Annotated in this window: 208 protein-coding genes and 4 tRNA genes (1 of these 212 cut by a window edge); 152 read left to right on the forward strand and 60 right to left on the reverse strand. The window is 47.0% G+C overall.

Going from position 1 to position 230,686, the window contains the following annotated elements:
- Window positions 1–50 precede the first annotated feature (50 nt).
- Genes H6797_00005 through H6797_00020 form a run of 4 tightly spaced genes read left to right on the forward strand, consistent with a single transcriptional unit; the run spans window position 51 to window position 5,360 of the window.
- Window positions 51–2,984, forward strand: a complete 2,934-nt coding sequence (locus H6797_00005; protein USN96574.1) for a M23 family metallopeptidase — start codon at window positions 51–53, stop codon at window positions 2,982–2,984.
- Entirely contained in the window at window positions 2,977–4,254 is a 1,278-nt protein-coding gene (locus H6797_00010; protein ID USN96575.1) for a hypothetical protein, read from the forward strand. The genes H6797_00005 and H6797_00010 overlap by 8 nt, the downstream gene beginning before the upstream one ends.
- Before the next feature lie 3 nt (window positions 4,255–4,257).
- Window positions 4,258–4,890, forward strand: a complete 633-nt coding sequence (locus H6797_00015) for a PEGA domain-containing protein (protein USN96576.1) — start codon at window positions 4,258–4,260, stop codon at window positions 4,888–4,890.
- Window positions 4,887–5,360, forward strand: coding sequence for a hypothetical protein (locus H6797_00020; GenBank protein ID USN96577.1), 474 nt, complete (start codon window positions 4,887–4,889; stop codon window positions 5,358–5,360). Before H6797_00015 ends, H6797_00020 begins: the two co-directional genes overlap by 4 nt.
- Here the strand turns inward: H6797_00020 and recF are convergent.
- From recF to dnaA, 3 genes are all read right to left on the reverse strand, one after another.
- Window positions 5,357–6,391 (reverse strand): DNA replication and repair protein RecF, encoded by a 1,035-nt coding sequence (gene recF / locus H6797_00025; protein ID USN96578.1) that lies wholly within the window; start codon window positions 6,389–6,391, stop codon window positions 5,357–5,359. The two genes, H6797_00020 and recF, sit on opposite strands and share 4 nt — an antisense overlap.
- A 12-nt stretch (window positions 6,392–6,403) precedes the next feature.
- Window positions 6,404–7,507, reverse strand: coding sequence for a DNA polymerase III subunit beta (gene dnaN / locus H6797_00030; GenBank protein ID USN96579.1), 1,104 nt, complete (start codon window positions 7,505–7,507; stop codon window positions 6,404–6,406).
- 279 nt (window positions 7,508–7,786) lie between these two features.
- The gene (dnaA, locus tag H6797_00035) at window positions 7,787–9,130 is read right to left on the reverse strand and encodes a chromosomal replication initiator protein DnaA (protein USN96580.1); all 1,344 of its coding nucleotides are present in this window, start codon (window positions 9,128–9,130) and stop codon (window positions 7,787–7,789) included.
- 461 nt (window positions 9,131–9,591) lie between these two features.
- Here dnaA and rpmH point away from each other — a divergent pair, with 461 nt between their 5' ends.
- Genes rpmH through H6797_00055 form a run of 4 tightly spaced genes read left to right on the forward strand, consistent with a single transcriptional unit; the run spans window position 9,592 to window position 11,609 of the window.
- Window positions 9,592–9,729 (forward strand): 50S ribosomal protein L34, encoded by a 138-nt coding sequence (gene rpmH, locus H6797_00040; GenBank protein ID USN96581.1) that lies wholly within the window; start codon window positions 9,592–9,594, stop codon window positions 9,727–9,729.
- 50 nt (window positions 9,730–9,779) lie between these two features.
- On the forward strand, window positions 9,780–10,130 hold the full coding sequence (rnpA, locus tag H6797_00045) for a ribonuclease P protein component (protein USN96582.1): 351 nt from the start codon (window positions 9,780–9,782) through the stop codon (window positions 10,128–10,130).
- 55 nt (window positions 10,131–10,185) lie between these two features.
- Window positions 10,186–11,151, forward strand: a complete 966-nt coding sequence (locus H6797_00050; protein USN96583.1) for a YidC/Oxa1 family membrane protein insertase — start codon at window positions 10,186–10,188, stop codon at window positions 11,149–11,151.
- A complete protein-coding gene (locus tag H6797_00055) occupies window positions 11,148–11,609 on the forward strand; it encodes a single-stranded DNA-binding protein (GenBank protein USN96584.1) in 462 nt (153 codons plus the stop codon). The genes H6797_00050 and H6797_00055 overlap by 4 nt, the downstream gene beginning before the upstream one ends.
- Before the next feature lie 39 nt (window positions 11,610–11,648).
- On the opposite strand, the gene H6797_00060 is transcribed toward H6797_00055, so the two are convergent.
- Genes H6797_00060 through H6797_00070 form a run of 3 tightly spaced genes read right to left on the reverse strand, consistent with a single transcriptional unit; the run spans window position 11,649 to window position 14,773 of the window.
- Window positions 11,649–12,770, reverse strand: a complete 1,122-nt coding sequence (locus H6797_00060; protein ID USN96585.1) for a glycosyltransferase family 4 protein — start codon at window positions 12,768–12,770, stop codon at window positions 11,649–11,651.
- Window positions 12,767–13,711, reverse strand: a complete 945-nt coding sequence (locus H6797_00065) for a glycosyltransferase family 2 protein (GenBank protein USN96586.1) — start codon at window positions 13,709–13,711, stop codon at window positions 12,767–12,769. Before H6797_00065 ends, H6797_00060 begins: the two co-directional genes overlap by 4 nt.
- A 48-nt stretch (window positions 13,712–13,759) precedes the next feature.
- Window positions 13,760–14,773, reverse strand: coding sequence for a glycosyltransferase family 2 protein (locus H6797_00070; protein USN96587.1), 1,014 nt, complete (start codon window positions 14,771–14,773; stop codon window positions 13,760–13,762).
- 23 nt (window positions 14,774–14,796) lie between these two features.
- On the opposite strand from H6797_00070, the gene H6797_00075 reads away from it, so the two are divergent.
- The 9 genes from H6797_00075 (at window position 14,797) to H6797_00115 (ending at window position 25,607) form a co-directional block, all read left to right on the forward strand.
- A complete protein-coding gene (locus H6797_00075) occupies window positions 14,797–15,597 on the forward strand; it encodes an ABC transporter permease (protein ID USN96588.1) in 801 nt (266 codons plus the stop codon).
- Window positions 15,597–16,784: an ABC transporter ATP-binding protein gene (locus tag H6797_00080; GenBank protein USN96589.1), complete on the forward strand. Its 1,188-nt coding sequence runs from the start codon at window positions 15,597–15,599 to the stop codon at window positions 16,782–16,784. The genes H6797_00075 and H6797_00080 overlap by 1 nt, the downstream gene beginning before the upstream one ends.
- A 65-nt stretch (window positions 16,785–16,849) precedes the next feature.
- Window positions 16,850–18,106 (forward strand): glycosyltransferase family 1 protein, encoded by a 1,257-nt coding sequence (locus H6797_00085; protein USN96590.1) that lies wholly within the window; start codon window positions 16,850–16,852, stop codon window positions 18,104–18,106.
- A complete protein-coding gene (locus tag H6797_00090) occupies window positions 18,099–19,037 on the forward strand; it encodes an NAD-dependent epimerase/dehydratase family protein (protein USN96591.1) in 939 nt (312 codons plus the stop codon). The genes H6797_00085 and H6797_00090 overlap by 8 nt, the downstream gene beginning before the upstream one ends.
- The gene (locus tag H6797_00095) at window positions 19,034–20,023 is read left to right on the forward strand and encodes a glycosyltransferase family 2 protein (protein USN96592.1); all 990 of its coding nucleotides are present in this window, start codon (window positions 19,034–19,036) and stop codon (window positions 20,021–20,023) included. The genes H6797_00090 and H6797_00095 overlap by 4 nt, the downstream gene beginning before the upstream one ends.
- A 48-nt stretch (window positions 20,024–20,071) precedes the next feature.
- Window positions 20,072–20,635, forward strand: coding sequence for a hypothetical protein (locus tag H6797_00100; protein ID USN96593.1), 564 nt, complete (start codon window positions 20,072–20,074; stop codon window positions 20,633–20,635).
- 4 nt (window positions 20,636–20,639) lie between these two features.
- Complete coding sequence (locus H6797_00105; protein USN96594.1) at window positions 20,640–23,000, forward strand: hypothetical protein; 2,361 nt, start codon at window positions 20,640–20,642, stop codon at window positions 22,998–23,000.
- Window positions 23,001–23,042: 42 nt separating this feature from the next.
- Window positions 23,043–24,524, forward strand: a complete 1,482-nt coding sequence (locus tag H6797_00110; protein ID USN96595.1) for a DUF2142 domain-containing protein — start codon at window positions 23,043–23,045, stop codon at window positions 24,522–24,524.
- Window positions 24,525–25,607: a glycosyltransferase gene (locus H6797_00115; GenBank protein USN96596.1), complete on the forward strand. Its 1,083-nt coding sequence runs from the start codon at window positions 24,525–24,527 to the stop codon at window positions 25,605–25,607. It abuts the gene before it with no gap.
- Here the strand turns inward: H6797_00115 and H6797_00120 are convergent.
- Window positions 25,604–26,605, reverse strand: a complete 1,002-nt coding sequence (locus H6797_00120; GenBank protein USN96597.1) for a glycosyltransferase — start codon at window positions 26,603–26,605, stop codon at window positions 25,604–25,606. The two genes, H6797_00115 and H6797_00120, sit on opposite strands and share 4 nt — an antisense overlap.
- 66 nt (window positions 26,606–26,671) lie before the next feature.
- Here H6797_00120 and H6797_00125 point away from each other — a divergent pair, with 66 nt between their 5' ends.
- On the forward strand, window positions 26,672–27,634 hold the full coding sequence (locus H6797_00125; GenBank protein ID USN96598.1) for a flippase-like domain-containing protein: 963 nt from the start codon (window positions 26,672–26,674) through the stop codon (window positions 27,632–27,634).
- Here H6797_00125 and H6797_00130 read toward each other — a convergent pair.
- Together H6797_00130 and H6797_00135 are read right to left on the reverse strand one after the other, a co-directional pair.
- A complete protein-coding gene (locus tag H6797_00130; protein USN96599.1) occupies window positions 27,631–28,395 on the reverse strand; it encodes a methyltransferase domain-containing protein in 765 nt (254 codons plus the stop codon). The genes H6797_00125 and H6797_00130 overlap by 4 nt on opposite strands.
- 4 nt (window positions 28,396–28,399) lie before the next feature.
- Window positions 28,400–29,788, reverse strand: a complete 1,389-nt coding sequence (locus H6797_00135) for a nucleotide sugar dehydrogenase (GenBank protein ID USN96600.1) — start codon at window positions 29,786–29,788, stop codon at window positions 28,400–28,402.
- Between the two features lie 103 nt (window positions 29,789–29,891).
- Here H6797_00135 and H6797_00140 point away from each other — a divergent pair, with 103 nt between their 5' ends.
- From H6797_00140 to H6797_00155, 4 genes are all read left to right on the forward strand, one after another.
- Entirely contained in the window at window positions 29,892–30,857 is a 966-nt protein-coding gene (locus H6797_00140; protein ID USN96601.1) for a glycosyltransferase family 2 protein, read from the forward strand.
- A 77-nt stretch (window positions 30,858–30,934) separates the two neighbouring features.
- Window positions 30,935–32,386 carry a hypothetical protein gene (locus H6797_00145; protein ID USN96602.1) on the forward strand — a complete coding sequence of 484 codons (1,452 nt, stop codon included), beginning with the start codon at window positions 30,935–30,937 and terminating at the stop codon, window positions 32,384–32,386.
- Between the two features lie 4 nt (window positions 32,387–32,390).
- Window positions 32,391–33,539: a glycosyltransferase gene (locus H6797_00150; GenBank protein USN96603.1), complete on the forward strand. Its 1,149-nt coding sequence runs from the start codon at window positions 32,391–32,393 to the stop codon at window positions 33,537–33,539.
- Between the two features lie 5 nt (window positions 33,540–33,544).
- Window positions 33,545–34,450, forward strand: coding sequence for a sulfotransferase domain-containing protein (locus tag H6797_00155; protein USN96604.1), 906 nt, complete (start codon window positions 33,545–33,547; stop codon window positions 34,448–34,450).
- Between the two features lie 33 nt (window positions 34,451–34,483).
- On the opposite strand, the gene H6797_00160 is transcribed toward H6797_00155, so the two are convergent.
- On the reverse strand, window positions 34,484–35,452 hold the full coding sequence (locus tag H6797_00160) for a flippase-like domain-containing protein (GenBank protein ID USN96605.1): 969 nt from the start codon (window positions 35,450–35,452) through the stop codon (window positions 34,484–34,486).
- 84 nt (window positions 35,453–35,536) lie between these two features.
- On the opposite strand from H6797_00160, the gene H6797_00165 reads away from it, so the two are divergent.
- Genes H6797_00165 through H6797_00175 form a run of 3 tightly spaced genes read left to right on the forward strand, consistent with a single transcriptional unit; the run spans window position 35,537 to window position 38,480 of the window.
- Window positions 35,537–37,252 carry a bifunctional sulfate adenylyltransferase/adenylylsulfate kinase gene (locus H6797_00165; protein ID USN96606.1) on the forward strand — a complete coding sequence of 572 codons (1,716 nt, stop codon included), beginning with the start codon at window positions 35,537–35,539 and terminating at the stop codon, window positions 37,250–37,252.
- 2 nt (window positions 37,253–37,254) lie between these two features.
- Window positions 37,255–38,028 carry a 3'(2'),5'-bisphosphate nucleotidase CysQ gene (cysQ, locus tag H6797_00170; protein ID USN96607.1) on the forward strand — a complete coding sequence of 258 codons (774 nt, stop codon included), beginning with the start codon at window positions 37,255–37,257 and terminating at the stop codon, window positions 38,026–38,028.
- A 2-nt stretch (window positions 38,029–38,030) separates the two neighbouring features.
- A complete protein-coding gene (locus H6797_00175; protein ID USN97091.1) occupies window positions 38,031–38,480 on the forward strand; it encodes a DUF2061 domain-containing protein in 450 nt (149 codons plus the stop codon).
- Between the two features lie 30 nt (window positions 38,481–38,510).
- Here the strand turns inward: H6797_00175 and H6797_00180 are convergent, their stop codons facing one another.
- The 4 genes from H6797_00180 to H6797_00195 are packed head-to-tail and all read right to left on the reverse strand — an operon-like array spanning window position 38,511 to window position 43,109.
- Complete coding sequence (locus H6797_00180) at window positions 38,511–39,452, reverse strand: glycosyltransferase family 2 protein (GenBank protein ID USN96608.1); 942 nt, start codon at window positions 39,450–39,452, stop codon at window positions 38,511–38,513.
- Between the two features lie 18 nt (window positions 39,453–39,470).
- Window positions 39,471–40,820, reverse strand: coding sequence for a UDP-glucose/GDP-mannose dehydrogenase family protein (locus H6797_00185; protein USN96609.1), 1,350 nt, complete (start codon window positions 40,818–40,820; stop codon window positions 39,471–39,473).
- Window positions 40,821–40,827: 7 nt separating this feature from the next.
- Entirely contained in the window at window positions 40,828–41,682 is an 855-nt protein-coding gene (rfbA, locus tag H6797_00190) for a glucose-1-phosphate thymidylyltransferase RfbA (GenBank protein ID USN96610.1), read from the reverse strand.
- Window positions 41,683–41,702: 20 nt separating this feature from the next.
- Complete coding sequence (locus tag H6797_00195; protein ID USN96611.1) at window positions 41,703–43,109, reverse strand: sugar nucleotide-binding protein; 1,407 nt, start codon at window positions 43,107–43,109, stop codon at window positions 41,703–41,705.
- Between H6797_00195 and H6797_00200 the strand changes: the two genes are divergently transcribed.
- Window positions 43,108–43,923 carry an endonuclease/exonuclease/phosphatase family protein gene (locus tag H6797_00200; protein ID USN96612.1) on the forward strand — a complete coding sequence of 272 codons (816 nt, stop codon included), beginning with the start codon at window positions 43,108–43,110 and terminating at the stop codon, window positions 43,921–43,923. The two genes, H6797_00195 and H6797_00200, sit on opposite strands and share 2 nt — an antisense overlap.
- Here H6797_00200 and rfbB read toward each other — a convergent pair whose 3' ends face one another.
- Window positions 43,924–44,934, reverse strand: a complete 1,011-nt coding sequence (gene rfbB, locus H6797_00205; GenBank protein ID USN96613.1) for a dTDP-glucose 4,6-dehydratase — start codon at window positions 44,932–44,934, stop codon at window positions 43,924–43,926. It abuts the gene before it with no gap.
- A gap of 70 nt (window positions 44,935–45,004) precedes the next feature.
- Entirely contained in the window at window positions 45,005–45,517 is a 513-nt protein-coding gene (locus tag H6797_00210; GenBank protein USN96614.1) for an NUDIX domain-containing protein, read from the reverse strand.
- Window positions 45,518–45,540: 23 nt separating this feature from the next.
- Between H6797_00210 and H6797_00215 the strand changes: the two genes are divergently transcribed.
- Window positions 45,541–45,978: an adenylyltransferase/cytidyltransferase family protein gene (locus tag H6797_00215; GenBank protein USN96615.1), complete on the forward strand. Its 438-nt coding sequence runs from the start codon at window positions 45,541–45,543 to the stop codon at window positions 45,976–45,978.
- 3 nt (window positions 45,979–45,981) lie between these two features.
- Here H6797_00215 and H6797_00220 read toward each other — a convergent pair whose 3' ends face one another.
- Window positions 45,982–46,422, reverse strand: a complete 441-nt coding sequence (locus H6797_00220) for a GNAT family N-acetyltransferase (GenBank protein ID USN96616.1) — start codon at window positions 46,420–46,422, stop codon at window positions 45,982–45,984.
- Window positions 46,423–46,547: 125 nt separating this feature from the next.
- On the opposite strand from H6797_00220, the gene glmS reads away from it, so the two are divergent.
- The 7 genes from glmS to H6797_00255 all read left to right on the forward strand — a co-directional run bounded on the left by glmS (window position 46,548) and on the right by H6797_00255 (window position 55,801).
- A complete protein-coding gene (gene glmS / locus H6797_00225; protein USN96617.1) occupies window positions 46,548–48,374 on the forward strand; it encodes a glutamine--fructose-6-phosphate transaminase (isomerizing) in 1,827 nt (608 codons plus the stop codon).
- Between the two features lie 60 nt (window positions 48,375–48,434).
- Window positions 48,435–50,039, forward strand: a complete 1,605-nt coding sequence (locus tag H6797_00230) for a hypothetical protein (GenBank protein ID USN96618.1) — start codon at window positions 48,435–48,437, stop codon at window positions 50,037–50,039.
- A 78-nt stretch (window positions 50,040–50,117) separates the two neighbouring features.
- Window positions 50,118–51,242, forward strand: coding sequence for a hypothetical protein (locus H6797_00235; protein ID USN96619.1), 1,125 nt, complete (start codon window positions 50,118–50,120; stop codon window positions 51,240–51,242).
- Between the two features lie 61 nt (window positions 51,243–51,303).
- The gene (locus H6797_00240) at window positions 51,304–54,147 is read left to right on the forward strand and encodes a hypothetical protein (protein USN96620.1); all 2,844 of its coding nucleotides are present in this window, start codon (window positions 51,304–51,306) and stop codon (window positions 54,145–54,147) included.
- Window positions 54,148–54,202: 55 nt separating this feature from the next.
- Window positions 54,203–54,577, forward strand: a complete 375-nt coding sequence (locus H6797_00245) for a hypothetical protein (protein USN96621.1) — start codon at window positions 54,203–54,205, stop codon at window positions 54,575–54,577.
- Window positions 54,578–54,666: 89 nt separating this feature from the next.
- Complete coding sequence (locus H6797_00250; protein ID USN96622.1) at window positions 54,667–55,284, forward strand: transposase; 618 nt, start codon at window positions 54,667–54,669, stop codon at window positions 55,282–55,284.
- A gap of 172 nt (window positions 55,285–55,456) precedes the next feature.
- Window positions 55,457–55,801, forward strand: a complete 345-nt coding sequence (locus tag H6797_00255; GenBank protein USN96623.1) for a hypothetical protein — start codon at window positions 55,457–55,459, stop codon at window positions 55,799–55,801.
- 668 nt (window positions 55,802–56,469) lie between these two features.
- Here the strand turns inward: H6797_00255 and galE are convergent.
- Genes galE through H6797_00270 form a run of 3 tightly spaced genes read right to left on the reverse strand, consistent with a single transcriptional unit; the run spans window position 56,470 to window position 60,046 of the window.
- Window positions 56,470–57,483, reverse strand: a complete 1,014-nt coding sequence (galE, locus tag H6797_00260; protein ID USN96624.1) for a UDP-glucose 4-epimerase GalE — start codon at window positions 57,481–57,483, stop codon at window positions 56,470–56,472.
- A complete protein-coding gene (locus tag H6797_00265) occupies window positions 57,480–58,610 on the reverse strand; it encodes a glycosyltransferase (GenBank protein ID USN96625.1) in 1,131 nt (376 codons plus the stop codon). Before H6797_00265 ends, galE begins: the two co-directional genes overlap by 4 nt.
- The gene (locus H6797_00270) at window positions 58,610–60,046 is read right to left on the reverse strand and encodes a sugar transferase (GenBank protein ID USN96626.1); all 1,437 of its coding nucleotides are present in this window, start codon (window positions 60,044–60,046) and stop codon (window positions 58,610–58,612) included. Before H6797_00270 ends, H6797_00265 begins: the two co-directional genes overlap by 1 nt.
- A gap of 59 nt (window positions 60,047–60,105) precedes the next feature.
- Between H6797_00270 and H6797_00275 the strand changes: the two genes are divergently transcribed.
- The 6 genes from H6797_00275 to H6797_00300 all read left to right on the forward strand — a co-directional run bounded on the left by H6797_00275 (window position 60,106) and on the right by H6797_00300 (window position 67,176).
- Window positions 60,106–61,410: an O-antigen ligase family protein gene (locus H6797_00275; GenBank protein USN96627.1), complete on the forward strand. Its 1,305-nt coding sequence runs from the start codon at window positions 60,106–60,108 to the stop codon at window positions 61,408–61,410.
- Window positions 61,391–61,735, forward strand: a complete 345-nt coding sequence (locus H6797_00280; GenBank protein ID USN96628.1) for a hypothetical protein — start codon at window positions 61,391–61,393, stop codon at window positions 61,733–61,735. The genes H6797_00275 and H6797_00280 overlap by 20 nt, the downstream gene beginning before the upstream one ends.
- Window positions 61,736–61,751: 16 nt before the next feature.
- Window positions 61,752–63,476, forward strand: a complete 1,725-nt coding sequence (locus H6797_00285; protein ID USN96629.1) for a serine hydrolase — start codon at window positions 61,752–61,754, stop codon at window positions 63,474–63,476.
- 42 nt (window positions 63,477–63,518) lie between these two features.
- Window positions 63,519–65,303: a serine hydrolase gene (locus tag H6797_00290; protein USN96630.1), complete on the forward strand. Its 1,785-nt coding sequence runs from the start codon at window positions 63,519–63,521 to the stop codon at window positions 65,301–65,303.
- Between the two features lie 89 nt (window positions 65,304–65,392).
- On the forward strand, window positions 65,393–66,664 hold the full coding sequence (locus tag H6797_00295; GenBank protein USN96631.1) for an ATP-dependent Clp protease ATP-binding subunit: 1,272 nt from the start codon (window positions 65,393–65,395) through the stop codon (window positions 66,662–66,664).
- A gap of 77 nt (window positions 66,665–66,741) precedes the next feature.
- The gene (locus H6797_00300; protein USN96632.1) at window positions 66,742–67,176 is read left to right on the forward strand and encodes a DNA methylase; all 435 of its coding nucleotides are present in this window, start codon (window positions 66,742–66,744) and stop codon (window positions 67,174–67,176) included.
- 9 nt (window positions 67,177–67,185) lie between these two features.
- Here the strand turns inward: H6797_00300 and H6797_00305 are convergent, their stop codons facing one another.
- The 3 genes from H6797_00305 to H6797_00315 are packed head-to-tail and all read right to left on the reverse strand — an operon-like array spanning window position 67,186 to window position 75,323.
- Complete coding sequence (locus H6797_00305; protein ID USN96633.1) at window positions 67,186–68,433, reverse strand: ABC transporter permease; 1,248 nt, start codon at window positions 68,431–68,433, stop codon at window positions 67,186–67,188.
- Window positions 68,423–69,199, reverse strand: a complete 777-nt coding sequence (locus tag H6797_00310) for an ABC transporter ATP-binding protein (GenBank protein ID USN96634.1) — start codon at window positions 69,197–69,199, stop codon at window positions 68,423–68,425. Before H6797_00310 ends, H6797_00305 begins: the two co-directional genes overlap by 11 nt.
- Before the next feature lies 1 nt (window position 69,200).
- The gene (locus H6797_00315) at window positions 69,201–75,323 is read right to left on the reverse strand and encodes a hypothetical protein (protein ID USN96635.1); all 6,123 of its coding nucleotides are present in this window, start codon (window positions 75,321–75,323) and stop codon (window positions 69,201–69,203) included.
- Between the two features lie 315 nt (window positions 75,324–75,638).
- On the opposite strand from H6797_00315, the gene H6797_00320 reads away from it, so the two are divergent.
- The 23 genes from H6797_00320 (at window position 75,639) to H6797_00430 (ending at window position 107,505) form a co-directional block, all read left to right on the forward strand.
- Window positions 75,639–76,046: a hypothetical protein gene (locus tag H6797_00320; protein ID USN96636.1), complete on the forward strand. Its 408-nt coding sequence runs from the start codon at window positions 75,639–75,641 to the stop codon at window positions 76,044–76,046.
- Window positions 76,047–76,155: 109 nt separating this feature from the next.
- A tRNA-Asn gene (locus H6797_00325) sits at window positions 76,156–76,230 on the forward strand.
- 526 nt (window positions 76,231–76,756) lie between these two features.
- On the forward strand, window positions 76,757–77,239 hold the full coding sequence (locus H6797_00330; protein USN96637.1) for an Hsp20/alpha crystallin family protein: 483 nt from the start codon (window positions 76,757–76,759) through the stop codon (window positions 77,237–77,239).
- Window positions 77,240–77,313: 74 nt separating this feature from the next.
- Window positions 77,314–77,547 carry a hypothetical protein gene (locus H6797_00335; GenBank protein ID USN96638.1) on the forward strand — a complete coding sequence of 78 codons (234 nt, stop codon included), beginning with the start codon at window positions 77,314–77,316 and terminating at the stop codon, window positions 77,545–77,547.
- Entirely contained in the window at window positions 77,544–77,789 is a 246-nt protein-coding gene (locus tag H6797_00340; GenBank protein ID USN96639.1) for a hypothetical protein, read from the forward strand. Before H6797_00335 ends, H6797_00340 begins: the two co-directional genes overlap by 4 nt.
- Before the next feature lie 307 nt (window positions 77,790–78,096).
- Window positions 78,097–78,588: a hypothetical protein gene (locus tag H6797_00345; GenBank protein USN96640.1), complete on the forward strand. Its 492-nt coding sequence runs from the start codon at window positions 78,097–78,099 to the stop codon at window positions 78,586–78,588.
- A gap of 2 nt (window positions 78,589–78,590) precedes the next feature.
- Window positions 78,591–79,607, forward strand: a complete 1,017-nt coding sequence (locus H6797_00350) for a hypothetical protein (GenBank protein ID USN96641.1) — start codon at window positions 78,591–78,593, stop codon at window positions 79,605–79,607.
- Between the two features lie 101 nt (window positions 79,608–79,708).
- The gene (locus H6797_00355) at window positions 79,709–80,344 is read left to right on the forward strand and encodes a DedA family protein (protein ID USN96642.1); all 636 of its coding nucleotides are present in this window, start codon (window positions 79,709–79,711) and stop codon (window positions 80,342–80,344) included.
- Between the two features lie 135 nt (window positions 80,345–80,479).
- Window positions 80,480–82,219, forward strand: a complete 1,740-nt coding sequence (gene arc, locus H6797_00360; GenBank protein ID USN96643.1) for a proteasome ATPase — start codon at window positions 80,480–80,482, stop codon at window positions 82,217–82,219.
- Between the two features lie 197 nt (window positions 82,220–82,416).
- The gene (locus H6797_00365; GenBank protein ID USN96644.1) at window positions 82,417–82,932 is read left to right on the forward strand and encodes a hypothetical protein; all 516 of its coding nucleotides are present in this window, start codon (window positions 82,417–82,419) and stop codon (window positions 82,930–82,932) included.
- On the forward strand, window positions 82,862–83,872 hold the full coding sequence (locus H6797_00370) for a DUF916 domain-containing protein (protein ID USN96645.1): 1,011 nt from the start codon (window positions 82,862–82,864) through the stop codon (window positions 83,870–83,872). Before H6797_00365 ends, H6797_00370 begins: the two co-directional genes overlap by 71 nt.
- A 140-nt stretch (window positions 83,873–84,012) precedes the next feature.
- Window positions 84,013–84,723 carry a hypothetical protein gene (locus H6797_00375; GenBank protein USN96646.1) on the forward strand — a complete coding sequence of 237 codons (711 nt, stop codon included), beginning with the start codon at window positions 84,013–84,015 and terminating at the stop codon, window positions 84,721–84,723.
- A gap of 21 nt (window positions 84,724–84,744) precedes the next feature.
- Window positions 84,745–92,451 carry a hypothetical protein gene (locus tag H6797_00380; GenBank protein ID USN96647.1) on the forward strand — a complete coding sequence of 2,569 codons (7,707 nt, stop codon included), beginning with the start codon at window positions 84,745–84,747 and terminating at the stop codon, window positions 92,449–92,451.
- A gap of 1 nt (window position 92,452) precedes the next feature.
- The gene (locus tag H6797_00385; GenBank protein ID USN96648.1) at window positions 92,453–99,715 is read left to right on the forward strand and encodes a hypothetical protein; all 7,263 of its coding nucleotides are present in this window, start codon (window positions 92,453–92,455) and stop codon (window positions 99,713–99,715) included.
- 1 nt (window position 99,716) lies between these two features.
- A complete protein-coding gene (locus H6797_00390; GenBank protein USN96649.1) occupies window positions 99,717–100,532 on the forward strand; it encodes an ABC transporter ATP-binding protein in 816 nt (271 codons plus the stop codon).
- Complete coding sequence (locus tag H6797_00395) at window positions 100,529–101,734, forward strand: FtsX-like permease family protein (protein ID USN96650.1); 1,206 nt, start codon at window positions 100,529–100,531, stop codon at window positions 101,732–101,734. The genes H6797_00390 and H6797_00395 overlap by 4 nt, the downstream gene beginning before the upstream one ends.
- Window position 101,735: 1 nt before the next feature.
- Window positions 101,736–102,248 (forward strand): hypothetical protein, encoded by a 513-nt coding sequence (locus H6797_00400; GenBank protein USN96651.1) that lies wholly within the window; start codon window positions 101,736–101,738, stop codon window positions 102,246–102,248.
- Window positions 102,235–102,822: a F0F1 ATP synthase subunit delta gene (locus H6797_00405; GenBank protein ID USN96652.1), complete on the forward strand. Its 588-nt coding sequence runs from the start codon at window positions 102,235–102,237 to the stop codon at window positions 102,820–102,822. Before H6797_00400 ends, H6797_00405 begins: the two co-directional genes overlap by 14 nt.
- Window positions 102,812–104,359 (forward strand): F0F1 ATP synthase subunit alpha, encoded by a 1,548-nt coding sequence (locus tag H6797_00410; protein USN96653.1) that lies wholly within the window; start codon window positions 102,812–102,814, stop codon window positions 104,357–104,359. The genes H6797_00405 and H6797_00410 overlap by 11 nt, the downstream gene beginning before the upstream one ends.
- The gene (locus H6797_00415) at window positions 104,346–105,215 is read left to right on the forward strand and encodes a F0F1 ATP synthase subunit gamma (protein ID USN96654.1); all 870 of its coding nucleotides are present in this window, start codon (window positions 104,346–104,348) and stop codon (window positions 105,213–105,215) included. The genes H6797_00410 and H6797_00415 overlap by 14 nt, the downstream gene beginning before the upstream one ends.
- A gap of 48 nt (window positions 105,216–105,263) precedes the next feature.
- On the forward strand, window positions 105,264–106,670 hold the full coding sequence (locus H6797_00420) for a F0F1 ATP synthase subunit beta (GenBank protein USN96655.1): 1,407 nt from the start codon (window positions 105,264–105,266) through the stop codon (window positions 106,668–106,670).
- Window positions 106,637–106,894 (forward strand): F0F1 ATP synthase subunit epsilon, encoded by a 258-nt coding sequence (locus H6797_00425; GenBank protein USN96656.1) that lies wholly within the window; start codon window positions 106,637–106,639, stop codon window positions 106,892–106,894. The genes H6797_00420 and H6797_00425 overlap by 34 nt, the downstream gene beginning before the upstream one ends.
- Window positions 106,895–106,971: 77 nt before the next feature.
- On the forward strand, window positions 106,972–107,505 hold the full coding sequence (locus H6797_00430) for a DUF1905 domain-containing protein (protein ID USN96657.1): 534 nt from the start codon (window positions 106,972–106,974) through the stop codon (window positions 107,503–107,505).
- Between the two features lie 9 nt (window positions 107,506–107,514).
- Here the strand turns inward: H6797_00430 and H6797_00435 are convergent, their stop codons facing one another.
- Entirely contained in the window at window positions 107,515–108,327 is an 813-nt protein-coding gene (locus H6797_00435) for an SDR family oxidoreductase (GenBank protein USN97092.1), read from the reverse strand.
- Window positions 108,328–108,463: 136 nt separating this feature from the next.
- Between H6797_00435 and H6797_00440 the strand changes: the two genes are divergently transcribed.
- The 6 genes from H6797_00440 to H6797_00465 all read left to right on the forward strand — a co-directional run bounded on the left by H6797_00440 (window position 108,464) and on the right by H6797_00465 (window position 115,453).
- Window positions 108,464–109,279: a patatin-like phospholipase family protein gene (locus tag H6797_00440; protein ID USN96658.1), complete on the forward strand. Its 816-nt coding sequence runs from the start codon at window positions 108,464–108,466 to the stop codon at window positions 109,277–109,279.
- 116 nt (window positions 109,280–109,395) lie between these two features.
- Window positions 109,396–110,409, forward strand: coding sequence for a DUF4868 domain-containing protein (locus H6797_00445; GenBank protein USN96659.1), 1,014 nt, complete (start codon window positions 109,396–109,398; stop codon window positions 110,407–110,409).
- 84 nt (window positions 110,410–110,493) lie between these two features.
- Window positions 110,494–111,375 carry a hypothetical protein gene (locus tag H6797_00450; GenBank protein ID USN96660.1) on the forward strand — a complete coding sequence of 294 codons (882 nt, stop codon included), beginning with the start codon at window positions 110,494–110,496 and terminating at the stop codon, window positions 111,373–111,375.
- Window positions 111,372–112,487 carry a ThiF family adenylyltransferase gene (locus H6797_00455; protein ID USN96661.1) on the forward strand — a complete coding sequence of 372 codons (1,116 nt, stop codon included), beginning with the start codon at window positions 111,372–111,374 and terminating at the stop codon, window positions 112,485–112,487. The genes H6797_00450 and H6797_00455 overlap by 4 nt, the downstream gene beginning before the upstream one ends.
- Before the next feature lie 121 nt (window positions 112,488–112,608).
- Complete coding sequence (locus H6797_00460) at window positions 112,609–113,049, forward strand: PAS domain-containing protein (protein ID USN96662.1); 441 nt, start codon at window positions 112,609–112,611, stop codon at window positions 113,047–113,049.
- 91 nt (window positions 113,050–113,140) lie between these two features.
- Window positions 113,141–115,453, forward strand: a complete 2,313-nt coding sequence (locus H6797_00465) for an MMPL family transporter (protein USN96663.1) — start codon at window positions 113,141–113,143, stop codon at window positions 115,451–115,453.
- Between the two features lie 28 nt (window positions 115,454–115,481).
- On the opposite strand, the gene H6797_00470 is transcribed toward H6797_00465, so the two are convergent.
- Window positions 115,482–116,207, reverse strand: a complete 726-nt coding sequence (locus H6797_00470; GenBank protein USN96664.1) for a ZIP family metal transporter — start codon at window positions 116,205–116,207, stop codon at window positions 115,482–115,484.
- A gap of 65 nt (window positions 116,208–116,272) precedes the next feature.
- Between H6797_00470 and H6797_00475 the strand changes: the two genes are divergently transcribed.
- On the forward strand, window positions 116,273–116,686 hold the full coding sequence (locus H6797_00475) for a transcriptional repressor (GenBank protein USN96665.1): 414 nt from the start codon (window positions 116,273–116,275) through the stop codon (window positions 116,684–116,686).
- A gap of 1 nt (window position 116,687) precedes the next feature.
- On the opposite strand, the gene H6797_00480 is transcribed toward H6797_00475, so the two are convergent.
- Window positions 116,688–117,494, reverse strand: a complete 807-nt coding sequence (locus H6797_00480) for a hypothetical protein (protein ID USN96666.1) — start codon at window positions 117,492–117,494, stop codon at window positions 116,688–116,690.
- Window positions 117,495–117,579: 85 nt separating this feature from the next.
- On the opposite strand from H6797_00480, the gene H6797_00485 reads away from it, so the two are divergent.
- The 4 genes from H6797_00485 to H6797_00500 all read left to right on the forward strand — a co-directional run bounded on the left by H6797_00485 (window position 117,580) and on the right by H6797_00500 (window position 123,683).
- Complete coding sequence (locus H6797_00485; GenBank protein ID USN96667.1) at window positions 117,580–118,494, forward strand: magnesium transporter CorA family protein; 915 nt, start codon at window positions 117,580–117,582, stop codon at window positions 118,492–118,494.
- 94 nt (window positions 118,495–118,588) lie between these two features.
- Window positions 118,589–121,441 (forward strand): PAS domain S-box protein, encoded by a 2,853-nt coding sequence (locus H6797_00490; protein USN96668.1) that lies wholly within the window; start codon window positions 118,589–118,591, stop codon window positions 121,439–121,441.
- 220 nt (window positions 121,442–121,661) lie between these two features.
- Window positions 121,662–123,242 (forward strand): CHASE domain-containing protein, encoded by a 1,581-nt coding sequence (locus H6797_00495; GenBank protein USN96669.1) that lies wholly within the window; start codon window positions 121,662–121,664, stop codon window positions 123,240–123,242.
- A 57-nt stretch (window positions 123,243–123,299) separates the two neighbouring features.
- A complete protein-coding gene (locus H6797_00500; GenBank protein USN96670.1) occupies window positions 123,300–123,683 on the forward strand; it encodes a response regulator in 384 nt (127 codons plus the stop codon).
- Window positions 123,684–123,731: 48 nt separating this feature from the next.
- On the opposite strand, the gene H6797_00505 is transcribed toward H6797_00500, so the two are convergent.
- A complete protein-coding gene (locus H6797_00505; GenBank protein USN96671.1) occupies window positions 123,732–124,400 on the reverse strand; it encodes a Crp/Fnr family transcriptional regulator in 669 nt (222 codons plus the stop codon).
- A gap of 140 nt (window positions 124,401–124,540) precedes the next feature.
- On the opposite strand from H6797_00505, the gene H6797_00510 reads away from it, so the two are divergent.
- Window positions 124,541–124,768 (forward strand): hypothetical protein, encoded by a 228-nt coding sequence (locus H6797_00510; GenBank protein ID USN96672.1) that lies wholly within the window; start codon window positions 124,541–124,543, stop codon window positions 124,766–124,768.
- 26 nt (window positions 124,769–124,794) lie between these two features.
- Here the strand turns inward: H6797_00510 and H6797_00515 are convergent, their stop codons facing one another.
- Window positions 124,795–125,757, reverse strand: coding sequence for a phosphate uptake regulator PhoU (locus H6797_00515; protein ID USN96673.1), 963 nt, complete (start codon window positions 125,755–125,757; stop codon window positions 124,795–124,797).
- Window positions 125,758–125,907: 150 nt separating this feature from the next.
- Here H6797_00515 and pstS point away from each other — a divergent pair, with 150 nt between their 5' ends.
- From pstS to H6797_00545, 6 genes are all read left to right on the forward strand, one after another.
- Window positions 125,908–127,017 carry a phosphate ABC transporter substrate-binding protein PstS gene (gene pstS / locus H6797_00520; GenBank protein USN96674.1) on the forward strand — a complete coding sequence of 370 codons (1,110 nt, stop codon included), beginning with the start codon at window positions 125,908–125,910 and terminating at the stop codon, window positions 127,015–127,017.
- 81 nt (window positions 127,018–127,098) lie between these two features.
- On the forward strand, window positions 127,099–128,019 hold the full coding sequence (gene pstC / locus H6797_00525; GenBank protein USN96675.1) for a phosphate ABC transporter permease subunit PstC: 921 nt from the start codon (window positions 127,099–127,101) through the stop codon (window positions 128,017–128,019).
- Complete coding sequence (gene pstA, locus H6797_00530) at window positions 128,016–128,876, forward strand: phosphate ABC transporter permease PstA (protein ID USN96676.1); 861 nt, start codon at window positions 128,016–128,018, stop codon at window positions 128,874–128,876. The genes pstC and pstA overlap by 4 nt, the downstream gene beginning before the upstream one ends.
- 38 nt (window positions 128,877–128,914) lie before the next feature.
- Window positions 128,915–129,658, forward strand: coding sequence for a phosphate ABC transporter ATP-binding protein (gene pstB, locus H6797_00535; protein ID USN97093.1), 744 nt, complete (start codon window positions 128,915–128,917; stop codon window positions 129,656–129,658).
- Between the two features lie 70 nt (window positions 129,659–129,728).
- On the forward strand, window positions 129,729–129,974 hold the full coding sequence (locus H6797_00540; GenBank protein ID USN96677.1) for an AbrB/MazE/SpoVT family DNA-binding domain-containing protein: 246 nt from the start codon (window positions 129,729–129,731) through the stop codon (window positions 129,972–129,974).
- Window positions 129,975–129,997: 23 nt separating this feature from the next.
- Window positions 129,998–131,695, forward strand: a complete 1,698-nt coding sequence (locus tag H6797_00545) for an MFS transporter (GenBank protein USN96678.1) — start codon at window positions 129,998–130,000, stop codon at window positions 131,693–131,695.
- Between the two features lie 521 nt (window positions 131,696–132,216).
- Here H6797_00545 and H6797_00550 read toward each other — a convergent pair.
- The gene (locus tag H6797_00550) at window positions 132,217–132,903 is read right to left on the reverse strand and encodes a DsbA family protein (protein ID USN96679.1); all 687 of its coding nucleotides are present in this window, start codon (window positions 132,901–132,903) and stop codon (window positions 132,217–132,219) included.
- 60 nt (window positions 132,904–132,963) lie between these two features.
- Between H6797_00550 and H6797_00555 the strand changes: the two genes are divergently transcribed.
- The 5 genes from H6797_00555 (at window position 132,964) to H6797_00575 (ending at window position 137,123) form a co-directional block, all read left to right on the forward strand.
- On the forward strand, window positions 132,964–133,872 hold the full coding sequence (locus tag H6797_00555) for a CBS domain-containing protein (protein ID USN96680.1): 909 nt from the start codon (window positions 132,964–132,966) through the stop codon (window positions 133,870–133,872).
- A 184-nt stretch (window positions 133,873–134,056) separates the two neighbouring features.
- A complete protein-coding gene (gene aspS / locus H6797_00560) occupies window positions 134,057–135,823 on the forward strand; it encodes an aspartate--tRNA ligase (GenBank protein ID USN96681.1) in 1,767 nt (588 codons plus the stop codon).
- A gap of 71 nt (window positions 135,824–135,894) precedes the next feature.
- A complete protein-coding gene (locus H6797_00565) occupies window positions 135,895–136,116 on the forward strand; it encodes a hypothetical protein (protein ID USN96682.1) in 222 nt (73 codons plus the stop codon).
- Between the two features lie 17 nt (window positions 136,117–136,133).
- The gene (locus tag H6797_00570; protein USN96683.1) at window positions 136,134–136,511 is read left to right on the forward strand and encodes a YtxH domain-containing protein; all 378 of its coding nucleotides are present in this window, start codon (window positions 136,134–136,136) and stop codon (window positions 136,509–136,511) included.
- 138 nt (window positions 136,512–136,649) lie between these two features.
- Window positions 136,650–137,123 carry a hypothetical protein gene (locus tag H6797_00575; protein USN96684.1) on the forward strand — a complete coding sequence of 158 codons (474 nt, stop codon included), beginning with the start codon at window positions 136,650–136,652 and terminating at the stop codon, window positions 137,121–137,123.
- Between the two features lie 116 nt (window positions 137,124–137,239).
- Here H6797_00575 and H6797_00580 read toward each other — a convergent pair whose 3' ends face one another.
- Together H6797_00580 and msrA are read right to left on the reverse strand one after the other, a co-directional pair.
- Window positions 137,240–137,872: an MBL fold metallo-hydrolase gene (locus H6797_00580; GenBank protein ID USN96685.1), complete on the reverse strand. Its 633-nt coding sequence runs from the start codon at window positions 137,870–137,872 to the stop codon at window positions 137,240–137,242.
- Window positions 137,872–138,408: a peptide-methionine (S)-S-oxide reductase MsrA gene (msrA, locus tag H6797_00585; protein ID USN96686.1), complete on the reverse strand. Its 537-nt coding sequence runs from the start codon at window positions 138,406–138,408 to the stop codon at window positions 137,872–137,874. The genes H6797_00580 and msrA overlap by 1 nt, the downstream gene beginning before the upstream one ends.
- A 21-nt stretch (window positions 138,409–138,429) precedes the next feature.
- Here msrA and H6797_00590 point away from each other — a divergent pair, with 21 nt between their 5' ends.
- The 5 genes from H6797_00590 (at window position 138,430) to H6797_00610 (ending at window position 141,326) form a co-directional block, all read left to right on the forward strand.
- Window positions 138,430–139,221, forward strand: a complete 792-nt coding sequence (locus tag H6797_00590; protein ID USN96687.1) for an A/G-specific adenine glycosylase — start codon at window positions 138,430–138,432, stop codon at window positions 139,219–139,221.
- Window positions 139,222–139,246: 25 nt separating this feature from the next.
- A complete protein-coding gene (locus tag H6797_00595) occupies window positions 139,247–139,792 on the forward strand; it encodes a hypothetical protein (GenBank protein ID USN96688.1) in 546 nt (181 codons plus the stop codon).
- Window positions 139,789–140,163, forward strand: a complete 375-nt coding sequence (locus H6797_00600) for a hypothetical protein (GenBank protein ID USN96689.1) — start codon at window positions 139,789–139,791, stop codon at window positions 140,161–140,163. The genes H6797_00595 and H6797_00600 overlap by 4 nt, the downstream gene beginning before the upstream one ends.
- A gap of 2 nt (window positions 140,164–140,165) precedes the next feature.
- A complete protein-coding gene (gene trmB, locus H6797_00605) occupies window positions 140,166–140,828 on the forward strand; it encodes a tRNA (guanosine(46)-N7)-methyltransferase TrmB (protein USN96690.1) in 663 nt (220 codons plus the stop codon).
- An 84-nt stretch (window positions 140,829–140,912) separates the two neighbouring features.
- Window positions 140,913–141,326, forward strand: a complete 414-nt coding sequence (locus H6797_00610; GenBank protein ID USN96691.1) for a hypothetical protein — start codon at window positions 140,913–140,915, stop codon at window positions 141,324–141,326.
- Window positions 141,327–141,409: 83 nt separating this feature from the next.
- Here the strand turns inward: H6797_00610 and H6797_00615 are convergent, their stop codons facing one another.
- The gene (locus H6797_00615; GenBank protein ID USN96692.1) at window positions 141,410–141,973 is read right to left on the reverse strand and encodes a hypothetical protein; all 564 of its coding nucleotides are present in this window, start codon (window positions 141,971–141,973) and stop codon (window positions 141,410–141,412) included.
- Window positions 141,960–142,190 (reverse strand): hypothetical protein, encoded by a 231-nt coding sequence (locus H6797_00620; GenBank protein ID USN96693.1) that lies wholly within the window; start codon window positions 142,188–142,190, stop codon window positions 141,960–141,962. The genes H6797_00615 and H6797_00620 overlap by 14 nt, the downstream gene beginning before the upstream one ends.
- A gap of 135 nt (window positions 142,191–142,325) precedes the next feature.
- Between H6797_00620 and H6797_00625 the strand changes: the two genes are divergently transcribed.
- Together H6797_00625 and H6797_00630 are read left to right on the forward strand one after the other, a co-directional pair.
- Window positions 142,326–142,997 carry an NUDIX domain-containing protein gene (locus tag H6797_00625; protein ID USN96694.1) on the forward strand — a complete coding sequence of 224 codons (672 nt, stop codon included), beginning with the start codon at window positions 142,326–142,328 and terminating at the stop codon, window positions 142,995–142,997.
- A 30-nt stretch (window positions 142,998–143,027) separates the two neighbouring features.
- Complete coding sequence (locus tag H6797_00630) at window positions 143,028–143,363, forward strand: nucleoside triphosphate pyrophosphohydrolase family protein (protein ID USN96695.1); 336 nt, start codon at window positions 143,028–143,030, stop codon at window positions 143,361–143,363.
- On the opposite strand, the gene H6797_00635 is transcribed toward H6797_00630, so the two are convergent.
- Entirely contained in the window at window positions 143,360–144,619 is a 1,260-nt protein-coding gene (locus tag H6797_00635; protein ID USN96696.1) for a hypothetical protein, read from the reverse strand. The genes H6797_00630 and H6797_00635 overlap by 4 nt on opposite strands.
- An 81-nt stretch (window positions 144,620–144,700) precedes the next feature.
- Here H6797_00635 and H6797_00640 point away from each other — a divergent pair, with 81 nt between their 5' ends.
- The 4 genes from H6797_00640 (at window position 144,701) to H6797_00655 (ending at window position 146,320) form a co-directional block, all read left to right on the forward strand.
- Window positions 144,701–145,327 (forward strand): hypothetical protein, encoded by a 627-nt coding sequence (locus H6797_00640; GenBank protein USN96697.1) that lies wholly within the window; start codon window positions 144,701–144,703, stop codon window positions 145,325–145,327.
- Window positions 145,328–145,394: 67 nt separating this feature from the next.
- The gene (locus H6797_00645) at window positions 145,395–145,601 is read left to right on the forward strand and encodes a hypothetical protein (protein ID USN96698.1); all 207 of its coding nucleotides are present in this window, start codon (window positions 145,395–145,397) and stop codon (window positions 145,599–145,601) included.
- 208 nt (window positions 145,602–145,809) lie between these two features.
- Entirely contained in the window at window positions 145,810–145,998 is a 189-nt protein-coding gene (locus tag H6797_00650; protein USN96699.1) for a hypothetical protein, read from the forward strand.
- A 31-nt stretch (window positions 145,999–146,029) separates the two neighbouring features.
- Window positions 146,030–146,320, forward strand: coding sequence for a hypothetical protein (locus H6797_00655; protein ID USN96700.1), 291 nt, complete (start codon window positions 146,030–146,032; stop codon window positions 146,318–146,320).
- 65 nt (window positions 146,321–146,385) lie between these two features.
- Here the strand turns inward: H6797_00655 and H6797_00660 are convergent, their stop codons facing one another.
- Together H6797_00660 and H6797_00665 are read right to left on the reverse strand one after the other, a co-directional pair.
- Entirely contained in the window at window positions 146,386–146,787 is a 402-nt protein-coding gene (locus tag H6797_00660; GenBank protein ID USN96701.1) for a hypothetical protein, read from the reverse strand.
- Window positions 146,788–146,920: 133 nt separating this feature from the next.
- Window positions 146,921–146,996: transfer RNA gene (locus H6797_00665), tRNA-Ile, on the reverse strand.
- A 163-nt stretch (window positions 146,997–147,159) separates the two neighbouring features.
- Here H6797_00665 and H6797_00670 point away from each other — a divergent pair.
- The 3 genes from H6797_00670 (at window position 147,160) to H6797_00680 (ending at window position 147,900) form a co-directional block, all read left to right on the forward strand.
- Window positions 147,160–147,609 (forward strand): septum formation initiator family protein, encoded by a 450-nt coding sequence (locus H6797_00670; GenBank protein USN96702.1) that lies wholly within the window; start codon window positions 147,160–147,162, stop codon window positions 147,607–147,609.
- Between the two features lie 47 nt (window positions 147,610–147,656).
- Window positions 147,657–147,732: transfer RNA gene (locus H6797_00675), tRNA-Met, on the forward strand.
- 6 nt (window positions 147,733–147,738) lie between these two features.
- On the forward strand, window positions 147,739–147,900 hold the full coding sequence (locus tag H6797_00680) for a hypothetical protein (protein USN96703.1): 162 nt from the start codon (window positions 147,739–147,741) through the stop codon (window positions 147,898–147,900).
- Between the two features lie 100 nt (window positions 147,901–148,000).
- Here the strand turns inward: H6797_00680 and H6797_00685 are convergent, their stop codons facing one another.
- The 4 genes from H6797_00685 to H6797_00700 form a co-directional block, all read right to left on the reverse strand.
- Entirely contained in the window at window positions 148,001–148,375 is a 375-nt protein-coding gene (locus tag H6797_00685; protein ID USN96704.1) for a hypothetical protein, read from the reverse strand.
- 116 nt (window positions 148,376–148,491) lie between these two features.
- Window positions 148,492–149,865: an NAD(P)/FAD-dependent oxidoreductase gene (locus H6797_00690; protein ID USN96705.1), complete on the reverse strand. Its 1,374-nt coding sequence runs from the start codon at window positions 149,863–149,865 to the stop codon at window positions 148,492–148,494.
- A gap of 8 nt (window positions 149,866–149,873) precedes the next feature.
- Complete coding sequence (locus H6797_00695) at window positions 149,874–150,158, reverse strand: hypothetical protein (protein USN96706.1); 285 nt, start codon at window positions 150,156–150,158, stop codon at window positions 149,874–149,876.
- Window positions 150,158–150,892, reverse strand: coding sequence for a hypothetical protein (locus tag H6797_00700; protein USN96707.1), 735 nt, complete (start codon window positions 150,890–150,892; stop codon window positions 150,158–150,160). The genes H6797_00695 and H6797_00700 overlap by 1 nt, the downstream gene beginning before the upstream one ends.
- A gap of 151 nt (window positions 150,893–151,043) precedes the next feature.
- Here H6797_00700 and H6797_00705 point away from each other — a divergent pair, with 151 nt between their 5' ends.
- On the forward strand, window positions 151,044–151,193 hold the full coding sequence (locus H6797_00705) for a hypothetical protein (protein USN96708.1): 150 nt from the start codon (window positions 151,044–151,046) through the stop codon (window positions 151,191–151,193).
- 103 nt (window positions 151,194–151,296) lie between these two features.
- Window positions 151,297–154,056: a hypothetical protein gene (locus H6797_00710; protein ID USN96709.1), complete on the forward strand. Its 2,760-nt coding sequence runs from the start codon at window positions 151,297–151,299 to the stop codon at window positions 154,054–154,056.
- Between the two features lie 83 nt (window positions 154,057–154,139).
- Here the strand turns inward: H6797_00710 and H6797_00715 are convergent, their stop codons facing one another.
- From H6797_00715 to H6797_00730, 4 genes are all read right to left on the reverse strand, one after another.
- Window positions 154,140–154,505, reverse strand: a complete 366-nt coding sequence (locus H6797_00715) for a hypothetical protein (GenBank protein USN96710.1) — start codon at window positions 154,503–154,505, stop codon at window positions 154,140–154,142.
- A gap of 102 nt (window positions 154,506–154,607) precedes the next feature.
- Window positions 154,608–154,865, reverse strand: coding sequence for a hypothetical protein (locus H6797_00720; protein USN96711.1), 258 nt, complete (start codon window positions 154,863–154,865; stop codon window positions 154,608–154,610).
- Between the two features lie 35 nt (window positions 154,866–154,900).
- Complete coding sequence (locus H6797_00725) at window positions 154,901–157,015, reverse strand: hypothetical protein (GenBank protein USN97118.1); 2,115 nt, start codon at window positions 157,013–157,015, stop codon at window positions 154,901–154,903.
- 392 nt (window positions 157,016–157,407) lie between these two features.
- Window positions 157,408–157,484, reverse strand: a tRNA-Met gene (locus H6797_00730).
- A 350-nt stretch (window positions 157,485–157,834) separates the two neighbouring features.
- Between H6797_00730 and H6797_00735 the strand changes: the two genes are divergently transcribed.
- Window positions 157,835–158,356, forward strand: coding sequence for a hypothetical protein (locus H6797_00735; protein USN96712.1), 522 nt, complete (start codon window positions 157,835–157,837; stop codon window positions 158,354–158,356).
- Window positions 158,357–158,387: 31 nt separating this feature from the next.
- Here H6797_00735 and H6797_00740 read toward each other — a convergent pair whose 3' ends face one another.
- Entirely contained in the window at window positions 158,388–159,377 is a 990-nt protein-coding gene (locus H6797_00740; GenBank protein ID USN96713.1) for a hypothetical protein, read from the reverse strand.
- A gap of 116 nt (window positions 159,378–159,493) precedes the next feature.
- Window positions 159,494–160,000 (reverse strand): hypothetical protein, encoded by a 507-nt coding sequence (locus tag H6797_00745; protein ID USN96714.1) that lies wholly within the window; start codon window positions 159,998–160,000, stop codon window positions 159,494–159,496.
- Between the two features lie 99 nt (window positions 160,001–160,099).
- On the opposite strand from H6797_00745, the gene H6797_00750 reads away from it, so the two are divergent.
- The 5 genes from H6797_00750 (at window position 160,100) to H6797_00770 (ending at window position 163,065) form a co-directional block, all read left to right on the forward strand.
- Entirely contained in the window at window positions 160,100–160,390 is a 291-nt protein-coding gene (locus H6797_00750; protein USN96715.1) for a hypothetical protein, read from the forward strand.
- A 42-nt stretch (window positions 160,391–160,432) separates the two neighbouring features.
- A complete protein-coding gene (locus H6797_00755) occupies window positions 160,433–160,648 on the forward strand; it encodes a helix-turn-helix transcriptional regulator (protein USN96716.1) in 216 nt (71 codons plus the stop codon).
- Entirely contained in the window at window positions 160,635–161,003 is a 369-nt protein-coding gene (locus H6797_00760) for a hypothetical protein (protein ID USN96717.1), read from the forward strand. The genes H6797_00755 and H6797_00760 overlap by 14 nt, the downstream gene beginning before the upstream one ends.
- 70 nt (window positions 161,004–161,073) lie before the next feature.
- Window positions 161,074–161,367: a hypothetical protein gene (locus H6797_00765; GenBank protein ID USN96718.1), complete on the forward strand. Its 294-nt coding sequence runs from the start codon at window positions 161,074–161,076 to the stop codon at window positions 161,365–161,367.
- A gap of 3 nt (window positions 161,368–161,370) precedes the next feature.
- The gene (locus tag H6797_00770) at window positions 161,371–163,065 is read left to right on the forward strand and encodes a redoxin family protein (GenBank protein USN96719.1); all 1,695 of its coding nucleotides are present in this window, start codon (window positions 161,371–161,373) and stop codon (window positions 163,063–163,065) included.
- 2 nt (window positions 163,066–163,067) lie between these two features.
- Here the strand turns inward: H6797_00770 and H6797_00775 are convergent, their stop codons facing one another.
- Together H6797_00775 and H6797_00780 are read right to left on the reverse strand one after the other, a co-directional pair.
- The gene (locus tag H6797_00775; protein USN96720.1) at window positions 163,068–163,331 is read right to left on the reverse strand and encodes a hypothetical protein; all 264 of its coding nucleotides are present in this window, start codon (window positions 163,329–163,331) and stop codon (window positions 163,068–163,070) included.
- Window positions 163,332–163,420: 89 nt separating this feature from the next.
- On the reverse strand, window positions 163,421–163,807 hold the full coding sequence (locus tag H6797_00780; GenBank protein ID USN96721.1) for a hypothetical protein: 387 nt from the start codon (window positions 163,805–163,807) through the stop codon (window positions 163,421–163,423).
- 550 nt (window positions 163,808–164,357) lie between these two features.
- Here H6797_00780 and H6797_00785 point away from each other — a divergent pair.
- On the forward strand, window positions 164,358–164,513 hold the full coding sequence (locus H6797_00785) for a hypothetical protein (GenBank protein ID USN96722.1): 156 nt from the start codon (window positions 164,358–164,360) through the stop codon (window positions 164,511–164,513).
- Window positions 164,514–164,610: 97 nt separating this feature from the next.
- On the opposite strand, the gene H6797_00790 is transcribed toward H6797_00785, so the two are convergent.
- A complete protein-coding gene (locus H6797_00790) occupies window positions 164,611–164,844 on the reverse strand; it encodes a hypothetical protein (protein USN96723.1) in 234 nt (77 codons plus the stop codon).
- 86 nt (window positions 164,845–164,930) lie between these two features.
- On the opposite strand from H6797_00790, the gene H6797_00795 reads away from it, so the two are divergent.
- From H6797_00795 to H6797_00830, 8 genes are all read left to right on the forward strand, one after another.
- The gene (locus H6797_00795) at window positions 164,931–166,361 is read left to right on the forward strand and encodes a hypothetical protein (GenBank protein ID USN96724.1); all 1,431 of its coding nucleotides are present in this window, start codon (window positions 164,931–164,933) and stop codon (window positions 166,359–166,361) included.
- A 52-nt stretch (window positions 166,362–166,413) separates the two neighbouring features.
- On the forward strand, window positions 166,414–168,621 hold the full coding sequence (locus tag H6797_00800; GenBank protein USN96725.1) for a hypothetical protein: 2,208 nt from the start codon (window positions 166,414–166,416) through the stop codon (window positions 168,619–168,621).
- A gap of 83 nt (window positions 168,622–168,704) precedes the next feature.
- Entirely contained in the window at window positions 168,705–170,648 is a 1,944-nt protein-coding gene (locus H6797_00805; GenBank protein ID USN96726.1) for a DUF2961 domain-containing protein, read from the forward strand.
- Window positions 170,649–170,743: 95 nt separating this feature from the next.
- Window positions 170,744–171,634: a tRNA lysidine(34) synthetase TilS gene (tilS, locus tag H6797_00810; GenBank protein ID USN96727.1), complete on the forward strand. Its 891-nt coding sequence runs from the start codon at window positions 170,744–170,746 to the stop codon at window positions 171,632–171,634.
- Between the two features lie 56 nt (window positions 171,635–171,690).
- A complete protein-coding gene (gene hflB / locus H6797_00815) occupies window positions 171,691–173,568 on the forward strand; it encodes an ATP-dependent zinc metalloprotease FtsH (GenBank protein ID USN96728.1) in 1,878 nt (625 codons plus the stop codon).
- A 3-nt stretch (window positions 173,569–173,571) separates the two neighbouring features.
- Complete coding sequence (locus H6797_00820; GenBank protein ID USN96729.1) at window positions 173,572–175,194, forward strand: polysaccharide biosynthesis C-terminal domain-containing protein; 1,623 nt, start codon at window positions 173,572–173,574, stop codon at window positions 175,192–175,194.
- Window positions 175,195–175,259: 65 nt separating this feature from the next.
- Complete coding sequence (locus tag H6797_00825; GenBank protein ID USN96730.1) at window positions 175,260–175,454, forward strand: hypothetical protein; 195 nt, start codon at window positions 175,260–175,262, stop codon at window positions 175,452–175,454.
- Between the two features lie 136 nt (window positions 175,455–175,590).
- A complete protein-coding gene (locus tag H6797_00830; GenBank protein ID USN96731.1) occupies window positions 175,591–178,470 on the forward strand; it encodes a hypothetical protein in 2,880 nt (959 codons plus the stop codon).
- Window positions 178,471–178,483: 13 nt separating this feature from the next.
- On the opposite strand, the gene H6797_00835 is transcribed toward H6797_00830, so the two are convergent.
- On the reverse strand, window positions 178,484–178,636 hold the full coding sequence (locus H6797_00835) for a hypothetical protein (GenBank protein USN96732.1): 153 nt from the start codon (window positions 178,634–178,636) through the stop codon (window positions 178,484–178,486).
- Between H6797_00835 and H6797_00840 the strand changes: the two genes are divergently transcribed.
- From H6797_00840 to H6797_00885, 10 genes are all read left to right on the forward strand, one after another.
- A complete protein-coding gene (locus tag H6797_00840; protein USN96733.1) occupies window positions 178,626–178,850 on the forward strand; it encodes a hypothetical protein in 225 nt (74 codons plus the stop codon). The genes H6797_00835 and H6797_00840 overlap by 11 nt on opposite strands.
- A 134-nt stretch (window positions 178,851–178,984) precedes the next feature.
- Window positions 178,985–179,140, forward strand: a complete 156-nt coding sequence (locus H6797_00845; protein USN96734.1) for a hypothetical protein — start codon at window positions 178,985–178,987, stop codon at window positions 179,138–179,140.
- A 144-nt stretch (window positions 179,141–179,284) separates the two neighbouring features.
- Window positions 179,285–180,127 carry a hypothetical protein gene (locus H6797_00850; GenBank protein USN97119.1) on the forward strand — a complete coding sequence of 281 codons (843 nt, stop codon included), beginning with the start codon at window positions 179,285–179,287 and terminating at the stop codon, window positions 180,125–180,127.
- A complete protein-coding gene (locus tag H6797_00855; GenBank protein ID USN96735.1) occupies window positions 180,127–182,814 on the forward strand; it encodes a hypothetical protein in 2,688 nt (895 codons plus the stop codon). The genes H6797_00850 and H6797_00855 overlap by 1 nt, the downstream gene beginning before the upstream one ends.
- A 57-nt stretch (window positions 182,815–182,871) precedes the next feature.
- A complete protein-coding gene (gene lepA / locus H6797_00860) occupies window positions 182,872–184,722 on the forward strand; it encodes an elongation factor 4 (protein ID USN96736.1) in 1,851 nt (616 codons plus the stop codon).
- A 120-nt stretch (window positions 184,723–184,842) separates the two neighbouring features.
- The gene (locus H6797_00865) at window positions 184,843–185,061 is read left to right on the forward strand and encodes a hypothetical protein (GenBank protein ID USN96737.1); all 219 of its coding nucleotides are present in this window, start codon (window positions 184,843–184,845) and stop codon (window positions 185,059–185,061) included.
- Between the two features lie 6 nt (window positions 185,062–185,067).
- On the forward strand, window positions 185,068–193,230 hold the full coding sequence (locus H6797_00870) for a hypothetical protein (GenBank protein ID USN96738.1): 8,163 nt from the start codon (window positions 185,068–185,070) through the stop codon (window positions 193,228–193,230).
- The gene (locus H6797_00875) at window positions 193,230–193,877 is read left to right on the forward strand and encodes a hypothetical protein (protein ID USN96739.1); all 648 of its coding nucleotides are present in this window, start codon (window positions 193,230–193,232) and stop codon (window positions 193,875–193,877) included. Before H6797_00870 ends, H6797_00875 begins: the two co-directional genes overlap by 1 nt.
- Window positions 193,831–194,520 (forward strand): hypothetical protein, encoded by a 690-nt coding sequence (locus tag H6797_00880; GenBank protein USN96740.1) that lies wholly within the window; start codon window positions 193,831–193,833, stop codon window positions 194,518–194,520. The genes H6797_00875 and H6797_00880 overlap by 47 nt, the downstream gene beginning before the upstream one ends.
- Window positions 194,521–194,753: 233 nt before the next feature.
- Complete coding sequence (locus H6797_00885) at window positions 194,754–195,653, forward strand: hypothetical protein (GenBank protein ID USN96741.1); 900 nt, start codon at window positions 194,754–194,756, stop codon at window positions 195,651–195,653.
- Here H6797_00885 and H6797_00890 read toward each other — a convergent pair.
- A complete protein-coding gene (locus H6797_00890) occupies window positions 195,650–196,189 on the reverse strand; it encodes a hypothetical protein (GenBank protein ID USN96742.1) in 540 nt (179 codons plus the stop codon). The genes H6797_00885 and H6797_00890 overlap by 4 nt on opposite strands.
- 45 nt (window positions 196,190–196,234) lie before the next feature.
- Here H6797_00890 and H6797_00895 point away from each other — a divergent pair, with 45 nt between their 5' ends.
- The 5 genes from H6797_00895 to H6797_00915 all read left to right on the forward strand — a co-directional run bounded on the left by H6797_00895 (window position 196,235) and on the right by H6797_00915 (window position 201,702).
- Window positions 196,235–197,308 (forward strand): hypothetical protein, encoded by a 1,074-nt coding sequence (locus H6797_00895; GenBank protein ID USN96743.1) that lies wholly within the window; start codon window positions 196,235–196,237, stop codon window positions 197,306–197,308.
- Window positions 197,309–197,401: 93 nt separating this feature from the next.
- A complete protein-coding gene (locus tag H6797_00900) occupies window positions 197,402–198,400 on the forward strand; it encodes a hypothetical protein (GenBank protein USN96744.1) in 999 nt (332 codons plus the stop codon).
- Window positions 198,375–199,517 (forward strand): hypothetical protein, encoded by a 1,143-nt coding sequence (locus H6797_00905; GenBank protein USN96745.1) that lies wholly within the window; start codon window positions 198,375–198,377, stop codon window positions 199,515–199,517. The genes H6797_00900 and H6797_00905 overlap by 26 nt, the downstream gene beginning before the upstream one ends.
- An 85-nt stretch (window positions 199,518–199,602) precedes the next feature.
- Entirely contained in the window at window positions 199,603–200,790 is a 1,188-nt protein-coding gene (gene rocD / locus H6797_00910) for an ornithine--oxo-acid transaminase (protein USN96746.1), read from the forward strand.
- On the forward strand, window positions 200,791–201,702 hold the full coding sequence (locus tag H6797_00915; GenBank protein USN96747.1) for a hypothetical protein: 912 nt from the start codon (window positions 200,791–200,793) through the stop codon (window positions 201,700–201,702).
- Here H6797_00915 and H6797_00920 read toward each other — a convergent pair.
- Window positions 201,699–202,346 (reverse strand): nucleoside monophosphate kinase, encoded by a 648-nt coding sequence (locus H6797_00920; GenBank protein ID USN96748.1) that lies wholly within the window; start codon window positions 202,344–202,346, stop codon window positions 201,699–201,701. The genes H6797_00915 and H6797_00920 overlap by 4 nt on opposite strands.
- A gap of 36 nt (window positions 202,347–202,382) precedes the next feature.
- A complete protein-coding gene (locus tag H6797_00925; GenBank protein USN96749.1) occupies window positions 202,383–202,634 on the reverse strand; it encodes a hypothetical protein in 252 nt (83 codons plus the stop codon).
- Window positions 202,635–202,749: 115 nt separating this feature from the next.
- Here H6797_00925 and H6797_00930 point away from each other — a divergent pair, with 115 nt between their 5' ends.
- Window positions 202,750–203,457 (forward strand): transcriptional regulator, encoded by a 708-nt coding sequence (locus H6797_00930; GenBank protein ID USN96750.1) that lies wholly within the window; start codon window positions 202,750–202,752, stop codon window positions 203,455–203,457.
- 15 nt (window positions 203,458–203,472) lie between these two features.
- Window positions 203,473–203,979, forward strand: coding sequence for a nucleotide exchange factor GrpE (locus H6797_00935; protein ID USN96751.1), 507 nt, complete (start codon window positions 203,473–203,475; stop codon window positions 203,977–203,979).
- A 44-nt stretch (window positions 203,980–204,023) separates the two neighbouring features.
- Here H6797_00935 and H6797_00940 read toward each other — a convergent pair whose 3' ends face one another.
- The gene (locus tag H6797_00940) at window positions 204,024–204,251 is read right to left on the reverse strand and encodes a hypothetical protein (protein USN96752.1); all 228 of its coding nucleotides are present in this window, start codon (window positions 204,249–204,251) and stop codon (window positions 204,024–204,026) included.
- An 86-nt stretch (window positions 204,252–204,337) separates the two neighbouring features.
- Here H6797_00940 and tatA point away from each other — a divergent pair, with 86 nt between their 5' ends.
- The 4 genes from tatA (at window position 204,338) to H6797_00960 (ending at window position 206,936) form a co-directional block, all read left to right on the forward strand.
- Window positions 204,338–204,523, forward strand: a complete 186-nt coding sequence (gene tatA / locus H6797_00945) for a twin-arginine translocase TatA/TatE family subunit (protein USN96753.1) — start codon at window positions 204,338–204,340, stop codon at window positions 204,521–204,523.
- Window positions 204,471–205,661, forward strand: coding sequence for a twin-arginine translocase subunit TatC (gene tatC / locus H6797_00950; GenBank protein ID USN96754.1), 1,191 nt, complete (start codon window positions 204,471–204,473; stop codon window positions 205,659–205,661). Before tatA ends, tatC begins: the two co-directional genes overlap by 53 nt.
- An 83-nt stretch (window positions 205,662–205,744) precedes the next feature.
- The gene (locus tag H6797_00955; protein USN96755.1) at window positions 205,745–205,954 is read left to right on the forward strand and encodes a hypothetical protein; all 210 of its coding nucleotides are present in this window, start codon (window positions 205,745–205,747) and stop codon (window positions 205,952–205,954) included.
- A 109-nt stretch (window positions 205,955–206,063) separates the two neighbouring features.
- Window positions 206,064–206,936: a hypothetical protein gene (locus H6797_00960; GenBank protein ID USN96756.1), complete on the forward strand. Its 873-nt coding sequence runs from the start codon at window positions 206,064–206,066 to the stop codon at window positions 206,934–206,936.
- Window positions 206,937–206,938: 2 nt separating this feature from the next.
- Here the strand turns inward: H6797_00960 and H6797_00965 are convergent, their stop codons facing one another.
- Entirely contained in the window at window positions 206,939–207,496 is a 558-nt protein-coding gene (locus H6797_00965; protein USN96757.1) for a hypothetical protein, read from the reverse strand.
- Between the two features lie 39 nt (window positions 207,497–207,535).
- On the opposite strand from H6797_00965, the gene H6797_00970 reads away from it, so the two are divergent.
- The 7 genes from H6797_00970 to H6797_01000 all read left to right on the forward strand — a co-directional run bounded on the left by H6797_00970 (window position 207,536) and on the right by H6797_01000 (window position 219,496).
- A complete protein-coding gene (locus H6797_00970) occupies window positions 207,536–208,516 on the forward strand; it encodes a hypothetical protein (GenBank protein ID USN96758.1) in 981 nt (326 codons plus the stop codon).
- A gap of 63 nt (window positions 208,517–208,579) precedes the next feature.
- Window positions 208,580–209,653, forward strand: coding sequence for a hypothetical protein (locus H6797_00975; protein ID USN96759.1), 1,074 nt, complete (start codon window positions 208,580–208,582; stop codon window positions 209,651–209,653).
- A gap of 51 nt (window positions 209,654–209,704) precedes the next feature.
- Window positions 209,705–210,769 (forward strand): hypothetical protein, encoded by a 1,065-nt coding sequence (locus tag H6797_00980; GenBank protein ID USN96760.1) that lies wholly within the window; start codon window positions 209,705–209,707, stop codon window positions 210,767–210,769.
- 55 nt (window positions 210,770–210,824) lie between these two features.
- Window positions 210,825–211,028: a hypothetical protein gene (locus H6797_00985; protein ID USN96761.1), complete on the forward strand. Its 204-nt coding sequence runs from the start codon at window positions 210,825–210,827 to the stop codon at window positions 211,026–211,028.
- 339 nt (window positions 211,029–211,367) lie between these two features.
- On the forward strand, window positions 211,368–216,917 hold the full coding sequence (locus H6797_00990) for a hypothetical protein (GenBank protein USN96762.1): 5,550 nt from the start codon (window positions 211,368–211,370) through the stop codon (window positions 216,915–216,917).
- Window positions 216,918–217,081: 164 nt separating this feature from the next.
- On the forward strand, window positions 217,082–218,998 hold the full coding sequence (gene dnaK, locus H6797_00995) for a molecular chaperone DnaK (GenBank protein USN96763.1): 1,917 nt from the start codon (window positions 217,082–217,084) through the stop codon (window positions 218,996–218,998).
- Window positions 218,999–219,052: 54 nt separating this feature from the next.
- A complete protein-coding gene (locus H6797_01000; protein USN96764.1) occupies window positions 219,053–219,496 on the forward strand; it encodes a GNAT family N-acetyltransferase in 444 nt (147 codons plus the stop codon).
- Here H6797_01000 and H6797_01005 read toward each other — a convergent pair.
- Window positions 219,486–220,604: a hypothetical protein gene (locus H6797_01005; GenBank protein USN96765.1), complete on the reverse strand. Its 1,119-nt coding sequence runs from the start codon at window positions 220,602–220,604 to the stop codon at window positions 219,486–219,488. The genes H6797_01000 and H6797_01005 overlap by 11 nt on opposite strands.
- Window positions 220,605–220,684: 80 nt before the next feature.
- Window positions 220,685–221,077, reverse strand: coding sequence for a hypothetical protein (locus H6797_01010; protein ID USN96766.1), 393 nt, complete (start codon window positions 221,075–221,077; stop codon window positions 220,685–220,687).
- Between the two features lie 156 nt (window positions 221,078–221,233).
- Here H6797_01010 and H6797_01015 point away from each other — a divergent pair, with 156 nt between their 5' ends.
- Window positions 221,234–221,965: a gamma-glutamyl-gamma-aminobutyrate hydrolase family protein gene (locus H6797_01015; GenBank protein ID USN96767.1), complete on the forward strand. Its 732-nt coding sequence runs from the start codon at window positions 221,234–221,236 to the stop codon at window positions 221,963–221,965.
- A gap of 7 nt (window positions 221,966–221,972) precedes the next feature.
- Here H6797_01015 and H6797_01020 read toward each other — a convergent pair whose 3' ends face one another.
- Genes H6797_01020 through H6797_01030 form a run of 3 tightly spaced genes read right to left on the reverse strand, consistent with a single transcriptional unit; the run spans window position 221,973 to window position 223,979 of the window.
- Window positions 221,973–222,833: a hypothetical protein gene (locus H6797_01020; GenBank protein USN96768.1), complete on the reverse strand. Its 861-nt coding sequence runs from the start codon at window positions 222,831–222,833 to the stop codon at window positions 221,973–221,975.
- The gene (locus H6797_01025) at window positions 222,833–223,435 is read right to left on the reverse strand and encodes a sortase (protein ID USN96769.1); all 603 of its coding nucleotides are present in this window, start codon (window positions 223,433–223,435) and stop codon (window positions 222,833–222,835) included. Before H6797_01025 ends, H6797_01020 begins: the two co-directional genes overlap by 1 nt.
- Before the next feature lie 13 nt (window positions 223,436–223,448).
- Entirely contained in the window at window positions 223,449–223,979 is a 531-nt protein-coding gene (locus H6797_01030; GenBank protein ID USN96770.1) for a hypothetical protein, read from the reverse strand.
- 225 nt (window positions 223,980–224,204) lie between these two features.
- Between H6797_01030 and H6797_01035 the strand changes: the two genes are divergently transcribed.
- The 6 genes from H6797_01035 to H6797_01060 all read left to right on the forward strand — a co-directional run.
- Window positions 224,205–224,705 (forward strand): hypothetical protein, encoded by a 501-nt coding sequence (locus tag H6797_01035; protein USN96771.1) that lies wholly within the window; start codon window positions 224,205–224,207, stop codon window positions 224,703–224,705.
- Window positions 224,706–224,802: 97 nt separating this feature from the next.
- Entirely contained in the window at window positions 224,803–225,393 is a 591-nt protein-coding gene (locus H6797_01040; GenBank protein ID USN96772.1) for a hypothetical protein, read from the forward strand.
- Window positions 225,394–225,483: 90 nt separating this feature from the next.
- Window positions 225,484–227,328: a hypothetical protein gene (locus H6797_01045; GenBank protein USN96773.1), complete on the forward strand. Its 1,845-nt coding sequence runs from the start codon at window positions 225,484–225,486 to the stop codon at window positions 227,326–227,328.
- A gap of 69 nt (window positions 227,329–227,397) precedes the next feature.
- Entirely contained in the window at window positions 227,398–228,504 is a 1,107-nt protein-coding gene (dnaJ, locus tag H6797_01050) for a molecular chaperone DnaJ (GenBank protein ID USN96774.1), read from the forward strand.
- Window positions 228,505–228,581: 77 nt separating this feature from the next.
- Window positions 228,582–228,920 (forward strand): hypothetical protein, encoded by a 339-nt coding sequence (locus H6797_01055; GenBank protein ID USN96775.1) that lies wholly within the window; start codon window positions 228,582–228,584, stop codon window positions 228,918–228,920.
- Window positions 228,921–229,032: 112 nt separating this feature from the next.
- Window positions 229,033–230,686 carry the 5' portion of an APC family permease gene (locus H6797_01060; protein USN96776.1) on the forward strand. 1,016 nt of this gene lie beyond the right edge of the window, so only the first 1,654 of its 2,670 coding nucleotides appear in the window; it begins with the start codon at window positions 229,033–229,035; its stop codon lies beyond the right edge, outside the window.

Consider the following 230,686-nt stretch of genomic DNA (forward strand, 5'->3'; position numbering starts at 1 on the left):
CTGTACTTATGTTCAAATTTCTGGTAAAATATACACGAAAGTGACCTCTGATGAAAACACCTTTGGATGTTAATGCCAGGGTGGGCGAAATGGCTGACCCGAATAGCAAAAGACGGGAGGGCTTACGACGTGCCCAAAAACAGGCTGAAATAGACGCTACATCAAACCAAGATACACATAATAGATCGTCTAGTTTTTCGACCAGCTCACTAAAAGATCTTGAAGAAACCGGTAGTAAAACCACATCTCAAAGCAATCAATCGTCAGTACGATACCGACCACAATCTAATCGCACTAGAGGGGCGTCTAAATACTTACAGCGGCTTACAAAAATAAAACTACAAGGTAAAAGCTCTATGGCGGCTGTCATTATGGCGGTATTTCTAGGTGGTGGATTTTTGACTATATTATTTTCGCCTAGCTTAGCGATTGTCGAGATGAAGGAAGTGCTTACTCAAGCACTTAACGACCAGCTACATGCCGTTGATTCACGCTCGACGTCGCTTTTTAAGGCAACAATGAAAGGTCCGGCTTCATGCGGAATGGTTGCTGTATGTAAAAAGTTTTCAACCATGTCGACGAACGAAGTAAAAGAATTTGAAAAAAATAAGAGCGGTATAAAAATCGACAGAGAAATGATTGATGCCGAAAATGGAAAGGTAACAAAGGTCACCTTTACAAACGAAACGGGGAAGGTAACATCGATCACGAGTGATGTGGAATTACAAAATTCTCTTAAGAATAATGTCGAATTTAAAGCCGCTTGGACAAAGGGATTTAATCCACAATATAAAAGCTTGTCCGATCCGCTGGTTAAAAAAGTCCTCTACAAGCTAAAGGCGACAAAGAATGAAGATATAAGTGGTAAGAACGACGAGGAGCGCCAGAAAAAACTCAACCAAGCGGCTGGTGGTGTTGAAAATACCGGCGCCAAAACAATTACCGAAGTAACAGACAAAAACGGTAACAAGACATACATCGATGAAAACGGTAATCCGATCGATCCGAGTAAGGTCGACTCCGCCAGTGCGATGGAAAAACGCATCGAAGGGTACGTGTCACATGGCGGTACGGCAGGTGTGTTAAAGAATGCCACCGTCGGAGCAGTCGCAGTAGATGGAGCTGCAGACACCGCTTGTACGCTCTTTAACGGCATTAGGCACGTATCAGCATTAGCGAAGGATATTAAGAAAGCTCAGATAGCACGTTATGCGCTCGCGCTCGTACTAACACCCGCCGATCGTATAAAGGCTGGTGATGCGACCGAAGCTGAAACGAATTTCGTCGGCAATACCCTCATGGCGAGCACACCATCTTCACAAGTGCTCGATGAATCGAAATTATCAAAAACTGCAATCGGCAAACCACCGACAATTGCGAGTACAGACATCGGTAGTGCGTTCGATTCAAAAGGTTACAAATTAGCATCCGGAGAATCAATTGGCAAACTCACAGCTAACGATGCGCGCTTTGCGCTTGGCGGGGGCGGATCACCGGCAATTCTCGACACCGTTACAAGAGATATCTCTAAAGTTGTTAATGGCGGCAATTCAGACCCGAAGGCTCTGAGTAAAAAATGTAGTTACATACAAAGCTGGTTTGTGCGCGGAGGTGCGCTAGCTGCTGGAATTGTAACTGGCGCAGCGACTCTTGGAATATCGACGCTCGTCATTGGCGGTGCGTCGTTCGCACTACAACTCGCAGCTCCGTTAATCGAATCAGCTCTTGGTGACATGATTGCTGGCGACGTCGTGAAAGATATATCCGGCTACGACAGTGGTAATGCAGTTTACGCCGGTAGCGCCGGCATGCTTGGTGACATAGCTGAAAATAGAGGCATGGCTCCAGTTACCACTCAAGGTGGCGCTGATTACCTAGCTGAAAACCGTCAAACCACTGCGCAATATGCGTCACTTAGCCGCTACATGGCGCGCACGACGCCATTTGACATCAGTAACCGATATTCATTCCTAGGCTCTATCGTTTCAACCCTGATACCAATTGCAGAACAGTCAAAATCTAGCGCCAGTATGGCGATGATGAATATTGCTGCGCTCATACCAAATTCGTTTGCTAGCATCTACCAACCAGCAGCCGGAGCACTGTCGAGTAATTATTTTGGTCAATGTAACGATATGACATATCAATCACTTGGCATAGATGCGGGGCCATTCTGCGAAGTTCGCCACTGGATGAGCAATAAAGAACTTGCTATAGATCCCGTTCAAAATGCCATCTGGATGGCAAATAGTGGCAACATCGACCCGTCGAGTGAAACAGGTGACGCAAAGGACAATGGCCAAGACTGGAACTACGTTAAATTCCTTGATCAATGTGCGCATCGCACCGCCGGATGGGGTGAACCTCAGGACGAAAACGGTGGTGGCGATGGAAGTAATTGCCTCAACCCTAAGTACCAGGACATGAATGAACATTTCCGCGTTTACACAATGGATCAATCACTAAAGACATCTATGGATACCGTAGATCAAACCCAATCAAATCTACCTGGTACTACTGGCTTCGCTGACGGGCAAACTACTTCGGTCAGTTCCGACGGCTGGGCGTATCCGACAGCAAAAGACGACACCATAACATTCGGCTATCAGCCTGGTCATGAAGGAGTAAATATAGCTGATAAAAATTCTACGGCGACAATCGGTCAACCGATTTTTGCAGTTTACGACGGAAGGGTTGTAGCCGCCGGACCATCCCTAAACTACGGTAATTGGATCGTGCTCGAACATCAGGTAAAAAATCAGACGATGTCGACCGTCTATGCTTACATGAATAATGATGGTGTGCTTGTACGCGCAGGCGACACGGTGAAAGCAGGGCAAGAAATTGGCCGCATAGGCACTAATGGTAGCGGGAATAGACCGTATCTATACTTTGAACTATGGCAGGGGCAAGCACTTAATAATGGTACACGTGTTGATCCGACAGAAATACTCAACAAGGCGCAAGGAGCAAAAAATGCTTAGACGTCTACTCGCACTCGTTCTAACTGTCGTAATTATATCGAACCAGCTATGTGACGTCGCAAGGGCAGCTTCAACATATGATCAACAATTTTATTCGGGCAACGACATATTGTTTTACGACCCGCGCTGCAGTAGCGGCCAGGCAACTGGTTACGTAACACTAAATGGTAAAGATAATCTGGAAAAAATACTTACATTCTTCATGCAACACGGGCTAACATTGGCGCAAGCTAGTGGCATCGCCGGTAACTTCATGGCGGAGTCCGGCCTTGACCCAACTATCATCCAAGGAGGAGGTCATGCACAGTCAGGAAGTGGCTACTCGCCAGTGTCCGGCGTAGGCTTCGGACTTGCTCAATGGACATCCGGCGGGCGTCAAACGGGACTCGTCCAAGAAACTCAACAGCTCGGCGTAGACGTCACTGACCTAGGGGGGCAACTGTCTTACGCGTGGAAAGAATTGTCCGTAAACTACCCGAACACATTAGTTGCACTCAAAGCCACAGATAATCCTGTTGATGCCGCGGTTACCGTTCATGACGGATATGAAAGTTCGGCCGACTCTCGTGCAGCCGTCGTGAATAATCGCGGTGGCAACGCGCAAAAATTTTATAACATGTATAGCGATGCACCAGCCCTCGCCGGTTCGACAAGCGATGTTAAATCACTTAGTAATGTATCTTCCAACGGCTCGTCGAGTACGACTAGCGGCGCTTGTGTTTCACCCGGCTTTGGTAATGGCGACATTCAAAACATGGTCAAGCAGTACGCTTGGTCGCAATACATCAGCTACAGTTCAAACTTATTACCCGAAACAGGCGGAAGAACCGTCTTTGCATCTGATCAAACACCAGCCTATGCCGCAGCTGTAGTGAAGGCACACAGCGAAGATCGCTACACTGGCGGTATATCAGTTATTGGCGATGACTGTGGTGGCTTCGTCAGTATACTTATGTACGACAGTGGCTTCGACAAAGGCTACAACTCAGGTGACAGAGGAGGTCCAACAACAGCTCAAGAGGCATGGTTAAGACAGAACTGGCAGCAGATAAGTTCAACCGATGCGACTGATCGTCAGCCTGGTGACGTCGCGATTAATAACGATCATACTTACGTCTACGTCGGCAATATACCAGGTTTCGGCAGTCAAATCGCATCAGCATCGGTATCTGGACCTGTACGAGCACCAATGGCCGGTCAGGAGTCTGTTGCTGATTCGTCGTTCCGTTGGTATCGTAAAAAAGCAAACTTAACACCGGCTAATTTATAAATTATGTATTACGATTTCATTCATCAGCACAAACAGCAATTTAAAATAGCTGGTATCGCATTTATAGTGCTCGTAGTATGGTGGGGGATTGCAACATTCGTCGACCAAAATGGCAAGATTCCGGTTGTCGTATCGGTCGTACCTAGTGATGCGACTGTCACGTTTAACGGCAAAAGTGAAGGAAATGGCACACACTATTTACCAGCTGGGTCATATGAAGTGACTGTTCGTAAAGATGGGTTTAAAACTGAAACGGAACAGGTGATAGTTACTGGTAAAAAACAACAAAATGTCGTCGCTGCATCGCTTACCGCCGAGAGTACTGATGCGAAAAAGTGGGCAAAAGAACATTCTGATGATTATGCAAAAAATCAAGCATATGGCGCCATCGAAGCTAATAGTAACGGAAGTTATTTTACCGCTAAAAACCCAATCACAACCAAGCTGCCCTATAATGACCCGTACTTCACGATTGGCTATATCGTCAACAAAGACCAGTCTATTACTTTGACCGTAGTAACACCGTCACCACGTTACCGATTCTACGCCGTGCAACAAATCCGCGATCTCGGCTATGATCCGACTGATTTCAAAATTATGTTCAAGGATTTTCATAATCCGCTGGAGCAGAAATGAACGAACAAATAAAATTAACGCTAATTATTATCGTATCCGTGATTGTCGGTGTCGGCGCCTTTACTTACGGCGCACTAACAGCAAACCCCGATCAAAAACAGACCTCAGTAGTCGCATCTACACCTAAGCCAGCAAAGATCGATTTGACGAAACAGCTACAAACCGAGCGCTCAACAATAATTGGCGTACTAACAAGTGCATACCCGAAAATCAGCTCCGATTATACAATTGCCGACGGCAAGCTTTATAACAAAGGGGAGTGGTACGGCACCACGTTAACATACCACGGAAAAGACACCTTAAGTCGCGACACACTCCGCGTACTCATGCAAAAAAAGCAGGGTCTATGGATACTACGAACAACTCCGCCACGCCTACTACTTTCGACTGTTGAATTCCCAGATGTGCCAAAATCCATACTCACCGCAATCAACCAACCTGTTAGCTTGCCAGCTGGTAGCGAAAACTAGCGAAGACGAATAACCCTAGCATCGCCAACGACACTTGGTGGATTCGTACTCGTCATAATAATCTGATGATTCTGAAATTTCGTCGCTAAATGCGCTTGGCGCTTGTCGTCCAACTCGCTCAGTACGTCGTCGAGTAGTACAACCGGTGGTAGGCCAGTTACCTCCTGTAATATATCGACTTCTAGGAACTTTAGAGCCAGTATAATCGTACGAACCTCACCGCGCGACGCCGAACTAACGGCAGGCGTGTCATTGAAACGAAAAAGCACGTCATGCCTATGAGGACCCACCGACGTAAACCCAAGCAACTGATCACGTTCCATACAAGACTCTAATTCAGTAAGTAATTTCTGCTCAGTATTGTCGATAAGTGTATGCGAGTAATGCAACGTTGCTACATCACGCGTCTGCGCAATTGTCTTATACGTCGAACCGAGTCCGGCATTTAGTCGCTCAATCAATCGCACGCGCACGTCGATCATCTGAGCGCCATATTTCGCAAGGCTAACGTTCCACGCAAACAACGTGTCGCCGCTAGCACCACTTTTGAGAAGCTTATTGCGCTGAGCAAGTGATCGCTCATAACGACGAACGACTTTACTGTAATCGGGTATTAGCTGCGCTGCAAAACGATCGATAAATTGACGGCGCCTGGTTGGCGACCCGTGTAAAAGTCGTAGATCGTCCGGCTCAAACAATACCACTGGGTAACGAGACGCAGCCGGCAGGCGAATACTCGATTTATCATCAATAATAAACTGCTTTTTCTTAGGTGCTTCCGGTTGATACTTCACTGTCCGTGTCTGATCGTCAAACTGTATATCAATCCGCCACCACTCTGCATCACGACGCAACAGCTCTTGGTCGCTACCTTTAAACGAATGACCAGAGAGCGCCATAGTGACCGCTTCGATAAGTGTCGTCTTGCCACTGCCATTCGGTCCAGTTACAACCGTCACGGCATGCGAAAACGTACGCGAAAATTTTCGATGAGAGCGAAAGTTTTCAACGGTCAGCGACCTAATAATCACAGTCGAAAAATCCTAGCTCTTTAACGGCATAATAATATGCTGATAATCAGCCTCTTTTTCATCAGCAGCCGAAAGGACGCAAGGGGAAAGCTTGCCACTAAATCGGAAAACAACCTTGTTGGCATCTACGACACCAAGCGCCTCTGTAAGATAACGAGAATTAAGTGTCACTTGACCGTCAGCACTCACTTCGGCAGCTGTTTCGGATGTATTTTCACCAAGTTCACTAGCGACAGAGTGGAGTGATAATCGATCTTTTTCCTCATCTGCTGTTATCGTCACGCTTCCACCAGATTCGCGCGCAAACAGACCAGCAACTTTCGTAATTTGTGCAAAATCTGATCGAGCAACAGTAATGACCGACTCTGATGTTGCCGGTATCAACTGCCTATAATCAGGGAAGTTTCCATCTATCAATCGACTCGTAATCTCCGCGTCGTTAAGGCGAAACCTTACTTGCGACTCGTCAAAAAGTATCTCAACTTCGTTTACGTCATCACCTAGCATTCGCAATACTTCCTGAAGTGTACTTGTAGGTATAATGGCTGCCACGTCACTCTTTGTCTGTACTAATCGTTTTTCAGATAGGCGATACCCATCAGTTGCAGCCAAGTAAAGTGCGCCGTCATGAGAATGCCAATATACGCCAGTTAATACAGGGCGAGTTGCATCGCTACTAGTAGTTAGGATTGTCTGGCCAATGGCCTGCTTGAGCTCACTTGTATCGATCGCATAGCTTACAGCCGTCTTGTCGTTGATAGTTGGCAGTTCCGGAAAATCATCCGCAAGCGTGCCATTGATTGTTGAGTTATAGCCATCAGCAGTGATGTGAAGTTTATTGTCGGTCACCCGTAACGTGACTGTCGTTTTAGGCAGACTAGCAACGAATTCAGTAATTAAGCGAGCGGGGACGGTGATTGCACCTTTGTTTACAATTTTCGCACCAATATGTTGAGTTGTTGCGATTTCTAGGTTTGTTGCTGCAACCATTAATCTGTGCCCGTCAGTCCTTAAAAGAATATTTCCTAGTATAGGTAACTGTGTTTTTGAACTTGCTACGCGTGAAGCTGCACCGAGCGCACGGGTGAGATTTTCTTGTGTGACGGATAGTTCCATTGTTATTACCTTTCTAGTTTATATACTTCGTAGTGGTTATTATAGGCGCTGTGGAAAGTGCGGATAACAGCTTCATAAACGGGGGCGGAACGAGGCATATTGATTGTGGACAAAGACGTGAGGAAAGGTCGGATGAAATGGGTGAAAGTAAGGGCTTTTACACGTTCAAATGTTGTACTTGTAGGGCTTTGTCGGCCAACTGTGGACATGTGTCCGCTAACATTCACCAGCTTGTCCGCAAGCTTTTCGCAGGTTTTCCCCAGCCCAAAATGAGAAGTACTATACATACAGACGCTCCCTTATTTCGGCAACTTGCTCGCGAATCGTGAAATCAAGTTTGATTGATTTCTCTATCTTTTCAATTGAGTGGATGGCGGTGGTGTGGTCTTTGCGGCCGAGCTCTCGAGCAATTTTAGGAAAGCTGAGATGTAGTTCGCTGCGGAGTAGATACATGGCAATCTGGCGAGGCGTGACGATATGTTTGTCGCGTTGAGCGCTGCAGATTTCAGAAGGACTAAGCGAGAAGTATTTAGCTGTCTTGTCGATGATTTGTTTTGCTGAGACGTGCTGTGGTCGCGATCGACGGACGCTACCAAGTAATCCTTCGGCTGTTGAAATATCCGGCGTAACAGAACGCATCTCGGCGTAAGCAAGTAATTGATTGAGCGCTCCCTCTAGCTCACGAATATTCGTTTTGATGTTGTTTGCCAGATATTCGACCGTTTCACGATCAAGCTCAACTCCAGAGAGTGCTGCCTTGGCTTCAATAATGGCGCAGCGTGTTTCAAAATCAGGCATTTGTATGTCAATTGGCATGCCCATCTCGAAGCGGCTACGTAAACGCTCTGTGAGAGTCGGTATACTGCGTGGCGGTTTGTCGCTAGTGAGGATGATTTGCTTGTTGTTCTGATGAAGCGCGTTAAACGTGTGAAAGAATTCTTCCTGTGTTTTTTCTTTATTGGCTATAAATTGCATGTCGTCGACAATTAAAACGTCAACGTTTCGGTATTTGTCTGAAAAACCTTTCTTTTTGAAACGGATACTATCAAGAAATTCTTTAACGAACGTTTCGGAGCTTATATATAACACATGCGCGTCAGGTTGCCGCTTGATGATTTCATTGCCCACGGCTTGTGCGAGGTGAGTTTTACCAAGACCAACGCCACCATATAGAAAGAGCGGATTGTATTTGGTGCCGGGATACTGAGCAACAGCTTGGCAGGCTGTGTAGGCTAGGTCGTTGCTAGAGCCGACTATAAAGTTACTGAATGTATAGCGAGGATTAAGATTACCTGACTGTGTAGAAGTTGACCTTGCTTTGGTTTCTGTAGGTGATCGAAGTTCGCGCGTCGTCTCGCGGTTTATGGTAGAACGTCGGCTCGTTGTTTTGACGATATATTCAATTTTTTCTGGATTAATGTCGTTTTTGGCAAGTGTCTGCTTAATTAAGTCGCTGAATTTTACTTGAAATTGCCGAACGGCAAAAATATTAGGGACAGCTATGACAACCTGGTCGTTGGTGGATTCAATCAGCTCGGTGTTTTTGAACCAAGTGACAAACGTCGCATGGGGAACAGACAATTCGATTTCCCCTAAGACACTTTGCCATAAAGAATGTTCCACAAATCTCCCTCTCCAGTCTAGAACTGGTTGGCATCTATTTGTCGGTAGCGAATTTTAAGCAGTTACTATGATTTGATATTTACTTTCTCGTGACAAGGCGTATCTAGATGATACGTCGCGAAGCGAAAAGCGGATATCAAGTAGTAAAACTTGAAATTTTAGCCGGCATATAGATGTTAACTAGTTCTCTTAACGCTGCGTCATCGACGCGGTGAATACTGGTTAGTACTATACGGTAGACGGAACTTTTCCACAACTACAAAAGAGATAAATTCAGACAGGCTTATTAGGGGAGGTATTTTTCCACAGTTTGGATCCTCATCTATAAATATGTGGATAAGTCTGAGAGTTTGGTGGATAAATTAGAACCCGTCTTTGAATTTTTTACAAATATAAATGGAAACTCAGGTGTGTGCCTTGACCTTGCGAAAATATGAAAAATACGGTAGAGTAGTACAGTTATGCCAAAGAGGACACACCAACCACACACACGACACCGTGCAAGGACGCATGGCTTTCGAGCGCGCGTTGCAACCAAGGCTGGTCGCGCAGTATTGAAGCGCCGCCGACTTAAAGGTCGCGCAAAGGTTTCAATTTAAGAAACTCCGCCCAGTGGGCGGAGTTTTCATAGTATTCTATATAGACAAATATGATAGCTTTTGAAAATCGCTTTCACGGCCACGGTAGCCTCAAGTACGTATATGCACACGGACATACGGTGCGTTCTCATTTGATGGCGCTTAAATACACCACTCACCCAAAGCGCAACAAACCACGAGCTGCGGTTGTGGTGAGTAAAAAGGTGCTCAAGCACGCCGTAGGAAGGAATCGTATACGACGTCGTATCTATGAAATTATTCGTCTTGAGTTACCTGAGCTGCACCAAAATCGTGACTTGGTGTTTCTTGTGTTTTCGGCAGAGGTACTCACAGTACCGCACGAAGAGCTGACGGAGATCGTCCGGCAGCTACTTGCATCTGCTGGTGTCTATAAAAAATAGTAAAAAAATGGTACCATGGAGGAAACTAATGTGCCCGATTGTGGAGTGTTAAAACGTGAACATTTTTGAAATTCTTATTGTCCAACCGCTATTCAACCTACTAATGTTGCTTTACGCAGTAATACCTGGTGCTGATTTTGGCGTCAGTATCATACTGTTCACTATCCTCCTCAGGATCGCACTATACCCTCTTGTTAAACGACAGCTTCACCAGACGAAGGCTATGCGTAAGCTCCAGCCAGAGCTGGAACTAATCAAGAAGCGGACAAAGGGTAATCGCCAACTTCAGGGCGTTCAGATGATGGAGCTCTATAAGCGCCACGGAGTTAGTCCATTCCGTTCTATCGGTATTGTCGCTATTCAGATCCCAATCTTTATCGCACTTTACTTGGTCATTCGTATATTTACACTTCATCGCGATCAGCTAGCTCAATACACATATGATTTCTTGCAGAATATCGGGCCAATTAAACACGTCCTTGATCACCCGGAAGCGTTTAATGAAAAGCTCTTTGGTTTCGTTGATCTTACAAACCAGGCTATCGCTGCAGACGGCATTAATATCGTTTTGATCCTACTAGCTGTAGTGGCTGCTGTTGGCCAATACTACCAAAGCAAGCAAACATTGCCACAGGTAGACAATAAACGTAGTTTACGTGAAATTCTAAGTGAAGCCGCGAGCGGCAAAGAAGCTGACCAGTCAGACATCAACAACGCTATTATGGGTAAGATGGTATATGTACTACCATTCTTTATGTTGTTTATTATGCTTAGTTTGCCAGGTGCAATTTCACTTTACTATGCGACTAACACTATCGTTGCTGTGATACAACAAGGTAGAGTCTTGCGTGAAGACGAAGAAGAACTGGAAGACATGGCTGATCACCCTAAAAAATCAGGCAAAAAAGCCACCGCTAAAGCTCGAGCGCGCACCGCCGAAGAAGCGACCGTTACAAGAATCGTTGCAAAAGGCTCACGCCCTAATAAACAAAACGACCGCAGTAAAGGAGGGAAATCATGAATAGTCAGGAATCTCTAGAAGAGGCAAAGAAATACTTAGCCGATACGCTGTCGTTTTTTGGTGTGAATGTTGAGGTTGAGGGGCATTTAGACGAAGACGTTATAGAACTAAACGTACCATCTACCGACATCAATAGTTTACTTATAGGTCGCAACGCTGAAACGCTTCGTAGTATGCAACTTTTGGTATCTACGATGCTTCGCACAAAAGAAGCGGAGGTGTCACGGGTTAATATCGACATTGCTGACTACAAGAAGCAGCGTGCTGAAAAGGTTGCCGAACAAGCTCGCGAGTGGATCAAAGAAGTGTTAGAAACCGGTGATTCGCATGTTGCTAAACTTAACGCCGCTGATCGTCGTGTCGTACACCACGTAGCGAGTGAATTCGAAAACATCCAGACGTTTTCTGAAGGCGAAGGCCGCGATAGGCGCATCATTATAGCTCAACAAAGCTCATAATCTATAGATTCTATCAGGTAATTAGAAGTAAGTACTGAGTTACTGTGTTTTAGATTTATCTAAAGCGTTGTTATAGACGTCGAGTGTTTGCCCAGCCATGCGCTTCCAGGAGTATTTCTTAACCTGTAAGGCGCCGCGGCGTATGAGTTCTTGTCGTACTTTAGAGCTGTCGAGGATTCTACTTACTTGCTTGGCGATGTCTTGTGGTTTAGAAGGGGCGAAATAGAGCGCGGCGTCGCCGAGTACTTCAGGTAGACAAGTGGCATTACTGCTAGCAACTGGTGCTCGGTGTTTCATGGCTTCAAGTGCAGGCAACCCAAAGCCTTCCATGTAACTCGGAAATACATAAGTAGCGCAATGAGTATAGAACCATGCTAGTTGCGCATCGGTGGCAAAGCCGAAGAACTCAATTTTACGGTAGCCTTTGGCGTATGCCCACTCCTCTAGCTCGCGACTAGTGCGATCGCGGTTGCCGATGATAACCAGGTGTAGATCGGGGTGGGTCTTGCGGAGTTTATGGTGCGCGATTATGGCGCCTTTTTGATTTTTGTATGATTCCGCCCGACCAACGACAATCATGAATTTTTTTCCTACGTATCGTTGAGTTGGTTCTGCCTTTTTAGACACTAAATCCGCAGCTTCGTACGTGACTACGACTTTATATGGTGGTATTGATTGAAATTTAAGTAAATCATCTTTTGTATATTGCGTTGGCGTCAACACAAAAGCTGAGCGCTTTACGACTTTGCGGAGGAGTCGGCGGAATACTCGTTGTTTAAATCTAAGCGTGCGCTTGGACATACCTTCGTTTTCTTTGATACGAAGGAGGTTAAGGTCGTGGACGGTTGTGACAGACAAGCCGCGGTAGAGTAGCGGTTGCTGTGGCATGCAGAAATGAACTAAGTCTGGTTTGAGCCTGCGCAAGAAAAAGTAAAAACGAAACTGCTCGGCTAGGGAGTACTGATGATAATCCGCAACGACGATTTTGAAATTATCTTTACGTGGTTTCCAGTAGTCTACGTCTTTGGCGCGTACAAGTACACTGTATTGGTGCGGTGAATCAAGCCGTTCCAGGTAGGTGAGAAGCCGCTCTATATAGCGACCAGTGCTGGAGTTGATAATGCGAGCATCAATCGCGATGTGCTTGGGTGGAGTTTTCATTTCTTACTCTTCTTTTTGTGGTATTCATCAACAAAGTATAACGGCCGCTGCTTAGTTTCGTGAAATATCCGCCCTACGTATTCACCAATAATACCAAGCGACAGTAGCTGAACTCCACCAAGAAACAAAATTGCCGCCATAGTCGACGGGTAACCGGCGATATCTGCGCCATAGAGCAACGTACGTGCAATTAAGTAGATGATATAGATGAACGCTAGAAACGACACTGTCATGCCGAGAATGGTCGAAAACCGTAGCGGTGCAGTGGTGAACGATACAAAACCGTCGACTGCTAGGTTTATAAGCTTGAAGTAATTCCACTTGGTGGCGCCGGCAACTCGCGGATCGCGTACGTAGGAAATCTCTTTTTTGCGGTAACCAATCCAACTAAACAGGCCTTTGGTGTAGCGTTCACTTTCGCGTAGTTGCTGGAGTGCTTGCACGCAGCGACGGTCGAGTAGGCGAAAATCGCCAGTGTCGCGCTGAATCTGGATGTTGGTTGAGCGCTGGAGTATACGGTAGAACCACGACGACGTCTTGCGCTTGAGCCACGACTCACCTATACGAGCAGCTCGGCGGGCGTAGACGTCATCGTAACCTTCCTCCCATAGCTTAATCATGTCGGGTATAAGTTCTGGTGGATCTTGCAAGTCGGCGTCTATGATCACGAGTGCATCGCTCTGTACGTGGTCTATACCGGCAATCATGGCAATTTCTTTACCAAAGTTACGTGAAAGATTAACGTAGCTTATCGACGTGTCTTTTTTGGCAAAGTTTTTTATTAATTTCAATGAGCCGTCTGTGCTGCCATCATTTACAAACAAAAGCTCAAAAGAATAGTTGGGGAGTGATTTCACGAGACTCGTGAGTCGTTTATGAAGTTTTGGTAATACTTCTTCCTCGTTGTAAGTGGGAATCAGGATCGTGATGGACTTCGTCATACTTTCCTCAGTATAGCACTTTTACAGAGGTTGAGGCGTCGATTACTGTTATTTTCCAGTGAAGATTTTGCGAAATTTTCGTAGCCCTGTTTGGTTGGGCGGCAGGTCGTGAACGATGACAGAGTTAATATAATTAGTTGATACTGATTTACCTCTTTGAATTATCCACCGCTGATGAACTGTATGGGGTATGTATATAAATGAATACCAAACACCCTTTACAGCCGGCCATGCCTTACCACTAACCAATGCCTTGAGTAATATTAGGTTGTAAGCAATAAAAAAACGGATACCGATAGGTAATAGGAGATTACGCGGTGTATTTTTCCAAAATAACATCGGAAGATTTTTAAAGGTTTGATATACGGTGAATCCTGGGACCATTTTTTTGCTTGTTTCACCCTGGTGATGAGTAACGAATGATTTTGGATTATATACAACTTTCCAACCCGCAAGTTGCGCACGGAAACTAATATCAGTATCTTCGTAGTAAGCAAAAAACTTTTCGTCGAATAAACCAATGTCACGAAAAAGTGCAGTTTTGTATAAACTTGCTCCGCCGCTAGCCCCAAAGACGAATTCTTTCTCGTGGTAGCTGTCTACAGACTTTCCGCGGCCACGTGGGTAAGGCAAGCCCCATGTCGTATAAAATTCACCTGTACTATCGAGGATTGAGCCGTCTTTGAGTTTGATGCAGCAGGTTGCGATACCGATCTTAATGTCGTCTTGTATTGAATTTACGAGTTCAGACAACCATTCACTATCAGCCACGGCATCGTTATTAAAAAGTGCCACAGCGTCGTAACCATGTTTGATTGTGTAAGATATGCCAACATTTACGCCACCTGCAAAACCAAGATTCTTCTCATTTTGTAAAATGGTTATTTTGTCATTGTATGATTTGAGGATATCGAGAGAGTTATCCCTTGATCCATTCTCTACAATGATAATATCGGCAGACATATCTTGTTGTAGTAGGGAATCGATAGCCTCCTCAATAAAGTCCGCACCATTGAAGTTGGGAATTACAACCGCTAGCTTCTCTATCGACTTATGGGACATACCACTTTATAATACAGTAAAAGATGAAACAATTTGTCTCAAAATCAAACCGTGCATTACTGTCGGAACTGGTACGGACAGACTTCAAACTACGATATCAGGGATCGCTGCTTGGGTACGCATGGTCGCTATTAAAACCCCTTCTCCTCTTTATTATTCTTTACGTTGTATTTGTTTATTTTCTAAGGATAGGCAAGGGAATTCCGCATTTTCCTGTGTATTTATTGCTCGGAATTGTATTATGGAATTTCTTCGTTGAGATGACGATGCAAAGTCTTAGTTCTATTGTTGGACGAGGCGACCTTATCCGAAAAATCCGTATACCACGGTGGATGATTGTATTTTCAAGTAGTATATCGGCAACGATAAATCTATTCCTTAGTCTTATTGTTGTTATTGTTTTTATGGTAATAAACCAGGTTCCTATAGGTGTAGGGATATTAATACTTCCACTATATGCACTTCTCATATATCTGTTCGCACTTGGCTGTTCATTATTTTTAGCTGCTGCATATGTAAAGTTTCGTGATTTGAGTTATATATGGGAAGTTGTCTTGCAAGCTGGGTTTTATGCGACACCAATTATCTACCCACTACAGCTTATTCACGACCAATTTATTGTAAAAATTCTACTTCTTAATCCAATAGCGTTTGCGGTCCAGGGTGCTAGATACTATCTTGTCACACACGAAACTATAACGGCACAAGGCGTTTGGGGTGGATCATGGTATATTCTCGTTCCTCTCTTCTTTACTATCTTAATTCTTATCTTTGGTCTACTTTACTTTAAGAGTCAGGCTCGAACTTTTGCGGAGAATATATAATGACAAACGACGACAATATAGCAGTAAGAGTTTCTGGAGTTAGCAAAAGTTTTAAATTACCACTCGAAGCTCAAAACTCACTCAAAGGAAGGCTTATTAACTTCAATAAACGTGGCTATGAAGTACAACACGCATTAAAGGATGTATCGTTTGATGTAAAAAAGGGTGATTTCTTTGGAATTGTAGGTCGTAATGGCAGTGGAAAAAGTACCCTACTTAAGCTTATATCGGGTATATACAGTACGGATAAGGGTAGTATAGAAACGAATGGAAAACTGGTTCCTTTCATTGAGCTTGGCGTAGGATTTAACCCGGAATTATCTGGACGAGATAACGTTTACCTTAACGGTGCACTCCTAGGTTTTAATCGGAAAGAAATGGACGCAATGTATGACGATATTGTCGAATTTGCCGAATTAGGGCGTTTCATGGACCAGAAACTTAAGAACTATTCCAGTGGAATGCAAGTGCGATTGGCATTTTCTATCGCAATACGTGCAAATACTGACATTCTTGTTTTAGACGAGGTGCTTGCTGTTGGAGACGAGGCGTTCCAAAAAAAATGCATAGCTATTTTTGAAGAATATAAGGCTCGCAAACAAACTATCATATTAGTGACACATGACATGGGGGTTGTTGAGAAGTTTTGCAATAGAGCTATTTTGATTGAAGATGGTGTAATAAAAAAAGAAGGCTCACCCACACAAGTTGCTCTTGCGTACCGTGACAGTAACAATGTTTCATATGCACGTGACATGGAGAGCTCTCAACAGCGAAAAACAGCTCGTATTGAGAGAAAGATAGATATAGAAATATTGTCAGCGAAGACCCATGAGAAACAAAATCGTTTCAATTATGGCAGTAAGATGATTGTAAGACTACGGTGGGATGACGCGCATGTACATTCCGCAGGGGTTGCTATCATGAAGCTTAGTGGTGAGAATATATTTGCACCTAACACGTATCAGGATAAGTTGAAGCTTAGTGATAGCACTCGTGAGATTGAATATGAAGTAACACTCAATTTAGCTACAGGGGACTATTATATCAAGGCAGGATTATTTGGAAAAACAGACGAAATGATAATCGCCTTTGATGATGAGGGCCCTTCGTTTATAGTTGAACCAGAGGTTGGGGGTAAGCATTGGAATGGCCTTACAAAACTAGATTACAAGTGGAAGATATAAACACGTAACCACTAGGCATGAAGTATAATAGTAGAAGTTAATGAGCAAGGATATAACATTTAAACATGCCTGATCGAAACACGCCAAAGAAATATCTTAATAAGTCTGTGCAAGTACTTCGTGATGAGGGGGTATTATCGCTTGGTGTGAAGGGGCTACGAAAGATTGCTGATAAAATTGAGCAATCGAATAAGGGCTCGGCATTTATGAAAAGGAAGAAGTTTACATCGATTGTGGATCGACGCGATGTGATGCTTGCAGACTGGGTTGGATCACCGTATAAACCAAGCTTAGAACCAATTGACCCACTAAAGGTGACGAATTGGATTATCTCACCACCATCTGGTGGTGGCGGTCATCAGAATATGTTTCGTTTTATCGAACATTTGGACCGGAATGGTTTTCAAAACAATATTTATCTTTACTCAGCACTTGACCCGATGCCAATAACTGAGGCAAAATTGAATGTAGCTAAGTATGCGAAACTAAAAAATACAAATTTTTACAATTATAAACGTGGGTCAAAAATGTCTGATGCAGATGTTGTATTTGCAACAGGCTGGGAGACGGCGTATCCGGTATTTAATGAAAAAACAACCGCAAAAAAGTTCTATTTTGTGCAAGATTTTGAGCCGTATTTTTACTCGATAGGTACGGAATATATACTAGCCGAGAACACATATAGATTTGGATTCCACGGTATCACTGCAGGTAATTGGTTATCGACAAAACTGGCGGCAGACTATGGCATGAAGTGTGATTCATATGATTTTGGTGCCGATAAAGATGTGTATAAATTCAAAAACAACGACAAGCGCAAGGAGGTGTTCTTTTATGCCCGTCCCGTTACAGAGCGTCGTGCCTTTGATTTGGGCGTTATGACACTCGAAATTTTTCATAAACTTCATCCAGATTACATAATAAATCTTGCGGGGTGGGATGTGTCTTTGTATGATATTCCATTTCCCTATGTAAATCACAAGGCGCTTAGAATCGAGCAACTGCCAGATTTGTACAATAAATGTGCCGTCGGGCTTGTGTTATCACTTACTAATATGTCGCTACTGCCCCTTGAACTCATTTCATGTGGCGTCATTCCAGTAGTAAATGAAGGTGCTAATAATCATGAAGTAAGTAGTAACCCTTACATTTCCTACATAGATACTTCACCGGTAAGTTTAGCAAAGGCGATGTCAGATATTGTTACTCGCAAAGATTCCTCCGAGTATGCGAAAAAGGCTTCCAGAAGTACTGCAGACGCGTCGTGGGAAGAGGCGAAGGAAAAGTTCATGGCCATTCTGGAGCGAGAAATCTATGGCTAAGTGTCTCGTATTAGGTGCGAACGGTTTAATCGGCAGTTACATTGTCGATTCGCTCGTGGATGCGGGTCACGAAGTTAGGGCATTTGACCGATTTGGCGCTGATAAAGAGAATTATAAAGAGTCGGATAATGTAAGTCAGTTTACTGGAGATTTCCTTAATAGTAATGATTTAAAGATTGCGCTTGAAGGGATGGACTATGTTTTTCACTTCATATCAACAACAACACCGATAACAGCAGAAAATGATCCAACAATAGACATTGAAACGAATATACGTATGAGTGTCGAACTATTTCAATTATGTGTAGAAAAGGGTATTAAAAGAATTATCTACCCTTCAACGGGCGGAGCAATTTATGGATTGTCACCAACGAGCACTGGTGTTCATAGTGAAGACGACCCGACTCTTCCAGTTTCCCCGTATGCAATTGGTAAGTTGACAATTGAAAATTATCTCCGATATTTTTATACAAAATATGGTCTGGACTATATTACATTTCGTATATCAAATCCGTATGGAAATCGACAATCTCACCAAAGTAAACAAGGTGTGATTCCTATTTTTCTTGACAGGATAAGTAATAATCAGCCGATTACGGTTTATGGTGACGGGTCTATGATTCGTGACTATATCTATGTTAAAGATGTCGCAGATATGATTGTGAATGCTTTCGATAAACAGCATAAACGCAATACATATAACATTGGCTATGGTAATGGGGCTTCGGTAAATGAAATCATTGACTGTATAGAAGAGGTGACGGGTATAAAGCCGAATATTAAACACGAAACCAAACCGGTGACATTCATCGACAAAGTAGTTCTCGACACGTCACGTTACATGTCGGAATTCCACATGGAGCCATCGACAAGTCTCCGTGATGGGATAGATGCGACATATAAAAGTATAACAAAGACACAACCGTCATGACGAAAGATGACATAAAAGCAACTATATTTATACCAACATGGTTTGGTGAACAGTACCTCGATGAGGTGCTAGGCGCTATTTTTAAACAAAAAGTACCGTATAAATTTGAAGTCCTCATATATGATACGAGTAGTACTGATAAAACTCCTGAAATTATCGCGAAATATGCAAAGCAACACGACAATTTACGCCACAAAACCATCTCGAAGTCTGAGTTTGGTCATGGTAAAACGCGTAATGTCGCCGCACATGATGCGAAAGGTGAAATAGTTGTGTATATAAGTCAAGACGTTACACCAGCGCATGATTATTGGCTTTATGAAATGGTAAAACCTTTTGAACTCAGTGAGCGTATTGTGGGTGTTATTGGTAAACAGGTGCCAAGGCCACATAGTTTTCCACTACTTAAATCGGAGATAAAATCCGTGTTTAATGGTTTTGGTCCTGATTTTGGCACAACACTGTTCTACAAAGATGAATTTGTAAAAGATCAGGGTATATATGACGCAATTTCTTTTTACTCTGACGTGAACTCAGCTGCACGTCGCAATATCCTTGTAGGTAAAATATCATATCAAGATGTTCCATACGCAGAAGATCAGTTACTTGGTAGAGATTTTATTGATGCTGGGTATATTAAAGCCTATGCACCACGCGGTACCGTTATTCATTCGAACGATATGACTATTAGTGAATATAAACATCGTATGTTTGATGAGACATTAGGGCTTCGCAAGATTGGTTTGCCCGTGGAGGTGCCTTCTCGAAAAGTTGTCGCAAAGATGATAGTAAGGGGTATCGTTCGTGATACGCTTAGAATTCCACGTGACGAACACTATTCATTTAAGAGGAAAATATACTGGATTGTAGTAAATCCACTCTATCATATACAAAAATGGCGAGGCGTGAGATTAGGGGCAAGGGTAGATATTAATGATTCATCTATACTTAAAAAATACTCTTTAGAACACAGACGTAGTCAATAGACGATGTAAAACTCTTATGGTATAGTAAGAGGGGTTATATTGCATATTATGAAAATAAATAGAGTGTCGCAAAGAAAAAGAACCACGGTCGTGCTAATACTGTTAGTAGTGGGCATTGTTGCTGGTGCGTACTATTTCTATATCAAAACTCCAAGTGACAACACGACTAAAAAGTCGAATACTAGTAGTACGATTAATTACAACCAGGCGTCGGATGATCAAAAAAAAGCCGGCGAAAGCATTAAAAAGACTAATGTAGATGCGAGTCAGAGTGAATCCCCATCGCCAAACCCGCAAGCAGCAGGGACCTCTAGCTCGAGTAAAAGTGAAGTAGCCGTCACCATAACAAGCCCTGACACTGAAAATGCAAATGTACTCACAGTCAATGCCTATATAAACAAAGCCGTCAGCACGGGTACTTGTACGCTTAAACTGACGAAACCAGGTAGTCAGACGATTACGCAGTACACAGAAGTTCAGGCTCAGGCGAGTATATCAGCCTGTAAAGGATTTACTGTAAGCGATGCCACAAAAGGTACGTGGACTGCGACGGTTTCTTTTGAAAACGATATGTACGTCGGAACAATAACGAAAAAGATAACGCTACAGTAATATTATGAGTCATTTATTATTGAAATTAGTAAACAAAACCTTGGCCCTAGTAGGCTTAGTAAGTCTTCTTTCTGTGAGTACTTTCCAGATTGCGGGAGCGTCGACGGTTGTTGGTTTTATACCGGGTAATATCATTGATGATGCAACGTTTACCAATACCTCTACAATGGACGCGAATCAGATACAGGCATTTCTTAGCTCTAAAGTGCCTAGTTGTGACACGAACGGTGTACAGAACCTTGATGCTGGTTTTAGTGCTGCTGGTGTGCCGGACTATAACGGAAATGGAAGTATTCAACGATGGGAATGGGGTAAGTATCATTACAATCAGGTAACATTTCCATGCCTTAGGGATTATATCGATAATGGTCACTCGGCTGCGCAGATTATTAGAAGTGCAGCAGTCCAATACAACATCAATCCTGAAGTACTCATAGTGTTACTTCAAAAAGAACAGGGTCTTGTCACGGATACATGGCCCCTTTCTACACAATATAAAACAGCAACTGGCTATGCTTGTCCTGATAGTGGTACATGTGACTCATTGTATTACGGACTAACAAACCAGGTAGATAACGCTGCTAATATGTACCATCAAATTATGATTGCAAATCCTAGCTGGATAACACCCTATGTGGTCGGAAGCAATTCGGTTAAATGGAATCCAAATACTTCATGTGGCAGTAGCTCTGTATTTATTGAGAATAGAGCAACTCAAGCACTATATAACTACACTCCATACCGACCAAACCAAGCGGCACTAAATGCTGGTTATAGTAATGGGGATTCGTGTAGCTCGTATGGCAACAGAAACTTCTACTTATATTTTAGTGACTGGTTTGGGCCTACACACGAAGGAAGCTTAGTTCGATCAACAACGAGTGCACAGGTATATATTGTGTCTGGCGACAACAAGTACCCTGTTAACGCTATGGCTGTATTGAATGTATTTAGTAAATTGGGTCCATTATGGTATGCGACCGACAGTTACATTAATAGTTTAACAACTGGTCCAGCGGCGTCTCCACTCATAAAAGAGGATAGTGGAAGTACACTCTACTTTGTAAACGCCAGTATTAAACTACCATTCACTAACTGTACGGTAGCATCTGACTACGCTACCCCCTGTGGTAGTGAAATCACACTCTCACCAACCCAGATGAGTAAGTTTGTTACCGGTCCAAACATGACAAACTTTTACCAGACGACAACAGGCTATAGCTACTACATAGTAGAAGGTAAAAAAAGAGAAGTTTTCGATAATCAGTCTGCGATTACTGCCGGACTTACACCAGTGTACAATAGGTTATTAGACAGTGGTATATCTGGACTGCCGGACGACATTCCTGTTATTCGAGACAACGTAGTAGTGACTAATCGCACCACAGGAAAAAACTACCTGTATCAAAGCGGGAAGGTGACATATCTACCATCAGACATATTGAGCCTCCGTGCTTTTTCAACACTACCGCGACAGCCACTAAATGATTCGAGTATAAGTATAGAAACTGACAACGGTACAGTTAGTGGGTTTATACAAGACAGTAGTAGCAATAAGTATATCCTGGATGCTAATGGCAAGACACAGCTTACAAACCCAGCTGAATGGTCGTCTACCTATACAACCCTTGACGATGCCTTTATTTCTACTATTCCAAATAGCTCTCAACCAACAAACAGTCAGTTTGTTAAGGGTGGGTCTAGCAAGACAATTTATTACGTAACCGGTGTTAAGAAGTACTCAATTTCCAGTTGGGGTGATTTCATTAAATTACATTCTGACAAGTCAACAAAACTCTCTACGGTGTCTGGCACGACAATGAACACAATTCAGAGCGGGTCAAATATATATGCTCCTGGTAGCCTTATCAAGTCTAGTAATAGTGCTTCAGTGTATGTAGTAGATGGAGTGCTTCACAAAATCGCACTAGGATCATTTGCGGTCAGTAGTGACCTTGGTCTTTCTGGGGTAAGGACGGTTTCGGTAAATGACCTAAGTTCATATACTAACGACAGCGGTGTTATTAACAACCTTGTTTCTTGCGGAGGCAAAAAATATCTTGCGAACAATGGCAAGCTCTACGAAGTTGATTCCACGGCGGAAACGATGTACGGATACTCACAATCAGCGGGAAGTACTTGGGATAGTCTTGGCTGTACGAACCTGTCGATTGCGCCAAACGCTTTGTCGACGTATTCATTTATCAAGTCTAGTGGTTCAAAAACAATTTACTATGTTGATTCTGGAGAAAAACATACAGTGGGTTCTATGGCTCGATATACGACTCTTGGCGGGGGCTCCTCAAACCTATTAATCGTATCGGGTAACGTCCTAAATACGATACCAGTTGGCCCGACAGCGTAGCGAGAAAAGACCCGCAAGGGTGTTATAATAAATGCAATAATCATGCATTGGAATTGGGAATATATCCAGAATCTTATCGTTAAGAAGCTTAGTAGTCGCGGCTTCTTGATTTTTGTTATCGCATTGTTTGTAATACAAGCACTTTGGATTGCTCTCAGCTATCGTTTCCCAATGCTCTACGACGAAGCCTACCATATATATGGGATTGACCTTTTTAGTAAGCAGTTATCCCCATTAATTATGAGTCAACCAAGTTCATACGATGTGTACGGTGCATTTGGTCACGGTGGAGCAACTCTGTTTCATTATCTACTTAGTTTTCCGTATCGTTTCATATCACTATTCACAAGTAACTTAGCGGTGCATGTCATCGCGATGAGAGTTATTAATATTATAATGGCGGCAACCGGTGTTTATCTCTACGCTAAGCTATTTAGTAGGCTTAGGGTGAAGGCGATCTATACCAATATATCGCTTCTGATCTTTACACTAATTCCAATTACAACTTTTGTTGCAGCAACAACGAATTATGATAATCTACTTTTTCCATTAACTGCGCTTTACCTAATATGGTGCGTAGATATACTTCAAAGTAAAAATATAAGAACCAACGACTACCTACAGCTCTTTTTACTTGGTTGTGTAACATCTCTAGTGAAGTCTACCTTTTTGCCAGTGTTTGCAGCTAGTGTCGTATTTCTCGGGGTTTATTTGTACAGAAAAAATCGTAAAAAATTTATTTCGAAAGTCATTGAATCATTCAAGAAAAACTCAAAAAAACAGATGTATATAATTGCATCTCTGACAATAATTATTATTGGCTTATTTTCTTCGGTTTATTTCTATAATTTTGTTGCATACAAGACCCTTCAGCCTGGATGCAATCAGGTTATTGGCAAGGTACGATGTAGTAAGAACTACCTAGGTGTACGTGATGAGATTACGCGAGAAACAAAAGGCACACGTTCCGAGATTACAACCGCAGACTATATCTCACTGTGGACTATGCAGATGGTTAACTGGTCTGCTATGACGGGCGCACACACGACCGACAAGGGTGTTGTTGTCGCGAAGCCAATTCCGGCCATGTATAGTACTATTTTCATTGCCGGTGTTCTTGGAATTAGCTTACTCTTATATGCATGGAGAAGTCTCGACAAAAACATCAGTTGGTATTTCCTTGTGATGATAATGGTATCATTGACTATTACGGTTTTTATACAAAACTACCATGTTTATTTAGACCTACGAGAGCCATACGCTATACAACCGAGGTATTTATTAACTATTGTACCTATTGCTATTATTATGTCAGTGGCCGCTGGTGGCTTAATAATTAGAAAAGTGAAGCCAGTATATAAGCTGCTATTTGTCGCGATATTTTTTGCTCTTTTGACCCAGGGCGGCGGAGTAACGACGGATATTCTTTTAAGCAAGGATTCATGGTATTGGAATAGTGAGATAGTACACAAACTAAACCACGGGGCTAAAAAAATACTTAATCCACTCGTGAAAGGCGCATAAGTGACGAGAAAAAAAGTATGCCTTACTCTTTGCTACTGGGATACGGAATACGTACGCGGCAAAGCATTTCAAAAAGCGCTTTCAACACTCGCCATCGACAGCGACATCGAACTTGTAATAGTAAAAAATACACACAGGGGGATATTGAGGTATTTTGAAGTCATAGCAAAACTCATTAGGACTAGACTGACGACCAACCCAGACATTTATTTAATCAGTTTTCGGGGATATGAAATACTACCCTTTGTTTTGCTTATTGGCGTTGGAAAAAAAGTTATCTATGATGAGTTTATCAATCCCGTTGAGTGGGCTGTGTACGAACATAAAAAAGCGGATCAAGATAGTTTGGTGGTGAAAATACTAAAGAGTCTCTACAAGTTTTTACTTATGAGGACAGCAAAAATCCTTTCCGACACAAAGTCGCATGCGGCTTACTCGGCAAAAATAATGCACATTCCCGTTAGTAAATATGCAGTGCTTCCGGTTGGTACAGATGAAGATGTGTTTAAGCCTTTGAAAGAATCAAGACATAGGCGGAAGTTTCAGGTGCTCTATTACGGTAGTATGTTACCGCTCCACGGAGTTGAATATGTAATTGAATCAGCGGTAAAACTAGGTAAAAACAAGGATATAGAATTTCTCATTATCGGTGGATCGAAAAAACTACGCGATGACATTCTAGTCGCTAATTCGAAAGGTGCGCACATCACGTATAAAAAATGGGTCAACTACCATAAGCTACCAGATGTTATAAATGATGCAGACTTATGTTTAGCGGGACCGTTCGGCGGTACAGTACAATCACAATTTGTCATTACGGGAAAAACTTATCAGTTTCTTGCCATGGGTAAGGCGGCTGTGGTTGGTGAGACAAAAGAGAGTGGTATATTTGAGAATAGACACAATATACTCATTGCTAAGCAGACAAGTAGTTCCAGTTTGCGGGCAACGATTAAATGGGCGTTCGATAATAGAGAAAGTCTTTATGATATTGGCAAAAATGGTCGGAATATATATAACGAGTGCTACTCGGACAAGGCTAACGCAAAACGACTACAACTAATTCTAGACTCACTCGACTAGTAAAGGCGAAAAGCCTTCAATAAGAGACCCTTAAGAGTGCCACATGAGAATGCGACTAGTGCGATGGGTAGTAGTATGACAGATACGAGGAAGTCTAGATAATTTTCCGACAAGTAGAGCGATACACATGCAACCAAGACAATAAATATGAGTAACTCATACAATACAATCTTCGGTAATAGAAATAAAAACGCTATGTTTATAACCATAAAGACAATGAGTACAACTATTGGTATAAAGAAGCGTCGACCCGGCTTTGCATAGAAATCTACGAACTTCGGACCTCTACCGTAAAGATGTATGATATTTTCAGTAAATCCTGATCTATTGAGATACTCTATTTTTGCTGATGAAGTTTTTAAAATCGGCTCAATTTTTGACAATTGCTCTATAAATAGTGAGTCGTCATTAACATGTTTTCCTGTGGGCATATTTTTCGCAACCCTTAAATAGTAGGTTCTTAAAACATACATACTACCGCCACCACCCTTATTTTTGAATTTTTTATATGCTGCATGGTCGAGGATGATGTCATCAAAAGGGTGGTTGAAATAAGGGTAGTATATTCTCTTGCGTATAAGTGTCAATACTCTTGCCCATAGGCTTCGAGATTTATTTATATACGGATTTCCAATGACAATATTTCTATTCTTATTAATGAAGCTTATCAAATAATCATTATCTGGCCGACACTTCTTATCTATAAATGTTAAGTATTTTCCTTTTGCTGACTTTGCTCCGTCGAGACGTGTTTTTGCAAGACCAATATTGCTACTATGCTCAACGATATTAATCTTAAAGAAGCCACTCAGGAGGTTTCGACTATTCTCGACCACTTGCATTGTTGTGTCTGTTGACCCGTCATTGACAATAATAATCTCCATAGAAGCTTTATCAATAGAAACCTGTCGCGACAGGCATGTGAACAGCGCATCGATATCTTCGGATGCGTTGAATAACGGAAGTATGATGGATAGACTTAACTCTCTTTTTGTCATTTGATCTATATATATTATATAGAATAACTGACAAATATAACCCAAAAACAACTATAATAGGATTCAGTGAAAATCGTGCAAAATGTGAAACTGATTTTTTCCGTATTTATCGTTGCGGTGTTTATATTGTATTTTGTCTTGAATGCAAAAAGTTTTGAACCCGTCCTTCATGTAAATCCGATCTACTTGTTATTTATATCAATATGCTCAATTTTGGGAATCGTATCAAACGGTATCTTTACAAAAATTGTACTCAAGTCATTTGACCGTGATATTTCTACAAGAGAGAGCATATTCGTATCTCTAATAGCGGCTGTTGGCAACTTCTTCGCACCAGCAGGAAGCGGACTAGGGTTTAGGGCGGTATACCTAAAGAAAAAACACAAACTACCATACAGCGACTACGTAACTATTTTATCGGGAAATTACGTCATGGTTTTTATAATTGTTTCTTTGATGGGTATCGTAGCGTTAGCTTTATTGGGTGGAGGAGTTGGCCGTGAGGAATCTGTAGCAAAAGCAACCTTATGGCTTGTTTTTACGCTGCTTTTTTTGTTGTCCACACCACTGCTATTTATACGAAAACAAAATACCATAAAGACAATCAAGACAAACAATAGTATTATGCAAAAAATAATAGTTATTGCCGGTAGGATATCAAATGGCTGGATAAAGATAACATCAGACCGATCCCTTGTCGTAAAACTACTAGTACTTATCGTAATTAATACCTCGGTTAGTACTATAAGTCTTGCACTCATTATGATTGCTCTTCAATTTAGTTTTACAGTTCCAGCACTATTTTTGTTTAGCGCGCTTGGATCTTTGACGACGTTTATAAATATTACCCCGGCAAATCTCGGTGTTAAAGAGGCGGTTTACATCGCCTCATCTAGTGTTCTGGGTTTTACGACTGGGCAGATACTATCAATTGCACTCGTTGACAGGGCAACACAGTTCTTTGTACTTGCAGTCGCGTGGCTTATTTTCGGTAAGAGTAATAATAAAATAGCAAGCAAAGATCTTTAGGGTCGCTTCTCGCACAGGACAAGATAACCCTCAGACAAGTCGAACCTATTGAATGGGCGACTCATGTGATAAAAAGGAATGATTACCCTCTCGATATCTAGCTTAGTCAGGGCTGTGGGTAGCTTGATGGGGTTAATGCCACTATCTTTTGACCGGTTCTTCATAGATGTTTTTTTGTTGCGTATGAGCTTTATGATGAATGCGGATTTTCGGCTAATACGAACGGCATTAGTAAAAGGGTACCCGTAGTTGATAAATGTAATAACACCTAGGTTGGCGCCATCCAGCATTTTTAAAAGTTCTTCCTTTTCATAACGTCGAAAGTGACCGACAGCTTCATCGGAGGCATCGAAAAGGCGCTGCTTTGCTGGTACTGAAATAAGAACATATTTCTTGCTCTGTTTAACGATTTCATGAAGGAGCTTCTTGTCGTTTTTGACGTGTTCCAGTACTTCGAAACAGGTAACAAGGTCAAATTTTTTACCGGCAACATTTTCAAGACCACCTAGTTTGAACGTCAAATCTGATTGCTTAATACTGCGGGATTTTCTCATTGAAGTAGCTATTGCGATAGCACTTTCGGAAAAGTCAACAGCGACACCCTTTTTCCCCATTTCAGCCAACGTACACGCTAACTCACCAGCACCGCAACCGACGTCGAGAAATGTCTTGATGTCGGTTCTGTTACTAATTAAATTCAGAATATTGTGTTTACGGAAAAGATATCGGGGTGCTTTAAAAAAGGTTGTTGAATGTGACATAGAGTTATATGTTCTCCTTAGCCCCAGTAGTAGGTCGTAAGTCATTTGAGTTGTTTACCTTAATCGCATCAGTTGACGATAATTGTTGTTCCAGTGGGCGGCTGTCTGTTGATGAGACACCAACACCTTCGTAGATAATGTTGTATTTTACAAACTCGCTAATGTGCGAGCGGAAGATATTGCGGCCGTCGATGACTGCTTGTACGCCAGCGGCCTTTAGCTTGTTAACACTAATAGCCTTGAACTCGTCGTGACCCGTTGCGATGACGATAGCCTTAGCGCCCTTTAGGGCAGATGAGAGGGTTTTGGCTGTTGAATCGTCGATATATGGATCGTAGACGGATAATTTAACGCCTGCGTCTTCAAGTAAGGCGCGGATTACCTTTGCAGGGCTTTCGCGGCTGTCACCAACGTTGGATTTGTATGATAGGCCAAGTAGTGCAACTTTGGTGCCTTTAACCGGAAGTTCGAGGCGGTCGAGAGATTCTGTAAGTAAATCTACTGTAAACTGGGGCATTGACTCATTTATATTGCGTGCTAATCGTAGGAAGCTATGATCAAAACCGTGCGTATGTGCATATTCAATCAGGTAGTATGGGTCAACTGGTATGCAGTGACCACCAACACCACAGCCGGGGCGGTGCGCCATAAAGGCGAATGGTTTAGTGGCCGCACCATCAATGACGTTTTCGAGGTTGATGCCAAGTTTGTGAAACGACATGGCAAGCTCGTTGACGAAAGCGATATTGATATCACGAAATGAGTTCTCGACGATTTTGACAGCTTCAGCTTCTTTGAGGCTACCCATGGGTTTGATTTCAGCGTCAATAAGGCCACTATATAATTCAACTGCTTTTTCGAGCTCAACTTTACTGTTGGCTCCTACGACTCGGTTGATATTGCGTACGCTCCATGTCTTGTCGCCGGGGTTGATGCGTTCGGGGCAGTGAGCAAGGTAAATGTCGGTGCCAACTTTTTTGCCAGATTTTTCTTCGAGTAAAGGTACGACGATCTCGTCGCAGACGCCGGGGTTGATGGTGGACTCAACGACGACAAGCGTACCTTTTTTGAGATGTGGGGCGATTGACGATACGGCACTTTTGACTATTCCTAGATCGGGCTGTCGGTTTTCATCAACTGGTGTGGGGACGCAGATGATAACGGCGTCGACCTTGGAAACTGCGGCAATGTTATCAGTAAAATCAACTTTCGAGTCCGTAATATCGGAGTCGGAAATATCATCTACATAGGATTTACCATCCTTGAGAGACGATAGTTTACGCGCATCAATTTCGATGCCGTACGTACGAAAACCTTTGTTGGCGGCGAGTAGGGTAAGTGGCAACCCGACGTAGCCCAAGCCGATGACAGCAATTGATTTGACCGATGACATTGGTACTCCCTGACGTTACTTGCTATACTAGGGAAAATCCTGTAAGCAAAAGATATTGTCACCATTATACAGAGTTTTCGACTGTCGGGAAAGGAAAGTGTATATGAAACTTGCTATCGTGTCGATTTGCAAGAATGAAGCAAAAACAATTCAAGAGCTTATTAAGCGTATACCCAAAAAGATCAAGGGCGTAAAGTTGATTGAAGTTATCGTCATTAATGACGGTAGTACCGATGATACGGCGAAGCTAGCAAAAAAGGCTGGCGCTAAGGTGTACGGAGATAGTCATTCCAAGGGGCTGGCTTTTCGTTTCCGTGAAGCGGTCAGTATTGTGCTGGAGCAAGGTTTTGATGCTATGGTAAACATCGACGGCGACCTACAGTTCGCACCCGAGGATATACCCATGATGTTGGCGCCGATTATAGCGGATGAAGCGGACTTTGTGGCGGCAGACAGGTTTACTGACCCAAAGACAGGGAAGCGAATCAAACCCAAGAATATGCCATTTGTGAAATACCACGGCAACAAGGTTGGTGCCTGGGTGGTGGGCAAGCTAAGCGAAGAAAAATTTAGAGACGTAACTTGTGGTTTTCGTGCCTACGATCAAAAAGCGCTGTATGCACTCAATATCAACGGCACACACACATATACGCAAGAGTCATTTCAGTTACTAGCCGCCCGACGTATGCGTATAAGGTCTATGCCGGTGAAGGTTAAATATTTTAAGGATCGTAAGTCGCGCGTTGTAACGAGCATACCTAAATATATGGCCATTAGCTTGCTGAATATATTGCGAGCATTTCGTGATTTTGCTCCGCTACGATTCTTTTTACTTATTGGCACGGTGCCGTTTGTTCTTGGCGTGATATGTCTCGTTTTTCTTGGTGTGTATTGGCTACGCGCACAACAACTTTCACCATATAAATCAGTTGGTTTTGCAGGGCTTTACCTTGTGACACTGGGAGTATTCTTTTGGGCGCTTGGACTTGTGGCAGACATGCAAGTTCGCGTACTTAACAATCAAGAGAAGACCTATGAAGCTTTGCGTCGGCTGGCGAATCGTAAGTAAATTCTACAAAGGGAATTGGTGCTACAATAGGCTTAACAATTATGCGTTTATTTTTATTGAAATCATATAGTTACGTTATGGCGAAATTAAACAGTCGATACTTTATGTTTGCTGTCCTTGCTTTGTTTGTGATTCAAGCACTTTGGATAGCTCTTAGTTTTCGTTTTTCAATGCTGTACGATGAAGCGTTTCATGTAGACGCTATAAAGTTATATAGCCATCAGATCTCACCGTATATTACAGACCAGGCAACTTATTACGATAAATACGGTAGCCTAAGCCACGGCTGGGCTACATTGTTTCATTACGCGATGAGTTTTCCGTATCGCTTAATTTCTGTTTTTACGAACGATTTGGTAGTACGGGTTATTTCGCTACGCATTATAGACATTGCTATGGCAGCGACGGGAGTTTTCTTGCTTAGTGTGCTGTTTAGGAAGATGAAAATCAGACAGATATATATAAATATTACTCTTTTGATATATGTTCTCATTCCAATTACCCCATTTGTCGCTGCGACCATAAGCTATGACAATATGCTCTTGCCACTTACTGCTCTCTATTTCATCATGGGTATTGATCTACTAAAGAAAAAGAAAGTAGACGCGACCGATTACCTGAGGTTGATAATAATTGGATGTATAGCGTCGCTTGTAAAGTTCACCTTTTTGCCGATATTTGCCGCAAGCGTACTGTTTATAGCTGTATTTATGTATAAGAAGCATTCTAAAGCTTTCTTTGTTGAATTTATAAAATCACTAAAGAAAAAATCAAAGAAAAGTATATATGTCTTAGTCTCACTTACTATAATCATTGTTGGGTGGTTTTCGTCGATATACTTATATAATCTTGCTGTTTATCACGCTGTAAACCCAGAGTGCTCAAGATTGATGAGTGAGAAAAGATGTGAAAGCAGTGGACTCGTGCAACGTAAAGAACAGGCGCTTGCCATAAGGAATGAGCTAAAGCAGACGGCAATGAACGCCGATCAATATATACAGTACTGGGTAAGTCATATGATCAACTGGTCGGTAACGACTGGGGCGCGCCCAAGTGATGGCGGAACCGTGGTAGCACAGCCAATAAAGTCTATATATAAGTTGATTTATATAGCTAGTTTTGTAGGCTTTGCTATACTACTTTATTCATGGAGGTCTCTACACAAAGACGAAGGCTGGTATTTTCTTGTAACCATTACAGCGTCGCTGACGTTGGCGGAATTTTTGCAAAATTATCTTTTGTATCAAAAACTGCTCTACCCTTTTTCTATACAGCCAAGGTATTTCCTCAGTGTCGTTCCGATAGTTATCGTCATGTGCATGATGGCGTGTGCTTTCGTGTTGAGGAAGGTAAAGCCGGAATATAAACTATTGGTGGTTGCTGTGTTCTTCATGCTTATGACTCAAGGGGGTGGGCTGACGACTCATATACTTTTAAGTCAAGATACGTGGTATTGGGATAACTCTACGGTGAGAGATGTAAATGACACGGCAAAAAAGATTCTTCACCCACTAGTAATTGGATCGTGAAATTATGATGAATATAACTCTACTGGGTAGCTTGCCGCCGCACAAAGGAATAAGCAAGTACATGTCGGCATTATTAGACGGGTTGGACGGAGTTGATAATTTGCATGTGGATGTATTAGCGTTTAAAAATATATATCCAGACATACTGTATCCAGGCGGCACGAAAGATCCTAGTATGCGACTGGCAAAGGACACAAAAAATATCAAAATACGGAATTTTTTAAATTGGTATAATCCAATCGGTTGGATTTATGCAGGATTTACAGTTCGTGGCGACATATTGCATGTGCAGTGGTGGACTTATGTGCTCGCGCCTGTATACGTGACAATCATACTAATAGCTAAATATATACGAAGAAAGAAAATCGTTGTTACGGTGCACAACGTAAAGCCGCATGAAGGTGGCTTGATTAAAACTTTAGCTAATAAGATGATTGTAGCGCTAGGTGACCGCTTTATCGTGCATACGGACGATGGAAAAAAGGATTTTTGCGATACGTACCATAAGCCTGTAAATATAGTTGACGTGGTACCACACGGAATATTAATGCCTGATGCTGATATAAAAAATATAACCAAGTCTGAAGCGCGTAAACAGCTTAATGTGCCACAAGACAAAAAAGTCATATTGTTCTTTGGGATAATTCGTGAATATAAGGGTCTAGATATATTGATAAAAGCCATGTCTGAAATCATAAAAAAGGAACCAAAGGCACACTTGATAATAGCTGGAAAGCCGTGGGAGGGTTGGGAAAAATACGAAGAAATAATCAACTATCACGACCTAAATAAATCAGTTCAACTAAATTTGGAGTTTATACCTGAGGGCGATATTGAGAAGTATTTTCGAGCAGCAGACCTCGTGGTTTTGCCATATAAGCATTTCGATGCACAGAGTGGCGCGGGTACGCTAGCACTTCCGTTTGGCAAAGCGATGATAGTCACAAATACGGGTGGATTGCCGGAATTGGTGGTGAATAAGAGCGTCATTGCGAGGGTGGACGATGTGCAAGACCTTGCGACGAAGATAGTGTTGGTGCTTGCTGACGAAAAGCTCAAAAGCACCCTAGAGTCTGACGCGCGTAGACTTGCTAATGAGCTGTCTTGGGACGCAGTGGCAATACGGACACAAAAGACATATAATAGTCTCTAGTTTGTATGAATAAGGGTAAGAGTGAGCACAGCGATGAAGTGTGGCCAAATTTTTTGATAATTGGTGAGCCACGAAGCGGTACTACGTCTTTGCACGACTGGCTTAGCATGCACCCAGATTTATACATGTCATCCGTAAAAGAGCCGCACTACTTTTCGTCGATAAACTTTCCGAAAATAGAAAAGCAAATATTGCATACAACTCGCAGCAAAAGAAAATATTTGAGTTATTTCAAAGATGGCGCAAATAAGCCTTTTCGGGGTGAGTCGAGCACCTATTATTTGTCTGACCCTGAAGCACCAAGAAAAATAAAGAAAGCCATACCTGACGTAAAGCTGATTGCAGTGTTGCGCGAACCTGTTGATCGCGCGTTTTCGCACTATCTACTTTATAATCGACGAGGTACTCAGCAGCAATCGTTTACAGACGTTGTGAGTGAAAATCTGAAAGGTAAAACCAACCCCGCGTATGACCTAGTAGAGCTAGGTAGGTATTATAAGCATCTGAAGAATTACGGCAAATATTTTGACAATGACCAGATACTAGTCGTGCTGTTTGATGATTTGAAAAAAGAACCGCGTGTCGTTATAAAGCGAGTGCTTGATTTTTTGGGTGCCGATACGAGGGTGGTAGACAGTCTTAATATCAAGACAGCAAGCAACGCTTATGCGCAACCACGCAACAAACTGTCGAACGCACTATTGTCTAATAGAATATTGACGAATATTGGCTTAAGAATAGTACCTCGACCTGCGTTGAAAAAGATCCGCACGAAATTATTGATGAGCGGGAAAAAGCCAGAAATTGATAAACGCGCCGAAACCACACTAATAAAGGTATATAGAAAGCAAATCGACCAACTTGAAGTTTTATTAAATCAGGATTGTTCATCACTACGGAGGGTTAATTAAGCCCCTAAAATTTATTTAAGCAGTCGTTGTACGCTATGATTTGCTACTTAGTTTAAAAATAGATGTGTGTAATAGCTTGGGTGTATAGTATGAAGACAATACTCCGGCTAGGATGAATGTTAATAGTCGCAGTAGTATCGCAACGACGAGTGTAGGGGCTATGGGCACGCCAGCGATTTGTGCCGCTAGAACCATAAGGCCCTCTCGCACGCCAAGACTACCAGGAGTTATAGCGAAAAGGACCGACCAGGTAGTGAGTGATGATATGAAAAATACATTGACAACATTCAAATGAGATCCCAAGGATGCGTACAGGAAGAAGTACGTAGCCCCAAGCGCTGTGATGTTAACAAGCATCCATAATACGGTACGAGGGAGGAGCTTAGGGTGACTTCGAACGGTTTCATAACCGTCAAGTAATTCACGAAGCCTTTCAAGTAAGCGATTATTCTTTGCACCCTCTTTTTCTATGAGATGCCTCAGGCGAGATACGGGCAAATTGAGGAGTGACAAAAAGAAAATCACGACGACACCAACGGTTATAAGGGCACTATCATTATAGGTAGACAGCTTCTCGAGCGCAAAGAATGTCACGATGGCAAAGACCCCAGATATCATAAATTGCAGTAAATTACTGATGATAAAACTGGAGGAAAACTTTGTGTATGAGACACCATAGGTTTTCTTTAGGTAGGTTGCCCTGACGGTGGCACTTATGTAACTGGGAGACAATTGGTTAGTAAATCGTGTGATTGCTGCAAGTCCAAAAGCTTCTTGTCGCTTGAGTTTTATACCGTGTGGCTCGGTGGCGAGATCAATGACGACACCTGCGCCATATATGTTGATTGTCAAGAATAGTAATGCTGGGACAAGATAAAGTGGGTCTGTGATGGCGATTTTTGCGAAGTCGTCATGATTTGCAACGACATACCAAATAGCTATACAGACGAAGAGCAAGACAACAGTCGTACTGACAAGGGATTTAAAGAGTTCTTTTTTCATAGAGCTGTTTACTATTTTACCACGGAAGCACCCCGATAAGCATGGTATTATGGGGTAAGTAAAATTGCGAGGAAATGGGGAAATATGCGAGAGACTGACGTACCGCGTGGAGGGAAACTAGTTGATTTGTTGGTTGGTAGCAAACGAGCTGCAGACGTAAAAAAGCAAAGCGCACAATACAAAAGTTGGAACCTGACACCTAGGCAGATTTGCGATACAGAATTGTTGATAAACGGCGGCTTTTCGCCGCTTAAAGGCTTCATGAATAAAGCAGATTACGAAAATGTTTGCAAAAACATGCGGCTTGCTGATGGTACGCTCTGGCCAATGCCAATCACGCTCGACGTAGACGAGATGTTTGCAAACAGTCTGAAAAAGGGCAAGAAGATTGCACTTCGCGACCAAGAAGGCGTGATACTAGCCATACTGACCGTTGGTGATGTGTGGAAGCCGAATAAATCCAAAGAAGCCGAGCAAGTATATGGCAAGGACGACAAAGCTCACCCTGCTGTCGCTTATTTGCACGATACTGCGGGTGATTACTATGTGGGCGGCACACTCGAAGGCTTGGAATTGCCAAGCTATTATGATTTCAACGAGCTGCGCTATACACCACAGGAGCTACGTAATCATTTTAAAAAGATGGGTTGGACGAAGATTGTGGCGTTTCAAACGCGCAACCCTATGCATCGTAACCACGCTGAAGCTGTGTTGCGTGCCGCTAAGCAGTCTGAGGCTGCGGTGCTGATACACCCGGTTGTGGGCATGACGAAGCCGGGCGACGTAGACCACTATACGCGTGTACGAGTGTATAAGTCAGTGATTAATCGTTTTCCTGCGTCGACAGCTATGATTTCGCTACTCCCGCTGGCTATGCGTATGGGCGGCCCACGCGAGGCCGTGTGGCATGCGATTATTCGTAAAAACTATGGCGTGACGCATTTCATTGTGGGTCGCGACCATGCTGGTCCGGGCAAAGATTCTGACGGTAACGATTTTTATGACCCATTAGATGCCATGGCGCTGGCTCGTAAGTACGCCTCAGAGATTGGAATTGAAATCATGGAGGCTGGTTTCCTATCTTACGTAAAGGAACTCGACAAATACATGGAGTCAAAGGAAGTGCCAGAGGGTATGGAAGTACTGAATATATCTGGTACCGAACTACGCGCACGACTAGCAGAGGGTCGTGAACTACCCGAATGGTTTACATACCCAGAAGTGGCGACAGAGCTGCGCCGTACATACAAGCCACGACACCAACAAGGATTTACAGTGTTTTTCACTGGCTTGTCGGGATCGGGCAAGTCGACAATTGCAAACGCGCTGATGGTTAAGATGATGGAGCAAGGTGGGCGAACCGTGACGCTGCTTGACGGTGACGTGGTGCGCAAAAATCTTTCTAGCGAACTAGGCTTTAGCAAAGAGCACCGTGATTTGAACGTAACGCGTATCGGCTATGTGGCATCGGAGATATCCAAACATGGTGGCGTAGCAATATGTGCGCCGATTGCACCGTATGACGATGTGCGCAAAAAGGTGCGCGGTATAGTAAAAGACAATGGCGGCATGTTTGTGCTAGTGCATGTAGCTACGCCACTCGAAGTGTGTGAAGATCGTGATCGCAAGGGGCTATATGCTGCGGCTCGTGCGGGTAAAATCAAGGAATTTACTGGTATATCTGACCCATATGAAGAGCCGGCAGATGCGGACGTGACACTACATACAACCGAAAATACACCAGAAGAGCTGGCAAATCAGATTTTGCTACACCTGGAAAAAGAAGGCTTGTTGCAATAAACATGGCTGATTTGTTGGACGAGGTTATTGATTTGGCTAAGGTTGCTGGCGATGCAATCATGGAAGTATATGAGTCGGATGATTTTGATGTTGAGATCAAAGACGACAGCTCGCCCCTGACACGCGCCGACAAAGCCGCGCACGATGTCATAGTAAAAGGCCTAGCGAAAATTAGCGACTACGATATTGTTTCGGAGGAGGGCGAGGGCCGTAATCCTGCAACAGAGGCATACTGGCTAGTTGACCCGCTCGACGGCACCAAAGAGTTTGTGAAGCGCAACGGTGAGTTTACGGTAAATATAGCCTTGATAAAAGACAAAAGGCCGGTGCTCGGTGTGGTGTATGCACCTGTGCTCGATGTTTATTATTGTGGAGACGTGCTGGCAAATCGAGCGATCAAAATCGAAAAAGGCGAACAAAAAGAGATCCATGCGACCCCTGCCGCAGGTTTGCCGACTATTGTCGTGAGTCGTTCACACAAAGATGAGCAAACACAAAAGTTGCTTGATTCAATTGGCGAATGTAACGAAGTGGCTATGGGGTCTTCGCTCAAGCTTTGTTTGGTTGCCGAGGGAGCTGCTTCGCTATATCCTCGCCTTGGTCCAACGAGTTTGTGGGATACTGCTGCAGCTGATGCTGTAGTTGTGGCTGCAGGTGGAGCGGTAAAAGATCTTGCGGGTGAAATGCTACGCTACGATCCGCGAGAAGACATATTGAATCCGTATTTTGTGGTTGAGTCTGCGGATAATAGAATTGACTGGAAGGTTTGCTTGTAGTGATGCATTCAAAAAAGCGCCACCTTGCGAAAGCAGTGTCGTGGAGGGTTATTGGTTCAATCGACACGATGATTTTGGGTTGGGTATTTTCGGGAAATCCGCTCATTGGTCTAAAGATCGGTCTGACGGAAACAGTCACAAAAATTGGCCTGTATTACCTGCATGAACGAGCTTGGTTTAAGTTTAACCGAGATCGACTGCACTGGTTGCGTCTACGTTCAAGTCGACGACGCCATTTGGCAAAGACGGTGACGTGGCGCGTTGTCGGTACTATAGATACGATGATATTGGCGTGGATTATATCGGGCGATCCGCTTGTGGGGCTTAAGGTTGGCGGTACAGAAATCGTCACCAAAATGACACTGTACTATTTTCATGAAGAACTGTGGCATCGCAGCAAGTTTGGCCTACTGCCGAAGAAACCAGACGAAATCGAAGAAATTTTTAACTAGAGTATATATAAAATATCAGTTCCCGAATTACTATTTTCTGTACTGTGTTTCTTTCATGCGCTCTAGTTGGTCTTCGAGCAAGGTTCGATTAATGCGCAGTAAGTCAGCGATAACTACAAGTGCGAACGATAGCAATGAGCCGACAAGTGTAGCGCTACCAAAAATGAGTGACTGGAGGTGGCCATCGCCGTCACCCTGGAGGGCGAAAATGATAAAACGTACAAACGGAACAGCTCCTAAAACAAGCAGTACAATACCAAGTGTCATAAACACTACATGAGGTCGGTACATGATGTAGCTACGGATGATTGCTTTGCCAGACTGAGCCATGTGGTGCCAGATGTTTTTAAACAGGCGCGATTCACGGGTTTTTTCGTTGGTTTCGATTTTGACACTGGCGATCTTGAGTCGTTTGTTGCCGGCCTGGATGATTGTTTCCATACAGTAGCTGAATTTCGTGACGATGTTGAGCTTGATCAAAGAGTTACGGGAGTAAGCGCGGAAGCCACTGGCGGCGTCGGGTAGGTTGGTACCTGCTGCGTAGTTGACGACCTCACTACCCACGCGTTGCATCAGCTTTTTGAAAGGCGAAAAATGAGCAATCTTGGCCGTTTGGCGATCACCTATAACGATGTCTGCCTCGCCAGCAATAATCGGCTGCACCAGGTCGGCTATACGAGTTTGTGGATATTGGTTGTCGCCATCGGTGTTTACTACGATGTCGGCGCCGTGCTTGAGTGCGTAGTCTATACCGTCGCGGAAGCTACGAGCCAAACCCATGTTGCGCGTATGGTGTACGAAGTGTTTGACGCCGTGTGCTTTTGCAACATCGACGGTTTTGTCGCTTGAGCCGTCGTCTACGATCAGAATTTCAATAGAATCAACATTGTCGATTTTGGTTGGGATGTCTTTGAGAACTAGCGGAAGGGTGGCCTCTTCGTTGAGGCAAGGGATTTGTACGAATACTTTCATGTTACCATTCTAACAGATTTACGATCGGCCGACGCCGATATAAGTAAGACCGGCAGCTTTGACATCTGCAGACGAAAAGCGATTCATGGCATCGACGAACACGGTGGCGCCATTGACGAACTCTGCTACGGGCGTATTGACGAACTGTGGCCAATCGGTAGCCACGATGACGGCGTCTACGTTTGCGACAGCATTTTCGGCTGAGTCGACGAGTGAAATTGAGCGTACGAGTTCTTCTTCGGCCTCTTCGTTTGCCTCGGGATCGTATGCAGTTACGATAGCTTGCTGAGCGGCGAGGGTGTTTGCTAGGGCGACGCCAGGTGATTTGCGCACATCGCTCGTACCGGATTTAAACGCGAGTCCGAGCACGGTTACTTTTTTGCCAGCTAAGCTGCCACCAAGAACGTCTTTGAGCTTTTCGACGATATAGCCGGGCATGGAAGCGTTTGTTGACTGGACGGCGCTCATGATGTCGAGGTCGATACCGTGTGAAAGACCACTAGAAATTAAGCCACTGACATCTTTGGGGAAGCAGCCTCCTCCGTAACCGCGACCAGCGTTTAGAAAGGCTCGGCCAATGCGCTTGTCGGCACCGACGGCGTCCATAACTTCGTTGATGTCGGCATCGGCTGCGTCTGCGAGTTTGGCTATGGAATTTGCGAATGAAATCTTGAGTGCTAGAAAGGCATTTGCTGTAACTTTGATTAACTCGGCGCTGCTGAGAGTCGTAGTGATATAAGCACCTTGCTGACTGTTTGCGGTAACACCAGCTACAGTGGCAATGTTGTCGCGATGTGATTCAAGCGCGTGGTAGATGTCGAGTACTTTTTCGGTAGCTTCGGAATTGTCTCCGCCTACGACCACTCTGTCAAAATAGAGGGTGTCTTCTACGGCCGTACCTTCGCGTAGGAATTCAGGATTTGACACGTACGCTATGTCGGCACCGGCCTTGGCGAATTGCTCTATGACTCGTTGGCCAGTACCTACGGGAACGGTACTTTTTTGCACGTAGACAGTACCTAGTTTGGCATGCTTGGCGGTTTCTTCTGCCGCTGCAAATACATACGTAAGGTTTGAGCTACCGTCGGGGTTGTCTGGTGTGCCGACGCAAGAAAACACGATATCACTTGTGGGTACGCATTCGGCGTAGTTGTCTGTAGGTAGTAGTGAACCGTTGTCGATGGCTAGTTTGATTAATTTGTCGATTCCTTGCTCAAAAAAGAACGAACGGCCAGATTTTATGACCTCGAGTCGTTTTGGGTTTGGTTCTATGAGGTGTACTTTGTAGCCGGCGTGCGCAAATAGGACTGCGGAGGTTAAGCCGACGTAACCTGCTCCTAGAATGGTTATTTCATCTTGTTTTTCCATGATCAATTTAAAGAGACATCAGGTAATTACCGTAGCCAGATTTTTTTAGAGGCTCAGAAAGTCCGACAAGTTGCTCTTTGGCAATGTAATTTTCATGATAGGCAGTTTCTTCGGGACTGCCGATGATTTGACCGGTGCGTTTTTGAAGCACCTTCACGTAGTCGGTCGCGTCGGTCATGCTGTCGATGGTACCCGTGTCTAGCCAGACGTCACCGTCGTTTAGTGTGGTGACTTGGAGCTTGCCACGCTTCAGGTATTCGTCATTGATACTGGTGATTTCTAGTTCGCCACGCTCGCTTGGTTGGATGTTTTTGGCGATTTCTATGACGTCGTTGTCGTAGAAATAGAGGCCCACAACGGCGTAGTCAGACTTCGGCTGAGTTGGTTTTTCCTCGATTGAAATAGCCTTGTTGTCTTCGTCGAATTCGACCACGCCATAGCGTTCAGGGTCGGAGACTTGGTAGGCAAACACAACACCGCCGTCAGGATCGGTGCACTTTTTTAGAGACTCACTTAGTCGATGACCATGGAATATATTGTCGCCGAGTACCATGGCAACTTTGTCGGTACCAATGAATTCTTCGCCGATGATAAACGCTTGGGCAAGGCCGTCCGGCGAGGGTTGGATTGCGTACTGGAGGTTGATGCCCCACTGTGAACCGTCGCCGAGCAGGTTTTGAAACGATGCTTGGTCTTCGGGCGTCGTGATGATCAAAATGTCGCGAATACCGGCAGACATGAGCGTGGTGAGTGGATAATATACCATCGGTTTGTCATAAATAGGCATTAATTGCTTGCTGATACCTTTGGTGATAGGCCAAAGTCGTGTACCTGAACCACCTGCTAAAATAATTCCTCGCATTTTGTAATTCCTCCGTAGACCTACTGTTTTTCTAGATATTCCCTAAGCGCTTGTTTCCACTCGCGTGGCGTGAAGCCTGCGGCCTTTATTTTACCAAGGTCGAGCGTACTTTGTAAGGGGCGAGGAGCGACACCTTCTTTGCCGGCGTAATATTCCTCGGTTGTGACTGGAGTGATGTCGTTGCCCGATTTGCCGACAAATTCATATACCTCTTTGGCGATGTCGGCCCAGCTGGCTGGCTCGCCTTCGTTTGACAAGTTATATGTGCCATAAGAGGCGTTGCTAGTAAGCAGATGAGAGATTGCTGCAGCGAGGTCTTGCGTGAAGGTGAGGCGACCGATTTGGTCGCTAACGACGCTTGGTTTTACGTCACGTTCAGCCAAAGACTTCATGGTGAGTACGAAGTTTTTACCGTCGCCGATGACCCAACTGGTACGTAGTAGATAGTGTCGTGGCGTAGTGCTGACGATTAGATCACCCGCCGCTTTGCTTTGCCCATAAACACTAAGCGGTGAAAGCGCTTCGTTTTCGGTGTGAGGGTCTTGTGTGCCGTCGAATACATAGTCGCTAGATACGTGGACGAGCGTAATGTCGTTTTCGTTGCAGATTTTAACTAAGTTTGTGAGCGCGGTGGCATTTGCGAGCCATGAGTCTTTGCGGCCGTCTGGAGTTTCGGCGAGGTCAACGGCTGTATAAGCAGCAGCGTTGAGAATAGTCCCGTAATCACGCCAGCGTCGACCTGTGATAATTGCAGGGTCACTCATGTCAAAGGTGTCGCGGTCAACTTGCTCGGCGTCAGGAAATACTGCAGAAAGCGCTCGGCCGAGTTGACCGTAGGCGCCGACAATCAGGGTCTTTTTTGGTCTGATAGGTGTGGCATCTTTGAGTGACGGGTGGTTTTTGTCTTTTTCGGATACCTCGCATTCACTGAGCGGAATTGGCCAGTCGATACCTAGTGTCTCGTCAAACATGCTGACATTTGAATATTGTGCATCTGCCGACCAATGGTCGTTTACTAGGTAGCTATAGACGGTTTCGTCTTCGAGAGTTTGATAGCCATTAGCAACGCCACGGGGTACGAAGACGGCTTTGGTTGGGTCTACTTCGGTTGTAAAGACTTTGCCGTAGGTTTCGCTGCCCTCGCGAATGTCTACCCAGAAGCCAAAGATTTTGCCTGACCCGAGTGAAATAAATTTATCCCACGGTTCGGCATGGATGCCACGAGCAACACCGCGCTTGTCGTTGAACGAGAAATTGTTTTGTACTGGTTTTAGGTCGGGCAGGCCAAGTTTGAGCATCTTTTCGCGTTGCCAATTTTCTTTGAACCAGCCACGGTTGTCGCCGTGGAGTATGAGGTCGTAGACGACGAGCCCTTTGATGGGCGTTTCTGTTACTTTTAGTTCTTTTTTAAATTCGAGTTCTGACATGAATTCAGTATATCACCTAGTGGTCAACTACCATGGTAAGATCGTAGGTGTGAAATTGAAGGTAGTTTGTCTGAATTTGATGCACGGCGGCGAGCTGTTCGAAAATGTTATAGATTTTTTGAATAAACAGGAAGCGGATATCGTGCTGACGCAAGAAACGTACAGTTGCGAAGACCCAACGGTTGAGCGACAGTATCGTACGATGCAAACTATGCCACAGCTACTTGGTTATGACTATGTGCACCTTGCGCCGACATATCGGGACTTTGACAGGACTAACGGTAGGGCTCAACGGGGCAATGGTGTATTTTCAAAATACCCTCTAACGCCAAAAGAAACGGTGTTTTTTGACGGAGAATACTCCGAAGATTATCGCGACGTGCCCGGACAATTTCAAAACTGTCCGCGTAATTTGGAGCATGTCGTGCTACACACTCCAGCAGGTGATGTTGATTTATTTAACATCCAAGGCGTTTGGGATATGGACGGCGACAACTACAGCGAGAAGCGCCAACACATGGCGCAGACTGTCATAAGGGAGATTGAAGGTTTAAAAAGAGTGATATTGGGTGGAGATACCAATGCCAAGCCGTATAATCAAGCAATTATAGAGATTGATCAACACCTGAAGAGTGTGTTTGGTAAAGACGAGCTAATAACGACGTTTAATATGAGGCGTAAAGATAACCCAGGTTATGCATCGGCCGTGGTGGACATGATATTTGTCAGTCCTTCGATACAGGTGGTCGAAAAAAGCTGTCCGGACGTTGACGTGTCGGACCATTTACCACTAGTTGCTACGTTAGAGATTTGATTACTGCCCTTGTTGAGCGTATTTGGCTTCGACTTTGGCTTTTTCGGCTTTCCACCATTCGTCGTTTTGCTTGTACCAGTCAATAGTGGCGAGTAGACCGTCGCGCATACCGCCCTGGTCGGTGTATTGTGGTTGCCAGCCGAGTTCGGTGCGAAGCTTGGTACTGTTCATAGCGTAGCGCATGTCGTGGCCCGGACGGTCGTTGACGTGCTCGTACCAGTCGGCACCCTTACCCATGAGTTCGCATATTAGTTCAATGACTTGCTTGTTGTTTACGTGGTCGTTGTCGGCACCGATGATGTAGGTGTCGCCGAGTTTGCCTTTATCAAGAATTAGATGAACAGCAGAGTTATGGTCGTCAACATGGATCCAGTCGCGGACTTGTTCGCCCGTGCCATATAGTTTTGGTTTGATGTCGCTTAGGATATTGGTGATTTGGCGCGGGATGAATTTTTCGATGTGTTGATATGGTCCGTAGTTGTTGGAACAGTTGCTGATAGTTGCCAATATATCGAAACTTCGAATCCATGCACGGACTAAGTGGTCGGAGCTAGCTTTGCTAGCAGAGTATGGGCTAGATGGGTTGTATGGCGTTTCTTCTGTGAAGCGATTTGGGTCGTCTAGCTCAAGGTCGCCAAAGACTTCGTCGGTGCTGACGTGGTGAAGACGTTTGCCGTGCTTGCGCACCGCTTCGAGTATATGGAAGGTGCCAATGATGTTGGTATTGATAAATGGCCATGGGTCGTTGAGCGAATTGTCGTTGTGCGATTCAGCGGCAAAGTGTACGACGATGTCGTTGTTGCCGACAAGTTCGTCTACAAGTTCCTTGTCACAGATGTCACCTGTGATGAAATTGATTTTTTCAAGAACATCCTTGAGGTTATCCGGATTGCCGGCATAGGTTAGTTTGTCGATGACGGTTACATCGTATTCGGGATGGTTTTTGAGCGTATAGTGCACGAAGTTCGACCCGATGAACCCTGCGCCGCCGGTGATAAGCATCTTTGTCATGACAATAGTATATCGCTTTTCAAACAACGTCGTCCATTGTAGAAAACAGCAAATTTTAATAATGTGATAACTACAACAATTCTTTAAGCATCTTGAGGCCTCGTACTGCCGAGGGGAAATAGACTTTATTTAAGTCAATATCCTCAAATGACATGAAGGACGCCGAAGCGACATCGTCCATTGGATTCAAGGTTACGTCATCTTCAATACGAGCCCAATACATACACGTGAGAACGGGTATTGCCTCGCCGCCATATTCGTATTGATCAACACCGCTCAGTAGATAAGTTAGGTCGGTATATTGGTTTTTGTTGATACCGATTTCTTCGGCAACTTCTCGTTCAATGGCTTGTTCGAATGTTTCTATGTCGCCGTCGAGAAAGCCACCGGGTGCGTCAAGCAGACCCTTGCCAGGCTTGATTGCCCGTTCGACAATCAGGACTTCATTTTTGCTATTAACTAACCAAATAGCGGTTGCCGGAGATGAGTTTGCGAAAAGGATATGGTCGTTCGTACATTTGTAAACGTGATTATTAACATGCTGAAGTGAGGCACCACAACGACGGCAAAAGTTCATTTCCATAACTTCATTGTATACTGAGTGACATGAAAGTAGTTATTGTTAGCGGATTTTTTAATCCTTTACACGGCGGTCATCTGGACATGGTAGAGGCTGCGGCACTTATGGGCGACAAACTCATCGTAATCGTGAACAACGATACGCAACAAATTATTAAAAAAGGGAAAATAATTCTAAACGAACAAAACAGAGCGCGGTTAGTAGGTGCACTGCGCATGGTTGACGACACAGTGATATCGATTGACGAAGACCCAACGGTCATAAAGACACTACAGATGATTGCCATTCAGCATCCTGGAGATGAGCTGATATTTGCAAACGGCGGCGATAGAGATTCAGAGAAGGTAATACCGGAAACGCAAGTATGCAAAGATTACCACATACAGATGGTCATGGGCGTAGGCGGCACGGAAAAATCAGACTCCTCTACGAGAATCAATCAAGCGAACGGTCACGAAAAGTAGTTTTTAATCTTCGCGAAAGTTCTTTTTGAACACATTTGTGTCGCGGATTTCGGCGCCGCGGTTAAGGTAGAAGTGTTGCGCGGCTATGCGCGATGAACGTGAGGTGAAGTGCAGTTCGACGTCTCGCTCGACGCACCATGCGCCCATTTCTTTCCAGAGCGCACTTCCCACACCTTTAGTTTCAGGATCGGTGACGAAATCTTCTAGGTGCGCTTTGCCGCCAGCGCCCGCCCCCAAGATGAGGCTAAGTGTTGCAGCGCCAACGATACGTCGGGTATCTTCGCGTGCCACTAGCTGATCATGGTAGTCCGACTCAATAATGGCACGCAGGCGTTCTTCGGGGATAGGGGTGCTTAAAAAAGATTCGCTCAAAAACGGCATTAATCGCCCAATGCCTGCGGCATCTTCTGGCGTATACGCTCGCAATCGTTCAACGGAAATCATAGAGGTATTTTACCACGACAGACGCTAGTTTAGTTGTAATATTCACATTTTATTAAATTTATAAAAAAATGTTACGATAGGAATATAAGCATGACGAACATTCATGCGCCGAAAGGATTGAATTCATGTGCGGAATCGTTGGCTATATCGGTGACAAGGAAGCCCAGCAGGTGCTGCTGAGCGGTCTTAAGCGGTTAGAATATCGAGGCTATGACAGCGCGGGCGTGGTGACGATAAACAAAAAAAGGGCGGCAACGCTTCTTCGCGAAAAGGGAAAAGTTGTCGAACTAGAGAAGAAGGTAGCAACTCACAAAACCAATGATCGGGTAGGCGTAGGTCACACTCGCTGGGCGACGCACGGCGAACCGAGTAAACGAAATGCGCATCCGCACGAGGTGGGCGATATTTACTTGGTGCATAACGGCATCATTGAGAACTATCAGGACTTGAAGGATGAACTGACGAAGTACGACTACCACTTTAAGAGCGACACGGACACCGAGGTGCTGGCGGCACTTATAGACTACATGCACCACGATGCCATTAGTTTGCTCGATGCAGTGAGCGGTGCCCTGGAGATGGTGGTGGGTGCGTATGGTATAGCCGTACTAAGTCGTAAGAATCCTGATGAAATTGTAGTGGCACGAAAGGGTAGTCCGCTGATTGTGGGAGTGGGCGATTGTGAGGTGTTTATAGCGAGCGACGCATCGGCACTTGTTGGTTATACGGATCGGGTGATTTATTTGCATGATGGCGAAATTGGTTTGTGTACACGGGATGGTGTACAAATGTATGACATTGAGGCGAATGCAATTGAAGCGGATGTCGAAAAGCTAGAGCTAGATATGCAGTCGATTCAAAAGAAGGGTTTTGACCACTTCTTGCTAAAAGAAATTCACGAGCAGCCGGAGAGCTTGCGGAGTACACTTAGCGGACGCGTGAATACTAAGTCGGCGACAGTAAGACTGGGTGGTCTAAATATGACTAGCGAGGAGCTGAGGCAAATTGAGCATGTGATGGTGATTGGTTGTGGTACCGCCTACTATGCCGGACTACAAGCAGGCTACCTAGTGGAGCAGGTGTTGGGCGATGTGACATTTAGCTCATATATTGCAAGCGAATTGCGTTATAGGTCGTTTGTCGTACCGAAAAATACAATGGCATTGATTGTGAGTCAGAGTGGTGAGACGGCAGACACACTTGCATGCCTACTGGAGCTTAAGCGTCGCGGAGTGCGAACTTTGGGTGTGGTCAACGCTGTTGGTAGCACTATTGCTCGAGAAGTGGACGGTGGTGTATATGTACATGTAGGTGCAGAAATCAGTGTGGCAAGTACCAAGGCGTTCACGAGTCAAGTAGCAGCGATTTTGATGTTTGGCTTGATGGTGGCGCAGGCAAAAGGCTTGGGTGCAAAAGAGATATCAGGCTATATACGCGAGCTGGAGTTGTTGCCGACTGAAATAGAAAAAGTCATAGAGAACCATGAAAAGGAGCTTGAAAAGCTTGCAGGTAAGTACTCACACTATGAGCACGCATTGTACGTGGGACGCGACACGCTCTACCCTGTGGCGATGGAGGGAGCGCTGAAGCTCAAAGAGGTTAGTTACGTGCAAGCTGAAGGCTACGCTGCTGGCGAGCTTAAGCATGGTCCGATTGCGCTAATCGATGATCGATTTTTTGAAGTGTTTTACCTGCAAGACAACTGGCTATACGAAAAGTCACAAAGCAGTCTGATAGAAATGAATACGCGTGGAGCGCACATGATAGTGATCACTGACACCACCAAGCGCATATCTGCCGAGCATGTAGTGCGGGTGTCGACGAAGCTTGAGTTACTCACACCACTGGTGTTTAATGTGCTGTCGCAGCTGCTTGCCTACTATGTGGCGGTGGCGAAAGGCAATGACGTGGACCAACCGCGTAATTTGGCCAAGAGCGTGACGGTAGAGTAGAGCGTTTGATCGCCACCGTCAGCTTTATTTTTTGTACCATTACGGTTATGCTATAGGTATATGCGGAGGCTAATTCTAGCGATCGTTGTATCTCTCGTATGGGTGGCGGGTAGTCATACCGGAGTTGCTAATGCATTGTCGTCGGGCGACAAGCTCCTTGTTAGTGCAGATAATACCTTTTACGTATATGTGAAGGCTGGTGAAAAGCTGAGCGTTGCTTTTATTCGTTCTCAATATTACGAGGTTAATATTAATATGCTGCGCGTAGATGTTAGCATTACGGTAGATGGGCCGGATGTTAAACAACAAAAGTGTATTGCAAAAAGAGATATAGCTGTTGGTAAGGGTTGTGTATTTAAGCCCGTGACAGCAGTGAAGACTGGTATATGGCGAATTAATTTTACACCCGCAAAGGGTGCGAGGCCCTTCGAAGAGGTTTCACCAACTGTACGTTGGGGAAAGAATCTATTTTCGTGGGATATTACAGTTACGGGTAATAATGGTGAGCAACACGGGCGTATGTGGACAGAAGGGTATGCTACGAGACAGTCAGATCCAAACCAAGCCGATGCTACTAATGATTTCACATACTACTATGTTAGCGAAGACGGATATATATATAAACAAACAGAGAATCAGTACAATGGTCAGGTTTCAATTTTATCGGCAGATTCGATAGGAATTCGCAAGGATGGGGGTTGTATATCAGTGTATCAAAGTACAGAGGTGGAGGATAAAGACTACACGCCAGCATTGGGTAGCTGCGGCGATAAATATAAGTTGTTTTTTGAGCAACCAGCTGGTGATTTGCCAACCAACTCCGTCCGTTGGGATGGAACCAAAGATTGGATGCTTCCCAATGTTGGTCACCCAGTAATCAGTGAGCTTCACTTCATACCGGACGGCTCCAAGGATCAGCTTTCGGGCAATATAACGTTTTTCTTGCACAATTTCATAGGTCAATACCAAGTCAAGGTAGACACCGATGGCGACGGTAGTTTCGACGGACAAAACGACGTGACGCTCAACGAGCAGATGAGCGGTTTGTCGAATGATTTATTGCGTATACCTTTTCAGGGCGTAGATAAAACGGGCGGAATTATATCGCCATCGAGCAAGATCGGTATAGAAGTTGTAATCACAAGGGTTGCAGAGATTCATTTTGTAGCCAGTGACGTTGAGGGAAGAGGTGGGATTGCTGTTACCCGACTTAACGGTGATAATGCTCCGACGACACGACTGTGTTGGAACGATGCTGACCTGGTGCCAATAGCGGATATACGCTTCACTACGACAAATGTTGATGGACGAGATTGTCCTGAGAGTGGAGGCGGTATACATGGATGGGCATATGACAATTACTCATGGGGAAACGGTCGGTATATCGACGATTGGACATATGCAACCGCCAAATTAGATGGCAAAAATACTGTGACGTACCCAGAATCAACTACGGAAGCAATTGCAAAAAAGCAGAGTAACTGGCTACCGGCAATACTTGCCGGTGGGGCCGTAGTACTGATTGGTTCTGTCGTGGTAGTTGTTGTGATAGTTCGACGCCGAAAAACACCCCCACCAGTTGCGCCGCTAGCGCCTCCAGGCGTGCAGTCGACGGGGTCGCAAGAGCCAACAAGTGAACAGCCGTCGGACCTTGATAGGTACTAGATATTTACGTAGAGTAGAGGATTGATTTTTTATCAATTTTATGCTAATATTACATCTGTTAGTTAGCAAAATATAAACATGTCAAAACCTGAAGAAATGCTACCGCCGCAAAATGAGCCCGAAAGTGCTCAACTTGACTACGTAGAAGAACTGCCCGATTTAGCGACTATACAAGAGCGGCACCCTGATTGGCCAAAGCTTGAATTGTCGTTTTATTTTGCGCCCCATGGCAACAACAAGGACATGGAAGGTATAGCGCCTCAATTAGCAAAGGCAGACATTTTACTCTATGAAGAAGTTGTGGCGCATGAGGATGATGTCGCAATTCGGTACGAGAACTTAGATGATTTTAATAAGCTTTCTGTTAATCCTGCTGTGAGTCTGCGCCGCGCAATGAGAGACGGCGAAGTAAGCGGGTCGTCGTATGAGCCGCTATTAAAAGGCATCTATAAGTCAAAAAAAGCAATCGGTTTGATAGATATAGGCGACACTAATTATGAACGAGAATTAGTGCAAGAAATGCAAACTTTGTTTGACCAGTCCTGGATAAAAGGAATGGAGTATTCGGAAGCTTTGAGTGCGTACAACGAAACTTGGGCAAGGATGGGTGAACTGATGCACCAAAGAGAAGTGTTGATGGTGGAGAAATTTGAAAAAGAAATCGACCGAATACTATATGCACGACCGGATTTGCTAAAGCGCGAAAACGTAAGGATCCTTATTTCAATGGGAGCGGGCCATACGACGCTTCGTCACTTGTTTCGACAGGCTGGTATGCGGTCTGAACGGAACTTTTCTGCCGAGTCGCCCTATACATTTAACTACCTTAACGAGCTAATAAGGACGCATATGTTTAATCGCGAACCGTCTGAAAGGCTTGTGAAGCAAGCGTTGACCGAAAGTATTCTAAGTAGGTCGCTCGATGAAATGCGAGAGAATTTTTCCATACGCACAGACGACGACGACACCTATAAACGAAGGATTGTTTCGTTGCTGACAGACGACGAGCTAGAGGGTGCTTATGAAGCGTGGAGTGAGCATGCTAATTTACGTGCGTACTTTGATAACGTGCTCCAGCGACACGACGTAGATCACCTAGCTAGAAGCGACAAAGAAATACGCGAATTTATAAAAAGGCCCAAGAAAACTGCACGGAATCTGGCGAAGATTGCTTTGCGCGACTTGTTTCGTAAGGGCAAGTAAAAAGACCTAATTTTAAGCTGCTTTTAACACAATTTTTACTTTCTGTGTATAATGGGGGGTAATGAAAGTTTGGAACGCGAGGAGTATTGTCCTTTATTTGTCTGTTGCTATGGCTCTGTTTACAATTGCTTTGTTACCAAAGTTGGTGAGTGCAGACGCACTGTCATGGACAAACAATTCTCCGGTAGTTGAGAGCGTAAAAGATGCGAGTAGCGATTGGAAATGGCGAGATTTGTGCCAAGCTAAATACAATACAGCCGCCGCGACAACTATAGACGTAGTGGGTACCGGTGGTCAGCCTACGCCAAAAACTAACTGTGTAATGGGTGAGGACGAAAATTATCAGTTGTTTAGTTACAACAACTTCCATGGCCTGGCTGTAAAATTTGTTGGCGACAAAGCCTCACATGCCATAAATGGGATTACATGCACGTACTCATGTATTTATATGCCGAGCAGGGATGTATTAGCTGTGGTTAGTCACACTACGTACATTGGCGCCGGTCAGATAGACATTTACAAAAACTTTGTCAGTAAGTTGAAGCTTCAGGGTGGTGAGAATGTACTTAATAATCATTTTTATGCCGTAGGACAAACACAACCTGACCAGACCATTAGTAATGATGCTGGTAGTGGGGCGCCAGGCTTTTTGGGTGTAGCTAAGCATATGCAACACTCACCAAACGACAAGTGGTTGGTGGTGGAATTTGTAGGTCTGGGGTTGGTACGAATAGATATGGATACCATGCAAATGGTGAAGTTCTCTGATTGGAAAACCAACTACACGATAGGGTATAGCCCAACTATAGAATTCAACATTACTAACGACGGTCAGCATGTTGCCGTGCTTGGGCAAAATACATTAAATTCCATCTATGACATTTCAGGTAGTTGCGGTAATGTGTTGCCGGATAACGCGATATACGCTGACCTGGTAAAACTACAAGATACACCGTGTCCTGTGGTCGAAGTTGTTCACGGACCAGATATTGGTAATGGCGTAATTGATCGTCCGAATGCAATGTATCAGCCAAAATTTAGCGAAGATAGCGGCGAGATTAGCTTTTACGCGACATCGTATGATAGTGCGATTGTGCCGAAATATGTGACTTTGCGGGCGGCGAATTATATTGGTCCACAGCCGTTAGACTACCTGGCTTTGGGTGATTCGTATTCGAGTGGTGAGGGGGACACTACGAAAAAGACCGACGGAACGAAGTATTATTTACCAGGTACTGATGTCGCTAGCGATTATGCAAATGGAGTCCCGGAAGAGAAGTGTCATATTAGTAGCAGGTCGTATCCATTTTTGCTACGAACCTTAAGTGGGATTGCTGATGACAAGATGAGGTCAGTCGCCTGTAGTGGGGCAGTTGGATCGGATATTTATGGGTGGTCGAGTTCGTTTGATGACAATGGTCATTTCCTCGGACAATACGAGGATGGTAAGCCAAGGCTTGCGGGTTTACCAAACATCAAGCAGCTACAAGACCAGGCAAGAAGCAACTTTACACCCGGTCGTATACAGCAGATAGAGTTTATAGAGAGGAACAAACCAAAAGCTACTACACTTAGCATCGGGGGTAACGATGTGTTATTTGGCGAAATCATTAGGAGCTGTGTCACGAAGATAGGCCTAGATAGTATTTGTGAGTGGGCTCAGAGCAACCAGAGTGACCCGGGCGCTCCAGGTCTAAAACGACTGGGTGAGATGATAGGCGGAGAGTATAGCGCTCTCCAAAACTTGTACATGCAACTCAAAAACGCTTCACCCGAAACGAAAATATATGTATTAGGTTATCCGCAATTCATAGACAGCTCATCATCCCACTGTCCAACAAATTTTGGTCTAAATCAGACAGAGAGACAGATGATTACCGAAGGGGTTGCTTACATGAACCAAGTCATTAAGGCGGCCGCGAATGCTGCCGGTGTGTACTACGTGGATATCGAGAATAGTCTTGGTGGCCACGTATTGTGCGGCTCAGAGGCTTCGTATGTGAACGGTACTGCAACGGGTGTCATTGGCATGATTGCACCAAATATATATGAGCAACAGGAGGCCTATCATCCTGACGCCGATGGGCACTTGGCCGTATTTAAAACGATAGGCTCCGGCCTTAACGGCCAGACGCTAACCTCTTTTGGTAATTGCAACCAAATAATCATATGCCCAGCTTCAAACCAAGCAACACAGCCGCCAATCCCTAGTTATTTTAGGATTAGTCCGACCATCGACACGATTATTATTAAGGCTATTAATTTCGTAGTGTCCGCGGGTAAATCTATAGGTGACGGCATTACCTCAATCGTCAAAAGCCAGGTGCTAAATATTCACTCGCCCTCACGTTATTTTGCCGCCGGTAGTAATGTATCTGTAAATATTTACTCCAATCAGGTTAATCTCGGTACGCTTGTTGCGAATGAAAATGGTAGCATAGACGCCTCGATAACGGTTCCGTCTGGTCTTGAAGCAGGTTACCATACGATTATCTTCACCGGCACGACATACTCGGGTGACCCTATCGAGTATACGCAGATTGTCCTCGTGCAAGGTTCTAATCCCGATGATATCGACGATGACGGCATAATTGATAGCAAAGACCCTTGCCTGTTCGTTACTGCTAGTGGGGTTGATGGTGACATGGATGGTATAGATGACGCATGTGATCCTGTGCTCGGAGACACGCCGCCCGCAACGCCTGTTACTACGCCAACACCAGCGCCTACGACTCCGTCACCTACGCCAACTCCTTCCTCCGCTCCTACACCAAGTCCCAAACCAAGCCATCATGGTCATGGTAAGTCAAGTATATTGTCATTTGTTAAGTTTATACATAGTTTAATAGTGTCATTTGTGAAACTTGTGTTGAGTGTCGCAAGACACGCGCTATTTAGATTTTAAAACCAACCAGTAAAAGAACGGGCGAAAGATTTATTTTGCTATACTGATAATGTTTATGGTAAGACAAAAGACAAAACAGACTCTTCAGGCGCTCGAAAAGCGCGCAACCCTAGAGAGTGGTAGGTCTGCGAGTAGAAAATTAGCACGAAGCACGCGCAAAAGCACCAAACGCTTTAGGTGGGGGATAGTTGTTGTTGCAGCACTAACAGTTTTCATAATTAGCTGGATTTCTGGAATTTTTTCTTGGGGTGTAAAATACGTTGAATGTCAAAAACCGCCAACATCCATAACGTCGCCCGGACTGTGGTCGGGCTCGTCGATAGGCGTTCCTCAAGAGCCGGGTGATGCCAACTATGGCCCTGGAATTGGAAAAACGTATACATGTACGGCAAAAAAGGATATGTATCCAGACAATTCACCACGACGGTAAAGAGTTTAGTCTTAGTGTGTTAAATTTTGGTACAAGAGGACGTTCCTCCTAAGGTGTAATTTCATACCAGTTATAGTACAGTGAAAAGTATGCCGTCGCGAAATGTCATAAAAGAACAAGCCCCAGAGTCGTACTATCATGTGTATGCCAGGGGTTCGAACAAGCAAAAGATATTTCTTGAAGCGGCTGATTATAAATATTTTCTCAATCTCTTTGAACGTTATCTGTCTGACGAACCGGCAATAAGTAAGACTGGCGAGATTTACCCCCACTTCAAAAACCAAGTTATCCTCCTCACGTATTGTCTCATGAGCAACCATTTTCATCTGCTTATGTACCAAAAGGACATCCCCTCGTTGGAGAAATTTATGCGCAGCCTGATGACGAGCTATAGTAGGTACTTTAATCTGAAATACAAACGTACTGGCTCGCTGTTTGAGAGTAGGTACAAAGCGTCGAGAATTGACAGCAATTCGTACTTGCGGCACATCACCAGGTATATTCACCTCAACCCCAGACGATGGCAGACTTATAGATATTCAAGTTTAAGGCATTATGCCGAGCCTGCCGAAGCGCCCGACTGGATAGACCCAAGGGTCATATTGGAGGTTTTTGACGACACCCACCAGTACATGGAATTTGTAGCTGACTATGAAGAGCTGCGGGATGAAATAGCCGACCTGAAGCACCAATTAGCCGATCGGTGATAAAACTGACAACGTTACTATCTGTTAGAGGACAGTCCTCTAAGTAACATAGTCCATTTGTGGCGGTTGTGAAATTTATATTGAGCACGATTAGACACGCACTATTTAGACACTAACTGGGGTTAAATCCATAAGGGTTTTACTTTGTCACATTTGGTATACTAAAAAAGTTATGGTAAGAAAAAAACCGACAGCTGAGACACTTAGTAGGCTCGAATCAAAACCCACTAAGGGTGTGCCTATTCGTAAGCAAAAGGAATCATTAAGTGAGGTTCGGGCGCGGAGACAGTTGGTCTGGCTGGCGTGTTTATTGGCTGTCATTGTTCTAGGGTTTATCACAGGGATGATTCAATATACAACTAAATTGGCAGTCTGCGGGGAGCCGCCATTGACACAAAGCCTTGTCGTCGAGGGCGGTAGTCCAGTTTTGCATCCAGGTGAAGAAGGCTATGGACCAGGACTTCTCAACACATACTACTGCAAAGATGAAGCAAAGAGAAAGTTTGGTACGGACTAATCTGATCAATAGCACCATATATTTTGATTTTATATGAAACAAGAAAAGCATAGATTTAGCACCACGGCGGCGTTAAGCGCTGGTTGTCTTGTGGTACTTGCGCTTGCCTGTAGTTATAACGAGGGTTTAGTAAAGCAAAACGACGCTTATCTCGCAAGTAAGCAATGGGGTAGTTATGACTATGGCGTTGAACCGACGTATGTAATAGCGATGGCATGCATTGCTATATTTGTCATGGCCTTCACGGCGCTCTTGCTACTGAGGAAATCGGAAAAGCAGAAAAGAAGTAACGTAGGAGTATTGGTTTTCCCTGCGATACTACTACTAATAATTAATGCTTTGTGCATGTTAGACCTTTTGCTATCTAGCTGGTCAATTCCTCAACGATGCGGGGAAGGGTTCGGGCTGGGAAACTGTTTTTTGTTCGACGGACTGGGTACAATCTTTTACTACGCATCAGTCCCTCTCTTCTATTTGATTGCTGTAATCTTGTTGGTGCTGAATCGGAAATTTGGGACAAAACAGCGGAAGCTTCGGAGGTTAAAACGGAGTGACGTACCAGGAATTCTATAGATTAGGAATCACTGTCGCCAGCTAAAGTGTATGATCTTGTATATCTTGGTGACGAGCACTGATTTGTTGAAGTGTTTTGCAAAAGAGGTAATTAACTACTTCGAAAACCCGTCAGGATTTTGCGATTGCCAGTTCCAGCTGTCGCGGCAGGCTTCTTGGACGGATAGTTTAGCTTGCCAGCTGAGCTCGCGCTCGGCTTTGGACACGTCGGCGTAGCAGGCGGCGATGTCGCCAGCGCGGCGTGGCGAGACTATGTAGGGGACTTTTTTGCCACTGGCTTCTTCGAATGCATGGATTAGCTCGAGGACTGAGGTGCCACGGCCGGTGCCGAGGTTATAGACTTGAGCGCCTGGTCGCATGTGAGTGAGCGCCGCAACGTGCCCACGGGCGAGGTCGACCACGTGGATGTAGTCGCGTACGCCAGTGCCGTCGACCGTGTCGTAGTCGTCGCCAAATACAGATAGTTTGTCGCGCTTGCCTACGGCAACTTGGGCGATGTATGGCATGAGGTTGTTTGGAATGTCTTTGGGGTCTTCGCCGATCAGGCCGGACTCGTGCGCGCCGATGGGGTTGAAGTAGCGCAAAATGGTTACGGACAGGTCATCGTTGGCTATTACTGCGTCGCGCAAGATTTCTTCGCACATGTATTTGGTTTTGCCGTAGGGATTGGTCAGGTCGATGCCGACGGGTGAGTCTTCGGTGAGTGGCATGTGCTCGGGCGTGCCATAGACGGTTGCTGATGAACTGAAGACGACTTGTTTGACGTTGTGTTGCTGCATGACTTCTAGCAGCGTGAGCGTCGAATCAAGATTGTTTTTGTAGTAGAGCAGAGGCTTTGCAACTGATTCGCCGACGGCTTTGAGGCCGGCGAAATGAATGACGGCATCGAACGAATGTTCGCTGAATATCTTGCCGAGCGCATCGGTGTCGCGGACGTCTACTTCGTAAAAAGGAATTGTGTTGCCTGTGATTTTTTCAACCCGATACAAGGCCTCAACACTACTGTTGATTAGGCTGTCGACGACAACGACATCGTAGCCTGCGGCGATGAGTTCTATGACGGTGTGAGAGCCTATGTAACCGGCACCGCCAGTTACGAGAATGTTCACGCACGGTCTCCTGTGTAACTGTCGCGCACGACTTTGCGGATTTTTGTTATGAAGAGAGATTTGTCGAAGCGCTTGGCTTTGCGACGGAGGGTTGCTGGGAGGAAGTTGATAGCTTGAGCGTCGCTTATGGCGGTAGCTACGGATTCGACAGTTTGATCGCGGAAAAGTATGCCGCTGACGCCGTCGTCGACGATGTCTTTGGCGCCGCCACGGCCAAGAGCGATGACTGGCGTGCCCGCTGCAAGTGCTTCGGCGGCAACGATACCGAAGTCTTCTTCGGCTGGGAATATGGCTCCACGAGCACGATTGAGTGCTTTGGTGACGGCTTCGTCAGACGCGTCGCCATTGCGGTCGGTATGGAACTCGACTTTGGGCCCAGCTAGCGAGATCAAGTATTCGTGCTCGCTACCACTACCAAATACTTTGAGTGGCACTTTGAGCTCGGTAGCGGCTGCAACAGCTAGGTCTATACGCTTGTAGTGGACTTGGCGGCCAAGAGCAACGTAGTAGTTGCCGCGAGTACGGGCTGGTTCGAAACGGTTGACGTCTACTGGTGGGAATATGACGGTGGAGTTGCGGCCGTAGTACTTTTTGATGCGGTGCTGCACGACAGTACTGTTTGCTATGAACACATCAACGTTTTGAGCCGCCTGGTAGTCGGCTTTTTTTAGTGGCGGTACAAAAATCGGCATAGCTAGGCGAATGAGCCAATTGAGTCCGCCAAAGCCTGGGTCGCGCTTGTAATCGTTGTAGTGCGACCAATAGTAGCGGATGGGTGTGTGGCAATAGCAGATGTGTATTTGGCCGGGGCGAGTTTTGCGCACCTGCTTGGCTTCGGCGCTAGAACTGCTGATGATAATGTCGTATTCCGACAAGTCGAGAGCGCGGAATGCCTTTCCGCGCAGGTGAGGGAAGAATTTGTGCAGTCGACGCATAGGGCCTGTGAGATTTTGCAGATAAGTGGTGCGGACGTCGAGGCCGGCAAATTCAGGCATGTTTTCGGGCACGAATGTACTGGTATAAATCGGTGCGTCGGGAAAGGCTTCGTGTAGTGCCAAAACGACTTTTTCGGCACCGCCCATGTTGGTCAGCCAGTCGGCGACGATAGCGATTTTGGGTGCGGCCATTATTTTGCTCCTGTACGTCGGAACACGACAGCGATGGTTTTGAAAAGTATTTTAACGTCGAGCCAGAATGACCAGTTTTGAGCGTAAAACATTTCGAGTTCTATGCGCTCCTCGAATGACAGGCTACTACGGCCAGATACTTGCCAAAGGCCGGTGACGCCGGACTTGACGCTGTGTAGTAGTGCGGTTTTGGCTGGAGAAAAGTTGGCTTCTTGCGGCAAGATAGGGCGTGGTCCTACGAGGCTAAGGTCGCCACGAATGACGTTAATAAGCTGAGGTAGTTCGTCGAGGGAAGTTTCGCGTAGGAAGAGGCCGAACTTGGTGACGCGCGGATCGTTGTTGACCTTGCGGACTTGCTCGTATTCCCGAGCTAGGTCTTCGCGACCCATGTTGCGAAACTCTTCGGCGGCGTCAACTTTGCCGTATTCTGGTCGCATGCTGCGGAATTTGATCAGGTCGACGGGCTGGCTGAATCGACTGAGGCGTTTACTGACGTAAAAGATTGGGCCAGGGTTGAAGATTTTTTGCAAAACAAGGAGCACCACAAAAACCGGTGACAAGATGATAAGAGCAATAAGCGCGATGACGCGGTCAAAGATACTCTTCATGATTGCGCCCCAGCCAATCAACGGCGTCTGGCTGACACCGATCATAGGGTAGCCGAGGAAAACGTCGACTGTGTTTTTGCCACTATAAAATTCTGGCTCGCCCGGTATGAAGTTGTAGCTGATGTGGTTTACCTGTGCGGCACCGAGCACTTGCTGGTTGCGCTCTGCGCTGTCGTATAAATCAGTTTGAATGATGGTGGTGATACGGAGATCGCGTACCTTTTTGAGCGCTTCTTCGACTGTGGAAAAATGGTGGACATCTAACCCGCGGGGGATGTATTTGGCTGGTCCTGCAAGGGCGACGATTTTGTAGCCGCTTTCGGCGGTGTTGGACAAGTTTTTGGCAATGTCGCGAGTGGCGTCGCTGCTACCGATGACAAGAACTCGACTAATACCGTGGCCAAAGCGGAACATAAGTTCGCGGACAAGGCGAAGGATTTCACGCTCGAGTAGGAGTAACAGAAATGATCCGGCTAGTGCATAGACGGCAACGAGTCGGGCGGGGAAGATGTGCTTTTCGCTGACATATTCCCAGCCGATGACGACAAGAATGCCAATGAACGCACCGAGTAAAATACGGCCCCATTCTACCAGGCGACGAGTGTAGGTACTGGGCTGGTACATGCCGAGTGCCGCAAAAAGGACGATCCATATAGGCACGATGACTAGCGATGCTTGCAAGTAATCAATGGCATAGACGGTGTTTAACAATGGTCGATGGTCGAAATGTACGCGAATGACGTAGGCCAACGTGAACGCAGCCAGTAGTGTGAACATGTCGACGAGGACAAGGATCAGGCTGTAGTACTTGGTGTTTTTCGACGGCATAATATATGTATCGCTATTATAACACCTTGAGCCAAGCGACATGGGGTATACTTAATTGTATGAAGCATAATCTCGTTGAGCGAGTGCTTGTCGGAACACTTTTGGTGGTTGCCGCGGGTATTGTGATACATGCGCCATTAACCGTATGGCTGGGCACTGTATGGCCTCACCAAGTGCAATTTATAAAGGCCTGGAAAGAAGTGTTAATGGGCGTGGCGTTGGTGTTGTTGATTGTAGCGGCGACGCAACGTAAGCAAATTTCGACGCTTCTTCAGGATCGACTGATGCAACTGGCGCTCGTGTATGCCGGGCTGCACTTTGTACTCGTAGCTGTGTATCAGAACGGTTTGACACAAGCTGGCGCAGGGTTGTTGATTGACTTACGATTTGTACTGTATTTCGTGCTGGTGTATGGTGCTCTTAAACTTTACCCGTGGTATCGCGAGCTGTTTGTCAAAGTATTTGCCGGCGGGGCTGTTGTGGTGCTGTTGTTTTCGGTGTTGCAACAGTTTGTGTTGCCGCGTGACTTTTTGACGCATATTGGCTATAGCAAAGACACGATCTCACCCTACTTATTGGTAGACGAGAATCCAACGTTTGTACGAATTAATAGCACGCTTCGGGGGCCAAACCCACTCGGTGCATATGCGGTAATTGTATTAAGTTTCCTAGCGGCGATTGCCATACGTGGCAGTCTGAAACGGCGCGATTGGGGCTTTTTGGGCATGGCTGCGCTAGCGGCAGGACTGACGCTGGGAGCGAGTTATTCACGAAGTGCTTTGATAGGCGCCATTGTGGCGCTGTTAGCCGTCGTGGCTGTGTCTGTGAGCAAACGTATACGACAAAAATTTGGTTGGTCGATTTTGGCGGCAACGCTCGTTGTAATCGGCGGGCTTTACGCGCTACGTGGCAGTGAATTTGTGACGAATGTAATATTGCACGACAACCCTACCACTGGTGCGTCGGTTGACTCTAACGCGGGGCACCTTAGCTCGGTAGTCGATGGTCTGAAGCTAGTTGCAAGTGAACCGTTTGGCAACGGTGTAGGTAGTACTGGTTCGGCGTCGCTTGGCGGTAGCGAGCCACTTATCATTGAAAATCAGTATTTGTTTGTAGCACATGAAGCCGGCTGGATCGGACTTGGTTTGTTTGCGTGGCTATATGTAGAAATAATGAAGCGATTGTACCAACGACGACGATCCATGTTGGCCCTTGGTGTGTTTGCTAGCGGCTTGGGGCTTGCGGTAGTTGGTTTGTTTTTGCCGGTATGGGTCGACGATACGGTGAGTATAGTGTGGTGGGGTTTGGCGGCTATTGCAGTGACTGGTCCAATAGGGGGGCATCGTGCGCGAAAGGGCAACTAAAAAACAGCAAGAATTGTTGCAGTTTATCGGTGACTTCATAGCCGAGCACAACTATGCACCAAGCTACCGCGAAGTTATGACGTCGTTGGGGTATAAGTCTGTGTCTACTGTAGCCGTGCACGTAGACGGATTAATTACAAAGGGTTTCTTGGTGAAAAAAGACAAGTCTGCCCGTTCCATACGACTGGCTTCAGAGGGACCTGAGACGGAAGAAAATACGCATTTAGCGTGGTTGCGTACGGAAATCATGAAGCGTGAAACTGCAGGTGCTGCCGACGAAGAGCTGGGCGTGCTTCGCCAAGCATTAGAGTTTTTGGACGTCTGATACTATAATGTCCTCTATGAGGCCATTGCGCCTAAAACGGCACGGAGAGTATTTACGTCAACATTGGCGAAGGTTAATCGTATCTGGTTTTAGTACGATTACATTGCTATTAATTGTTGCGCAGATGGCGTACCCCGAGGACAATTTATCACTTTATGCGATGGTTGACGGGGTTGATGTGGGTGGATTGTCTAAGAGTGCAGCGAGTAATTTACTCGACAATAAATACAAGCAGCTGCCCATTAATTTATATTTCGGGAAAAATGCTGACGCTTATAGGCAGCCGAAGCCGGGTGATATAGGTCTAACAATTAGCAGTCAGCCAGAAGTCGAGGCTAAGATGTATCCGTTTTGGTTGCGGCTTGTTCCAACTTCGTTATGGTGGGCGCACTTTGTTGCGCAGTCTGCGCCACCACACTATACGCGCGACAACACCAAGGCTGAGTCGTATGTTAAAAAAGAGCTAGGAAAGTTTTGTAACGTTACGCCACAGAACGCGTCGCTGACGTACAAGGACGATAAATTACGAATAGTACCGGCAGTAGATGGCGGCACATGTAAACTTACGGACGTCACGAAGTCGCTTCAGAGTGTAAAACCGCTACTTAAAAAATCAGATGTACGATTTGCTATGCAGCAGAGTCCAGCCAAGATCCATAATGACGTGGCGAGTGACTTTGCTAAGAAGCTGATGGACAAAACGAAGAGTGTTTCTATGCAAGCTGCAGGTACATCGGTAGCGATTCCGCAGCCGACTTTTTTGTCGTGGCTTGATTTCAAGGCGCCGGACAGCGGTATAGTAGCGACGATTAGTGCTGAACGAGCAAGTGATTACTTGGCGAAAAACGTGGCGCCAAAAGTGACAGTCGCGGCCGGTACGACCCATGTGACGACGGTGGACTTTACGGAAACGGGTCGCTCACAAGGCCAGTCGGGCCAGGTGTTTGATAGCCAGGCGACGATTGATTTGTTAAATCAATGGCTAGGAGGATCGAGCGTTGAGCTCGTGGCAAAGGTTAAAGTAGCGGCACCTGTTTTGTCGTATTCACGTAGCTATACAGCTACAGATACCGGTCTTTCGGCACTGATAACTCATTTTGCTGAGTCGCATAGTGGCGTATACGGTGTGAGCTATGCAGAGCTGAGCGGTCAGCACCGTCATGCGGGCTACAACGACAGTAGGATATTTGAAACAGCCAGCACGTATAAGCTATTTGTGGCGTACGGTACGCTTAAAAAAATTGAATCTGGCGAGTGGCATTGGTCTGATCAGATACAGGGCGGGCGCGATCTGACGAAATGCTTTGACGACATGATTGTATTGTCAGACAACGACTGCGCCAAGACGTTGCTCGTTAAAATAGGCTACGCTCAGCTGACGCATGAACTCCAGGTGATTGGTTTGTCGCATAGCTCATTTTTGAACAGCTACATTCAAACGACACCGGGCGATTTGGTAACGTATCTTGGTATGCTTGCGTCGGGCCAGCTATTGAACCAGTCGAGTACTAATACACTTATTTCGGCAATGAAGCGCAATGTTTATCGCCAAGGAATACCGTCTGGCACTAGCGCTACCGTGGCAGACAAGGTTGGGTTTTTGTACGCGCTTTTGCATGATGCGGCCATTGTATACAGCCCCAAGGGAACATATGCGCTTGTTATCATGACCGACGGCAGTAATTGGGGTACGATTGCCGACTTGACTCGTCAAATTGAAAAGTGGCGAGAAGACAACTAGGGTTGTCTAAAAGCACAAGCATAATCTATACTTGAAACTGATATGAACTCACTTGAATTGAACTATTGGTTTAAGCAGCACTGGAAGCTGGTGTTAGTAATTATTTTTTCAGTTTTATTACTGGGAGAGACGATATTTCAGATTGTTTATCCGGGGAGCCGATTAATCCCGGGGACGCGTTTGGATGGAGTTGACATAGGTGGTCTACGAAAAACAGACGCTGCCAGTAAACTCGACGCTGATTATGCTGATTTGAAACTTGATATTTATTTTGGCAAGAACCAGGCGGCATTCCAGTCGCCAAAAATGAAGGACGTTGGCATAGGTGTGGACAACGGCGCGCGTGTTGACGCCATGGACTATCCGTTTTACTTACGATTTATACCGGGATCGATATTTTGGGCTCCTGGGCTAGAGAAGCCGGGCGACATTGCATATACCTATGACAAGAACAAAATAGCCGACTATACGACCAGTAAGGTTGGTTCCGACTGTAGTATTCCACCTCAAAACGCAACTTTGAAGCTGATAGATAGCCAGTTGCAAGTCGTCGCCTCGATTACCGGAGGTAACTGTGACATCACGTTGTTTCAGCAGGCTTTAGCAAAGATTCAACCGAGTTCGAATGAGGTAAATAGCGTACGAATTTCTATAAACGAGACACCAGCACCTGTCACGGACGACATGGCGCGCAACCTTGCTGCTACGCTCAATGCGCGGCTAGCAAACCCTATGCCGATTCAGGTTGATACGTCGACTGACACGATTCCGGGCCGTGTAGTAATGAGTTGGCTCGACTTTACGGCGAACGTGCCAAAACAATCAATCGATAATAGCGCAAATCAACAGGCAAGTCTGGATTTCAGTGTTAATCAGCAACGCATGGAAGATTACTTAAAGCAGGGAATTGCTTCAAAGTTGGTAGTTCAGCCTGGGGTCAGTAAAGTTAGTACAAGTGACTTTAAAGAAACTTCCCGAGTAAACGGCGCTAATGGGCGAGAGCTCGATATGCCAAAGGCTGTGCAGTCGGTCATGGATTATATAAATGGCAAGAATCAAAAAGCGATTGGTGCAACCAGCGTCGTGGGACCAACTACCGTCTACAAACGCAGCTATTCGCCGACAAATGAAGGCTTCTCGGCACTGTTGGCACAATATGCACAGGACAATCCTGGAACTTGGGGATTGGCTTTTACGGAATTGAGTGGCGTGCGTCATCCGCGAAGTGCTTCATTTAACGGCGATGTAAAGATGAAATCTGCAGGTGTCCATGCGCTTTACTTGGCGTATACATACCTTATGCAGAAAGCAGCCGGCATAGCGCGGCCGGTTGATGTCATAAGTGGTGATACGAGTGCTCAGGAATGTTTCAAACTGATGTTGCAGCAGTTCGACGTGGCTTGTACGCGAGGTTTTTACAATAAGTTTGGCTATGCCACAATCAACTCACGAGCAAAAGAAATCCCACTGACAAATACTGTTTTTGCTGGTGACGATACGATGACATCTGCTAATGATTTGCAGAAACTTATGGTTGGTCTCTTTAAGAACACGATTGCTCGTACGCAGGACGGTCAGAGCATACTAAGTACATCGGGCATCAACCGCAAGAGCGATGGTATACCTGCCGGCTCGGGCGGTATCAGCGTTGCTCATGTCGTAGGTGAGTCTGACACTGTACACAACGACACGGCAGTTGTGTATGACAGCAACTACGGTAGTTATGCACTTACGGTGCTTTCGGATGGATCGTCATGGGACAAGGTTGCTGAACTGGCGCAAAAAATCCACGACCTCAAGATGGTGAAGATTCCACTGCAGAACTAACGCACTGTAGTATTGCACAAAACACAACATATTTTTGCTTGACATTATACTCATGTTTACCCCAATATGGAGGAACATAGGAGGTAGCCATGGAAAAAGCGAATAGGCACGAGAAGCGCAAGGAAGTTGAAGGCGTAGATGTTGAAAGCGAGATGGCTACGAAGGCCCTTTCGTTAATGAATTTTGATGTAGTTTCACGCGGTGATTTAAGGCCGCACAAACACATCGAAGAGGGTATGAATCATGCAATCATTGGTCAGGAAGATGCAGTCAACGAAATAATTCGGGCAATAAATCGCGAAAAACTTCGTGACCCAACCCTACCGGTAACGACCGTTGCATTGCTTGGTCCAACGGGCACAGGCAAGACGGAGTTCGCCAAGGAGTTGGCTCGTCAGCTTCATCCTCAAGGTGGCGGCTATCTAGAGATCAATAGTGAGTCGTATAAGTACGGGCATAATATTTCTAGCTTGATTGGTTCGCCTCCAGGCTATGTGGGTTCTGAAATAGTACCTGCGTTATCAACCAAGGAATTAAAGAAACCGTTGAATGTTGTGTTGTTTGACGAAATTGAAAAAGGGTCCTTGGAATATTGGGACATTGTAATGCAGGCGATAGGTTCGGGCAAAGTGCCGCTAGCGAGGGGCGGGCATGCTGATTTTACGAACTCCATCATCATTCTCACCAGTAATCTTGGTGCTTCCGAAATGGCAAAGAAATTACGAGTGCAAAAGTTTGGGCTCCAGTCTGGTGACTCGGCAGAGCCAAACAAAAAAGAAATTGAAAACGAGGCTATTAAGGAATTGAAAAAATATTTTCGGCCTGAGTTTATCAACCGCATAGACCGTAGTATTGTGTTTAATTTTCATTCTGATGAAAACCTGGCTCGTATACTTGAACGCCATATCGAAAAGAAGAACAAGACATACATGGAGCAGGCGGGTGTATCGCTCGTGTTAACACCGGAAGTGCTCGATGCGCTGGTTGCAAGCGCCGAAGATCGTCGAGAAAACAATGCTCGCGCGGTAATACGTAAGTATAAAGAAGTGATTGAGAGTGAGTTGGCGGAGTTCGTTAACACGGGTGGTGTAAATAGCGGAGAGTGTGTTTATGCTACGCTTTCGCCCGACACGCCTGAGACTGCTTCGCTTGCGGAACGAGTAGACTGGAGAAAGAACGAGATGCCACATGTCACAAAGCATATAAAAAAATTGCAGGCAAAGGCTGAAAAGGCGAAGGAAACTGCCAACCTCCCGGCAGTGATAAATAGTAATCGTGCTATTAGTTTGGCGGCAGCGGCTGGTATTGCGGCGTTGTTTGTTGGTGACTATCTAAGTTCTCGACGTACCAGGCGCGCATAGTATAAGCGTCTGCAAGCTTTCTCACCGACGATTCATAAACTATCCTCGATAATATATGTAAAAGAGAGGAGGTAGTAGTGAAACGTATTGTTACCGCCAAAGATCTTGGACTTACGATAGAACGCAAAGAACACACACTTTTTAAATGGTTTTTAGCTTCGTATTTGTTCGGAAAACGCATACAACAAGGTGTAGCTTGGAAAACCTGGCAAGTGTTTATGGAAAAGGGCATTGATACGCCGCAGAAAATCGCTGCTCAGTCATGGCAGCAACTGGTAGGGTTGCTCGGTGAAGGCCACTATCGACGCTATGACGAGTCGACAGCGCATAACTTGCTAGACATGTCGCGTGCGCTTTTGCGTGATTATCATGGCAACTTGCTGAATATGTACGATGGGTGTTCGGATGAAAAGGAATTTGTGAAACGTTTACAAAAATTCAAAGGCGTCGGACCCAAGACGGCAGAGATATTTATGCGTGAGGCCAGACCGGTGTTGTTGCGAACAGTGTAGGTGAGTTGTTTATTCTCGGCGTAGAGCGTCGATGGGGTTGATTCTGTGAGCACGACGTGCCGGTAGTATGGCGACGACTAGTCCAACGAGCCCCATGAAACCTATGAGCGACAAGATAAGCCACGGAGGTGTTGCGAACAGCTGGAAGGCTGTCTCGACGCCACGTTGGCGAGCGAAAGTCACTAAAACAGTATTTACAATCTGACCAATGATTACGGCCAAGCCGATGCCCGTTGCGGCTCCCATGACGGATAGTAGCAACGCCTCGATGATAAACAGCCTACTCATATCGCGGTTTCGCCCACCCATGGCCATCATAAGACCGATTTCCTTGGTTCGTTCGAGTAGGGATATGGTGAGGGTGTTAAACATACCGAGTACGGCGACGACCATACTGACCGAGCCGAATCCGACGAGCACGAGGTTAAAGAGCGAGAAGATTTGATTGACTTGGTCGATTGTATCGCTGGGTGATGTGGTTTGAAAGCCCATACTTTCGACTTGTTTTCGTAAATTGGGTATATTGTTTGTGTTGTCGACAAGTAGTTGTACTTCTGAATAGGCTGGTACACCGGCAAGATCAAAGTGGAAACTTGGTATGTACACCTCGCTTCCTGCTCCGGTAGACACGAGTCCTACAACCGTGTAATTATTTTCGAAACTATCTTTTTTAGCACCTGCATCTTGGAGCGGTACGGTGAGATTAATTTTCTTGCCAACGGCGTCTTTGGGATTTTTGAAGCCGATGGCTTTTGCCGCTGAATCGTTTATGAGGACCGATTTGTTGTCTTGCTGAGTCAGTAATCTACCATCAATAATTTTTAGCGCGACCATGTCTTGGTAATGCATATCGACACCATAGGCGACGGTATCGACGGCGCTTCCTTTTTGGCTAAGGCTTCCTGGGAAGGAGTACACTAGCCCTGATTCCTGGACATGGGGGAGTGATGTCATTTTTTTGACAATGTCTTTGTCTAGCTTGACGATGCGGGAGTTTGTAGTAGACACGACGACAGTCTTGATGGTTTGGTTGCCGATGATTTGTTTTGTCACGAGGTCTTGGATACCTAGGCCAAATGAAAGCAGGAAGAATATTGAACCAATACCGATGATAACACCGGTGACGGTGAGTGCGGAGCGTAACTTTTTGTTGATGATGTTGCTCCATGCCATGTGAAACAAGATGCTCCAACGGATACCGGAACGGCCTTTGATGTCGTGGGAGTTTGATGGTGTTTTGCGACTTTTATTTACCATGTTTTGCCTCCGAAAGACGATGAATACGGTCGCGCATTTCTCGTAGTAATTTGTCGGCGGTTGCCTGGATGCTGCTCGAAGGCATTTCAACGACATGACCGTCTTCGATGTGAAGCAGGCTGTCGGCTAATGGTAAATATTCCATATTGTGCGTGACCAAGACAACAGTCTGGCCGAAATCAGTCTCGCATTGCTCGAGCAAGCTCATGATAAAGTCGCCTGTTTTGCTGTCGAGCGCGCCCGTCGGTTCGTCGGCAATGATAAAGGAAGGATTGCTAGAAAGGGCGCGAGCAATGGCGATGCGCTGTTGCTCACCACCGGACATCAGCTGCGGGTTCTTTTTGGCGTAATCGTCCATATTGACGCGTTTGAGTGCCTCGTGGGCTCTTTTAAACGCTTCGGCTCTGGTAAAGCCAAGGAAGTATAGGGGCACTGCGACGTTTTCGAGGGCGGTGAGACTTTTTATCCAGTAGTTCGACTGGTAGACGAAGCCGATATCGTTGGCGCGAAACTTTGCTAAATCGTCCGGCTTTAGTTCGTACATGTTGTTGCCGGCAAACATGACACTTCCCTTTGACGGGTGCTGTAGGCCGGTCAGGACGTTTAGCAGAGTTGATTTACCACTACCAGAGGGTCCGTAGATGATGTTGAAGCTTTTTTCGCTGAGCGTAAAGCTGACGTCTTTTAACGGTGATATTATATCTTCGCCGATTTTGAATTCGACAGAGATGTTTTTGGCAATGATGAGGTCTTTGTTGGCTGGCATTTTATAGTCCAAATATATTCTTTAGTGTGTTAAGTATGATGGTCATGACGCTGTCCGATGCGTGGCCGATGATGGCCGACTGAGCTTGGCCATACGCTATGTTGCCGGCGGCATCTTTTGAAACAGGCTCAAGGCTGTAGACTTTTGACGTAGGCAAATCTGTCACGATGACGACATGCTCTGTACTTAGTCCGCTGTCTTCGGCAGTACGACTACTATAATCAGCGGCGTGTGCCCCTTCGGCATAGGCGACTTGGCTAGTGGCGGGTTCGTCGGTGTGCCAACTGACAACGACTTGGCCACGGGCTTGTGCGCCGACGCCATGGATTGAAGGCTCGACTGTTACATTGCTAACTATCGGCGGGCGCGTGTCGAGTGCAGTGTGGAACGACTGAGTGTCAGAGGCGGCGAGGTTACCGTCGGTGTCACGAGATTGTGCTATGAGCGTGTATTCGCTGTTGTCCTGAAGGCCTCGGATGATTATTGCGTGTTGCGTCACCATTTTTGTGTCGAGTGAGTCGACTGAACCACCACCAGCTTTCGCGTAACTGATTCCAGATGTCGACGGTACGTTGGTGTCCCAGGTAACTTTTTGCGTACTCGTGGGTACTCCCTTGACTGGCTGGAAGCGTAGGTTGCTGATACGCGGTCTTGGTGGTGTAGTGAACGAGAAGATGCTGCCGTCGTAACTATTGCCGTCGGCATCGAACGAGACAAGTTTGTAGAAGTATTTGACGCCGTCATCGAGGCCGTTTAGATCAACATTGTAGGTTGATTTGCTCAGTGAAGTGTTGACGGTTTGAACCCCGCCGAAGGCGCTCGATTTGCCGAAGTAGACAATGATTTTGCTGGAGTCTTTTGACGTAAATTGGATAGTTGCCGCGGTGAGCGATACTTTTGTCGTGGTGATTTCTTCGAGTGATGGCGCTGGTGACGTTGTGAATTGGTATTCCTGGCTAACGCCTGTGTTGCCGTCGCCGTCTGTCCACTTGGCTACGAAGTAGTAGGTGGTGCCTGCGGCCAGGTTATCGAGATCAATCTCGTGAGCGCTGACTTGGTCGGAGTTGCCGATTTCAGACGCACTATAATCGCCACTTTTTGTGCCGATGGCAATCTTTGAGTCGCTATTGCGGTCGGTGCTCCAGTCGATACGGGCTTTGCGCGTGGTGATGTTGCTCACGACAGGTTCGGCGACAAGGTTTGCTGGGGATGTGAACTTGCCTGTAGGCAAGGCGCTGACCACTGAGCCCGTCGCGCTACAGTTGTTGGTGCTGTCGCAGGCCTTTACCTGGTAGTAATACGTTTGCTGAGTTAGACCGGCATCGATATATGTCGTACTCGTACTACTTCCGGCAAAGGTGAAGTTGGTGTTGTCAGTTGAGCGGTAGATTTTGTAGCTGGCGATGCCTGCGCCGGTATATGTAGGAGAATCCCAAGTGAGCGCCAGGCGCCAGTTGTTCGTTGACTTGATGGAAACATCGACAATGTCCATGTTAAGCGGCATGCCCGGCGATGGAGTATTGGCAGTGAAGTTTGCGGAGGCGTAGCTCGAATAGTTGATATTGCCAGACTCGTCTTTGGCGGCAATATAGAAGGTGTTTTCACCAGGCTGAGTGGCGTAGGCTGCGGGAGAGAGGTTGGAGGCTCCGGCAGTCGTGAAGCTACATGTACTTGATGACGGCAGGGTATTTACCGTGTAGCAATAAGTGAGATTGTTGACGTCACCGACAAATGTCGTAGGGGGTGACCATGTAAAGGCAAACGAGTTTTCAGTATTGCTTGACGGCGAGACGTTGACGTTTTGCGGTTCTGACGGTGCGCCACTGGTGTTGACTTTGAGGGCAGCCGACACGAAAGATGTTGTGACATTACCTGCATTGTCCCAAGTGCGGAAGTAGATGTTGTTGATGCCTTCGGCTAGATTGTCGAAATCTGGCGTTGACTGCATGGTGTATGATCCGTCGTTCGCCAAAAGATCGGTCGAGTCGCCGGTGCCACTATGGCTGTCGCCGTACCAGGTGCCGCTGTTGCCGATGCGGTATTGCATACCGGCCAGACCTGAGTTGTTGTCTACGGGTGCATTTGGACCACTTGTTGCCCACGTGAGTGTTGCGGCCTTGGTGTTGATGAAGCCGGATGGCGAAGTGATGTAGCCAGGATTTGCTGGTGGCGTGTTGTCGAAGCGGAAGTGGAACTGTTGCATTGAAGAAATGACATTTCCGGCATTATCGATAGCTTTGATCGATAGGTAGTACGGTGAATCGCTGGTTGTCAGGGCTGTATTTAGGTAGCCACTTGTTGCAAGGTCGAGTTCGGTACCGGTTACCATGAATTGGCAGTGGCCGCCTGTATTGGTTGGTGAGGTGCCAAGGAGCCCCTTTGTTGTGGCCGGATCGGCAGTGTTGTCGGTGCCTACGTAGAGGCAGTAGCCTTTGATGCCGGAGTCGCTGTCGGCGGCGGCTGCCCAGGTGAAGTCGGGCGAGCCACCGTTTGTCCAGTCGTTGGACGCTAGTGCGGCGCCACCCTTGACGTGGTACGCGCTGATTGTGCCGGCATTTACCGAAGGCTCTGTGAGGTCGGATGTAGCATACGTTGTAACACTATTGAGCGTAACTCGCTGGTCGCCATTGCCGGTGAGGACAGCTTGCCACTTGAGTCCGTCGAATGTGACGGGGAAGGTGCTTACATGAGCGTCGACAGTAGTGGCGTTGTTGGCGTCGGCGGTGCTGTTTGATGCCGACCAGGCGCTGCCGTCCCAATATAGCCATGTGGCACCATTGTCGCTTGATAGCCGGTAGGTGATGTTGCCACCATTGGTTGTTTCGCTGGTAGTGAAGTTGTCCCAGTGCCAGACGCCAGATGCGCGTACGGCGTTTGCTAGCGTAATTGTCTCGGAGCCACTTGAGTATGGATGTGCGTTGAAGCCAGACCTAGCATCGTTGCTGATGCGTAGCTCGTCGATCTTGCCGTTAAAGGTACCAACTGCTTTGCCATATTCGCGACCGCCGTAACTACTGCCAATCAGAAGTGGTCGGCTACTGTCTGGCAACAGGACATTTGCAGATGTTTGGCTGTCGAGCGCTCCGTCGACGTAGAGCTTCATATTGGCGCCGTCGTAGGTTGCAGCAACGTGGTGCCAGTTTGTGTCAAATGATGACTTGCTTGATTCCAGGTAGGCGTTGTTGCCCCATGACCATACCAAGGCATCGACGTTTGTCGACAGACCCGTACCTGCATAGAGCTTGCCCTTGTAGGGACTAAAGGATTCGATTTCTTCGACACCGTTTGTCCAGCCGCTGTTGATGCTGTTGCCGCCAATTTTGGACCATGTGCCGTCGCTCAGGCGCCAAACTTCTCCGTCGCCCGTGGAGTTACCAAGCCCTGCGTAAATGTCACCGTTGTAAACGGCGATAGTTTTAACTCTTTCGTAGGTGCCTGTCGTCCAGCTGCCGTTAATGTCATCGCCACCTACTTCTGTCCACGTTGAACCATCGTACTGCCACAGTGTTGCCGATCCGGTCGCGTAGCCCATGCCGGCGTAAAGCTTGTCTCCATATGGCATCAATGATTCGACGTCTTGGTAAGTGGAGCTGTCCCAGCTGCCGTTAGTACTATCGCCACCAATCTTGGTCCAACCACTGCCGTCCCATTGCCACACTTCACCGTCGCCATTGCTCCGACCTAGACCGGCAATGAGCTTGCCGTCGTAGACCGCCAATGAGTAAACATTTTCAGCATAAGTGGTCCAGCCACCGTTTAAGCTGTCGCCACCTATTTGCGTCCAGGTTGATCCGTCCCATCGCCAGACTTCGCCGTCTCTACTGCCAGCACCCAGACCCGCGTAGAGATACCCGTTGTAGCTAGCCATAGAGTCAACTTCGCCGTAATGACTGGACGCCTGCCAGCTACTGTTGACACCGTTGCCACCAATCTTCGTCCATGAGCTGCCGTCCCATTCCCAGACTTCGCCGTCGGCCGTCGAGCCGCTGGCAGTGTTGCCAAGGCCAACGATTAAATGGTTGTCGTAGCTTGCCATGCTATATACGTACTCATACGTATTGGCGTCCCAGCTGCCGTTAATTCCTTGCCCGCCAATGAGATTCCAGGTCGAGCCGTCATAACGGAAGACAGCAGCTGCTCCTGTAGTGTTGCCCATGCCGGCGTACAAGTAGCCGCCCTGTGCCTGCATGACTTGCACTGCCGAAAAGCCGTAGAAGCCCCAGCTATTGTTTACGTAATCACCGCCAATTTGTGTCCACGACGAACCGTCCCATGTATAGGCGAGTCCCGCACCGCCGGAATCGTACGTGCCAGAGTAGAGTTTTCCGTTGTCATATAGTAGTGTGTTGACGATGTCGCCTTGATTGGTTGCCCAGCTACCATTGTCTCCGTCGCCACCAATCTTTGTCCATGACGATCCGCCCCACTTCCAGACCTCACCGTCGCCGTTGCTTGTGCCTAATCCAGCGTAGAGGTTGGTGCCGTCATAGGCGAGAGAAGCGACTTGTTCGTAGCCACCACCCCAGCCACTATTAACGCCATCGCCACCAATCTTTGTCCACGACGTCCCGCCCCATTTCCACACCTCGGCGTCACCGCTGCTGTCGCCAAGACCGGCATACAGGTTGCCGCCAAAGTATCGCAAAGAGTCGACAGTTTCATAATTTGTCGTCCAGCCGCTATTGATGCTGTCGCCACCGATCTTTGTCCATGAACTGCCATCCCACTCCCACACTTCGGCGTCGTTGGCAGATACGCCAAGTCCGGCATACAGGTGTGTGCCGTCATCAGTGAGTGCGGCGACTCGTTCAAAATTCGCCGTCCAGCCACTATTGACGCTGTCGCCACCAATCTTTGTCCATGAGCTGCCATCCCACTCCCATACCTCGGCGTCGTTGGCAGAGTTACCGATTCCGGCATAGAGTTTGCCGCCAAAGTAGTCAAGCGTCCACACCTGTTCGGCGTAATTCGTCCAGCCGCCGTTGACACTGTCGCCACCAATTTTGCTCCATGACGAACCGTTCCATTTCCAGACTTCGCCGTCACCGCTAGACAGACCAAGACCGGCATATAGGTTGGTGCCGTCGGTAGTAAGCGAATAAACACCTTCGTATGTGTTGGCGTCCCAGCTGTTGTGTATGGATGACGGTCCGCCACCAATTTGCGTCCAGCTGCTACCGTCCCATTTCCAGACTTCGGCGTCACCCGTGTCGTTACCGATACCGTAGTAGTAGTCGGAGCCCATTTTGACGATTGCATTAACGGCACGCTTGCCGTTTTGGTCCCAGCTGCCATTTGTATCGTTGCCACCGGCGAGCGACCAACTGTTGGCGTTTTTGTCGGCAAGCTCATAAACGACTTTGCCAGTCTCGTTGTCGTAGTACAGTTGGTAGTCGCCCTTATCGACAATCGTTTGGCGCTGTGTGTCGCTACCGGCAGAGAAGTTGCTGCTGAACTGAGTCCAGGCTTCGATTGTGTTTTTTTGTGACAGCGACAAAGAAGGTGAGTCGGGTACACTGACGGACGACGTTGAACCATTGAGTGACAAGGCGTTGTTGAGGTTTCCTGCACTAAACGTTGCGTTACTGACGGTACCGTTATTGCCGTTGGACGAGCTGTCCGTAAGTGTCGAGCCGGTTGATTCGTCCATGTGGTAGAGGGCGGCAGTATTTGCATCGTTGGCATAGTTTTGAGCTTTGAACTGAGCGTCGGATCCGGGAAGCTCGATGCCAGAATCAAATGAATAATCGCTACTGTTTGAGAAATTAAATGAATCTACCAAGTCAGAGAGGGCAAAAGCTTTTTCGTAGGCGCCGAACATTGCAACGCCGACAACCAGCGAATATAAGACCAATATATATGTATGCATGTGCGAGTGGTACTTTTTGTCGTGCCATGCGTCGTACCACCGCAGTTTGCTCCGTAGGTGCTCGTGAGGACGTTTCGCTATATGGCGGTGTGTTGTTTTTACAACGGCCGCACCGGCCTTCACACCCTTGACGGCAATGCGCTTGCCATGGTGAGACAAGCGTTTTGCGTGTGGTTTGGCACGCAACAAAACAGAGGAAGGGCGTTGCTTCACCCCACTATCTGTGTGTTTTGTTTTATGTTGTGTCTGTTTCACTCTCAATGGAACCCTCTTGTAAATCCCACCTCTGTTAAGGTTACTTTTGAGTATACCATACTCCTTGTGCTTTCCATATATTATATATAGCAAATAAAAAGGCCACGTACGAAGACGTGGCGCACTGCGCAAAAATTAATAAGCCATACAAATAGATGATACGCACCTTACCCTATACCCCGAACGTCTGCTTTTTGCGGATGTTGATTTTACGCAAGTATATGAGTGGCTGTAAATTTCGTCAACCATAACTGAATATACGATTAAAGGTTGTTTTTTGAATTGCGTCCGTGCATAGTAGTAGCCATAAAGGCTATGATTGAGCAAACAAAGCTGCCAACAGGATGGGATTATCATCATACTTTATACCCTCGCAGGGGGTATAAAAGTGGGGGCTTAACAAACGACTGGCGTGAGAGCCCTGCGATGATCGTGCCTATGCGCCGTATGCGAACTCAAAACGAACATCAGGGTTTGCACGACGATGTGCCACCGGAACCCCTGCCGAGCGATGCTCTGGCCGGCTACGCTCTGCGTATTTGCGAGGAGCTAGAGCAAGAGGAAATTACGGCGCTACAAGCATTTAAATTAGTACGAGACGAGCTATATAACCTTTCAGTCAGGCGTTCGAAACGTGAGCTTGGCCACGAGGCGGTTCGGTTTGTCAGATTTTTTGATTTGCAACGCAAGCATATGTGCGAAGTGCCTTTGCCAGGAATATAGTCAAGCAGTTCGCTTGATAGCTTGACGAACTACCCTTATATTATGTACAATTACCTCTAGAATCCTTGTCTAAGCTTGCTCTCATGCCGCAGCTAGCGGGTTCTGTTATTCCGGCGTAGCTCAGCGGTAGAGCATTCGACTGTTAATCGAATGGCCACTGGTTCGAATCCAGTCGCCGGAGCCAAGCAATAGCCACCCGCAAGGGTGGCTTTTGCTTGGCTCCCACTACGTGTTTTTCGAACCAGTGGCGCGACAGCTTTAGCTGGCGCTAGCCACTGGTTCGGCGCAGCGCAGCGAAATTCTGGAAAAGTTTACTTTTGCCAGAATAAGCAAGCGGAGGAGCGGAGTGAAACGGAGCGATATCCAGTCGCAATTATCTAATAATAATGTGAACAATAATCGTAGCCATAACACTAGCAACGATATTCAATAGAAAGTCGATGATAATATTTTTCATCTTAGCTCCTATAAAAAAGCACGTATCGGCTCTTACTTGCCGAACGCGCCTGTATCTTTTTAGGTAGCGTTGCTCCTTCTATAATTATACAGGAAAATGATTATGTTTGGAAACGGAGGAGGCTTTAGCCGATATCCAGTCGTAAAAAGTATAATTGGCACTCTTGACACGAGAGTGCCAATTTTCTATACTATATATAGAAGCTTTTATGCTTCTCTGGAAACCATTAAAACAATGATGAAAGGAGAAAATTATGAGCAATCTTGTAAAGTGGGATCCTTTTACAGAACTTTCTGTATTACAAAAACAGTTTTTCGGTGACGATTGGATGTCACCGGTCAAGGGAATGAACATTCCTACTACGGATGTTTATACAAAAGACAACGAGCTGGTCGTTGAGGCTCATCTGCCAAACTTTGATCAGGACGATATAAACATTCAGGTTGAGGAAGGCTCTTTGATTGTTAGCGCAGAACGGCACGAAAAAGAAGAGGATAAAGATAAAAAATACGTTGTGCGCGAAAGTTCAAGCAGCTTTTATCGTCGTATCGCTTTGCCAAAGCGTGCGGACGCTGACAAAATCGAAGCACATCTTAACGAAGGAGTGTTGACAGTAAAGGTGCCGCTAGCGCCGCTTTCAGAACCAAAAAAAATCGCTATTTCAAGCAACAAGAAAAAGTGGAGAAGTTTTCAGAGGAAGAGGCTCATTCACGAGTCTCTTCCTGAATATGGGTAAAAATTGCCTCAGTCTGACCCCGCCATAGAGCTTTGGTACGTTATAAAAATGTGAGTGGAGAATAGGAGGAAGCTATGACAAATACGACATTACAGCCCGGGCGCGTCGCGACGTATCCGGCATTAATGAGTACGAGTCAAAATAGGTTAGATACATTGCCTCTTGGTGCAAATCGTAATCGCGAACTGTTTAAACTGCGTGCTTCTTATTTTGTTGAACTTTTTCCGGATGAATTAGTAATCCAGGAAAAACAATATCTGTCATTGTCAACCAATTTTTCGTTTCGTCTACGGAAACTATGCCCGTGAGAGATATTGGAAGAGTAGTATATATCGAAACTCCCCTTTTTGGAGGCCTGAGAATTATTGGTAAAAATACGCAACACGAACTGAGAATAAAAGGTCTTAACAAGAAGCAGGCCATAAAGGCTAAAGAGATTATCGAAGGTCTGATACTTGTAAATGCAGGAGTTGTCGATGTGCCGTATTGGACTGAAACTGATTATCGCAGAGACATGTTGGCTGAAGCTGGGCGTAATCAGGGGAATTAATGCGATCTGCGCCACAAGATGTGCTATAGGAAAATAATTACACGGTTCAAAATCCGTACGATGATCTAGCATGTATTTCACAGAGAATTTACATAGTATTTGCGTGCGAAGATTTTTGAGAAAATTTAAAGAAGAGCCAAGCTAGGGTGACGGCCGTTAAACTGACGACTATGAGCAACGAAAAATATTTGTCGTTATACGGGGTTTTCGTTGCCGACATTAATATTGTACGATGTTTAATTTTGTAGTGTGCCTACCACCGTACATAATTGAAAAATAATCACAAAAATGATATACTATCAAAATTATGAGTGATAGAGAGTACGAGTTGGCAGAAAAAATGCGCATTAAGCGTTTGTGTAAAGAGAATTTTGGTGTGGATTTACGTATTAATACCATTGTTGCTTCTGACGTAGAGATGACACAAGACGATTCTTATACGACGATTTTTAACACAAATGGCGCTATGTATGCACTTTGTGAAACTAACGAGCCTACTACTTTACGAGACATCAAATCACAGATTAGACTAATGGGTTTGGATGCAGAATATTACTATCCCCCTGCACATGATGTTAATTACTTCGAACGATACGGCAAAAATGCATTTTTGTCCGTGTTTCCTGGCCGCGAGATTTCTACAGAATCGGATATCGATTTTTACAAGACATTGGCACCATATAGCCCGGCGCTCGTACGTATCCGTAAGGTCAACGGTAGGATCCGTCGCTTTAACAAGCCTGGTAACATGTGGCAAACGACAATGGATCTTTCTTATTCTCGTATTAGGGTGCAATAATCATGAAAAACTCTACTATCAGTCAGAATGAACTACTCGACAAACAGGCTATGATCGATATGGTCTTGATGGATAGAGAGCATTTTCGTGCTCAGGCGGAGTCGTCGCTGTTACGTTTTAGCCCACGAGAACGGAAACTGCTAAAAAAGATCGAGACGGAAACTGTCTCTGCATATGACGTACTATATGCATGGAAGAATGAACTGAATCCGTTGATTAAGCAGCTAGAATCTAAGCGTGTCGACAAAACATTCCGTATCGACATGAAAAAACAACTTATACTGGCAGAAGATGAGTTAAATGAAAAAGTGCGCCAACTGGTTGAAGCACGTATTAGCGAAATTCAGACACGTTTTCTAGAGAAAATGTACACCAGTGACAGAACGGCATATAGAAATGCCGAAATGCTTTTGACCAAGCCAGACCAAGAATTAGATGAATTACTTTCACACGTTGTTTCAGCAACTCTTTCGACAATTGTGGCTGCTGAACATGGGGTAACGATTATCGATGGGCATGCATCGCTATTTCGCCGACTTAGGTTACGTCGGCAGGTTCGTCGTGAACGAAAACAGATAAAGAGTAGCCATCGCGAACGTCTAGCGTACATAACTCGACGTAAGCAGGTGCTAACAAATCAAAACGGTGGACTTCTTGTAGCGATAAGTGAAAAAGGCTGGGATCTAATAACTATTATTAGCATGCGTAATCAATATGAGAAACGCATTAACGCATTACCGTTAAAAAGTTCAAAAAACGTTGTTAAAAGGTTGGCAATTTTTGAAGAAATTACTCAAAAATTTCGCAATGACTATATCGAAAAGATTACATCTACTAATCCAAAAGCCGGATTAAATTCCGTTCGTACAATTACACAAGAAGTAGACGATTTGCTACAAAGAATTTTTGATCTTTCGACTGCTCAAAAAAATCAATTGTTAGTACACTCAAAGGAATATCGTGAGCTCACAGAAGAGCACCAAGAGATTCTAGTGGAAAACAACAAAGTACATATATAAGTATTTGGTGTAGGGGGGTGTCCACCTAGTGGCGGACTTCGTATAGATGGCCTTTAGATATCAAGACTAAGACAAGCTTACGCTAATGGTACACTGGGTATATGCATATAGATGTACTCGCTTGGTTGTATGCGTTGCCACCTATGGTGATTTACGTAGCCGTGTTGCTTGTGGTTGGAATTGAGAGCCTGGGGGTACCGCTGCCAGGTGAGTTAACTCTAACGAGTGCGGCATTGTTATCCAGTCAAGGTATAGCAAATCCATGGATAATTTGGGCTGCCGGTGCAACTGGAGCCATTGTGGGTGATTCGATTGGTTATTACATTGGTCGAGAGCAGGGCTATAAATTACTGAGGTTTTTAGAACGATTGTTTCCAAGGCATATCAATTCACGTTCAATTAAATTGGCCGAGAGTGTCTTTCATGAGCATGGTGTGAAAACGGTATTTTTTGGACGTTTCGTTGCCATATTGCGAATTCTTGCCGGTCCGTTGGCGGGTATTTTAAAGATGCCATATGGACAATTTTTGCGAGCAAATGCTACCGGGGGCATCGTGTGGTCTGGAAGTGTCGTTTGGGTGGTGTACTTTTTGGGTATCATAGCTGAGCAGTGGATGCATGTTTTTTCGTGGGCCGTTTTGATCGTTGGACTCGCGCTGGGTGCGGTAACCTCAATAGTGTTTAGAGCGCGAGTTGATGCATATCTAGAGAAGCATCACGCCGTGTCGACAGAGTAGTCTTTAATACGATGAGACCGTCGAAAATTATCGGTACACATTTGAAAAAGATGCGAATTTATGATAGGGTAATAACCATTCTGCATTAGAGGTGAGTGTGGAGTGGAACTGTCCTTTCAAAATTTAGGAGTTCTCATGGGCGAGAATGACAATCGGTCGCAAGACGACCAAAATGGTGAGCTTGAGGAGCTGCAAGTAAAGTTGCGAAAGCTTCAGGCGCTTGAGGAGAAAGTGGAGTCGCTTCAGGGCGAAAACACCAATCTCGTCATACGCAACGAAAAGCTCAGCGACACGTTGCAGACAGCAAGGCAACAAATGCTTCAGCTTCGAGAAGAAATTGATCGTTTAGGCAATCCGCCGAGCGGTTATGGTGTTCTTTTGAATTGCAATGACGACGACACGGTGGATGTCTATACATCTAGCCGCAGGATGCGCGTGCAGATTTCACCGAATATCGACATGGACAAGCTTCGTATCGGACAGTTGGTCCGCGTTAATGAGGCCATGACTGTTGTCGAGGCCGTGGGATTCATGCGTACCGGCGAGCTGTGCACGTTAAAGGAAGTACTTCACAGTGACGTGGAGAACGAACCTCTTCGTGCGCAAATTATCACGCAAACAGACAGCGAACAGATCGTATTGGTGGCTGATTCGATTGATTCCTCGTTGTTAAAGGCGGGTGATACGTTGCTTGTCGACACCAAGGCTGGGTACGTGTTCGAACGGATTCCGAAGTCGGATGCGGAGCAGTTGGTGCTGGAGGAAGTTCCGGACATCGACTACGACGACATTGGTGGATTGTCGCGTCAAATCGAGCAGATTTTTGACGCTGTCGAACTACCGTTCCTCTATAAGGAGTTGTTCGCGGAGTATAAACTGCAGCCACCGAAGGGTGTGCTGCTGTATGGACCTCCGGGTTGCGGCAAGACGATGATCGCAAAAGCGGTTGCGAACTCGCTGGCGAAAAAGATGAAAGAACGGACCGGAGATGGTACTGGGAAGGCATACTTCCTGAACATCAAAGGACCGGAGCTTCTCAACAAGTTCGTTGGCGAAACCGAGCGGCATATTCGTGAAATTTTCCGTCGGGCCCGTGAAAAGGCTGCGGAAGGTGTGCCGGTCATCGTGTTTTTCGATGAGATGGAGTCTATGTTCCGCACACGTGGAACGGGCATTTCGTCTGATATGGAAAGCACGGTTGTGCCACAGTTGCTTAGCGAGATCGATGGTGTCGAAGGTTTGGAAAACGTGCTGGTCATTGGCGCGTCCAATCGTGAAGACATGATTGATCCTGCCGTACTTCGCCCCGGTCGTCTAGATGTGAAAATCAAGGTTGAACGACCTGACGCAGAAGCTACGGCGGATATTTTTTCTAAGTATCTCACTGTGGACTTGCCGATTCACGCTGACGATCTTGTCGAATTTGGCGGGGACGCACAAGCGTGTATCAATGGCATGATCGAGCGTTCGGTGACGCGTATGTACGACGAGGTTGATGAGAATCGATTCCTTGAAGTGACATATGCAAATGGCGACAAAGAAGTCATGTATTTTAAAGACTTCAATTCGGGCGCAATGATAAAAAACATTGTCGACCGGGCCAAGAAGTACGCCATTAAGGCCATGATTGAGACCGAACAGCGTGGCATTCGCATCCAACACCTCATGGAAGCGATAGTCGATGAGTTCGCTGAGAACGAAGATATGCCGAATACGACAAACCCGGATGACTGGGCTCGTATATCGGGCAAGAAGGGTGAGCGCATAGTGTATATCCGTACGCTCGTCACGGGTAAAAATCAGAATAGTGATGGAGGTGGTCGTACCATCGACACCGCTGAAGATAAGTATGGTGGACTGGGACAATATTTGTGAGTAATCGCAAATCCCCGCACCAACCACTCTGGTAACGTAGTAGCCAAGCCGCTACGTTACCAGAGTTTTTTTATTGCAATGAATTTACTTGGCTATTCATGAAACTGCGCTATACTTAAGCATAAGAGTTGTAGAACCGTGTGAGGGGGTACGACTAGATTTATGGTTTAGTTGGAAGGCAAGAAAAAGCAATACATATGTTGAGAAATATAAAAGCTCCATTAGTACTGACAGCTCTCTGTCTCTTTTTGCTTTTGAGTGCGGGTACCATACAGTCTGTATTTGCTAGTGGGGAAACCGTATCAGCTGACCCTACGGCAACAACCGAACTTAAGACAGCAGCGCCAATTTCGGGCGTAACTATAAACGGGGCTGATAATTCCACTGTACCAGTAAAACTCCTTGTTACTAATGGTAGCTTGTCGATGACGACGACGACAGGCTTGACGTTTGAGGATGTCAATGGCAACACGATATCCAACCCGCAGACCGGTTCAACTCTATATTTTAGTGGCACACGCTCGGACGTAAACGCGGCACTGGCAACTTTGCATTACACTCGAAACTCGGTTGGCACTGATACGCTTGAAATTTCACTCGTAAATCCTGGCGAGGTCTTTTTCTCGGGTACTGGCCACTTGTATGAATATGTTGCCAGTTCGCTTGATGGCAATAGTGCTGGTAGTTGCAATGCTTGCTGCAGTGCTTCTTGATGAGCGTGTATTTGCCGTTACCCCAAGCTCTACCAACAACAACCTCAATACGCTCAAAATTTCACCCGTTCGTAGCGACCTAGTGATTGCTCCTGGCAAGAGTGGTACTGTGACGGTAAAGGTATCTAACCTTACTAAGGTACCTATGACGATCCAATCGATCGAAAACGATTTCATAGCTGGCGACGAAAAGGGTACGCCGGCGCTGATACTGGACGCAAGTAAATACGCACCTACCCATAGCCTGAAGCGCTTCATGGTGCCTATCGCAAACGTCACCATACCTGCAGAAACTGTGAGAGAAATCAAATTGACGATCAACGTACCTGCAAATGCAAAGCCAGGTGGCTATTACGGTGCGGTAAGGTTTTCTCCTGTAGTGGGAGATGGCTCGGCATCTGTCAACCTGAGTGCTAGTGCGGCTTCGTTGATATTGCTAAATGTACCTGGTGAAGCAATCGAAAAGCTTAATTTGACTGATTTTTCAATCATGCAAGGCAGTAAGATTGATACGGTGTTTCAGAGTGCAAACGACATACGGGTTTCATACCGATTTGCGAACGCAGGTAGCATACAAGAAGGTCCGTTTGGCAAAATAACAGTCAAGCAGGGCGACAAAGTGGTGTATAGCTACGACTTTAACACCGACACGCCGCGCGAGATGGTGCTACCCGACAGTGCTCGTCGCTGGGATGTGCCGCTTAAAAATATCGGCAGCTTCGGCAACTACACGGTCACAGCGACGTTTACCTATGGCAAAAACAACGAAACTCTAGACGTCACGAAGTCATTTTGGGTGATCCCATGGAGTGTCATCATCGGAGCAATCGTGGGTCTGATAGCAATCGTAGGCCTTGTAGTGGGAATCTGGATGTTCCTAAAAAGCTATAAACGTCGCATACTGCATAGCCAAAGCCGCCGTGGCGGTTACCGACGCTAAGTCATAAACTAGCTGATTTATGTGAGTTAATACAGGGAGCGAAGTCGCTCCCTGTATTTTATAAGAACCCACAAAGGTTTACCCCTTTTCATATATAGCATAAGCAGATATAATGAAGCTAAATATATCAAGGGGGAGATATGGACACTAGGGGAACATCAGACACCGATAATTCATCGGGTAGTGCCGGCAATGAATCGTCGGGCGCAAAAAAGAAGGGTGTAAAGGGTCTAGCCCGAGCACTAGGGCGGTATTGGTACGCACTTGTCGTACTTGTCGTGATTGTCGCGGGAGCTATTGCGTGGTTTGTGCAGCAAGCATCTGCCGACGCGGCGTGGCAAAAGGCTACCGACGATTACGGCCGGGCCGACTACGCTGCGGCAGCTAAGCTGCTAGACAACGTAGCAGTACCAACAGACGAAAAGCGTCTGACAGTCTATGCACAGACGATGCTGGCCACACGCCAGCTCGACAAGGCGCTGCCTGCGTACAATAGTTTGTATGCCAAGAAAAAGGATCCTGCCGTCAAGATTGTCATCGGCAATATCTACAACGAGCAAAAGAAGTACGACGAAGCCGCAAAGACATACCGCGACATAATAAACGCAAATACAACGTACATACAAGCGTATGTAAACTTGTCGACACTGTATAAGCTGCAAAGCAAAACACAGGACGCAATTGACGTTGCCAAGCAGGGCGTAAAGGCGAATCCGAATAGCGCAACGCTATACGAGCTACTTATCTCTATGCTGCTTGATAACCAAGGATCGACAGACTACAAACAGGCGGTCGCTACCTTGAAGAAACTTAACCCTTCGGATCCACTACTACAAACACTAAAGAAATAGGAACCTAAATATAAGGCCACTATGAAACGACGTTTCCCCATTGTCGTAACAAAAAAGACACTCCAACTAGGCATTGTTGGGGTTGTCTTTGGTCTTTTATTGGCGCAGCTAGTGCCGTCGGCGCAGGCATTCTATTCGAATGGTCAAGCTGCGTCGGGAATTGTAGGCCAGACGCTTCCGAACGGTTCGGGTACTTATACCTCGGCCACAGTCAACAACCCGAGTGATGTAGGTATGAACGGAGCCTCTGGTGTGGCAATCGACTCAACACGCCACTTGGCGTATGTTGCCGACACAAACAACAACCGAGTTTTTGTTTATCAGCTCAACACCGACAATACATTTCCTGACTATAAAGCCGATTTCGTAGTGGGGCAGAGTGACTTTTCGGGTACGAGTGTAAACAGGGGGACGGGTTCTCCGGCGCAAAACTCACTCAATGCACCGTCTAGGGTAGCCGTTGATCAATCAAATGGTGATGTGTATGTCTCTGATACCGGTAACAATCGCGTGATGATTTTTGGTACTGTGTCGGCGAGTGACCCAAATGCAACGCACGTCATCGGTGCGGCAAACTTCACGTCTACTAATAGTGGAGGTACTGTTTCTCAGAGCACTATGCTTTCCCCAGAGGGAATTGCACTACATGGTTCTGGCGGAAGTATGCGCGTGTATATTGCCGACAAAGACTTCAACCGCGTGTTGGAGTTTGGGCAGATTACGACCGACGGACAGAATGCATTGTATGTGCTTGGTCAAACTGATTTTATTAGTTCTACATCTGGCTTGGCTCAAAACACTCTCGCTAGTCCGTCTGGGGTAAGTGTGAGTTCGACCGGCAAAGTGTACGTTGCTGACTCGAACAACAACCGAATCATGGGCTGGACGTCTACTATATCGAGCAACGGACAGAATGCGAATGTAGTCTTGGGACAAACGTGGTTTTATTCAAACGGCGTTGGTACGTCAACCACGGCAATTAATCATCCTCAGGATGTTAATTTCGACGGAAGCGACAGATTGTTTGCTTCGGACTCTGGCAACAATCGAATCTTGATATGGACGAGTGTGAGCAGTAGTGGACAGGCTGCAAATGTGGTTGTCGGACAGAGTAGCTTTACGTCAAATTCAAGCGGTACGAGCGCTTCTCGTGAGTCAGCACCTATGGCAGTAACGACCAGCGGGTCGATAACTTTGATAGCAGACACGGGTAACAATCGTATCATCGGCTACCTCTCGACTATATCGACGAGTGGTCAGTCGGCGAGTCTTGTACTGGGTCAGCTTACAGATAGTGATCAGATGGACTTTTATGGCAACGCCATGAACAACCCCCAGGGGACCGGCTTTAATACGCCGAGTTCCGTGGCGCTCGATCCTGTAGGTCATCGGCTATTCGTTGCCGACAAGGGTAATAACCGTGTCCTTATATATGACCTTAGCGCTGCAAACCAGTTGACAGACGGTGTCGCCGACTTGGTGTTGGGGCAGACAAGCTTTTCGCAGGTTGCCAGCAACCAGGGTGGATCGGTAAGTGCGAATACGCTAAATGGTCCGACGGGACTTTTCTATGACACGACAAACAGTCGTTTGTATATAGCTGACACTAACAACAACCGCGTCCTTATATATACAAGCCAGATTACCTATAGTGGTCAGGATGCTGATTTAGTGCTTGGGCAGACGAGTATGACAACCAACTCAGCTCGCACGGCTGCCAATGGCTTTGCGGCTCCAGAGGGGATAGTGGTAAACACAAATACAAACCAACTAGCCATAGCAGACCGAGACAACAACCGTGTATTGATATGGAGCTCGTCGCCGTTGTCTAACGGACAAGCAGCAAGCTTTGTCCTTGGACACTCTAGCTTTACGAGTGCTTCGTTCGGAGTGTCCTCAGCATTGATGCATTCGCCGCAGGGGGTTACGTTTGATAACAATAATGGTCGACTCTACGTAGCTGACAGCGAAAATAATCGTGTATTAGTATGGACTAGCACCATTACTGCTAATAACCAGGCTGCTGACTATGTATTAGGTCAGTCAAACTTTACAACATCAAGTCCACAGACGGTCAGTGCTTCGTCACTGACAAACCCACAAAGGGTGACAGTTAACCAATCAAGCGGCACTGTATACGTAGCTGATACAGGCAATAATCGCGGCATGATGTACACGACGACAATTACTTCGAATAGCCAAGCGGCAAATCAAGTGATAGGGCAGCCGGATTTCTCGTCATCGTCGGCATTGACAACACAGACTGGTCTTTCGTCTCCAAACTCGATAATCTCGGACACGACGAACGGTATTGTTTATACAGTTGATACCGGTAATGACCGTGTTTTGAGTTACGACGATACGGCTCCGGATACTCCTTCGCTCATTGTTCCGGCTGCAAATGCGACAAATGTTGCGAGTACGCCAAGTTTCCAGATGAACAGCAATGAGCGCGACGGAGACGCGGTGCAGTATAAGCTAGAAATTGCTCTGGACTCTGGATTTACGACGGGGCTACGCACATACAATCAGACATCATCAAGCACTGGCTGGAACGGACAGACCGTAGGCAATACCTATACTGGTGGTGCGGTCGGTGCATTTACGGTTCCGACTGCAGACATATTGACGGCAAATACAACATATTGGTGGCGTGTGTCGGCGTATGACCCAAGCGGCACCCGCACCTGGTCTTCCCCTTCGTCTCCTCGGTCATTTACAACGGCGCCGCCTGCTGCCATAGCATTCGGAAGTGCGCAGCAAAGTGTGGTGGCTGGTCAGGTTTCGTCGGCGATTCACCTCGAGCTCCACGATACTAATGGTAATCTTGTAAAATCGAGCTCTACGACGCGCATTTACCTGACAAGTACGAGCGGTACTGGTCAATTTTCGACTAGTGTCAGTCCATTTGTGGCCATTAGCTACGTTGACTTACCGGCAAATACTTCCGGAATAGATGTTTATTACCAAGACTCAACAGTTGCTAACGCTACGCTGACTGCTTCAGACGCAACGCCACCGAATGGTGCGGTTGGCTTGGCGGATGCCACACAAGACATATCAGTGACGTCAAACAACATCGCGTCGTTCTCTTTTGCAACGATAAATAATCAAGTTGCCGGTACGCCATTTAGTGTGACGATTGTAGCTAAAGACACGTATGGAAATACGGTGTCTGATTTTGCTGGCAATGCTACTCTTACGTCTACGTTAGAAACACCAACTCCAACGAACGCTCAGTTTGCGGCTGGCTCTTGGACCGGCAACGTAACACTTACCAAAGCCGGCAATGTCAGCTTGACCGCGACGTACAGTTCGGCTGTCGGAAGTAGTTCCTTGTTTACGCTAGATCCGGGAGATGTAGCGGGAGTAAGTATTTCACCTAGTACTTTGAATGCGAAAGCGGGTGATACGACAACGCTTTCTGCGACAGCGGTAGACTCTTACAACAATACCATTTCAACCGGCGTTACCTATGCGTGGTCTGTTCCGGGGACGCTGGGATCCGTGTCGCCAACTAATCAGCAGACAACCGACTTTACTGCAGCGAATACCATTACTACGGGTGACGTATCCGTATCGGCTACAAAGACGGCGACGGCAAACGGTACATCGGCAATTACTATCATTCCGGATCATTATGGAGTTTCTGCCATACCAGCGAGCGTTGTAGCGGGTGGAAATATTGCCGCGACCGTCACGGCGCAGGCAAAGAACAATTCGGTAATTACCAATGCAACGGACACCGTGTCGGCGGGTGATACTACGGGGACACTGTACCCGCAAACGATAAATCTAGTAAATGGCACATGGAGTGGTAATTTCTCAATCACAAAGACTCAAACTGGCGACGTAATTAACCTGAGCGGGCAAAGCGGTGCGGTAACGGGTGCAAGTAATAGCTTTGACGTTACGCCGGCGGCACTAGATTCAGTAACGATTACACCTACTTCAGTTTCGCTGTCGGTGAACGACTCAACGTCAGTGTCTGCACAGGCATTCGATCAATACAATAACCACATAGACAGCGACCCATATTCGTGGTCGTCGAGTATCGGTTCGATTGATCCTTCTGGCCAAACGGTGACATTTAACGCCGGAACACAGAGTGGGTCTGGCAACGTAACGGTTTCGGTGACAGAAGGTGCCACTACAAAAACGGCGGCGGTGCCTGCTAACGTAACATCGCTGGCAGTGGATCACTTTGCCTTTACAACAATTACCGACAAAGTGGCAGGCTCTAATTTCCAGGTGACCATTTTAGCGAAGGATCAGTTTGACAACACGGTAAGCTCGTATAACGGCAGTGGTGTTTTGACGTATTCGGCAGGTACGATAACGCCAAACGCAACGACCGACTTTACGAATGGTACATGGACCGGTAACGTAAAGGTTACGAAGTCTGGAACTAGTGTTTCTCTGGGTTACAGCGATACGGGTAAGGCCGGAACAAGTAACACGTTCAACGTATCTCCGGCTGCGCTAGATTCGGTCGCCATTACTCCGAATAGTCTTATTACGTCCATAGAATCAACCGAATCACTTACGACGGCAGCTTATGATGCCTATAGTAATCAAATTGGCAGTGGTGTGACGTATGCATGGTCAATCACGGATTCGACGTTAGGTTCTTTGTCGCCTACAAGTGGTCAGTCGTCAACGCTCACGACTACTCAAAAGTCGGGGTCTACCTTTATAAACGTGATAGCTACACAGGGTCAGACAACACAAAATGCCAGCATAGTCGTCAATGTCCAGCCGGGTTCGCTTGATCACTTTAGCTTTGACACGATTACCTCGCCGCAGCCGACTCAGCAGCTTATAAGTGTCAAGATCACCGCTCAAGACCAATATAACAATACAATGACAACGTTTAACAACACGGCTTTATTATCTGATCTTTCGGCTTCGATTTCGCCGCAGCAAACGACAAACTTTAGTAGTGGCGTATGGACGGGCTATGTCAGCATAAGCCAAGTCTATACGCAGGATACCATTACGGTGTCATCGGGTGCGACGACAGGTGTTTCGAATCCGTTTGACGTAACGTCGAACATACTTGATCACGTTGTTGTTACGCCATCGAGCTCAAACGTGACAGCTGGTCAAAACCAGGCGTTTTTTGCACAAGGATATGACGCGTTTGGCAATGCAATTACGGGCTTGACCTACAGTTGGTCTGTTATAGGGGCGATAGGGGCTGCTTCACCTGCAACCGGCCTGGCAACTACCTTTACGGCAAGTCCTTCCACAGGTACGGGCGTCGTACGTGTGACGGGTACGCAGGGTTCGGTTACAAAACAGGCTGATGCCGCCGTGACTGTGCAAGCGGCATCTCTCGATCACTTTGTATTTAGTCCCATGACCGACATAGGTGCGGGACAAACAGAATCTGTAACGATTACGGCAAAGGACACATACGGAAACACCATTACGTCGTTTACCAATTCTGTTGCCCTAACCGATGACTTAAATGGTATTACTCCAACGACGACTGATCCGTTTACTCAAGGTGTTTGGACAGGGCAAGTCTCGCTTAATAAGGCCGGTAGTACCAAGATAAAGGCAGCGTACGGAGCAGTCGCGTCGTATTCCGATGTATTCTTAGTATCGCCAGGCGATTTGTATGCGGCCGACATCGATCCGAACCCGGTTGTCATAACTGCAGGCAAGACGCTGCGTGTCACCGGATATGGAAAAGACCAGTACGGCAACGTCTTAAGCAACGTTTCGTATACATGGTCTGTACCGAGCGTCATCGGAACGGTAGACCAAAGTGATCAGCAGGACGTAAACATCACGGCAGCTCATACGACAAAGGACGGTACCATCAATTTGATAGTGTCATCCGGATCGATACTAGTGAGTAAATCGGTGGACGCTTCGGTCGTGGCCGACTCGTTGTCGAAATTCACTTACGCCTATATCAATTCGCCGCAGATAGCCGGAAGTCAGTTCTTGGTGACAATTACTGCTACGGACCAGTACGACAATGTTATAGAGAATTTCAATAAACAAGTTTCACTCGCTGATAGCACCAGTTCCGTGTCGCCGTCGCAGACGGGTGCGTTTAACAGTGGTACTTGGACCGGTTCGGTAACTGTCACTCAGACAGCAAGTGCTGATATGCTTGTTGCGACATACGGATCAGTACAGTCACAAAGTAATAGCTTTGAAGTAAAGGCGGGCGATCAGCAGGTATTTCTGACGATAAGTTCCGGAACTAATCAGTCGGGCTCAGCTGGCGGCGACCTAGACAATCCTTATATAGTGAAGGCTGTTGATTTGTACGGCAATCCAATGCCAAGTATCCCTATTCGCTATTCGATCGACTCCGTACCGGTAGACTCAAATGGAGCAAAGATGAGTCCAGAATCCGTAGATACCGACAATGAGGGTCTTGCGAGATCAACGCTTACACTAGGCAACAAGAGTGGCACATATATAGTTACTGCGAGTATCGATGGGCGTTCGTCGGTCGGTGTCAGCTTTTATGCTTCGGCGAGCGCGGCGCTTGCGACATCTGTGAAGATTACTCCAAGCTCGACTGTATTGTTGACCGACAGCTCTCAGCAGTTTACGGCGGAAGTATTCGACAGTTATGGAAATCAGATTAATGATCAAACACCCGTATGGTCGGTTGTTGCTGGCGGCGGGACGATAACGTCAGACGGACTATTTACCGCAGGCACTGCTACAAAGGTATTTACAAATACCGTACAGGCATCAGTTGGCGGGGCGACGGGTTATTCGACTGTGACCGTTACGACACTTCCGGGGCTAACAGGTGACCATCGTGAAGGCGCAGGTGAAATAGATCACCTCGTAGTGACTCCGAAGAGCCCTTCTGTCCAAGTAGGGAAGACATTAGGATTTTCTGTGATTGCTTTGGACCGATACAATCAAGAAGTACCGACCAATACCTTGAGCTACTCATGGCATGTCAGCGGCGGTACGCTATCAGCAACGAACGCGCCACAGACAACGTATACGGCATCGTCTGGCGTAGTGCCGGCACAGGTCGAAGTAGTTGTTTCACAACCTGACAAACAGCTCACTAAAACAGCTTCTACGCAGATTAAGCTAACACCAGACCCACGTGGTTACATTGTGATCACGACACCGAAAGACCACATAGCTTCTGGTGAAGACTTCCAAGTTACGTTGACAGCTTATAAGGGTGACGGAACGGTTGATGAAGGCTTCACTGGGCCAGTGCAACTTAGTGACTCGACCAATACTGTGACACCTCAGGAAACGGGTAGGTTCGAAAAAGGCGTTTGGTCTGGCAAGATTTCGATTAATACCGGTGATGCCAGTACAGTAATCAAGGCCGCCGGAGCCGAACGCGACGGCGTGAGTAAAAACCTTGCCATTGACAATAAATATGCGTTTAAGCGATCGGCTGCGCCGGGCATATTAGGTGCGGTATACAATGCCATTAGTGCAGCGGGTGAATGGGTAGCAAACTTCGTCCACTCATTCTTCAAAGTCTCTACTAGCTTCCCTGAAACGACAAAGAACATAGCGGCGAGCCTAGTCGCGGTGGCGGGACTCCTAGGTGCTACCTATGGGTTTGGTCGATCGGCTACACGAGCGATGGAGGCGATTGGTCGCAACCCGTATGCACGCGGTAAGATCATAGGCAGTCTTTTCATAACGCTCTTTGTCAGTATGTTGTTTGTCGGCACGGCATTCTTAATCGCAGGGTTTATAAAGTTTTTCTAGCATGAAGCAGCGTATATATCAAAACTATCGACGGATTCGTTTCATACTTTTGAAGCGGTGGTATCGTTTGCTTTCGCATCCATTCTGGGCGAAACATTTTGGGCATTTACGTCGACGTACGAAGCGAGCTGTATCACTCGCGGTCACATCGATGCTTATTGTTCTTATGTTGTTTTCTCTCGTATTTCAGGCGGCACAAGTTCAGGCGCAAACGCATTCACTCGGTTCGAAAGATCTGCTAGACGGAACGATGCAATACGGAACGACTCAGCTGACTAACCAAAATACTCAACTTTCGCTTCAACAGGGATACGTTGGTTCCTGGGACAACTCAACTATCGATGGTATTCAACCTGTCCAGACGTATACACGCGGCACGGGAACGTTGGCCTATGGTCCAAATAATATACTCTATAGTCTGTCAAATATGGGAGGACAGTGCTACTTTCGATCGTATGACATAGAGATGCAGCAGTGGAATATTCTCAAAAGTGTACCAATTGCGTGTGGGGCAGGGTCGCATATTGTAAGTGACGGTACGCAATATATTTATTATTTCGCTGGTGACTCTACTAGTGTATTTTATCGATACGATATCGGTGGTGATTCATGGGACAAACTGGCGGACGTTCCTTCTCAGGTGGGTGGCTATAGTGACGCAACTTACGTCGTCAAAAATAATGTCGGATACGTCTATTTGTTTAGAGGTGCTTCATCGGCATCTTTTCTGCGCTACAACGTGTCGACAAAGGTCTGGGATTCATTATCCTCATTTCCGACATCATCAACGGTAGCATATGGTATTGCCATGGTGTGGGACCAGGCAGATTCAATTTACGCAATTAATAACCGTGTGGGTGAGTTCAAAAAATATACAATTAGTACAAATTCGTGGACAGACATATCCTCGCTTAGTTATCCGAATACGCATGTCACTATGCATTATGTAAACGGCTCGATTATTGCAGTTAAATTGCAGTATTGGCCCTATACGGTGCACGGTGCAATTCAGTCGTACAATATTGCCACAAACACGTGGACTGATTTACCGAAGCCGCCGGTAGCAGCAACGAACTATGGCTGGACGCCGCCGTCGGCGTATGACGGCTCACGCTACATATACGCAGAATACGGAACTGATTTGCGACAGGATATATTTCGTTACGACACTCAGACGCAGTCGTGGGACTCAACGTCGTTGTATCAGCTAGATAATGACGATAGTGATTGGCATCAGGGTATGATTTACGACGGTGTACAAACCGTCTACTACACTGGGGGCACCGGTTCTGGCAGTGTGGACCGTGTGTATAAATACGATTTATCGACAAGGCAGACCACCTTGATTGGTAGTCAGATTAATACTACCAGCGGTTGGAAAGGTGTGTATAAGTCGGGCGATCTATATATGTTGCCTTATGCGGGAAATACGATTTTTCAGAAATATAACATAGCGACAAATGCGTGGACGCAGCTAGCAGACCTGCCTTATGCAACGAACTGGGGACTTGACATCGTCGATGGCAATGATGGCTATTTGTATGCAGTGACTGGCGGTAGAAACGAATTTTGGCGGTACAGCATAGCAACAAATGCGTGGACGCAGATGGCAAATATACCATTGCGACCATATACCGGCGGGGGACTTACCCGAATAGGAACTACGATCTATGCATCTACGGGTGGCAGTTACAGTCACTTCTACAAATACAACATGTCAACAAATACATGGACGCAGATTACAAACTTTATACCGAACGGCAAGATTGATCATGGTGGGTTTATCACGGCTGACGGTTCGAGGTATGTGTACATTGGAGCGGGTACGAGAACTGACCCACTGAATCGTCGTCTGTATCGCTTTGACACGACGAACGAAACCTGGCAACGATTGGCAGACTTGCCGGCACCAACCAATGTAAATGCATCAGCTTTTTATGATTCTACGAGTAGTAAACTGTATGTTGCACAAAGTTGGGATTCACCGAGACTTTGGAATTGGAGCCCGAGCGCTGCAAATTATGTAACGTCTGGTACATGGTATTCAAAGCCAATCAACCTAACGCAAGTACAATCCTGGCAACCACTTCAGACAACATCGGGGGGCACGGGAACGACAACTATCTATACCCGTACATCGAGCAATGGACGACTTTGGACTGATTGGCAGGCGACGACTGGTACCACAATTAATTCACCGGTCAACAAATACATACAACTCAAGGTAAGACTTTCGGGCGACGGAAGTAGTACGCCGACCATATCAAACATAGACATCCAGTACGACCAAGAAACAGTACCGCCGAACTTGCCTTCGCAATTTACGGCTTACGACAAGTCTGGGGGGGCGACGCAGCTGACGTCTGGGCAAACCTACGAATACGAACACCCGTACTTTACCTGGGCTGGCGCAAGTGACGGGAACAACGGCTCTGGTGTGGATGGGTACTACGTTTACTTCGGAACTGATTCAAGTGCTGATCCTGCAACAGACGGTAACTATCAAACTGATGCGACATATACAGTCGCGGCACCGATGACGGCGGGTGACGTGTACTATGTGCGTATAAAAGTGAAAGACAAGCTAGGCAATATAAGCGCTGCTGCTACGTACTTTAGTTATCGCTACTGGTATATTTCGCCGCCAGGGTCGCAAGTTATGACGTCTGACGCAGACTTTAACAGTGGGACAAATACCCACGTTGCGATAAGTGGTAATGCTATGAAACTTAAAAGCGTTTCGGGCGGGTCGTGGGGTACAGGGCCAACGGATGCGCTTCCTGACACGCCATACGGATCGTCTGAAGTCATCATAGGTGACTACATGTATATGATGCGCGGATCCAGTACTGCAACTATGTGGCGCTACGATTTGTTGAACAAAGTATGGCAGACTATGGCAGATGCGCCCGGTATATTTAGTGTAGGCAGCAGCATGACGTATGACGGTAGTAAGTATATTTATACGATTGCCGGAAACAATACGAATAATTTTTATCGCTACGACACTGTAAATGACACGTGGACAACTTTGGTTAATCTTCCAGCAAGTGCGCAGATTGGATCTGACATCACGTATGTAGGAAACGGTAAAATCGCTATGCTGTTCACCGGAGGTAGGGAATTTTACGTCTATGATATTGCAAGTCAGGTATTTGGTACGCGACAGAGTTACCCATCTATTATCGGTTACGGCGGTTCGGGTATATGGTATGACGGCAACGACACGATCTATGTAAATATGGGTGGCGACTACATATGGAATTTTACCGATAATACCAGGGATATATTTGCCGAGTATTCGCTCAGTAACGATACGTGGCGTTCGCTTGCAAAACCACCCGTCAGCGCGTTCTATACGCAGAACAATCTAGTTAGCGACGGCCACGGGGGCCTCTATATGGTATCAACTGACGCAAACCAGAGCATAGGCAAGAATCAAATGGCGTTTCGTTATGACATAGCAAGTGATTCGTGGGCTGAAGCTCCGGGCCTAACGTCACAAGTGCTTTATGGATCGATGGTGTCTGATAATAATCGCTATGTTTATATCATCCCGTCATACTCCGGCCATAGCCGCGAGCTTATTCGGTACGACACGTGGAATAAAATATATACGCCAACCACTAAGAATATAGATAAATGGGAACGCATGAGATGGGACTGGCCGTATAATGCTTGGACTTGGGAAGCAGGAAATGCCACTACGGCAGCGTATGACGGTTCGAAATACGTATACGCGATTGGTGCTGACGAAGGCGGATTCTCGCGGTTTGTACGATTTGACCCAGACACAGGCGACACGCAATATCTTGCTAACCCATACTACGTGAACCTTGGAGGCTCGATAGCTTACTTAGACGGCAGTGTTTATTACATGCGTGGCGGGGGCTCAAGAGAAATGATGCGCTACGATATTGCAACTGACATGTGGTCTCGCATGACGGACATACCTGTCGGTGCACATCGTCCCGGTGCATCGGCATTGCAAGTAGTCGGTTCATCGATATATGTTATGACCGGTTACGGTGGCACTGGATTTTATGAATACACTCCCGACTCCGGTACGGGAACATGGACACAAAAGGCAAATATTCCGGGCGGTATATATTATGGTTCCGCCACGTATGATAGTGCGAATGGTTATATCTATGTACTGGCCGGCAACAATAGTGTAAATGACTTTTATCGCTATTCGATCGCTTCCAATACGTGGACGACAATGGCATCGTTACCAACGGTATCTTATTACGGCAATGCGATGGTTGTGAACAATGGAAAAATTTATGCCGCGTTGGGGTCGCTTACCACGACAACGTATATCTATGACATCGCAACGGATAGTTGGACGCAAGGTACTTCGGCGCCCGAAGCATTTTCACATGGTTCGATATTTATACCTATAAATTCTACACACGCATTAGCAATATCTGGTGATAATAGTCCTAATCTTTGGCAGTTTAATTACCCAAGCGCTACAACTGCCTACGAGGGTAGCGCTACGCATGTTTCGCAGATTTTTACGACACCAGGCATTTTTGACTACGCGGGAATTACTGCTCAAGTCGACATACCTGCTGGTACGAGTGTAGAGTTCTTTACTCGTACGTCAGACGATGCCAATAGCTGGAACGATTGGTCTAGAACGAACAACACGAAGTACTATAGCGGACAACTGACGACAATGGTGACTTCGACACCTCATAAATATACGCAGATTAAAGTCGTCATGGAGTCGCAAGATAATTTATATACACCGACTGTCAGTAGCTATGCGTTGAACTACTATTATGACGTCGACCCTCCTACTAATCCGTCGGTCATAAACGTGTACAAGACGACAGCAGAGACCACTGAGCTTACAAGCGGTGTATGGTACAACAACGCCACTCCGGTATTTGAATGGCCAGACCCAGGACAACCGGGTGGTGCAACCGACGGTCCGCTTGGGTCTAACCTTGCAGGCTATTGGGTTTATCTAGGTACTGACTCGACGGCGTCTCCTCGAACTGCAGGTCAATTCGTGACCGATAGTAAATACATACCAAATCTACAGACGTCGGGTACGTACTACCTTCGCATACAAGCTCAGGACGTCACGGGTAACGTAGACGGTAACATCTACGCACCGTTCGTTTACAAGTTTGACAAAGATCCGCCTACGGCTCCAAGTTTTATCACCGTGACGCCAGGCGGCTACACGACGACTAATAATTTCACTTTTGATTGGCCGGCAGCCTATGACGGACACTCTGGGATTTCTGGCTACTGCTATCATACCGGTGCGACTAGTGGTCCATTTGCTACTGAAACTTGTCAGACGGGACGTAACTTGTCTGACGTATCTGCAGCGTATCTTACAGGGACAAATGTATTATACTTACGTACGCTTGATAATGCGGGCAACTACTCGTCGTCGTATACGACAGTGTCGTTTTACTTCTCGACAGATCCTCCTAGTCCTCCGACAAACCTTCGCGCAATTCCGCCGTCGTCACCACAAAACCTCTTCGCCTTTGCGTGGGATTTGCCGTCGCTATATTCGGGAGACCCTAACCAACTAACGTACTGTTACAGCATAAACGAGCTGCCTTCTGCAATAAACACAACTTGCACGAACGACCGATTTATCTCTGCCTTTAAAGCGGCAACACAACAGGGGACGAATATCCTGTATATGGTTACTAAAGACGAAGCGGGCAACGTAAACTGGAATAACTACGGCAGCGCGAACTTTATCGCTAATACTGTTTCGCCTGGAATTCCACTTAATCTTGTTGCGACCGACACTTCGGATCGAGTTTCTGGACGATGGTCACTGACGTTGACGTGGGATAAGCCGACATTTGAAGGTAATGGTATTGCAGGGTATGTCGTACAACGTTCACCAGACGGTCACACCTTTACTGACATTGGCAACACAAGTACCACCGCATTTGTTGACTTGGATGTTCAGCCAAGTAACACATACTACTATCGAATCATTGCGGCCGATAACGTCGACAACCGTGGTGGTCCGTCGGGTACGGTATCGGCGACGCCGCAGGGAAGCTTCACATCGCCACCGACTGTTGTCGTGCAGCCTAGCGCGACAGCCAGCTTTGATCAAGCAACGATTCATTGGGTAACGAACCGTGATTCGACAAGTTTCGTCTATTATGGCACGAATCCTAGTGACCTCAGTCAGAGTAAGGGTACGCTTGATTTGAAAGCTGACCACACTGTCATGATTACTGGTCTTGATCCATCGTCAACCTATTACTATCGTGTTCAAAGCTTTGACAACGAACGTACCTATAATCTTACAGATGCGTATTCACAAATATTTTATACAAAGACATCCGAGGCGGCACGAATCTTTAACGTTAATAGCGACAGCACCACACTTTCAAGTACCGTCCTGGGTTGGCAGACGAGCGTGCCTACGCAAACTCGCATAGATTATGGCACGACGACGGCTTACGGATTAAGTGCAACGAGCGACGAAGGTCTTGGCACTAACCACACATTTAAGTTAGACAATCTTAATAGTGGCACCACGTATCATTACCGGGTTGTGTCGACGACGTCGTTTGGCAGTACGATACGTAGTGACGACTATACATTTACGACTATTTCGCGGCCAATTATCAGCAACGTACGCTTTAACCCATTGGTGAATGATCCGACAACCAGTGTAAAGGTGAGCTGGACAACAAATGTACCAACGACATCAACTGTGCATTATCAGGGAACGGGTGTATCTCAGGAGATGGCAAAGAGTGAACTAACCACCTCGCACGAAATAACACTTCATAATCTTGCGAGCAGCAGTGAGTATGTATTTAACATCGAGGGTCGTGACAGGTATGGCGACCTGACGACTTCTGAGGAGCAACGTTGGCGCTCTGGTTACGATACGCGTCCGCCAAGTATAAGTAACACTAGCCTTAGTATGACAACGACGCAGGGCGTGAGTAACACGCGTGCTCAGTTGATCGTCAGCTGGAAGACGGACGAACCTGCCACGTCACAAGTCGCATACGGTAAATTAAGTAGCGGAAGGCTCGATAAGAAAACACCGGTAGACACAGAGCCGACAACGAACCACGTGATTATTGTCTCCGGTCTTGATCTGGCAGATATTTACAAGGTTCAAATCATATCAAGAGATATCAGTGGTAACAGCGCATACAGCACCCCGACTCTCGTGGTGACGCCAGACAGGGAAACGAGCGTGCTTGATAGCGTGATAACGCTAATGCAGAAATTGTTCAGGTTTTAACATGGACAGTAACGGTGGTGGGGCAGATCAGCATGCGAGCCTTGAGCATCAGGTCAAGGCGCCGATTCTTGAAGCTACGGGAGCGTCTCGCATTTATAAGGTTGGTGGCAACTTGGTGACGACAGTCAGCGACGTTTCACTACAGGTTGGTTTTGGGGACTTTGCCGTCATATTCGGACCGTCTGGAGCTGGAAAATCAACATTGCTAAATATACTGATGGGTCTTGAAAAGCCGGACGTTGGAGAAGTGTTTTTGAAAGGGGAGTCGCTGTACGGTTATAGCGAAGAGGATCGGACGATATTACGTAGCAAGCGAATTAGTTATCTGCCGCAAACACAATACTGGATTGAGTTTATGGACGTGACTGATAACGTTGCCTTACCGTTGATTCTTCAGGGGATGTCGCAACGTAAAGCCCGTGTAAAAGCTCGTGAATGGCTGGAAAAAGTTGGCCTTAAAGAGGAGATGGGTCTTAACCCAGATGAGTTGTCGTCGGGTCAGCAGCAAAAAGCTGCCTTGGCACGCGCACTTATCAAAGATCCGTGGTTGATTTTTGCCGACGAGCCGACAGCCCACCTTGACTCTAAGTCTGTCGAAGAGGTCACGGACCTTTTGCTTTCAAGTACCAAAGAGCATGGCGTGACGATCGTAATGGTGACGCACGATCTTAGCTTTTTAAAGTTGTCGAAAAAGTGGTTTTTCATGAGAGACGGACGGCTATGGGACATCAGAGACAAGCGCAATCCCTTTAATAATATTCGTGACGTACTGGCATACGTCGATTCTGGTAAGGCCGATCAAGAGGGTGCGTCATGAGACTGCGACGGTTTTTATTTCGTTTGGCCCTTCTCAATACATTTAAGCGCCGCTTTCGCGCCAGTTTGGCAGTTGGCGGAATCGCACTAAGTAGTGGCGTTATGGTGCTTCTGTTTGGCGTGAGCGACGGTCTGAAGTCACTGGTAACGCAAGAAATTTCGAATACCGATACGGCAAATGTGATTACAGTGAATCAGCGTAATGTTAAAGAGGTGATACTCGACCAGACAAAGATATCCACCATCAAATCAATCAGCGGAGTTGCCGACGTGCAGCAATTAGTCGGTATGGTGGGCGATGTTCAGTATCATGGCAGTATCGTTAGTCTTCCTCTTTATGCGGTCACGAGCGACTTTTTCAGAGTGAGCCCCGCACAGATCTTAAGTGGTACGACCGATGGGCAACCTAAGGACACGAATATCATTATGAGCACAAAAGCACTTGATACATTCGGCTTGAAACCAAAAGAGGCGATTAACCGCCCTGTCACTGTCAGTACGTCTATTCCATCTGCAAATGCCGCTGATGGTAAAACGGCGGACGAGTTAAAGGTAAGTCCTGCAAAGTTTACCATAGTAGGAAGTATTGAAAGGGGTAACCTTCCGGTTGCCTATGTGCCCATGGAATATATGGTTCAGCACGGACTTCAGAGCGTATCGCAACTAAAGGTTACTGTGACTTACCCTGAAAAGATGTCGGCCGTACGCGAATCAATCGAACAAATGGGGTACCAGACATCCAGCATCCAAGACTCCATAGATCAAGTTAACAGAGTATTTTCCGTTATTCAGAGTATCATTTTGCTGTTTGGCGTCATTGCTCTTGTTATTACCGTTGTTGGTACCTTTAATGTCATTACACTTACATTGATCGAAGAAATGCGCCAAATTGGATTTTTGCGACTTATGGGTATGAAAAAAAGGGCTGTTGGCTTTTTGTTTATCGCTCAGGCAATCATGCTTACAGTGGTGGGCGCGGTCATTGGATCAGTGTTCGGAGTCGTGGCTGGCTTTGCTGCTAACGGCGCTGCGCAGTCACTTGTTGGGGATACACTTTTTACTGGGCGTGTCTACGTCTTTTCAATGCCGACCATACAGATTATAATAATCCTTATGCTATCCATATTACTTGGATGGCTAATAGGGTTTATACCGGCCAAAAAAGCCGTTAAGGTAGGACCGCTAGAGGAGTTACGATCATAGAATGACACTGCAAGGGGTGGTAATTGCCGGTGCACTTGCAGCTGCGATATTGCTGCTGTTTGTTTTTTTGGTGCGCGTTTGGATTTTAGTTCGGCAGCTTAATACTTCCTTTGCGAAACTGGGGTACTTAGTACGAGAAGATGCAAAAAAGTACTTTGACGATGCGGCTGGCAAGATTGTAGATACAAATGAACAGTTCCAGGAAATGTATAAAAAAATCGTCATGGAAGGAACGCGTTCAGTACTCAACGAGAGCAGTACTATTACCGAAAAGATTATGGTGGATGCTCACGGGCGAGCAAACAACGTCGTACTCGCAGCACGAACCGACGCCCAACAGATACTACAAGCTGCGCAGAAAGAGGCGGATATTCATGCAAATAGAACGCTTCAGCAAACCGGTGATGTCATAGGGTGGGTAATGTCGCAATATCTTGGTGAGGTATACTCCGTTGCTGATCACGAGGCCCTAATTGAAAAATTAGTAAAGAATTATACCGATGAGCACAGATAATAAGCACACACATGTATCGCCAGAAGTACGGGGTTCAATCGGCCGCGAGATTATGAGCGTGCTTAATGCCTGCACAATTAACATGTCTTCGGAGCAGACCCTCCGAGAATTACAGCTTACTGTTGAACGACTGACGTTTGCTAGTGAGAATATAGGCGAGGACATGTCAATGACTGACGTGGATACTATCTTAGGGGGCGACGTATCTCCTGGCACTATGTCGTTTATTGCCTGGCTACATAAGCGAAACGCCATTCGCTTGTTGTTCGGAGAGAACGGGCGGATGCTGCTTTCGTTTTGCGTCAGGTACTATCGAAATGTGCAGCAGGTACGATGCAGTACGCCAATTCCTTTGCGAGAGTCGTTTCGTATAAAGCTACTAACACAATTACGTATATTGTATCCGGAACCGATAAACATCATATTTGAGACCGTACCCTCGCTTGTGGCGGGCTGTATCATCGATGATGGTCATAAGCGAGTTGACATGAGTTTACAGAGCAAGATACCAAAATTGGTTAGTCAGTACGTTGACGCCACTCGACCAGTTAGGACTGCGCCTCATGAATCCTAGTGTTGGTCGCGTTGAGTCTGTGCGCAGTGAGACGTGTGTCGTCAGTGGGCTAAATGGCGTAGGGCTGAGCAATGTCGTGACGTTTTCATCGGGGGCCACGGGTATTGTATTGGGGTTTGAGCACCAAACAGCACAAGTAGTAATGCTTGAAGCTTATGAGAAGGTCAAAAAGGGTGATTTGGTACGTATAATTTCTCAGTACCCCGTGATTACCGTAGGCCAAAAATTACTCGGGCGGGTAATTGACCCTCTAGGACGACCTCTTGATGGACATGGTGACATCGATACACTGGGTGCTGTGGTGCTACCGGTTGAAATTCCTGCGCGCCCCATCTTCCAGCGCGCAATCGTCGACAAACCCCTTCAGACTGGGTATACGCTCGTTGACTCGCAAATACCGATTGGTCTTGGTCAGCGTGAGCTTTTGGTAGGTGAAAGCAAATCCGGGCAAGTCGATGTGGCAATAGACATCATATGTAATCAGGCTCGCCTTAAAACAGATCTTATCTGCGTATATGTTGCGATAGATGCGGAAGTGGCAGTAACGAAGCGTAACGTAGAACGACTTGAACAGACTGGGGCGTTAAAACAGACGGTGGTGTTGTTTGGTCGTACTGCATCTGCGGCATCACTTAACTACATCACCCCCATGGTAGGCATGTCGATTGCTGAATGGTTCATGACGCAAGGAAAAAACGTTCTGATTGTGTTTGACGACATGTCTCGACACGCAAAGGTATATCGACAGCTCTCTTTACTGTTGAACAGGCCTGCAAGCCGCGAGGCGTATCCAGGAGACATCTTTTATCTGCACTCTCGTTTGCTTGAACGATGCGGAGCGTTTAATGAGCATGCAGGCGGAGGGACGATTACCGCGTTACCTATCGTTGAAACATCAACAGAAGAAGTAACCGACTATATCACCACTAACCTTATGTCGATAACCGACGGTCACGTGCTGTTCCGACGAGCACTGGCAAACAAGGGCTTGCGCCCACCAATAGACAGTGGATTCTCTGTTTCGCGTATTGGTGGTCGTGTCCAATCGAAACTTATTCGGGAATTGTCCGATCAGCTAAAGGACATACTAGTACGATTTGGCGAGATTGAAAGATTCATTGCCTTTGGTACTGACCTCAATAGTGATTCGCTTGAGTTGTACAATTTGGGGTTACGCGCCAGGGCATTATTTGATCAGACTTCGGATGATTACTTTACGCCTCTACAGCAGGCACTACTGCTTTACTTTGTAACAAGCAAAAAGGTTTTGGAGTGGGACCATCATCAGATGAGGCCGCTACGTACTCAGTTGCTAAAGTTTATGGTAATGCCACCATATGACAGGATGCTGACACCAAATATGCTACAGACATTTGACAAGAGCGTGACCGATACTTTTGATGAATGTTTTAAAGATTTCATGAAGAACCCCGCAACACCTAAGCCTGCCGAAAAAGCACAGCGCCTTGTGGCTGAGACCGAAACAATCAGTGGTATATTGCGTGAAAACGAGGATATGTTCCATGACAAAAATTGATGGTCTACAACAAGAAATTCGTACGATGAAAGAGCTTGAGGACCTTACAAATATGCTTGAGCAAACTGCAGCCCGTAACATTGCCGTAATGCGCACGGAAATTCTAGAAAGCCGACCGTTTTTTCAAGAATTTTGGCGCATTTATGCAGTAATGAAACAGTTGACGCCGCCACCGCCTGAGGTAATTCATAGACAACTAGTGGTCGCCATCGGTATAGATTGGGGGATGCCAGGTAATTTGCTCCATCGAGTACTGGATGTTGCCGAGCAAACGTTTGAAGAGCACGGTGCGGATCTGATGTTGATTGGTAAAATGACCCATGCGCGGTTCAGGACTAATACCGATCGTACGGTTCATACATTTTCGGCTCCTAAAAAATCATCACTTCGCGATATTGAACCTATCTATGCTCTTATTTCAAAATATGCACACACAACTTTCGTTTATCCACGTTTTGAAAGCCTCTCCAAACAAGTCGTCGAAACTAACTTCATAACAATAGGCGAAACCGCTGAGGAGCATAAAGCGAATGCGCAAAATCGAGCAAAGGACGAAGTGGCGGCGAAGCGTTTTATCATTGAACCGAACCCTCAGGAAATTGCCAATTATATGAACCAGACTGTCGTTGGATTGTCGCTATACCACTATATTGCAGAGTCTATGCTTGCATACAGCGCCGCTCAAATGGTGGCAATGCGAGACTCGTACGATAACGCAAAAAACGAGTCAAAGGCATTGAGGTTAAAGTACCACAAGGCTCGTCGTGCGATGATTGACTCGAAACTGCGTGAATTGTACGGATCTCGTATGTCGGGAGATTTTCAGCTAGACAAGGACGGAGTACATAAGCGATGATTGACTCAAAACCGCTAGAGCTGTATGGTACTCGCATGAAGGGGGAATATGGACAATAACCAAAACGTTGGTGCTGTCGTACGTGCCGTAGGGCCAATTGTTGACGTTGAGTTTGATTCACTCATGCCGCCACTCGGTAGGGCGTTGAAAGTTGAAAAGACTGGCATGATTCTTGAGGTCATTGAGTACATGAATGACCGTGTTGTGAGGTGTATGGCGTTGAGTTCTACAGATACGATCGCGCAGGGCTTGTCTGTAATAGATACGCAGGCGCCTTTAAGTATGCCACTTGGTCCAGAAGTGCTCGGGAGGGTGCTAAATGCTTTCGGACAGCCACTCGATGGTGGTCCGCCATTTAAAGTAGAAGAATACCGTGCTATACAACGCCCGGCTCCAAGCTATGACGAAGTTGATAGTAAACTTGAAATTTATGTTACGGGTATTAAAACGATTGATTTCTTTTCGCCGTTTCCAAAAGGTGGAAAAATTGGCCTTTTCGGTGGCGCGGGCGTGGGTAAAACGGTCATCATCACCGAGTTGATTCATAACATTGTCAGTTCCATTGAAGGTTTGTCGGTATTTATTGGCGTAGGAGAGCGTACTCGCGAGGGTCATGAGCTAGTAGAAGAGATGCGCGATAAGGATCTGTTAAAAAACGTCTCTCTCGTATATGGGCAGATGAATGAAACGCCAGGAGTCCGATTTAGGGCGGCACATGCCGGTCTGACCGTTGCGGAGTACTTGCGTGACAGTATGAAAAAAGACGTGCTACTGTTTATCGACAACGTCTTTCGCTATGCGCAGGCTGGTAACGAAATTTCTACTATTCTAGGGCGAATGCCTTCAGACACTGGTTATCAGCCGACGTTGGGCCAAGAAATTGGTCAGATTGAGGAGCGTATTGTCTCGACGAAACATGGCGCTATTACCTCTGCGCAAGCGGTGTATGTGCCGGCGGATGATTTTACCGATCCGGCCGTGGATGCGATTTTGAATAAACTTGACGCTAGTGTGATTTTGTCACGTGATTTAGCACGTCTGCGAATATACCCAGCCATCGATCCCTTGCGGTCGAATTCGGTACTTGTTGGCAAGAAGCATTTGACCGAAGAGCATTTTGAGGCTATTCAGCTGGCGCGTCGGACACTTGAACGCAACGAAGAGCTGAAAAGTATCATTTCTGTTCTTGGAAAAGAAGAGCTTTCACCAGAAGACCGTCAGTCAGTTGATCGAGCGGAACGCCTCATTAAATTCCTTACCCAGCCTTTTTACAGTTCGGAAAACTACACGGGTACAAAGGGCGTATTCGTAAAGTTGGAAGATACCGTGAAAGGTGTCCGTAAAATCGTGCTAGGAGAGGTCGATCAGATTCCTCCAGAGTTTTTCTACATGAAAGGTACCATTGAAGAAGTAGAGGCCGCATGGCAGCAAAAGACGAATTCACCCTCACGGTAACGAACGAAAAAGGGGTTATGTATTACGGGCCATGTGAGCTGGTTTTTCTACCGTCGCAGCGTGGTGAAACTGCTGTCATGAGGCATCATACGCCTATGATTATGAAGTTGACTCCCGGGAAAGTTCGTATGAAAACGTCGTCTGGTACGCAGGACATCGCAACGGTTACATCAGGGTTGGCGTATGTCGCCGAAGACGTTGTTTCTGTGCTTGTTGATCTCTGATAGGCCGTCATCTCAGAGTGAGTTCCGTACTTGACACGGGCGATGTTTTTTCGAAAAATAAGACGAGTAAGAAATATATGTCATTGATTACATTTAAAGCAAAATTATACAAGATTGGTCAGTGGACACTTCTTCGGTTGCCTGAGGATGCTAGCACTCAGCTGCCATCGCGTGGGCAAGTTGCGGTGAAGGGGAAGATCAATAATCATGACTTTCGAGCGGTCCTAGAGCCAGACGGCAGATGGGGGCATTGGCTCAAGGTGGATGTGCAGTTGCAAAAAACTGCTGGACTGAAGGTGGGTGATGAAGCAACACTAGAGATTGAAGCGACGAAAGACTGGCCAGAACCCGTAGTGCCACAAGATTTCGCTACAGCTCTGAGCGCTGCTCCGCAAAAAGTCATAGACAAATGGAAAGACATTACGCCAATGGCTCGTTGGGAGTGGATACGTTGGGTGAATGAAACAAAAAATCCAGATACACGCGTGATACGTATTGAGAAGTCCGTATCAAAATTAAACGGCAAGCATCGACGACCTTGTTGTTTCAACCTTGCCGCATGTACTGATCCGGACTTGTCGAAAAGTGGCCGACTTATTGAGTTGGCGTAGATTAACGAGCTATTTGCCGAGTAATGACTGCATTTGCTTTGCGATGAATTTCGTCGCGAAGACTGGATTCAATCGATAGAGCCTGTTCATCATATTGGAATCTTTGCCGGTGAAGATTTGTGGTTTGTTTTTTTCGATGCCACTAACGATGATGCCGGCTGCTTTGTCGGCTGGTAGCATCATGGCAGCTTGTTTTTTCACGTCAGATACCTTTACGTCGGGCATTTTAACACCGGAATTTTGCGTGATTTTTGTGTCAGTTGCGCCGGGGTACACGACGGTAACATGGACATTTGTGTCTAGCAGTTCGGCGTAAAGACCTTCGGTAAGTAGTTTCACCGCAGCCTTTGATGCGCCGTAGACACTCTGGCCAGGTACGGGCAAAAAGCCCCCCATGCTCGACACGTTGATGACATGTGCTTCGGGTCTTTTGAGTAAGTGGGGAAGAAAAGCTTTTGTCATGTAAAGTGTGCCAAAAAAGTTGACGTTCATGACGCGTTCGATGGCGTCATATTCAAGATCATTTACTTTGACGAACGGTTGTATGATGCCTGCGCAGTTGACGATGCCGTCAACCTGGCCCTGTGCCTTAATGACTTCCTCGGGTAGTTCAGACACGGCGTTGCGATCAGTGATATCGATTGCGTGTGTAGTCAGGCTACTGCCAGCGTCGCTGTTTTTTTCGCGGAGTTTTTGCAAGCCTTCTTCGCGCAAATCGACCGCTGCAACTTTGGCGCCTCGTGCAAGTAAAGCAGAAACCAGCTCGCCACCGATACCGCCGCCAGCACCAGTTACTAGGAATACCTTGTCGTATACTTTCATGGTTACTTTCTTTTTTGTTTTAGCGATTATTTTCCCCATTGTAGCATGAGCGTAGTAAAGAGCGGTGCGGCTTGCGCAAATGCTTTAAGGGGAGTATGGTTACTTCAACGCGCACGCTTACTTCACGGGAGGAAACATGGAACAATCTCACGATTACAACTCGGAATTACCATCACTAGTACTTGGTGGTGGAGGTCCCTTTGGCATTGCATTTGAATACGGCATATATGAGTCGCTGCAGGGCGCGGGAATTGATTTGGCGGATGCACAAATGCTTGGTACATCAGCCGGTTCGTGGGTAGCAAGTTTCATCGCAACGGGTAGAGACTACTCTGACGTGGCTGACATACCGCAGATCAAAGTACCGAATTGGCAGCCGGGATTTTTGCAAGGTATTGCACGGGAAGTACTTGGCAACGACAGGGCGAGTAATGTTCGGACTATGGCATACAGACTTCCTTCAAGGGAGCATCCAATACCAGGGCCGCAAAAACTGAGGGGAATTGATCTGGCGGACATGGTTGCAGCTTCTTCGGCCGTGCCGGGCCTGTTTCGCCCTGTGCGAATCGGGAACGAGTCTTACGTAGACGGCGGTGTTCGCTCGATTGTCTCTGCCGACGTAGCACCGAAATCACATAGAGTATTAGCCATTGCCGCCCTAGGCCAGCATTTAAAGCAACCAATTGGTCAGCACAAATTGGCAGTTGGGCCAGCGTTGGAATGGCAACTGCGACGTGAACTGAACAGCTGGAAGCAACGACATGGAGGCGAGGTGGCATATATACAGCCCAACGAAAAGATTGCCGGCATGGTTGAAGGTCCCGGCGATTTGTTTAATTTCGACATTGCACATAGGGTATACGACATGGCGCGAGAGCAGGGCGAAGAGGTTGTTGAGAGGTGGCGCGACATGGGTACTCTGGCATTATGGCTGACACGCCAGCCCATATAAAGAATCTTGCATTTTTTACAGCACTTGTTTGACGGTTTTTCCGCTACACTGAATGTATTATCACCAAAAACTAAAACGTTAGACAAAGCGTTTACCTATTGAAAGGCTGATTTGACATGGACCAAGACATATTGGCGCCCGAACAGGCAGAGAAAGACAACTACAAAGAAACCGACGTGTTTGCCTGGGCAAACAACATGCTGCAATACAAAGAAGATCTCAAGATTGATCTGTTTTTGATTAGCAAAAGCTACATACCGTTTAGGATTAAATTAGCCGACAGTTTACGGCAGCAATTAGAGCCACTCTTTATCGACGGGTTGTTGGAATATTTGTTTGAAGGTGCCGAGGAGGGTATGACAGTGCGTGGGTTTGAAGAAGCTGAGGCTGAGGCTGGTGTATTGCAGCGCACGCAGGTATACAAAGTCGTGCACGCACGCGAAACGCTTCGCTGGATTAAGACGCAGGAACATGAGATCGAGACGTTCAACGACGACGAGCATGATTTCGGTCGCATGAAAGGCATGATCGCGCGGGTGAGCCACCCTGATATGAAACACGAAGTTTTCGTCGTAAAGGTGCTGCCACGCTCCAACGTCATGCAAGGCAAAGCAGGCTGGATGGTCAAGAGCGGCAAGTTTGTACCGTTCGACGCCGAAGCCGCCGTGCGCATACCAGCCGACAATCAGCTGCTTATTATCGACCAAGATATGTACGTGTTTAGTCAGGCGCGCCTGAAGCAGATGTTTAGCTACGACGCCAAGGAAGCAATCATTGCCGAGAAAAAGGTCAAAGAAGTCAACGCTAACTTCCGACTGAGCTTCCCAGAGGGTCAGAATATGCAGACGCTGATTGAGGGCAAGCGAAGTATCATCAAAAAGCTACAAAAACTTGATACGACGGCCGTTAAGCAGGAGCAACTACTAGAGCACGCCGAGGACTTGGGCATCGAAATGATGCAAGACGACACCGGCGCGATTATCATCATGGACGACAAAGATATGGGCAAGTTCGTCAATCTACTCAATGACGACTATATGGAATCAGCACTGACGGGTCAGCGCTACGAGATCATCCAGAAAAAACTTCTGAAGATTGATGAAGATGACGCTGAGCCGGTCGCGCCCTAATATCAGCTAGCTTTTCTAAAATCTGCTATATTTGTATTGGAAAATACTTATGTTTAGGTGGATTTAAAATGAGGCGCGTGGAATATGAAAACTGACGGAATAGAGTCCAGGTTTGATTCCCATGAGCCTCCACGAACTGATAAGTATGACTATAGCTACTTTACCCCAGAGGAAAATCCTGACGGAGAGTTGCTTGCCAAGCAGATTCAAGCACAGAGTTACGTCAACATGCGGATTGTTCGCCCCGAAGGGTTAATTACGCTTGCGAATGGTGCGCAGATTATGGCCCCTTCCGCATCTAATCCATCGGGAGTTCCGTATGTCCCGATTGTCGGTAGTCGGGCTGAATATGCTCTTGGAATAGAAAAAGGAACGACCGATCTCAACCCGATGACCGGCCGGCTAGTCGCTTGGAAAAAGCTCTATGCACCTTTAGACGCATTGCCGGCGTATCAATTCAGCAAAGACGTTCTTTGGTCAGAGGGAGAGCAGTACCTGCGGAGTGTCGAGGCGGATCCAGGCTGTGTTTTAGTAGAACCAGAAGCGCTCGGCAAGACAATAAACGCTGGTCGTGCAGTGGTTAAAGAGTTTATACGAGCTGAGATACAGCGAGTATTGGGTAGGGGCGAAGTGTGGTTTATGGGACTTGTCGAAGCGACAGCATTTGAATCTTTTGTCCACAACTGGGGACAGACCGCCGTAAAGCAAATTGGCCCGTCGAAACAAACGTTTCATCCACAGATGTGTAGCGGCATTGCGTTGGTGCCGACTGTTATGAATATCGACAGTTTTTACGATGACATGGCTTACGATATTTTGACACCAGGAAATAAATTTGCCGAACGACAATTAACTAACTTTGTCTACATGTCTGACGGTGTCAGTGACACCACACTAGGGTCTGAGCTTGCTGAATTTCGAGTTTGGGCATGCAATTTAGCGAGAGCTATGGGAGGTACTTTGTGAATTATCATGGCGATTCACTAGAGTACTGGATGAAGCGTGAAGTAGTAGAGGCGCCGGAGTGGTCAGAACCTGAGTGTTATGATCCAAATAATGTGAGTGACAGGCGGGGTATGTACAGTCGTGTCGTCATGGGCGGCGCAAAAGTCCAGCGGAAGGTTGCTGCAATCGCCGAAGATCTCTTTGAGATGAAGCATCCTGACCAGAAAAACAATCAGACCGCACGCGAGCGCTTCGTCGAGCCGATTTCAGCCGAGGGCGATCGTTATGGTAAATGGTACTATTTTCCCTGGTCAAACCAGCTTGTGCAGTATCCCGACAGGGAGGAACATCGTTTACTTTTAACGTTTCGCAACCGAGAACTGATTACTGCGGATGAACTGCGTAAGATTGGTTCCGCGACAACGGCGCATATAGGATTAAGTGTCGGATCGCACATACTTGAACAGACGTCTCATATGGCGCTAGGGGATAAAGTTATTTTAGCCGATCCAGATGTTATGTCTGTGCCAAATCTGAACCGAATTAATGCCGGTATGCCAGAAGTGGGTATGCGCAAGACAGATGTTGCGGGTATTCGCTTGAGCGAGCTGAATCCATACGTTAAACAGGTACATCTTTTTGATGGCATAACGTCACAAAATGCTGAAGTAGTTGCCCGACATCACCCCGATTTGATATTTGAAGAAGTCGATCACATGCCAACGAAGATACTGATGCGTAAACTTGCGTATCGAGTGGGTGCTGCCTTGATTATGGCTACCGATACGGGTGACCTTACCATGATCGACGTGGAGCGGTATGATTTAGGTGATGTTAAGCCGTTTTTGGGTAGACTGACAACAAACGAGATGATGATGATCGAGGAAGCGAACCCGTCACCAGAGCAGACGGTGCGTCTGATTATAAAACTGATTGGTCTAGAGAATATATCTATGCGCCTTGCACAGTCATTGGGGCAGATCGGCATCACACTAGGAGGGATAGCGCAGTTGGGTACGACGGCGTCGACTGGCGCCGCCTATGCAGCCGTTGCTGGTCGTGAAATATTACTCAAGAGAGGACCTACAACTGGCCGCTACAAGGTGTCTCCGCAAGAAGTGCTGCATCTGTGAAATAGTAGAGTTTCGTAAGCGCTATCAATAGCGCTTGCTTTTTTTATAGTTTTATGATAATATAATACAAATAATTAATCGAGAGACTCTTAGAAGTAAGAGGAGAGGAAACAATTTCTAGATGATTTTCTACGATCACGTAGATGAAATGGAGCTTTTCAACGATGCCATGGAAGCAAGTGGCATGGCATGGTGGCTGTTTGAACACCCGACTGGATTAATTTTCTTCCACCCCAACAAGCTTAAGATGCTTGGTTACGACGCCAAGGATGCTGAGAAATTCGTACACATAAGTAAGTTTGTCGATTTGATGCACCCAGATGACATCGAATCTACAACGGGCGCCCTCGGTGCTTATTTAGAAGGCAAGACTGACGATTATCAGGCTGATTATCGTATGAAGACCAAGAACGGTGAGTACAAGCGCTTTTACGACCGTGGCAAGATTGTCGGCAAGAGACCAGACGGTCAGATCGCAGTCGCTGGGTTCGCTATGGATCTGACGCAGTCGAAATTAATGCCACGCCCAGCGCAGACTACCGAGCTGTCGAATAAATCGTAGGTCCGGGTGACCTAAAATCTCTTAGCGCTTTATTTTGAAGTACTGTATTTGGTATATGAGAAGTGCTTTCGCCTTGCTACAATGTATGTAGATGCCAAAACACAAAAAATTTCCACGATGGGCGTATACTTTGCTCTCCGCAATTATCGTTGTTGGTTGGGTAGCATTTGCTGGCATCAGTGGGCCTTATTTTGGAAAAATTAGCGATGTTTCCAGTACTGACCTGTCGACGTTTCTACCGAATAGTGCCGAAGCAACAAAGGTCAACGATCAACTAACAAAATTTAGCGATAAAAAAGCAATTCCAGTTATCGTCGTTTATACACACGACGACAAAAAGCTGACTAGTGATGATTTGTCACGAATCTCCAGCGTTGATGAAAGCCTAGCCCAAGTAAAGGGAGTTACTGGCACAGTCTCTCAACCCATACAGTCAGACGACAAAAAAGCAGCCTTTGTCAGCGTGCCGCTTGCGAGCGACGCTGATTTCAACAGCGCCTTTCCGGCAATCAAACAAAAACTTGCAGATTCAAATCTGAAATTTTCATATGTACTTACAGGTCCGGCATCGCTTGCCCATGATTTACAGACAGCTTTTTCAGGTATCGACAGTACGCTACTGCTCGTTGCGCTTGGCGTCGTGTTCTTCATTTTGTTGATTGTGTATCGATCGCCATTTTTGCCAATCATCGTTTTATTTACTGCAATGTCGGCTCTTTCGGTAGCCGTATTTTCGGTGTATCATTTGGCCGACGCAGGCGTTGTGCAGCTAAACGGGCAGGTACAGGGTATACTATTCATCCTTGTCATTGGAGCAGCGACCGACTACTCGCTACTGTACATTTCACGGTATCGCGAAGAGCTTACCTTGCATCGTAAGACATGGGACGCCATGTGGGCAGCATTGAAATCCGCTTACGAACCGATTATTGCAGCCGGCGGTACGGTGACTGCCGGACTGCTTTGCTTGCTGCTGTCTGATTTAAAGTCAAACCAGGCGCTTGGACCGGTCGGCAGCATTGGCGTCGCGTTTTCTGTAGTGGCAACTCTGACGCTACTGCCGGCCTTGTTGTTGCTAGCGGGTAGGACTGCTTTTTGGCCACGACGCCCGAAATTCGTTGAGAAACAAGGCCGCGATGGCTACCTTCGGAATCATCCGGCATGGGCGCGGGTTGGTGCACTGGTGAGGCGTCATCCACGCAGGGTGTGGGCGGCGTGTATAGTTGTCTTGCTTGTAGCTGTTGCGGGTGTTCCACAGCTAAAGGCTGATGGTGTCTCGCAGAGCGACATTGTTCTTGGTAAATCTGAAGCACGTGACGGGCAGGCGATTCTCGACGCGCATTTCCCGAGTGGATCAGGGTCACCAGCCTATGTGGTGGCAAGTCAGGACAAGCTCGATTCTGTCGTAAAGGTGCTTGATGCTGATAAGGGTGTCGCTTCCGTTTACGCGGTGGCAAATGGTGTTGAATCAGGCTCTATGCCTTTGGGTGGCGCTGCCGACACTGTGCTTAACAAGGTCAAGGAGCAGGTGAAACTTCAGCGTTATGATCAGATTTCGGCTATGCACAAACAGTTCGCCGTTCAGATGGCAGGAGTGCCGCAAGCCCAGATGGACGCTGCCTATATAGCTGCCGCTGCAAAACTACCGAGCGTTGATACGATTGCCAAGCAGGCGTATCCTTTTAAAAATGCTACTGTGAAAACCGTAGACGGTGAAGTACTTCTACAAGTTACATTATCTGACCCTGGAGCGTCACTCGCGGCTCGCGATTCGATTGTGCGACTACGCGACAGTGTCAAAAAGGTAGATGCTGGTGCCATCATAGGAGGTACGAGCGCATCACAGTATGATACAAATCAGGCTGCACTTCGTGACATACGGGTAGTTATGCCAGCAATATTGATTGCAATTACATTAATACTAATGCTGCTTTTGCGCGCAATTGTCGCTCCACTTTTGCTCCTTCTGACAACCGTTTTGTCGTTTGGCGCGACTATGGGTATTGCTGCACTTGTCTTTAATAATTTGTGGAAATTCCCAGGAGCCGACCCGGCCGTGATTATCTTTGGCTTCGTGTTCTTGGTAGCGCTCGGCATTGATTACAATATATTCCTGATGACACGTGTCCGTGAAGAGACGATAAAGCACGGCGTGACAGAGGGAACTATAAAGGGGCTAGTTGTGACGGGCGGTGTGATTACTAGCGCCGGTATCGTCTTGGCTGCGACATTCGCATCGCTGAGTGTAATCCCCATTTTGTTCCTAGCTGAAATCGCATTTATCGTCACCTTTGGTGTGCTACTCGATACCATCATCGTGAGGTCATTGCTCGTACCTGCGTTGACACTCGAAATCGGTCGGCTTATGTGGTGGCCGTCTAAGTTGTGGCGAAAAAGCAAGTAATAATTCTTTACGCTGCGAATACTTTTGATTACGCGTAGCGCGTGATAACGAACATGAGGAGGGTGCCAAGTACTGTTAGTAGCAAAGTCACTTTTGACGATTTATGCTCGTGTGCTTGTGGCAAGATGTCACTCGCACCGATGTAGAGTAGAAAGCCGGCAAAGAAGCCGAGATAGAGAACTAATCCAGAGTCTGACAATGTGAATAGAAATGTCGATGCAACACCGAGGACGGGTGCGAGTGCATCGACGAGCAAAAACTTTAATGTTCGTCGGATTGAATTCTTGTGATTGAGCATGAGGCTGACGGTGTTGAGCCCATCGGCAAAATCGTGACCAATGACGGCAATCGCGACGGCAATACCAACGGTTGGACTTACCTGAAAGCCCAGGCCTATGCCGACTCCGTCAAGGAAGCTGTGACCACTGAGTGCCAAGGCTGACAGGATGCCGACTGATGGATGGCGGTGCTGACCATACTCGTTTTCATGCGCGTGGTGTATGAGAAGGTATTTTTCGCTGATATGAAATAGCAAAAAACCGACCGTGAGTGCAATCATGGCTGGTGTCGGGTCGAGGTTTTGTTCATGGATAATGTTAAAAAGCTCCGGCAAAATGTCGAAGGCAATGACGCCTAATATGATGCCGGCAGTGAAGCCGAGTAGCTTGGGGATGTGTTTTTTATGTCGGATACCGACAATGCCACCGGCAAAGGTTGAAAGAAATGTTGCGATACTGAGAAGTATTGGAGTCATTGGATAATCATAGACATAGGCACTATATATTGCAAATATGTCGCAATTTGTGGTAAATTTGCAATATGAATGAGACACTTTCTAGATTGAGCGACATATTAAAGAAAGATGGCTATAGCCTGACGAAACCGCGACGAGCGGTCTTTCAATTCTTATTAGGTAAAGAGCCCGTTACGATGAGTGACATTACTAAGGTACTGATGCCGACGGTTGATCGTGCTAGTGTGTATCGAACTGTCGCATTGTTTCAAGAGCTGGGTATTATACAGCGTCATAACGTAGGTTGGAAATATACGATTGAGCTAAGTGATACCTTTTCTGAACATCATCACCACATAACATGCATTCGTTGTGGAAAGGTGACGTCAATTAACGAAAAGGCATTGGAACGATCAGTAGAAGATCTGGCTCGTCAGTATGGCTACCGGGCAACGGGGCACCAAATCGAGCTTCAGGGTTACTGTGCGGCGTGCGCATGAATTAATTTTTTTTGTCGGTTTGTTTGTGTTGACGATTTCTGATGGTGGTCACGATTTTGCCGACGAGCGCAGCTATTAGCATAATGGCACCTGCCCACGTGACGAACACGAAGTATTGTCCGAGGGCAGACCCAATGTCGTGAGTGAGTATTGGTGGCAGTGAACTAAAGCTGCCTTTGCCGTCATGAGGTGGGTTGAGAAGAAGCAGCGAAAACACAGTACCTGGCAAGCTAATGAAAAAGAGAAGTAGCCCGAGGTTCGACAAGCGCCCCCAACCCGCACTGAAATATGCGACGGCCGCTGCGAACAGTACAGACAGTATGTAAAAGATAGTTAACGGTAACTGAAGTGCGAGGTGTGTACTCGAAGTGAAAAGTCGTAGAAGTGAGGCCTGATTAATGAATTGCTCCCTTTGCTTTTCGGTCTTTGTAAATTGGTCGGCCGCACCTTCGACTCCTTTGTCATAAATGATTTTTGTTAAGGGCAAAAATACTTTGAGTGATATTTCGTTTGGCGTCAGTTTCAGGTCGGCCTTCGTTATGACGACACTTTGCATATACGGAATAGGGTGAATGGCTCCGCCGGCTTGGTCGATCTTCTTTTCGGCCTCCTTTATGTCGATGGAGCCGTCGCGAATGAAATTCATGCCGATGACACTGGCGACGATTTCCGGCGCACGGTCCTTGCTGGTTAGTACAGACGCCACCGACAGTAAGAGGCATGCGATGAGCGATAGCGAAAAGAGGATTCCAAAGATCCATTTTGCGTCGACATGCCAATAAGGTCGGACAGTTGGAAATAGTTTCACGTATGCCATTATAAAGCATAAGCGTTCACTGTCTGAAATCATATCTGTTACAATAGGGGTGAAATGTAACCAATAAGGAGCGCCTATGCTTTCGTATCTTCGCTCAACACAGTACAGGCCGGTAATCAAGCAGCGAGACACGCTGCAGCCCGGTTGTTGGATCCGATCCGAGCGACCTACCGATGACGAACAGAGTCAACTAGTAGAGCTGGGCATTGATCAGGACTTATTGGCCGATGCGCTCGATCCGCACGAGGTTCCACGTGTTGAACTGGAGGATGGCTGGACGTACTTTCTAACGCGGCTGCCAGATACCGATGACGATTTTAACGATTTCACGACGCCGATCGTGTTTGCTTTAGGTCCGCAATATATTGTGACTGTCAGTCGTGATAGCTTAGGTCGCTTGTGGCAGCCGTTTATCGACAACGTCAAGGCTCCGACGACACAAAAAACGAAGTTATTCATGATGATGCTTGAGGCCGTTATCCGGCAATACGAAACGCGGGTTGCTTCAATCAACCGCCAGATGCGCGCGACTACCAGTGACGTTCGCTCGCTCGGTTCTAAAGACATCATGACGATTACCGAGTATGAACGAAAGCTTAATGATTACCTTGACGCGCTTCAACCAACAAATTCAGCGCTAGAGAAGATATTGGGCGGTCGTCTGCTACCACTTTACGAAGATGACCGCGACTTGGTCGAAGACTTGTCGATTGAATTTGAGCAGCTGATTGCTCGTTGCAAAAGTCTTTTGCGTACCATCACGAACGTTCGTGACTCATACCGTGCCGTTATGGACACGCGGCTAAACGAAACAATTCGTTTGCTTACTGTTATTACGCTGGCATTTACAGTTCCCATGATGATATCTGGTATATACGGCATGAACGTTTCCATACCGGGCGAGCATGAACCCTATGCTTTTTGGATAATCATCATCGTTAGCATTGTGCTGTCGGGCTCGCTTGCACTTTATTTCCTTCGCAAAAAATAAGTCTACTAATATGCAAGTAGGTTGACACGTTTGCAAAAACTTGTCTTAAGTGGTATAATTTAGCTTAAGATAGTTTGAGGTAGTTTTGGATAGTATGAGTCACCAAACAGTCAACAACGTGTTTCTTGATTGCCAACAAGCGGCGGATTATTTGAGTGTCAGTGTTAAAACAATTCGACGATGGGCTCAATCGGGTAAATTAAAGGGTAAAAAAGTCGGTTCTCGAGGCGACTGGCGTTTTACGCACGACCAACTTGATCAACTGGTGCACGGGCAAGAAGACGATTACGAAATTGTTAAACAGTTTTTGCATCAGCACGCATCTGACATAGAACGATTGGCTATCGAAAAATATCACACCTACCTCAGCGAAATTAATCTCTCGAGTAATAATATTGGGAAAAACAGTCGCTTTCATGTAGAAATAATTAAATCGCTTGCAGACAATTTGAAAAATGAAGCGGAAGGAATGAAGAAGTTTGACAAGTTAGGTAGACGGCTTGCTACATCTTCACTAGAAAAGGGATTGACCGTTCAAGAAGTGCACGACGGTATAAGGTTCCTGAAGCGGGCTATGTGGGAAATGGTGGAAAATTCAAAAGAGAATAAACACCTGACGCTTGCTGACATCTATTCATTGAAAAAGATTTTTTCTACGTATAAAGATATCCTTACCTCAAAAATATTAATTGCATATCAGGACAATTATCAGCAGGCACAAAAGGCACTGGAATATGGTGAAGAAAAATTTGCCAAGATGTTTCATGTTAGTCCTGTGGCTATGACGTTGAGCCGGGCTTCAGACGGGGAAATTATTGACGTAAATGAATGCTATCTCGAAATGATGGATTGCAAACGATTAGACGTCGTAGGGCACAGTGTTGTCGAGCTGGACGGAGAAAGTGGTCACATTGCTTCTAAGCGACTGCAACAACTCAAAGCGATCGGGTACGCAAAAAAGCGAACGGAATTTGAAACAGAAATAGTAACAAAAACAGGAATGCGCAGACGAATTCGAGGCGCGTATATAGCCTTGAAGATTAACGGTGAAAAACACATTATTACGTCTCACTTTGACGTTACGGAGCAATTAAAAGTCGAAGGACGAAACCAATATCTTGCGGCGCTGACGACTAACATTGCCGATGCCGTGGTTAGCCTTGATAACAAGCACAACGTAGTCTCGTGGAATAAAGGTGCCGAGAAGCTTTATGGCTGGAAAAAAGAGGAAGTTATAGGGAAAAAACTTTCAAGCTTATTGCATCAAAGGCCAGTAAGCGGGATTACCCTAAAAGAGCTTCGACAAGTCGTAGCCGACAAAGGTGTTTGGCGCGGTGAGTCTGTTCATCGTAGGAAGGACGGCTCGTCTGTAGACGTAAACACGTCGGCCGCATCTATAAAAGATGAAAACGGTAAGATTATTGGTCGAGTTGCAGTGTATCGCGACATTAGTGCTCGCAAGCAGGCCGAGCGTTCGCTGGCAGAACGTGAAACGCGATATCGTCTGCTGTTTGATTCGATTGCTGCAGGTTTTTGTGTGGTTGAAGTGTTAGAAAACAAACAAGGAAAGGCGTATGATTACCGTTTTCTTGAAGTTAACCCTGCTTACGAGAAAATGGTCGGAGTTTCTAATATGCAAGGCAAAACTTTACAACAGTTAACCCCAGCTGTATCTGATAAATGGGTAGATGTAGCCGCGGGTGTTGCAGTGACAGGCAAAGACAGTCACGTTACCAGTTATTCGAGCTCAGTAGATAAATGGTTTGATGTGCACGTAATGAAGGTAGGAACGGGGAATGATAAAACGGTAGCTCTTTTGGTTCGGGATGTCACCGAACATAAAAACATCGAGCAAGAGCGAGAAGTATCTATGAAAAAGATTATTAGTACACTTGAATCTATCAGTGATGCGTTTTTTCAGGTAGACGAAGAAGGCAATATCGTGCTAGTGAACGATGAATTTGTTCGCATGTCACGCATATCTAGGAAAAAGGCCCTTAGTAGTAATATAAAAAACGTGTTTTCTAGCGAAAGCTGGTTCCCGAAAAGGTATGAAATGTTTCAAAAGGTTATGGCGACAGGGCGGTCGGTGCACTATGTTGATTATTATGAGCGAAGGAAAATATGGGTTGATGTCCGAGCGTACCCTACGGAAGGTGGGGTGTCGTGGTTTATCAAAGATATAACTCAACAAAAAGTTGCTGAAGAAAAACAAATAATGCTGACAAAGCTGTCTTTGGAGCGCGAAGAGCTGATTAAAATTGGTAGAGTTAAAGACGAATTTATCGGAATCGCCTCGCACCAATTGCGTACTCCAGCCACGGCCGTCAAGCAATATATAGGCATGTTGCTTGCTGGTTTTGGCGGCACTTTGAACGACGACCAAAGACAGTATCTGGAGACGGCATATGCAAGCAACGAACGCCAGATAAAGCTGATTAACGACTTACTAAAAACGGCACAAATCGATGCGGACACATATTCACTAAGTCGAAGTACACAGCACATTGCACCACTGCTTAAAAGTGCGGTTTTGTCGCACAAGCCTTACCTAGATAATCGACAACAGATTGTTGTCGTGAAGGATCAAAGTGACGGAGCAGAAGCAGATATCGACCCTATAGAAATAGATCTTGTTTTTGCAAATCTGCTAGAGAATGCCAGTAAATATAGTCCTAAAAAAAGTAAGATTACAGTAGCACTACAACGCGAAGCAGACGTTCTTCGTATATCATTCTCAGACGAAGGTATTGGTATTCGCAAAGAAGACCAGGGCAAGATTTTTGACAAATTTACGCGAGTGCACAATGAGCATTCCGACGCAGTGAGTGGCACTGGCCTGGGACTTTACTGGGTCAGGCAAATCGTACAAATGCATGGCGGTACGGTGACCGTGTCGTCAAGATTACACAAAGGTTCAACCTTTACGGTAACGCTGCCGTTATGAATCTACCCGTATATCGTGAGCGCCTCGAACCGACAGCGCAAGAGAATTTGACCCAATCTATAAACTGTTTTATAATAAGTATAAGTAGTAACTAATGGTGAAGAAGCGAAATTTTAAAAGATCTGTAGCTAATGTATGGTCGCGCGTTAGGTCGCGTTGGCCAGCTTTATCGTACAGTGCTTTACCACTTATAGTGCTGGCTGGTTTTTCAATTACAGGCGTGGTGGGGTACGTTTATGTCTCCGCTAACTTAAATCAATCACGCACACTTTCAACTCGTCAGCAGTTTAAAGATAATTTCCAACGCATTTCGATAGAACTCGACGCATACGCAAATTTGCTTAGAGGTGGTGCGGCCGAGATGCAGGGGGGAAGTGGCACTGAAGGTGCGTGGAGTGATTTCATCGCAGTTTACAAACTAAGAAAGAATTTTCCGGCTCTCGAAGCAATTGCCGTATCTAAAGGGACGGCGCTTCAGGAAACGACGTATGCGTATATAACGCCGCTGACGGTGTATACAAAACAGTTAATCGGTGTGAATCCTGCTCAAAATCCTACCGTAAAAACCGCTATGGAGGAATCTTTACAGACAGACAGCACCACATTGGCGGGACCAATACACAATGTGCTTACAACAAAAAACATAAAAGGTGTCCCTGCTGGAGTAAATGGATTTTATTTGGTTAAACCCTACTATAACAATGAGATGCCTCATGATACGTATGAGCAGCGCAGTAATGCATTACGAGGCTTTACCATTGCTATGTTCCGAGGCGATGTATTTTTTAATGAGATTTACAAAAATATCGATCTAAATAACAAGGGACTTGCAGTATACCTGGACGATCCCGTACCGGAAAATCTCATGTACGATTCGGATCGTACTAGTGAAGCAAGTAAAACTACTAACGAGCAGAGGATTACACTGTACGGTCGAACAATCACCATTGTGTATACGCAAGATACATCAAAAATTGTGCCGTTTTCGGAAACATACTTGCCGGAGTACCTGTTGTTTATCGGGTTAAGTCTCGGCGTTTTCGTAAGTCTATTGTCTGGCTATATGCTTAGAAATCGTTATCGCATGCTCATGACACAAAAGGAGAGGGATGTTAATTTTGCCAAAGACGAATTGTTGTCATTGGCATCGCACCAGCTTCGGACACCGGCAACGGGCGTGAAGCAATATCTGGGTATGGTTCTGCAAGGCTTTTCCGGTGACATCAGTGAGCAGCAGCGAAAATACCTAGAGCAGGCGTATAGAAGCAATAACCGTCAACTGCACATCATTAACGATATTTTACACTTGGCTAAGCTAGAGTCCGGACGAATTGTACTCGCGGAGCACAAATTTGATTTTGCCATCATGATACGGGAGGTGGTAGATGAGCAACAAAGTGATGCTGATAACGGCGGTATTTCATTGAAATTGACAGCACCATCCAAAGGTCTGATGATCGGCGATAGTCACATGTTACGCATGGTAGTCGAGAACCTCGTAAGTAATGGAATAAAATACACGCCGTCCGGAGGAGTTGTGTCGATACGGCTGGTGCGACGAGGAGCACATTGGGTGTTGATGGTGAAAGATACGGGCGTTGGTATAGCCAAAAATGATCTGAAAAAGTTATTTAAGCAGTTTAGCCGCATAGTGAACCCGCGAAGTGATTTCGTGACTGGTACTGGCATAGGTTTATATCTGGCGCATCATCTGGTTGTCCTTCATGGTGGTACGATTAGCGTGTCGTCCGACGAGGGTAAGGGTTCTACGTTTGTTGTTCGTCTTCCTCGTAAGATGTGAGAATTTATATCATTGAAGGTAACGAATGCGGTATACTGGAATATAGTGGAGAAATAAATGACGAGTACAAATGACACACGATCGATCTTAGTTGTAGAGGATGAACCCGAACTAGCGGAAATTTACCGAGTACTATTGGCGCAAGCCGGGTACGACGTCACCGTTATGCATAATGGCAAAGACGCACTGAAATATACGTCTGAAAAATCACCTGATTTGATTTTGCTAGACCTTCGAATGCCAATTATGGACGGAGTCGAGTTTTTGAAGAAGTACGAATTGAAGGATAAGCACCCTAAAGTAAAGGTGGTGGTGTTTAGTAATTATGATATGCAAGACGAAATTGACGATGCATACCGATTAGGCGCAGAGCGATACGTGCTCAAGGCTTGGGCGTCACCCAAGGAATTACTTCAGATCGTCAAAGACAGCATTGGCTAGATATAAAAACACCTTTCGTACGCGAAGGTGTTTTTGTTTATGCATTCACTAACTCTGTAGTCGTAGTCCGCGGAAGCTTTCATCGCCTAGTCGGCGCTCTAGTTCTGCGCGGTTAATGGTATAGCCCTTGCTGTCATAATCAATAATCTTTTTGCGTTTAAGACGACCCAGCTCTACTGTGGTTGTTTCTCGGGTGAGCCCCATTAGGCTACCGAGAGTCGTGTGAGTTAGCCGTAGGTTGACGCGATAGACGCCTGGCGCTGTCTGCTTGCCATAACGGAACATTAGGTAGTACATCATCAAAAGTAGCTTTTCTGCAGCGCGTGACTGCTCTAAAGCGGTCACCTGCATAATCAGGCCCGTATAACCAGTCGCGAAATAATCGAACATGTATTGTTTTACCTCGGGATTTTTTTCCATGAGGTCGAGCAACACGGGTTTTTCAACAGTGAGTACTTCGGAATCTTCCATGGCTTCATAGTAAAAAAGCGTGCTTGAGGTTTTGCCGAATAGCCACGACGCAGGAAATACATCACCCTTGGTTCGGAAACCGGCGATTTGTTCCTCGCCAAAGTTACCAAGGCGATACACTTTGAAGACTCCAGAGAGTACGATATAGACCTGCCTAGGAACCTCGCCCTGATAAATCAAAATAGAACGTTTCTTTACGGCACGTCTTGTCGATTGGGTTGGAAGAAGGTCTGCTATACTTTCCACACTCTTATACTACCACTTTCAGCGGCTCCTGAATATTGCAGTTGCAAAAGAGTAAGATAAATTACAGCTTCATATTCACTGAAAATGTACGATAGTACGTAGCCTGACGTGAGTCAGTGGAGAATTTAGAAGGAGACGCGATGCGAGCAAATGCAGACCATGACACTGTCGATGATAAGATCCACCATTTTATGGCACGGAAATCTCCACTCAGGACGCTAAGTAAGATGGTTGCCGATCGCCTGGCAGTGGCTCCGATGAGCGCTGGACGTAGCGATGACGGTATGACATACGAAGTGGCAGAGTGGCATCAAAAACGGTCATCATATCCATTACGAAAAGTAATGCTGAAAGTAAAGACGCTCTAAGGGGCGTCTTTTACACATGTACGATTTTAATCATTTTGGCGAACGCTTACCAGGTAGTCAATCATGCGTTCGGCAATATTCATGACATACCCTCGTAGCCGATCAAGACTGTCTTCGACGATGGCTCCTTCGTATGACTGTTTCATTCTCTTTGAACTGAAAATAAGTTGTTCAAGCTCATGATCTTTATCTAGGATTGCATGCGCTTTGTCTATGTCAAAGTGGAGAAGCATCGTTTCGGTATCTTGCAGTAATTGCTCCGCACCTTTTTTGATGGAAGAAAAACTATGAGACAACTGTACGGGCTCGGTTCGGTCGTTTCCTGCTAGCTCGGCAATTTTGACGGCGTGGTCGCCAATACGTTCGATTTGTCCGGCGATGCTGCGATAAAAATCGGCTTTGGCAACGTCGTTATCGATCTTGCCGCCGAGAACTTGTTGGAAGTGACGTTTGATAGCATAGACAATTTTGTTAACTTCGTGGTCGCGTTGTATGATGTCGGTCGCTAATTCTTTGTCGCCGTCTTGCGCAGCAACTAAAGCGTCCTCGAACATGCTACGTACCATCTGAAAGACGCCAATTGTGTTTTCAGGAATCGAAAATGACATTTCGTTGAGCAGAGTGCGAGCAACGATAGTGTCAGATGTTTCTCGTACGATTTCAAACCCGAAAAATAAACGAATTGTCTGTCTGATGATTTGATTTTGTTCGGAAGTAATACGTTTGCTGGCTAGCTCAATACGGTCGGCGCCGGCTATATACGAACCAATCATTTCTCGTTCAATCCAACTACTGCTCTTGCCGTCGAGATCGAAGCGATAAATCAAATCACGCTTGGTTCTTGATGCCGGCTGTATGGTTAATCCGCCTTTAGTCTCGTTAACAAACACCTCGTCTTTGCTACGGAGCGCCCATCGGTCTACCCAGGATTTAGGTAGTGTTAGCGTCAAGCTGCTTCCACCAGTTGCCTGTAATTTTCGTTTCTTCATAATTTATATATATATCAAACTGTTAATTAATGCTACTTATTTGTAATTTTTACAGCGGTAGATAAAAAAGCGTTGACAGCAAGACGACGGCGATATAATTTGTATATATAAATTACATTTAATATATATTTTTCATATATAGGAGGGTGCATGAGTAAAAACACGGGGATGATTTCTGGCGTTATCGCGGTAATCGTAGTAGCGGCTGGGTTACTAGTTTTGACGAACAATAAATCAGACACAGACACAAACAAGAGCAACACGGCAGTAACCGTAACGGGCGCTGGTTCTACGTTTGCCGCTCCGGTTTATGGCCAGCTAGGCAAGGAATACAAAGACAAGAAAAACGTTACTATCAACTATCAGTCGGTCGGTTCTGGTGCTGGTGTAGCGCAATTTATCGCGAACACGGTGAATTTCGGTGGCACTGATGTTGCTCTGAAAGATTCAGAAGTGAGTCAAGCAAAAGTACACGGTGACCCGCTTAATATACCAGTATCGTTTGGTGCAATTACCGTGTCTTATAACTTGCCGGGCGTGAAAAGTGGTCTGAAACTCGATGGCTCGACAGTTGCCGACATATACATGGGTAAGATTACTAAGTGGAACGATTCTGCGATAACTACGTTAAATCCAGGCGTATCTCTACCTGACATGGCAATATCGCCAGTATATCGTTCAGATTCATCAGGTACTACGGCACAACTTACTACATTCCTCGCTGACGAGAGTTCTGATTGGAGCTCACAGATTGGTAGCGACAAAACAGTCAAGTGGCCGGCAGGTACTGGTTCGAAAGGTAATGACGGCGTTGCCGCTACGACGAGCCAAACAGTTGGAGCGCTTGGTTACGTCGAACTGGCATACGCATTGCAAAATAATTTCACCGTTGCTTCGGTCAAAAATAAAATGGGCGAATATGTTGCTCCGTCGCTCGATACTACGTCGAAAGCTGGCGATAACTTACCGAATCTACCCGAAGATTTACGATTCACTTCGATTGATTCACCGGCTGAAGGTGCGTATCCGATTGCATCTCCAACATTCATCGTTACGTATCAGGATGTCTGCAAGGCTGGAGCTGTTAAAAACGCGAACGAGGCTGGGGCTTTGAAAGGCTGGCTGGGTTACATACTGGGCGAAGGCCAGGTAAGTATGAAAAAGTTAGAGTACGCGCCACTAGCACCAAGCTTGCTAAAAAAAGCTCAAGCAAAGGTTGATAGTATGACATGCAACGGTTCTGCGATTCAGGCAAGGTAGCAGAACGTGCCGGTTACCGAGTCAGTGTTTGTCGAACTTCGAACCCGTGTCGCATATGCGACACGGGTTTGGAGCGGCGATATGTTAATTCGCCGTGCTTTGCAATTTGTGGCTGTGGCCATCTTGGTTGTAATCGGTTATTTTTTTGTCCAGTTGATAGCCGCGTCATTGCCCGTGTTTGCCAAGATGAGTGTCGTAGGGTTCGTCTTTGAAAATAACTGGGATGTAGCACACGCGGTGTTCGGCGCCCTGCCACTTGTTGTCGGAACGGTAATTACGTCGGCTATTGCGCTAGTTATAGGCGTTCCTGTTGCAGTTGCGGCAGCACTCTTTATCACCGAGTTAGCTCCGGTGCGGATGCGAGGCGTGCTGGCGCTGCTACTCGACTTGCTGGCTGCCATTCCGTCGGTTATTTACGGTTTATGGGGAGTTTTTATTTTGATTCCCACGTTAAAGCCGGCAGAAGAATGGGTGGCGGCAACATTCCACTACGTGCCGTTTATAGGCGGAACGGTCATTGGTCCGAATTATTTCGTTGCAGGTTTGATACTCGCGATTATGATCGTACCAATTGTATCTGCGATTTCACGTGAGGTATTAGCGACAGTGCCGTTAGCAGAAAAGGAAGCCGCTCTGGCACTTGGCGCCACTCGATGGGAGATGATTCAGCTAGCCGTACTGCCGCATGCAAGGCCTGGTATTGTCAGTGCTTCGATGCTTGGATTGGGCCGTGCGATTGGTGAAACAATCGCCGTCACCTTAGTCATCGGCAACGCTGCAGTCATAGGAGGCAGTCTGTTTTCTCAGGGATATACTTTGGCTGCTGTGATTGCTAATGAATTTGGCGAGGCGGGTGTAGGCACCATACACGCGTCAGCATTGATTGCTGCTGGGCTGATATTGTTTGTCATGACGCTCGTTATAAATGGCGTTGCGCGAGCCGTGGTGTTGCAACGTACACAAAAACACAGTGGCTCCATAGCAGACAGGGTGGTGGCATGAGCGTACTAGGAGTTGTGTCGGCTAGGCGACGTTGGACAAGTCGGATTCTGCACGGTGTGCTCATGACTGGTTTGATAGTAGCACTTACGCCGCTTGTTTTGGTGTTGGCATACGTTCTTGCGCGTGGATTGCCAGCGTTGAATCTGGAATTTTTTACGACTGATCCGACCGGTGCGTTTTTTGGCGACCAAGGAGGTATCCGCAGTGCGATAGTGGGTACACTTGAAATCGTTGGGCTGGCGATGTTGGTTTCCGTGCCAATTGGCATTGCGTTAGCTGTATATTTGAATGAAATTGGACGTCAGTCACGGATGGCTGTTGCTGTCCGATATTGCATCGACGTTATGACTGGTGTGCCGTCGATTGTTTTTGGTCTATTTATCTATACGGTTTTTGTTGTTGGCGGCATGGCTGCTGGCTTTGCCGCATGGAAAGGTGCCGTTGCACTCAGTCTGCTCATGCTGCCCATCGTAACGCGAGCGGGTGAGGTAAGTCTGGCGATGGTGCCAGATACGCTTCGCGAGGCGGCGCTGGCACTTGGTGCACCACGTTGGAAAGTTATTGGATATGTCGTGTTGCCATCTGCATTGCCTGGCATGATGACAGGCGGCTTATTGGCAATCGCGCGAGCGGCTGGCGAAACAGCTCCGCTATTATTTACCGTACTTGGCGCACAGGTGACGACGTTTGCTCTAGACCAGCAAATGAATGCATTGCCGCTACAGATATTTAACGATGTACGTCAACCAAGTAGCGCACTCGTGACTAGAGCGTGGGGTGGGGCGTTGACGCTTATATTATTGATTTTACTCGTAACGATAATTGCGCGCCTTAGCGCCAGGAGGATACGTTTATGATGACGAAAAAAAGTACGAATCAAGTAAAGGGTTTGGCGATGGGTGTTCATAATCTTCAGGCTTACTATGGTAATGCGGAGGCTGTTAAGAGTGTGTCGGTCGACTTTTTGCCAAATCAGATTACTGCGTTAATCGGGCCTTCGGGTTGCGGCAAGTCGACGCTTGTACGTTGTCTGAATAGGATGCACGAGGAGATTCCCGGTACGTTCGTAAAAGGCAGGGTTCTACTTGACGGTCAAGATATTTACGACGATAGGATTGATCCGGTTGCGGTGCGACGGACGGTCGGCATGGTTTTTCAAAAGCCGAACCCGTTTCCGACAATGTCGATTATCGAGAATGTTATGGCTGGGCCGCGCTTGTCTGGCGGTAATTCAGAAGATCTACGTAATCGGGCAGAGCGAGCATTAAAAGACGCTGGTTTGTGGGAAGAGGTTAAGCATAAATTGAACCGCCCAGCATCTGGCTTGTCTGGCGGTCAACAGCAACGTTTGTGTATTGCTCGCGCAATTGCACTTGAGCCAGAAGTGCTGCTGATGGATGAGCCATGTTCGGCGCTTGACCCAGTGTCAACGCGGCGTGTCGAAGAATTAATCATGAAGCTCAAAAATCGTTTCACGGTTGTGTTGGTGACGCACAATTTACAGCAGGCAGTGAGGGTAGCAGATCGGACGGCGTTTATGTTAGACGGTGAACTTATAGAAATTGCGCCTACTAAAAAACTTTTCGAAAAACCCAAAGATTACCGTACAAAGGAGTATGTGACCGGACGTTTCGGCTGATAAAATTCAATTCATACTTGACATACTTTTCATACTTTTGCTAATCTTGCTTGGAAAGGCAAGACTCTTTATGCACCCAAGCAACAAGAAACTATATGGCACGGCAACAATTGGCAGTAAAGGCCAAGTCGTCATACCAGCTGAGGCTCGCGAAGAGTTGAATTTGCGACCAGGTGACCGACTTTATGTCGTGAGTGCCGGTGCGGGTGGCGTCGTTTTCCTGAAAGAGGAAATGTTGGAAAACATCGTCGACCAAATGTCGCAACAGGTAGAGGGTTTCCGCGAGTACAAGAAGTACGGACGTAAAGAAAAATAACAAAACGGTAAAGTGGAGAACGTATGCACCATCATTTAGAGCTGCGCACAAAAGTGATCATTATGCTGTCTGTCATGGCCAGCATGTTTTTGGTAGCGCTAGACCAAACAATCATTTCGACGGCGCTTGGCAAGATCGTCGAAGAATTTAACGCGTTTGATTCACTTAGTTGGATCGTGACGGCATATCTACTGACAACGACCATAACGGTTCCGATCGCTGGTAAAATGTCTGACTTGTTCGGTCGTCGGACTGTGCTGCTAATAGGTGTGGCTGTATTTGCCACCGGGTCGCTAATGTCAGGTATGGCAGGTAGTGTCGAGCAGCTCGTTGTGTGGCGAGCGTTCCAGGGTATCGGCGGCGGTATCATTACTGCGAATGCCTTTACTATCATCGGCGACTTGTTTGCAGCTCGCGAGCGTGGCCGATGGCAGGGTATGATTGGCGCGGTATTTGGTTTGTCGTCACTTGTAGGGCCGCTGCTTGGAGGTTGGTTAACTGATCCGCACAATATACTTGGTCTGACGACTAACTGGCGCTGGACACTGTGGATAAATGTACCGATAGGTATTGCGGCGTTCGCCATTATCGCAATCTTTTGTCCGCCATTGAAGCGCGACAAGAAGCCAGTCGTTGATTATGCCGGAGCGGCCCTGTTGACTATTGCCTTGGGTACATTAGTACTTGCAGTTGATAACACGGATCAGATATTTAAGGGTCTGCTGGACAATACGAGCCTAACTCTCGTTAGTCTGCGTGTAATCATGTACTCTATCGTTGCCGTTTCTGTAGCTGCATTTGTGATGGTTGAGCGACGAGCGAAAGAGCCGATTCTTCCGCTTCGATTCTTCCGTAATCGTAATTACGTGTTAATTATGGGTATCGCTACATTGTTTGGCGCAGGATTCTTGGGATCGATCCTGTACCTTACACAGTTTAATCAGCAGGTATTTGGCGCTTCGGCAACACAATCTGGTTTGATGTTGTTGCCAATGGTAGTTGGACTTATGATTACGGCTATCACGTCGGGTCAGCTTATATCACGAACTGGTAAATACAAGATATTTATGCAGGCCGGTATCGTATTAGCAACGGTGATGGTGGCTATGTTGACAACACTGACGCCAGATACCAAGTATGTCTACGAAGGGTTCCTGATGCTTCTGCTGGGTGCCGGACTTGGTGTTGTGATGCCAGTCATGAGCCTTGCGGTTCAAAACGAATTTGAGCAACACGACCTTGGTGTCGCGACAAGCTCTAGTCAATTGTTCCGTAGTCTTGGATCAACAATCGGAATTGCGATCTTTGGCGCATTACTGACCGCAGGATTAACGAACAGCCTTATTGGTATTCAGGATGACGCTTACCTTCAGGCTCTCAAGAAGAATCCAGAGGCAAGTAAGATTGGTAACTTTAATGACTCTAATACACTTCTGACACTTAATATGCCTGATCTGAAAAACAAGATTACAGACGGCTTTAACGCGGGAATAAATAGTCAACCAAACTTGCCAGCACCAGTTAAGCAACAGGCGACAGAGAACTTTAAAAAAGAGCAGGCAGCGTATAGCGACAAGATCATAACTGCCTTTAGTGACAGTTTGCGCCGGCTATTCTTGGTATCGGCATTGTTAATGTTCGTCGCCACAATCCTAGTATTTATGATAAAGGAAAAGGAACTCAAGGCAGCTTCTCCCGATCAAGCACCAGGCGTTGCGTAGTAGAACAAATGAATAGCTTAAAAACCTCTCCGTGCAAAATGGGGAGGTTTTTAAATTGAAATTAACGCTTGCGCTTTAAACAGATTGATTGCGTAGCCATAAGCATGACCCCTGTTAATTGTATTGACACGAAAGCCTCCAACTGCTAAGATTGTCTATGTGTTTCGCGCCAAAAACGAACAATAGTAATTAAAGGTCGAGAGTGGCGCGAAGATAAGTGTGTTAGAAAGTAAGGGAGTAAATAAACCTCATGCCAATAGCCATCAAGTTTGTCGCCAGTCGGCGCAAGCAGATAGCAGTGGATGTGGTGCCTGCCGAATGGCAACTGTATATCGCTCATTAAAAAGGAAGGGCATACCCTTCCAATCATCTATCGAAGTGAATTCGACAGATGATTTCCATCCCCTGAAGGCCATGCCAGGCATGGCTGCTCTAAGCAAAGACTGCTGAGAGACGAGGGCTAAAGTAGAATAAAAACCGCTCCAAGGCACCGGAGCGGTTTTCATTTGATACGAGAACGGTTACTTGAGAGCTTCGTCGATAGCCTTCTTTAGTTCGCTACCGTTACCATTTATGATACTTGAAGCGACCTTGTCGGAAACGGTGGTGCCGTTTAAGACAAATGTTGGTGTACCGGATACCTTTGCTTTGTTGCCGAGTGCCATGTCAAAAGTGATTTTCTTGTTGACGTTGTTTGCGCCCATGTCTGATTTGAATTTGTCGATGTTTGCTATGCCGAGCTGTTTGGCATAGTTGACGAAAAAGCCGGTTCGCTTGTCAATGGAAGCGCTCGACCAGTCATTTTGAGTCTCATATAATTTATCGTGCATTTCCCAGTACTTGCCCTGAAGTCCGGCTGCTTCGGCCGCTGCGGCTGCCGCCCTAGCATTCGGGTGCATAGTCGCAAGCGGGTAGTTGCGGAACACGAAGGTGATCTTCGATGCGTACTCAGAAGTAACTGATTTTACTTGCGGGAAGGCCTGTCCACAGTATGGGCATTCGAAGTCGCCGTATTCGACGAGAAGGACTTTGCCGTCTTTTTTGTCGAGTACGTGATCGGCGATATTGCCATTCGACGCGCTCGCAGACTGTATTTTGTTTTGGTCGATCTTGTCGACGTTGATTTTGTCTTTTTGCGATACAAAAATAAGCCCACCTAGGACCGCAACGCAAATGACAGTAAATATGATCCAAGTTTTTTTACTCACGAGATTCCTCCACTGGCTCAGGGCCGATTAACTCTCTCCATTATATAGTATAGTTAACGTATGACAACGCTTTCGCTAATATTATGGTTCATCGTGCTGGTCTTGATGCTGGTGGTGCTTTCTATTCGGCCACAGCGTACGCGACATAGTTGGTCGGAACTCAACCGACGGGGTGATAAATCGACGATACGGCGCGAACGACTACTAGGCGACGTCATGGCTCTAAGACGAGTGACTGTGGGGCTGCTTCTTGTTTGTCTGCTACTACTAGGTATGGCCATGTGGCAGGTGATGGGCATTGTAGTCGTTGTTGGTGCATGGTTAGTAGCCGGTGCTGCTGCGAGATTGCAGCTATTGCATTCATTGGCTATGAAGCTTTACGCGCTACTGGAGCCGCAATTGCTAATGTTTGTTGAAAAGGTGCCGCTACTAGGTCAGCTATTTCGCGTCGACAAGTACGTGCCGCATGACCAGAGGCTAGAGTCGGTTGAGCACCTACTCCAATTAGTAGATAGTTCAGGGCACGTCCTGACAGATGATCAGCGCGATATGGTTCGGCGGGGCGTCAATTGGCATACGACGGCAGTCGGATCAATCATGGTTTCGGTAAAAGACATTATGAGCGTTAAGTACAATGAACTGCTTGGTCCGCTTGTGCTCGATGATTTGCATCGTAGCGGGCACAATCGATTCCCGGTGTTTCGCGGGTCAATCGACAACATTATAGGCATACTTGATATTACTGACCTTCTGGAAGTAAGCGCTACAAAACGATCGGAAACTGCTGAACAGACCATGTCATCTGATGTACTGAGAATTGAGTTTGACGAACCGCTACCTGCAGCTATGGCGTTGCTGCAAAAGAGCCATCGGCACATGCTGATCGTGGTAGATGAGGGCGGACGGACGGCCGGATTGGTGACTCTCGCGGACATCGCAGGTTCGTTACTTGGCAAAAACAGAGGCTAGAGCCTGTCAAAGAACTCAGTATTCTACCTATAAACCGTGTATTTTCGGTCGGATAACAGCCTGTAGTTTCGCGAGGTAGCTACGGCTACCTCTTGTCGCTTCAGGCTATTCCCAACTCGAAAATATACAGTTTCGGTGACATAAGAGTTCTTAGATAGGCTCTAAAATGTTAAAATAACAAGATATGACACGAACACTATCTACTGATACGACAGGAAAAATTGGAGAAAACATAGAAGTAAGCGGTTGGGTTAATAGTCGCCGCGATCACGGCGGGCTTATTTTTGTTGATCTTCGTGACCATACTGGCATTGTTCAGCTAGTCATAAATCCTGAAAGTTCAGAGGCATTTTCTCTGGCCGAAACCATTCGCGACGAGTACGTTGTTACGGCGCGTGGCATCGTAAAGGAACGCGACGATAGTCTGAAGAATCCCCATATTTCCACCGGCGGAATCGAGATTGTGGTAAATGAGTTACGGCTGTTGAATAAATCAGAACCGCTACCTGTCAATGTGCATGACGACGGTCAGCAGTCTGGTGAGGAATTGCGACTGAAGTATCGCTTCTTGGACTTGCGAAGGCCAAAGATGCAGAATCTTCTGAAAGAGCGCGCGGAATATTACAAGGCCCTTCGTTCGTATATGGATGAAAACGATTTTACGGAAGTAACAACGCCGATTCTAGCAAACTCTAGCCCGGAAGGTGCCCGTGATTTTCTGGTACCATCACGAGTGCATCCTGGTAAATTTTACGCTCTACCGCAGGCTCCACAGCAATTTAAGCAATTACTGATGGTCGGCGGCGTGTCTCGCTACTACCAAATTGCGACATGTTTCCGCGACGAAGATCCACGAGCGGATCGTTTGTACGGAGATTTTTATCAGCTCGATCTTGAAATGGCATTTGTAGAAGATGGCAACGGAGTACGATCGACTATGGAACCGCTCATTACGCGACTAGTGACGGATTTTGCTAAAAAGGAATTTGTAAATGCTGAACCAGACGGCACCGTGAAGCGTCTGTCGTACCAGGACTCAATCGAGACGTATGGCTCAGACAAGCCAGACCTGCGTTTTGATATGAAGCTTGTTGAGCTAAACGACGCGTTAGCGAATACCGAGTTTGGCGTATTTAAGAATGCCGAGGTGGTCAAGGCGATTTGCGTTAAGGGTGGAGCACAGCTAAGCCGTTCGCAAATCGATGGTTTTACCGAAATTGCCAAGTCTGAAGGTGCTGGCGGTTTGGCGTATATTACATACGAAAACGGCGAAGCAAAATCGCCAATCGCGAAGTTTTTGACTGGAGATGAATTGGCTGCTATCAAGGATCGGACCGGTGCTGACGACGGCGATGCCGTGTTCTTTGGTGCCGATACTCGCAAGACAGTTAACAAAGTACTTGGTCGTTTGCGTAGCGAATTCGCTGATCATTTTGGCCTGAAGGATCCAAATAAAGTAGCACTTGCATGGATTGTTGATTTTCCGTTTTATGAGCGTGATGAAAAAACGGGCAAGTTAGACTTTGGTCACAATCCGTTTAGTATGCCAAAGGGCGGACTAGAAGCTATCCGCGGCGACGACAAAGAATCAATTCTTGCCGATCAGTACGACATGGTCATGAACGGCTACGAAATTTGCTCCGGTGCCGTGCGTAACTATGCACCCGATGTTATGTATGAAGCATTTGCTGCTGTCGGTTATGAAAAAGGTCATGTCGATGATCGTTTTGGTGCGATGATCAACGCGTTTAAATACGGTGCGCCGCCGCACGCAGGTTGCGCGTTCGGTATCGACCGTATCTTTATGGTGCTTATGGGTGAAGAAAACATACGCGAAGTAGTGGCATTTCCAAAGAATGGCTCGGGCGTAGATGCCATGATGGACTCACCAAGTGTGGTTGACGCTGCGCAACTTCAAGAGTTGTCCATATCGGTGAATGAAAACGAGTAGTTGTTATACTAACAACGTATGATGTTTAGTTAACAACACAATAGAAGTCTAATAAACGCTATAATAGAAGTATGACTGACAGTACAGCTATCATCATTCTTCTGACCACGGCCGTTATATTGCTGTCGGTAATCGTAGTCGTGTTTCTCGGTGTCGTAACATTGTTGCTGTTTCGAGTTAATCGAATCATCAAGCACGTTGAAAGTGTCAGCAAAAATGTTGCAGAGGCTTCGGCGTGGTTTACGCCAGGCAAATTATTCAGTACGGTATTGGATTTATTTAATCGCGATTAACTCTAAGGAGGTACGATATGTCAAAACTATTTAAACTAACTATTGCGTCGATTGCTGGTTTTGCAGCTGGTATTTTGCTTGCACCAAAAAGCGGTAAAGAAACGCGAGCAGACTTGAAAAAGAAGGCCGACGAGGCAAAGAAAAAGGCCGCTCAAAAGGCAGACATGCTGAAAGATGCTGCTGATGAGAGCAAAGATACGCTTAAACATGGTGCAGACAGCGCTAGTAAAGAAGCTGTTGAATTTGGTCGTAGTGCCAAAGCTACTGCAGAGCGTATAGCCGCAGAGGCTGCCGAGTTAGGTGGTGAGGCTCGCACTCGAGCTCGTCGTGTAGCTGAAGAAGCAAAGAAGACTGCGTCGACCATACAAAAGGACGCCAAAGAACACTTACGATAAACCGATACATACTGGATAAGAGCGTCCAAGTAATTGGGCGCTCTTGCGTTAGGATTGACAAAAACCACGACAAGTATTAAAATAGGCGACAATCCAGACGCAACACTGCGTTGGAAGAACCGAGAGGATGTGAGTAACATGAGTCAGTCGACTCTGGACCGTGATCTTCAATCAGGGACGAGTAACAAGACGTATGAAACCGTGGTGATTGACGACCAGATCGTAGACCTCAAAGCAAATCAAACCGTTGAGTTTGCAGTTGATGACGAAACGACGATTTGTGTCGTCACCCGCACGGGTAAGAGGGGCGACCCTCGAATCTTCGAACGTCTTCCGCTTCATGGTGACCTGCAGCAATATGTCGTCGTGCCGGCACGCGTCGTTTTAACGAACGGCAAGCCGTATCATGGTGACAGATACACAGCAGTTGGCTATTGCGAGCGACTTCGAAAGCTGATTTTCCTTCACGATGCAATCGACAAATGGAGCACCAGAGAGATTGTGTCATGGGCGGTGTACCGTTCCGACGGTCCATCAAAACAACACGATCTGGGCATCAAAGAGATTCGTGTTGTTCCGCTCGAAAGCAAGGAATCAAGTGTCTCTAGCTGACGACAAGTCCCCGTAATGGCAAATCTGTCATTACGGGGACCTCAACTCTTCCTCTCGGTTCTATATAATTCTTTATAAACCAGCTTGACTGGTTATTCATTTGGCCGACGAACCGGTTATGCTTCAAGAGGCTTAGTGTCGATACGCTCGTATGTGGTGTCAATATTTTTAGCAATCATTGAAACCATACGGTCAACCATAGCCTTGCCGATGTCGGACAAGATTGCATCGTGGGTCGGAAAGGCTCGTTGCGGCTTAACGGTCTGTAGGAACTCGAATGTTTCGCTAATTTTTAGCCACGGCGCGGCTACGGGTAGGGCAAGTATTTCGACGGGCTTGTTCGGAACAGTGAATGAATCGCCTGGGTAATATAGTCGTTCATTAATCATGACGCCAAGATTTGCAAACGTTGGCCAGCTTTCGGCAATAATCGCGTGTTTGCCGCCAACGAATTCGAGAGTAAAGTTATCCATTGTAAGTTTGTCGCCTGCGTTTACTATTTTGGTTTTGAACTCAGTAAGTTTGGCCGCGACATCTGGGTGGGCCATGACGATAGTTTCGGGGTTCTTGTCGAATATTTGTTGCAAGTGCGCCGCAGTCATGTGATCGGCGTGTTCATGTGTAATGACGATACCGATAACATTGTCAGGAATCACAAGATCTGAACTATATTCGCCGGGATCAACGATTAATGATTTATTGTCATTTTCTACGACAAAACAAGCGTGTCCGAATTTGGTAATTTTCATTAGGCATGCTCCTCCTCTTTGAAATACTGCTTGTATGCATTTCGTGCTTTTACAATCTTCGGTTCGATAACAATCGAGCAGTAGCCATTGCCGGGATTATTGTTGAAATAATCCTGGTGGTAGTTTTCGGCGGGGTAAAACATGTTCAATGGTTTGACTTCTGTAACAATCGGATTGTTCCAGTGCTTTTTGGCACGCTCTATTGCCGATTTAAATGCTTCTTTTTGTGAATCATCAGCGTAAAACATAGCTGAACGATATTGTGTGCCGATGTCGTTGCCTTGTTGATTGAGTGTCGTAGGGTCGTGAATCAAAAAAAACAAATCGAGTATGACGTCACCCGGGACGATGGACTCATCGAACGTCACCTCTACTGATTCAGCGTGACCGGTTGAGCCAAGCGATACTTGGTCGTAAGTTGGCGTAGGTAAATCGCCGCCAGTATAGCCACTGACGACGTTTTCTACACCTTTAATCCGACGATAGACGGCGTCCAGACACCAGAAGCAACCGCCTGCAAGAGTATAAGTAGTCATAATACAAGTATACTGGTATTTATGAATCATGACGAATTTCAGAGGTTTATCCGCCAGCAGGGCGAGGAGCGATATCGTGATATGCCTTGGCGGCGCGACACACGACCGTATTATGTGTTGGTGAGCGAACTGATGCTACAACAGACACAGGTTGATCGCGTGATTCCTAAATTTGAAAATTTTATAGCAGAGTTTCCCGACGAGCAAACTTTGGCCATTTCGCCACTGGCTAACGTGCTTCGACTTTGGCAGGGGCTTGGCTATAATCGCCGTGCGAAATTTCTGCATGAATCGGCAAAGAGAATCGTTGAGCTTGGTAGTTTTCCTACAGACGAAGCGGGTCTGGTGGCTTTGCCTGGCGTCGGAAAAAACACGGCAGGTGCGGTTATGGCGTATGCATATAATCAGCCAGCGATTTTCATAGAGACTAATGTTCGTGCGGTTTACATACATCATTTTTTCAGTAATAGCGAGCTAGTCGACGATAAGGACATTCACGAGCTTTTGGTTCAGACGATCGATCAAGAACGTCCACGCGAATTCTATTGGGCACTGATGGACTATGGAAGTTATTTAAAAAAACAAGGCGTTACGCCAGAACGAAGCCGTCATTATAAAAAGCAGTCGCCACTAAAAGGTAGCGTACGTGAAGTTCGCGGACGCATTATAGCGGAACTTATCACAAGAGACCTTACGTTTGATCGGCTACGGCGAATTGTTGGTGACGATGGACGTTTTGAGCTGGCGCTTGACGGTTTAACTCACGACGGACTGGTGGTGAGAAACGGCAATCAGATTCATTTGACCGCGTAGTGATCATAAGGGATAATAGAGGACAATGAAATTGAAAGCCTTGAGCCTTATCACAGGGGTAGTCGCCATCACCTTAGTGGGTATTGTGCCTGTGTTTGCTCAATCTACAACAACCATGACAGATTCGCACATCGCGAAGATCAAAATGAACTGCCAGACAGCGCGTGCGTCGCTGAGTCAGATTCACGCCAATGACGCACCTGTTTACATTAATCGTAATCAGACGTATTTTTCGATAGGCGACAAGATGATGGCAACGCTGAACAGTCGCTTGTCGTTAAACAGATACGATGCAAGTCAGCTCGTAAAGACGGCCAGCGACTACAATGATAGCGTTGGACAATTTCGCAATGCATACCGAAGCTATGATAATGCTATGACGACTGCGATTAATACAGACTGCATGAAGCAGCCAGTTGGCTTTTATGACAGTGTGGCGGCGGCTCGTGCAGCCAGGCAAAAGGTTCACGACATCGTCGTCAAGCTGACGAGCGAAATCAGTCAATATCGGAGCGAAGTGCGAGCATTTGAAGCAAAAAACCTGTCTTCACCTACGGAGGGCCGACCATGAACGAGCCGACTGTATCAACGGACGAAGTAGCACCAAAAGCATGGTATCGGCAAGAACTTGTAGTGTTTATTTTTGGAAGTTTAATAATTGCCGGGGTATTGGTGATGCTCGGTTTGGGACTCTATGTGTCGAGTGGATCTAACTTGTTAGATGCAAGTCGGCCAGGTTTTAAGTCTGTTCGAAACGAAATTGACCAGTTTGATTCGTTCCAGACGTTTCCGTCTAGCGGTTCAGTTAGTCGTGACACGATTGATCAGTTTTTGAAGCTCTATGATAAGCAAGTTCAGCCTGTGACTGACAACGACGTTTACAATGCGAATACACTCGATGATCAGGTGTTGGGTATTGATGAGCCGTCGGCGGGTGAGTAGGCATGAGAATCGATCCCGATACGTTCGTCATTAAGCGGCGTCGCAAAAAATATAAGTTCGCGTTGTTTGCGAACTCGTCACTTTGTTATGAATTTGAAGATTGGAAGTCGCAAGCTGTTGACGCTATAGAGTTAGGAGCTGGCACGGGTCTATTTAGCGTTGAAATGGCGACCAAGCATCCAGAAAAGCAGTTTGTTGCCGTTGACGTAAAAGCCGATCGTCTGCAAAAAGGCGCGCGCGAGGCTGAAGCTCGCAATCTAACGAATATTCGCTTTATTCGTGCCCGTGCCGACCAATTGGGCGAGTTAGCACCAAAGCACTCGGTAGGCTCGCTATGGCTAACGTTTCCTGATCCGTTTCCGAAAAAGCGCGCGGCTGGTCGTCGTATGACGCACCCGCGCTTTTTAAGGATTTATGCTGAAGTGCTACGTTCAGACGGTGCGTTCTTTTTAAAGCATGACAACCCAGAGTTTTTCCGGTGGAGTTTGGAACAAATAGTAGCCGAAAAGTGGCGCATCGAAGAATTGTCATTTGATTTGCACGAATCGAATTTATCTGAGGATTATAAAATCCTGACCACATATGAGCGGCGATGGCTAAATGAAGGGCTCTCAACGAATTTTGTACATGCCAAACAGCCCATGCTTGCACAAACCGACCGCTAATATTTAACTTATACCACTGCGAATCAGTCATCGCTAATTTGGCGGTAGATAATGCAGTGTTTTTTGACAGAAGAGGTGAGTTACGTGACGCAAATCATTTCGGATGGCGCGTTGTTTCATCATGCGCACGACAGTACGGGCAACGGCTATAACGCTTTTGTAAAAAAAGCAATACAAGCTCAGAACGACGGCAGTCTTGCTGTGCTGAAAAGCGAGGTTGCTCGGGTTGCAAGTGACATCAATTTCAATCTGATGCAGGGTGACCGGATCGACAAACGGATTAGCATGGCAAAATATCTTGCTAAGCAAAAGCTGATAGTCCCGATTCCCAATCGCTATATCGAGAGTGCAAATACAGGTGTCGTCAATAAATGGTCAGTACACGACGAGCTTAAGGCGTGGGGTTTTGAGCCGACAATGCTTAAAATCAACATCAAGAAGCGTCGACGGTTTAACACACGTGAATGTTACGTTGAAATAACATTCAAGAAAAAGTGATGTACTACGAGGCGGCGGGCTCACCCCTTCTGTCCTCGTCATTTGCTGTTGATTAGTCGACGTTAGAAGACGAGAGAAATTATTTATTGGTGTTGCATCACCGTGTCGAGCCTGGGCAGGGCGATACCTGTGCCATAGATAAACGTGGTATTTCCGTAAGCGCGAAATCCGTATGAGCCGAGCTCGATACGCCGGTATCTATCAACGATATCGTACGTATTTGGTCCGGTTTCTTCGACTTCCGTAACGATGAATTTTTTTAAAAACTCCCTAGCGTCGCGAATCATTTCTTTTAAATTTTCCTGTGTTGCATCGGTATTAATTAGTTCCAATTTCATGAAGTATGGGTGATGGAGTCTGTCGTATGATTTTTCTATGCGAAAGCACGGTGTTATACAGCAGGCCTTGGCTATGATTGCGCCACGACGCATTAATTCAATAAAACTTTGCTCTCCACTGCCCACGAGCTCCCCGTATTGAACCGATGTTCCGATTGCACCAACGGGCAGGGTGACGGCTAATGATTCGTGGCTCACGGCCCACGGCACTTCCATGTAGTGGTATCCGAGGTTTTCATAGTAATCGAGACCAGTGGTTAATTTTCGATAATCGATATGTCGTGGTTCGGTATAACTAACGCCTACCATTTTCAAAAGCCCTCCTCGTAATTCGCGACATTGTTATAAGATCTTCGATACTGTTTGATGGGTGATGTTTTTCCAGATAAAGCGCTATAGCGCCAATCAGATCGGACAGTTCGACAAGCGCCATGATTTTCGCGTCTTGCCTTTCGGCGTCTTGCAGCTCGAGTACTTCCTCGAGAAGCTTGCTTGATTCTCCAATGACCCCTTTTGGTATTTCCATGAGATGATAGCCGGGTTTTTTAGCGGGTTTTTCGTACCTTGGCAATCCAGGTTCCTTTCTGTGCAATTTAGCGATCACATTATCAGCGTATCGTGATATCATCAAAGTATCTAGTAAGTATAATTTGACTCAAATATGGTTGATATAACAGTAGTAAAACATCACATTCAAAAAAATATCTTGAGTATTTTAATGCACCAAAAGATGGCGCGTTTTCGCGACATGCGGCCACCTCGTACCGACACCAATCTCTATAGCTACCACCTTGGTCAATTGTTAAAAGCTGGTTTGGTCAAAAAGACTGACGGCGGCTATACGCTCGACACTGCCGGCCTTGTGTACATAGACCGGCTTAATGCCGAAAAGCTTTTTGCGCGCCAACAGCCCAAAATCGTGACGATGCTCGTCATCCAAAACAGTGACGGCGACGTACTTTTGCAGCGTCGAAGTAAGCAGCCATATATCGACCAGTGGTCGTTGCCACATGGTAAACTCCACATCGAAGATGCGTCACTGGAAGCTGCCGCAAAACGTGAGGCTGCCGAGAAGTTGAACGTTCATAATCAAGACATGAGTCATGCTGGCGATTGCTATATCCGTGTACGCTATGGAGATGGCGCCACGATAGTTACATTAGCCCATGTCTTTACGTTTAACCGCGATGACATAAAAACTACCGAACAGACCATTTGGGCGCGTCCGCATAAATTGCATACTATGGATCTTGCGCCAGGTATTACTGACGTTATCGCTCGGACATTTTTCCGCGACCCGTTTTATTTTGAAGAGTTCGAACAGTCTGTGTAGTTCGACTTTAAAGTCCTGTAGAATGAAAACATGAAAGAATATGGAGAAAAGGCGATTTCAACGCTGACGTCGAATCACGCTTACGGGAGTATTACGCCCGATCTCATGGCGCAGGTACTTGGCTTGGTCGGAGAAAGCGGTGAAGTGGCAGAAAAATTCAAAAAACTTGTTCGCGACAAGGGTGGTGAGATTTCCGAAGAGGATAGACAAGAGCTGCTCAAGGAGCTTGGCGATATCCTGTGGTATGTTAATGCGGTATCAGTATTGCTTGGAAGCTCACTCGAAGAGACGGCATCGAAAAATCTGGAAAAAGTATTGAGCCGAAAGGCTCGTGGAAAAACACATGGCAGCGGTGACAATCGCTAGGTTTTACGATCGGTATTTTTAACTTTTTCACGCAGCCATTCGTCAATCGAGCCGGCACCCATGCAAAGAACTAGCGCACCACGGTCGCGCAGTTCCTGTATGTACCACCATAAATTGTCGTTAAGTTCCGCTTGATGCAGGGCGTGTCTGTTAGTGACGTTTACTGCGAGTTCTGCTGGAGTCAGGACGGGCTGGTCTTTGTCTTCGCGTGTCAGGTAAGTTGGCAACCAATAAACTTCACTAGTGCCTTCGAAGCAATCAGTGTACTGATCGACAAGCGAGTATTGTCGCATGTTTTGATGGGGCTGATACACGAGTACAACATCGTCGTTGAGTTCTCGAGCCATCTGTATTGTTGCTTTAATTTCAGTCGGGTGATGTCCGTAGTCGCTGTAAAGATTCGGCAATATCTGCTCAAATCGTCGGTCCGTTCCGGGGAAGTTATTGAGCGCGCCTGTCGCGTCGCCATCTATACCGAGTCTCTCTATGGCTTTAACGACTAAACTGGCATTTTGCCGATTGTGTTTGCCGGCAAGCGTGACGTTTGCTATGTTGCTGTCACTGAGTGCCCAAGTGTTTTGTGGCTGACCTAGTTTTTTGGCGTCATCTTGCCACAAAATCGTGAAATCGCTCTGGACGACGAACTCCTGAAAAGCTGCGCGATATGATTCGCTTGTCGGATACGTGTCCGGGTGGTCGTAATCGAGCGAAGTTATGAGCGACAAATAAGGGCGGAAATGCAGGAAGTTGCGATCGAACTCGTCGCATTCGTATATGAAATACTGACTGCCGGGTTCGTAATGACCGCTCGGTCCGAATGATAGCGTGGTGCCGACAGAATAGCTAACAGGAATGTTGAGATGTTTGAATGTCCAGACAGCCATGGCTGTGGTTGTTGTCTTGCCGTGTGTACCTGCGACGGCAATTAGCTTAAGGTCTTTGTCTTTTATGATATATGACAGCAGCTGGTCGCGCTTGGTTATTTTGATACCAAGCTCCCTTGCCGCCATTAACTCAGGGTTGCTGTCAGGTATACCAGATGAGTAAACGAGCCAGGTAATCGGTTGGATCGCATGTGCCTCACGAAGGAACGAGCCGTCTTGTTTGTAGTTGATCATTACGCCGCGCTCGTGAAGGTGCGTGGACATCAGACTCTCAGCCTGGTCTGATCCTTTGACTTGATAGCCGGCATCGAGTGCGATTTCAGCAAGCGGACCAAGTCCGACGCCGCCGATGCCGCAAAAGTATATATTCATACAAGTCTAGTATAGCGTGATATAAGCGTGAGCGCCAAGCGAATCATGCTATAATTTATCCAATATAGACGGTGGGACAACGTGGCAGACAAACGAAAAGTTCGACACAGTATCAGACAGTTGCAGCATCTTAAGACGTGGCAGCTGCTTATTTTGTTGATGCTTGCGGGTTTTGTTACAGCGACATTTCTACGATTAAACAATATCGGGATGGAGCAGCGGAGAAGCGCTGTGCTGCAGGCTGACAAAACTGGTGACCAGAATGCCATCAAAGGTAGACTGTACGACCTGCAGCGTTACGTGACTGCACACATGAATTCTGACATGGGCTCGATCTACCTGGAAGGTCAATACCGCCGCGACACGCAGCAGGCCATAGATTCTGCAAGCGGCGACAGTCCTAACGGTAATATTTACAAAAAGGCTCAGGATGTCTGCGCGCCAAAATTTACTCATTATTCATACGCTTACTTGCAGTGCACTGTTAATTACTTGTCGCAATTCGGACCAGCAGATAGCCCGTCGTCGGACGTGAAGCTACCCAAGGCGGACGCCTATCGCTATAGTTTCATTTCACCTCTGTGGTCGCCAGATTTCGCCGGCTTTTCGATGCTATTTTGCCTGTTTATCGTATTAATTATTTTTACCCGTTGGATTACACTAGCAATCCTAAAAGCTATGCTAAAAATGCGTAACAGGGGACCGTAGGTGTTGACATGGGACGCCTGACACGGTAATCTAGCCTCTGTATAGCACTAAAGGAGGTATAAGACCAATGGCTTACAAACACACTAACTCAAAGGGCGTGACCTACTACCTGCACAAGACTACTGTTACCTTGCGCGGCGGCAAACCACAGACTATCTTCTTCTTCGCTAAGGTAGAGAAGAACGAAAAAGGTGAACCAACTGATCTTCCAGAAGATCGCGTTGTCAAGGAAAACCCACGTAACGGTTTCCTAACCATCTCAAAGAAAAAATAATACCTTTTGGTATACTTCCAGAACCGCCCCTTTCAACAGGGGCGGTTTGTTGTTGTAATCTGCGTATATCTTGTGGAAAAGGTATTGCAGCATGAGCGTAATAAATGGTAAACTCGATTCAAACAAACAGGTGCCAAATGAGCCGCGGGACGTTATATGCGTTCCGCGGCTCTTTATGTTACCGAGGTGAAAGTTTATAATAGTAAGTATGGACAAAGAGACATCGCCACCACCATCAGAAGACGAGCCAGAAGCCGTAATCATACCGTTTCCTGATGAAGATAAGGAATTAAAAGAAGCCATGAGTCGTCACCCTGCAAGGGGTACGAAAACCACAGCTGAAATATTAGCTCAGTTGGGACTGGATAATACACCCGACGACCCCGACACGGCTTGAGTATTCATAATAGTTATGCTATAATATATTTATGGACAAAGAAAAGCCAAATCCCATACGAGAGGATTTAGGGTACGACCTACCACCGTCGGAAGAGATGACGCTCGACCAGGCAAAGGCGTTGCATGCCCAGGGCTTGGGCGGCAAAAAGGCTGAACGGATCGTGAAACGCGAGCAGGATAGGCAATTTTTCGATAGCCAACACGGTGTAGATTCGACTCTTCCGCCGTTAACGCCCGAAGAAGTTGAACGCAGCCATCGTGGACATGCGTTAGCTAGTGAGGCTCTGAAAAGAGCAAAAGAAAAAAAGAAAGACGACTAAAATTCGTGAACGAAAGTAAAAGACCCCAAGCTAACGCTGTGGGGTCTGTATTTATCGACTGGCTTTTACCAATCGAGTCTTGGTTTGATGAAGTGCTTTTTGAAGTGGTCGCGTAGTCGCGTCCATTCATGCTCAAGTGCCGCCAAATAACTGGCTTTCTTGGCCTGTGCACCATCAGAATAGCCGAAATTTTTCGTCAAATCTGATGCTACGGTTTGGAACGAAATTTCCGCTGGGTACGCCAGGCGGTTTACGTTTCGCAGATTACCGTAGATACGTTCCAGGATTGCCAAGCGGGCCTCAAGGTCCATCTGGACAAGCGCAGAATGGCTCTCGCGCATCTTGCGACGTATACTTGCGACTTCGTATTCGCAAAACGTCAGAATTTTTTCCACGATTATGCTGTCAGACGTCCATTCAATCGGTGCATACCGGTCCGTGCCATACAAATTTAACGGATATGCCACTTTTTTCACTCCTAAGACTCAAAGAACTAAACAGCAGTATCATACAACGAAAGTGACGTATATGCAACGTCAATTTTGCAAATCAATTTTATACAGAGTGATAACGATTAATTCTGCTTATTTAACTTTATTCTGGTGGGGCTGGTAGGAATCGAACCTACTACCAAGTGGTTATGAGCCGCCTGCTCTAACCGATGAGCTACAGCCCCATGCCAGAATAAAACCAAATAAGCTAGTTAGCTCGTCTTTGTCTATTTTATCATCACTACGCTATATTTGTATGTTTTGAACAAATATATCACTTCATCGTCTCTGAAAAACTTGCATGAGCAATCTTTTCGCTTGTCTCCTAGTGTTATAATAGTAAAAACAATGCAAAACAGACAAATAAAACGATTCATTTACACCGTTCGCCATCAGTATATGACGATGAACAATATGGTGCTTGCGGTGGCGGTGGTCATTGCCGTTGGCTGGGCGTGGTCGTCGGTTGAGGCGGTGCAACGTAACTACCAGCTGCAAAAAGAAGTGAACGATAAGAGGCGTCAAGCGAAGCTCATTGAATTGCAAACCGAAAACCTGCAGTTCGAACAGAACTATTATAAGAGCAATGAATATCTTACGCTCGAAGCAAAGCGACGATTAGGATTGGTGGAACCGGGTGAAAAAGTTTTGATATTACCAGCGAACTCAGCTTCTGTCGTAGCAGAGGATCAGGCCGAAAAGAACGCGGATACGTTGCTTCCAGATGACGTACCGCCCCCGCCGCCTCTTACCCAATGGCTTGATTTTTTGTTTGGTGCTAAGCCAAACGCTCGATAGGAGATTTGCAAAATCGGGCTTACGGTGATACCATAGTACTCACATGCCGCGGGGTGGAGCAGTGGTCAGCTCGGTTGGCTCATAACCAACAGGTCGCAGGTTCAAATCCTGCCCCCGCAACCAAGAAAAATGCCTGTCAGAAAAGACAGGCTTTTTTCTTGGTTCTGGCGCCGATTGAATCTGCGACTTTTTGCGAAGCAAAAATGGTCGCAGGGTCGCGCAGTGAACGAAGTGAAAGAAAGCGCGAAGCATTTTCTTGAGCGAGTGAACGGAGGAGGCTTTAGCCGATAATCCTACCCTGATCACTTCGTAAAATTAACAAAAAAGAGGAGAGAAGGCGCTACTCGCGAGGAGGTACTGAAACCTCCTCGCGAGTGCTACGCTGATATATTTAGCATCTGCCGTTGCATCTTGCCATAATTCGATTGTAGTCGGCGAGGGCATTGAACCACATATTTTCTATCCAATTCAGGAAAACTTGTAGGGGTTGTGGGTCAGAGAAGCAGTCAAAATAGTCTGGTGCGTAGGCTACGGTTAGCACGATTTCTCTACCGCATGTCGTCTGAGTGACGAGTACTCCATCTGCATATAACGTCTCGATCTTCCTTTTTATTTCGTTGAACTTTTCGAGCATCATGGACGCTTGAAATGAAAAGTGACGTCGACGTATAACTTGATGGTCGCAGTTGATGCTCCCCCCGTAAGATATGGGCACGATCCTGACGGCTGCGTATACTTTTTCTTGTTGCATCGCCTTCTCTCTCATAGGTTTACTCGTGATGCGCGGGGCATCACGAGGTGCGACCGTGGAATTGTATCTACGGTACAGTACTATTTAATGCTTATGTCGAATTTGGGTCAGTGAGATAGGTAACAGTAACACTATGATAGTTTGCTTGCGGCAACGCGAATAGCTTCCGACCAAGTCAGGAAGGCGTGGGGAGTGGCGGCAATTTGTGCGGCGGTGTGGCCGTATTTGATGGCCAGGGCAAGCTCATGAATCATTTCTTCGGCTCCTGGCGCCATGATTGTCGCTCCGAGTAGTACGCCCTTTTTATCGGTGATGAGTTTGACGAATCCGTCGTGGAAATCGCTAACGTTGCTACGGGCGACTATGCTAAGCGGTGCCGTCGCTTTTTTGACATGCAGGTCACGACGTAGGCAATCGTCTTCGCTGAGGCCTACAGAAGCGATGGCAGGATAGGTGAAGACGACACGGGGCAAGGCAGTGTAGTCGGGGACTAGTTTGTTGCGAGACAGTATGTTTTGGGCGACTACCCTACTCTCTAGTAATGCAGCATGCGTGTAGCCGTGACGTCCGAGTACGTCACCCGTGGCGTAGATATGTTTCGTGCTTGTTTGTAGGTGATCGTTGACTATGATGCCTTTGGCCGTGTATTCGACGCCGGCGTTTTCTAGTCCTATGTCGACGTTTGGTGTTCGGCCAGCGGTAATCAAAACTTCATCAACGCGTAGGGAATGCTCATGGCCGCCGCGATTGTAGGTGACGCGGCGAGCAATGTTTTCGTTTTCGATGACGAGTGTGCGGGTTTGGGTGAGTACAGTGACATTTTTCTGCGTGGTTAGGATTTTTTCCATCAACTCCCCTGCCTCACTGTCGTAACCAGGAAGTAGGCGAGAAGCAATGTCCGCAATGTAGACTTTGGTGCCAAAGATTGCCATGAGTTGGGCGAGTTCTACACCAATGGGACCGCCGCCAACGATATATAGTGACTTTGGTGGTTTAAGAGACTCGAGTATGGTGCGGGGCGTTACATAATCCGCTTCGGAAAGTCCGTGGATGTCGGGGAGTGTCCATCCGGCGCCGGTTGAGATGATAAATGAAGCAGCCGAGTAGTTATGACGATTGACGCTTATTTCGTGCGGCGACAAAAAGTGCGCTTTGCCTTGGAGTGTCGCGATGCCTTCGTTTTCATAATATTTGCGATTGCCACCTGCGCCTGTTCGTTTGACGGCCATGTCCTTCCAGTCACGAAGAGACGGGTAGTTGTAGCCGATTGAACTGGAGCGTAGCCCGAAGCGCGTGCCAAGGCGCGCTTGATCAAAAAGTTGTGCCGCCTGAAGCAATGCCTTGATGGGAACGTCACCCCAGTTTGGACTGGTGCCACCAAATGTGTCAGCTTCAACAATTGCAACTTTTTTGCCTTCTCTGGCGGCTATAGTTGCAGCTGCGCTGCCGCCGGCGCCACTGCCGATAACGATAAGGTCAAAATCAAACTTAAGTTTCTTGGCCATAGGACTCCTTAGATAATGCTCCGATGATGTTGATAGAAATAGGCTGCTTCTGGGTGGTAACGGTTTAGGTGAGCACTGGCTATTCGACGTAGGTCGTGACTGGTGACGGCTGGTCTGGTGTCTAGCCACAATATGACGGCGTTGGATACGTTTCTGGCGGTCATGTTGGCTTCGCCTTCGGGTGTACGAACGGATAGGCAAGCGGCACGAATACTTTGTAGCAATTTGTCCGTGTCGAACGTTTCGGTTTTGCGCCTACCGGATCTCTTTACTACGTCTACGTAAAGTCCCATTACTGTGCTCCTATCGTGGAGGCAACGGCCACTGTGAGAACCTGCTCAACGTATACGTAGGCGGCTAAGATGATTAATCCGCTACCGGCAGCAAATTGCAAAAAGCGTTTGTTTGATTCACGCCAGTGTTGAATGCGGCTGAGCTTGTGTCCGCCACCGATCAGTATGCCGACGATCATAAGGGGCAAAATGGCAATGCCTGCGTAGAGTAGGACGCCGAGAAGTTGCCAGTCGGACGACAATTGTATCAGGACGAGAGCGGCGATAGTCAACGGGGCAAAGGTGAAAAGAAACTCGGCGAAGATGCTGGTGAGTCCCAGGCCGAAAGCTTCTGCTGATTCTTTGGTTGCCTTTGCCCTATCGCCCAAAAAGCGGGCAAAACTGCGAGGGATCCAGAGTGACGTGCCAGATTCATGACGGAAGTAAAATAACCACACGGACAACCCTACCCCGACTCCCCCGCCGGCGCATGCCGCCCAAACGAGTAGTGGAGTGCGAACGGGTAGGAGGGTGTTGAATGCGAAAGCAATAGAAGACAGAAGTAGGGCAACCATCACGCCAGCGCCTAATATGAAGCTGCCAGTCAGACGCATTAATCGTAGATGCGCTGTCTTGCGGCCGAGCGCATGACCACTCAGCAGGGTCAGCATACTGATACTCAGTTGGAAGCTGGCATGGCATACTGCCGCCAAAAGGACGATGGAGAACGAGGTGAGTAAGTCGAAACCGTGCATGTTTGTTTTTATCCTTTTGCATAATCTTACCATAAGTGTTACGTAGAGGTCAAAATTGATATAAATTCCTCAAAACACTATTGCTTATTTGTAAATTGTATGCTAATATAACTTTAGGTTTTGATAAAAACAAAAAAAGGAAAAAATCATAATGACACAAAAATCACAAAGGGTAAGTAAACTTGAGCAGGCACTCGATGCTCTCTCGCTGGCGACGTGGAATCGGCCTCGTTCAACCAACGAATTACAGGCCTTTTTGAACCGACGCGAAGCCGTTGTTGAAACAGTAGAAGCCGACTAACAAAAATAATTCTGAACGGATGAAGTCTCTCCTTAAAGGGGAGATTTCTTAGTTTGACACAAGTGGTATGATTAAAGGTACAGATAAGTGAGGGGAGGTCGCAATGATCGAAATGGTACCACACGAAGATGATCATGGGCATGAGCATCACCACGTGACTGACTATGAACCAAAACCGGACTCTTTCAATGAAGTGGAGCCGATTAACCCTGACCTACTCTCTTGGTACCAGCAACAAGACGAAGTAGTTTTTGACGTGGTGCCGCATAGTCATTTGGACTACGCTTGGTATCGTGATCGCGAGGCGTCAAAGATGCGCGAGATCGAGGCGTTCGTGAAGACTGTCAAAGTTGATCGTTTCACATTGGAGCAGATGATTACCGCCAAAGAATTTGTCGAAGGTGGCGGCAAGCGAGTTAAAGAAGATTTGCTTGAAATGATTCGTGATGAACGTATGGAGCTGATCGGGCTGTATATCCAGCCGGAAGTATTTCTGAGTCCCGAAGAGTCGACGTTTTGGAATATTGAATTTGGTCAAAGGGCCGCACGGGAGCTTGGCGGCAATCCATCTAGCGTGGCTTACATACCCGACACGTTTGGATTTCCAGACACGATGGCGACCATGCTGAAACACGCTGGTGTCGATTCGTTTCTGTTCGAGCGAGGCTTTGAGCAGATTGATACTATCGGAGCTATGTTCATGCTTGAAGGTCCGGATGGCAGCAAGGTGCTTGCTATGCCGATGCAAGGCGGTTACAGCAATGCCGGGGGACTAACGAGTGTCCATGACGTAGACCGTGAAGCGGTGTCTGCTGAAAAGTATTATGAGAAGCAAGTTGATTTCGCGACATTGGCTGTCCGGTCACTAATAAATCGCTATGGTCAGCGTTACAAGCAAATCGATATGCCGCATTTTCTCCTGATGAATGGCAATGACTTTACTAAGCCGGACGAAGATTTACCACGCGTACTCGCTGGCGTACAAGAAAAAATAAGGCAGGAGATACCGAACTTTACCATAAAGACGAGTTCGCTCGAAAACTATGCAGAGTTAGTTCAGCGCAGTATCAAGCCTGAGCAGATCAAAACATATGCAGGCGAGATGCGTTCGGGTAAAGAGCACTTTGTGTTGCGTGGTATTGATTCGGCGCGTATGGAGTTGAAGCAATTTCTGCACAAAGTCGAGTCGAGGATAAACGATGCCGGCGCGCTGGTGTCGCACGTGTTGCTGGCTCGTAAATATGGGCTAGTCGGGGAGAACGAACATGCGACGTGGCAGCTGGTCGAAGCGTATCAGCGGGCAATAGAGCAGGTGTTGCCGGTATTATCACACGACACGATTTCGGGCTGTGGTTCTGATAACGCGTATCCCCTGCCCCGTTCGCTTATGACCGGATCGTTCGAAGCTGCGAATCAAGCTGCTCGTAATGCTATGGCGGCGTTGGCGAATAGGCTAGACACCTATGGTCCGTACCGCCACATTGAGCGCGGACAAAGTTTTGCCAACATGCTGCCAGATGCTCGCACGGCGCTCGTGGAGGTACCAATACAAGGGGATATAGAACATGCGACCGGACTGCGGGCGTTTGTAAGTGTCAATGGCAGGGAAACTGAGATTCCTGTGCAAATAGTGCAAAAAAGAGATATTCGTTATGCGGTTTGCGCTTTGCCTATGAAAGGTTTCAGCTCGGCCAATGTACGACTTGAACCGACAGACAAAGTACAGAACGGGCAGGAGGTACGCACGTTTAATGGATCGTTTGAGAATGAATGTTATACGGTCGATGTGCTACCGAACGGTACGCTGCACGTCGTAGACAAGCGAAGCGGCGTGGAAGTGAACGGCCTGATATTTGAAGATCAAGGTGACCGTGGCGACGAATATAATTTCTGTCCGGTTGATGGCGACGTGGTCCGCACGACGAATGACGGCAAGGCGAGTGTCACGGTTATAAACGACGGGCCAGTATTTACGGAAATCAAAATCGATACGGAACTTGTCGTACCGAAAAGTTTGGACGCCGAGCAGGGGGCTGATCGCGAAGTTGAAAGCTTGTCTGCCGATATGACGACGATTCCAATAAGCACGAAAGTACGGCTGATTAAGGGCGTGGACCGTGTTGAATTCTCTACGACTGTCAACAATATGGCTCGTGATCATCGGTTGCGTGTTCGTTTCTCTGCGCCCAACGCAGCAAATACCGTCCGGGCCAAAGAGCCATATGGCATGACAAGGCGAGAAGCTCTGCCGATAAAGGGTGGTAAGGGCTGGATGGAGCCGCACCCAGTTGCAACGAGTCATCAGCAGGGGCTTTTGATAGCGGGTGATTTGGCGCTTATGAGTAAAGGTTTGCCGGAATACGAAGCGCATGCAGATGATAATGACATGATAAACGGAGTGTCTCTTACCCTACTCCGCAGCGTTGGCTATTTGAGTCGTGGAAACTTGTCCTCGCGGCCGGGTTGGGCGGGGCCGGGTTCGGCAACGCCAGAAGCGCAGTTGATAGGCGAACATACATTTGAATACGCTATACACACGCGCGGCCGGCAGCGCGACAGCGACGTCATACGCCAGGCGAATGATTACACGCACAAGGCCGAGCACGGGTTTGAAAAAGCAGTGTTGAATGGAATCATAAACGTCGAAAGCGACGGGGCAGTTATGTCTGCGTTACGACCGACGGCCGATGGCGAAGCGGTACTCGCCCGCTTTTACAATCCCAGCGATGAGCCGACTGTAGTGAAGCTGAGCGGTGTATTTACGACTGCCGTGAAGTGCGACGCGCTCGGTGAGCCACTTGATGATAGTGACGCGCATGAGTTTGAGATGCCCAAGGGCATTGTGACGGTGAGATTGAGCTAAGCTACTAAAAAAATTAAGCCCCGCGTATCGACGCAAGAGCTTAATGCTTTGCGGATGGGCGGGGCTAGTAGGGCCGGTGAAAATCAGGTGAGATCTAGTGCGCAAAAGGCGATGGACAAAACACCTAAAGCAAAAAAGACAACTCGTATAAGCGGCCTGCTGAAGATGCTATACACTTCACTTTCGGGTAAAAAGAGAGTGAATAGTATGCCTACGCCCAATGCGATGCCTAGTACACTTTCGTATGTGTACGACGCGGCATAGAGGTAGACGATGAACGCGACAGACACTACGCACCAGTAAATGAGGCTTGCTATGGTCCATGAGCGTTCATTGGCTGTCAGGTGTTTGCCCCATTCGCCGCGTGAATAAGTTGCGGCACAAAGTGCTAAAACCACTACTAAATCAAATAGTAGGATGGTAAAGATGACGTGCCATACAGTGGTCACTGAGATCCTCCGGATTGTATGTGGTACCACCTCGAGAAAGGCGATATGGCTTTTCGAGATATATAGATAATAAAATATATTATCTAATAAAGCAAGAATGGATTAGTCTGCTAACTCGTATCCTACGATGGAATTTTGCTGGTCGGTCAGCTCGAATGTTTTACGGATTGTTCCTTGAGTTTCTAGCTGGTGAAGCGCCTCGTTGGTGACGTAGTAGGGGTATTGAGAAAATGCAACGAGTTCCATCACGCTAAGGCTGGCGTGGCTTAAAGCTTTCACTATGTCCGCCCGGCTGGCGTCAATTAGTTCATGGTCTTGGTCGACGAAATTATCTTGTGTATATCGATAGCCTTCATTCATAACTTTAGTGTACAGCAAAGCTATGTAGAGTGCTGCTACCAAGAGCTCAGCGGAGAGCGTTTCCACGTATCGGTATCAATGCAGGTATAAATATAATCCGTATCATACGCGATTTGTCCCTTTACTCCAGGAGACGATGCAGTAGCTGGTGGCGGTACGTTGGTCGTCGATAATCGCGTGAGATGCTGCCCCTTCCATCTACTGAAATTGTTGGTTGTTAGGCGAATAATATCAACGCCGCCTGGTTCTGTGGTAAAAATTGGGTCTTGTCCGTCAATCCATTCGAATTCATAGGTAGAGCCAGCAAATGCAGTTGGTACAAAAAACGGAGCTACAAAAATCGCATTTCCACCTGAATCAGGCTGTTTAATCCAGATATCAATCGTATTTACGCCAAATGGCGAATCACCACCCAGTATAGCGGAGGAGCCAGGTACGGAGGCCATGGATGTTAAGCCGCCTAGGTCAAGACGCATTCTATACGTACCGGGCGTGGGTTCTAGAGCAAAAATTGAACCGTTTTCGATATAGAATACGTATGTTGGATTCGGCGAACCAGGCACTCGCTCAAACACTTCAGTGGCTAGGCCCGCCCCACCAGTAAGGTTTGTTCCATCTATTGTCATCATAGGCAGGTCTTGTGATGCCAGTGCATTTTTAAACTCTACCGAATATCCGTTCTCGTCTTGGATCACCGAATTGATGTACCTTGCTTGCAAATGATAGACTTGCGAGTTACCTGCGCCTATAGATGGCAGCGCATCAAGCGCAGCTTGCACCTGAGATACCGTGGCATTGTAAGCTAGCGGAGAAGTTGTACTACCGCTATATGTCAGTGTAAAGGTACCCCCCGTCGCTTCTGTAATATAAATACCCTGGACTTCCCTTGTGGCGTCTAGATATTGGCCGCCCCGTGCTTGTGACACAAGCTGTAATGATTGAAACGACTGTATCGTACCGGTTGAACCCAAGGACGGTGAATTTTTGAGCAAACCACCAAATGCAAACGTCCGAGGCGTAGCGTTACCTGGCTGAAATTGTGACCCAGAATATGGAATTAAGTTTATAGAACCTGATGCTGTTACCTTTGAGTTGATCTCCCAATAATTACCCGATCCTTGCATGAAATCATAGTGCGCAGTGCCGCCCGCGGTGCCAGACGTCTCCACGCCAATCTGCAATTCACCAGAGAAGCTGGCGGCATCCGCATCGTCTTTGCCTACACGGAACAGTACGCCCGTATTGACACCTCCGACCGTACTCAGCTGACAATTACCGGTAAGCGTGACCGATGCGCCATTCATGGAAACCTTAGACCCGGCCGCACCAGAACGTAACACAAATGCATGTTGGTCGGGCTGAACGACAAACGATAACCAGTACTGCGAATAATCGAACGATCCGCTCGTCACGTTGCCGGTGTTCGACTCAAATACAAAACATTCAGTACATTGATTGACGACGCATTCTATATAGGCACGCTCCGACCAGTATGTTTGGTTGTCACCCCAAAGACCGATACTGCCCGACTGGTTAAAACCAGATATCTCCACATCGGTGATACGCATACGCCAGATGTCGCCGTATCGGATTCCATAAGTGTTGCTGTTGCCGTTGTTCCATCCCAATATCGTCAAGCCGTGGGCGCCGCCGGCAGGTTTAGTGCCTGTCGTTGCGAACGTCTTGTTGCGAAATTCTAGGAACGCTCCCGCGCCACGATAATCAATAGACGTCAGGCCAGAACCCTGACCTAGAATCATTTGCTGCTCTTTTATGCATCTACTCGATGCATCGTTGAGACCGACAAATAACTTGTACGTACCTACACCAAAGACGACTGCTCCCGCCTCCGATCCCATCGCCTCGTACGCATCAATAAGTGCTTGATTGGAATCATTGACACCCGTCGGATCTGCTCCGTAATCATCGATAAAATACTGCTTTGGCATCGTAACGATGCCGGCATTATTGAGCTTCGTCTGCGTGGCGTTGTCGAGCTTGCTTTCGGTAATAGTGCCGTCTGCGATGCTCGTAGTTGTAACAACGGTATCTTTGAGCGTACCGTCAGGATTATGTGCCTGTGAAAGAAAATCATTGAGGATAGCACCCCAGGTGCCTGAATCACCGCCAGGGACGGGGAGGCGAGACATCAGACAATACCCCCGATGTTCTCGAGAAAGGTAGCTCCATGCTTTTTTGTATGCATAAAACCTATGCATGAAAATTTATGGAGACGTTGATGCAATTGTTGCTCTACAGCCATATACCCCGAAACTCTTTTGAATGTGTGTGTTGTTCGTTTCTATCTATATCATAAGGGTTATGTGGCCCAGATACAAGGAGGAGTTTATCTCGGTAGCGGCGACAGGGACAGCGGTTGAGGCCTTTTTCGTTCGTTTGCTCAAGAAAATGCTTCGCGCTTTCTTTCACTTCACTCACTGCACGTCCTGTGACTATCGTCAGGCAGGCTGACGATAGTCACAGGATTATTACTAGTACAATTACCAAAGTAAAACGGCCACTTTGGGTGACCGTCTTACTTTGGTAGCAGCGACAGGGAATGATCCTGTGACCTCGAGCTTATGAGTCTCGCGCTCTAACCAACTGAGCTACGCTGCCATAATATTTAGTTTGTCGTAAGGTGCAACCGTGCTGGTTTCAATAAATTAGACCAGTTGGTTAGAGCGTCTCGCGAATATTTACGCTCAAGGCTGTCCAACTGAGCTACGCTGCCTCGTCGGAATTCACTCGGAGTTCTCGCATCCAAACAAGTTTGAATGCTGGCACTCCTTCGTTATTCCTCCTCTCAATTTTACAAACAGCAAGCTTGGTTTGTAAAATTGGGGGCGAACAAGTTCGCCCGAACATCACGACTAAACGTCATAAATGCAAAAATTATTGTAACAGATACAGGGCAATATTGCGAGGGTTTGAGTATGTGTTACTATGGTGCAAAAAGGAGAGAGGGAGTGACTGAGAAAATACCGCAAGGCCGAGCACCTATTGATTATCCGTATATGCATGAAGATGGTGTTTTCGTGTACGTTGAAGCGGACAATGTGTATATGCAAGTGGCAAAAGAATATGCCAAACGCTATTCGCTGGATAAAGTTATGCCGAATACAAGCATAGTCGTACTCGATGGTGAAGTGATAGGTATTGGCGCGAATGGGAGCGATTACCATGAAACTAATGGCTGTGAACGCATCAGGCTGGGGTCGCCTTCGGGTCAGGACTACGACAAATGTGAAGGTTGTCACCCGAAAAATCATGGTGAGCCGCGAGCTGTTGGAGACGCGCAGGTCGTGATGGGGAGCCAGCGCTTGGACGGTGCCGAAGTGTACTTATGGGGGCATTATTGGTGCTGCGAATCGTGCTGGGACGCAATGATCAGTAGCGGCATTAATACCGTGTATTTACTTGAGGGTAGTGAAGTGCTTTTCAACAAGCAGCATCCCGACAATGTCGTCGGTAGACAATTTGAGTCATAGCCAACGCGTCGAGTTATCAGTCGTTGCGTTTCTATCTAAATAAGACTTTTTGTTGATTTTGAAGCGTTATTCTTAGGTCATTTAGTTCATGCGTAGGGTCAGAGGGTGGCGTGATGTAGTAAAGGGGAATGTCGGCTTCGAATTTTTCGAGCTTGTGGACATCCGCAACGGTGCCAATATAAGACGTCGTATATTTGTTTTGATCATTGGTTTTAACGGACTCGAGTAGTATTCGGTATGATTTTAAGAAATGTTTAGTTGTGCTCAGCATGTTTGCATAGACTTTGTCGTTGAGGCTGGCGTAGGGGACTTTTGGGTTTTTTGCTAAAAAGTCGGTGCAGTCTTTTGCTGCTTGGTCGTAGTCATCGAGAGTATTTATGTCGTTGAAGACCGTGGTTGAGCACATGATTGTAAAGTTTTTCAGAATCCTTTGAGTATCTATGATGGGAATGAACTCTGTTTTATATGATTCAATCTTTTTGCTACTGTCGGCGTATGCTTGTTTGACAATAGCATCTCGCTGTACGGTTGGCGATGATTTGAGTTGACTGAGCGAGGCACTGTAGGCTTGGATATTTTTTAAGGAATCATTGATCCTTTTTATGGCGTCTGAATTTGAGGAAGAAGTTGACGAAGTTATGAACGTCGCACTTGCCGTAGAAATGGCGGATCCGGTCGGGTGTATGATCGTCCAGTCGCTAGTGTCGTTGCTGATGGCTTTTATATTGTCGCTCATAGCCGCCGTTAGGGCAGCGGCATGTAAATAGTCTTCGTCTGGTATGCGAACAGCTGCAGAGTAGTAGCTAAAGCCAAGTGTGCCGAGTAGCAAAATACCTACAAAACTTGAAAAAACGACGACAAATAGCCCGCTCTTCTTTACTGTTGCGGGGTAGGTATCAACAGATTGGCTAACCTGCGCGAGCGGCTCAGCCGGAGCTGGGGCTGGCGTAGGAGCTTGAGTTAACTCCGGAGAAACTGGAGCAGCGTTTGGGTTTTGTTGATTCGGATCTTGGTTTTGCATACTTTTTGTTTACTATGTGTAGCTACGGCCAGTGTATCAGTTACCAGGGCATTTACAAAGAGCGAGGTACAAAAACAACCCGTCAAAGACAGGTTGTTTTTTAATGACGAATCTACTTAGCCGTTTTGGCTGGTGTCGAAGCTGACGTATGGTACGTAGACTTGCCATGCGGCCAGCTGAGCGGCGGTCAGTGCCTGGGCACTAGCGACGGCCTTGGCGACGGTTGCCTTGTCGAGCGTGACCTTTTGGCCGTAGTTTAAGTACGGTGAGTGAGCATCAACGGTCAAATGAGTTTCGGCTGCGACGATTTGAGCTGGTTCTAGCGTGACGCCGGTGTCGCTGGCATATGCCTGGACTGCTTTACGAGCAAGAACGGTGTACGAATCACCCATGCGTGCAGTGTATGTGACGGTGCCCGACTTGGCTGCTTCGGCTTTAGCTTTTACTGCTTCTTCCTTTTTCATTTGCTCAGCCTTCTTTTGTTGGCTGGTCGATACCTTTGGCGACTTTTTGCTTGTGTCGCTACTTTTGGTGCCGCTGTTGCTGGCGCCGATGAGTACGCCAAGTAGTATGACTGCCGTGCCGAAGAAGACGGGCCATCTATATTTTTCGATTAGTTCCATACGAAACCCCCTACTGCCCACCACGTTACAAATTATGTATGGAGTGATTGTAGCATGTTTTAGCTTATGTTCAAGGTTCTTGTAGGCTATACTCATAACATGAGCAAGCCAAAAGCCGACGACGTCGTTAAAGACAAGAGTGTCTTGTATAGATTGACGCTTGTTGCGGCGGTCGTGCAGCCGCTAATGACTTTGCCGCAGGCAATCCAGCTGTATTCTAGCCACGACGCGCATGGCCTGTCGCTCTTGACATGGTTCGGCTACACGTCTGTCGGGCTGGTTTTTCTGGCCTATAGCATCAAATATCGGCTGAGGCCAATTATCATTCAGCAAACCCTCTGGTTTATCTTGCAATCAAGCGTCGTGGTTGGCATCGTCGTTTGGCAGTAATGTAAAGTTTACTTTACAAGTCGTATGTCTTACACTGGTCGCATGGGAGCAAAAGAACACGTTAATAGTAATCTGGCCAAATATCGGCGAATGTCCGGTTTGACGCAGGAGCAACTGGCGTTGCATGTGAATGTTACGCGCCAGACTATAATTGCTATAGAAAAGGGCAATTACGTACCATCGGTGCTGTTGGCGCTTAAAATAGCAAAAGTGTTCAATACATCCGTGGAAAGGATTTTCTACTATGAAGATAAATAAAAATAGGCTGTCTGAATGGCTACTGGCATTGGCGATAATCGCGGCGCTCGTGCTGCTTGTCAATCCGATGAATGTCATCATGACGTCAATGTACGCCATGATGCTACTGGGGCTACTTGGACTGACGGTCATTACATTTGGCGCATTTGTGTGGCGAGAAAACTACCATGATGAACGCGAGGAACTGCATGCAATGAAAGCGGCGCGACTATCGTATTTTGTCGGTGGTGGAGTGTTGGTGACGGCTATCGTCGTGGAAACAGTCAATCATGCACTTGATGTGTGGCTCGTTGTGGCATTAGCTGCGATGGTGGTGACGAAACTTATTGTTAGTTCGTGGAATCAGCAGAGATAAATGTAAAGTTGACTTTACATTTATGCGGGTGTAGAATCGTGGTTATATAACGTAACCACAGGGGGATTGCATGAGTACAAAAACAATTATTGGGATTATAATCGCGGTTTTAGTCGTCGGTGGCTCTGCTGCAGCACTATACATAAAACAGCAAAATGACAATCATGACGCCATGATGATGAAAGACGATTCATCAAAGACAAAAGATGTTATGAAGAAAGACGCGACTTCGATAGACGCACCGTCAACGGGCACTGTAAGCAAAGACGGTACTTCTTCGGACGCCATGATGAAGGACGACAAAATGTCTCCATCTACGAGCCCATCGGTAGCTCCAGATGGCGCCATGATGAAGGAGCAATAAATAGTGGTATTTGTGTTCTTGGCATTTTTTGCAGGCATTATAACGGTCTTTGCGCCATGCGTGTTTGCTTTGCTGCCGGTTATCGTGGGCGGGTCGATGACCGGTGACGTTCACGACAAGCGCCGGCCGCTGATTATAGCGGCAAGCTTGGCAGTATCGCTCCTGCTCTTTACGATGCTTTTGAAGTTTGCAACGCTCTTTATTAATGTATCGCCAAATGTTTTCACTTGGATTGCCGGTGGCATCGTTGTGGCAATTGGTCTATTTATGCTCTTTCCGGCCATATACGATTGGGCAATCATTCAGCTGAACTTACAGGCAAAGTCGCAGCAGCTTCTTGGTAGGGGCAATAAAAAAGGCGCGGTCGTCGGTGCAATCATCACCGGCGCGGCGCTGGGGCCGGTATTTAGTAGCTGTAGTCCCGTGTATGGTTATATATTGGCATCGGTGTTGCCGATTAATTTCGGTGCAGCGGTGGTGTATATTGTCGCCTATGTGCTGGGCCTTAGCCTGATGTTGTTGTTAGTCGGCTATCTAGGCCAGAAACTTGTACGCAAGATTCGCTGGGCGGCAAATCCACGTGGTTGGTTTACGCGGACGGTCGCACTACTGTTTATTGTCGTGGGTGTGTTGATTATCACCGGACTCGACAAGCGGTTCCAAGTATTTATAGCAGATCATACTGCACTTGATTTTGACAAAGTTTCGTCGCAGTTGATACCGAAAAATAACCAGGCTGCAAAACTACCTGGTGGTGTTTTAAACGTAACACCGTATCCGGCGCCGGAGTTGACGGGCGTGAGCACGTGGATTAATAGCAATTCACTGACTCTCAAAAGTCTGAAGGGCAAGGTTGTCTTGATTGATTTCTGGACGTACAGCTGTATTAACTGTATTCGTACGCAACCCTACCTGAAGGACCTATATGCGAAATATCATGACGTTGGGTTTGAGATTATTGGTGTTCATGCTCCTGAGTTCTCATTTGAAAAAAATCCAGACAATGTTCGTCAGGCGGCAAAGGAAGCCGGACTAGTATATCCGATTGCGCTCGACAACGACCTAGATACATGGGCGGCCTTTAACAATCAATACTGGCCGGCGACTTATTTGATTGACAAAGACGGGTTGGTACGGCGAACGCATTTTGGCGAAGGTGAATATGCCGAGGAGGAGCAGGCAGTGCGACAGTTATTGAGTGAAGAAGGAGGTCAGGCGCCCGGTCGGGCATCAGTGCATAATAGCGAGCGGAGCCTGAACCCAATTACGCCAGAGACATATCTGGGTGCGGCACGTGTCGCCGGGTATGGAGGCAAAGATAAATTGCGATATGGCGAAGCTAATTACACTTTGGGCGTACCGAAGAGTACTAATCAATGGACGCTAGGTGGTGTATGGCGTGAATCACAAGAAGGTATCACGGCAGTTAAAGACGCAGTATTGCAGTATCGCGTAATGGCGAGTGACGTGTATTTAGTGACTGGTAATAATTTTTCTGGCACGATTGACGTCTTGCTTGATGGTAGGCCGATCTCTGAGACCGGTCATGCGGGCGGTAACATCAAAGACTCAAAACTACGCGTGAACATGGCGCAGTTGTATAAGCTAGTGCATTTTGACAAATATAACGCCGATACGACAGTTGAGCTGCATGTGTCGGCTGGTGTACAGCTGAACACATTTACTTTTGGTGGCTAGTGCTACGAATCGTCATCGTCTTCGTCGAGATCTTCAATGTATTCGCGTTCGTCATCGCGAATATCAATGTCGTCGGGGTATTCGTCATCGTCGAGGTCATCTATGTCTTCTTTGTCTAGCTCTTCTTTGAACTTACTTGATGGTATTCCGAAAATCTTCGCCGGATCTTCTCCCATTTCATCCATGAGCGGGTCGGACGCATTGTCGTCTGTCGTTAGATCATCTTGGTAACTTTGTAGTTGAAAATCGTCGTCGTTTACTGCCATAGGCCCTCCTATTTATGCTGCTATGTATAAATGTACGATACTGCGAATAGGATGACTAGACTATGAAATAAATTACGAGAGGAGCTTTATTAGATAGCTTCGGGGTATTCGATGATGTGGTTGGGGAGTGGCAGAGGTTTTGTCTTAGAGGCGGGGCGATCAATTCGGGGAATTTCTTCGAGTAAATGTTCGTGGCCGCCGACAATCCACAAAGATTGGTAATGCGAGTCGCCATTGATTTCGAGGACGCCTTGGCGAAGTGAATTTTCGGTATCGACGGCGAGATATAGCATGGAGTGGTTGGCGTGAGATGCGTAGTTTTGTTCATTAAAACAGTAGCGGGTCTCTATGATGTCATATTCGGTCACGGTGTCTTCTTTGAACGGTCGCACGAACAAACGGTAGCGACAATTATGGTAATTGCCGTCGGTTGCTCTGAGTGCGAGGACGCTACGGCCATGATTGGAACGTGTCATCTTGGCGCTGACAACATGAGAGAAGGTATAAGACTCACCATCAATATCCCGAACGATCGGATGATCGGGTGTGGTGTGGCAGTAGTCCCGGTAGAAAGTGTAGAAGCTCGGTAAGTATGGAGCGTTTTCTGGGAGTTCAAGGAAGCGGCGGGCATCTGGCGGGACTACTAGTGGTGCGAATTCGTGTCTTTTCATATAAGACTATGCCTATAGACTTTTTATACGCTTAAATTCAGGAAACTGCAAGCGAAGCGGTGTGTATTTGTCAGCCCCTTGCAGTATAATAAAAATACATCCCCGCGATACACACTAATGCATTCGCATGAAGCGTCCCTCCGGTGGAATCATTATTCATTGTCTTCGGCGACGTATTAGAAACGGGTACAAGCGACGGGCAATACAATTTAAAGCGTTTCTCAAACTAACTTGAGGAATTTTAATTGTGAATGATGAAATCTTTTTGAATGAACGGGTAGACGTGCTGGCGAAATTCGGCGCTGGGCTGAACCCGTGCGTGCCGCTTAAGTTTCGGCGCAAAAGCGGGAGAGAGGTGACGATAACTGAAATTGGCTTGCGACATCCGGGCATGAAGGGCCGGCGAACGGTGCATATATTCGACGTCACGGACGGTCAGGCGGATTACCGGCTGGAGCTGGACTCGGAACGATTGACGTGGATGTTGACGCGGGAAGGGGATCGACTATGATTGCCGGAAATAAAAAACACACCCTTGAGGATGTGTTGTCGAGAGGAGTGCTAGTGGCGGACTGCCACCAGCACTTCCTCCCGAGTCGGCCGTACGCTCAGAGAGTGTCGTTTGAACTGATGTACTCTAGAGCGATAGCGCACGCTGCAGGCTGCTGCTCTGCACGAGCTTTGGTGCGCCACAACAGCGCATCCCACTTTCTGAAGGTAATGATATCCAGCCAGATGGCGAATTCATCATCTTCTTTGATGACTGCCGAAAGATCAGCGATCAATCGAAACCGTCGATCAGCGTCTGTTTCGTTGGACTGCGTGCTTTTTTCCCCGACCAAAATGTTCACTTCTTCTCCTGTAGTAGGTACAGTGCGAGTAAGACATACTTATTATAGCATAAAGCATAACAATTATCAATACCCTTATGCATAAACACATTCACGATAAGGTAAATACTACTCGACCGTTGGTGATGCACATCGATCTCAATAGTTGCTTTGCCACGGTAGAACAGCAAGCGCGGCCGCGGCTAAGGGGGCGACCGGTAGCGGTGGTGAATCGGCGGACTGAGAATACTATGATTATCACGGCTAGCTATGAGGCAAAGGCGATGGGCGTGAAGCTTGGTATGCGGCTGCGTGATGCTAAGCGACTATGCCCAGGGCTTGTTGGTGTCGAAAGCGACCCAGCCAAATATCGCTATGTGTATCATAAGCTGCTCGACATCATGAATGATTACTCGGCGCACGTGACTATGAAGAGTATCGACGAGGGGGTGATTGATTTTACGCAGGCACCGAAGGCTATCGTGGAGCGCGGGCTCGAGGTGATTGGCTATGAAATTAAGCAGCGATTACGCGACGAAATTGGCTGCGCCATGCGTTGCAATGTAGGCATTGGTACGAATCGATTCTTGGCCAAGATGGCGGCGAGTTTGCATAAGCCGGATGGGCTCGATGCCATCACGGCGGACAATTTGCGCGAGGTGTACAGTACGCTCAAGCTTACCGATCTGACTGGCATTGCCGGGCGCAATGAGCATCGTCTGAATGCTGTCGGTATTTATACGCCGCTCGAGTTTCTCGATGCGTCGGTCGATGTATTGCATAGTATGGTGTTTCAGAGTGTCAATGGCGAGCAGTGGCATCAGAGGCTGCGTGGTTGGGAGGTTGATGATTTTGGCGCTGCATTACCCAAGCGGGTAGGCCGACAGTACGTGCTTGATAGCTTCAGTCTAACGTTTGACGAGATATTGAATCGGTTGCATCATCTCTGCGAATCGGTCGGCTATCGCATGCGCAAACAAGGATTGAGTGCACGTGGTGTTTATGTCGGTACGCGGACGTTTGACATGGAGGGTGACAGAAGGCGAATACCTGGCTTGCACGAAACCTCGCCGATCTCAGAGTCGTATCCGGGCGAGTCAGAGGGCGTTTTATCCGAGAGAGGCATAGCTGAAGCTACGTTGAGCGAGGAAAAGCGACATCTGGCCGGTCGGGGCGAATCTGAGGCGGCAGGGATTTCGCGTAAGTCGGGTACATATTGGCATGCTACTCATGTGTCGCAAACGCCATTTTTTAGTAATGAAGCTATCTATGGTCTGGCGCGGCAACTTTTTGTAAATGCACCGCCGAACATTCGTGATATCAATGTGCACGTGTATCTGCTAGAGCAGGGCGATCGGTCGCAGCTGAGTATTTTTAATGACCAAATCGCTCGCGAACGAGCAGTGGTTGGTGCGATTGACGAGCTTAATCAGCGCTACGGAGAGCATACGATTCATGCGGCGAGCACCACGAACACCGGTCCGTTCGTCAAAACAAAGATACCTTTCGGGAGTACGAGGTACTTGTAAATCTAAGCGTAACTGTCATAATTGTAGTTACAAAGAGGAGAAAATAAACAAAGTGGCTCGCTTACCGCAACCAGGTGGAGACAATGGCAATTGGGGCCATATTCTTAATGATTATCTGAGTCAAACACTCAAAGCCGACGGAACACTGAAAGACGGCATTGTTCCGGAAGCGTCACTAGACGTGACCGTGCAGTCGAAGCTCAATGGCATTACAGGGAAAGTCGATAAATCAATCTTAACGACAAAAGGCGACATATACGTCGCCGCTGGCTCTGGGACGCCTGTTCGACTTGGTGTCGGCATGGATGGGCAAGTTCTCACTGCAGATAGTAGTACTGTTCTCGGGGTGAGTTGGGCGGCAGTAACAACGAGTTCGCAGAAGAGGTATTGTATCGATGATTTCGGCGCAGACCCCACAGGAGTGGTAAATTCAGACGATGCTTTAGTTGCTGCGAGGGGGGCGCTTGGAAATGACCCGGGTGTAATTGAGTTTGGTGCCGGTGAGTACAAGTTCTCGAAGGGTTTGAATACGGTTTGGGGTATGGATCTCAGGCCTAAGCAGGGTGTTCGTGGCCAAGGTAAGGCCCTGACGAAGATTTATTTTCAAGGGCAGGGTGCGGTGTTTGAGTTTCGTAATCCTGATTGGACGTTCAATAGCGCGGGCAATCCCTACGGCGGTGTCCAAGGAATGTGGATCGATGGTTGGTCGAACACCAACACAGATACGTATGGAATTCGGTACGGTGACAGTAACGGTATGACGGTTGCAGATGTACATGTAGCCGGCTTTAATCAGGCTGGTTGTGCCGGACTGTACGGCGATAATCAGATTTCTTGGTCTGAGCGTGCCGACATCGAAATATCAGTGGAACAATGTACTACCTGTTTTTTGTTTGAGTCGAATGCTACTTCTACTCCTGCAGGCTCATCCTCGTTTGATTACTCTCGTTATCGTTTGACGTTTGTAGCTGTCGCCAATCAGGACGTTTTTGTATTGCGCACCTCTCCTGGGTGTGTTCGTACTTCAATGAATGGTGTTCAAATGGAGTTAACAGGTAACTGCAATAACGCTCCTTCGGACGGTACGAACTCAGGGGTGCTGTGGCATGTCGGGTACGATAATGATGACGAAGCCTCGTTCTCTGGAACACTGCAGATTAATGTAGAGACGTCAGGATATTCCGACGGTGTCTGCCACAAGGATTTTGTCATGGGAGGCGTGGGCCCATGGTGGTTGGTGAAGTCGCGGGTGAGGGCCACTGGAGCGATTAACCTAATACCGTTTAGCGGAGTAAACTTTGCTGAAGGTGGCGCTACTCCATATAATTTCTCATTCGACGGTTTGCTGTATAAGTCACCGTCACTTGGCTCTTCGGGTTATTTTGGTGCTTCTCGGTCTTTGCAGTTGCAGGCTGACTCTAGGGGAAGAATTAGTTTGGAAAATACTAACGCGGCGCAATTGATTTATGTTACTAGCGCTACGGCCGGTACGTATAGATTAAATTACGGCGGGACATATACCGACACGATACCATATAACGCGTCGACTGCTCAGGTGCAGGCTGCACTCGAAGGAATCCCGGCATTGGCGGGGAATGTAACGGTGGTCCATGCTCAGTCTCGGTTCATTAACGGGGTATATGCAAATGAGGTTGGTTTTGGCGTTGATTTCATCGGTTCGTTGTCTGAGACTGCGGTACCGACACTTACGGCTGATATGTCAAGTTTGACCGGTGGGGTCGACATCGTCGTCGCTAATACTGGTAGTCCCAACAAGACGATTAACCTAGAGATAGAGTCAGGCAATATGTTTGTAGTAAACTGGCTTGATCCCGGTACTTATCGGATACGAGCACAGACCGGCAACTTAACTGATTCGATGGGTCTAGATAAAGATTCTCCGTTCGGTGCCACCGTGCTTGATGTGTGGATCCAGCAACCGACTACTGGAGGGAATGTTATTTTGGAAGGGCCGTACTTCCCACCTGGAACCAATTTCGGCTCTAGCTACAATTTTCAATGGCTGGACGGTATCGATCCCGTGTTGTCTACCACGCCCAATGCCTATGATGTTATCCGTCTTTCCACATTCAACTTCAACGCGTGGATTGGCCAGCATGTGACACGTAAAGCTATCGCTTCTGTCCCATCTACTTCTTCTTCTCCTGGTATCGAAGGCCAGATTGCGTATGATGCAGATTATATGTATGTCTGCACGGATACTGATACGTGGAAACGTTCTCCGATAGGTTCTTGGTAAACGTTGTCTTGTGAAATTTTAACGTAACCGGCATAATAACAACATACTACATAATAACAACATACTAAGGAGAAACAGGGGAGATGGCACGATTACCGATTCCTGGGGGCGACAAGGGTAACTGGGGAACAATTCTTAATGACTTTCTCACGCAATCACATAAATCTGACGGGAAATTAAAGGATGACTCTGTAGGTGCGGCTCAGCTGCAAGATAACGCGGTGACGGCGAGTGCGATTGCGCCGAATGCAATTACCGTTACTGAATTGGCAGGGGATTCCGTCGACACGACGGTAATTGCGGACGGATCGATTACGAGCGCCAAAATCGCTGACGGTACGATCGTCACAGGTGACATATCTCCGGCTGCTGGTATTGTAAAATCACAACTCTCATCAAGCGTGCAGGCATCTCTTGATAAAGCCGACACTGCATTGCAGTCAGGAACGTCCGTAAGCAGCATTTCGGGCTTTCCGTTGAGGTTACCGGGCGAAAAGGCAGTCGCAGTGGCACAAGAAGTCGCAGTTGCAAGGGCAGAAGTGAGCAATCCTGCCGGCCATAAGGTTGTTGTTCTCGCGGAAACTTGGGGTAAGCCGGGTATATTGAAGCATATTTGGGTGGCGGTAGATAATTCTGCGACGGTCGACGGGTTTTTGGAGCAAGGCGGTGTCATAAGGGTGTACACCGACGATGACACAACTCCGGCAATCTCAATGTCGCTTGGTGATTTCTTTTGTTTGGCAAATCGATCTGATGTTTTTGAAACACCACGTGTCGGCAGGTCTAATAGAGGTAGTGGAGGTTCGGCCTATCGCTATCTGCATATGCCATTTCAAAAGTATCTTCGAGTTGAGATTGAAAGTCTTATGGGTACAGACTCGGCTTTTTATGGCACCGCAGATTATTCATTAGTCGATTCGTTCAGCGATCTTGGAACGCAGCAGCTCGCCTATAGTATAAAAGGTCAACGAGTTGCAAGCCAGGCAGTGCAAACCCCCATGACGGTGTGTGATTTTGATGGTTCGGGGCAGATTGAATCATTGGTCGTGAGTTTTGCGGGTGCCGACAATGGAGACTGGGGCGTGCTCGAGGGCGATATTCAGGTATACGTAGATGGCGAGCAATTCCCTATATGGTCATCGTCTGGCATGGAGGATGCCTTTAATGGTGGTTGGTATGCAACACCAATCGGTGGTTATCCTGCTGGTCGTTCTGGTGATTCCGACCAGTCTGGTGTTAATATGACGATGTATAGATTTTTCCTTGATGATCCGATTTTCTATTCATCACACCTGAAGGTTGTGGCATGGGCAGGGCAGCCGGGTCAGGGAGGTATTGTTTCTGCGACGGTTGATTTTGCCGGCTATGTGGGCGTGTGGTCGTCGGCTGCAACAACGCCAAGCTACACAGCGGTTGACGGAATATCGCCACCCGTACTTAACGATCAGATGGACCAGACTGCAGGCGCGCTTGACTCTGGCACATGGAATCAAGACGGCACTCGCACCCAAATGGTGGCGACTGGTTCGACTTTTACAGTGCCATATGGTAGTGCAAGCGCCGATCAAGATGTACGAGCAGCGCGTAAAAACGTCTCATTACCTTCGGATTATTGGCTGGAAACAAAAGTTCGCATAACAGACCCTTCTCATGATAATCAAGAGGCGTTGCTTGTTATGCTCGGAGCCACACCTGATCCATATTTTGGCTCTGCGGTACACATAGGACTTCGACGATACGAGCAATACAACTGGCATATACAGCTTCGTGACGACTTTGATACACCATTTGACGTGACGATTGGGGGAGGTTTGGATCTTACGAATATGTGGGCTCGGTTGGCTCTAAAGAAACAGGGTTCGAAAATCACTGGTTATTATTCGTTGAATGATACTCCCTCTCCTTGGATTCCTCTTGGTACCTGGGACGCATCTAAAGTCGGAACCGGCTTTGGAATTGCTACATGGACTGCAGGTGCTGAGTTTGACTATCTAGTTGTTCGTCCTCTCGAAGATGTCACTAGCTAAGATCACGCTGTATACTTGTAAGTACAGGTAATCCTCATTGCTTAGTAGTTTTATTGGGTATGATGGTGGTTAGGCTAGTAGAATTAAGAGTATCTATGTTGCGAGATGAAAACTATGTGATTGCAGTCAGTGGCGGCGTTGATTCCGTCGCATTGCTCGGTATGCTTGTCAATGGCAATTTACCACCTACCACCTACCACCCACCATCTACCAATCTCATTGTCGCTCACTTTGATCATGGCATACGTAATGAGTCTGCAGATGATGCGTTGTTTGTGCGGGATTTAGCAGCAAAGTATAACTTGCCATTTGAGACACGGCGAGAAAATTTGGGCAAAAATGCCAGCGAAGAAAAAGCACGAGAGCGACGCTACGCCTTTTTGCGTGAAGTTGCCAAGAAACATAAGGCGACAATCGTGACGGCGCATCATGCAAACGACGTTGTCGAAACAATTGCAATTAATTTGACGCGCGGAACGGGTTGGCGAGGGCTGGCAGTACTCGATAGTGTTGATATTTGGCGGCCACTTCTTGCGACCTCAAAAAACGAATTGTTGACATACGCCAAGCAGCATAATTTGACGTGGCATGAGGATGCTACCAACGAGGATACTAAGTATCTGCGCAATGATTTGCGACAAAAACTAACACACTTGGACGTGCAGACGCGGGAATTGTTGCTACTCTATCGAAATCGTCAGGTTGCCTTGAAAAAACAAATTGATGACGAGTCGGCACTGCTCATTGGCAATTCGCCATATCGGCGTCATATGTTTATCTCTGCGAATCACCATGCGGCATTGGAAATGCTCAGGGCTGTATTTGTCCGCGAAGTTGGTCAGAGTCTGACGCGCCCGCAGCTTGCTCGCGCGCTACACGCGGTCAAGGTGTATCATGCTGGCAAGATATTCCCTGTAAGCTCAAAAATACATTTGACCTTCACAAAAACACACTTCGTTGTCGATACCAAGGATAAAATGGTATGATGAAAAGAGTGAAAAATTCCCTAATATTTGCTATTGAAAGGACTTGATACTGATATATGGCAACAAAAAGTACCTCACCGAAAAACCGAATGACTAACTGGATACGTCTAGGTTTGTTTTGGGCAATCATCATAGTTGCGGTACTGACGCTATTTGCCGTCATTACGCCGCGTACACAACTCAAAGACGTACCAATCGCTCAAGTTATCACTAATGCTAACAAAGGCGACATTAGCAAAATCGAGGGGTCTGGTAACGAGCTTGTTATTACAGTGAAGGGCAAAGAGCGTCCAACGCAACATTCGTATATTCAGGGCGGCGTGAGTACACTTATCAAGGACGATACACTTAATGCGGAAGCAAAGAAGACTTTGGCGGATACACCACCATCAACGACGGGTGAGACGCTTTGGAATCTAGCTATCATCATTGTCCCTGTATTGTTGATCGCTGGATTTTTCATGTTTATGATGCGACAAGCTCAGGGTCAAAATAATCAAGCGCTTGGATTTGGCAAGTCAAAGGCAAAACTGTATGGCTTGGACAAAGAAAAAGTTGTCTTTGATGATATCGCAGGCAATGATAGTGCGAAGCAAGATTTGCAAGAAGTCGTGGACTTCCTGAAGCATCCTAAGAAGTATCACGATGTTGGTGCAAAAATTCCAAAGGGTGTGCTGCTGATCGGTAGCCCAGGTACAGGTAAGACGATGCTCGCGCGTGCTGTGGCGGGTGAGGCAAACGTGCCATTCTTTAGTATTTCTGGCTCGGAATTTGTCGAGATGTTTGTCGGTGTTGGTGCTAGTCGCGTGCGTGATTTGTTCGCCAAGGCAAAGAAGAATTCTCCTGCGATAATCTTTATCGATGAGATTGACGCAGTCGGTCGTCGACGTGGTAGTGGTATGGGTGGCGGCCACGATGAGCGTGAGCAGACACTGAATCAGATATTGGTTGAGATGGACGGATTTGAAACCGGTACGAATGTTATCGTGCTTGCAGCTACCAACCGTGCAGACGTGCTTGACCCGGCGTTGCTTCGCCCTGGCCGATTCGACCGCCGTACAAATATCATGCTGCCGGAACGCAAGGATCGCGAGGCAATTTTGAAGGTACACTTCAAGAACAAGCCAACAGATGATTCTGTCAATCTTGATAAGCTGGCGGCAAAAACTGCAGGTACTTCGGGCGCTGATCTGGCGAATATTGCCAACGAAGCAGCGATTATTGCGGCTCGTGACAATCGAAAGAAGATTACCAATGCCGATTTGACTGAAGCGTTTGAGAAGGTCGCAATTGGACCTGAGCGCAAGGCAAAGGTCATGACCGACAAAGAAAAAGAGCTGACTGCATATCACGAATCGGGTCATGCGATCGTCGGACATCTCCTTCCTGACAATGATCCGGTACATAAGGTGACAATCATCCCTCGCGGTGGCACGGGTGGTGTCACGTGGTTCTTGCCTCCTCAAGACAAGAGTTACACGAGCGTGTATGAATTCAAGGATCAGCTCGCTAGTGCACTTGGTGGTCGTATCGCGGAGAAGCTTCTATATGGTGCTGACGGTATTACGACTGGCGCAGGGTCGGATCTTCGTAAGGCGACCGAGATCGCACGAGATATGGTGATAGAGCAAGGTATGGGTACGAAGCTTCGTGATCAAGTATTTCACGAAGACAATGGCGGTATGGTGTTTGACAAGATTACTCACGAACGACCGTATAGTGATGATACCGCCAAGGAAATCGACAAGGAAGTAGAGACACTTATCAAGGAAGCAGCCAAGCGTGCTGAGCTTGTATTGAGTACAAATATGGATAGTCTACATAGTCTCGCAAAAGCATTGCTCGAAAAAGAAACTCTCGACGAAGAAGAAGTTGATAGCATACTAAAAAGTGCAGAATTGCCGAAAGAAGCGCGACTGTACGCCGCGAAGTAGGGCATGGGTAGGGTTAGAAGCGCTGTAGCCCGAGCAAACCGCAGGTTATCTGTGCAGCTAGCTGCTAGTTTGCTCGCGGGCTCGACGCTTCTTTCCTTGTTGTTTGGTTTCTTCCGGATGCGTCTACTCAACGCCGCATACTACGATACGTATCCGACTGGGTACGACGCATATTTGGCGGCGTTTACTGTACCAGACTTTATGTTTTTTATTCTGGTATCGGGCGCGTTGAGTGTGAGCTTTATACCCGTCTTTAATCAGCGACTTGCGACGGGTAACAAGAAGTCGGCGTGGGAGCTCTCGACTAGCATGATTAATTTTATGGCGTTGATAACACTCATTGCTAGTATTTTGATTATTATTTTTGCAGAGCCATTGGTGCGGTATGTGATTGCGCCTGGATTGAGCGAGTCAGGCATAGCGCTTGCGACAAGCATGATGCGGGTGATTGCCGTGAATCCTTTCTTGTTTGCGATAGCGACAGTTATCGCGAGTGTTCAGCAGGCGGTTGGTCGGTTTACGTTTTTTGCACTTGCACCAATCTTGTACAACGTAGGCATAATAATCGGCATCACAGTATTTACGGGCGGTATCAATATATTCGGCGTACAGGTGTTTGACGGCGGAATTATGGGCGTTGCGCTCGGTGTGGCACTTGGCTCAGTATTGCAGTTACTCGTGAGTACTATTGGACTCATCGGACTTGGATTTGATTACAAGTTTAAAATTTATTGGAAAAACAAAGGTTTTCGACAAGTGCTTCGTTTGTTGCCGCCACGGTCAATTGACCAGGGTATGGATTATATCGTTGGTATCGTGGAGACGAACCTGGCGTCGCGTTTAGCTGCCGGAACACTAGCGGCGTATAACCAAGCAACCGTGCTCCATATGGCGCCGATTAATCTCATCGGTGTGGCCATCAGCACGGCGGCGTTTCCAAAGATGACAGAGCGAATTGGCCAGGGGCGACCTGATTTGTTTCGCAAGGAACTACAAAACATCATTCGCATTATCGTGTGGATCGCCATGCCTGTGGCTGCGGTAACGTACTTTACTCGTGGATATTTGGTGAACTTTATCAAAAACGGTGGTGACGTATTGATGGCTGGGCTGCTTGGTTCGCTTGTTATCGCGATATTGTTTCGCTCGGTATACTTTATATGCGCCAAGAGTTTTTATGCGCAGCAAGACACCAAGACGCCTCTTTATATTTCGCTATTTGCGATTGCGCTCAATATTGCATTAGCCGTGTGGTTTACTATGGGCTTAGACATGGGAGCGTATGGTCTTGGCTACGCACAATCAATCGTGGCGGTGTTTGAAGTGATAGTGCTCTTTACGGTCATGAACCGACGTATCAAAAATTTGATTGATGCATCGGTTATTCATGCTTTTTGGCGCATGGCTATAGCCACTGCGGTGACGTCGATTATCTGCTATGCAATGGTGCAATTGTTTCAGCTACAAAATGCAGACAATAGCTTTGTCGCTACTTTTCCAAAGTTTGTACTTATTTCGATGGCAAGTGGCTCGGCATATCTGGCCGCAAGCCGTTTATTGAATCTTAGTGAAGCAGATCCGATCATTCAGCGCTTAGAGCAATTATTTTTTGCACGCGCTCGCTAATTATCCTTGAGCTTTTTCTTGGTGTTGTGCTACTATAAGCACAAGTAATAAAGGGGAATGCAGCAATGTTTTCTGTAAAAGAGCAAATCAACGCCATTTTGCACAAGGAAATGGATCGTAAAGAATTTCTGACGCACATTGCGATTGGTTTGGTGGCGCTCATCGGTCTCGGTTCGATATTAAGAGTTCTTGCGTCTCATCGTCCGGGCGGCGAAGCGTTTAATTCGGAAACATTTGGTGGTACGCAGGACGGCAAGTAGCTTTGCGTAAAAATTATACAAATAGGCGCGATCAATACGCGCCTATTTCTTCATTTGCCCCTCTCCCATATTTCCCGTATACTTAACCTCATAAACAATAAGCACTATGCGAGGGGGAGTATAGGCTAAACAAACTATGGCACGTCTTCCAACTCCTGGAGGAGATAGTGGTAATTGGGGAACAATACTCAACACCTTTCTCTCTCAGGTTCACGCCTCTGACGGCACACTCAAAACCGACAGTGTCACCAGCGACGCCATTGCTCCGAATGCCGTAACTTCCAGTGCTCTTGCTCCCAACGCAGTCGATGCCATCACTATAGCTGATGGCTCTATCACCGAAACACTCCTCGATACTGCAGTTCAAACCAAACTCAATGCGACTGCTCCAGTCACATCCGTAGCATCCAAGACTGGTGATGTCTCCCTCACCAAGACCGACGTTGGTCTTGATCAGGTCGACAACACCAGTGATGCGACGAAGAATAGTGCGACGGCGACGCTGACGAATAAGACGTTGACAGGGCCGACGATTGATAGTCCTTCTCTGATAGGAAATATCACGGGTGCCGCTTCAATTGGCGTGGTCGCCGGCTCTGTATCAGGGCTTTATCTATCTGCTACGACTGGCGTGGGGACACTAGGAGCTGTACGAGTGCTGTCGTCTACAGGCGCAAATGGCCTAGCCCAGTTGGGTGTAAACGGTAACCAAACAGCTTCTAGTGGTACGCAATTCGGTATCGCTATCACTTCAAACATAAACCAGTCGTCGACTGCTGGCTATACAGCTCTCCTTGTGAACCCAACTGAAACAGCAACTGGTTCCGGAACCAAAAGGCTGATCGACGCTCAGGTAGGAGGCACATCCAAGTTTGTAGTGGACAACGCCGGGAATGTGACACTAGGAAGCACGACAATCGCCGCTGGCCCCACCCCACTGAACGTTAGTTTAGGGGGTTCTTACGGCAATAGCACTGCGGGCAGTAGCAATAACATGAAGCTGGCGCTATACAATGATAGCAGCGTCAAACTTGGATTTGGCGTTTCGCTAAATACACTTGAATATCAAGTCAATTCGCTTTCCTCACACAAGTTCTACGTCGGCGGTACTGAGCGTTTAGCTATCTCGTCTTCTAGCATGACCGTGGGTGGTGTACCTGTAGTCACAACATCAGACACTCAGACGTTAACGAATAAGACGCTGACAAGCCCGACATTTACTGGAACAATCACCGGGGTGGCAGACGCGACTACTACTGGGTCTGGCAAGGTTGTTACCGGCGGTGTGTTAAGTACCCAGCCAGATGCCAACTCTACATCCATGCTGGCAATTCCAGGATTGTACAATGACCTTTCATATTGTCTGATGCGTGCTGGTGCTTCCATGACCATTACCAAAAATGGCGGTGCGACGGTAGCGGGAGTCGATTACCTTTATCCCGATGCCATGTTTGCACCACAGGGCATGACGTATCTCAATGGTTTGGTAAACGGTGACGTGTTTGTCATAGAGGTTACCGCTCCGAGCGGCTTGACCATGGACTATGTCAATACATACGGGATTTCATGCTCTAACAGCTTCCGCGCAAGCAACGTGACCATCGAGGTGTATTTCAATGGAGCGTGGACTTCCATCCATTCGGTGACTAATCAGACTGCTGGAGATGTATGGAAGTTCTATTCTAGCGGTGCATACTCAGTGACCAAGATTCGGTACACACTGACTAACTTCCCTTATAATCAGTGCCGCATTTTCTCCTTGTACGCAATAACCGGCACAACTGCGTTGGCGTCGGGTCCATTGCTACCACGGACCGGTGGTGCCTTGTATGGCACTAATGCTGCGCCACCAACACTGACAGCTACCGGTGCCGATGCTAGCATCAATCTCAATCTTGTCCCGAAAGGATCAGGAACTGTCCAAGCAAATGGTGTCGAGGTCGCGACTATTTCTGGCACGCAAACACTCACAAATAAGACATTGACAAGCCCGACGCTGACTACGCCGAGGACGGCCTCTATCATGGACACGAACGGCAATTGGGCATTCATGATAAATGCCACCACCAACGCTATCAATTATTTGCAGGTCATCAACAGTGCGACTGGAAGCGCTGTTCGCATAAATGCAGCAGGTAGCGACACGAACATTAGCATGAATTTGGTACCTAAGGGCACTGGAGTGATTCAGGCTAATGGCGCTGAGGTGGCGACCACCACCGGCACACAGACACTGTCGAACAAGACCTTGGTGAGTCCTACGATTACTGGCACCCCCACTGGAGTTGCCAGGCAAGCTCAGGTCGATGTATTCACACCTCTGGGCGCGAACTATGTCACCGATAAACAGGTGTCCTCAAACGTAGTAACTCTTACTACACTCACAGCACACGGCTATCAGGTTGGCGACAAGGTTTGGATCAACGGCATTGATTCCGCGATCGAATTAAACCTAGTTACCTCGGTGACTATCACTTCGATTCCGACAGCCACTACATTTACTTTTGCTAGAAGTGTCGCTGACATAGCCCCTGCAACCGTGCGGCCCTACGGAAACGTGTTTCAACTTCAGACATGGACGAAACCGTCCGGTGCTGTTTCGGTGAAGTTCACATTATGCGGTCCAGGTGGCGGTGGTGGATCTGGTGCGAGGCGAGCTACCACGTCAAACCGTACCGGCGGTGGCGGTGGCGGTGGCGGGGGTTGGCAAGAAGTTACTGTTCCTGCGTCGGACGTGCCCGACACTGCGATGTTCGTTAGCGTCCCCGCCGGGGCTTACGGCGGTCTGCCCGTCACTACGGATGACACGGACGGAATGGTCGGCGGGAGAAGCTATCACTCGACTCGCGTCAGCAACCTTGAAATTTCGTATCTGTCCACGCTTAACTTTAACGCCAATCCGGGTTACGGCGGGCTGGGTGGCAGCACCGGAACAACCGTCGCTGGAGGCGGAGGCGCCGTCAATACTCAGTTTGCGGTGCCGGTGGAGCGGGCAACACTAGCAACGGGAGCATAGGCGCGAACGCGACCTACGTCGGTGGTGGCGGTGGTGGTGGCGGCGGAGCGGCGGCGAGCTCTACGTCATCGGCGGCTGGAGGCGGCGCAGCGTCAATCTTCGCTGTACGCAGCCTTTCTGGTACCTTCGTCTCTCCAGGAAACGGCACCTTGACAATGGACGCCACTACCAACACTTCCTACTACCCGGTCATACCTGGACTGCCGGGGATTGGTGGTGGCGGCGGAGCGTACAAGACCGCGACCAATGGCGGCAACGGAGGTGACGCAACCAACTACAACGCTGGCGGCGGTGGTGGCGGGGCGTCTGACAACGGCTACCAGAGCGGTGCGGGCGGCAAAGGCGCAGACGGTTGCGTAGTCATTACTACCTATTTTTAAAGACAAGCTCATAAGCAAACTTTTTAATGTAAAAACTACGCTTTTTGACGTTTTAAGTGATTGACACAGTCTTTATTACTTCATATACTATAGCCAACCGTGGGCGCCAATATATAACTGAAAAAGGAGGAAATATGGATATTTCAAGTATTACTGACGCTAAAGAACTAAAAGCACTTGCATACGACACACTACAGGCAGTTGAAGTACAGCAAAACAATCTACGCCTTATTCAGCAGCGTATCGCTGAAATCGAGCAGCAGGCACAAGAGACAGAAAAGAAGAAGTAGTCACAATTGATATCGAATAGACGCGTATAGTCAGCGATTATACGCGTCTTTCATTTGAACTCACCTCAATCTTCCCGTATACTAAACCTGTAAACTATAAGCACTTTACAAGTGAGGGTACTAATAGGAGCAATATAGAAATTTATGGCACGTCTTCCAACTCCTGGAGGAGACAGTGGCAATTGGGGATCAATCCTCAACGACTATCTTTCTCAGGTCCACGCCCCTGACGGCACACTCAAAACAGACAGTGTCACCAGCGACGCCATTGCTCCTAATGCCATTGATTCTATAGCCATCGCCGATGGCTCTATCACCGAAACGTTGCTTGATACGGCGGTTCAAACCAAACTTAATACCGTCGCACCCGTCACTAGCGTTGCCGCTAAGACCGGTGACGTCACGCTCATCAAGTCCGACGTCGGTCTAGATCAAGTCGACAACACAAGTGACGCCACTAAAAACAGCGCTACGGCAACCTTGCAGAACAAGACTCTCGATAACAGTAATAGTCTTACGCTCAAAGACGCTAATCTTACCATTCAAGACGACAGCGATACTTCAAAGCAAGCAAAGCTTCAGCTCTCCGGTATTACCACGGGCACAACGCGCACGTATACACTCCCTGACGCCTCAGGTACGGTGGCGCTGACGAGCCTCATCCCTCCTATTCGTTTTTCTGCTCCGACTGCAGTCGTAGGCGTCACGCCGACTGACTATGCGTATGGTCCACGGACGCTAACTGGCGCACATATGCGCGTGGCGAGCGCTCCGGTCGGGTCTGATCTTGTCGCCGAGGTTCAACATTGGGATGGTTACTCTTGGTCGACACTATGCACACTCACCGTATCTGATGGGTCGGTCACAGAAGCTACCTCCAGCCTTTCTCAGCAGCAGTCAGCCGGGAACATGGTACGCCTTAATGTGACATCGGTCGGGGGCAATTCCGCTGCAACTGGAGTTGCCGTAGACGTAGAGGTAGATTAATGGCTAAGGCTAGCACGCTTAGTGAGACTTTTGATTCCTATAATACCCTGGTGTGGTATCGGTCGAACGCAACGAATGTCGCCTACACAGGTGGTCAGCTTAAGCTTACACCAACAACGTCCTACCATTATCTCGATACTTTTACTGGGTATGACTTGACCGAATCACACTATCAAGTTGAGTTTGTTCAAAACTGCAACGCGGGAAACCACGACTCGATAACGACTAATTTTACGGTTGTAGTAGACGGTAGTAATAGCTTTGAGTTTGAGATTGGCGGCGGTCCGACTGGCTCGGTGGTTATGCGCGAGCAAGTGGCTGGAGTTAATTCTGAAACAACGACGACATATGATGCTACCAATTTTCGATGGCTACGTTTGCGAGAGTCGGGAGGTACGATTTATTGGGAGACATCGCCAGATGGGTCGACATGGACTATCCAGCGGTCAAAAACCTCATCGCTAACACTGGCATCGACAAATGTGATGTTGTCATGCGGCCGTTGGACATCGGAAACATCGCCAGGTAACTCTTATTTTGACAACCTAAATCCCGGCTCGCCTACGGCAACTCTGACTGACGATTTCAGTACAGAGGATACCATCAAGTGGACAGGATATGAAGGCAACGTCGCTTCCGTTGTCGATGGTCGCCTAGCGTTATCGGGCGCTACATCGGACTACTACCCGCCTTTAGAATCGGTGAGTACCTATGTGTTTACGGGCTCCTACGTTGCGTGTCAGTTTGTTGAAAACTTCCCCGAGGGAAATGGTAGTTACACATTGGAATTTTATGTAGGTAGCGATACGAACAACCGAATTGAATTTCAGATTAATGGCGGTAGTCTTGGTATTTCAATGAAAGAAAAGGTGGCAGGAGTAGTGTCTTCTAGTGATTTGATATACAACCCGCTGCGACACAAATGGTTACGCATGCGCGAGTCAGGCGGGACGGTATATTGGGAAACCTCGATAGACAGCGCGACATGGGTCGAACGTTGGTCGAAAGCCACTACATTGAATCTCAATAACGTCACCATCGGCTTTAACGGTGGATATTACGGTACTGAAACAGGCAGTCCTGTCGCCTTGTTTGATAATTTCAATCTTATTGCCGGGACAAACATTGGCTACGATGAACCGCTACCTATCTCGCTGCTTACCGATGAATTTACTACCCTTGATGGTTCAAAGTGGTATGCGCCGCCTGAATATAGTATTAGTGCAGTGGACAGTGTGTTATCTATACCTGTCGTGCCGAATGACTATCATTACATAAATACCAATGACACTTGGAATTTAATTGGTGATTCCTTGTTGCTTGAATTGGTTCAGAACGCCAACCGTGGATCATCTCAGTATGGCACCATCACTACTGAAATAGCCGTCATTGTAGATGCCACGAATCGGGTTCAATTCATGATTGGCGGTGGCAATGGATCGGAGATTAAGTTGCGCGAGGTCGTTGATGGCACGCCGTCAGACACGACGATTATTTATGACCAAACTTTACATCGTTGGTTTCGAATTCGAGAAAATAGCGGAGCTGTTTACTGGGAGACTTCCAAGGACGGTGCAGTATGGAACATCCAACGGTCAAAATCCACCACGCTTGATTTGTCTAGTGTGAAAGTGCAGTTTACGGTGGGTTCGTATGAGAACGAAGTCGACCCAGGTACTGTACTGATTGACAATGTTAATCTTCCTAACACTGCTTTGCAAGCGCAGATAGGATGGTACGTTAATTCGCTTCCGCTAGGGGCGACTGATGGCGGTACGATACAGCCGAAAAATTTCTTTCAGCAAGCCGATTGGCTATGGAAACCAATTCCAGATAATCCGGTGCTCGATCCAATGTCGGCACTTTGGGGTGCGGAGCTAGAATCCGGTAGTCATAGCGTAGAAGTGTGGGATTTTGCTGATACGATTATCCTGCCAAATCAAATTGACGAGAATACGCCGCGATATACGTTCACGCTATTAAATTATCCCGACTGGGGCGCGAATCCATTTGACGGATACACTATTCCGGTACCCCTTGGCACGCAAATACCACCTGGAAGCGATGGTCACTTGTGCGTAATGGACCCGACTACTGGGAAGGTGTTTTCATTTTGGCAAACAGTGTATGACCAGAATACTGATAGTTGGTCGGCTTCTTGGGGCGGCATAGCCGATCTCAACGGCGACGGAAGAGACTACGAGGGTGGCGCAACTGCGACTAATATATCCCGAGTCGCAGGAGTGGTGCTGGACAACGAAGTGTTGGCAAGAGAAATACCGCACGCACTCTTTGCTGCTAGCGGTAGCTCGGGGCCGGACTTTCGATATCCTGCGCAAAAAAGCGATGGCGTGAATATGGCGGGCGTAGATAATCCCGTTCCTCAGGGCATACGAGTACAGCTTGATCCGACGATTAATCTCGCAGCGATTGTCGGCATCACACCCGGTGAACTGGCTGTCGGCAGGGCTATGCAGAAATATGGTGTTTATATATTAGAGCAAAGTGGCGGCGGTCCTGGGTTTGGATGTCAGCTCCGGTTTTTGTGGGGCGATGGTTACAGCGGAAATTATCTTGAGACACCTTTGGTGTATCGTCAGGCGGGTTTTCAGTGGGACTACTTTGACATGTCGCACATTCCTTGGGCGGGCAATCTCCGTGTATTGAATAGCTGGGACGGAAGTTAAGTCCGAACGGAACCTCATTGCCGCTACCTCTGTTTTCTGGTATAATTACCGAAGTTTATGGACCAAAGTCACATCCGAAATTTCTGCATCATTGCTCATATTGACCACGGCAAGTCAACGCTTGCCGATCGTATGATGGAAATGACGCATACTGTCGAAAAGCGCGATATGAAATCGCAGCTGCTCGATAGTATGGATTTGGAGCGTGAAAAGGGTATCACGATCAAGCTCGCACCGGTGCGGATGGCGTATGCGCCTAGAGTAGATGGTAGTTTGTATGTAGTAGATGGTGAGAAAAAAAATACCAAATACCAAATACCAAATACCACCTACCAACTAAATCTTATCGACACTCCCGGCCACGTGGACTTTAGCTACGAAGTAAGCCGTAGTTTGGAGGCATGCGAAGGTGCCGTGTTGGTGGTGGACGCTAGTCAGGGCATTCAGGCGCAGACACTCGCGAATGTATATTTGGCACTGGCTGCAGATTTGACGATTATTCCGGTGCTTAACAAGATTGATCTACCGGCTGCAGACGTGCCGCGTGTGAGTGCGGAAATTATCAATTTGCTTGGCTGTGACGAATCAGACATTTTGAAAATTAGCGCAAAAACAGGCGAGGGTGTAATTGAGGTACTCGATGCAATCGTAGAGCGCATCGCTCCGCCAAAAGGCGACGAAAGCGCACCGACGCGTTCGCTGATTTTTGACAGTTATTACGATGATTATCGCGGGGTGATTTTGTATACGCGGACGTTTGACGGAAGCATCAAAAAAGGCGATACAATCGAAATGCTTGCCACTGGAGCCCACGGCCTGGCGCTTGAAGTTGGTGCTCTGAACCCAGTGATGAAACCGGGCGAAGCCATCGCAACTGGTGAGATCGGCTATATCGTGACCAACCTCAAGACCACTCGCGATGCCAAGGTAGGCGATACGGTCACGGTCAAGCGAGCACATGCCAGCGAGCCACTCCCAGGGTATCAGAACGTCAAGCCATTTGTATATGCTGGGTTCTTCCCAGTGAGTAATGAAGATTATAACGATCTCAAAGATGCTGTCGAAAAGCTCAGCCTGAGCGATAGCGCATTGCAATTCGAGCCCGAAAACTCTCCGGTACTTGGCTTTGGTGTGCGTATTGGGTTCCTCGGCCTACTGCATATGGATATTATTCGTGAGCGATTGGAACGTGAATATGACCTTGATTTGGTCGTCACTAATCCATCGACCGATTATCAGGTGACTTTGGCAAAAGGTGAGGAGATTGATATCAAATCCGCGAGCGATTTACCAGATATGAGCAAAGTTGCAGAAATACGTGAACCATGGATCAACGGCGAAATCGTGGTGCCGCAAGATTACATTGGCAACGTGATTCAATTGATTGTGAGCAAACGCGGCAAGCAAAAGAACCTGAGCTACATAGACGAGCGAGCACTCATCAGTTTTGAAGCGCCACTTGCAAATCTGCTCACTGACTTTTACGACCAACTCAAGAGTGTGACGAGCGGCTACGGTAGCTTTAACTACGAGTTGAGCGAATATCGTGCTGAAGATTTGGTACGCGTTGATTTCTATGTTGCTGGCGAAATTGTCGATTCGCTCAGTATTATGCTGCATCGGTCTGAGGCTGAATCTGTCGGTAGGGTAGTAGTCAAAAAGCTCAAAGACGTGATTCCGCGGCAAAATTTCCAAGTGGCGTTGCAGGCGGCAATTGGTGGTCGATTCATCGCGCGCGAAGATTTGAGTGCATATCGCAAAGACGTGACGACTGGGCTGTATGGTGGAGACGTAAGCCGCAAAAAGAAAGTCCTCGCCAAGCAGGCAAAAGGCAAAAAACGCATGAAGCGCTTCGGAAAGGTGGATATTCCGTCCGAAGCTTTCACGGTGATGCTAAAGCGCGACTAGCGAGCCCATTTCTCGCCCAAAATGCAACTGGGGTGGCTTATCTGTTGCATCCAAGCCATAACTATAATAAACTAAAAGACACAAGATAACAGATAAAACCATAGGGGGTAGTATCCGCTCGTGTCGATCAATGAGTTGCTAGCATCTGTAAGCAATAAAGAGATGGATCGCAAGGACTTTTTGAAGTTCTCTCTGTTCGTGATTGCGGGAATGGTTGGTGTTAAGAACATGCTTTCACTGCTAGGGGGTGTTGACTTGCGCCCCGATATGACTCTTGAAAAAAAGCCGAGCAATACCGGCGGCGGGGTTGGCTATAACAGCGGAAGATACAATAGGTAGCTTGTTGTGGTAGAGCAACGATTACCTGCTATTGATGGTGACGAAGGGCATTGGGGCGAGATCCTTAATCAATTTCTTTCTAAGGAGCACCACAATACTGGTCTGGACGACCCAACCAACGGTGGCCACCAAAAAATCACCATTCAACCCGGTACCGCAGCTGCTGGCACTGCACCGCTCAAGTTCACCAGTGGCACACTCCTCACCGCTCCCGAAGCCGGAGCCATGGAATTCGCCGGAGACAATTACTACCTCACGCAAACGACTGGCACTACCCGCAAAAAGATCGCCGCTTACGACGATACCTCTGGCGCCACCGGCGACATCTACTACCGCAATTCATCTGGCTACTTCACCCGACTCGGCGTTGGCTCTACTGGTAATGTCCTTACTGTTGCCGGAGGTATCCCTTCGTGGTCTTCTTCTATTAGCAACACGAGCACCATCACTCTCAAAGACACGAACTTCACTTTGCAAGATGACGGCAATACGACCAAGCAGCTCAAGTTTGAACTCAGTGGCATATCTGCAAGCACTACGAGAACTCTTACAGTTCCAGACGCCAATACGACAATCGTGGGTACCGACGTCACGCAGACGTTGACGAATAAAACCATTACTAGTCCGACGATTGATGGCACGCCAATTAGTACATTTGCTGATACGTCGGGCGGTTCTACGGTTGGGCGTAAATATCTCCTAGATATACCTATCGTTCCAGATCAAACAAGTGCTGGTGTGAGCGGCGGCGCAACTATTGTGGGCTTGCAAAATGATCTGGCGTATTTAACGGCACGAGGTGGTGCGATTACAGTTACCCAAAACAGTGTTGATATATCAAGTTCGGTGTTGCCTGAAAACTGGTTCATTCCAGGTAATTATGTCAATTTGCCTGTAGATGCAACAAGCGATGTATACGTCATCACGATCACTAGGCCAACTAGTAATATATATAGTAATTATTGGGGGTGGGGCCAGATAGGGCTTAATTTTCGTAACGGATTCCACGCCAAAGACGTAAAGCTTGAGGTCAACTCAGGTGGCGTATGGACGACACTGCTTGATGTTACGAATGATTCATCATCTGCAAAATTTGCTCGTTATCAGACACTTAATCCGCCATACGCTGAGCAATTTCGAATTACTCTAACTAATCTAGCTTACGTCAATGTTACTGGTCTGCGAATACAGAATATTTGGGCGACGAGTTTATCGGCCAATCCGGCGGTAATGTCTAACCTTACGTATTTACCTCGCGGAGGCGGCTCTATTATTGGTACGTCTGCGGCACCTCCAACATTTACAGCAGCAGGAAATGATTCAAATATTGGTATCAACTTGGTACCAAAGGGTACGGGAACTGTCACGGTAGGGGGAGTGGACGTCGTTACAACAACTGGTACCCAAACGCTGACGAATAAGACGCTGACAAATCCTAGAATTAATCAGATTAATGACACCAACGGAAACACCTCTATAGCACTAATTGCCACTGCTAGTGCTGTGAGCTATTTGCATGTAACCAATGCTGCCACCGGGTCGTTTGCCGTCGGAGGTGGTGTAGTACTGAGGCCAGAAAGCACCGATACAGACGTTAACTTACTCGCCAAGCCGAGAGGATCTGGGTATGTTGGTATTTCTGATTCTGCGTCTGGCTGGATCGCAAAGTTCGCACGAACCGCTGGCGCAAATGCTAATTATTGGAACATTCAAGGGAGTAGTGCAGGCGGCGCAGTGACGCTTACTGCTGCGGGTACTGACAGCTCCATCAATGCCAATATTGTCTCCAAGGGTACGGGTACAGTCCAGGCAAATGGTGTCGATGTCGTCACGACCACCGGCACGCAAACTCTGACGAACAAAACTATCTCTGGCGCTTCTAATACCCTAAGTAATATTCCTCAATCGGCAATTACCAATCTAACTACTGACATCACCACTGCTCAGACTACTGCCGACACTGCGCAGAAGTTCATCGATCTCAAGGCGTCCGGATTGCCTAATATAGCTTCCGATCCAAGCTGTTCGGTTCCTGAATTGTGGGCTACTAATGGTTTTGGCTCCAACTGGACGGGAGAAGTCAGCAATGAGCAGGCAGTTTCGGGTACCCAATCGCTGAAGATGACGATTACTGGATCGTCATACCCCACGCTAACCTTCCTACGTACTAAGGATGGCGATTATATTCCAGACATCGACTCGCTTCGGGTTCGCCCAGGCGACAAATTTTACATGGAAGTGTATATTCGAGCCCATGCTTCGAATGCTGTCACTAATACACTCTTTTATATTCAAGCGTGGTCTACTGACTCCACAGGGGTAAATGGCTACGCCTTCATCAATAGTACCGGAGTCGCGCCAAGTACGAGTGGCTGGACGAAGCTAACTCATACCTATACAGTGCCTGCCGGTCGGGATCGATTGAACATAAGACTCGCCGGAAGCCTCAACAATGGGATTGGCGATATTTATTATGTCGACAATCTATTGTGGTTGAATGTTACCGATACTCAAGACATCATAGACAATGTTTATCAGGGTATAAACGGCGGATCTAGTACGTGGAATTCACTTGCTACTATGAAGACCGCTATCCAATCTCTAGTCACGCTCACAGGCACTCAGACTCTTACAAATAAGACGTTGACGTCGCCAAAGATTAATCAAATTCTCGACAGCAATGGCGTGGCTGTCCTTGGCCTTACTACTACTGCAAGTGCAGCAAACTATGTCAATATCCGCAACAAGGCTGCCGGTTCTGGTCCGTTTGTCGAGACAGCTGGTTCTGATACCGATATTCCTCTTAATTTAAGCACGAAGGGTACAGGCCTTATCCATCTTTCTCCTGGTGGTACTGCGGCGCTGCAGGTTGGATATACTGCATCATCTGTAAACTATTTTAGACTTACAGGAAGCGCAACTGGTTCTGGACCGACGCTTTTCGCGAATGGCACCGACACGAATGTCGACATGTTGCTGACGACTAAGGGCTCGGGTGTTGTTAAGGCAAATGGTGTTGAAGTGGTGACTGTAGACGGCACCCAAACTTTGACGAACAAAACAATCACATCACCTGTGATTAATAGTGCTACTGGTATCTCTGTTGGTGCGGTGGTATCTCCTACTGGTTCATCGAATCCTCCTAAAATTACCTTTAATCTGACATACGGCACGAATTCGCCGGGTAGTAATGCCAACCAAAAGATTCAACTCTACGCGGGCTATGGTTTTGGCTTGTCTGCTTCTATGCTTGAATACCAAGTAGTTACTGGCGCTGTCCATCGCTTCTTCGTAGGTGGCAGCGAACGAATGTCGATAAGTGGATCTGATGTGACAATCGGTGGAGTATCCGCTGCAACTACAACAGGTACGCAAACCCTCACCAATAAAACACTGACATCACCTAAGGTAAATTCAATCTATGATACCAATGGCGCAAACGCGCTGTATATGACACCTACAGCGAATGCAGTTAATTATACCGAGTTGCGAAACGCTCCGGCGGGAAGCGCTAATCAGATTCGAAGTATTGGAGCAGACACGAATATTAGCATGATGTTGGTGCCTAAGGGTAGCGGAAACGTTCAAATCTATTCCAATACCGGCATTACTCCGACTATTACTGCTGTTGGTGCAGATGCCAATCACAATCTAAACCTCGTTCCTAAAGGCACTGGCACAGTACAGGCAAATGGTGTCGATATCGTTACTATATCTGGTACACAAACTCTCGCCAACAAAACTCTGACGAGTCCAAAAATAAATGCAATACTGGATACGAATGGCGCCACATCTCTTTCGGTTGGTGCCACAGCAAGTGCTGTAAACTATCTGACGATTAATAATTCAGCCACGTCTTTGGCACCTAATCTTACCGCGACCGGATCTGACGCGAATATCAATCTAGACCTTAATCCAAAGGGCTCGGGCAAGGTACGAATTATCGGTGTTCCAGTAGTAACCGAAACTGGCGGAGCGACCCTTACCAATAAAACTATCTCTGCGTCGAGCAATACTATATCTAATATTGCTGTATCAAATCTCGACGCCAGTGCAGTTGTGACGGCAGCAGAAACTATAGCAGCCAACAACAACGACACGACTATTCCAACTTCGGCGGCAGTAAAGAGTTACGTAGATAGCACGGGTAGTGGAGATGCATCGACCAATACTGCAACGTCGGTAGATAGCGAAGTGGCTGTATTTTCTGGTACGACAGGCAAGTTACTCAAGCGCGCCACAGGCAGCGGTGTAGCCATACTAACATCGGGTGTCCTGAGCACAGTTACGGCACCGAGTGGCACGATTGTTGGTACCACCGACGCGCAGACACTTACCAACAAAACGCTCACAAGTCCGACGATTAATGGAGCGACAATTACTGGTACGGTTCAGCTTCCTGAGCCGAATCAACTTACTGTTTCCTCGGCAAGTTTGACTAACAAGAATTACGCTATATCCAATGACGTTTCGATTGGTGCATATCCTGCTTTCAATGCTTTTAGTAAGTACTTGTGGCACGATATTCTCCGATTTGGTAGGTGGATTGGAACGGGCACCTATGAAACATATGCAAGCGGTTCTTGGTCGAGTGCTACTAATCCGACAATCGTTTTCGCCGGCAAGGAGTCTGGTGCGTATACACTCGCCGACGGAGCAACAACTACTGCCGTACGATGGACGTGGAATTCCGGCAATTTGTCATATAGTGGCCTATCTTGGATAATGATTGGCTTCGGCTATGGTAGTCCGGCTCCAAGTAATGAAGTTACAGTTGAATCAGGTACAGACGGTACCAACTGGACGACCCGACATACCTCTACTACAACTGCCAATGCGACGTTCGCGGCCTTTCCGTTGACGGGTGTGGGTGGTGATACGTATTTACGCTTGACTATCACTACTACAAACAGTCGGCCTATTTACCTCAATTCGATAAAGGGACTAACTAACAGGCCCGCAAATCAAGGTGGTGGTGCGGATACTGAGTATCCTTATGACTGGGATGCCAATCGAAATATCACTCTGGGATCAGGGATTACTGCGCGCTCCGACGGTATTCTTAATATTGGCTCTACGACTACGACTACAGCTGCGGGCGGTATTTATTTTGGCAACGACACGAACTTATATCGCAGCGCAGCGAACACCCTCAAGACAGACGACAATCTAGCCATCGGTACATCCACTCAGACCGCCACAGCTACCCCCGCCAACATCAACCTCGGTGGTACGTATGGCAACAATACCGTTGGTACTCAGGGTAATCTCAAGTTGCGACTATACGACAATGGTAGTGGCAGCAACCATTTTGGTTTGGGTATTTCGGATTCCAAGCTGGAATATCAGGTACCGAATGGGTCTGGCCATCATTTTTATGTCAATGGCGTCGAGCGGCTCAAGATTACCAACTCTTTGGTGCAGGTTGCCGGTGCTGATGTAGTCACCACTACTGGCACGCAGACATTGACCAACAAAACTCTGACGAGTCCAAAAATAAATGCAATACTGGATACGAATGGCGCCACATCTCTTTCGGTTGGTGCCACAGCAAGTGCTGTAAACTATCTGACGATTAATAATTCAGCCACGTCTTTGGCACCTAATCTTACCGCGACCGGATCTGACGCGAATATCAATCTAGACCTTAATCCAAAGGGCTCGGGCAAGGTACGAATTATCGGTGTTCCAGTAGTAACCGAAACTGGCGGAGCGACCCTTACCAATAAAACTATCTCTGCGTCGAGCAATACTATATCTAATATTGCTGTATCAAATCTCGACGCCAGTGCAGTTGTGACGGCAGCAGAAACTATAGCAGCCAACAACAACGACACGACTATTCCAACTTCGGCGGCAGTAAAGAGTTACGTAGATAGCACGGGTAGTGGAGATGCATCGACCAATACTGCAACGTCGGTAGATAGCGAAGTGGCTGTATTTTCTGGTACGACAGGCAAGTTACTCAAGCGCGCCACAGGCAGCGGTGTAGCCATACTAACATCGGGTGTCCTGAGCACAGTTACGGCACCGAGTGGCACGATTGTTGGTACCACCGACGCGCAGACACTTACCAACAAAACGCTCACAAGTCCGACGATTAATGGAGCGACAATTACTGGTACGGTTCAGCTTCCTGAGCCGAATCAACTTACTGTTTCCTCGGCAAGTTTGACTAACAAGAATTACGCTATATCCAATGACGTTTCGATTGGTGCATATCCTGCTTTCAATGCTTTTAGTAAGTACTTGTGGCACGATATTCTCCGATTTGGTAGGTGGATTGGAACGGGCACCTATGAAACATATGCAAGCGGTTCTTGGTCGAGTGCTACTAATCCGACAATCGTTTTCGCCGGCAAGGAGTCTGGTGCGTATACACTCGCCGACGGAGCAACAACTACTGCCGTACGATGGACGTGGAATTCCGGCAATTTGTCATATAGTGACCTATCTTGGATAATGATTGGCTTCGGCTATGGTAGTCCGGCTCCAAGTAATGAAGTTACAGTTGAATCAGGTACAGACGGTACCAACTGGACGACCCGACATACCTCTACTACAACTGCCAATGCGACGTTCGCGGCCTTTCCGTTGACGGGTGTGGGTGGTGATACGTATTTACGCTTGACTATCACTACTACAAACAGTCGGCCTATTTACCTCAATTCGATAAAGGGACTAACTAACAGGCCCGCAAATCAAGGTGGTGGTGCGGATACTGAGTATCCTTATGACTGGGATGCCAATCGAAATATCACTCTGGGATCAGGGATTACTGCGCGCTCCGACGGTATTCTTAATATTGGCTCTACGACTACGACTACAGCTGCGGGCGGTATTTATTTTGGCAACGACACGAACTTATATCGCAGCGCAGCGAACACCCTCAAGACAGACGACAATCTAGCCATCGGTACATCCACTCAGACCGCCACAGCTACCCCCGCCAACATCAACCTCGGTGGTACGTATGGCAACAATACCGTTGGTACTCAGGGTAATCTCAAGTTGCGACTATACGACAATGGTAGTGGCAGCAACCATTTTGGTTTGGGTATTTCGGATTCCAAGCTGGAATATCAGGTACCGAATGGGTCTGGCCATCATTTTTATGTCAATGGCGTCGAGCGGCTCAAGATTACCAACTCTTTGGTGCAGGTTGCCGGTGCTGATGTAGTCACCACTACTGGCACGCAGACATTGACCAACAAAACTCTGACGAGTCCAAAAATAAATGCAATACTGGATACGAATGGCGCCACATCTCTTTCGGTTGGTGCCACAGCAAGTGCTGTAAACTATCTGACGATTAATAATTCAGCCACGTCTTTGGCACCTAATCTTACCGCGACCGGATCTGACGCGAATATCAATCTAGACCTTAATCCAAAGGGCTCGGGCAAGGTACGAATTATCGGTGTTCCAGTAGTAACCGAAACTGGCGGAGCGACCCTTACCAATAAAACTATCTCTGCGTCGAGCAATACTATATCTAATATTGCTGTATCAAATCTCGACGCCAGTGCAGTTGTGACGGCAGCAGAAACTATAGCAGCCAACAACAACGACACGACTATTCCAACTTCGGCGGCAGTAAAGAGTTACGTAGATAGCACGGGTAGTGGAGATGCATCGACCAATACTGCAACGTCGGTAGATAGCGAAGTGGCTGTATTTTCTGGTACGACAGGCAAGTTACTCAAGCGCGCCACAGGCAGCGGTGTAGCCATACTAACATCGGGTGTCCTGAGCACAGTCACGGCTCCAAGCGGTACGATTGTTGGCACCACGGACGCGCAAACGCTTACAAACAAGACTTTAACAAGCCCGACAGTCAATGGCTATACCGAGGGTGTTGTGGCTATCGGAACCGTGACAACGAGCTACACGCTTGCTATCACAAGCGGCACAGTACTCACGGCTACATTGACTGCCTCGACCGCATGTACGTTTACTATGCCTACGGCTACGGCGGGCAAATCATTTACGTTGATGCTTAAGCAAGCGGCAAGCACGGGCAACGGCACCGCAACATTCACAGGTGTGAAATGGAATGCGGCTGGCGCCCCTACGATCACGGCAACTGCAGGGAAGATGGATATACTTAGCTTCTTCTCAGACGGAACAAATTGGTACGGATCATATACACAGGGGTATACGCCGTAATGTTTGCTGCTACGAGTGCCTTTTTTACTGCATCTGCAGCCTTGGTGACAGGCTATCTGTCTACAGGAGCTGGAGATAGTTCTGCTACATCTAGGACAACCGCCACGTGGAATCATATTGTGGATGACACAACCAACGGTTACTTAGTTGTCTATGTAATGCACTATAATAGCGCTTACACAATCTCCTCCGTTACTTGTAATGGTACGAATATGACTGCGATTAGTGCTCAAGTAAATTGGTCTGACGGAGGTAGTTATGGCTTGAGGGCATACGGTATTGCAAATCCTACGGTAGGAACAAATACAATTGTAGCTACACTTTCGTCAAGTACGTACATAACTGGTCAGTCGGTATTCTACTCTAATGTAGATGGTTCTAATGTATCTACGAGTACTACTTTCTCGAATGCTTCTATTCCTTGGTCTGACTCTGTAACTGTACCGGCGAGTGGTATGGTTTCTCATGCCTTCGGTTCGCTTGGCGCACCAGCGGACACTCCAACTGGCGGAACGATTCGATATAATTACGGTACGCATTATAACTGGCTTACTATACAAGATACGGACACATCAGATACCTTTGCTACAGTAAGTGGCAATGGCCGCGGCTGGGGGGCTATTAGTGTATCTCTTCCCCGTGCCTGATTCTGGGTATAGTCCTCCGCCACCTCCTACGTTAGACTTTCTTGCCGCTGGCGATACTGCAGATAATAACTCATTAAAGACTCTCACCTGGTCGCACACTACCACTGCTGGTGCATGGGTGTTTTTATGGTTGGCACATTTCGCCCAGACTGGTGGTCCGAATACTGTTACTTATGACGGGAATGATATTACTGGAAACTTATTAGCATCTACAGCTTATACCGATAGTACCTATCTTAAGTTATATGGTTTTCAGGATGTCACAGGTGGTACAAAAACTTTTGCGATAACTCAAGGTGGCGGTAACACAATGAGGTATGCCGTAGCTAATTCTGTATCTTATACGGGCATAGCATCGGTGGGTACGCCAGCAACTGCTACTGGTACGCTCACGGAAACGATTAATTGTGTCTCGAATCAATATATCTTGCAGTCTTTTGCACGATACTCAGGTACTGCTACAGGTACTATGAATGCTGCTTTCAGCGGCGGTGCGGCTGGAATAAACATTTTTGACAATGTAGTGCGCGCGACAGGAGGTCGAGGTGGTATATTGATTAACTTTGCCGATGCTAGTACTACATTTTCACTTTCCGATAGTCTCGTAGCGCATAGTATAGGGGTTGTACTAACGAGAACGTAGTTAAGGATTTTTATCCTTATGAAGTAACTGCTGTCTCTGGAACGATATATCTTGGTACAGATAGAGCCCTCAATATGTTTGGATTACATACCTGCTGGCCGCTGGTATACTTACATTTATATGGTGAATGAACGAATCAATAAATAAATCTCATATTATGATAGTGCATAAAGCTATAGTGGGGTAAGCTTGTATGTGTGGCGGACCAATATGATGCTGATATGTGCGAAATTATGAAGAGAACAAAGCTCATGGCTGCTACATTGGTGACAATTCTATGTTTTTTACTTGCTCCTGCCCAGACGGTATGCGCCATAAGAGATATAAAGGGTCTAGCGCTCGCTCCCTTACGAACAGAATTGTCAGTTTCGCCGAGTGAGACAATCAGTCGCAAACTCCAACTTACAAATTATTCAGATACGCAAATGACCGTGCGCTTGGACGCCGAAGAGTTTGGGGTGGTGAATCAGCAATACGATTATTCGTTTGACGCGCAGTCTGATGTGTCGAAGTGGGTGTCGTTTGATTCTCCTGAGGTAGATATTGATCCTGGTAAGACTCATGTGGTGTCGTATGTTGTAGACGTGCCGCAAAATGCCGAACCGGGCGGGCGATATATAAGTCTCTTTGCATCGAGCGATGTACAAACTGCACCGGGCGAAATCCACACCGAGCAACGAATCGCGTCGCTGCTATATTTGACCGTAAGGGGCGACGTAACGCGAATTGGCAGCCTGAAATCACTCAAAAGCCCGGTCGTGTTTGACGGTTATGAACCATGGAAGTTGGTTGTCGCGAATACCGGCACGGCGCATTTTCGTAGTAAATACACAGTCAGTGTGAGGAGCATATTTGATAATAGCGAGGTTGCCTCGCGGAGTGGTGATTCGCTCGTACTGCCGCACACCACGCGAGCTATCTCGGCGCAGATGCCAGTATTGAAATATGTAGGCGTGTATCGAGCCGTATATACCGTTGGGCTGGGCGATGCGCCTGCGGCTAAGAGGGAATTTATAATCTACTTTTTGCCCAAGCAATCGTATGTGCCGCTTGCTTCGCTAACTGTCATAGTCATTGCGGGAATATCGTATGTAGTCTGGAAACTGCGACAACGAACGAAAAAGACTGCCTAATCAATATCTGGCACGGCAGTGTATACGATCGATGTGGTGTAATTGCCCGCTGGTTTTGCAAGGTCGACCTTGACACCGTAAGTGATAGTAGTGATATCGCCATACATTGCTGGGCCAGTGAGCGAGCGGATGAGTGTGTCGGTGAGCGAAGAGCCAACGAAATTGTTGGAACCATCGGTGTTGTACCCCCATGTATTTATTGCCAAAGGGGCAGGAGAGACATTGCCGGAAGTTGGTAAAACATCGCCAAGGTTGTCCATGTCGGTACTTGGTTCGGAACGCAGATAGAGTTTGTGACCAACTACGTCGGTAGAAGTAACGGTGACAGTGCTCGTGCCAGTCACTTGTGAACCCGATGAGGTGGGTGTGACGGCAAGCGAAACGTCGCCGTCGGTGCTAATGGCGATGTAGGTGGCGGACCCATACGGCACGTTTTCGTTGTATTTGCCTTGGTTGTATGAAGACGCATGCACTAGAGGTACGAATACAAATACCGCAACAACGCTCACTCCGATAAAGGCTATGGTTTTCTTCATGCTTGTGGTATCATTGTATCATCTGATAAACCGTAGTAATACCAAATGAAATATAGCAAGGGTAAACATTCGCGTAGGCAGACCATCCGAGGGTTGGTTTTTGCGTTTGTACTTACGGTTACCCCCTTCTTGCAAGCGCCGTTTGCAAATGCCGGTACTATTACGAATCGTAAAATCACGCTTTCTACCTCTGTAGGGGATGCTTCTGGGGTTACGTATACATTAACGAGCGACGCCCTTCCGACTACTGGTACAGCTATCAAGTCTGTCGGTGTGCAGTTTTGTACGTCACTAGAGGGCGCTTGTTCTACGCCTGCTGGTTTTTCTGCTTCTGCATCGACACTCGCTGTACAGCCTAGTGGTGTCGGCGCCGGGTCTGGATGGACAGTCAATACTGCCTCGGCCGGCTCTCTTCGTATTGTTAATGCAGCCAACGCTACCAATCCATCTGGCTCAGTCAGTATACAGTGGGGTGGAGTGCACAACCCTACCGCAACCAATACGACGTTTTATGCCAAAATCACTACGTACTCTGATGCTGCGTGGACAACAGCAGTAGACTCATCGGACACTGCACTTAGTACCTCTGCTCAAATTCAAGTCGTGCTAGATGTCAACGAGGCTCTTACATTTTGTACCGGCACTAGTATCACAGGCCAAAACTGCGCTACTGTCGCAGGGTCTACTGTGGATCTCGGTACTGCATCGACTACTGCTACCGCAACAGGTACCTCGGTATTTGCGGCATCGACAAATGGCGAGCATGGGTATACTGTCACGGTAACCGGCCCGACACTAACTTCAGGAAGTAACACTATTACGGCTATGGCTGCGAACGCTGCATCTTCGGTTGGTACAAGTCAGTTCGGTATCAATCTTGTGAGCAATGCTACTCCGTCTGTAGGATCTAACGTCAGTGGCACAGGTACGGCCGCGGCTACTGCAAATTATAATACGGCTAACTCATTTCGATTTGCTTCAGGAGATGCGGTGGCTAGTGTAAGTGTTCCTACCAACGCCAACGCGTTTACAGTCAGCTATATTGCGAACATTGCGGGTGTAACTCCTCCGGGCATTTACACGACAAATCTGCATTATGACGCCACTGCGAATTACTAGCTGCGCATAGGTAGTGTCCGATAATAACATGCATTCTGTTTTGATATTTTGGAATATCTCATAATCTGATTAGAGAGTGTAAAATAGGTGAGAATGAAGAGAATATTTAATCGAGCAACGATTTTGATTATCGCTATGCTTGTTTCCGTGTCGTTGCTCCCAGCGGATTTGTATGCGCAATCGGCAGGAGCTGCACAAGGTGTCCAACTAAGTCCATCGATAATCGAGTTGAATGCTGAGCGCGGGGGTATTTACACCCTTACTGTAGAGGTGACAAATGTTACGGCTGGGGATTTAGACTACGCAGTTTCAGTAAATGATTTTACTTCTAAGGATGAAACAGGCTCGCCAAAGGTGTTACGTAATTCTCAACTGCCTAAGCAGATTTCAATTCGTACATGGACCACGCCATCCGTATCTTCTTTTCACCTTAATACACGCAAAAGTAGTACGGTTGAGTTTAAGGTAATCGTACCAGCAGATGCCGAACCGGGTGGCCACTACGGTGTACTGGATTTTTCCGGATCTAATACAAACATAAAGCAAACAGGTGTTGGGCTGACGGCAAGCGCAGGCACGCTGCTGCTTGTGAAGGTCGACGGCGCTATCAAGGAGAATGCTTCGATTGCTTCGTTTTACACTGTGAATAATGGCAAAGAGTCGAACTTTTTTGAAAATAGTCCGGTGAGTTTTATTACCCGGGTTCAAAATACCGGCAACATTCATATCAAGCCGTTTGGCGCCATTGAGCTAAAAAATATGTTTGGATCGATTGTGGCTACACTGCCGGTAAACAAAGTGCAGTCTAATGTTTTGCCTAAGAGTATTCGGCGTTTTGACAGTACCTATGGTGAGTATATGATCGGTTTTTATACTGCAACGGTAACACTCGGCTATGGATCGCAGGGGCAAGCGATTATTGCAAGTACGTCGTTTTGGGTCATACCATACAAATTGATAGCGACCATTCTACTCGTGATCGCGCTGGTTATCTTTATTCTCAGAAGGATACAGATAGCGTACAATAGGAGAGTAATCAAAAAATACAAAAACGCACAACAAAAAGATGATTCGAAAGAAAGCAAAAACTAAAACTACTCGGTATAAAGTCAAAAAGGTTGCGCATCCGATAGCTACCAAGTTAAAGCTTTTGCAACATGCCCATACCGGGCGTATTGTTCATCGTCACCATACGTCGTATCCAGTTCTATTAATACTTCTTGTTATTACGGGATTTTTTGTGTTCGTTGGGTATGATATTTCGGCGGCCGATACAAATGTGACCGTCGGTCTTACCGTGCCTGCGGAGCCACCTACCGAAGGTGCGGTAATCACATCGCCCAAAAATGGTACCGTTTCTAAAAAGGCAATAATCGATGTTAAAGGAACATGTTCTATTACGTCTGAAGTCGTTGTGTATAGTAATAACACGCTTGTTGGTTCGACATTATGCACGACAGAATCGACATTTCAGCTGAAAATTCAGCTATTTGGTGGCATTAATAAACTGACAGCATTGAACTATAATGGCATGAACCAAGCTGGGCCGATTACGCCTAGCGTGAAAGTGATATACGTGGCACCTCCAAATACAGGAGCCACAGAGGTACCGGTGTACCCAATCGTGGTTCCGGGCGTAACGCCAACGTCGCCTGAATCTTGTACGCAAAAAGCAACGTCTGATGCGTGTAACAAAACATATGTGGTGTCGTGCAACGACTACAGCTCAAACAAGGGCATTCCGGTATCAAAAGAAGTTCGCGCAGCAATCATTTGCCTGCAACGTCATGTGAGTACCGCAGGAGAAACGATAATCGGCATATTGGTGTGGGGCGGCAGCCCGCCATATGCCGTCACGATTAACTGGGGCGATGGTTCTGCGGACTTGGTAAAGAGTATAAGTAAGCCGGGGTATTTTACGGTCTCAAAAAAGTACACTGAAAAAGGCCAATACACCATTGAGGTGCAGTCTTTTGATAGTAATGGTAAGCAGGCATTTATGCAGGCGACAATTGATGTTTCCGGACCAGAAAAGCCAAAAGATTTTATTGGCTATGTAGGTAATAGCATGAATCTATCTTGGTTTGATTCGCCCGTTCCAACGTATTTTCTTGCTGTCGCAATCGTGATTGGATTTTGGGCTGGTGATTATTTTGAGCGGGCGATTCTTGCAACTCGCAAGGTACGCGGACGTCGTCGGCATGCGTAGCGAAATATACGTTTTGCTGCAAATATGAAGTAATACGAATAACGGAGTATACTAACACATAACGGGTGGCAGAAAGAGGAGCAATATGACTGAAAAATGGTCCGCGAATAACTATCATGAATTAAATGATATTGCGCTTGAATATGGAGAACGCACATGGGTGCGAGATGTCGAAGGTACGTGGTATCTCGATTGCTTGGCTGGTTATTCTGCCAATAACTTTGGTCATCGAAATCCCGCTCTTGTTGAAGCCGCTAAAAACCAGCTCAATAAGTTGACACTGACTGCGCGCGCATATAAGCAAGATCAGTTGGAGCCGTTTTGTCGGGAGCTTGGTGAACTAACTAGCAAAGAGGCGGTATTGCCAATGAATACCGGTGCCGAGGCAGTTGAGACTGCTATCAAACTTTCACGTAAGTGGGGGTATGAAGTAAAAGGAATTCCAAAAAACAAGGCGAATATCATCGTCATGCATGATAATTTTCATGGTCGCACAACTTCGATTGTTGGATTTTCTGACGATAACTCTGCAAGGGGCGGGTTTGGTCCATTTGCTCCCGGTTTTCGGCGTGTCGCGTATGGAGATTCTCGGGCTATTGAAAACGCTATAGATGAAAATACAGCTGCTATTTTGTTTGAACCTATTCAAGGAGAAGCGGGGGTTATTATCCCGCCAAATGGTTATTTACGAGAAATTCGTGACATATGTAATCGTGAAAACGTGTTGATGATGGCAGACGAAATTCAGTCTGGTTTTGGCCGTACAGGCGAGGATTTTGTATGCGAACATGAGGGCGTGGAACCGGATGTATATATATTGGGAAAGGCGCTCGGAGGAGGTATTGTACCTGTTTCGGCAGTATGCGCGAATCGCGATATCATGGATGTGATCAAGGCGGGTGAGCATGGCAGTACATTTGGCGGCAATCCTTTGGCTTGTGCTGTTGGTCGAGCAGCGATAGGGCTTCTTAATACTGGCCGATATCAAAAAAATGCTCGTGATCGTGGACGAGAAATGCAAGCAGGACTCGAAGAATTAATAGGTCATGGCGTGACCGAAGTACGCAGCAGGGGTTTGTGGTTTGGTGTCGACATTGACCCTGCGCTAATGACTGGTCGCAGGGCTTGCGAGCGATTATTGCAACGCAATGTTCTTGCCAAGGATACGCATGGATCCACGATTCGTTTTTCGCCACCACTCAATATCTTTCCGGAAGAGGTTGACTTTGCGGTACGGCAGCTGCGCGACACGTTGTACGCCGCAAGGAGGTAAATGATGGCAGGAGCAATTATTAACCGCACTGTTTTATTGTCCGACACCAAAAACTATAGGGGTGTTGTAGAGCTCAATGTCTATAGTGACAAGGATATTCAGCCCGATAATGAAGTGGCAAAGATCGAGCACGATTCTGTTGTGGAGGCACTCGGCATTATTGGCGCTCGGGTAGTACGGTGTGCGTCTGCGAAGAATTGGCAGGATAGTGTTTACACGGCCAATTGGGCTTTTTGTCGTCGCGACGTTGCCCTAATGGCAAGATTACCAAATGCTCGCAAAGGCGAAGTAAAACACGCCGAGCGTATATTACGAGGTTTGGGCAAGCAGATTATTCATCCACCACGTAGCATAGAGCGCTATAGCGGCCAGGGGGACACATTGGCATGTGGAAACGTTCTTTTCGTTGGTTCAGGGTATAGAACAGATTCAGGCATGGCTGATTATTTGCAACACCTTTGGCCAGATTATACTGTCGTGCCTGTTCAGACTATTCCGAAGCTCGATGAAAACGGCGGGGTAATGATCAACAAAGTATCTGGCTGGGAAGATAGTGAGTTTTACGACATTGACTTAGCTATGGCTATACTGAGACCACCTACAGAGAAAAACCACGGGCTTATAGCTGTATGTAACGAAGCATTTTCAAGCGAAAGTTTACAAAGAATTGAACTTGCCTGCGCCACTAATCGCATTAAAATGTTAGATGTTGATTACAATGAGGCTGTTAACGCATTCGCCTGCAACCTCATAAGCAATGGTGTTGATAAGGTAGTAATGAGCACGGGGGCGCCAACATTCGCACAAAAATTGCGAGAAAACAAATTCGAAGCTATCGAGCGGAATTTGAAAGAACTCAACAAAGCTGGCGGCGGCGGTCGCTGTATTGGATTGACACTAGATAACGACTAAGATTCTTTAGAGGATGCCAGCATAAATAGGCGAGCGAGGATAGACTTGAGCACTTCTTCTTTGCTTGCATCGCTATCTACTTCGATAACAAGACCACGCTTGCGGTACTCTTCTATGACTGGAATTGTTTTGTTATTAAATTCATCTATACGAGTTTTCAGTATATGCACGGCGTCTTCGGGGCGGTCGCCGCGGTCTCCTGCCTCTTGGGATACGGCTTGTCGTTCATAAACGGTAGCCTGCTTGAGGTGTAGGTACACGACGGCCTTTATGGGGTGACCTGATTCCTCGGCGGCTTTCATAATTTCTTGCTCTTCGCCGATCCACCTCCCGACAGAGCTTAAAATAAGCGGCTGACCGTTAAACTCTTCGCGACTAAAATAGGGCTCGAAAAGCGAAAGAAACACATCGGATGGCGGTAACCCGCCTGAGTCAAGAATTTCTCTTACTTCCGGACTAAGACTATCTTTGCTATCACGAAAAACCTTTCCTGAGCTTAATAGTGGTGCATCAAAGAGCTGAGCCAGTTCATGGCCATGGGTATCTTTGCCGGCAAAGGGAAGCCCAAAGATATTAATCGCGCCTGCGCCGAGCCATTTTTTTATTTTATCGAGATGATCGGTAGATATTGGTAGTTTTTCCATATGTATAGTATATAGAACCTTTTTCGACCACACAAACTACTGATTTTTTGGAGTAGACGGTTCGCTAGTTGTTTCTTGCACGGTTTCAAGTTGTCCTGTTTGTTGAAGTGTTGATTTGATTTCATTCGCTGATGATTTTAGCTCAGTGGCTGTGTCTCCAACGGTTTTTTTGACTTCGCTTGCGCTCGATGTGATATCTTTAACGACGCCATCTCCGATGTCGGTTAATTCGTTTTTGATTGATTTTATTTCGCCTACAAAATCAGTAAATTCATCAAAAAATCCCATATAACTTTACTATAGCATGTACGCAAAGTGTCATGGGTAGCGTACTTGAGTATAGTGCACAGCCATGATTGGCACTCTGGTTGCACGAGTGCTAAACATACGCTATAATTACAGCATGACAGAGCGTCAAATGCAGATACTTGCAGCGATCATAGAACAGTATGCCGAGGTGGCTTCACCGGTCGGCAGCGTGACGCTAGCTAAGCTTTTTGGTGTTTCCAGCGCGACTATTCGTTCCGAAATGGCAAAGCTAGAGGAATTCGGGTTTATCACACAGCCGCACACAAGTGCAGGTCGTATACCGACAGACAAAGGTTATCGATTTTACGTGAATACTATTAATGAAGCGCAGATTAATGAAGTGCCGCAGCTCGATCGCAGTGCGAGAGCGATTGAGGCGCGAGTGAATACGCACAGTGACCGTGCTGATCGCGCAATCCGCAGTGCCGTTGATAGTCTTGTTGAACTAACGCAAAATCTTGGACTTGCCACCATTGGTGACGAGCTTTATTTGAGTGGTATAGGCAATCTTTTTAGTCAGCCGGAATTTATGCAGGGCGACCATGTGCAGGCCGTCGCTCGCTTGCTCGACAATTTGGAACCATGGCTACGCGAGGCTGCGCCAAACGAGCCACTGAATGTATACATAGGAAGCGAAAACCCAATAGGAAAGACAAGCGGAGCTTCTCTAATTATCAGCCGTTTTCGTTCACCGTATAGCGACAATAGTTATATAGGTGTTTTAGGGCCAACGCGCCAAAGCTACGGCAAAGTAATGCGGCTGGTGCGGCATGCAGGCGCCATGCTAGAAGAAGTTTTGTAAGTTAGGAGATGGTAGATGGTAAAAGGTAAAAAACAGCAGCAGTCGGACGATAACTCGCAAGACGATGTGAATATCCACGAAGAATTAGCTCAGGAAGTTGCTGAACTTACGATGGATCTGCAACGAACTCGAGCAGATTTTGAAAATTACCGCAAACGAGTGGAGCAAGAAAAACAAATGGCTCGTATGTCTGGCGAAGCCTCGGCTGTATTGCGACTGCTCCCGGTTATCGACAACATCGAACGCGCTATCGTACATATTCCAGCTGAACTTACTGATAACAAATGGGCTCAGGGTGTTGCGGGACTCGCAAAAAATCTTGATAAGTCGCTCGAAAGCATGAACTTAAAACGTATCGAGGCAAAGCCTGGTACTCCATTTGATCCGGAGCTTCACGAAGCTATCCAGTTTGATGAAGAAGCCGAAGGTGAGCAAGAAATCATAGCCGAAGAGCTTCAGGCAGGCTATTTACTCAATGGCCAACCGATTCGTCATGCAATGGTAAAAGTCACCCGCAGGTGACTTTTATAAATCAAAGCGCCTACAGTGTAAGCTTTTTGCCGGCTCTATGATTCTGTTTCTTGTTTTTTGCGAAACTTTACGGTTACCGATGCTATAACCACAACGACGATTGCTATCGCCAAAGGAACTATGATAGTAAAGCTTGCGCTATCGATTGATTGCATAAATAACCCTGTATTCGGTGCTCCGACAGTTTGGCCGTTACATAGACCAAAATCGCCGGCGCCGTATGCGCTGTTGTCGCTTCCGATACAGTTATATGATGTTGCCATATTTTTTTGACTCTCCTATTGCCATACTATCATAAACAATATACTATGGAAGAGTTAAAACAATAAGTGAGGGAGTGTAGGGAGCCATGTTTGGAATAGGGACACCTGAATTAATCATTATCCTGCTGATCGTCCTGTTGTTGGTCGGTGGAAAAAAACTGCCAGAACTAGCACGTAGCGTAGGCCAGTCAATGCAAGAACTGCGCAAGGGCATGAGTGATGGGTCAAAGAAAACAACAACACGATCTAGCGAAGAAGCAGAAGAAGCCTAGTACGCCTAACAAAAACCTGACGTTTTTGGAGCATATTTACGAGCTTCGAACACGTTTGTTTTGGGTGGTATTTGCGCTTGTTGTCGCATCGGCAATAGGCTTCCAGTTTAAGGATCAATTGATTAGTTTGGTCATGGCACCGCTCCATGGCCAAAAGCTAATTTATTTGACTCCTGGTGGTGGGTTTAGCTTTATTTTCACCATTAGCATTTATTTCGGTGCTCTTTTGTGTATTCCGATCGCTGTTTATCATATGTATCGCTTTATGGAGCCGTTATTGGGTGGTACTTCGCGAAAAGTCGTTGCGGCATTTATAATTATTTCTGCTTTTCTGGCGACAGCAGGCGCTTCGTTTGGCTATTTTGTAACCGTTCCTGCGGCCATAGATTTTTTGGCAACATTTGCCGGCAATGCCGTGGTGCCAAGCCTTACGGCGGAGTCGTATCTTAGTTTTGTGGTTACATACATATTCGGCCTTGCAGCATTATTCCAAATTCCGCTGCTTCTCTTTATTTTCGATTATGTACGACCATTGCCGCCAAAGGCACTACTGTCGGCTCAGAGATACGTTATTATAGCCGCTACAGTTTTGGCGGCGATCATCACGCCTACCCCAGATGCTTTGAATATGGCCATTGTTGCCATACCTATTATTGCCGTGTATGAAGTAGGCGCAATCGCTGTGTATATTCGACACCGCGTAGGAGGAAAACGCTATGTTGTTGGGCGGAATACTTTGGATGGCGACGAACCACTAACCGCCATTATTGAAGAGCTCGAACGATCACATTCCGAAAAAGAGCAGGTGAGGCAGCCGGACTTTGAGGAAGACATGGAATTTGCTTTTGACGATGAACTTGATGTATTTGCCGACGAAGCGTACGAACCAGTTGCACCCGCCGCTGAATTAAACGAAACGAAGCCAGTGGTGGCTACTGCAAACGTTGCGCCAGTGCAAATAGTATCTTCGCCTGTTCGTCGCAGCGCGATGGATGGCATGGTGCGTGGCCGAGCTCAACCTGTCGCAATTCGGCCCCCTGCAAGAAACGTACAACCTGCGCGCATGCCGCAGCGACCAACCATACAGTCTCGACCTATGCGTTCTGTGGACGGTTTTTCGATGATGAGTCGGGCGTAAATTATTGACAGTCAAACATGAGCGTGATTGAATAAGCTTATACATTAAACAAAAATAAAAGTATCAACGAATAAAGGAAAGCAATGCAACCGATAAAGACGCAAGTGAGTGATTTGCTAAACAAGCAAATGGACCGACAGGATTTTTTGAAACATGTCGGAATTGGCTTAATTGCGATTACTGGGCTAAGCAGCGCACTTCGTTTTCTGTCTATTCAACAGCACAAAGTTGAAGGTGGGTACGGTAGCGCCGCATACGGTGGCAGCGAAGACGGCAACTCGAGTCGTTTGTAATACGGTTTCGTACAATAAGCACAGCTGCCAAAGCGAATATTGGCAGCTGTTTGATTCGTGCACGTAAAAGCTCTACACTGAAATGCAATGTTTGGAGACAATGTTTAAAATGACGATACAAAAAATAGCGGTTGCACTTATCTTTTCTGTTGCGTCGACGCTTGCGTCGGTGCCATCAGTCGCCACCGCTGCAGGTGTGGGATACGGACTCTCGGTTTCGCCGCCGCGACAAACACTTGATTTGGCTGCAGGGTCGACGAAAACGGCGTTTTTTACCGTTAAAAACGCTACCGACAAGTCAATGGTAGTAGATTTGAGCGTAAAAGAATTTTCGGTGAGTGATAAAACGTACGACTACGTTTTTAGCAAACCCGAACACGAATGGGTAAAGACGCGGCTCGAGCAACTAACATTGCAACCAAATCATGCCGCGAAAATCATCTATGACGTAACAGTCCCTGAAAGAGCAAAACCGGGCGGGTACTATTTTGCACTTTTTGCGAGCACAAAAGTCAATGGCGCCGCCTTGCCCGGTACGGAACAAGTAGCAACGTTGCTCTATGTTACTGTCGACGGCAAGCTTGTGCGCACGAGTGTATTGCAAAATGATTCCGTGCCGTGGTTTGTTATGGGAGACGAAATTCCGTATAAATTTAGCGTGAAAGACACGGGCAACGTGTATTTCACGGCGTATTTTTACGGAAAGGTGAACGGACTTTTTGTCGACCAGCCTGCCTCTGGCACGAGCCATATAGTAATGCCCGGCGCAACGCGAACGATATCTGGTTCGGTACCCACGCCCTTTTTGCCGGGAGTCTATACGATGACCTATGGATACAAAGTAGACTTCGCAAACATTGAAATCGTTAAAACGACCTTGGTAATATTTATTCCTCCGTGGTCAATTGCCGCGTCTGTGTTCGTGCTGCTTCTTGCCTTGTGGTTGAGGCAAAGGCGATATATAAAGAAAGAGCAATCTTAGAATTAAAGATTTTTTGCGGCGACCGTGTATACAACTCCCATCGTGTAGCTGCCGGCGCCTTTTGTGATGTCGGTCAAAACACCATATGTTACATTTGTGGCATCGCCACTTGTGTAGGGGCCATTGGCATCTTTGATAAGCGCAGGAGTGGTGAGCATTCCCACGTAGTTCGATGAACCGTCGGTATTGTAGCCCCAAGTATTTACTGTTAACGCGCTCGGACTGCCATTGTTGCTCGTTGGTATTACGTAGGTTCCGTTTGTCATGTCTGTACTGTTTGGACAATACACGTATAGTCGATACCCAACAACGTCGTTGGTAGTGACTGTTACTGTATGCGATGCCGAACCGGAATATTGGGATCCTCCGGGCGTGAGGTTCATCGACACGTTACCTCCAAGGGAAATCGTTAAACTCGTTAATGAGCCAAAAGGAGCATTTGCGTCGAATACACCTTGGCCAAATGGTGAAGCGTGTACGGGGAATTGCATCATGATACTGCCGGCTGTCATGAGCCCTGCCAAAAAGATGTGAGTTTTAGTTACCGTAAAGCGCATCATTACTAGTAACTATACTATATCTGTACTATACTTATGCTTGTGAAGCGCGTCCACAAGGCGCTCAAACTGCGCCACCACAAACACACAGGAAAATTTCTCCATCACCGCCACACGTCTTATCGGGTATTGTTTTTTTTGATGCTTATGCCCATTGGTATGTTGGCGCTGGTTGGGCAATTGGTGAGAGCAAGCGACTATGAAGTCACGGCATCTGTGCCTGCCACAATTCCAAGAATCGCCCCAGTCATTACTTCTCCGGCGAGCGGGCTAACAACGACAAACAGTCAGATCACCGTGCGAGGTACGTGCCCATTGGGGCACGTCGCAGGAATCGTAGCAATATACGAAGGAAAGAAATTATTAGGCGCACAGCCATGTACTGCAGACGGCACGTTCTCGGTACCAATTACATTGTCTTACGGTCATCATGTGCTTGTCGCTACCGTAATGGCAATTACAAAAGAAGTTGGTTTGAGTAGTAGCCCTCTGATTGTTACGCGCGAACATCCTTTTTCACTTACTATCAATACCCCACTTGAGCCAACGCCAATAATAATAAAAACTGACGATCCGTTTATCATTATCGGATCAGATGGTAACGCAACGTGGAAGGGAAGTTTCAAAGGGGGTACTCGTCCTTATGAAGTCACGGTGGACTGGGGAGACGGCAGTACGAGTAAATATATTGGGGCGGATACGTCTGAGCAGGTGTTTAGCCATCACTATGCAAAGCAACAGGCATATACTGTCATTATTAAAGCCAGCGACGCTAAGCACAACTCAGTCACCCTATATAGCGTTGCGTTAACACAAGGTTTGCAGCAGGTAGCAGTGGTAGAGGGCGGCATGTGGACAATTTCGCCATCGCTAGAAACTGTGCAGCGGTATCTTATCTATACGTATGTCATTACCTTATCGAGCCTGATGTTTATGTGGTATTTGCAGCATGGTCGATTGCTGGTGTGGTCGGTGGTCCGCAACAAAAGACACGTCCGGCATCGTCGACCTCGGTCACACTAATGCATTGTGCTTGTGTTATGACACCGCTTACGTTATACTGGCACCAAAGTTATATGTACATTCATGCTGAAAGAGAAAACCGGGCGTATCTCGATGAGAATTAACCTGCATAGCATCAAAAAAATACACGTCGCAGTAGCTGCGTTGTTTGTTTTTAGTGTCGTAGTTTCTCCACTTGTTGCGCGCAATGTCTTTGCAGCAGCCACGCAATCATTCGTACGGTTTGATCGTATGAAAATAAGCACGGCTACCACTGGTACTGTGTGCTTTATGTCGGCAACCACGGCAACTGAAGCAACCGTAAAAGTAACGTTCCCTACAGGATATACGCTGAGCGGTACTTTAGGAGATTGGACTGTCGATACGACCAACCTCGCGTGGCCAGCTGGCGGTACGGCATGGCCGAGTATCAATACCGCCACAAATGTTACTGGCCAAGTGGTTACATTCCCGAGTGGCGATTTGACTGTCGGCACCCTCTACTGCTTTAACTGGACAAACTCCGCTGCGGTACAAACCAAGTCGAGTGCTACAAGCTCGAACACTGGCCAGATCGACACATACGATAGCGGCCCAGCTCTTATTGACACGGCGCCTTATTCTACGGCAACGATTACCGACGATCAGATTGTCGTTACCGCGACCATCCCGACTACGTTTTCGTTTGCTTTGAGCGGAAACACCGATGCCCTCGGTACCATTACGACTGCCGCTGTTGCATCGAGCCCAACTCCTCGCACGGTGACAATTGACACGAATGCATTTAACGGCTGGATGGTATGGGCAAAAGATTCGAACGCCGGCCTAAAATCAGTGAACGCCGGCAACTATCTTATTGGGTCTACAACCCCAGGTTCGAATAGTACGCTGTCGGCTGGCACTGAGGGCTACAACACAGGTGTCACTCAATCACAGGTTGGCGGTGCCGGTACAATTAGTGTGGCAGCTGCCTTTGTGGGCGGTCTTGCTGGTAAGGGTGGTGGGCTCGACACATCACTACGTACATTGGCATCATCAGACGGTACTGCCGATACTGCAGTTTTGACTCTTACGAACAACGCAGCTATCAAGGGAACTACTCCAGCAGCTTCAGACTACACCGATACGATTACCGTTATCGGTGCAGGATTGTTCTAAAAGTTTACGGTTTCTAGCTTGTGTACATTGGCTAGATGTATAATGAGATTAATGATTTTAAAGAGGGGTAGCAGATTGTATTTTCTGATTGGCTTGTTGCCAGTCATGATTGGTGTGCTCGCCATGGCTCCACTCAGTGTATATGCCGCCAAAACACCTTCCGATTTTTCACTGTTGGTGACGCCGTCTCCGATTGTGGCAACTTTGAAGCCCGGCGAATCGAGAGATCTAGAGCTCAAAATACGCAATGGCTCTACAGGCACCGAGGCATTAAAGATAGTGCCTCGAAGGTTCACTATAAATGACAAAACTGGGCAGGTATTAATAGACGACAAAACTGCTCCAGATATTGCACAGTGGATACGTTTTAGCAAACCGACATTCACTGTAGAGTCAGGGGAGTGGATGACCGAAAAAATCCATATTGCGTTACCCAAAAACACAGGATTCAGCTACTCATTCGTGTTGCTTATTCAAAGAGCGCAGGATACAACTGTCATAGAATCGGGCCGATTAATTAAAGGTTCGGTCGCGGTGTTTACTCTTATAAATGTAGATCGTCCTGGCGCTGTGCGTAGCCTGACGGTAGAGAAATTCGTGGCGTCGCAATCAATGTACGAATATTTGCCTGCCTCGCTAACAATGCAGTTTAGGAATAACGGTAACACGATCATTCAACCGTTTGGCAATATTTTTATTCAACGAGGCAGCAATGATGCGTCGCCGATTGCAACCCTCCCAGTCAATAACCAAGCCGGATATATTTTGCCAGGGAGTAATCGAGTGCTAACGGCCCAATGGTCAGGCGGTTTTCCTTTATTTAAAGCAACAACCGCTTCCGATGGTAGTCAAAAAACGAGCGAAGAGTGGGACTGGTCAAAATTGTCTCAATTTCGTATAGGTGCTTACACGGCAAAGCTAGTGGCAGTATACAACGATGGGTTGCGCGACGTTGCTATTCAAAAAGAAACCTCATTTTGGGTGTTGCCATGGAAAATATTGTTAGGAGCGGTGGCCGTAATAGCAATTCTTTTATTGGGAGTGTGGAGTATTATCCGCAGGATATTCAAACTATTTAGGCGACCCAAACGCAGCGAGCAAAAACCAGAAGAGTAACATTGTGATACCGCTAATGCTCTGCTATACTAGTAAGCACTAGGGGATTAATGGTGTGAAAGAAACAAAAGAACTGACAAGTGAGCTGTTTGCAAAGGAAATGACCCGCAAGGAATTCGTGCAGCTTGCAGGTATGGCAATCATCGCTTTGTTTGGCGTTAATAATTTTCTTTCGTTTCTTCTTAAGAGCGGTGGCAAGGCTATGCATTCCAATGCACAAGCCGGTCGTGGCTTTGGTTCGAGCAAATTCGGGGTATAAAACCGTAATTACACATTGCTCTCACGCTTTCGCGAGGGTATACTAAACACAGACCTTCGAATAGGGGGTCAATTCACGTATCAATAACTGAACAAAGGGGTTAATGAAACAGCGTACACCACTGTTTTACATTAAGCGTACCCGTACAGCTTCTCTGTGCACCCCTGTTCAAACGATCTGGCCGATTGCAATCGGTCTTGCTCAGTTTGGCTACGGGTTAGGAGCTAGGAGTTGGGAGTTAGGAGTTAGTGGGGTCATCTCTTGGCTCGTTGCTATTATTTACCAAATCCCAATCACTATTTCCCATCTCCCAATTGACCTCCAAAGGAGGGCACCGTAATGCCTACTCCGCAACGCCTCCCCATAGTCAACTCCGACGACGGTGTTTGGGGTGATATTCTTCGCCAATACCTTGCGAAGGAGCACTTCAACGACGATACCGACAATGCCATCAACGGCGGTCACCAAAAAATCACCATCCAGCCGGGCACCGCAGCGGCAGGTACCGCTCCGCTCAAGTTCACCAGCGGTACCCTGCTCACCACTCCCGAAGCCGGAGCCATGGAGTTTGCCGGCGATAACTACTACCTTACGGACACGTCTGGCCCGACTCGCCGCAAGATTGCCGCCTACGACGACACCTCTGGTGCCACCGGCGATATCTACTACCGCAATTCGTCTGGCTACTTCACACGACTCGGCATTGGTTCTACTGGCAACGTTCTTACTGTTGCCGGAGGTATCCCATCGTGGTCTTCTTCTATTAGCAACACGAGTACCATCACTCTCAAAGACACAAACTTCACCCTGCAAGATGACGGCGATACCACAAAGCAGCTCAAGTTTGAACTCACTGGCATCGCTACTGGCACTACTCGAACGTGGTCATTCCCCAACGCCGACTCGGCCTTTGTTGGTACCAATACGGCGCAGACGCTGACAAATAAGACGATCCAGGCCCCGACAATCACCGATTCCAACGGTGCGACGGTTCTTAACACGAGCGGGTCAGCTAGCGCAGTCAATTACATCACTCTGTCGAACTCAGCTACCACTTCTTCTGTCGGTATTTCGGCGACAGGTTCTGATACGAATTTGTCGCTGTCAGTTTATACAAAAGGAACTGGCGCAGTTATTCTACGTTCCGCACAGAATGGGATAGCTTTCCAAGCCGCCTCGCCTAGTGCATCGTCGGTGAACTACATTCAAGCACTGGGTGCTGTCTCTGGTTCTTCCCCAACGTTTCAGGCAGTAGGGTCTGATACAAATATTAACCTCGTCATGTCCACTAAGGGCACAGGGGTTGTTTTATTGTACACAGGCAGCAATATCGCCTTTAGGGCATGGGCACCAACTTCGTCCGTAAACTATATTCAGGCGAACGGTTCCACTACTGGTGTGGTGCCGTCGTTGACTGCTGGTGGCACAGATACGAATGTTGGTATTAATCTTATTCCAAAGGGAACAGGTACAGTTCAGGCCAATGGTGTTGATGTTGTCACGACGACTGACACACAAACCCTCACGAACAAAACCCTCACCAGCCCGAAGGTTAATACGGTTTACGATACCAACGGTAATACGGTGTTGAATTTTACTGCCAACGCGAGCGCAGTCAACTACGTTAATATTGCCAATAGGGCGACGACCGCAGGTCCAATAATTAAATCTGCAGGGTCAGATACAAATATCGACTTGATTCTATCGTCAAAGGGCACAAGCTTTATCTACCTGACCCCTGGTGGCAGTAACGCTCTATTGCTTAATACTGCAGCTAGTGCGGTGAACTACGTTCAAATTGTCGGCCAGTCTACGGGTAATGGTCCGCAGATTTTGGCTATGGGCGCAGATACCAATATTCACCTAACCCTTTCCGCCAAAGGAACTGGTGTAGTCAAGGCCAATGGTATCGAAGTTGCCACCATCACAGGTACGCAAACACTGACAAATAAAACCCTTACCACGCCAATAATTGATCAAATAAAAGACACAACTACGTCGAATGTTGTGGCTGAATTTACTAGTGAAGCAAGCGCGGTAAACTATTTGCGATTGCGAAGCAGGGCAATTGGTGTTGCACCAAGCATTGTTGCTGTCGGAGCAGAATCAAATATCGGTATCACTTTCACGCCTCAGGGCAACGGCGCTGTTTCGATCTATGCAGCCACAGGGCAAACTCCTACGCTTCAAGCTACGGGCGTCGATACGAATCATGACTTGAAACTCCTCGCCAAGGGTTCGGGTACGGTGCGCATGGGAAGTAGCGTAACAGTACCAAACGGCAATTTAACGACGTTGTATAACACTGCCGATGAAACAACAAATTATGAGAAGGTAAGTATACGCTACAATTCCAATGTCGCCGAAATCGGTGGCTATGTGGCTGGTACGGGTGTACATCGTGATCTTCGTATTGGTATTAATAACTCTACGTACAATCCAACAAATCTTTATAGTTATGCGCAATTTTCAGTAAGCAGTACGCGTATAGCTCTGCGTTGGGAAACTTCGGCTAGCGGTCTCAAGATGGTTAGCGTAGGCGGAGGTACCGACTCTCTTGCCTCCGCAAGCACCATTCAAAATGTCTTGGCCATTGAGCCTACTGTTAATCAGTCTGGCACGGCTGGATATACAGGGCTCCTCATAAACCCTACCGAAACAGCCACAGGTTCCGGAACCAAACTCCTCATCGACGCACAGGTCGGTGGCGTATCGAAGTTCTCGGTAGACAATACTGGTGTGGTCACTATGGCAGCTGTCGGCACAGGCGCTGGGTCGGTGGTGACTGTCGACGGCACGCAGACTCTCACCAACAAAACGCTCACCAGCCCTAAAATAGGTACGTTGTACGATAACAATGGTGCTATATGGCTTAGTGTTACGCCGACTGCTTCAGCTGTAAATTACGTAAGTGTTATCAACGCAGCAACAGGAGGACAGCCATATGTGACGGCTGTTGGTGCTGATACAAATATTAGTCTTTCACTACGCCCAAAGGGTACAGGAAGCACTATTATACGAAGTGGCATCGATAGTGCCTCTGTCGCTATTTTTACAGGCGTGACATCAGGAGTAAATAGAATCGACTTCACTGGTGCGGCAACTGGTAATGGTGTTTCAATAGCCGCTAACGGTTCAGATACCAATGTTGACTTACTGCTCACTGGTAAGGGAACTGGTGCAGTCAAAGCAAACGGAGTTGAGGTAGCGACAATCAGCGGAACGCAAACTCTCACGAACAAGACGATATCTGGCGCATCGAACACTCTATCGAACATCGCCCAATCATCAGTCACGAGCCTGACGACAGACCTCGCCAACAGAGCCCAGATTACCGCCTATAACTCTGCAAATGAATTGAAAACAGTGACACTCAACACCAACCCCGAGAGCGCTTGGTATACGTTTGAGCCGAATTATACTTCGGATCTCACATACAACTTGTTCCGCGGCGGTGCGGTAGACGTACAAAAGAACGGCTCTCCATTCAATACCTATGGTGCTGGCACTGGATTTTATAACGTATCTGGTGTTGGTTTGGCAGCAGATGACTGGTTTAAAGCAGATACATCGTTTTGTTTAGATAATCCGACTATTGCAACCGACACGTACGTTATTACCGTTGATATAGCTCCGTCTATCTTGCAGCGATATGGCTGCTACATGGGCATTGTGTTCCCTCACGGCTGGGGCACAAAGGATGTGCAAATAGAAGTATACAAGAGTGGCTGGTCAACACTTTATACTGTAACCGACAACTCTGACCCGGTGCATCGTGTCTACTTTGGCGGTGACAGTACAACCTACACAAAGATACGCTACACCCTGGGGCGCCCATGGGGGGCACAGGTACGTATTAGTTCGCTATTTTCATATGCTTACAACAGTACTGGTCGAGGCGAAGGCTATCTTACTCGTGGTGGTGGTGCTATTTACGGCAGCAACTCAACACCTATCGCATTTACTGCTACCGGTAGTGATACGAATATTAGCATCAATATCGTGCCAAAGGGAACGGGAACACTCAACCAGAACGGTGTTGCTGTCGCGACAATCAGCGGAACGCAAACGCTCACGAATAAGACTCTCACAAGCCCGAAGATTGGTGAGATTTACGGAAGTAATAATGGAACTACCGTTGCCCAATTTAAAGATGACACGACTGTAGCGAATTACATAACGATAAAAAGCTATGCAACAGGTGGAACCCCAGCTATCCAGCTTGGCGCTAGCGCTGATACAAACGTCGGTCTAACTATAGTTCCAAAAGGGTCCGGAAAAGTTTCAATTTATTCCACGACGGGTCAAACACCGACACTTCAAGGTACAGGTGCTGACGCCAATCACAATTTGAACCTAACTTCCAAAGGCACTGGCACTGTCCAGGCTAATGGCAACCCTGTCATCGCATCCGTTACTGCCATTCCTGCTGTTACCGGTACACCGTCAAGCAGCACTTTTCTTCGTGGAGATGGTACTTGGTCCACGCCAACTGGCGGCAGTGGTGGCATGCTCGCTCCTTGTCAGGGTATGACAGTTGGTTCTGAGACATTTACTATTTCATCTGGCAGCGTCACACAAGTCTCTGGCACAACAATCAACGGCTACACGCCAGCCATTGGCGACCGTATTCTTATTATTAATGCTCCTGCCACGACCGGCGTCGGTTCGTCCTACGCTACGACATTCCAGCCAACCAACGGTATTTATGTGGTCACTGGAAATACCACAAACCTGACCGTCACTCGTGCGAGCGACATGTCTGGATCGAACAAGCCAAATGGCATGAGTGTCCATGTGCAAAACGCCACGTGGCCAGGAGCGTGGACACTCTTCTTCGTTGAATATCCGAATGACGCCTCTGCATTCACCTGGGGAACGACTGGTATTTCATTCAAATATTCCGGTGGCATAGGTGGTCAGATGCAGCAAGTTTGGCTAGCAAATAACGGCCTTGGCTTTAACGTATGGAACGGTACGGGCTGGACAAAATTCAGCGCTGCAACGAACGCTGGTACGCAAACGCTGACGCTACCGGCAACGGCCACATCTGACACGCTTGTCGGTCAGGCATCGACAGACACATTGACGAATAAGACTTTGACATCTCCCAAGATTAATCAGGTTAATGATACGAATGGCAATACTTCGATTAATTTGACTGCTACTTCGAGTGCAGTAAATTACGTTAATATCACGAATACCGCTACTGGCAGCGGGCCGTCTGTCGCAGTAGCGGGTAGTGATACCAATATCGACTTGAACCTCGATACAAAGGGTAGTGGCTCTGTGTATGCCAATGGCGATATTGTCATGACATCCCAGTCGCTGTACCCGCTTTTCATGGATTCTGGCCGGTTTGAACCGTTTCCGCAAATCTTGTGTCACAACAATTGGGCATTAAATTCAGGCGATATGCCTATGACGCTCTTTACTCCGACTGCAAACATGACCGTCAGCAATATTCTTTCTATGACAGCTGGAGGCACCTCTTCGCAGTCAGGAGCGACTGCCTGTAAAGTCGCTATTTTCCGGGTGGATGATCTTGGTGTGTGGCCGGCCGATATGACATGTATTGCTCGCTCAGCAAATAAGGCAGATAGGTGGAATGGTGCTCTGCTCGATACCGCTCCGATTGTCGACGACGGTGCAGCGTCGCCGAATTCTATATCATCGGTAAACCTTACTGCCGGTCAGATGTACGCAGTTGGATTTATGTCGGTTGGTCATACGGGGAGCATACAACTCGCTGCTATGGGGGTTTATCGCCCGTGGACTCTTGAGCCGCACATTGGTTACTTTGGTGATGGTAGCTATTCGGATATTCCGGTAAATCTCACGGGTGGCTGGATAGAAGAGTGGACTTATGTGTGGTTTGGTCTGACGTAAAATAATCGTTTTTCATTATTCTCAATTTCACTCAATAATAATTAGCACTCTTGACATCCGAGTGCTAATTTTTTACACTCAAAGTATTGGCAATCTACATGGTAGAGTGCTAGAATAGAATAAGAATAACAGTACAAAATATCTTAAGGGAAAGGGTATATATTATGGGAAAAATTATCGGAATCGACCTCGGTACTACTAACTCTGCTATGGCATACATGGTTGCTGGCAAGCCAGAAGTTATCGCAAATGCCGAGGGCAACCGTACAACTCCAAGTGTTGTAGCTATCAACAAAAAGGGCGATCGTTTGGTCGGTCAGGTGGCTCAGCGTCAGCGCGTGACCAACGCCGAAAACACTATCTATGGTGTGAAGCGACTCATCGGTCGTAAGTTTAGCGACAAAGAAGTCCAAAAAGATCATGACATCATGCCATATGCAATCGTCAAAAAGGGCGATGGCGTAGCGGTCAAGATGGGCGACAAGGACTACACACCAGAAGAAGTCAGTGCGATGATCTTGAGCAAGCTCAAGGCAGACGCCGAAGCATTTCTAGGCGAAAAAGTCACCGAAGCGGTTATTACCGTTCCTGCGTACTTCGATGACTCACAGCGTCAAGCAACCAAAGACGCTGGTAAGATTGCTGGCCTAGAGGTCAAGCGTATCATCAATGAGCCAACTGCTGCCGCACTTGCGTATGGTCTGGAAAGCAAAAAAGACGAAAAAATTGCTGTATTTGACCTTGGTGGTGGTACGTTCGACGTATCGATCCTCGAGCTAGGTGATGGCGTGTTTGAAGTTCGCTCTACCAACGGCGATACACACCTAGGTGGTGAAGATTTCGACAACCGTATCGTCAACCATTTTATCGATGTATTCAAAAACGAAGAAGGTGTAGACCTAAAGAACGACAAGGCTGCAATGCAGCGTCTCAAAGACGAAGCCGAAAAAGCCAAAAAAGAGCTTTCGAGCACTAGTGAATATGAAGTGAACCTGCCATTCATCACAGCTGATGCCGATGGTCCAAAGCACTTCGAGTACAAACTGACTCGTGCCAAATTAGAAGAGCTAGTCAAGGACTTGATTGACCGTTTGGCTGATCCTGTCGAAAAGGCATTGAAGGATGCTGATTTGAAGGCTGGCGACATCAACGAAGTCGTCCTCGTGGGTGGTATGACTCGTATGCCTGCAGTGGTAGAGAAGGTCAAAGCTATCTTCGGCAAAGACCCGCTCAAGGGTGTGAACCCAGACGAAGTTGTGGCTGTAGGTGCAGCGATTCAGGGTGGCGTGTTGCAGGGTGATGTAAAGGACGTGTTGCTACTCGACGTGACTCCGCTCAGCCTCGGCATCGAGACTATGGGCGGTGTATCGACCAAGCTTATCGAACGCAATACAACTATCCCTACCAGCAAGTCCGAGACGTTTAGTACCGCTGCTGACAACCAGCCGCAAGTGGAAATCCATGTGCTGCAAGGTGAGCGCGAAATGGCAAGTGACAACAAATCTCTCGGCCGATTTGTGCTCGACGGTATTGCCCCAGCGCCACGTGGCGTGCCACAGATTGAAGTGACATTTAACCTCGATGCTAACGGTATCTTGAACGTGACTGCCAAAGACAAGGGTACTGGCAAAGAGCAGTCGATTACCATCCAAGACAGTGGCAACATGAGTAAAGAAGACATCGAAAAGGCGCAAAAAGAAGCCGAAATGCACGCTGATGAAGACAAGAAAAAGCGTGAAGCAGTCGATGCCCGCAACCAGCTCGAAAACGCAATTTATCAGGCGGAGAAGATGCCCGACGAATTCAAAGACAAGATTTCTGAAGACGATGTAAAGACAATCAAAGAAGCTGCCGAAGAAGCAAAGAAGGTCAAAGAAAACGCCGATGCGTCTAAAGACGAACTCGAAGCAGCAGTAAAGGCACTCAACGACAAGATTATGCCGATTGGTGCCAAGATGTATGAGCAAGCCGCTGCCGAAGAAAAGCCAGCCGAGGGCGAAGAAGGCGACAAAAAAGACGAGCCGGTCGAAGGTGAAGTCGTCGACGAAGAGAAAAAAGACGAAAAGAAAGACGAAAAGTAATTTAACATTCGCAAAAGGAGGAGCTTCGGCTCCTCTTTTTGTTATTATTGAATCATGGAAATCGACAGAATATATCCCGACGACGAAGACTTTAAGCAAGTGCTGAAATTACGTTACGAATTGCTCGATGAGCCGGTTGGCGCGCCGGAAATTACCGAGCCAAGCGACAATGATCGAAACCCTGACAATGTACACATGGTGCTTTATGGTGAGGAGAGGCGCATAGTGACGGCAGTACGTCTCGATAAATCTGGCGATGCCGAATACGTGGTGCGCCGAATGGTCGTAGCAACTGAGCAACAGCGTCGCGGACTGGGCGGGTATGCCATGGGTATACTCGAAGGTATTGTAGGAGTTATGGGCGGTCAGCGAGTACGGCTGAATTCAACACCAGAGGCCATACCGTTTTATCATGCACTTGGTTACGAAGATACTGGCGAAGGTGTCGAGTGGGCGGGTGCGTATCACCCAGAGATGATAAAAGATATTATTTCTTGACATCGAGCTCTAGAAAGATTGCTGCCCAGACCATACCTGGGTCTCCATTGTAGAGCGGCGCTGTAAACCAGCCACCGTCTGGACCTACCATTTCGGGGTACGTGCCGTGACGTTCTATCAGTTCCGAAAACTTGGCATATTCGCGTTCATACTCTGGTCGTTTATTATCTTTGAGTAGGTGTAAGTACCATGACCCAAACCATGTCCAGATGGTTGTACCGGTGTAGTTTGGCATTAAAGTCTTGCCCATGAAAGGTCGATAATAAAACTTATCAGGCTGCTGACAGTACTGTAGTGGATACGGCTCGTTGAGTTTTGCTTTGTTGATGTAGTCTAGTGTTTTGCCAAGCTTTTCTTTGTCGTCTATGACGCCTAGGTAAAACGGAATTAGGCCGCATTCTGAGCTCCAGATATCGGTTACAAAGTCGGCTTTAAAGAAATCGCCGTTCCAGTAATTGACAAGAAGTAGGTCGCGGTAATGAGTCGCCGGGTAGGGAAAGCCGTTGAGTTTTAGTTTTTCGACACAGGTTGCCATGCGAGCGATCAGTGCGATTGAGTAGGCGCTTCGGTTGTAATTGACTGCGTCGCGTAGTTCGGCGTAGCGAACTCTTTTGAGGTTACCAGTAGTACCTTCCAGCAAACCTTTGCAGTAGCCGCGTAGTTGCCGCTCCAAGAATTTACGCTCCATTTTGTTGAGTGGGTAGTCACTGACGACGATGCTGTGAAGTAGCCAAGGTAGGGCGTCGACGCTTTTCTTGGCTGGTGCGTTAAATGTGTGGCCAGACTTGTCGATGCAAAGTGTTACTTCGCCGGCTCGTTGGAAATGGTACATAGCCCACGACAACGTTTCGTGTACGTGATCTTTGTATCCGATTTTAGTGAGCGACTGCGCAACGGTGCCAAAATCACGCATCCAGAAAAAGTCGAAATGCCCCAGGCTGGTGCGGTAAAAGTCGCCCTCCCATAGCTGGTCGACGACCTGTTCGCAAATTTGCTTGGCATCACCCTCGAAGTAAAAAACAGTGCCAAAGTAACGATTGAAGATTTGTTGGTATTCGGCGCGGAGTGTACCCAGGATGCCGCCGACAGCGCGAGTAAATTTTTCCATTAGCGTAAGTATAACATGAAGTTAAAAAGAAAATGCCCCCGAACCGCGTAAACGGACAGGGGGCATTGGTGAGATTTTGGTCAGATGGAGCAAGTAACGCTACTGACAGCGGTGTGGCTTGAGACAACAACGCCGTTGACTGAGATTTTGCACGTGTACGTGACAACGCCATAGACGGGGTTTGGGTTGGTCGGCTGTGCGCTCAGGTACAAGAAACCATAGGGGCTTCTATGCACGTAGAACCATTGATGCCACGGGGTTGCGTCTACGTTGAACCAGTCGCTAGCCACAACGTTGTCTCGATTAAACGAGATGATGGTTGACCGGTTAGTCTGCACGCCGTTTGTCGTCGCGGTTACGCTCAGGTCGATTCTCGACCCGGTGATTGGCGGTCCGTCTGCAGCTGCGCTGGGAGCGAGGCCGGCGGATAAGCCAAGAACAGCAAGTAGTGACACGAGCAATCTCTTAACCATTTGTTCTCCTAAAAAGGACTCCTAGTCACAACAACGTGACTGTTATCGCGTGATATGCGACCACCATGCGGGAGCAGGGAATTTGCAGTGATTCTATAATGAAACCATCACGATTGCAAGAAAAGGCGAGTATTCAGGTGTTATACTGATGATGCTATGAAACCTCTTATTGGTATTACGGCGGAGACAATCCGAGAACAGCAGCAGTCTGAGCATCAATCTTATTATGGGCAAAAAATCAGTTATATAGATGCAGTCCGTCAGGCTGGCGGCGTACCGATGATTATACCGACGGCGTCGAGTGTGGACGATGTGCGCGACGTCTTTTATCAACTCGACGGCATATTGTTTGCCGGTGGTGATGACATATCGCCAAGGCAATATGGCGAACAATCACGATATGCGTATGGAGTCGATGAAGCTCGCGACTGGCATGAGCTAACCCTCATGGAAATGGCACTCAGAAACAGGATGCCGATTCTTGCGATTTGCCGCGGCATGCAACTTTTGAACGTAAAGCTTGGCGGCACACTTTATCAAGACATTACGCACGAAGTGCCGGGGGCAATCGATCACGACGGCCATAACTTGCAGGCAGGTATTGGACATCTTTCACACGAGTTAAGAATCGAGCATCAATCGGAGTTGGCTCGAATTTTAGGAAAGACGAGCATAATGGCGAATTCATTTCATCATCAGGCAATCAAAGACGTTGGCGAGAACCTAGTCGTGAGCGCTCGAACTAGCGATGGAATCATAGAAGCGGTAGAGGGTTCGGGTGCCGGGTATCTCATTGGAGTGCAGTCGCATCCGGAGAGAATCGTGAAAAATGAAACGTCGCGTTGGACGCGGTTATTTCGGTCGTTTGTTGAAGCAACGACTGATTAGATGACGTTTAAAGAGCGACTATACGTTTATGGGCAGACTCCCACGGTGATTGTTTTGCTTCACCATCCGAGCGATAAAACATGGATTTAACCACGGCGCAAATACCAAGCAAAACGATATAGCCAAGTGAGGTTGGTATGAGCAACGCATAAAAAATTCTTTGACGAAATGAGAGGTGAGGGTAGTGTGTGATTGCAGCAACCATCCATAGCCAGAAGCAACTCAGACAGCCAATGAGTAAAATTGGTTGGTAAAGAAAAAGAGCGAGAAAACAAGCGTATATCTGCGCAACGATGCACGCTACGAAAGCAAACCATCGAGTGATTGCGTACGTTTTCGTTCGCATGTTTTTATGATAACTTGGCCGTATTAGAATTGGGTTGAGCGGATGAGTGAGTGCAATGCCAAACCCGGCACGCGATGAAGCAAAAGGGGCGGCAGCAATGAGGCGATATGCGTGAAGCAACTGTCCGAAAGTATCTGGAAACTGGAGAACCGGCGATAGTTCAACGACGACGAGCGACCGGTCTTTTTCGAGCCGGTGAACTGCGTAATTTATCGCCGATTTTTCTAGAACGTAGTCAGACTTTAGTCTCAGTATGAGCTTGCCATTGATCGGTTGACTGAGTGGTTTTATTTCAATTTTTCGATAATCGTTGTTCCATATACTTTCCATGCATTTGTTGGACGGCGTACCGTCGACATAGATCGATACGAGGGGGAGTTTTTTGAAACGAATGCGCGGGCGGCTGCGTAATTGCGATTCAAGTCTTATTTTGCGAATGTCGTGAATTGTCATGCCTAGCAATGTCGCTCCGGTAACAAGAGCGAGTATAAAACCGATGATAGTTATGACGATAAGCTCCATTACTGCACCTTTTGGAATGAAAAAATAAATTCTGTTCGCCACTCACTGAACGCGCCGGTGCACGTTTGTACAATGAGCCGCGGTGGACCAGACGCGACGTTACTTAATATGGAAGTATCGGTCGGATTTAAGTTGTGAACTGACTGCAGTACGTAAGTAAACACGTGTTTATTGTCTGTATGAATTTCGGCGACGCTACCTATTGGCGGATGGTTGGTGCCAATTCTTCCAAGTACCGGGTAGGTTCCGTGGCCGTATATAAATGTAGCGCCCCCTTGGTCGTTTGCCGGCATGGTTGATGTCGCGAATTCAGCATGAGTCGGGCTGAGCGTCCAAGTTTTGGAAGCCTCGTCATACCTGCCCTCGTCGATTTGTAAATCGATATTTCTTGCTGGTATGACGAGACGGATAGGCTCACCAGAAATTGTGTCTGGTACCACAATGACTGGTTTAGCTGGTTTTCGATATGTTGGACTCGGTTTACTTATAGCCCATACTGGCGTACCAAATGTATGTGACGAGTACAGGACTATAGCAATCACTCCTATGGTTAAAAGATAGACGGAGGCTATGCTGCTATATAAATTGATTTTTTGCAGCATGCTTCCGCTCCTCTTATTTCAATTTATAGTGACGAAACGCGATGATGCCTAGGCGCGTAGCAACGTAGGCTCCCGCGGCGGTCACTATGCCAGTAACTGCAATACTGAGTGGTGTATCGTTGGCTGTATATGGGAGTACTGATGGGGTAGTAGAGCCTGCGCCACTAGGATTTTCAGGTGCGCTAGGTGTAGGTGTGGACGCTACACCTACGCCACCACCTCCATCGGCACCGTTACAGCTAGTACCGATGGTGACATTTTGGCCGTTGTCATTGACAACTGTACCTGTAGCCACGTTGCCACCTGTAGTATTGCCGCTCACGTCACCGCTGCCGCTAGACCCAGTCTGGTTGTTGACCGTACCTACCCATAAATTGTTGTTACAGGTCACGTTGATGTTATTTACATCATTACAACTTACTGTGTTGTTTGAGTCAGGGCCGGTTAATGTGACTATACCGTCACACGTTGCCGCACTGGCAAAACTACCCATACATGCAGCACTTACTACTGCTGACGTTGCTATGTGGATGACCTTGTTCATTCAAATCTCCTAATCGAAATTTAATTATTTCCTATTCCCATTTTATGCACATTAAAATATATATGACAATCATCAAAATTTATTATATTCATAAGCAGGTTGATTTTTAAGGGGGAAAATGGGATAAGTGTAATTTTTTTAACAAAATAATATTCAAACTCTCACTACACTGAAAGGAATCAATCGCGCACATTCTAAGGAAAATCAGGGAGGAAATTACATACAATGAGAGGTTATTTTGTGTCAGTCGTCAGGTTTTTAACCAAGTCGGTTCCGTATATTCCTAATTCTAGAAGGTTCATCTCGCGGCACCGCGCCTTTGTATTTATCATGGCTGCGACGCTACTAGTAGTTACAACTACGGCACTGCTTACTACAAAACACTTTGTGACTTCGAATACGTCGAGTGCTGCAAATGATAGCCAGCTTTCTCCAGGCTCGAGTACATCTAGTAGTACACCTGGTGTACATGCGTCTCAGCAGATCACTAATATAGTTTCACCGTCAGGAGGTTCCATGAGTACGAATATTCAGGTAAATGGCAAGCAGATCAAAGTCCCAGAAAATGGGTCGATGCACAAGACTATTTATTCCGACGATGGAAGTAAGACTGATATTAATGTGTCAACAAGCGGAAACGCGACTAATTCGAATATTTATACGTCGTCATCGAATGTACAGGTAACAACTAATCCGGAGGACTTGCAAGCGGGGTCGGGTAATTAGGTGAGTGGTCAGTCGATTCCGACAGCAGGCTGTCTGCAGTCGGAATCGGGCGAACACCCGAAGTCAAAATCCATTAATAACAATAAGGAGGGACAAAATGAAAATAGCAAGGTCAGCAGGTGCGGTAGTGACGTCGCTCGGTCTAGTGGTGGGACTTTCCGGGTTCGCCGGTGCGACTGCAGGAACGATCGGCTACACAGGCCCATCGTCAAATAACCAAATATCTTCGTATTTAAACAACAATGCGAATTTAAACAACAACAACAATTTAAACGCGAACAACCTGAATAATCAGAACGCGCATTCCGGTTTTGCAAACGTTTCTGGTAATACGTTTGGCGGTACGGCTCAGACCGGACCAGCAAGCAACTTCAATAGTTCGAACGTTTCTGCAAATGTCAGCAATGCTGGTGCAGGTTATGGCGGCTGGTTCGCTGGTGCCGCTGCGGCAAACAGCGTGGCCAATATCAATACGACTGGCCCTTACTCGAACAATCAGGTTCAGTTCAGCACGAACAACAACCTGAATGTAAATAACAATAATAACTTCAATATCACAAACACGAATAACCAGAATGCTCAGTCTGGTAGCGCAAGCGTGGACTGCAACACGACTGGTGGTTCTGCCATCACTGGCGCAGCAACCAATACGAACACACAAACAGTTAACCTGAGCGTTAACAACTAGTACGGGTGAGCCGACATGGGGGAGTGCGTTAACTCCCCCGCCAGAAATTATTTTTCGGTAACGACAACAATATAAAGAAAGGAGGGGAACGTGCAACGAGCTAGACACATTATAAGGGGAGTAGTCATTTACCTGTTCGTGGTGATATTTGCGGGTGGCGCCCCTCTATCTACTATCGTTAGTGCTGACACTGCTCAAAACAAGAAGCACAACTATACATATAATACAGCCGATAAACACTGGAGTGATGAGGACTGGACGTGGAACAAGGCGACAGGCAAATACGTAAAGAACACGTCTGTATCACCGAGCCCTTCTGATTCACCCGCTCCTACAAGCGACACGACGCCACCTGACACTACCGCGAAATCTTCGGACCCAGCTCCAGCGGGCGATGCTACTGTTACTGACAGCACCAACGCGGCGGCAACGACAAACGACAACAATAATGTGGGCGTGACGAACAATCTGAACTCAAATACCGGTAGCGGTGATGCGGGTGTCGTCAAAAATACGACCGCCGGTGATGCGCAGACAGGTGACGCAAACGGTAGTACGACAATCATTAATAGCGTTCACTCGACGGTTGGTAACGGCGATACTTCTGGAATCGCGCACTTTACGATGAACCTTTATGGCGACATCACTGGCGACATTAGCATTGGTCCGAACATCAATAATGCAACGATTGATAAAAATACAAATCTTTCAAGCAAGACGAATGTTAACAACAACGACACACTTGTGAACAATCAGACGCTTAAGTCTACTAGCGGTAATGCGACGGTCAGCGGCAACACGACTGCCGGCAGTGCGAAGTCTGGCAATGCCAACACTGTCGCCGATGTGATGAACCTGATCGACACGATTATTGCAGCCAACAAATCATTCATTGGCACGGTTAACATATACGGCAATTTAAACGGTGATATATTGGTCTCTCCTGACTTCATACCACAATTACTGGCAAGCAATGCTCAGGTGTATGGCAATTACAACCTAGACCAGACGGCAAACATTAATGACAACCAGTCGATAGTTAATAACGTCAAGTTAAACGCGACGAGTGGCACGGCTACGGTTAGTGGCAATACGACTGCCGGTACGGCAAAAAGCGGCAATGCTCAGACGAATCTAACAATTTTGAACTTGACCGGTCATCAGGTTGATGCCAAGAAAAGCCTACTTGTTTTCGTGAACGTGCTTGGTAAATGGGTAGGCATGATCGTCGACGCACCGGGTGCAACATCTGCGGCTCTCGGTAGCGGAGTAATCAGTGACACTACGAATATAAGTGACACCGCTAATCTAAATAACAACGCGAAGATTATCAATAACCTTGATCTGTCATCAGCATCTGGCGATGCGACTGTGACGAAAAATACGACAGCTGGTGACGCCGTGACAGGCAATGCTACAGCTAGCGCTAACATTGCCAACATCAGCACGAGTCAGTTTAACCTGAGCGACTGGTTCGGCGTACTGTTTATCAATGTGTACGGTACGTGGATCGGTAGCTTCGGCATAAACACAGCGGCGGGCACCATCACGCCACTCAGCGGTGACGCTGTTCCGTCGGCTGGAGCCAGAATCGCTGCATTGCCAACGGCCGGCCAACTGATGCATTTCGGATATACGCCGGCCACGCAAAGCCACGCGACAGTAGCGGGAGTAAGTGGTTCTGGCAGTAAGCCGACTGGCGGCAAGCCATTCACTCAGCTGAGCGGCCTACGTGCTCCATCTGAACAATTGAGGTTAATCCCAGTTGCACCAAAGCCTTTCGAAGATGTATTTTCAAACATCTTGATGACTATCGGCTTCGGCGCCGCCGGCATATCAGGTGCACTTTGGCTCATTCGAAAGCGCCGGCCAACGTTGCCGACTAGGGCGCCGCACGGAGGAGGCTTGACCGAGGCAGTAAGCTCGCGAACATAAAGATTTTACTAGAGAATAGTTGACTAGCACTCTTGACTCCGGAGTGCTAGTTTACTATAGTGGATACAGATGACAAAACGTGATTATTACGAAGTTCTAGGCATCGGCAAAAGCGCTTCGGCCGATGAAATCAAAAAGGCTTTTCGCAAGGCTGCGGTTAAACATCACCCCGACAAAGAGGGTGGTGATGAAACGAAATTCAAAGAAATAAACGAAGCCTACGAAGTGCTCAAAGACCAGCAGAAACGCCAACGGTATGACCAGTTCGGTCATGCTGGAGTTGGTGGTTCAAGCGGCGGCGGTGGCGGAGGCGGTAATCCCTTTGAGGGCTTTGGTGGATTTGGCGGTCAAAACGTTCATTTTGATTTTGGTGATGGTGGTTTAGGCGATATGTTCGGTCAGTTCTTTGGGGGCGGGCAGCAGCAACAGCACGGCCCGCGACGCGGACGCGATGTAGAAACGAGCATGACGTTAACATTTGATGAAGCTGTATTTGGTGTTGAACGCGACGTCTCGCTCGACATGGAAGTCGAGTGCGAGCACTGCAAAGGCACGACGGTAGAGCCCGGTCATAGTTTGAAGACTTGTCCGACATGTCAGGGTAGCGGTCAGCAGGTACGAATTGTTAATACGGTTTTTGGTCAGATCCAACAAGCAACAACTTGTGCGGAGTGTAAGGGCCGAGGTCAGATTCCAGAGAAAGTTTGTAGCGTCTGTCGTGGCAAAGGGACTCAACGCAGCAAAGAGCAGCTAACAATTAAGATTCCAGCTGGTATAGATGACGGTGCGACGATACGATTACAAGGTCACGGCGAGGCAGCTGGTGGCGGTGGTCGGGGCGATTTGTACGTACATATTAGAGTTAAGGCTCACAAAAAGTTCACACGCGAAGCAGACATTATATTGTCCGAAGAGCATGTCGACATGGTAGAAGCCGCACTGGGTACAGAGATCGAAGTCGACACGGTAGATGGTATGGTCCGTATGAAAGTGCCGTCTGGCACGCAGAGCGGAACAGATTTTAAACTTTCAGGTCACGGCGTACCGCACTTACGCGGTCAGTCGCGTGGACCGCACATTGTAACGATTGTCGTAGATACTCCGACGAAGCTGTCAAAGCAGCAGAAAGAATTGTTGCAGCAATTCGGTGGCTCCAAAAAACGTGGCATATTTTAGAATTTAGTTGATGAAAATACAAAAATAGCCTATAGTTTCACTAAGTGACACAGTCACTCGAGTGAGAGGATAGGGACATGCTGAAAACAGGACCGCGGACGTTTGCGACTGTAGTTGTGACCGTCTTGGGCCTTTGGCTTTTTGGCTGGTTGTTCGGTTTTTTCGGTTTATTGATTGCATTGATCGTTGTTGGTGGAGTGACCATCGGAGCTATTTCATGGAAAGCCGGTGGTAGTAGCCAAAAAGAACATGACACATCAATGAATCGGCTTCCAGGAATCGATAAACCTGCCAGGGAATGGGCGTCTGATTTAGATGAATATGAATTTCCGCCACTTCCTGATATGCCAGAAGATTTTAAGATCAATGTGGCCGAAAATCAGCCCGAAGATACTCCCACCGAAACCCCACAGTAGGTCAGCCCTACTGTGGGGTTTTACCCCAAATTTTGAATTCATTAGTCTTATGTTTACATAGACTGAAATATAGTTGAAATCTTGACTATAAAATAGTATAATAACAGATGTCATGTGGGATTCTATCCGATTGTCCACGGTCGGCGGTTTTACTTTACGCAAGATTGCCCTGCTGTTAATGGCCGTATTGACGTCGGCCGTGTTCATGGCAGCCACGAATAGTCCCACTTCTTTTGCGGTAAACGCTAGCTGGAATGGCGATTCAATTAGCTATAACGGCAATACTTACGACAAGGTACAATCGCCGCCAACACTGCCTGGTGTTCCAATAAATTGGAATGTTTATTCTACGCAACCAACAGGTGGGCAGGATGTGTCAATCATTGCGATTGATCCTAGCGCAGACACGACCAAAGACGTTTCCAACGCTAAGTCATTTACATACAGTTATGATGGTCAGATATACAGTAATCCGCGTCCGCCAAATGGAGACATGATTACCGTTAGTGCCAATACAAGTGGCGCCAATGGTGATGCAAGCTCTAGTAACAGCCAGAATCACACATCCTGCGCCGTGACTGGTGTAGGCTGGATTATTTGTAGCGTATCTCGATGGATTGCCGATGGCATGGATCATGTCTTCAATCTCATCAGTGGTTTTTTGACTGTCCGACCACTAACTACAGATACAAATAGTGGCATGTATCAGGCGTGGACGATTGCTCGCAATCTGGCTAACACATCATTTATCGTGGCGTTTTTAGTGATTATTTATGCTCAGATATCTACGTATGGCATAAGTAATTACGAGCTTAAAAAGATGATTCCGCGCCTTATCATAGCCGCGATTTTAGTCAACGTGTCATATTACATTTGTACGGTAGCCGTAGACGTGTCGAATATTTTAGGCGACAGCGTACAGCAAGCATTGGTGCAAATTCGTCAATCATTACCGGCAGCGATGCCTGGTGGCAGTGTATTGAACTGGAAGAGCATGACAGAGTTCCTGCTGAGCGGTGGTACGGTGGTGGGCGCCGGACTTGCCGGATTTGCTGCGTTTACTGGCGCAACCGTAGCTGGGTCTATGACGGGCTTGGTTATCTTGCTGTTTCCTATCTTGATTGCAGGCATCTTGAGTGTGCTCGTGGCGCTCATCGTATTGGCCGCACGACAGGCGCTGATTACTGTGCTCGTTATTATTTCGCCACTAGCTTTTGTCGCCTTTTTGCTCCCTAACACTGAGAAGTTTTTTGAACGTTGGCGTAAATTGCTCACTACTTTGTTGTTGGTATTTCCGATGTTTTCGTTGTTGTACGGCGGTTCACAATTAGCGTCGTATATTGTCATTCAAAACACCGACCAAATCAGCGTTATGTTGTTAGCGATGTTTATACAAGTTGCACCGTTGGCGCTCACGCCGTTTTTGATACGCTTTAGCGGATCGCTCATGGGGCAGTTGGCAGGCATGCTCAACAAGCCAAGGAGCACACTGGTTGGACAGGCAAAGAACTTTGCGCAAGACCGCTCCAAGACTCAGGCTGCAAAGGGCCGAATTGCAGCTGCAAACGGCGGCGGTACGTATTTCCAGCAACGTGCCCTCAGGCGATTTAATGATCAAAAAGATCGTGATGCATGGCAAAAGAGCGGCGAAGCGTATGCTGATGCCTCGTGGCACAACGACAAGCGCTACCGTCGTCACCACACGATATCATCGACAGCGAATCTCATGAAAGAGAGTGGCGAGGCGATTGCTACTCGCGAGTTTG

It is taken from the genome of Candidatus Nomurabacteria bacterium (assembly GCA_023898645.1).
Taxonomy (GTDB): Bacteria; Patescibacteriota; Saccharimonadia; order Saccharimonadales; family Saccharimonadaceae; genus UBA2112.

Coding starts and splice junctions, on each gene's coding strand:
- H6797_00250 (USN96622.1), top strand. CDS start 54,667: ATGCCGTCGCGAAATGTCATAAAAGAACAAGCCCCAGAGTCGTACTAT.
- H6797_00335 (USN96638.1), top strand. CDS start 77,314: ATGACAAATACGACATTACAGCCCGGGCGCGTCGCGACGTATCCGGCA.
- H6797_00405 (USN96652.1), top strand. CDS start 102,235: ATGAGCACAGATAATAAGCACACACATGTATCGCCAGAAGTACGGGGT.
- H6797_00615 (USN96692.1), bottom strand. CDS start 141,973: ATGGTAGGCGTTAGTTATACCGAACCACGACATATCGATTATCGAAAA.
- H6797_00420 (USN96655.1), top strand. CDS start 105,264: ATGGACAATAACCAAAACGTTGGTGCTGTCGTACGTGCCGTAGGGCCA.
- H6797_00005 (USN96574.1), top strand. CDS start 51: ATGAAAACACCTTTGGATGTTAATGCCAGGGTGGGCGAAATGGCTGAC.
- H6797_00285 (USN96629.1), top strand. CDS start 61,752: ATGAGGCCATTGCGCCTAAAACGGCACGGAGAGTATTTACGTCAACAT.
- H6797_00635 (USN96696.1), bottom strand. CDS start 144,619: ATGAATATATACTTTTGCGGCATCGGCGGCGTCGGACTTGGTCCGCTT.
- H6797_01005 (USN96765.1), bottom strand. CDS start 220,604: ATGGAAAAATTTACTCGCGCTGTCGGCGGCATCCTGGGTACACTCCGC.
- H6797_00925 (USN96749.1), bottom strand. CDS start 202,634: ATGGGATTTTTTGATGAATTTACTGATTTTGTAGGCGAAATAAAATCA.
- H6797_00145 (USN96602.1), top strand. CDS start 30,935: ATGGCGAAATTAAACAGTCGATACTTTATGTTTGCTGTCCTTGCTTTG.
- H6797_01030 (USN96770.1), bottom strand. CDS start 223,979: ATGAACAAGGTCATCCACATAGCAACGTCAGCAGTAGTAAGTGCTGCA.
- H6797_00240 (USN96620.1), top strand. CDS start 51,304: ATGAAAGTTTGGAACGCGAGGAGTATTGTCCTTTATTTGTCTGTTGCT.
- dnaK (USN96763.1), top strand. CDS start 217,082: ATGGGAAAAATTATCGGAATCGACCTCGGTACTACTAACTCTGCTATG.
- H6797_00175 (USN97091.1), top strand. CDS start 38,031: ATGCATTCAAAAAAGCGCCACCTTGCGAAAGCAGTGTCGTGGAGGGTT.
- H6797_00450 (USN96660.1), top strand. CDS start 110,494: ATGAAAACTGACGGAATAGAGTCCAGGTTTGATTCCCATGAGCCTCCA.
- H6797_00140 (USN96601.1), top strand. CDS start 29,892: ATGAAACTTGCTATCGTGTCGATTTGCAAGAATGAAGCAAAAACAATT.
- H6797_00465 (USN96663.1), top strand. CDS start 113,141: ATGCCAAAACACAAAAAATTTCCACGATGGGCGTATACTTTGCTCTCC.
- H6797_00960 (USN96756.1), top strand. CDS start 206,064: ATGACGATACAAAAAATAGCGGTTGCACTTATCTTTTCTGTTGCGTCG.
- H6797_00245 (USN96621.1), top strand. CDS start 54,203: ATGGTAAGACAAAAGACAAAACAGACTCTTCAGGCGCTCGAAAAGCGC.
- H6797_00580 (USN96685.1), bottom strand. CDS start 137,872: ATGAAAATTACCAAATTCGGACACGCTTGTTTTGTCGTAGAAAATGAC.
- H6797_00445 (USN96659.1), top strand. CDS start 109,396: ATGGACCAAGACATATTGGCGCCCGAACAGGCAGAGAAAGACAACTAC.
- H6797_00090 (USN96591.1), top strand. CDS start 18,099: ATGGCTAAGTGTCTCGTATTAGGTGCGAACGGTTTAATCGGCAGTTAC.
- H6797_00440 (USN96658.1), top strand. CDS start 108,464: ATGGAACAATCTCACGATTACAACTCGGAATTACCATCACTAGTACTT.
- H6797_00805 (USN96726.1), top strand. CDS start 168,705: ATGGCACGATTACCGATTCCTGGGGGCGACAAGGGTAACTGGGGAACA.
- H6797_00275 (USN96627.1), top strand. CDS start 60,106: ATGAAGCATAATCTCGTTGAGCGAGTGCTTGTCGGAACACTTTTGGTG.
- H6797_00150 (USN96603.1), top strand. CDS start 32,391: ATGATGAATATAACTCTACTGGGTAGCTTGCCGCCGCACAAAGGAATA.
- H6797_00010 (USN96575.1), top strand. CDS start 2,977: ATGCTTAGACGTCTACTCGCACTCGTTCTAACTGTCGTAATTATATCG.
- H6797_00330 (USN96637.1), top strand. CDS start 76,757: ATGAGCAATCTTGTAAAGTGGGATCCTTTTACAGAACTTTCTGTATTA.
- H6797_00900 (USN96744.1), top strand. CDS start 197,402: ATGAAGAGAATATTTAATCGAGCAACGATTTTGATTATCGCTATGCTT.
- H6797_00540 (USN96677.1), top strand. CDS start 129,729: ATGCACCCAAGCAACAAGAAACTATATGGCACGGCAACAATTGGCAGT.
- H6797_00345 (USN96640.1), top strand. CDS start 78,097: ATGAGTGATAGAGAGTACGAGTTGGCAGAAAAAATGCGCATTAAGCGT.
- msrA (USN96686.1), bottom strand. CDS start 138,408: ATGACTACTTATACTCTTGCAGGCGGTTGCTTCTGGTGTCTGGACGCC.
- H6797_00855 (USN96735.1), top strand. CDS start 180,127: ATGGCTAAGGCTAGCACGCTTAGTGAGACTTTTGATTCCTATAATACC.
- H6797_00105 (USN96594.1), top strand. CDS start 20,640: ATGAGTCATTTATTATTGAAATTAGTAAACAAAACCTTGGCCCTAGTA.
- H6797_00085 (USN96590.1), top strand. CDS start 16,850: ATGCCTGATCGAAACACGCCAAAGAAATATCTTAATAAGTCTGTGCAA.
- H6797_00185 (USN96609.1), bottom strand. CDS start 40,820: ATGGAAAAACAAGATGAAATAACCATTCTAGGAGCAGGTTACGTCGGC.
- H6797_00720 (USN96711.1), bottom strand. CDS start 154,865: ATGAATGAAGGCTATCGATATACACAAGATAATTTCGTCGACCAAGAC.
- H6797_00880 (USN96740.1), top strand. CDS start 193,831: ATGGCCGCGGCTGGGGGGCTATTAGTGTATCTCTTCCCCGTGCCTGAT.
- H6797_00820 (USN96729.1), top strand. CDS start 173,572: ATGGGTAGGGTTAGAAGCGCTGTAGCCCGAGCAAACCGCAGGTTATCT.
- H6797_00210 (USN96614.1), bottom strand. CDS start 45,517: ATGGAAATGAACTTTTGCCGTCGTTGTGGTGCCTCACTTCAGCATGTT.
- H6797_00840 (USN96733.1), top strand. CDS start 178,626: ATGGACGCCACTACCAACACTTCCTACTACCCGGTCATACCTGGACTG.
- H6797_00215 (USN96615.1), top strand. CDS start 45,541: ATGAAAGTAGTTATTGTTAGCGGATTTTTTAATCCTTTACACGGCGGT.
- H6797_00920 (USN96748.1), bottom strand. CDS start 202,346: ATGGAAAAACTACCAATATCTACCGATCATCTCGATAAAATAAAAAAA.
- H6797_00320 (USN96636.1), top strand. CDS start 75,639: ATGATTGAGCAAACAAAGCTGCCAACAGGATGGGATTATCATCATACT.
- H6797_00230 (USN96618.1), top strand. CDS start 48,435: ATGCGGAGGCTAATTCTAGCGATCGTTGTATCTCTCGTATGGGTGGCG.
- H6797_00750 (USN96715.1), top strand. CDS start 160,100: ATGAGCAAGCCAAAAGCCGACGACGTCGTTAAAGACAAGAGTGTCTTG.
- tatC (USN96754.1), top strand. CDS start 204,471: ATGGGTCAAAGAAAACAACAACACGATCTAGCGAAGAAGCAGAAGAAG.
- H6797_01015 (USN96767.1), top strand. CDS start 221,234: ATGAAACCTCTTATTGGTATTACGGCGGAGACAATCCGAGAACAGCAG.
- H6797_01000 (USN96764.1), top strand. CDS start 219,053: ATGGAAATCGACAGAATATATCCCGACGACGAAGACTTTAAGCAAGTG.
- H6797_01025 (USN96769.1), bottom strand. CDS start 223,435: ATGCTGCAAAAAATCAATTTATATAGCAGCATAGCCTCCGTCTATCTT.
- H6797_00825 (USN96730.1), top strand. CDS start 175,260: ATGTTTTCTGTAAAAGAGCAAATCAACGCCATTTTGCACAAGGAAATG.
- arc (USN96643.1), top strand. CDS start 80,480: ATGGGCGAGAATGACAATCGGTCGCAAGACGACCAAAATGGTGAGCTT.
- H6797_00955 (USN96755.1), top strand. CDS start 205,745: ATGCAACCGATAAAGACGCAAGTGAGTGATTTGCTAAACAAGCAAATG.
- pstC (USN96675.1), top strand. CDS start 127,099: ATGTTAATTCGCCGTGCTTTGCAATTTGTGGCTGTGGCCATCTTGGTT.
- H6797_00990 (USN96762.1), top strand. CDS start 211,368: ATGCCTACTCCGCAACGCCTCCCCATAGTCAACTCCGACGACGGTGTT.
- rfbB (USN96613.1), bottom strand. CDS start 44,934: ATGACAAAGATGCTTATCACCGGCGGCGCAGGGTTCATCGGGTCGAAC.
- H6797_00740 (USN96713.1), bottom strand. CDS start 159,377: ATGCAAAACCAAGATCCGAATCAACAAAACCCAAACGCTGCTCCAGTT.
- H6797_00780 (USN96721.1), bottom strand. CDS start 163,807: ATGACACGTTCCAATCATGGCCGTAGCGTCCTCGCACTCAGAGCAACC.
- H6797_00575 (USN96684.1), top strand. CDS start 136,650: ATGAGTCAGTCGACTCTGGACCGTGATCTTCAATCAGGGACGAGTAAC.
- H6797_00265 (USN96625.1), bottom strand. CDS start 58,610: ATGGCCGCACCCAAAATCGCTATCGTCGCCGACTGGCTGACCAACATG.
- H6797_00195 (USN96611.1), bottom strand. CDS start 43,109: ATGTCAGAACTCGAATTTAAAAAAGAACTAAAAGTAACAGAAACGCCC.
- H6797_00885 (USN96741.1), top strand. CDS start 194,754: ATGAAGAGAACAAAGCTCATGGCTGCTACATTGGTGACAATTCTATGT.
- H6797_00080 (USN96589.1), top strand. CDS start 15,597: ATGACAAACGACGACAATATAGCAGTAAGAGTTTCTGGAGTTAGCAAA.
- H6797_00680 (USN96703.1), top strand. CDS start 147,739: ATGCCTGTCAGAAAAGACAGGCTTTTTTCTTGGTTCTGGCGCCGATTG.
- H6797_00395 (USN96650.1), top strand. CDS start 100,529: ATGAGACTGCGACGGTTTTTATTTCGTTTGGCCCTTCTCAATACATTT.
- H6797_00370 (USN96645.1), top strand. CDS start 82,862: ATGAATATGTTGCCAGTTCGCTTGATGGCAATAGTGCTGGTAGTTGCA.
- H6797_00065 (USN96586.1), bottom strand. CDS start 13,711: ATGACGAAGTCCATCACGATCCTGATTCCCACTTACAACGAGGAAGAA.
- H6797_00365 (USN96644.1), top strand. CDS start 82,417: ATGTTGAGAAATATAAAAGCTCCATTAGTACTGACAGCTCTCTGTCTC.
- H6797_00220 (USN96616.1), bottom strand. CDS start 46,422: ATGATTTCCGTTGAACGATTGCGAGCGTATACGCCAGAAGATGCCGCA.
- H6797_00710 (USN96709.1), top strand. CDS start 151,297: ATGATCGAAATGGTACCACACGAAGATGATCATGGGCATGAGCATCAC.
- H6797_00545 (USN96678.1), top strand. CDS start 129,998: ATGCACCATCATTTAGAGCTGCGCACAAAAGTGATCATTATGCTGTCT.
- H6797_01040 (USN96772.1), top strand. CDS start 224,803: ATGAAAATAGCAAGGTCAGCAGGTGCGGTAGTGACGTCGCTCGGTCTA.
- H6797_00905 (USN96745.1), top strand. CDS start 198,375: ATGATTCGAAAGAAAGCAAAAACTAAAACTACTCGGTATAAAGTCAAA.
- H6797_00830 (USN96731.1), top strand. CDS start 175,591: ATGGCACGTCTTCCAACTCCTGGAGGAGATAGTGGTAATTGGGGAACA.
- trmB (USN96690.1), top strand. CDS start 140,166: ATGAGAATCGATCCCGATACGTTCGTCATTAAGCGGCGTCGCAAAAAA.
- H6797_00975 (USN96759.1), top strand. CDS start 208,580: ATGCTGAAAGAGAAAACCGGGCGTATCTCGATGAGAATTAACCTGCAT.
- H6797_00475 (USN96665.1), top strand. CDS start 116,273: ATGAATGAGACACTTTCTAGATTGAGCGACATATTAAAGAAAGATGGC.
- H6797_00390 (USN96649.1), top strand. CDS start 99,717: ATGGACAGTAACGGTGGTGGGGCAGATCAGCATGCGAGCCTTGAGCAT.
- rfbA (USN96610.1), bottom strand. CDS start 41,682: ATGCGAGGAATTATTTTAGCAGGTGGTTCAGGTACACGACTTTGGCCT.
- pstA (USN96676.1), top strand. CDS start 128,016: ATGAGCGTACTAGGAGTTGTGTCGGCTAGGCGACGTTGGACAAGTCGG.
- H6797_00930 (USN96750.1), top strand. CDS start 202,750: ATGACAGAGCGTCAAATGCAGATACTTGCAGCGATCATAGAACAGTAT.
- H6797_00935 (USN96751.1), top strand. CDS start 203,473: ATGGTAAAAGGTAAAAAACAGCAGCAGTCGGACGATAACTCGCAAGAC.
- H6797_00350 (USN96641.1), top strand. CDS start 78,591: ATGAAAAACTCTACTATCAGTCAGAATGAACTACTCGACAAACAGGCT.
- H6797_00135 (USN96600.1), bottom strand. CDS start 29,788: ATGTCATCGGTCAAATCAATTGCTGTCATCGGCTTGGGCTACGTCGGG.
- cysQ (USN96607.1), top strand. CDS start 37,255: ATGGCTGATTTGTTGGACGAGGTTATTGATTTGGCTAAGGTTGCTGGC.
- H6797_00485 (USN96667.1), top strand. CDS start 117,580: ATGCTTTCGTATCTTCGCTCAACACAGTACAGGCCGGTAATCAAGCAG.
- H6797_01010 (USN96766.1), bottom strand. CDS start 221,077: ATGGTTAAGAGATTGCTCGTGTCACTACTTGCTGTTCTTGGCTTATCC.
- pstS (USN96674.1), top strand. CDS start 125,908: ATGAGTAAAAACACGGGGATGATTTCTGGCGTTATCGCGGTAATCGTA.
- dnaN (USN96579.1), bottom strand. CDS start 7,507: ATGGAACTATCCGTCACACAAGAAAATCTCACCCGTGCGCTCGGTGCA.
- H6797_00650 (USN96699.1), top strand. CDS start 145,810: ATGGACAAAGAGACATCGCCACCACCATCAGAAGACGAGCCAGAAGCC.
- H6797_00380 (USN96647.1), top strand. CDS start 84,745: ATGAAACGACGTTTCCCCATTGTCGTAACAAAAAAGACACTCCAACTA.
- H6797_00075 (USN96588.1), top strand. CDS start 14,797: ATGAAACAATTTGTCTCAAAATCAAACCGTGCATTACTGTCGGAACTG.
- dnaJ (USN96774.1), top strand. CDS start 227,398: ATGACAAAACGTGATTATTACGAAGTTCTAGGCATCGGCAAAAGCGCT.
- H6797_00685 (USN96704.1), bottom strand. CDS start 148,375: ATGAGAGAGAAGGCGATGCAACAAGAAAAAGTATACGCAGCCGTCAGG.
- H6797_00200 (USN96612.1), top strand. CDS start 43,108: ATGAATTCAGTATATCACCTAGTGGTCAACTACCATGGTAAGATCGTA.
- H6797_00095 (USN96592.1), top strand. CDS start 19,034: ATGACGAAAGATGACATAAAAGCAACTATATTTATACCAACATGGTTT.
- hflB (USN96728.1), top strand. CDS start 171,691: ATGGCAACAAAAAGTACCTCACCGAAAAACCGAATGACTAACTGGATA.
- H6797_00100 (USN96593.1), top strand. CDS start 20,072: ATGAAAATAAATAGAGTGTCGCAAAGAAAAAGAACCACGGTCGTGCTA.
- H6797_00375 (USN96646.1), top strand. CDS start 84,013: ATGGACACTAGGGGAACATCAGACACCGATAATTCATCGGGTAGTGCC.
- H6797_00915 (USN96747.1), top strand. CDS start 200,791: ATGATGGCAGGAGCAATTATTAACCGCACTGTTTTATTGTCCGACACC.
- H6797_00130 (USN96599.1), bottom strand. CDS start 28,395: ATGTCACATTCAACAACCTTTTTTAAAGCACCCCGATATCTTTTCCGT.
- H6797_00620 (USN96693.1), bottom strand. CDS start 142,190: ATGGAAATACCAAAAGGGGTCATTGGAGAATCAAGCAAGCTTCTCGAG.
- H6797_00725 (USN97118.1), bottom strand. CDS start 157,015: ATGTCTCGCCTCCCCGTCCCTGGCGGTGATTCAGGCACCTGGGGTGCT.
- H6797_00965 (USN96757.1), bottom strand. CDS start 207,496: ATGATGCGCTTTACGGTAACTAAAACTCACATCTTTTTGGCAGGGCTC.
- H6797_00070 (USN96587.1), bottom strand. CDS start 14,773: ATGTCCCATAAGTCGATAGAGAAGCTAGCGGTTGTAATTCCCAACTTC.
- H6797_00295 (USN96631.1), top strand. CDS start 65,393: ATGGAAAAAGCGAATAGGCACGAGAAGCGCAAGGAAGTTGAAGGCGTA.
- H6797_00875 (USN96739.1), top strand. CDS start 193,230: ATGTTTGCTGCTACGAGTGCCTTTTTTACTGCATCTGCAGCCTTGGTG.
- H6797_00600 (USN96689.1), top strand. CDS start 139,789: ATGAACGAGCCGACTGTATCAACGGACGAAGTAGCACCAAAAGCATGG.
- H6797_00700 (USN96707.1), bottom strand. CDS start 150,892: ATGCACGGTTTCGACTTACTCACCTCGTTCTCCATCGTCCTTTTGGCG.
- H6797_00500 (USN96670.1), top strand. CDS start 123,300: ATGACGAGTACAAATGACACACGATCGATCTTAGTTGTAGAGGATGAA.
- H6797_00060 (USN96585.1), bottom strand. CDS start 12,770: ATGAAAACTCCACCCAAGCACATCGCGATTGATGCTCGCATTATCAAC.
- H6797_00980 (USN96760.1), top strand. CDS start 209,705: ATGATTTTAAAGAGGGGTAGCAGATTGTATTTTCTGATTGGCTTGTTG.
- H6797_00180 (USN96608.1), bottom strand. CDS start 39,452: ATGAAAGTATTCGTACAAATCCCTTGCCTCAACGAAGAGGCCACCCTT.
- H6797_00745 (USN96714.1), bottom strand. CDS start 160,000: ATGGAACTAATCGAAAAATATAGATGGCCCGTCTTCTTCGGCACGGCA.
- H6797_00705 (USN96708.1), top strand. CDS start 151,044: ATGACACAAAAATCACAAAGGGTAAGTAAACTTGAGCAGGCACTCGAT.
- H6797_00510 (USN96672.1), top strand. CDS start 124,541: ATGCGAGCAAATGCAGACCATGACACTGTCGATGATAAGATCCACCAT.
- H6797_00435 (USN97092.1), bottom strand. CDS start 108,327: ATGAAAGTATACGACAAGGTATTCCTAGTAACTGGTGCTGGCGGCGGT.
- H6797_00165 (USN96606.1), top strand. CDS start 35,537: ATGCGAGAGACTGACGTACCGCGTGGAGGGAAACTAGTTGATTTGTTG.
- rnpA (USN96582.1), top strand. CDS start 9,780: ATGATAGCTTTTGAAAATCGCTTTCACGGCCACGGTAGCCTCAAGTAC.
- H6797_00460 (USN96662.1), top strand. CDS start 112,609: ATGATTTTCTACGATCACGTAGATGAAATGGAGCTTTTCAACGATGCC.
- H6797_00775 (USN96720.1), bottom strand. CDS start 163,331: ATGGCAGTAAACGACGACGATTTTCAACTACAAAGTTACCAAGATGAT.
- H6797_01055 (USN96775.1), top strand. CDS start 228,582: ATGCTGAAAACAGGACCGCGGACGTTTGCGACTGTAGTTGTGACCGTC.
- H6797_00850 (USN97119.1), top strand. CDS start 179,285: ATGGCACGTCTTCCAACTCCTGGAGGAGACAGTGGCAATTGGGGATCA.
- H6797_00765 (USN96718.1), top strand. CDS start 161,074: ATGAGTACAAAAACAATTATTGGGATTATAATCGCGGTTTTAGTCGTC.
- H6797_00120 (USN96597.1), bottom strand. CDS start 26,605: ATGACAAAAAGAGAGTTAAGTCTATCCATCATACTTCCGTTATTCAAC.
- H6797_00670 (USN96702.1), top strand. CDS start 147,160: ATGCAAAACAGACAAATAAAACGATTCATTTACACCGTTCGCCATCAG.
- H6797_00290 (USN96630.1), top strand. CDS start 63,519: ATGAACTCACTTGAATTGAACTATTGGTTTAAGCAGCACTGGAAGCTG.
- rpmH (USN96581.1), top strand. CDS start 9,592: ATGCCAAAGAGGACACACCAACCACACACACGACACCGTGCAAGGACG.
- H6797_00020 (USN96577.1), top strand. CDS start 4,887: ATGAACGAACAAATAAAATTAACGCTAATTATTATCGTATCCGTGATT.
- H6797_00055 (USN96584.1), top strand. CDS start 11,148: ATGAATAGTCAGGAATCTCTAGAAGAGGCAAAGAAATACTTAGCCGAT.
- lepA (USN96736.1), top strand. CDS start 182,872: ATGGACCAAAGTCACATCCGAAATTTCTGCATCATTGCTCATATTGAC.
- H6797_00630 (USN96695.1), top strand. CDS start 143,028: ATGAAAGAATATGGAGAAAAGGCGATTTCAACGCTGACGTCGAATCAC.
- H6797_00760 (USN96717.1), top strand. CDS start 160,635: ATGAAGATAAATAAAAATAGGCTGTCTGAATGGCTACTGGCATTGGCG.
- H6797_00595 (USN96688.1), top strand. CDS start 139,247: ATGAAATTGAAAGCCTTGAGCCTTATCACAGGGGTAGTCGCCATCACC.
- H6797_00160 (USN96605.1), bottom strand. CDS start 35,452: ATGAAAAAAGAACTCTTTAAATCCCTTGTCAGTACGACTGTTGTCTTG.
- glmS (USN96617.1), top strand. CDS start 46,548: ATGTGCGGAATCGTTGGCTATATCGGTGACAAGGAAGCCCAGCAGGTG.
- tatA (USN96753.1), top strand. CDS start 204,338: ATGTTTGGAATAGGGACACCTGAATTAATCATTATCCTGCTGATCGTC.
- H6797_00155 (USN96604.1), top strand. CDS start 33,545: ATGAATAAGGGTAAGAGTGAGCACAGCGATGAAGTGTGGCCAAATTTT.
- H6797_00385 (USN96648.1), top strand. CDS start 92,453: ATGAAGCAGCGTATATATCAAAACTATCGACGGATTCGTTTCATACTT.
- H6797_00755 (USN96716.1), top strand. CDS start 160,433: ATGGGAGCAAAAGAACACGTTAATAGTAATCTGGCCAAATATCGGCGA.
- H6797_00310 (USN96634.1), bottom strand. CDS start 69,199: ATGCCAGCCAACAAAGACCTCATCATTGCCAAAAACATCTCTGTCGAA.
- H6797_00110 (USN96595.1), top strand. CDS start 23,043: ATGCATTGGAATTGGGAATATATCCAGAATCTTATCGTTAAGAAGCTT.
- H6797_00890 (USN96742.1), bottom strand. CDS start 196,189: ATGAAGAAAACCATAGCCTTTATCGGAGTGAGCGTTGTTGCGGTATTT.
- H6797_00895 (USN96743.1), top strand. CDS start 196,235: ATGAAATATAGCAAGGGTAAACATTCGCGTAGGCAGACCATCCGAGGG.
- H6797_00625 (USN96694.1), top strand. CDS start 142,326: ATGGTTGATATAACAGTAGTAAAACATCACATTCAAAAAAATATCTTG.
- H6797_00410 (USN96653.1), top strand. CDS start 102,812: ATGAATCCTAGTGTTGGTCGCGTTGAGTCTGTGCGCAGTGAGACGTGT.
- rocD (USN96746.1), top strand. CDS start 199,603: ATGACTGAAAAATGGTCCGCGAATAACTATCATGAATTAAATGATATT.
- H6797_00570 (USN96683.1), top strand. CDS start 136,134: ATGTCAAAACTATTTAAACTAACTATTGCGTCGATTGCTGGTTTTGCA.
- H6797_01035 (USN96771.1), top strand. CDS start 224,205: ATGAGAGGTTATTTTGTGTCAGTCGTCAGGTTTTTAACCAAGTCGGTT.
- H6797_00490 (USN96668.1), top strand. CDS start 118,589: ATGAGTCACCAAACAGTCAACAACGTGTTTCTTGATTGCCAACAAGCG.
- H6797_00425 (USN96656.1), top strand. CDS start 106,637: ATGGCAGCAAAAGACGAATTCACCCTCACGGTAACGAACGAAAAAGGG.
- H6797_00400 (USN96651.1), top strand. CDS start 101,736: ATGACACTGCAAGGGGTGGTAATTGCCGGTGCACTTGCAGCTGCGATA.
- H6797_00015 (USN96576.1), top strand. CDS start 4,258: ATGTATTACGATTTCATTCATCAGCACAAACAGCAATTTAAAATAGCT.
- H6797_00515 (USN96673.1), bottom strand. CDS start 125,757: ATGAAGAAACGAAAATTACAGGCAACTGGTGGAAGCAGCTTGACGCTA.
- H6797_00430 (USN96657.1), top strand. CDS start 106,972: ATGTCATTGATTACATTTAAAGCAAAATTATACAAGATTGGTCAGTGG.
- H6797_00695 (USN96706.1), bottom strand. CDS start 150,158: ATGGGACTTTACGTAGACGTAGTAAAGAGATCCGGTAGGCGCAAAACC.
- H6797_00555 (USN96680.1), top strand. CDS start 132,964: ATGACAACGCTTTCGCTAATATTATGGTTCATCGTGCTGGTCTTGATG.
- H6797_00235 (USN96619.1), top strand. CDS start 50,118: ATGTCAAAACCTGAAGAAATGCTACCGCCGCAAAATGAGCCCGAAAGT.
- H6797_00255 (USN96623.1), top strand. CDS start 55,457: ATGGTAAGAAAAAAACCGACAGCTGAGACACTTAGTAGGCTCGAATCA.
- H6797_00645 (USN96698.1), top strand. CDS start 145,395: ATGGCTTACAAACACACTAACTCAAAGGGCGTGACCTACTACCTGCAC.
- H6797_00415 (USN96654.1), top strand. CDS start 104,346: ATGACAAAAATTGATGGTCTACAACAAGAAATTCGTACGATGAAAGAG.
- H6797_00590 (USN96687.1), top strand. CDS start 138,430: ATGAATCATGACGAATTTCAGAGGTTTATCCGCCAGCAGGGCGAGGAG.
- pstB (USN97093.1), top strand. CDS start 128,915: ATGGGTGTTCATAATCTTCAGGCTTACTATGGTAATGCGGAGGCTGTT.
- H6797_00690 (USN96705.1), bottom strand. CDS start 149,865: ATGGCCAAGAAACTTAAGTTTGATTTTGACCTTATCGTTATCGGCAGT.
- aspS (USN96681.1), top strand. CDS start 134,057: ATGACACGAACACTATCTACTGATACGACAGGAAAAATTGGAGAAAAC.
- H6797_01020 (USN96768.1), bottom strand. CDS start 222,833: ATGGAGCTTATCGTCATAACTATCATCGGTTTTATACTCGCTCTTGTT.
- H6797_00845 (USN96734.1), top strand. CDS start 178,985: ATGGATATTTCAAGTATTACTGACGCTAAAGAACTAAAAGCACTTGCA.
- H6797_00305 (USN96633.1), bottom strand. CDS start 68,433: ATGGTAAATAAAAGTCGCAAAACACCATCAAACTCCCACGACATCAAA.
- H6797_00795 (USN96724.1), top strand. CDS start 164,931: ATGCATAAACACATTCACGATAAGGTAAATACTACTCGACCGTTGGTG.
- H6797_00565 (USN96682.1), top strand. CDS start 135,895: ATGACTGACAGTACAGCTATCATCATTCTTCTGACCACGGCCGTTATA.
- H6797_00655 (USN96700.1), top strand. CDS start 146,030: ATGGACAAAGAAAAGCCAAATCCCATACGAGAGGATTTAGGGTACGAC.
- tilS (USN96727.1), top strand. CDS start 170,744: ATGTTGCGAGATGAAAACTATGTGATTGCAGTCAGTGGCGGCGTTGAT.
- H6797_00355 (USN96642.1), top strand. CDS start 79,709: ATGCATATAGATGTACTCGCTTGGTTGTATGCGTTGCCACCTATGGTG.
- H6797_00270 (USN96626.1), bottom strand. CDS start 60,046: ATGCCGTCGAAAAACACCAAGTACTACAGCCTGATCCTTGTCCTCGTC.
- H6797_00940 (USN96752.1), bottom strand. CDS start 204,251: ATGGCAACATCATATAACTGTATCGGAAGCGACAACAGCGCATACGGC.
- H6797_00470 (USN96664.1), bottom strand. CDS start 116,207: ATGACTCCAATACTTCTCAGTATCGCAACATTTCTTTCAACCTTTGCC.